This window comes from Delftia acidovorans NBRC 14950 (genome assembly GCF_001598795.1).
Taxonomy (GTDB): Bacteria; Pseudomonadota; Gammaproteobacteria; order Burkholderiales; family Burkholderiaceae_C; genus Comamonas; species Comamonas acidovorans.
In genome coordinates, this window is sequence record NZ_BCZP01000009.1 from 110,199 (window position 1) to 289,875 (window position 179,677).

General features: G+C 65.7%; 155 protein-coding genes and 1 riboswitch (1 of these 156 running past the window's edge). Of the genes, 65 read left to right on the top strand and 90 right to left on the bottom strand.

The genetic code is table 11. The annotated features are described in order from the left end of the window. From DA1_RS13855 to DA1_RS13865, 3 genes are all read left to right on the top strand, one after another. Positions 1 to 1,784, top strand: partial view of a xanthine dehydrogenase family protein molybdopterin-binding subunit gene (locus DA1_RS13855; protein WP_034394006.1) — the 3' portion only. Its footprint begins 517 nt before the window's first position; only the last 1,784 of its 2,301 coding nucleotides appear in the window; the start codon falls outside the window, past its left edge; its stop codon occupies positions 1,782 to 1,784. A gap of 17 nt (positions 1,785 to 1,801) precedes the next feature. Continuing rightward, the gene (locus DA1_RS13860) at positions 1,802 to 3,133 is read left to right on the top strand and encodes a c-type cytochrome (protein WP_034394004.1); all 1,332 of its coding nucleotides are present in this window, start codon (positions 1,802 to 1,804) and stop codon (positions 3,131 to 3,133) included. Between the two features lie 82 nt (positions 3,134 to 3,215). Continuing rightward, positions 3,216 to 4,334, top strand: a complete 1,119-nt coding sequence (locus DA1_RS13865; RefSeq protein WP_051940831.1) for an acyl-CoA dehydrogenase family protein — start codon at positions 3,216 to 3,218, stop codon at positions 4,332 to 4,334. Between the two features lie 4 nt (positions 4,335 to 4,338). Here DA1_RS13865 and DA1_RS13870 read toward each other — a convergent pair whose 3' ends face one another. Next, positions 4,339 to 4,953: a TetR/AcrR family transcriptional regulator gene (locus DA1_RS13870; protein ID WP_051940828.1), complete on the bottom strand. Its 615-nt coding sequence runs from the start codon at positions 4,951 to 4,953 to the stop codon at positions 4,339 to 4,341. 142 nt (positions 4,954 to 5,095) lie between these two features. Between DA1_RS13870 and DA1_RS13875 the strand changes: the two genes are divergently transcribed. From DA1_RS13875 to DA1_RS13885, 3 genes are read left to right on the top strand one after another with little or no spacing between them, the layout of a single operon-like run. Next, positions 5,096 to 6,151, top strand: coding sequence for a sugar phosphate isomerase/epimerase family protein (locus DA1_RS13875; RefSeq protein ID WP_034393998.1), 1,056 nt, complete (start codon positions 5,096 to 5,098; stop codon positions 6,149 to 6,151). Positions 6,152 to 6,190: 39 nt separating this feature from the next. After that, positions 6,191 to 7,087: an alpha/beta fold hydrolase gene (locus tag DA1_RS13880; RefSeq protein ID WP_012205750.1), complete on the top strand. Its 897-nt coding sequence runs from the start codon at positions 6,191 to 6,193 to the stop codon at positions 7,085 to 7,087. Between the two features lie 2 nt (positions 7,088 to 7,089). Continuing rightward, positions 7,090 to 8,061, top strand: coding sequence for an alpha/beta hydrolase (locus tag DA1_RS13885; protein ID WP_034393995.1), 972 nt, complete (start codon positions 7,090 to 7,092; stop codon positions 8,059 to 8,061). Between the two features lie 17 nt (positions 8,062 to 8,078). Here the strand turns inward: DA1_RS13885 and DA1_RS13890 are convergent, their stop codons facing one another. The 3 genes from DA1_RS13890 to DA1_RS29665 form a co-directional block, all read right to left on the bottom strand. Then, on the bottom strand, positions 8,079 to 8,288 hold the full coding sequence (locus DA1_RS13890) for a DUF4287 domain-containing protein (protein ID WP_013802290.1): 210 nt from the start codon (positions 8,286 to 8,288) through the stop codon (positions 8,079 to 8,081). Positions 8,289 to 8,360: 72 nt separating this feature from the next. Continuing rightward, positions 8,361 to 9,272, bottom strand: a complete 912-nt coding sequence (locus DA1_RS13895; RefSeq protein ID WP_034393993.1) for a bestrophin family protein — start codon at positions 9,270 to 9,272, stop codon at positions 8,361 to 8,363. Positions 9,273 to 9,370: 98 nt separating this feature from the next. Next, positions 9,371 to 10,273, bottom strand: coding sequence for a nitroreductase (locus DA1_RS29665; RefSeq protein ID WP_080736903.1), 903 nt, complete (start codon positions 10,271 to 10,273; stop codon positions 9,371 to 9,373). Positions 10,274 to 10,508: 235 nt separating this feature from the next. On the opposite strand from DA1_RS29665, the gene DA1_RS13905 reads away from it, so the two are divergent. From DA1_RS13905 to DA1_RS13920, 4 genes are all read left to right on the top strand, one after another. After that, complete coding sequence (locus DA1_RS13905; protein WP_051940825.1) at positions 10,509 to 10,925, top strand: hypothetical protein; 417 nt, start codon at positions 10,509 to 10,511, stop codon at positions 10,923 to 10,925. A gap of 102 nt (positions 10,926 to 11,027) precedes the next feature. Beyond that, positions 11,028 to 12,179: an efflux RND transporter periplasmic adaptor subunit gene (locus DA1_RS13910; protein ID WP_034393987.1), complete on the top strand. Its 1,152-nt coding sequence runs from the start codon at positions 11,028 to 11,030 to the stop codon at positions 12,177 to 12,179. Next, on the top strand, positions 12,179 to 15,109 hold the full coding sequence (locus DA1_RS13915; protein ID WP_034393984.1) for an efflux RND transporter permease subunit: 2,931 nt from the start codon (positions 12,179 to 12,181) through the stop codon (positions 15,107 to 15,109). Before DA1_RS13910 ends, DA1_RS13915 begins: the two co-directional genes overlap by 1 nt. A gap of 77 nt (positions 15,110 to 15,186) precedes the next feature. Next, the gene (locus DA1_RS13920; protein ID WP_062794126.1) at positions 15,187 to 16,446 is read left to right on the top strand and encodes a TolC family protein; all 1,260 of its coding nucleotides are present in this window, start codon (positions 15,187 to 15,189) and stop codon (positions 16,444 to 16,446) included. A gap of 29 nt (positions 16,447 to 16,475) precedes the next feature. On the opposite strand, the gene DA1_RS13925 is transcribed toward DA1_RS13920, so the two are convergent. Next, entirely contained in the window at positions 16,476 to 17,378 is a 903-nt protein-coding gene (locus DA1_RS13925) for a LysR family transcriptional regulator (RefSeq protein WP_012205741.1), read from the bottom strand. 75 nt (positions 17,379 to 17,453) lie between these two features. Here DA1_RS13925 and DA1_RS13930 point away from each other — a divergent pair, with 75 nt between their 5' ends. Then, positions 17,454 to 18,392, top strand: a complete 939-nt coding sequence (locus tag DA1_RS13930) for a DMT family transporter (protein ID WP_034393982.1) — start codon at positions 17,454 to 17,456, stop codon at positions 18,390 to 18,392. A gap of 24 nt (positions 18,393 to 18,416) precedes the next feature. On the opposite strand, the gene DA1_RS13935 is transcribed toward DA1_RS13930, so the two are convergent. The 4 genes from DA1_RS13935 to DA1_RS30400 all read right to left on the bottom strand — a co-directional run bounded on the left by DA1_RS13935 (position 18,417) and on the right by DA1_RS30400 (position 22,747). Continuing rightward, entirely contained in the window at positions 18,417 to 20,012 is a 1,596-nt protein-coding gene (locus DA1_RS13935) for a bifunctional aspartate transaminase/aspartate 4-decarboxylase (RefSeq protein ID WP_012205739.1), read from the bottom strand. A gap of 54 nt (positions 20,013 to 20,066) precedes the next feature. Then, positions 20,067 to 21,758, bottom strand: a complete 1,692-nt coding sequence (gene aspT, locus DA1_RS13940; protein WP_034398603.1) for an aspartate-alanine antiporter — start codon at positions 21,756 to 21,758, stop codon at positions 20,067 to 20,069. 366 nt (positions 21,759 to 22,124) lie between these two features. Next, positions 22,125 to 22,508, bottom strand: coding sequence for a hypothetical protein (locus tag DA1_RS13945; RefSeq protein ID WP_034393980.1), 384 nt, complete (start codon positions 22,506 to 22,508; stop codon positions 22,125 to 22,127). A gap of 83 nt (positions 22,509 to 22,591) precedes the next feature. Beyond that, on the bottom strand, positions 22,592 to 22,747 hold the full coding sequence (locus DA1_RS30400; protein WP_155294275.1) for a hypothetical protein: 156 nt from the start codon (positions 22,745 to 22,747) through the stop codon (positions 22,592 to 22,594). 88 nt (positions 22,748 to 22,835) lie between these two features. On the opposite strand from DA1_RS30400, the gene DA1_RS31320 reads away from it, so the two are divergent. Further along, positions 22,836 to 22,967 carry a hypothetical protein gene (locus DA1_RS31320; RefSeq protein ID WP_255288116.1) on the top strand — a complete coding sequence of 44 codons (132 nt, stop codon included), beginning with the start codon at positions 22,836 to 22,838 and terminating at the stop codon, positions 22,965 to 22,967. A gap of 41 nt (positions 22,968 to 23,008) precedes the next feature. Here the strand turns inward: DA1_RS31320 and DA1_RS31325 are convergent, their stop codons facing one another. From DA1_RS31325 to DA1_RS13950, 3 genes are all read right to left on the bottom strand, one after another. Next, complete coding sequence (locus DA1_RS31325; protein WP_080736901.1) at positions 23,009 to 23,500, bottom strand: hypothetical protein; 492 nt, start codon at positions 23,498 to 23,500, stop codon at positions 23,009 to 23,011. A gap of 322 nt (positions 23,501 to 23,822) precedes the next feature. Further along, on the bottom strand, positions 23,823 to 24,332 hold the full coding sequence (locus tag DA1_RS31330) for a hypothetical protein (protein WP_230355379.1): 510 nt from the start codon (positions 24,330 to 24,332) through the stop codon (positions 23,823 to 23,825). Between the two features lie 11 nt (positions 24,333 to 24,343). Next, positions 24,344 to 25,282, bottom strand: a complete 939-nt coding sequence (locus DA1_RS13950) for a hypothetical protein (protein WP_034398602.1) — start codon at positions 25,280 to 25,282, stop codon at positions 24,344 to 24,346. A 586-nt stretch (positions 25,283 to 25,868) separates the two neighbouring features. Between DA1_RS13950 and DA1_RS13955 the strand changes: the two genes are divergently transcribed. Then, positions 25,869 to 26,267 (top strand): YkvA family protein, encoded by a 399-nt coding sequence (locus DA1_RS13955; protein WP_034393978.1) that lies wholly within the window; start codon positions 25,869 to 25,871, stop codon positions 26,265 to 26,267. Between the two features lie 285 nt (positions 26,268 to 26,552). Further along, entirely contained in the window at positions 26,553 to 26,771 is a 219-nt protein-coding gene (locus DA1_RS13960) for a hypothetical protein (protein WP_034393975.1), read from the top strand. A 217-nt stretch (positions 26,772 to 26,988) separates the two neighbouring features. Here the strand turns inward: DA1_RS13960 and DA1_RS29685 are convergent, their stop codons facing one another. The 5 genes from DA1_RS29685 to DA1_RS13965 all read right to left on the bottom strand — a co-directional run bounded on the left by DA1_RS29685 (position 26,989) and on the right by DA1_RS13965 (position 30,692). Then, positions 26,989 to 27,663 (bottom strand): uracil-DNA glycosylase, encoded by a 675-nt coding sequence (locus DA1_RS29685; protein WP_080736899.1) that lies wholly within the window; start codon positions 27,661 to 27,663, stop codon positions 26,989 to 26,991. After that, entirely contained in the window at positions 27,660 to 28,874 is a 1,215-nt protein-coding gene (locus DA1_RS29690) for a nucleoside triphosphate pyrophosphohydrolase family protein (RefSeq protein ID WP_080736898.1), read from the bottom strand. Before DA1_RS29690 ends, DA1_RS29685 begins: the two co-directional genes overlap by 4 nt. A gap of 136 nt (positions 28,875 to 29,010) precedes the next feature. Then, positions 29,011 to 29,619 carry an Nmad2 family putative nucleotide modification protein gene (locus tag DA1_RS30405; protein WP_218017177.1) on the bottom strand — a complete coding sequence of 203 codons (609 nt, stop codon included), beginning with the start codon at positions 29,617 to 29,619 and terminating at the stop codon, positions 29,011 to 29,013. After that, a complete protein-coding gene (locus DA1_RS30410; protein WP_155294273.1) occupies positions 29,616 to 30,065 on the bottom strand; it encodes a hypothetical protein in 450 nt (149 codons plus the stop codon). The genes DA1_RS30405 and DA1_RS30410 overlap by 4 nt, the downstream gene beginning before the upstream one ends. Before the next feature lie 243 nt (positions 30,066 to 30,308). Then, complete coding sequence (locus DA1_RS13965) at positions 30,309 to 30,692, bottom strand: hypothetical protein (RefSeq protein ID WP_230590842.1); 384 nt, start codon at positions 30,690 to 30,692, stop codon at positions 30,309 to 30,311. Between the two features lie 529 nt (positions 30,693 to 31,221). On the opposite strand from DA1_RS13965, the gene DA1_RS13970 reads away from it, so the two are divergent. The 5 genes from DA1_RS13970 (at position 31,222) to DA1_RS13990 (ending at position 38,361) form a co-directional block, all read left to right on the top strand. Then, positions 31,222 to 32,460, top strand: coding sequence for an alpha-xenorhabdolysin family binary toxin subunit A (locus DA1_RS13970; RefSeq protein ID WP_034393972.1), 1,239 nt, complete (start codon positions 31,222 to 31,224; stop codon positions 32,458 to 32,460). Between the two features lie 77 nt (positions 32,461 to 32,537). Then, positions 32,538 to 34,946: a hypothetical protein gene (locus tag DA1_RS13975; RefSeq protein WP_230590841.1), complete on the top strand. Its 2,409-nt coding sequence runs from the start codon at positions 32,538 to 32,540 to the stop codon at positions 34,944 to 34,946. Then, positions 34,943 to 36,241, top strand: a complete 1,299-nt coding sequence (locus DA1_RS13980) for an RICIN domain-containing protein (RefSeq protein WP_034393966.1) — start codon at positions 34,943 to 34,945, stop codon at positions 36,239 to 36,241. Before DA1_RS13975 ends, DA1_RS13980 begins: the two co-directional genes overlap by 4 nt. Positions 36,242 to 36,361: 120 nt before the next feature. Further along, positions 36,362 to 37,765: an MFS transporter gene (locus DA1_RS13985; protein WP_174549391.1), complete on the top strand. Its 1,404-nt coding sequence runs from the start codon at positions 36,362 to 36,364 to the stop codon at positions 37,763 to 37,765. Positions 37,766 to 37,923: 158 nt separating this feature from the next. Next, the gene (locus DA1_RS13990; protein ID WP_034393960.1) at positions 37,924 to 38,361 is read left to right on the top strand and encodes an OsmC family protein; all 438 of its coding nucleotides are present in this window, start codon (positions 37,924 to 37,926) and stop codon (positions 38,359 to 38,361) included. Positions 38,362 to 38,427: 66 nt separating this feature from the next. Here the strand turns inward: DA1_RS13990 and DA1_RS13995 are convergent, their stop codons facing one another. The 6 genes from DA1_RS13995 to DA1_RS14020 all read right to left on the bottom strand — a co-directional run bounded on the left by DA1_RS13995 (position 38,428) and on the right by DA1_RS14020 (position 43,446). Then, positions 38,428 to 39,258, bottom strand: a complete 831-nt coding sequence (locus tag DA1_RS13995) for a SprT-like domain-containing protein (RefSeq protein ID WP_051940819.1) — start codon at positions 39,256 to 39,258, stop codon at positions 38,428 to 38,430. A 41-nt stretch (positions 39,259 to 39,299) separates the two neighbouring features. Beyond that, entirely contained in the window at positions 39,300 to 39,884 is a 585-nt protein-coding gene (locus DA1_RS14000) for a flavin reductase family protein (RefSeq protein WP_034393953.1), read from the bottom strand. A gap of 47 nt (positions 39,885 to 39,931) precedes the next feature. After that, positions 39,932 to 40,564, bottom strand: a complete 633-nt coding sequence (locus DA1_RS14005) for a Rossmann-fold NAD(P)-binding domain-containing protein (protein ID WP_034393951.1) — start codon at positions 40,562 to 40,564, stop codon at positions 39,932 to 39,934. 78 nt (positions 40,565 to 40,642) lie between these two features. After that, positions 40,643 to 41,743: an alkene reductase gene (locus DA1_RS14010; protein ID WP_034393948.1), complete on the bottom strand. Its 1,101-nt coding sequence runs from the start codon at positions 41,741 to 41,743 to the stop codon at positions 40,643 to 40,645. A 115-nt stretch (positions 41,744 to 41,858) separates the two neighbouring features. Further along, the gene (locus DA1_RS14015; RefSeq protein ID WP_012205713.1) at positions 41,859 to 42,440 is read right to left on the bottom strand and encodes a TetR/AcrR family transcriptional regulator; all 582 of its coding nucleotides are present in this window, start codon (positions 42,438 to 42,440) and stop codon (positions 41,859 to 41,861) included. Between the two features lie 55 nt (positions 42,441 to 42,495). Further along, complete coding sequence (locus DA1_RS14020) at positions 42,496 to 43,446, bottom strand: LysR family transcriptional regulator (protein WP_034393944.1); 951 nt, start codon at positions 43,444 to 43,446, stop codon at positions 42,496 to 42,498. Between the two features lie 123 nt (positions 43,447 to 43,569). Here DA1_RS14020 and DA1_RS14025 point away from each other — a divergent pair, with 123 nt between their 5' ends. The 5 genes from DA1_RS14025 (at position 43,570) to DA1_RS14045 (ending at position 49,065) form a co-directional block, all read left to right on the top strand. Then, complete coding sequence (locus DA1_RS14025) at positions 43,570 to 44,586, top strand: Bug family tripartite tricarboxylate transporter substrate binding protein (RefSeq protein ID WP_034393941.1); 1,017 nt, start codon at positions 43,570 to 43,572, stop codon at positions 44,584 to 44,586. Between the two features lie 4 nt (positions 44,587 to 44,590). Then, positions 44,591 to 46,507 carry an AMP-binding protein gene (locus DA1_RS14030; RefSeq protein ID WP_034393938.1) on the top strand — a complete coding sequence of 639 codons (1,917 nt, stop codon included), beginning with the start codon at positions 44,591 to 44,593 and terminating at the stop codon, positions 46,505 to 46,507. A 194-nt stretch (positions 46,508 to 46,701) separates the two neighbouring features. Next, entirely contained in the window at positions 46,702 to 47,430 is a 729-nt protein-coding gene (locus tag DA1_RS14035; protein ID WP_013802332.1) for a DUF4198 domain-containing protein, read from the top strand. A gap of 193 nt (positions 47,431 to 47,623) precedes the next feature. Further along, the gene (gene modA / locus DA1_RS14040) at positions 47,624 to 48,364 is read left to right on the top strand and encodes a molybdate ABC transporter substrate-binding protein (protein WP_034393934.1); all 741 of its coding nucleotides are present in this window, start codon (positions 47,624 to 47,626) and stop codon (positions 48,362 to 48,364) included. A 35-nt stretch (positions 48,365 to 48,399) separates the two neighbouring features. After that, positions 48,400 to 49,065, top strand: coding sequence for a molybdate ABC transporter permease subunit (locus DA1_RS14045; RefSeq protein ID WP_034393931.1), 666 nt, complete (start codon positions 48,400 to 48,402; stop codon positions 49,063 to 49,065). A 31-nt stretch (positions 49,066 to 49,096) separates the two neighbouring features. Here the strand turns inward: DA1_RS14045 and DA1_RS14050 are convergent, their stop codons facing one another. The 10 genes from DA1_RS14050 to DA1_RS14085 all read right to left on the bottom strand — a co-directional run bounded on the left by DA1_RS14050 (position 49,097) and on the right by DA1_RS14085 (position 61,647). Next, on the bottom strand, positions 49,097 to 49,810 hold the full coding sequence (locus DA1_RS14050) for a PA4824 family protein (RefSeq protein ID WP_034393928.1): 714 nt from the start codon (positions 49,808 to 49,810) through the stop codon (positions 49,097 to 49,099). A 117-nt stretch (positions 49,811 to 49,927) separates the two neighbouring features. After that, complete coding sequence (locus DA1_RS14055; RefSeq protein WP_034393926.1) at positions 49,928 to 50,800, bottom strand: hypothetical protein; 873 nt, start codon at positions 50,798 to 50,800, stop codon at positions 49,928 to 49,930. 13 nt (positions 50,801 to 50,813) lie between these two features. After that, positions 50,814 to 51,194, bottom strand: coding sequence for a hypothetical protein (locus DA1_RS14060; protein WP_230590839.1), 381 nt, complete (start codon positions 51,192 to 51,194; stop codon positions 50,814 to 50,816). Between the two features lie 107 nt (positions 51,195 to 51,301). After that, complete coding sequence (locus tag DA1_RS30415) at positions 51,302 to 51,718, bottom strand: SMI1/KNR4 family protein (protein WP_155294272.1); 417 nt, start codon at positions 51,716 to 51,718, stop codon at positions 51,302 to 51,304. A 44-nt stretch (positions 51,719 to 51,762) separates the two neighbouring features. Continuing rightward, on the bottom strand, positions 51,763 to 52,272 hold the full coding sequence (locus DA1_RS30420) for a hypothetical protein (protein ID WP_155294271.1): 510 nt from the start codon (positions 52,270 to 52,272) through the stop codon (positions 51,763 to 51,765). Positions 52,273 to 52,762: 490 nt separating this feature from the next. After that, a complete protein-coding gene (locus tag DA1_RS29695; RefSeq protein WP_230590838.1) occupies positions 52,763 to 53,281 on the bottom strand; it encodes a DUF4303 domain-containing protein in 519 nt (172 codons plus the stop codon). Between the two features lie 756 nt (positions 53,282 to 54,037). Further along, positions 54,038 to 54,658 carry a suppressor of fused domain protein gene (locus DA1_RS29700; RefSeq protein ID WP_198406349.1) on the bottom strand — a complete coding sequence of 207 codons (621 nt, stop codon included), beginning with the start codon at positions 54,656 to 54,658 and terminating at the stop codon, positions 54,038 to 54,040. Continuing rightward, entirely contained in the window at positions 54,639 to 59,396 is a 4,758-nt protein-coding gene (locus DA1_RS14075; RefSeq protein ID WP_080736896.1) for an RHS repeat-associated core domain-containing protein, read from the bottom strand. The genes DA1_RS29700 and DA1_RS14075 overlap by 20 nt, the downstream gene beginning before the upstream one ends. 8 nt (positions 59,397 to 59,404) lie before the next feature. Further along, positions 59,405 to 60,535 (bottom strand): 3-oxoacyl-ACP synthase, encoded by a 1,131-nt coding sequence (locus DA1_RS14080; RefSeq protein ID WP_034393919.1) that lies wholly within the window; start codon positions 60,533 to 60,535, stop codon positions 59,405 to 59,407. After that, positions 60,532 to 61,647 carry a hypothetical protein gene (locus DA1_RS14085; RefSeq protein ID WP_230590836.1) on the bottom strand — a complete coding sequence of 372 codons (1,116 nt, stop codon included), beginning with the start codon at positions 61,645 to 61,647 and terminating at the stop codon, positions 60,532 to 60,534. Before DA1_RS14085 ends, DA1_RS14080 begins: the two co-directional genes overlap by 4 nt. A gap of 242 nt (positions 61,648 to 61,889) precedes the next feature. Here DA1_RS14085 and DA1_RS14090 point away from each other — a divergent pair, with 242 nt between their 5' ends. Next, entirely contained in the window at positions 61,890 to 62,876 is a 987-nt protein-coding gene (locus DA1_RS14090) for a DUF2169 family type VI secretion system accessory protein (protein WP_034393915.1), read from the top strand. Between the two features lie 8 nt (positions 62,877 to 62,884). Here DA1_RS14090 and DA1_RS14095 read toward each other — a convergent pair whose 3' ends face one another. The 31 genes from DA1_RS14095 to DA1_RS14245 form a co-directional block, all read right to left on the bottom strand. After that, positions 62,885 to 63,334: a hypothetical protein gene (locus DA1_RS14095; protein ID WP_034393912.1), complete on the bottom strand. Its 450-nt coding sequence runs from the start codon at positions 63,332 to 63,334 to the stop codon at positions 62,885 to 62,887. A gap of 10 nt (positions 63,335 to 63,344) precedes the next feature. After that, positions 63,345 to 65,639, bottom strand: coding sequence for a type VI secretion system Vgr family protein (locus tag DA1_RS14100; RefSeq protein WP_034393909.1), 2,295 nt, complete (start codon positions 65,637 to 65,639; stop codon positions 63,345 to 63,347). Between the two features lie 107 nt (positions 65,640 to 65,746). Then, positions 65,747 to 66,904 (bottom strand): hypothetical protein, encoded by a 1,158-nt coding sequence (locus tag DA1_RS14105; RefSeq protein ID WP_034393907.1) that lies wholly within the window; start codon positions 66,902 to 66,904, stop codon positions 65,747 to 65,749. Between the two features lie 2 nt (positions 66,905 to 66,906). Continuing rightward, on the bottom strand, positions 66,907 to 67,803 hold the full coding sequence (locus DA1_RS14110) for a hypothetical protein (RefSeq protein WP_223275298.1): 897 nt from the start codon (positions 67,801 to 67,803) through the stop codon (positions 66,907 to 66,909). A 99-nt stretch (positions 67,804 to 67,902) separates the two neighbouring features. Continuing rightward, on the bottom strand, positions 67,903 to 70,182 hold the full coding sequence (locus DA1_RS14115) for a S41 family peptidase (protein ID WP_034393901.1): 2,280 nt from the start codon (positions 70,180 to 70,182) through the stop codon (positions 67,903 to 67,905). Continuing rightward, on the bottom strand, positions 70,179 to 72,920 hold the full coding sequence (gene tssH / locus DA1_RS14120; RefSeq protein WP_034393899.1) for a type VI secretion system ATPase TssH: 2,742 nt from the start codon (positions 72,918 to 72,920) through the stop codon (positions 70,179 to 70,181). The genes DA1_RS14115 and tssH overlap by 4 nt, the downstream gene beginning before the upstream one ends. Positions 72,921 to 72,969: 49 nt before the next feature. Continuing rightward, positions 72,970 to 73,533 carry a hypothetical protein gene (locus tag DA1_RS14125; RefSeq protein ID WP_080736895.1) on the bottom strand — a complete coding sequence of 188 codons (564 nt, stop codon included), beginning with the start codon at positions 73,531 to 73,533 and terminating at the stop codon, positions 72,970 to 72,972. 4 nt (positions 73,534 to 73,537) lie between these two features. Continuing rightward, positions 73,538 to 73,792: a hypothetical protein gene (locus DA1_RS31335; RefSeq protein ID WP_230590835.1), complete on the bottom strand. Its 255-nt coding sequence runs from the start codon at positions 73,790 to 73,792 to the stop codon at positions 73,538 to 73,540. A gap of 370 nt (positions 73,793 to 74,162) precedes the next feature. After that, on the bottom strand, positions 74,163 to 75,002 hold the full coding sequence (locus tag DA1_RS14135; protein WP_034393896.1) for a hypothetical protein: 840 nt from the start codon (positions 75,000 to 75,002) through the stop codon (positions 74,163 to 74,165). A 24-nt stretch (positions 75,003 to 75,026) separates the two neighbouring features. Next, on the bottom strand, positions 75,027 to 76,217 hold the full coding sequence (gene tssG / locus DA1_RS14140) for a type VI secretion system baseplate subunit TssG (RefSeq protein ID WP_034393893.1): 1,191 nt from the start codon (positions 76,215 to 76,217) through the stop codon (positions 75,027 to 75,029). Beyond that, positions 76,214 to 78,088: a type VI secretion system baseplate subunit TssF gene (tssF, locus tag DA1_RS14145; RefSeq protein ID WP_034393890.1), complete on the bottom strand. Its 1,875-nt coding sequence runs from the start codon at positions 78,086 to 78,088 to the stop codon at positions 76,214 to 76,216. Before tssF ends, tssG begins: the two co-directional genes overlap by 4 nt. A 23-nt stretch (positions 78,089 to 78,111) precedes the next feature. After that, positions 78,112 to 78,666, bottom strand: a complete 555-nt coding sequence (gene tssE, locus DA1_RS14150) for a type VI secretion system baseplate subunit TssE (protein ID WP_012205683.1) — start codon at positions 78,664 to 78,666, stop codon at positions 78,112 to 78,114. A 9-nt stretch (positions 78,667 to 78,675) separates the two neighbouring features. Next, positions 78,676 to 79,140 carry a DUF4087 domain-containing protein gene (locus DA1_RS14155; protein ID WP_230590833.1) on the bottom strand — a complete coding sequence of 155 codons (465 nt, stop codon included), beginning with the start codon at positions 79,138 to 79,140 and terminating at the stop codon, positions 78,676 to 78,678. Further along, the gene (locus DA1_RS14160; RefSeq protein ID WP_034393887.1) at positions 79,137 to 80,033 is read right to left on the bottom strand and encodes a lysozyme family protein; all 897 of its coding nucleotides are present in this window, start codon (positions 80,031 to 80,033) and stop codon (positions 79,137 to 79,139) included. The genes DA1_RS14155 and DA1_RS14160 overlap by 4 nt, the downstream gene beginning before the upstream one ends. Before the next feature lie 40 nt (positions 80,034 to 80,073). Then, positions 80,074 to 80,880, bottom strand: a complete 807-nt coding sequence (locus DA1_RS14165; protein ID WP_034393884.1) for a type VI secretion system accessory protein TagJ — start codon at positions 80,878 to 80,880, stop codon at positions 80,074 to 80,076. A gap of 48 nt (positions 80,881 to 80,928) precedes the next feature. Continuing rightward, complete coding sequence (locus DA1_RS14170; RefSeq protein ID WP_230590831.1) at positions 80,929 to 81,468, bottom strand: hypothetical protein; 540 nt, start codon at positions 81,466 to 81,468, stop codon at positions 80,929 to 80,931. Positions 81,469 to 81,497: 29 nt separating this feature from the next. After that, positions 81,498 to 81,869, bottom strand: a complete 372-nt coding sequence (locus tag DA1_RS14175; RefSeq protein WP_013802359.1) for a hypothetical protein — start codon at positions 81,867 to 81,869, stop codon at positions 81,498 to 81,500. A 117-nt stretch (positions 81,870 to 81,986) separates the two neighbouring features. Further along, positions 81,987 to 83,480 (bottom strand): type VI secretion system contractile sheath large subunit, encoded by a 1,494-nt coding sequence (gene tssC, locus DA1_RS14180; RefSeq protein ID WP_012205676.1) that lies wholly within the window; start codon positions 83,478 to 83,480, stop codon positions 81,987 to 81,989. A gap of 28 nt (positions 83,481 to 83,508) precedes the next feature. Continuing rightward, positions 83,509 to 84,051, bottom strand: coding sequence for a type VI secretion system contractile sheath small subunit (tssB, locus tag DA1_RS14185; protein WP_013802360.1), 543 nt, complete (start codon positions 84,049 to 84,051; stop codon positions 83,509 to 83,511). A gap of 123 nt (positions 84,052 to 84,174) precedes the next feature. Continuing rightward, complete coding sequence (locus tag DA1_RS14190; protein ID WP_034393877.1) at positions 84,175 to 84,597, bottom strand: hypothetical protein; 423 nt, start codon at positions 84,595 to 84,597, stop codon at positions 84,175 to 84,177. Further along, on the bottom strand, positions 84,594 to 85,619 hold the full coding sequence (gene tssA / locus DA1_RS14195) for a type VI secretion system protein TssA (RefSeq protein ID WP_034393874.1): 1,026 nt from the start codon (positions 85,617 to 85,619) through the stop codon (positions 84,594 to 84,596). Before tssA ends, DA1_RS14190 begins: the two co-directional genes overlap by 4 nt. Positions 85,620 to 85,676: 57 nt before the next feature. Continuing rightward, complete coding sequence (gene tagF, locus DA1_RS14200) at positions 85,677 to 86,381, bottom strand: type VI secretion system-associated protein TagF (protein WP_034393871.1); 705 nt, start codon at positions 86,379 to 86,381, stop codon at positions 85,677 to 85,679. Next, on the bottom strand, positions 86,363 to 90,019 hold the full coding sequence (gene tssM, locus DA1_RS14205; protein WP_034393868.1) for a type VI secretion system membrane subunit TssM: 3,657 nt from the start codon (positions 90,017 to 90,019) through the stop codon (positions 86,363 to 86,365). Before tssM ends, tagF begins: the two co-directional genes overlap by 19 nt. 4 nt (positions 90,020 to 90,023) lie before the next feature. Continuing rightward, positions 90,024 to 91,355 carry a DotU family type VI secretion system protein gene (locus DA1_RS14210; RefSeq protein WP_034393865.1) on the bottom strand — a complete coding sequence of 444 codons (1,332 nt, stop codon included), beginning with the start codon at positions 91,353 to 91,355 and terminating at the stop codon, positions 90,024 to 90,026. 21 nt (positions 91,356 to 91,376) lie between these two features. Next, positions 91,377 to 92,711 carry a type VI secretion system baseplate subunit TssK gene (gene tssK, locus DA1_RS14215; RefSeq protein ID WP_012205669.1) on the bottom strand — a complete coding sequence of 445 codons (1,335 nt, stop codon included), beginning with the start codon at positions 92,709 to 92,711 and terminating at the stop codon, positions 91,377 to 91,379. A 17-nt stretch (positions 92,712 to 92,728) separates the two neighbouring features. Next, positions 92,729 to 93,328: a type VI secretion system lipoprotein TssJ gene (gene tssJ / locus DA1_RS14220; RefSeq protein ID WP_013802365.1), complete on the bottom strand. Its 600-nt coding sequence runs from the start codon at positions 93,326 to 93,328 to the stop codon at positions 92,729 to 92,731. Positions 93,329 to 93,347: 19 nt separating this feature from the next. Continuing rightward, complete coding sequence (locus tag DA1_RS14225; RefSeq protein ID WP_034393863.1) at positions 93,348 to 94,136, bottom strand: PP2C family protein-serine/threonine phosphatase; 789 nt, start codon at positions 94,134 to 94,136, stop codon at positions 93,348 to 93,350. Beyond that, positions 94,133 to 96,229, bottom strand: a complete 2,097-nt coding sequence (gene tagH / locus DA1_RS14230) for a type VI secretion system-associated FHA domain protein TagH (protein WP_034393860.1) — start codon at positions 96,227 to 96,229, stop codon at positions 94,133 to 94,135. The genes DA1_RS14225 and tagH overlap by 4 nt, the downstream gene beginning before the upstream one ends. A 42-nt stretch (positions 96,230 to 96,271) precedes the next feature. Further along, entirely contained in the window at positions 96,272 to 96,760 is a 489-nt protein-coding gene (locus DA1_RS14235) for a TssQ family T6SS-associated lipoprotein (protein ID WP_230590829.1), read from the bottom strand. 8 nt (positions 96,761 to 96,768) lie between these two features. After that, complete coding sequence (locus DA1_RS14240; RefSeq protein ID WP_034393854.1) at positions 96,769 to 97,557, bottom strand: PEGA domain-containing protein; 789 nt, start codon at positions 97,555 to 97,557, stop codon at positions 96,769 to 96,771. Between the two features lie 9 nt (positions 97,558 to 97,566). Then, positions 97,567 to 99,675, bottom strand: coding sequence for a serine/threonine protein kinase (locus tag DA1_RS14245; RefSeq protein ID WP_034393850.1), 2,109 nt, complete (start codon positions 99,673 to 99,675; stop codon positions 97,567 to 97,569). Positions 99,676 to 100,290: 615 nt separating this feature from the next. On the opposite strand from DA1_RS14245, the gene DA1_RS14250 reads away from it, so the two are divergent. The 4 genes from DA1_RS14250 to DA1_RS14265 all read left to right on the top strand — a co-directional run bounded on the left by DA1_RS14250 (position 100,291) and on the right by DA1_RS14265 (position 105,232). Beyond that, entirely contained in the window at positions 100,291 to 100,773 is a 483-nt protein-coding gene (locus DA1_RS14250; protein WP_013802370.1) for an Hcp family type VI secretion system effector, read from the top strand. 814 nt (positions 100,774 to 101,587) lie between these two features. Continuing rightward, complete coding sequence (locus DA1_RS14255; RefSeq protein ID WP_013802371.1) at positions 101,588 to 102,325, top strand: GntR family transcriptional regulator; 738 nt, start codon at positions 101,588 to 101,590, stop codon at positions 102,323 to 102,325. A gap of 223 nt (positions 102,326 to 102,548) precedes the next feature. Further along, positions 102,549 to 103,385 carry a flagellar filament capping protein FliD gene (fliD, locus tag DA1_RS14260; RefSeq protein WP_034393847.1) on the top strand — a complete coding sequence of 279 codons (837 nt, stop codon included), beginning with the start codon at positions 102,549 to 102,551 and terminating at the stop codon, positions 103,383 to 103,385. Positions 103,386 to 103,426: 41 nt separating this feature from the next. Further along, positions 103,427 to 105,232, top strand: a complete 1,806-nt coding sequence (locus DA1_RS14265) for a methyl-accepting chemotaxis protein (RefSeq protein ID WP_034393844.1) — start codon at positions 103,427 to 103,429, stop codon at positions 105,230 to 105,232. Between the two features lie 46 nt (positions 105,233 to 105,278). Here DA1_RS14265 and DA1_RS14270 read toward each other — a convergent pair whose 3' ends face one another. Beyond that, the gene (locus tag DA1_RS14270; protein WP_034393841.1) at positions 105,279 to 105,686 is read right to left on the bottom strand and encodes a hypothetical protein; all 408 of its coding nucleotides are present in this window, start codon (positions 105,684 to 105,686) and stop codon (positions 105,279 to 105,281) included. A 106-nt stretch (positions 105,687 to 105,792) separates the two neighbouring features. Next, entirely contained in the window at positions 105,793 to 106,182 is a 390-nt protein-coding gene (locus DA1_RS14275) for a hypothetical protein (RefSeq protein ID WP_034393838.1), read from the bottom strand. 207 nt (positions 106,183 to 106,389) lie between these two features. Here DA1_RS14275 and DA1_RS14280 point away from each other — a divergent pair, with 207 nt between their 5' ends. Genes DA1_RS14280 through DA1_RS14295 form a run of 4 tightly spaced genes read left to right on the top strand, consistent with a single transcriptional unit; the run spans position 106,390 to position 112,581 of the window. Then, entirely contained in the window at positions 106,390 to 109,935 is a 3,546-nt protein-coding gene (locus tag DA1_RS14280) for a response regulator (RefSeq protein ID WP_034393835.1), read from the top strand. Positions 109,936 to 109,948: 13 nt separating this feature from the next. Further along, positions 109,949 to 110,788, top strand: a complete 840-nt coding sequence (locus DA1_RS14285; protein ID WP_012205655.1) for a CheR family methyltransferase — start codon at positions 109,949 to 109,951, stop codon at positions 110,786 to 110,788. Then, positions 110,788 to 111,402 (top strand): chemotaxis protein CheB, encoded by a 615-nt coding sequence (locus DA1_RS14290; protein WP_034393833.1) that lies wholly within the window; start codon positions 110,788 to 110,790, stop codon positions 111,400 to 111,402. The genes DA1_RS14285 and DA1_RS14290 overlap by 1 nt, the downstream gene beginning before the upstream one ends. 48 nt (positions 111,403 to 111,450) lie before the next feature. Continuing rightward, the gene (locus tag DA1_RS14295) at positions 111,451 to 112,581 is read left to right on the top strand and encodes a hybrid sensor histidine kinase/response regulator (protein WP_034393830.1); all 1,131 of its coding nucleotides are present in this window, start codon (positions 111,451 to 111,453) and stop codon (positions 112,579 to 112,581) included. A gap of 35 nt (positions 112,582 to 112,616) precedes the next feature. Here DA1_RS14295 and DA1_RS14300 read toward each other — a convergent pair whose 3' ends face one another. The 4 genes from DA1_RS14300 to DA1_RS14315 form a co-directional block, all read right to left on the bottom strand. Beyond that, positions 112,617 to 112,985: a response regulator gene (locus DA1_RS14300; protein WP_034393827.1), complete on the bottom strand. Its 369-nt coding sequence runs from the start codon at positions 112,983 to 112,985 to the stop codon at positions 112,617 to 112,619. 185 nt (positions 112,986 to 113,170) lie between these two features. Further along, complete coding sequence (locus DA1_RS14305; RefSeq protein WP_034393824.1) at positions 113,171 to 113,986, bottom strand: metallophosphoesterase family protein; 816 nt, start codon at positions 113,984 to 113,986, stop codon at positions 113,171 to 113,173. A gap of 23 nt (positions 113,987 to 114,009) precedes the next feature. After that, positions 114,010 to 115,017 (bottom strand): diacylglycerol/lipid kinase family protein, encoded by a 1,008-nt coding sequence (locus DA1_RS14310; protein WP_034393822.1) that lies wholly within the window; start codon positions 115,015 to 115,017, stop codon positions 114,010 to 114,012. 157 nt (positions 115,018 to 115,174) lie between these two features. Continuing rightward, positions 115,175 to 117,808, bottom strand: a complete 2,634-nt coding sequence (locus tag DA1_RS14315) for a bifunctional diguanylate cyclase/phosphodiesterase (RefSeq protein ID WP_034393821.1) — start codon at positions 117,806 to 117,808, stop codon at positions 115,175 to 115,177. Positions 117,809 to 118,248: 440 nt separating this feature from the next. On the opposite strand from DA1_RS14315, the gene DA1_RS14320 reads away from it, so the two are divergent. From DA1_RS14320 to DA1_RS14375, 12 genes are all read left to right on the top strand, one after another. Beyond that, positions 118,249 to 118,731 (top strand): YjfI family protein, encoded by a 483-nt coding sequence (locus DA1_RS14320; RefSeq protein ID WP_230590827.1) that lies wholly within the window; start codon positions 118,249 to 118,251, stop codon positions 118,729 to 118,731. 41 nt (positions 118,732 to 118,772) lie between these two features. Further along, a complete protein-coding gene (locus DA1_RS14325) occupies positions 118,773 to 119,483 on the top strand; it encodes a PspA/IM30 family protein (protein ID WP_012205647.1) in 711 nt (236 codons plus the stop codon). 74 nt (positions 119,484 to 119,557) lie between these two features. Continuing rightward, the gene (locus DA1_RS14330) at positions 119,558 to 120,226 is read left to right on the top strand and encodes a hypothetical protein (RefSeq protein WP_013802385.1); all 669 of its coding nucleotides are present in this window, start codon (positions 119,558 to 119,560) and stop codon (positions 120,224 to 120,226) included. 98 nt (positions 120,227 to 120,324) lie between these two features. Continuing rightward, on the top strand, positions 120,325 to 122,400 hold the full coding sequence (locus tag DA1_RS14335; RefSeq protein ID WP_012205645.1) for a hypothetical protein: 2,076 nt from the start codon (positions 120,325 to 120,327) through the stop codon (positions 122,398 to 122,400). A gap of 136 nt (positions 122,401 to 122,536) precedes the next feature. Then, positions 122,537 to 128,125, top strand: coding sequence for a DNA repair ATPase (locus DA1_RS14340; protein ID WP_230590826.1), 5,589 nt, complete (start codon positions 122,537 to 122,539; stop codon positions 128,123 to 128,125). Between the two features lie 257 nt (positions 128,126 to 128,382). Continuing rightward, the gene (paoA, locus tag DA1_RS14345) at positions 128,383 to 129,027 is read left to right on the top strand and encodes an aldehyde dehydrogenase iron-sulfur subunit PaoA (protein WP_013802387.1); all 645 of its coding nucleotides are present in this window, start codon (positions 128,383 to 128,385) and stop codon (positions 129,025 to 129,027) included. Next, positions 129,024 to 129,974, top strand: coding sequence for an FAD binding domain-containing protein (locus DA1_RS14350; RefSeq protein ID WP_034393812.1), 951 nt, complete (start codon positions 129,024 to 129,026; stop codon positions 129,972 to 129,974). The genes paoA and DA1_RS14350 overlap by 4 nt, the downstream gene beginning before the upstream one ends. Before the next feature lie 271 nt (positions 129,975 to 130,245). Then, on the top strand, positions 130,246 to 132,498 hold the full coding sequence (gene paoC, locus DA1_RS14355) for an aldehyde oxidoreductase molybdenum-binding subunit PaoC (RefSeq protein WP_034393809.1): 2,253 nt from the start codon (positions 130,246 to 130,248) through the stop codon (positions 132,496 to 132,498). Positions 132,499 to 132,789: 291 nt separating this feature from the next. Next, positions 132,790 to 134,130 carry an MFS transporter gene (locus tag DA1_RS14360; protein ID WP_034393806.1) on the top strand — a complete coding sequence of 447 codons (1,341 nt, stop codon included), beginning with the start codon at positions 132,790 to 132,792 and terminating at the stop codon, positions 134,128 to 134,130. A 68-nt stretch (positions 134,131 to 134,198) separates the two neighbouring features. Beyond that, positions 134,199 to 134,606 carry a protocatechuate 4,5-dioxygenase subunit alpha gene (gene ligA / locus DA1_RS14365; protein WP_034393803.1) on the top strand — a complete coding sequence of 136 codons (408 nt, stop codon included), beginning with the start codon at positions 134,199 to 134,201 and terminating at the stop codon, positions 134,604 to 134,606. Then, a complete protein-coding gene (locus DA1_RS14370; protein WP_034393801.1) occupies positions 134,606 to 135,478 on the top strand; it encodes a class III extradiol dioxygenase subunit beta in 873 nt (290 codons plus the stop codon). Before ligA ends, DA1_RS14370 begins: the two co-directional genes overlap by 1 nt. After that, positions 135,475 to 136,194: an alpha/beta fold hydrolase gene (locus tag DA1_RS14375; protein ID WP_034393799.1), complete on the top strand. Its 720-nt coding sequence runs from the start codon at positions 135,475 to 135,477 to the stop codon at positions 136,192 to 136,194. Before DA1_RS14370 ends, DA1_RS14375 begins: the two co-directional genes overlap by 4 nt. Before the next feature lie 18 nt (positions 136,195 to 136,212). On the opposite strand, the gene DA1_RS14380 is transcribed toward DA1_RS14375, so the two are convergent. After that, positions 136,213 to 137,484 carry a LysR family transcriptional regulator gene (locus DA1_RS14380; protein ID WP_034393797.1) on the bottom strand — a complete coding sequence of 424 codons (1,272 nt, stop codon included), beginning with the start codon at positions 137,482 to 137,484 and terminating at the stop codon, positions 136,213 to 136,215. A gap of 169 nt (positions 137,485 to 137,653) precedes the next feature. On the opposite strand from DA1_RS14380, the gene DA1_RS14385 reads away from it, so the two are divergent. Together DA1_RS14385 and DA1_RS14390 are read left to right on the top strand one after the other, a co-directional pair. Continuing rightward, positions 137,654 to 138,106, top strand: a complete 453-nt coding sequence (locus DA1_RS14385; protein ID WP_034393795.1) for a nuclear transport factor 2 family protein — start codon at positions 137,654 to 137,656, stop codon at positions 138,104 to 138,106. Between the two features lie 116 nt (positions 138,107 to 138,222). Next, the gene (locus DA1_RS14390; protein WP_034393793.1) at positions 138,223 to 139,401 is read left to right on the top strand and encodes a porin; all 1,179 of its coding nucleotides are present in this window, start codon (positions 138,223 to 138,225) and stop codon (positions 139,399 to 139,401) included. 98 nt (positions 139,402 to 139,499) lie between these two features. Here the strand turns inward: DA1_RS14390 and DA1_RS14395 are convergent, their stop codons facing one another. The 7 genes from DA1_RS14395 to DA1_RS14415 all read right to left on the bottom strand — a co-directional run bounded on the left by DA1_RS14395 (position 139,500) and on the right by DA1_RS14415 (position 145,200). Beyond that, positions 139,500 to 140,246: an anti-sigma factor gene (locus DA1_RS14395; RefSeq protein WP_034393791.1), complete on the bottom strand. Its 747-nt coding sequence runs from the start codon at positions 140,244 to 140,246 to the stop codon at positions 139,500 to 139,502. Beyond that, positions 140,243 to 140,821 carry a sigma-70 family RNA polymerase sigma factor gene (locus DA1_RS14400; RefSeq protein ID WP_034393789.1) on the bottom strand — a complete coding sequence of 193 codons (579 nt, stop codon included), beginning with the start codon at positions 140,819 to 140,821 and terminating at the stop codon, positions 140,243 to 140,245. The genes DA1_RS14395 and DA1_RS14400 overlap by 4 nt, the downstream gene beginning before the upstream one ends. Before the next feature lie 65 nt (positions 140,822 to 140,886). Continuing rightward, positions 140,887 to 141,459 (bottom strand): DUF3455 domain-containing protein, encoded by a 573-nt coding sequence (locus tag DA1_RS14405; RefSeq protein WP_034393786.1) that lies wholly within the window; start codon positions 141,457 to 141,459, stop codon positions 140,887 to 140,889. 330 nt (positions 141,460 to 141,789) lie between these two features. Further along, the gene (locus DA1_RS14410; RefSeq protein WP_034393783.1) at positions 141,790 to 142,737 is read right to left on the bottom strand and encodes a Dyp-type peroxidase; all 948 of its coding nucleotides are present in this window, start codon (positions 142,735 to 142,737) and stop codon (positions 141,790 to 141,792) included. Positions 142,738 to 142,831: 94 nt separating this feature from the next. Then, on the bottom strand, positions 142,832 to 143,080 hold the full coding sequence (locus DA1_RS29710; RefSeq protein WP_034393782.1) for a type 2 periplasmic-binding domain-containing protein: 249 nt from the start codon (positions 143,078 to 143,080) through the stop codon (positions 142,832 to 142,834). Between the two features lie 387 nt (positions 143,081 to 143,467). Beyond that, positions 143,468 to 144,004: an NADPH-dependent FMN reductase gene (locus DA1_RS29720; protein WP_080736894.1), complete on the bottom strand. Its 537-nt coding sequence runs from the start codon at positions 144,002 to 144,004 to the stop codon at positions 143,468 to 143,470. After that, positions 144,001 to 145,200: a multidrug effflux MFS transporter gene (locus DA1_RS14415; RefSeq protein ID WP_034398593.1), complete on the bottom strand. Its 1,200-nt coding sequence runs from the start codon at positions 145,198 to 145,200 to the stop codon at positions 144,001 to 144,003. Before DA1_RS14415 ends, DA1_RS29720 begins: the two co-directional genes overlap by 4 nt. A 145-nt stretch (positions 145,201 to 145,345) precedes the next feature. On the opposite strand from DA1_RS14415, the gene DA1_RS14420 reads away from it, so the two are divergent. From DA1_RS14420 to DA1_RS14425, 3 genes are all read left to right on the top strand, one after another. After that, a complete protein-coding gene (locus tag DA1_RS14420) occupies positions 145,346 to 146,215 on the top strand; it encodes a LysR family transcriptional regulator (protein WP_034393780.1) in 870 nt (289 codons plus the stop codon). A 113-nt stretch (positions 146,216 to 146,328) separates the two neighbouring features. Continuing rightward, positions 146,329 to 147,123: a TraI domain-containing protein gene (locus DA1_RS30435; protein WP_155294269.1), complete on the top strand. Its 795-nt coding sequence runs from the start codon at positions 146,329 to 146,331 to the stop codon at positions 147,121 to 147,123. Positions 147,124 to 147,196: 73 nt separating this feature from the next. Beyond that, complete coding sequence (locus DA1_RS14425) at positions 147,197 to 147,457, top strand: hypothetical protein (protein WP_155294268.1); 261 nt, start codon at positions 147,197 to 147,199, stop codon at positions 147,455 to 147,457. Between the two features lie 203 nt (positions 147,458 to 147,660). Here the strand turns inward: DA1_RS14425 and DA1_RS14430 are convergent, their stop codons facing one another. From DA1_RS14430 to DA1_RS14440, 3 genes are all read right to left on the bottom strand, one after another. Further along, a complete protein-coding gene (locus DA1_RS14430) occupies positions 147,661 to 149,859 on the bottom strand; it encodes an AAA family ATPase (protein WP_034393602.1) in 2,199 nt (732 codons plus the stop codon). Then, positions 149,856 to 151,106 (bottom strand): hypothetical protein, encoded by a 1,251-nt coding sequence (locus tag DA1_RS14435; protein ID WP_034393599.1) that lies wholly within the window; start codon positions 151,104 to 151,106, stop codon positions 149,856 to 149,858. The genes DA1_RS14430 and DA1_RS14435 overlap by 4 nt, the downstream gene beginning before the upstream one ends. Before the next feature lie 147 nt (positions 151,107 to 151,253). Continuing rightward, entirely contained in the window at positions 151,254 to 152,075 is an 822-nt protein-coding gene (locus DA1_RS14440) for a hypothetical protein (RefSeq protein WP_034393597.1), read from the bottom strand. A gap of 205 nt (positions 152,076 to 152,280) precedes the next feature. On the opposite strand from DA1_RS14440, the gene DA1_RS14445 reads away from it, so the two are divergent. From DA1_RS14445 to DA1_RS14480, 8 genes are all read left to right on the top strand, one after another. Beyond that, a complete protein-coding gene (locus DA1_RS14445; RefSeq protein ID WP_034393594.1) occupies positions 152,281 to 153,012 on the top strand; it encodes a 2OG-Fe(II) oxygenase in 732 nt (243 codons plus the stop codon). 12 nt (positions 153,013 to 153,024) lie between these two features. After that, the gene (alkB, locus tag DA1_RS14450; protein ID WP_034393591.1) at positions 153,025 to 153,675 is read left to right on the top strand and encodes a DNA oxidative demethylase AlkB; all 651 of its coding nucleotides are present in this window, start codon (positions 153,025 to 153,027) and stop codon (positions 153,673 to 153,675) included. An 18-nt stretch (positions 153,676 to 153,693) separates the two neighbouring features. Beyond that, positions 153,694 to 154,377, top strand: a complete 684-nt coding sequence (locus tag DA1_RS14455; protein WP_034393588.1) for a 2OG-Fe(II) oxygenase — start codon at positions 153,694 to 153,696, stop codon at positions 154,375 to 154,377. Between the two features lie 12 nt (positions 154,378 to 154,389). Continuing rightward, positions 154,390 to 154,708, top strand: a riboswitch (cobalamin riboswitch). A gap of 121 nt (positions 154,709 to 154,829) precedes the next feature. Next, on the top strand, positions 154,830 to 156,986 hold the full coding sequence (locus DA1_RS14460; RefSeq protein ID WP_034393586.1) for a TonB-dependent receptor: 2,157 nt from the start codon (positions 154,830 to 154,832) through the stop codon (positions 156,984 to 156,986). Next, positions 156,986 to 158,029, top strand: a complete 1,044-nt coding sequence (locus tag DA1_RS14465; RefSeq protein WP_034393584.1) for an ABC transporter substrate-binding protein — start codon at positions 156,986 to 156,988, stop codon at positions 158,027 to 158,029. Before DA1_RS14460 ends, DA1_RS14465 begins: the two co-directional genes overlap by 1 nt. Next, positions 158,016 to 159,101, top strand: coding sequence for a FecCD family ABC transporter permease (locus DA1_RS14470; RefSeq protein ID WP_034393582.1), 1,086 nt, complete (start codon positions 158,016 to 158,018; stop codon positions 159,099 to 159,101). Before DA1_RS14465 ends, DA1_RS14470 begins: the two co-directional genes overlap by 14 nt. Then, positions 159,098 to 159,886 (top strand): ABC transporter ATP-binding protein, encoded by a 789-nt coding sequence (locus DA1_RS14475; RefSeq protein ID WP_034393580.1) that lies wholly within the window; start codon positions 159,098 to 159,100, stop codon positions 159,884 to 159,886. Before DA1_RS14470 ends, DA1_RS14475 begins: the two co-directional genes overlap by 4 nt. Further along, positions 159,834 to 160,655, top strand: coding sequence for a (2Fe-2S) ferredoxin domain-containing protein (locus tag DA1_RS14480; RefSeq protein WP_034393578.1), 822 nt, complete (start codon positions 159,834 to 159,836; stop codon positions 160,653 to 160,655). The genes DA1_RS14475 and DA1_RS14480 overlap by 53 nt, the downstream gene beginning before the upstream one ends. Before the next feature lie 4 nt (positions 160,656 to 160,659). Here DA1_RS14480 and DA1_RS14485 read toward each other — a convergent pair whose 3' ends face one another. Next, positions 160,660 to 161,586 carry a LysR family transcriptional regulator gene (locus DA1_RS14485; protein ID WP_174549392.1) on the bottom strand — a complete coding sequence of 309 codons (927 nt, stop codon included), beginning with the start codon at positions 161,584 to 161,586 and terminating at the stop codon, positions 160,660 to 160,662. 166 nt (positions 161,587 to 161,752) lie between these two features. Here DA1_RS14485 and DA1_RS14490 point away from each other — a divergent pair, with 166 nt between their 5' ends. Together DA1_RS14490 and DA1_RS14495 are read left to right on the top strand one after the other, a co-directional pair. Further along, positions 161,753 to 163,078 (top strand): serine hydrolase domain-containing protein, encoded by a 1,326-nt coding sequence (locus DA1_RS14490; protein ID WP_174549393.1) that lies wholly within the window; start codon positions 161,753 to 161,755, stop codon positions 163,076 to 163,078. Between the two features lie 126 nt (positions 163,079 to 163,204). Continuing rightward, positions 163,205 to 165,037, top strand: a complete 1,833-nt coding sequence (locus DA1_RS14495; RefSeq protein WP_034393570.1) for a methyl-accepting chemotaxis protein — start codon at positions 163,205 to 163,207, stop codon at positions 165,035 to 165,037. A gap of 66 nt (positions 165,038 to 165,103) precedes the next feature. On the opposite strand, the gene DA1_RS14500 is transcribed toward DA1_RS14495, so the two are convergent. After that, positions 165,104 to 166,096: a Bug family tripartite tricarboxylate transporter substrate binding protein gene (locus tag DA1_RS14500; protein WP_034398546.1), complete on the bottom strand. Its 993-nt coding sequence runs from the start codon at positions 166,094 to 166,096 to the stop codon at positions 165,104 to 165,106. A 268-nt stretch (positions 166,097 to 166,364) separates the two neighbouring features. Between DA1_RS14500 and DA1_RS14505 the strand changes: the two genes are divergently transcribed. Then, a complete protein-coding gene (locus DA1_RS14505) occupies positions 166,365 to 167,033 on the top strand; it encodes a GntR family transcriptional regulator (RefSeq protein WP_012205610.1) in 669 nt (222 codons plus the stop codon). Positions 167,034 to 167,105: 72 nt separating this feature from the next. Here the strand turns inward: DA1_RS14505 and DA1_RS14510 are convergent, their stop codons facing one another. Beyond that, entirely contained in the window at positions 167,106 to 168,707 is a 1,602-nt protein-coding gene (locus tag DA1_RS14510) for a gamma-glutamyltransferase family protein (protein ID WP_034393567.1), read from the bottom strand. A 286-nt stretch (positions 168,708 to 168,993) separates the two neighbouring features. Between DA1_RS14510 and DA1_RS14515 the strand changes: the two genes are divergently transcribed. Further along, entirely contained in the window at positions 168,994 to 169,695 is a 702-nt protein-coding gene (locus DA1_RS14515) for a GntR family transcriptional regulator (RefSeq protein ID WP_034393564.1), read from the top strand. A gap of 21 nt (positions 169,696 to 169,716) precedes the next feature. Here the strand turns inward: DA1_RS14515 and DA1_RS14520 are convergent, their stop codons facing one another. Then, positions 169,717 to 170,700: a DNA-binding protein gene (locus DA1_RS14520; protein ID WP_013802420.1), complete on the bottom strand. Its 984-nt coding sequence runs from the start codon at positions 170,698 to 170,700 to the stop codon at positions 169,717 to 169,719. A 207-nt stretch (positions 170,701 to 170,907) separates the two neighbouring features. Between DA1_RS14520 and DA1_RS14525 the strand changes: the two genes are divergently transcribed. Beyond that, on the top strand, positions 170,908 to 172,113 hold the full coding sequence (locus DA1_RS14525; protein ID WP_230590795.1) for a site-specific integrase: 1,206 nt from the start codon (positions 170,908 to 170,910) through the stop codon (positions 172,111 to 172,113). A gap of 36 nt (positions 172,114 to 172,149) precedes the next feature. Here the strand turns inward: DA1_RS14525 and bioB are convergent, their stop codons facing one another. Together bioB and DA1_RS30440 are read right to left on the bottom strand one after the other, a co-directional pair. After that, on the bottom strand, positions 172,150 to 173,211 hold the full coding sequence (bioB, locus tag DA1_RS14530) for a biotin synthase BioB (protein WP_012205605.1): 1,062 nt from the start codon (positions 173,209 to 173,211) through the stop codon (positions 172,150 to 172,152). A 28-nt stretch (positions 173,212 to 173,239) separates the two neighbouring features. Then, positions 173,240 to 173,560: a hypothetical protein gene (locus DA1_RS30440; RefSeq protein ID WP_196248526.1), complete on the bottom strand. Its 321-nt coding sequence runs from the start codon at positions 173,558 to 173,560 to the stop codon at positions 173,240 to 173,242. Between the two features lie 54 nt (positions 173,561 to 173,614). On the opposite strand from DA1_RS30440, the gene DA1_RS14535 reads away from it, so the two are divergent. After that, positions 173,615 to 175,594: a UvrD-helicase domain-containing protein gene (locus DA1_RS14535; RefSeq protein ID WP_034393562.1), complete on the top strand. Its 1,980-nt coding sequence runs from the start codon at positions 173,615 to 173,617 to the stop codon at positions 175,592 to 175,594. Between the two features lie 7 nt (positions 175,595 to 175,601). On the opposite strand, the gene DA1_RS14540 is transcribed toward DA1_RS14535, so the two are convergent. The 3 genes from DA1_RS14540 to DA1_RS14550 all read right to left on the bottom strand — a co-directional run bounded on the left by DA1_RS14540 (position 175,602) and on the right by DA1_RS14550 (position 177,829). Then, positions 175,602 to 176,072, bottom strand: a complete 471-nt coding sequence (locus DA1_RS14540) for a VOC family protein (protein WP_034393560.1) — start codon at positions 176,070 to 176,072, stop codon at positions 175,602 to 175,604. 77 nt (positions 176,073 to 176,149) lie between these two features. Then, positions 176,150 to 176,992 carry a YdcF family protein gene (locus DA1_RS14545; protein WP_034393557.1) on the bottom strand — a complete coding sequence of 281 codons (843 nt, stop codon included), beginning with the start codon at positions 176,990 to 176,992 and terminating at the stop codon, positions 176,150 to 176,152. A gap of 9 nt (positions 176,993 to 177,001) precedes the next feature. Further along, complete coding sequence (locus tag DA1_RS14550; RefSeq protein ID WP_034393555.1) at positions 177,002 to 177,829, bottom strand: lectin; 828 nt, start codon at positions 177,827 to 177,829, stop codon at positions 177,002 to 177,004. A gap of 320 nt (positions 177,830 to 178,149) precedes the next feature. On the opposite strand from DA1_RS14550, the gene DA1_RS14555 reads away from it, so the two are divergent. Continuing rightward, the coding region (locus DA1_RS14555; RefSeq protein WP_062794128.1) for an RHS repeat domain-containing protein at positions 178,150 to 179,677 on the top strand (1,528 nt) is incomplete at its 3' end.

A 179,677-nucleotide genomic window follows, 5' to 3' on the forward strand; every position in this document is an offset into this window, starting at 1 on the left:
TGGCCCAGGGCCAGGACCTGAACATTGCGCTGGACAAGGAAGTGCCGCTGCGCACCGGCGGTTTCAACTACATCGGCAAGTCCGTGCAGCGCGTGGACATTCCGGCCAAGGTGCTGGGCGCGCTGGCCTATGTGCACGATGTGCGCGTGCCCGGCATGCTGCACGGCCGCGTGGTGCGCCCGCCCTATGGCGGTGCCGATGCGTCGGCGCCTCTGGGCAGCAGCCTGATCTCTGTGAACGAACAGTCGGTCGCCCATCTGCCGGGCATCGTCAAGTTGGTGGTGCAGGGCGATTTCGTGGGCATCGTGGCCGAGCGCGAAGAGCAGGCCATTGCCGCCATGCGCCAGCTGGAGGTGAAGTGGAAGGACTGGGCCGGCGTGCCCGACCTGTCGCTGAACGCCATGCACGACACCCTGGTCCAGCACGAGAAGACCGACCGCATGCTGCGCGAGGACGCGGGCATTGACGAGGCCTTCTCGGGCGCCAAGAAGGTGATCGAGGCCGACTACGTCTGGCCCTACCACCTGCATGCCTCCATCGGCCCGTCCTGCGCCGTGGCCGAGGTGTCCGCCAGCCAGATCCAGGTCTGGACCGGATCGCAGAACCCGCACGACGTGCGCAAGGACATCGCCACGCTGACCGGCATGGCGGCCGACCAGATCAATGTGACGCGCCTGGAAGCCTCGGGCTGCTACGGCCGCAATTGCGCGGACGACGTGGCATCCGACGCCGTGCTGCTGTCGCAGGCCGTGGGCCGCCCGGTGCGCGTGCAGCTGATGCGCGAGCAGGAAGCCGCCTGGGAGCCCAAGGGCACGGGCCAGCTGATCCGCGTGCGCGGCGGCCTGGACGAGAACCATGCCGTGCTGGGCTATGAGCTCAAGACCTGCTACCCGTCCAACGACGCGGCGGCCCTGGCCCTGATCCTGACGGGCAAGGTGCCCAACAAGCCCAAGGTGCTGCAGATGGGCGACCGTACGGCCATCCCGCAGTACGAGTACCCCAAGATGCGCGTGGTCTCGCAGGATGCGGCGCCCATCGTGCGTGCGTCGTGGATGCGCGGCGTCTCGGCCCTGCCCAACGTCTTTGCCCATGAATGCTGGATCGACGAATGCGCCTACCTGGCCGGTGAAGACCCGCTGGCCTACCGCCTGCGCTACCTGAAGGACCCGCGCGCCGTGGCGCTGACGCACGCTGCGCACAAGCAGGCCGGCTGGCAGGATGGCCCGGCCCACCGCAACCCCGCGCCGGCCGACCAGCGCCTGGTCAAGGGCCGCGGCTTTGCCTATGCCCGCTACTACCACAGCAAGTTCCCTGGCTACGGCGCGGCCTGGGCCACCTGGATCTGCGACGTGACCGTGGACCGCGAGACCGGCGTGATCAAGGTGGACAAGGTCTTCGTGGCCCATGACTGCGGCGAGATGGTCAACCCGGCCGGCGTGCGCCACCAGGTGCACGGCAACATCATCCAGTCCACCAGCCGCGTGCTCAAGGAGTACGTGACCTTCGACAGCAAGGGCGTGACCTCGCTGGACTGGGGCGGCTACCCCATCCTGCGCTTTGACGAGCTGCCCGAGATCGACGTGCAACTGGTCGAGCGCCCTGGCGAAGACCCCATGGGCGCGGGCGAATCTGCCTCCGTGCCCAGCGCCGCCGCTGTCTCCAACGCCGTGTTCGACGCCACCGGCGTGCGCCTGCGCGAAGTGCCGTTCACCCCGGCACGCGTGCTGGCCGCACTCAAGGCAAAGGCTGCCGATGCAGCCCCGGCCGACAAGGCACAGAACTGAGAGCGGAGGACCGGAACATGCACACACTCAAGAAAATCACCCTCGGCGTGGTCGGCCTGGCCGCCGTGGCCGGCGCCGCCTTCTGGCTGGCCACGGGCCGCAGCGAGATCGCTCCTCTGCAGCAGATCCCGGTGCAGGAATTCAGCCAGCAGCAGATCGACCAGGGGCGCCGCCTGGCGCACATGGGCGACTGCGCTGTCTGCCACACGGCACCGGGCGGCCAGCGCAACGCAGGCGGCCTGGCCATGCCCAGCCCTTTCGGCACCATCTACTCGACCAACATCACGCCCGATGCCGAAACCGGCATCGGCCGCTGGTCGTACGAGGCCTTCGAGCGCGCCATGCGCCATGGCGTGGACCGCGAGGGCAACTACCTGTACCCCGCCTTCCCGTACACCGCGTTCACCCGCGTGACCGATGAGGACATGAAGGCGCTGTACGCCTTCCTGATGACCGAGCCGGCTGTCTCCAACGAGGCACCCAAGACCGCGCTGAACTTCCCGTTCAACGTGCGCCGTGGGCTGGCCCTGTGGAATGCGCTGTACCTGGAGCCGGGCGAGCAGCCCGCGCCCGCCAACCAGTCGGGCGAGTGGATTCGCGGCGCCTACCTGGTGGAAGGCCTGGGCCACTGCGCCGCCTGCCACTCGCCGCGCAACCAGTTCGGCGCCGAGAAAAAGGGTGCCTACCACCTGGCCGGCGCCTTCATCGACGGCTGGGATGCGCCCGCGCTCAACGACAAGGCCGTGGCTCCGCTGCCCTGGACGCGAGAAGACCTGGTCCGCTACATGCAGACCGGTTTCTCGGAGCGCCACGGCGTGGCCGCCGGCCCCATGGCGCCCGTGATCGAAGGCCTGTCTCACCAGTCGGCCGAGGACATCAACGCCATGGCCACCTACCTGATGTCGTACCGCAAGCCTGTGGCAGACGCCGCTGGCGCAGGGGACGCCCAGGCCCTGGTGAAGGAAAAGACCGAGGTTGCCAAGCTGCCGGTCGACGCCCAGGGCTACCGCCTGTACCAGGGCGCCTGCATGGCCTGCCACCGCGCCGATCCCAGCGGCGTGCTGGCCGGCAGCAGCTTCGGCGTGCGTCCCCAGCTGTCGCTGAACACCAACCTGTACAGCGACTCGCCGACCAACGCCATCCATGTGGTGCTCAACGGCATTACGCAACCGGCGCGCCCGCAGCTGGGCACCATGCCCGCCTTCCGCCACAACCTCAGCGACGATCAGATCGCCACGTTGCTCAACACCATGCGCAGCCAGTACGGCCTGCAGCCATGGCCCGGCCTGAGCGACAAGGTCAAGGCCCTGCGCGAGGAAACACGCCCCGGCAAGGTGGCGGCGCACTGAGCCTGCGCTGCGTCATCTGCGCAGCCTGTGCGCTGCGCTAGGATGGCAAGGGACCGCTGTGCCCACAGCGGTCCCTTTTTTTATGGTGACCCGCAAGATGACAAGCCACATACCCGATTTCCCCCTGCTGACCGGCGCCAACCGCCAATGGCTGGATGCACGTGCCCAGGCGCTGGATGCCGGCAACGGCGAGGCCACGGCCGCCGTCGTGCCCTATCTGGCCGAAGCCGGGCTGCTGGGCCACGGCTTGGCTGACGCGTTGGGCGGGCAGGGCGGACGCGCCGGCGATGCCATCGAGGCGATTGCCCAGGTGGCCACGCACTCCATGTCCGCCGCCTTTGCCTTCTGGGGCCAGCGCGTGCTGATCGAGATGCTGGCGAACACCGGCAATGCGGCCCTGCGCGAGCGCTGGCTGCCCGCGCTGCTGGCGGGCGAGGCGGCCGGTGCCTCAGGGCTGTCCAACATCATGAAATTCCTCAGCGGGCTGGAGGCACTCAACATCCGCGCCACGGCCCGGGAAGGCGGCGGCGGCTGGCTGCTCAACGGCAGCGTGCCCTGGTGCACCAACCTGCGCGGGCCGCGCTTTCTGGCCGCCATTGCCGTGGCGCGTGACGACGGCGCGCCGCCCATGATCGTGGCCTTGCCGTCCGATCGCCCCGGCCTGGAGCGCTCGCCGGATCTGGAGCTGATTGCCCTGCGCGGCACCAACACCGCCGCCTTGCAACTCAAGGACGTGGCCATCACCGAAGACGATCTGCTGGCAGAGCGCGCCGGCGGATTCCTGCCGCGTGTGCGGCCGGCCTTTCTGGGCATGCAATGCGGCCTGTCCATCGGGCTGGCGCGCGCGGCCTGTGCGCAGGCCGCCTCGCGCATGGGGCAGGGCGGGCATGTGCTGCAGCAGCCGCTGGACGATACCCGCAGCCATCTGGAGCAGGCGGTGGCCGCGCTCAAGGCCGGGGTAGAGGCCGGCGATTTCGTGGAGGCGCCCGAGCGGCTTTTCGCGCTGCGCCTGGCCCTGCACGACTGCGTGCAGCAGGCCATGCAGCTGGAGCTGCAGACGGCCGGTGGCCGTGCCTACAGCCTGGATGCGGACGATGGCTTTGCCCGCCGCTGGCGTGAATCGGCCTTCATCCCCATCGTCACGCCCAGCGTGATCCAGTTGCGCGCCGAGCTGCAAAAACTGCAAAAGCTCGGTGCCTGACGGCTCAGTCCGCCTTGGCTGCCGGCTCCAGCGCCGTGTCCAGCAGCAGCAAGGCGGTCTCCACCGCCGCCAGCAGCCGCTGGCGCGGTACGCCATCGCGGGCCTGCACCGAGATGCCGTGCAGTTGCGTGGCATAGAAATCCCCCAGCGCCTGCACATCGGTGCCGGCGCGCAACTCGCCTTCATCCAGCGCGCGCTGAAGGCGGTCGATCAGGGACTGCGTACGCTGGCGGCGGTGTTCGGCCAGCCAGGCGGCGACTGCCTCGTTTTCCTCGGCGCAATTGGTGGCGGCGGTGACCACCATGCAGCCCAGCGGATGGGCATCGTCCGTATAGGTGGCCACGGCATCGCGCAGCACGCGCGCCAGGGCGTCGCGCACGCGCGGCTCCTGGGCCATGGCGCGGTCGGCAAAGCCGCCATCACCGGCCTCGTAGCGCTGCACGGCCTCGCGGAACAGGTCCTGCTTGCTGCCGAAGGCCGCATAGATGCGCGCTGACGCAATGCCCAGCGCCTGCACCAGGTCGGCCATGGACGTGCCCTCGTAGCCGCGCTGCCAGAACGCCAGCATGGCGCGCTCCAGCGCCTGGTCTCGGTCAAATTCCCTGGGTCTTCCGGCCATCTTCCTCATCCTTCTCAACAGTCAGGGCGGCATCTTAGCGGCGCCGTGATGCTGTCTTGCATCGGCTTCGCAAAAGCAGCCGCATTGGCGTGATACTATTCTTTGTCGATCAACAAACAATAGCTCAACGCAAGGAAATCACATGCAGACCATCAAGGGCCCCAGCCTTCATCTGGCGCAGTTCGCCGACAACAAGGCACCGTTCAATTCCCTGGAAGACATCGCACGCTGGGCGGCCGGCGTAGGCTTCAAGGGCCTGCAGATTCCCGCCTGGGACCAGCGCCTGTTCGACGTGGCCACGGCCGCCAGCAGCCAGACCTATTGCGATGATGTCAACGGCATGCTGGCCTCGCACGGCCTGGTGGCCAGCGAGCTGACCACGCACATCTTTGGCCAGCTCGTGGCCGTGCACCCGGCCTATGACGCCATGTGCGACAGCTTTGCGCCCGAGGCGCTGCGCGGCAATCCGGCCGCACGCACGGCCTGGGCGCTGGAGCAGCTCAAGCTGTCGGCCGTCGCATCGCGCCGCATGGGGTTGAGCGACATGGGCACGTTCTCGGGCTCGTTCGCCTGGCCCTATCTGTTCCCGTTTCCGCAGCGCCCGGCCGGCCTGATCGAAGCCGCCTTCGAGGAGCTGGCGCGCCGCTGGCGCCCCATCCTCGACGCCTGCGACGAGCAGGGCGTGAACCTGTGCTACGAAATCCACCCCAGCGAAGACCTGCATGACGGCACCAGCTTCGAGCGCTTCCATGAGCTGGTGGGCCAGCACGCGCGCTGCAAGATCCTTTTCGATCCCAGCCACTTCGTGCTGCAGCAGCTCAACTACCTCGACTACATCGACATCTTCCGCGAGCACATCCGCATGTTCCATGTGAAGGATGCGGAGTTCCTGCCCAGCGGGCGCCAGGGCATCTACGGCGGCTATTCCTCGTGGCTGGAGCGGGCAGGGCGCTTCCGTTCGCTGGGCGACGGGCAGGTGGACTTCAAGGCCATCTTCTCCAAGTTCGCCCAGTACGACTACCAGGGCTGGGCCTCGCTGGAATGGGAGTGCTGCCTCAAGGACCAGGAAGACGGTGCGCGCGAAGGCGTGGACTTCATCAACCGCCACATCATCCGCGTGACCGACAAGATCTTTGACGACTTCGCCGGCGCCCCCGTGGACCAGCGCCAGATCAACGCCATGCTCGGCATCGCCTGAGCACGCCCGCAGCCAAAGAACCTCAAAAAGAATCCAACAATGAACGCTTTCACATCGAACGCCCTGCGCAAGCAGGAAGACCAGGCCTGCGAGTTCTCGCACGACTACGTGCGCATCGACGGCCGCCGCATCCACTGCATTACGGCCGGGCAGGGCGCGCCCGTGCTGCTGATCCCGGGCTGGCCCCAGACCTGGTATGCCTGGCGCCATGTCATGCAGGCACTGGCGGCGCAGGGCTTCCAGGCCATTGCCGTCGATCCACCGGGCACGGGCTTTTCCGACCGGCCCGACACCGGCTACGACACGGGCTCCATCGCGCTGACCCTGCACCGCACCATGCTGGCGCTGGGCCATGAGCGCTACCAGGTCGCCGGCCACGATGTGGGCATGTGGGTGGCCTATGCGCTGGCCAGCGACCAGCCGCAGGCCGTGCAGTCCCTGGCGCTGACCGAGGCCGTGATCCCCGGCCTGGCGCCCGAGCCCAGCATCTTTGCGCCGCCAGAGCAGAACATCTTCCTGTGGCACTTCATGTTCAACCAGCTGGCCGACCTGCCCGAGACCCTGATCGCGGGGCGCGAGCGTGCCTACCTGGAGTTCATGTTCAACCGCTGGTCGCTGCGGCGCGACCGCGTGGCCGTCGACGTCTATGTCGATGCCTATGCGGCGCCCGGTGGCCTGCGCGGCGGCTTTGCCTACTACCGCGCCATTCCCGAAACCATTCGCCAGAACCGCGAGCGTGCGCTGCGCCCGCTGGCCATGCCCGTGCTGGCCATTGGCGCCGAGCACGCCACGGCCGATGCGCCGCTGGCCACGCTGCGCGGCCATGCCGATGACCTGTCGGGCGTGATCGTGCCGGGCTGCGGCCACTTCATCATGGAGGAGGCTGCCGAGCCCTTCATCGCCGAGCTGCTGCCCTTCCTGCAAAGGACGCTGTGACCATGGGCCTGGACGCTGACATTGCGCGCTATCTCGCCGAGCTGGCGCAGGCGACCCAGGCCGTGGCCCCGCCCACGCTGGCGGCGCTGCGCGAGGCCACCGACGCCGGGCTGCGCGCCCTGCACGGCCCGGCCGAGGCCATGGCCCGCACCGAAGACTTCACGCTGCCCGCGCGCGACGGTGCGCCGCTGCGCGTGCGCATCTACCGGCCGCTGGCCTCGGACACACCCACGCTCCAGCCCGCCCTGGTCTTCGCCCACGGCGGCGGCTGGTGCCTGGGTTCGCTGGAGGTCTACGACAACCCCTGCCGCGCATTGGCCGCGGCAACAGGCGCCGTCGTGGTCTCGGTGGACTACCGGCTGGCGCCCGAGCACCGCTTTCCCGTGCCGTTGCATGACTTCTGCGATGCCATTGCCTGGACCTTTGAGCAGGCCGATGCGCTGGGCCTGGATCGCAGGCGCATCGGCGTGGCCGGAGACAGCGCGGGCGGCAACCTCGCGGCCGCCGCCTGCCTGCTGGCGCGGCAGCAAGAAGGCTGGGGAGCGGCGGGCGCACCGGCCATCGCCCACCAGCTGCTGCTGTACCCGGCACTGGACGCGGCCATGGATTCGCAGTCGTTCCAGCAGTTCGGCGAGGGCCACTACCTCACGCGTGCGGCCATGGAGTACTGCTATGGCGCGTACCTGGGCGATGCGGCACCGGGGCGGCACGAACTTGTCTCTCCGCTGCGCGCGGAACACCTGGCAGGCCTGCCCCAAGCCACAGTGATCAGCTGCGAATACGACCCGCTGCGCGACGAGGCCGAAGCCTATGCGCAGCGGCTGGCGCAGGCCGGTGTGGCGGTGCAGGCCGTGCGCCTGCCCGGCATGGTGCACGCCTGCATGCACATGCTGGGGCTGGCGCCGGCATCACGCCGCCTGTTTGACGAAGCAGGTGCCGCCGTGCGCCAGGCTTTCGGCACGGCCATCGGCTGAGGGTTGCTGGCTGCAGGTCAGGCCTGTGCCAGGAACACGGCCACCAGCGCATTCGCATGGCCGTGCCCCATCTGGTGCTGGGCCTTGAGCCAGCCCACCAGTTCCATGTGCTTGCGGGTGTCCTGCTGTTGCAGCAGATCCATCCAGTGCGCAATCGGCTGGCCGTAGGTCTTCTCGATGGAAGGGAAATACGAGGCCGGTCCCTTGACCTTGCTTGTCTCCGTCATGGCGCTTGTCCTTTTTCTGTGATGCGGGTGGGCAGATTGTGCCGCTGGCGCTTTCCGGGCCGGCAGGCAGGGTCAGGTCAGGAACAGCACATCCTTGTGCTGCGGCGCAGGAGGCAGCACCTCGCCGGTCAGCTCGCGCAGCGTGGCCTCGATCATCTGCGACATGGCGTCCAGCGCCAGGTCGTTGGGTGCCGTGCCGAAGGGCTCCTCCAGCTCGGCGCCCAGTGCCTCCAGCGCGAAGAAGGTGTAGGCGATGAAGGCCACGATCACCGGCGTCATGAAGCCGATGGAATCCACCAGGCCGAAGGGCAGCAGAAGGCAGTACAGGTAGATGGTGCGGTGGATGATCACCGCGTAGGTGAAGGGGATGGGCGTGCCCGCAATGCGCTCGCAGCCGCCCAGTGCCTCGCCCAGCTTGCACAGGGGCGCCTCCATGGCGGGCACCAGCACCGGCTGCAGGCTGCCGTCGTGGCGGCGCGCCTGCAGCCATTCGCCGGCCATGAGCAGCAGCACGGCAGGCTTGAAGCGCGCCGTGGCCAGGCGCTCGCAGTCGGCGGCGGGCAGCAGGCGGCGCATGTCGGCACCGGCATCGGTGCCGCGCAACTGGTGGCGCAGCGCGTGCACGAAGGCTGCCAGCACCATGGCCAGGGCCGGGGCGTGCTGCGGTGCATCGGTCAAGGTCCGGGCCTGGCGCACCAGGGAGCGCGTCTCGTTGAGCAGGGTGCCCCACAGCGTGCGCGCCTCCCAATAGCGCGCATAGCTGGTGCTGTTGCGAAAGCCCAGGAAGATGGCCAGCGTCAGCCCGATCAGCGAGAACGGCACGAAGTTCAGCGGCACCTTCCAGGCGAACAACTGGCCGTGCAGCGCCGTGACCAGCACGGCGAACAAGGTGGCGGCCATCAGCTGGGGCAGGATGTCGGGCAGCACCGAGCCGCGCAGCACGAAGAGCATGCGCAGCCAGTGGGGGCGGGGCCGGATGATCATGAAAGCTTGTTCCGTGATGGAAAAGAGGGCGCAGCAGCCCCGCAACTCTAACCGCCCCGCGCAGTCAGTGCGCCACCCTGCACGCGCCGGCTGCGGCTTCAAAGATCGCTGCCGTGGCTGTCGTGGTTGCCGTCGGGCTGGAGAAGGGCCTGTGACGTGACCGCTGCTGCCTGCTCCGCCTGCCATGCCGTGCGCATGGAAGAGGGCGCCACCGTTGCACGCGGGGACGGCTGGCTGGTGATGGTGCCCAGGCTGATGAAGCCGGCCAGGTGCTCGCCCTCGCGCAAACCCAGCGCTGAATGCAGGGCCGGGTCAAAACAGCGCTCGCCACTGAGCGCGATGGCACCAAAGCCCAAATGGTGGGTGGCATTGAGGAAGTTGCCCAGGGCCGCGCCCGCAGCCAGCCATTGCTCACGCACCGGCACCCGCGAGCGCGGCCGGGGCGAGATGATGAAGGCGATCAGCGCCGGAGCGCGCGTTGCATGCTCGCGCGCACGGCGGATATCGTCGGCCGGGGCCAGCGGGTCACGGCGCAGTTTTTCCTGCTCGAACAGGCTGGCCAAGGCCTCGCGCTGGTGGGCGGGAAACTCCAGAACCCGCCAGGGGTGCAAGGCACCGTGGTCCGGAGCGCATAGCGCCGCCTCGATCATCAGCTCCATGTCGCCATTGTCCGGACCCGGCATGGCCAGCCGCCTGGGCGAGACGGAGCGCCGCGCCAGCAGGGGCGCCAGGCCCGCCCGCTTGCGCGTGTCGGCAAAGCAGTGCTTGAGTGCATCCACCGCCTGGGCGAACTGCCGGGCCCAGGCCAGCACCTGTTCACCCTCCAGCGTGAACCCCTGGAAGGGCCGGCCCGCGCGCACCAGCGCGTGGCCGAACTCCGCCTCGGCCGAGCGTATGGCCTGGGCCAGCGCGTTGTCGGAGATGCCGCAGGCCTGCGCTGCGCGCGCCCAGTCACGCTCGCGGTCCAGGGCCAGCAGATGGGGGATGTATTTTTGCGTCAAGTCGGTTCTCCAGCGCGGGCCTGTGCTCCGTGTATGGCATCGTTATATCTGAAAGAATACAATGAAATACGTCATGCCAGCTTGAACCGGCGGCGGGCTGCGGTGGGCTGGCCGGGGGCGGGCGCACGCGTGTGACAGGTGCATGGTGCCCTTGCCGAACTGCGGGATTGAACCGATTGCGCAGGCACCGGCACTACAATCCCCGGCCATGTTGCATGCCATCCGGAGCCTATCCATGCGGAGCGCCTTGCTGCTGCTCATCATGGTGGCGCAGCTGCTGATACCGCTGCTGCACAGCCATTTCGGCACTCCGAACCAGGCCGGCTTGCACATCCACGCGGCGCCGTCGCGGGTGGCCGACTCGCATTTCCACCTGTTCGTGGTCCACGGCTCCTTCACCGATGTGGATGAAGACCATGTCGAGCCTTTCGAGGTCGATGTGCAGGACGCCATACAGCCGCTGGACCTGCTGCCCATGCCTTTGCTGGCCGTGGTCGGCCTGGTCTTGCTCACCCTGGGCCTGCGTGCCGCGCGCATGCGCTGCATTGCGCCCCGGCCCGCCCTGCCGCTGCAGCCCATGCGCCTGAGTCCGCGCTGGCGCGGGCGCGTGATACGGCCTTCTCCCGCCCAGGCACCGCCCCTGGCTTCCTGACCTCCCCGGCCTGGTCCACAGGCCCGCCTCAGTCCTTCTTCGCCCGCGCGCCGCGAACCGCCTGCGCGTGGACGGCGTTCGTCTTTTTTCCCGGAGTCAGGAATGATGTTTTCCCCATGGCTGCTGGCCGGCGCACTTGCGCTGCCAGCCGTCGGCATGGCCGCCCAGGCCCAGGCCGCACCCGCAAGCCCGTCCAATCCCCCGTCCGCACCCACATCCGGATCTGCATCCACGCCCACATCCGTTGCCTTGTCCGCCGAACAGGCACAGGCGCTGGGCGTGCGTTTCGAACCCATTCAGGCGGCACAGCGCATCGAGGTCTCGGCCCACGCGCGCGTCGTGCTGCGGCCCGATGCCCAGGCCGTGGTGGCCGCCCCCTATGCAGGCGCGGTGCCGCGCGTGCTCGTGGCCCTGGGCCAGACGGTGCGCACCGGCCAGCCGGTGGCGGTGTTCACCAGTCCGCAGCTGTATGAGGCGCGGCGCGCGCTGCTGGAGGCCGAGTCCCAGTCGCGCCTGGCACGCCAGGCCCTGGCGCGCGACCAGGCGCTGCATGAGGACGGCATCATCGCCGCCAGCCGCTGGCAGGCCACCCAGGCCCGCGCCGCCGAGGCCGCGGCCATGGCCCAGGCGCGGCGCGCCGAACTGGCCGCCAGCGGCCTGCAGTTCGTGGGCAACGAGGTGCACCTGGTGGCGCCCCGCGCAGGCCTGGTGACCGAGGTGCTGGCGGTGCCGGGCGCGCGCGTGGAGGCCTCGGCGCCGCTGCTGCGCGTGGCCGACCCCAAGGCGCTGGAACTGGACCTGCTGCTGGGCCGCGAGGTGCCGCTGCCCGGCGTGGGCGACCGCGTTCAGGTGGCGGCGCGCGGTGCGCAGGGCAAGGTGGCTGGCATGGCCCCGGTCGGTGATGGATCGGCCGGCATGCGGGTGCGCGTTGCGCTGGAACGCGCTGGCGACCTGCGCGTGGGCGAAAGCGTGACCGCGTCGCTGGCCCTGGCCGGTGCGGACGCCGGGCCTTCCGGCGGATCTGCCGGTGGCTCTGGCGGTGCACGCCTGCGCGTGCCCGCTGCGGCGCTGGCGCATTGGAACAACCGCACCGGCGTCTTTGTCGCCACCGGGCAGGGCGCGCGCTTCATGCCGCTGTCCGTGGAGGCCAGCGACGAGGCCACGGCCGTGGTGCGCGGCACGCTGCCGCCCAAGGCGCGCATTGCCGTGACGGGCATTGCCGCGCTCAAGGGCCTGCTGGGCGGGGGTGAGTGATGCTGGCGCGTCTCATCGATTTTTCGCTGCGCCAGCGCGCGCTGGTGCTGATGGCCGCCTGCGCGCTGGCCCTGGCCGGTGCCTGGGCCTATGTGCACCTGCCCATCGATGCCTTCCCCGACATCTCGCCCACCCAGGTCAAGGTGATCCTGAAGGTGCCCGGCATGACGCCCGAGGAGGTGGAGCAGCGTGTCTCCACGCCTGTCGAGCAGGAACTGCTGGGCCTGCCGCACAAGACCATGGTGCGCTCGGTGTCCAAGTACGGCATCAGCGACGTGACGGTGGATTTCAGCGAAGGCACGGACGTGTACTGGGCGCGCCAGCAAGTGTCCGAGCGGCTGGCCGGCCTGCAGCGCGACCTCCCCGCCACGGCCGAAGGCGGGCTTGCCCCCATCACCACGCCGCTGGGCGAGATGTTCATGTTCACCATCGACGGTGAGCAATGGTCTCTGGCCGAGCGCCGCCATGTGCTGGACTGGGTGATTCGCCCTGCGCTGCGCACCGTGGCCGGCGTGGCCGACGTGAATGCCCTGGGCGGCATGGTGCGCGGCTACGAGGTGATCCCCGACCCCGCCCGGCTGCGGGCGCGCGGCGTGACGCTGGACCAGCTGCGCCAGGCGCTGGAGGCCAACAACCGCAACGACGGCGCAGGCCGGCTGGACCGAGGGGAAGAGCACTGGGTGGTGCGCGTGGAAGGCGGCGTGCGCGGGCTGGACGACCTGCGCGCCATTGTCGTGGCGCCCGCCCATGAGGGGCTCGTTGCCGCCACCGTGGGCGATGTGGCCACCGTGCGCCTGGGCGAAGCCACGCGCAACGGCGCCGTCAGCCGCGACGGGCGTGGCGAAGCCGTGCAGGGCCTGGTGCTGGGACTGCGCGGGGTGGATGCGCGCAGTCTGGTGGACGCCGTGCAGGCGCGGCTGGACGAACTGGCTCCCCGGCTGCCCAAGGGCATGAGCACCCAGGTCTTCTACAACCGGGGCGACCTGGTCTCGCGCGCGGCGGGCACCGTGGTGCGCGCCCTGGTCGAGGCCAGCGTGCTGGTGCTGGTCACGCTCTACCTGTTCCTGGGCGGGCTGCGTGCGGCCCTGGTGGTGGCGGCCACGCTGCCGCTGTCCATGCTGGCCACCTTCCTGCTGATCCGCCAGGCGGTCTCGGCGGTCTCCGTGCCCATGCTGGCCGGCGTGTCCATCATCGCCATCGTGTTCCTGCCGCTGCTCACGCTGCAGGGGCTGGAGGGCAAGCTGTTCGCGCCCGTGGCGCTGACCATCGTGCTGGCGCTGGGGGCCTCGGTACTCATCGCCTTCACCGTGGTGCCTGCGCTGGCCTCGCTGCTGCTGCGCTCGCATGGCGGCGATGAACCCTGGCTGATGCGGCGCGTGGCCCGGGGCTTTGAGCGGATGCAGCGCTGGAGCCTGGCCCACCGGCCTGCGGTCTTCGGCATTGCCGGGGCATCGCTGGCCGGGGCGGCCGTGCTCTACCTGTCCGTGGGCAAGACCTTCATGCCCACCATGGATGAGGGCGACATGATCGTGCAGCTGCAAAAGACGCCCTCCATCTCGCTGGCCGCTTCGCTGGACATGGACGGGCGCGTGCAGCGCGCGCTGCTGGAGCAGGTGCCCGAGATCCGCTCCATCGTCGCGCGCACGGGCTCGGACGATCTGGGCCTGGACCCCATGGGCCTGAACGAGACCGATACCTTTCTGGTGCTGCGTCCGCGCGACGAGTGGCGCGGCAGCAAGGAAGACATCGCCGAGGCCATACGCCACGTCATGCAGGGCTTTCCGGGGCTCATCTACGGCTTCACCCAGCCCATAGAAATGCGCGTCTCCGAAATGCTGACCGGCACGCGCGGCGACGTGGCCATCAAGATCTTCGATCCCGACCTGGCGCGGCTGGACACTGCCGCCCAGGCCGTGGCCGCGCGCATGCGCGCGGTGGCCGGGGCCTCCGAAGTCATCGCGCCCAGCAACAGCGGCGTGCAATACCTGCAGGTGGCGCTCAACCGCGCGGCGCTGGGCCAGTCCGGGCTCAGCGGCGATGGCCTGCAGGCGCAACTGCGCGCCCTGGTGGAAGGCGAGCGCATTGGCATCGTGCCCGAAGGCGTGGCGCGCACGCCGCTCATCCTGCGCGGCGGGGCGGCGCTGCGCCAGTCGCCCGAAGGCCTGGCCGGGCTGCTGGTGACGGCGGCGGACGGCAGCAACTGGCCATTGACCTCCCTGGCCACGCTGGCGGCCCGCGACGGCCCCGTGCGCGTGGACCACGAAAACGGCGCACGCTTCGCCGTGGTGCAGGTCAACGTCGAAGGGCGCGACCTGGCCAGCTTTGTGCGAGATGCCCAGGCGGCCGTCGCCGGTGATGCCGGCCTCAAGGACATGCGCATCGTCTGGGGCGGCCAGTTCGAGAACCAGCAGCGCGCCGCCGCACGGCTGGCGCTGGTGGTACCGCTGGCGCTGAGCGCCATCTTCGTGCTGCTGGTGCTGACCTTCCGCTCGCCCAGACAGGCGCTGCTGGTCATTGCCAACATCCCGTTCGCGCTGGTGGGCGGCATGGCCGCGCTGAGTGCTGCGGGCGAGTACCTGTCGGTGCCTGCCTCCGTGGGCTTCATCGCGCTGCTGGGCATTGCGGTGCTCAACGGCGTGGTCCTGGTCTCTCACTTCAACAACCTGCTGGCTGCGGGCCAGCCCCTGTCCCAGGTGGTGCGGCACGGCGTGCGCGACCGGCTGCGGCCCGTGCTGATGACGGCCTGCATCACCGCGCTGGGCATGGTGCCGCTGCTGCTGGCCAGCGGGCCGGGCTCGGAGATCCAGCGGCCGCTGGCCATCGTGGTGGCGGGCGGGCTGGTCAGTTCTACGGCGCTGACCCTGCTTCTGCTGCCCTTGCTGTTCGAGCGCTTCGGCCTGCCGCGGCGTGAGCGGGAGGCCCGGTCATGAGCACCACCCACACCACCACCACCTCTCCCCACTGCAGGGCGCAAGGCCTTGCCGGACTCTCTTTCAGGAACATGCCCATGAAACCCCTGCTGCATGCCTGGGCCGCTGCCTTGCTGTGTGCCTGCGCTGTCCAGGCCCAGGCCCAAAGCCATCTGCCGCCCGAGGCCGCCGTGCGCGAGGCCGTGGCCCGCTCTCCTGCCGTGCAGGCGGCCGATGCCGCGCAACGCGGCGCTGCGGCGCGCGCCCAGGCCCTGCGCGCCGGCCCGCATGAAACCGTGGTGCGTGCCAGCGGCCAGCGCCGCTGGGTGCACGACGGCTCGGGCCAGCGCTTTACCGAAGGGCAGATCGCCATCGAGCGCCCCCTGCGCCTGGGTGGCAAGGCCGAGTCCGATGCGCAGCTTGCCGAAGCGGCCCAGGCCGCATCGCGCGTGGCGGCCCAGGATGTGCGGCACGAAGCCGCACGCCAGTTGCTGGCGCTGTGGTTTGCCGCACAGCGCGCAGGCCAGGCGCAGCAGACCGCCCGGGACAATGCCGACGCTGCCGCCGAACTGGCCCGCGTCACCGAACGCCGGCTGCGCGCAGGCGATGCGGCCAGGCTGGACGCTGAACTGGCCGCAGCCGAGCACGCGCGCATGCAGGCCGCGCTGGCAACGGCCCAGGCCGCGCACCAGGCGGCCCAGGCGGACCTGCAGGCGCGCTTTCCGTGCCTGGAGGCTGCCCGGGCGAAGGAGGGGGAGGCTGCGCCACCGCTGCTGGATCTGCCACCGCTGCCGCAGCAGCCACCGGCCCAGCTGCGCCTGCGCTACATAGAGCACAGCCACGAGTACCTGCTGGCCCAGGCCGAGGAAACCCTGGCACTGCGCCAGGCCCGCCGTGCCGACCTGGAACGCCGGCCCGACCCCACCGTGGGCGTGTTCGCCACCAGCGAGCGGGGCGGCAGCGAGCGCATTGCGGGCGTCAGCCTGTCCGTGCCCCTGGGCTCGGTGCACCGCCAGGCCCAGGCCGACCAGGCCCTGGCCGATGCCGACGCCGCGCTGTCCCGCCGCCTGGCGGCCGAGCGCCGCCTGGGCGCGGAGTTCGACGTTCTCTGGAGCCTGCTGGCCGGCAAGCGCGCCGCCGCCCAGGCCCAGGCCCGCGCCGCCACGCTGCAGCAGGGCGCCGCCGACCGCGCACTGCGCGCCTACCGCGCCGGTGAGTCGGGCCTGACCGAACTGCTGGCCGTGCGCCGCACCCTGGCCGAAGCGCTGCTGGCCGAACGCCTGGCCCGCAGCGAGGCGCTGGAGGGCGACAGCCGCCTGCGGCTGGATCTGCATGAGCTGTGGGATTTTGATGACTGAGTGGGCGAGCAGAAGCCGCTGCGGATTTCTCAGGCAACTCCAGACTTGCTCTGCGCTTGGCCCAGCGTCGCAATCAACTGCCCGTACATGGCATCCACGGCCGCCGAGCCCTGCGAGGCCTTGCTGCGCAGGGCCGACACTTCCATGGACACCAGCGGCGGCAGCTCGAAGCCGGCCGGCAGGTTCTGCAGCACCTGCAGGTGCGGGGGCACGCTGCAGCGCGTGAACACGGCCACGGCCAGGCCGCTTTCCACGGCGGCCAACTGGCCGGCAAGGCTGGAGCTGTGATAGACCACGCGGTGCGCGCGCCGCTGGGCCGCAAGGCTGGACAGCGCGGCCGTGCGGGCCAGGCTGGCGGCCTCGTAGACGGCAATCGGCAGGGGATTCTTCCTCCACACCTCGTGCTGCGGCGCGCCCACCCAGACCAGGGGCTCGTGGAACAGCAGGCGCCCACGCTGGGGCCTGTCGCGCGAGACCAGGGCCAGGTCCAGCGTGCCGCGCACCACCTGCGGGATGAGTGCAGTGGACTGCTCGCAGGTCAGCTCGATCTCCACGCCCTGGTAGCGGCCTGCAAAGCTGCGCAGTACGGGCGTCAGATAGGTGGATGCGTAGTCGTCCGGCACGCCCAGCCGCACGCGCCCGGACAGGTCGGGGCCGAACAGGGCCGCCTGCGCCTGGGCCTGCAGCTCCAGCATGCGCCGCGCATAGCCCAGCAGCTCGGCGCCTGCGGGCGTGAGCTGCAGATGGCGCGGGCCGCGCAGCAACACGGGTTGGCCCAGGGCGGTCTCCAGCTTCTTGATCTGCATGCTCACGGCGGCCTGTGATCGGTGCAGCAGCGGCGCGGCAGCCGAGAGCGAGCCCGCATCCACCACGGCCACCAGGGCACGCAGCCAGTCGATCTGCAGGTCGGGGTGGTTCACGGCACGCTCCATTGATTCGAATATCGAATACTAAACCTGCAAACTATTTGCTTTACGAGAATTTCCTGCCACGAGACGATCGCGGCCATGCAAGACAGAACCCATTCCTTACAGGCCGCATCCGTAGCCTCCGCCACGCCCGCACAAGCCGCTCCCACAGCGCAGGAGACACGCGGCCAGTGGCTGATGATCGCGGGCGGCGTGCTGCTGGGCACCGTGGGCGTATTTGTGGAAGAGGCCCGCCAGCACCCGTTGGTCACCGTGCTGTTTCGCTGCGTCTTCGGCGCGCTGGCGCTGCTGGCCTGGGGCCTGGCCACGGGCCGCGTGCGGGAGCTGCGCGTGCGCGGCAGAAGCTGGGCGGTGGTGGTGGCCACGGGCCTCCTCATGGTGCTGAACTGGGCGCTGTTCTTTGCCGCCATACCGCGCACCTCCATGGGCGTAGCCACCATCGTGTTCCACATCCAGCCGGTGTGGATCATGCTGTTCGGCACCCTGGTGCTGCGCGAGGCCGTGGCACCACGGCAGGTGGCGGCCGTGCTGGCGGCGTTGCTAGGACTGGTGTTGACCACGGGGCTGCTGGGTGGCGATGCGGCGGCCTGGGGGCCGGACCATGTGTCCGGACTGCTCATGTGCTTGGCCGGCTCGCTGTGCTATGCGGCCGTGACCATCCTGGCCAAGACCGAGAAAGTGGTCACGCCGTTTGCGCTGGCCTGGTGGCAGTGCGCGGTCGGCACCGTGCTGCTGCTGTGGGTGCCGCTGGTTCATGGCTGGCCGCAGGCGCCGTCGTCCTGGGCGTGGCTGGCAGGGCTGGGCGTGCTGCACACCGGCCTGGCCTATGCCATCCTTTTTGCGGGCATGGCGCGCCTCACGCTGGGCCGCATCGCCGTGCTGCAGTACGTCTATCCGCTGACGGCCATCGTGCTGGACTGGGTGGTCTACGGGCGCGCGCTGGGCGCCGTGCAACTGGCCGGCGTAGGCCTGATGGCCGGGGCGCTGCTGGTGGTCAAGGCCCGCCAGCTGCGATGAGCCGTGCGGGCCCTGGCGCAGGGCCTACTCCTTGCCCAGCGCCTTGTACTGCTCGTACAGCTCGTCGGCCAGCCGGCGCAGGGCGCGGCCTATGGCGGCGTACTCGTACTCGTTGAGGTTGGCCAGCGAGGCGCGGCCCGAGGGGCGGTCGGACCCGAAGCCACGGCCCGGCAGCAGCACGATGCCGGTCTCGTCGGCCACGCGGAACAGCATGTCGCCCGTGGACGACTGCTGCACAGCCCATTGCGAGAAGGCCTCGCCATAGAGCCGGCAGGTCACGTTCTGCAGGTCGATCAGCGTGTAGTAGTTGACCGAGTTGGGATTTTCCAGCGGGGGCATGCCCAACTCGCGGTACAGCGTGGCCTCGCGGCGGCGGATCAGCTGCTTGAGCGCCTGCTTGTAGGCGTCGGCTTCATCCATGAGCGCGAACAGCGAGAACAGCACCATCTGCACCTGTTGCGGCGTGGACAGGCCGGCCGTGTGGTTCAGCGCCACCACGCGGCTGTCGGCCACCAGGCGGTCGATGAACTTGAGCGAGCGCACGTCTGGCAGCAGCGAGCGGTAGCGGTGGTCCAGCGCCTTCTTGGCGGACTCGGGCAACTGCGCCAGCGCATGGTCGAACACGTTGTCCTTGTGCGCCGCGATCACCCCCAGGCGCCAGCCCGTGGCCCCGAAATACTTGGAGAACGAATACACCAGCAGCGTGTTCTGGGGGCAGACCGAGAACAGGGACTGGAATTCATCGGCAAAGGTGCCGTAGACATCGTCGGTGAGGATCAGCAGGTCGGGCCGCTGCTCGGCCACGATGGCGCGCACGCGGTCCAGGCTGCGCTGGTCCATCTTCACGGACGGCGGGTTGCTGGGGTTCACGCAGAAGAAGATCTTGACGTCCGGGTCCTTGAGCTTGTCCAGCTCGGCGTCGGAGTACTGCCAGCCGTTGTCGGGGTCGGCGTGGATGGGCACTTCCTTGAGGTCGTACTGGGCCAGTTCGGGAATCTCGATATATGGCGTGAACACCGGCATGCCGATGGCCACCTTGTCGCCAGCCTTGAGCAGGCCGCTGATGCGCAGGCTCTCGAAGATATAGGCCATGGCCGCCGTGCCGCCCTCGACGGCGAACAGGTCCACCGACTCGGGCGGCACGGCGCCGCCTGCCATCTCGCGCACGATGTACTGGCGCACGACCTGCTCGCTCACGGTGAGCATGCGCGGCGGCACGGGGTAGTTGCAGCCCAGGATGCCGTCCACCATCTCATGCAGGAAGGCGGCGGGGTCCAGCCCCAGCTGGTCGCGCACATAGCTCAGCGACTTGCCCAGGAACTTCACCCCCTCCTGGTCGCGGTGCTCGGCGATGAAGCGCTCGAAGCGCCCCTCGATGCCGTCGAGCTTGGCCAGCCCGCCCACACCCACCGTCATGTAGGAGTACGACAGCTCCGACTCCGCCGCCGCGAACAGCCCCAGCCGGAAGAAGGCCCGGCGCGGCGTGGTCGCCAGGAAGTTGGGATTGCCACGCCCCGCATTGAGCATGAGGCGGTTGGCCTTGCCCGAGGCCACCTTGATCAGTTCGTCCTTGAGTTCGAACGGGCTCAAATTCGCCAGACTCCGATAATCCTTGCTCATTGCGCAGCTCCTTGTGATGGTCCTTGGTGGTCCTTGGGAATAGATCAGGGGTGTTCAGGCAAAGGCGATGACCAGCGGCCCCAGCAATGTGAGGAACACATTGGCCAGCGCATAGGTGATCGCAAACGGTGCCGTGGGAATCGAGTTGCCGGCCTTGTCCAGAATCTCGCCAAACGCCGGATTGGCGCTGCGCGCCCCCGACAGCGAGCCCGCGAACACGGCCACGTTGTCATAGCGCAGCACGTACTTGCCGAACAGCATGGCGATCAGCAGCGGCACGATGGTCACCACCACGCCCAGCAGGAACAGCGTCAGGCCCTGCTGCATCACCGTGGTCACGGCCTGCTGGCCCGACTGCAGGCCCACCATGGCCACGAAGCCGGCCAGGCCCAGGTCGCGCAGCAGCGTGGACGCTGCCGTGGGCATGTTGCCGAAGGTGTGCTTGCGGCTGCGCCACCAGCCGAACAGCAGGCCCGCCAGCAGGGCGCCGCCGCCGCTGCCCAGCGTGATGGGAATGGAGCCCAGGCGCAGCACCAACAGCCCGATCAGCAGGCCCACCGTGATGCCCAGGCCGTGGAAGACAAAGTCCGTCTTGTCGCTGGGCACGATGATGGGGCCCACCGACTGCGCAGCCTTTTGCACATCCTGCGGCGTGCCGAACAGCGTCACCACATCGCCCGGCATCACCATGGTGGCCGGCGCAATCGGCACCGGCGTGCCCGCGCGCATCAGCGCCACTGCGTACACGCCGTGCTTGAACTCCTGCGACAGGCTGTCCAGGATGTCCTTCACGCTGCGGTTCAGGTACTGGTTGTTGGAGATGGCCACGTCGCGCCGCACCATCACCACGTCCATGCCCTCGGCGCCCTGCAGCTCCTCGCCCACCGAGGCGCCCAGCGCCACCACGGCCGCGCGCCGGCCCACCAGCAAGATGATGTCGCCGGCCTCCAGCGCCAGGCTGCCGTCCACGCCCACCATCGCGTTCCTGCGCTGTATGCGCTCCACCGTCACCGTGCCGCCGTTGGCGGTGGCGCTGGCTTCCAGCTCCGCCACGGTGCGGCCCGCCTGTCCCACACGGAAAATGCGGCCCACCAGATCCGGCACGGCCGGTGACTCGCCGGTTCCGTACACGCGCACGCCCTTGAGCAGCTCCTGCTCGGCCTGGATCGCGTCCTCGCGGATCTTGCGGCCCGTCAGCCACTGCAGCACGTTCACGCACATGATGATGGCGCCGAAGGAGCCGAAGATATAGGTCACCGCATAGCCGATGGCCACATTGGCCTGCATGCGCTGCACCTCGTCGGGCGCCAGCCCCAGCTTCTCGATGGCCGAGCCCGCCGTGCCGATGATGGCCGACTGCGTCAGCCCGCCAGCGGCCAGCCCCGCCGCCAGCCCCTTGTCCAGATGGAACACCCGGGCGATCACCACCACCGTGACCAGCCCCGACACGGCCACCACCAGGGCCATCAGGATCTCCTTGACCGACTGCCGCCCCAGCGAGCGGAAGAACTGCGGCCCGCTCTCGAAACCCACGGCATAGATGAACAGCGCGAACAGCACCGCCTTGATGCCCGAATCAATGGTCACCCCCACCTGGCTGATCAGCACCGCCGCCAGCAGCGACCCCGCCACGCCCCCCAGCTGGAACGACCCGAACCTGAACTTGCCCACCCAGTAACCGAGCGCTAAGGCCGCGAACAGCGCGATTTCCGGAGCCTGATGAAAGATGCTTCTGAGAAAGTCCACAGCCACCTCTGCTTCTGGGTTGAGGTCCACGGCGGCGCAAGGCAACGGAAGCTGCTGCCCCGGGAGGGCAGGAGGGCATTGCGTGCGCGTGGACTGGGAAACGGCGAGTCGCTATTGGAAATAGCTATCGAAAATACTTCTGCACAAATGATTGTGACCAAGAAATATTCAATCGAATATGGCTATTTCATTGGCTTCTTTGGGTCAATCCTTGTTGAGAACAGAGCCACTATTCACGACAAAGACCAACGGCAATGTAGGACTGCGCCGTCAGCAAAAGCGGATACATATACAGAATTCCTTGCATGCAGGCCCTGGGCGCCAGTTTTCGAATTAAACCTATTGGCAGCGAGATGAATTCATCAATTACGCATCTCGCGCCCAGATGAGGTGGAGTTCTCCATCCACAAAACCGGCGCTCACCGCTTGCGACTGGCGCAGCCGAAGGGCTCCTGCCGCTTCCGAGGCCACGTAGGAGCCAAGCAGCTTCCTGGCAGCAGCAAGCCCTTTCTCCCACTCGCTTCCCACGACGTCATGCGGCAACTCGAAGTGAGGATCGTCGGACATGAATATGTCATCGCACGCCCAGTCCGGGTCCTGCGGGTCGTAGGTCGGGCAGCCCACAATCTGGAGCTCGTGCGATGTGGGCGAGTCATACAGATTGAAGTGGAATGCCGCGATTCCTTCTGGCAGATCGCCGGACAGTGTTTCGTCAACCCATTGGGAGAATTGCTTTTCAATTGCTTTCATGGTTTCAATATTCTGATGCAATGTGGATCAAAAAATCTTTCCATCATATAGGGAAGTCTGAAAAAATAATTGATTCGCATGCTTCAAAAAATATCCGGCTCCGGCACAGCCCTCCCAAAGCCCGTCTCCAGAAAATCAAAATCGCATCCCTCATCGGCCTGCAGGATATGGCGGCCGAACAGCCAGCCGTAGCCGCGCTGGTAGCGCGCGGGCGGGGGCGTCCATGCGGCGCGGCGCATGAGCTTTCGCGTGGTCGAGCGCCTGCGCACATCCCGTGGCGCGTGACCCGACCGGGGCCGCAGCGCGCAGGAACTGGACACCGACCTGATGCTCTTCGAGCAGCGCTACCCCACGCTCGGTCCAGCGGCCCAGCATGAGTTGCTGGTACAGGCCATGTCACCGGGCCTGCACTGGACGCCCCTGGGCCTGCGCGCCACCCGCCTGTTCCTGGGCCGGTAGGCCATTCGACCCTCTTTACCTACCCGGGAAAAATCATCTGGTCATTGGGCAAGACGGGCTTGCTCTTTGACCCATTCCCGGCTTTTGCCACGCACGCACCAATCTGGATTCTTAACCCAGTCCGTAAAATATATGGTGGGGTGGTCTTTCAAAACGTTGCAGCGGGTATAGCCCATTTTTGGCATAGCATAGTACTGATAAGGCGTAATTGCAAAAAGACAAAAAAACATAATAAAAACTCCTGCGGCTATGGCGGATAAAAAAATACGCGTTGGAATTTTTATGGCGTCCTCCATGCAAGGGATTGCTTTTTGTATTGCAATGATAATTCCTGTGATTGAAATTATTGGCACACACAACGCAATTGGATCAAATGGTGTGATTCTTACTGATGGAGCGAGTTTATTTAAATCATCTACGGTTTGATATAGAGAATATAAAATACTCCAAATTGACATTGCTAGAAGCAGCAGAAAAAGTGGAATATTCCAGATTAGTGATTTTCTGATTTCGGTTAAATTTCTTTTGTCCATTTAAAGACTCATAAATTTTTGCGACTGATCAGGCATGGTCGGTTATTAGGAAATAATTTTTTTATTTCCCGGTGTTTATAGATTCTATTTAAATCTATCCCGGTAGGGGTGCCATTAAGGCCATGGCTGGGCGTTTCGGGTCCAGTACCCGCTTCATTCGACCGCTATTCGCTGCCGCCACCGCTGCTAAGGACTGGGCCTAGTGTTTGCGCGGAAGCGTAGTGATTTCTGGGGAGCCAGCGAGGAGTTGTTCTGACACACATGCAACCACACTACGCGGATAGGTCAGAAAGATGTAGGCCTTGTGATCTGCACTTTTTGTTTATGGATTTAGCTTGGTGCTACCGCCTAGACGGGCTTGCTCATTAACCCACTCCCTGCTTTTGCCGCGTACGCACCAGTCAGGGTTTTTCACCCAGTCTGAAAAATAAATATTTGGATGGCCTTCTAATATATTGCAGCGTGTATATCCTAATCTGGGCATGGCGTAGTACTGAAGAGGTGTAACAACAAGAAGACAGAAGAGCATAATTCCTCCCCCTGTGATTACGGAGATCGCAAGAATGCGTTCTGAGATTTTTAAAGTTCCTGCTTTGCAGGGGATTGCTTTTTGTATCACTGATACAAGTATCGTAGCTCCCATTATTGGGAAATATACCCCGACCAAATCACCAGGTGTGATTCTTACCGAGGGGGCTGAATTTTTTAAATCGGCGATTGTTTTTAGAAATGAATTTTCTGTATTCCAAATTGAAAAAAATAAAACAAATAGAATTGATGGAATTCCATATATTAATGATTTTCTAATATCGGTTAAGTTGTTTGTTTTCATTTTTATATCCGTCAATTTTTCCTGTTGATAGGAAGTAGCAAGCTATTATTTGGTTCCGAAGACGCATAATTGTATTTTATTCTTTCACTTTGGCCATTTAATTTTTTCTCAGTCACAGCATTGGGATTGATGCGATATATCCCATGGGGAGTACTGTCTGTTTGCATTTTTAATGCGAAAATCACATTCTTCTTTATATCCCAAGTCTCGTCAATTCTATTCAAAGCTATCCCAGACAAGAACACTGCGACAGCCATTGTGACTAACGGCAAGATGGCAAGAGTTGCTGCACCTACGCCCACCACTAATCCTGCTCCAAGGCCCACCATCGTCGCCAACCCAGCCTTGACCGCCTCCACTCCAATCCCTCCCACCAGGTCATGCATGGTCTTCTCGTCGTTGAAGATGAAGTCCAATGTCTCCACGCCGATACCCACAACCAAGCTCAAGATGAAGCCCCCTCTGGCCACGCCCTGAAGGCCGCGCATGCCCAGACCCATCTGGACCATGCGGGGATTGGTGGTGAGAAAGCGCGTGCCCTGCAGCAGATTGCCGCGAAACCCGGCTCGGCCCGTGATGATGATATAGGTGCCTTTGGGCGTCGCCTTGACATAGGTGCGCGCACCGGCAAGGCGCAATGCAATCAGCGTTCTGGTGAACAGGTACGCGTCATTGGCCAGCATGGAGGCGGGGATGGTCCAGGGTTTGCCGGCATTGGGGCTGGCCGTCTGCGTCCAGTACCGGCCCAGGGCGCTTTGGGCCAGGATGGCGCGCAGGCTGGCCTCCAGGCGCGGGTCATTGCGCGACCTGTCTTGCAGGACGCCTAGGAACTCTTGCGGCGTGAGTACCACCACGTCCACCTGCTGGCTGTCCATGGCGCGGGTGATCTGCCTGTTGAAGGCCTTTTCATAGCTGATATACGGGCGGGTGAGATCTGTGGATGTTGCCATGGCCTGCAAGCGAATGGTTAATGGAATGAATAAGGAAATGGTGGTTTGCCAAATGCCAGAAAAATCACAAACGCAGGCCTCCCATCAGGCCTGCGGCAAATCAGGTCCGATCAAGGTATGAGTGTGGGAATTACGCGTTCACAATCATTCCCAAGGCCAATGTCAATCAATGGCCTGGGAATTCCGTTGTGGGAGTCCGGCTATTTGATTTCTTGGGTATCTGGAAGTCAAGCAGAAAGGCTTGTGGCTGATTATTTTCAGATTATTCCTAGATGCATATATGAGATGCACGCCTTGAGTGCAGTCGATATGGACTTGGAATGAGGAAGAGGGCGGTGACAAGGCTTTGCCAGTCAATACAGCCATTTGCCCCAGTGGACGCAGGCCATCCGACACCGCCGTGCTGCGGGCCTTTGCGGCCACAGGCACGGCGCCGTGGCGATACGGTCGTGAAGACCAGGTACAAGGAAACCGCGCGCAGCGGGCTGGCGGTCCATATCATCGAGTGCTGCGCGGGCCTGGCGGCGCAGCACCAACGGCAACGGCAAGCCGCCATCATCCAGCCCGGTCACAACCTCGTATATCCATGACAGCCAGTGAAAGATTGAAGGCCTGGGCACGACGCATCAAGCGCGATGGCGTCACCCTGTGGTTTGCCTGCAAGAGCCCGCAGACGCCCTGGTATGCCAAGGCCTTGGGCGCCTTCGTGGTCGCCTACGCCCTGAGCCCCATCGACCTGATCCCCGACTTTATCCCCGTGCTGGGCTATGTGGATGACGTCCTGCTGCTGCCCGCGCTGATCTGGCTCACCGTGCGGCTGCTTCCCCCGGCCGTGTTGGCCGACAGCCGCCAGCAGGCCGAGGCCTGGATGCAGGCCCAAGGCCGCAAGCCCCGAAGCCGTGCCGGAGTCGCTCTGGTGGTGGGCGTCTGGCTATGTGTTTGCGTGGGGGTCTTCTTTGCGTTCCGAGAGCGCTGGGGGCTTTGAGCGCGGAGCCTTGCCGGGCTGAGCGGCGGCGGGCGGGCAACACAAGGATGCGGGAGCTGCGCCTGAGCGCTGTATCATCTCGCCCAGGTGCTGAACACACCTTCACAGGCGGTCCCGCCACACTCCCGAAAGCAGTTGGACGTACTCACAGGAGGCCTCATGGCTGCTTTCCTTGCGGGCGTATCAATGCCCGAACCCTCTCCCAATACTTTGCGTGGTCCCGTGCTTCGAGCACTTGGGCATTCCTTTGCGTCAGCCGCCAAGCGTGCTCATTGAGGAGTTGCCATGCTGTACTTTCAACTTTCCGAGCCCGAGTACAACTGCCTGCGGCGCGTGCAGGATCAGTTGGGGCTGATTTCCAGTTTGATCATTGGCGCCTATCCAGGGCATGCCTTGGAGCCGGTGACTCCTGGGCAATTGCTTGCGTTTATTCAGGCGCAGGAAGAGGCGCTTGAGGGGGTGATGGGGGGAGTTAGTGAGCGCGGGGTGGTGCGGGGGGAATAATAGCGGATGACTAGAAAATCTGGTGAAAACACTATGCAGGCAAGAGTGATTTTGCCTGTATTTTTGAATTTTGCTGCTCAAGAGCTTTCCCTTAGAAAAACTATCAAGCTATTTTGATTATAAAATCAGCCATGAAAACTGATTATTATTAATAATGCTGGTGTCTCTGTGCAATAGTGGGATGGTGCTAATAATTAGTGTTAGGAAAGAAGTCTGGCTAGAAAAGTAGACCTTGATCTTTTTTTCTGTCAAAATTTTGAGGGGGAATGCCATATAGCTCACTCATTCCATTGCGAAAATCATTGATTCCCCCATAGCTTGGATGACGAATGGTGATAACTTCTAGCCCAAATCTTCTTGCATATTGCGATGCATCTTGGCCGATTGCAACTATGCGACGAATCTTGAGCCAACTAATCAATATTTCGTTTAGCTCTTCAACTAGTAGAAGCTCTCGGACTGTAAATTTTCGATTAGAGAATGGATTATCCGGCTCGTGTGGATGAAATGGGAAAACATTCCATAAAAGTGGTGGTAGCGCTAGGGAGCGAAGTACGGACCAAATTTCTGATGCAGTTCGTTCAGAGATAGCGGGGCCCAGCGTAGCTCGTTTAAAATTGGTTCCTGGGTAGCGCTGAGTCATTTCAGGTAAATGAAATTCATCCGTTAGTGCTATGCCAGTGCGGCGGCCTCCGCGGTAACCAAGGTCTCTACCCATCCAAATAGTATCTATACCGATAGTTAGCGCTGCTTTTAGATATCCTTGTAGATTGCGACGGCGAGCGGATGCTGCGTCCGGGCGATCGTTAACAGCACAGATGTCCGAATAGGGATTAAAAACGTTATCCAGCTTCACTTGGGATAGCGCGTTCACGAAGTCGTTAGGAGTCATGGCGAACAGTCCCTGTCAGGAGCTGTGAAGGTTATGGCATGCTGTAGAACGTCCACGGTCACAATGCCCCCGCGGTGCTCCTGTAGCTTGCGAAAAATCTTAAATCCTTCAATTATAGCTTGCTCCCACTGCCAAAGTTGACATTTTTCTACTTCGTAGCCTTTTACCATGCTGCTAATCTGTTTGAGCAAGCCGTAGTCTAAACCCCTAGTCTGATCATCGGTATAAAAGTTTTTTTCTTTGGCATGATTAAAAATCCAAGTAGCAATACCTTCCTCAATAATCGCTGCACGGGCTCCATCTTCATTCTCATCTATTCGAGGATCGGACTTTCGTTTTCTTTTTAATAGTCCGCGAAGAACTGGCGACCATCCGAGAAATGCCAAATATGCGAGATGGAAAACATCGTGAAAACGATAGTCATCAGGCTCATTGCTATTGTCAGTTAGGCGGTCACCTATAAAAACTTCATTAAGGCTTTGAACGACGTGCCCGTTCTCTCGTGTGCCTCGTTCGATGAAGTTTATTTCTATTTTTGCAGGAAAGCGTTCGTGTTCAGCGAATCCTTCATCAAACGGCAGTGGATATGTTTTTTGCTCGCCAGGCCACCGGCTATGGATCTTTATAAGATTACTTCGAGCTACATCTTCTAATTTTAAATCGAAGCTGGCACAGCATATGGCAATTTCTGATAGGTGTTTTCCTATATCCTCCGCGCAATTTAGATTGGCCATGCTTTGATATTCAGTCAATCTCCTGTTAGCCATAGATCCTGCGTGATATGCAAGGATGCCTAGTTGGTGAGATCGATCAAGCGATTCAGGAGTGCGGCGGATCTCAAGTAGACTATCTATATGTCGAAAGGTTACGGGTTTGACCGCGTCTTGTAAGGACTCATGGTTTCTATTTCGCAAAGTCTTGATGCATTGTTCGCCGACATGATCTATGTCTATTTGTAAAAAAATTGCGATATTTATTAGATACCAAAGTGCATCCCCCAGTTCTTCTCCAGCTAACTCTGCTTCTGTAGAGGCTATCTTGTCTCGTCCAATCTTTTTGATGGCAGCGAGAAGCCCACCAATCTCACCAAAATAGCCAAATATGATTTTTCGGAAACCGTCATCATTCTGTTGAAACTGATTCGTTGAGAAAGCCTTTGCCTTGTAATCGGCAATCGATAGCGGGGCGGGTTGAGGTGAAAGCTTAAGCATAAAGAAGAATATCTTTCAAGAAAGTTTCTATATTTCTGTGCTGGCTATCTGCTGTTTATATTATAGCTTTTGACTCTGCTTTTTAGAATAAAAATCGAGATTTGCTATTCTGGTTTTGTCATATTTAGCAAGATAGTTACCAACATTTAGGGCGGCCGCGATTTCCTCTTTCTGGTAATTTTGTGAACCAGTCAACTACTTCATCTATAAATGCATTTGAATAATTTGACCTATAATTTCGACCATTTGGATATAAATCTTCCTGATTGAATTGCCTAAGATGAATTGGTATCATAGGTGCATTGTCACCCCAGTATATAAAGTCATTACTTATTAAAACATTTTTAGACCCAAGATCTCGATCGAAATTCAATTGATTTACTACACCACCTTCGTAACTGTGGTGAGAATCTTCTTGGAGCCATTGCCCTTCGTAGAAATGATAGATATTGTCGCCATAAGCAGCAGATTTGCTTGAATCAAAGCTCGCTTTTTTGGCCGAAAATCTGGGGTCATCCCAGTATTGTTGAAAATTCAGCTTCTCAGTTACGCGCATGGCAAAGATCATTCTTTCTTGAAGATTGATGGCTTTGCTGCCGCAGCCGACTACAATATCTCCAACCTGAGCACCTTCTCTAATTTGTGGTTTACACGTTGCAAGTGTGCAAACTCCATGGAATGGGTTGGGGGCAAAACCGTAGTCCCTTGATAGCTTGTACGAAAAAATTCTTGGCCGGCTCTTCATTGGCATTTGATCCTGGGAATTTTACGTCCTGAAGTTGAGTCTTTGGGCGATTCCCATACTTCCTCGCAGTTAAGCGCTCTGGGTAATTGTGGGCTGCCGACACCCACGACTGCAGTGGATATCTCGTCGAAGATTTGGGGAAGGGAGTTTGTACTTTCTACAACGGCAATAATCTTTGTTCCTAGTGCTCCTGCATGTTTGGCTGCACTCGTTAAGCTTTCGGGGGATTTTTTAGGAATCAAAAAAATGCAAACTTCTGCATTCTCAATGCACTCTTTTATCTCGGTATTCACTTTGCTGAGATTCCCTGCTTGCGCCGCCTCTGCTGCATCTTGATCTGCAATTGAAACGCAGACCTCAAATCCATTTTCACTGAGATGCTCAACTATTTTTGGTAAATCTTCCTCAAAATCACTGGTGTATACTATGCAGGCTTTTTTTTGCATGGACATATTTGGTTTGTTTAAATAATGTTAAGAAGCTTTATTTTTTGAAATACAAGTTCGCTAAATATTTTGAATATTTGAATTTATATGCAACCCCTATATTTAATAGTTAATCGATGCAATCTCATATAATATATTAAGTATGAGCGTAATAGTGGATATTTAATTCTCCTAATAAAAGATATTTCACATCAGGCGCACTTTTTCTCATAGAGAACCTGTCGTTCTCCAATCGGAACATATTCATAACCCCATAAGGCCTGCCGCCGGCTCTTTGACGCTTTTGCCGCGCTTGCCTAATCCCCCGCCGACCAGCGTTTCAAACTCTCGCCATGACATGTTGTTCAGCGCATCCGCGCTGGAGCTAGCCGAGATGGTTTCGAACAACCGGCTTCGGCGGCGCTGGCGCACGGCGGAAATGGCCGCGCCGGCCAAGCAGATGATGGGCAGGATGTATTGGCCTGCAGTGGCCAGGCCTTGCCAGATGGCTGTTGTGGCCAATTGGTCGATTTGCTGCGGGCTTTGTGCTGCAGGCAGGGGACGGATGGCAGTGGAGTGCAGCACCATGTAGCAGGCAATTGCCAATGCAGTGCCGGCCCACCAGGGGAGCGTGGCGATCAGATCCATGAGGTCTTCCGCCGTGCTGGACTTGCTTTTTCTTGCCACTCCTGCCCCTCCCTTGCTTCAAGTTGCAAAACATTTTGCGACATTTGAGGGCTAAATGCATTCCTGAGTCAATGGGTGCGGTGAAATGCATAGAAATTGACAATGACGATTTTTTCTGAAATGGCAGTCAATTCTTGCTATTTGCTATTGATTGAGTAGCGGGCAATGCAAGCCTGGCCTATGCAATTGCGGAGGCTTGCCGTTTGAGGCAATGGCGTGACCGTGCTCATTGCCGTGAGTCGCGCAGGGGACAGGATCCTTGGGGTGTGAGATAGCAATCCGGCTGCTGTCCTTATCCCCAGTGCTGTATGAATTTGTGTCACTTGTTTGGGGGACATACAGGGCCATGGCGGCTGCCTAGCATTCGGTCGACTGGAGCGCAAAAGAAGGACGGGCGATGACTGCGGTGCGGTCATTTCTTCAACGCCGCCGCTTGTTTGCACACCGATTCGAGGCCGAATCCGGCCTTTCACCATCAGGAGCCTTCGCCATGTCCGACTCTGCAAATTCAACGAATGCCTTCACTCCGTCTGCCGATATCTACAAGGGAATCTCCGTTCTCAGTTCAGAGGACTGGATCGGACTGACGACGTTCTTCGAGTCTGCAGTCACCGACAACCCGACCACTACGGAGCTGATGCGCGCCATGCTGGGCATGCAGAAGCAGGATGCTTTCAGGCCGGAGTTTTCCGAAGCGGTGGAGCTGTTCGTCACGCTCAAGGGTGTCGGCCAGAAGTTCAAGGCCGATGTACAGGACAAGATGCTGACCCTTGCCGACGATATCGTTCAGTACAACGATGTGGCGGCAACCACCTATGAGCGGTTGATCGAGCTGGTGGACCGTTTTGATCTGGAGGGAGCGCCCACCCCATCGGCGGAGCCGGCAGTGGAAGCGAAATGGAAGGCCCTGGTCAAGGTTTGGGAAAGCGATACGCCCAGCGGGCGTTCGGAGCAGATCAAGCGCAATTTCAGCAGCGCGCTGGAGCAGTTGATTGAAGACGCCAATGCGCGCTCGGTGCGTGCCTTCGCGCTGCAGAACTCCATTCTTGACAACGGCAACGGAATACTGGTGCGCCTGAATGCCTGCAAGACCGCATTCAATGGACAAAAGCAGAAGTTCACGACCACTCTGGGCGCCGAGGGTGCTGCCAACCAGAAGCTGAAGGCCGCCGTGGAGAAGCTGGAGAACGACTTGAAGGCCCTGCGCCGCAAGGAAAAGGATGAAGTCATCGTGCTGTCCACGTCTCCGGCCTATCTGGCGATTCCGCTTTTCGGGCCGCTGATTCTGGCGGGGGTGGATATCGGCGTGGGTGCGGACCTTGCGGTCACGCGAAGGAAGATTGCCGAGAAGGTGGATGAGGTGAGAACCATCCAGGCCACGATGGCTACGAACGAGCGATTCATCGGCTACTACAACCGAAGCAATGATCGCTTTGACAGCATCAGCAAGAGCATTGAAGACCTGGGTCCCAAGCTCAAGACGCTGGGCGAGGCATGGCGTGCGATTTCTGCCGATCTGGGCAACATACACAAGGTCTTGAGCACCACCGGCCGCAAGTCCCTGCAAGGGGAAAACTGGTTCAGCGTGACGGTGGTGCTGGGCACGGCCAAGAAGGGCTGGGCGCGTGTCGCCGGACACGCAGACCATTTCCGCCGTTTCGGCGGCACGCCGAAGAAGGCGCAGAGCGTGGACCAACTGGTGGAGCTTGCCAGCAAGAAGGCAGCCTGAGCGGCCTGCTCCGGCCTTTGTCTAATCGCTGCACAGGTGCAGTGCCTTACCTGGAACCACCCGCCATGACTTCAGCAATGACTCCCCTTGAATTGCGAACCCTGATCGATCGCTACCGAGCCGAGGGCCTGGTGCCGCCAGGGCCGCTGGTCTGCAGCGGTGGCCGCGCGCCGGACGGCAGCTTCAATCCCTTCGGCATCGTGGCCGATCTGGTGGTGGACCTGAAGGTGTCGCTGGACGAGGCCGACGCGGCCGGCCTGCAGGCGCTGGACATCCATGCCGATACCGTGGTGGTGCCCGAGGGGTTCGATAGGCGGCTTGACGGCTCGGTGCGGCGGCTGACGGTGGTTGCCCGCCGCATTGTTTCCGAAGGCACGACGGTGTTGCGCATGCTGCATGACGAGGACAACGAGCTCAGCAGGGTGCGCATTTTCGTGGAAGCCGTGGAGGGCCGGTTCACGCTGTACGGCGGCCCCACGCGCGACACCCCTTATGCGTTGGAGGCGGTCTGGGACACGGTGACGCGGCCGCAGTTCAGCAATTTCCTGTGGCAGGACAACCGGGCTGTGGTGAAGCACACCCCCGTGCCACCCGGCCTGTTGGAGCATGGCGAGCCGATGCACAGGGTGCTGGCCGCGCTGTTTGCCCTGAGCGCCGGCATGGCGGGCAGGCCCGGCCACAGCGAGGCTGAGCTGGCGTTGTGCCATGAGGCGCTGGCCTGGATCACGCGCTGGTCAGGGGTCGAGTCCGGGTTTGGCGAGTTGATCCAGGCGGCGGGTTCGCTGCAGCGTCTGCTGCCTGTCATGGGCGTTGACGGGTTGGCCAGGCCGATTCCTGATCTGAGCGCCGGCAGCTATCTGTCGCTGGCCAAGGCCCGGCAGGAGGTGATGGCGGCCATGGAGGCACACCTGCGCAGCCTGCGCGCCAGCGGCGAGCTGGCAGGTGCCGTGGGCAGCGTCGCGCAGGCGTTTGCAGACCGGGACACCTTGGACCTCAAGACGCTGGAGGCACGTTGCACCGAGCTGGAGCAGCGGTTGATTCAGCAGATCGAGGCCCTTGACCGCGCCGCACGCACGGTGCGCCAGGAGGAGCTTGAAGCGGAACTTGCCGCCATGCGGCTCAAGCTTGAAAGCGACGTTGCCCAGATCGTGCGCACAGTGAAGATGAGCCTGGAAATCGCCTTTGGCGTCATTGCGGTCGCGGGCAGCGTGGCGGCCCTGTGCGTGGGCGTGCCGCCCGACCCGAAGGCGTTGACCGAGACCGGTCAGAAAGGCGTGCTCGGCCTGAAGGATTTGTACGGGCAGGCCAAGACGCTTGGCGGCAGCATAGACGGCCCGCTCAAGGCGCTGAAGGCCCTGGGCCAGTCGTTTGCCATTCCGCTGCAATGGGCCAGGCACAACTCCAGCACGCTCAAGAATCTGGTGGATCCCGCCAAGGGCGCATTGAATGCGGTGCTGCCGGTGATCCGTGGGCCGCTGGGCGGGCTGGATGTCGAGGGGATTTCCCGGGAGCTGGGCGACACCATGCGTGCACTTGCGCTCATGCCGGATGCCAATGAAGCCAAGGCCGCCTGGACGGTGCTGGAGAACGATGCAGTCAACCGGCTGGATCTGGTGCTTGCCACGGAAGGCACCGAGGCTGCCGTGCGCAACGCCGCCAACACCCTCAAGACACAGGTGCAGAAGGTGGCCATCTATGGCCGCCTGCTGGCAGAGCAAAGCGCATCCAAGAATGCCATTGCCCGTGAGCTTGCCACGCTCAAGCTGGAGTACGTTGCGGTGATCGGCAAGCGCAAGCGCCTGCAGGCGCTGGAGCAGCAGGCGCTGACAGAGCTGGAGCGCAGCGCGCGGCTGCAGGGGGAAATCACCCTCAGGGCAGAAAGTGCGCGCCGCGGCTTCTACGTGGACTGCTTCGGGGTCCGCGCCGCACAGGCCTACGAGACAGGCAAGCAGCCTGGTCACCGTCTTTCGATGCCGGGCACGGCCGCTGCCATGGCAGATGCACACGCCACCCTGCTGGCAGACCACGCCAGCGCGCAGGCCGCCAATGCGAGGACCCAAGGGGATCTGCGGCGGGAATTGCGGGTCACTGACGCCGCGCTGCTGCAGCAGCTGGCGCATGGGCAGCCCATCAGCCTGTCCATTGCCACCAGCCATCCGGCACTGGCCAGCTACCGCCGCATCCGCCTTTCGTCGGTGCAGGCCTGGCTGGAGTTTGCCGATGTCTCGGCCCAGCGCATCAATGTCGACATGGTGACTGGCCGCGACTTTCACGACAGCACGGGCAACGGGGACGAGAGGCTTTTCTGCTCGCCCCTGAAGATCAACTTCACCTACGCCGGCGACCAGATCGAGTTCTCGCAGCATCTGGGAGACGTCTGCCCGACGCCGTTCACGACCTGGCTGATCGAAGTGCTGGAGCCCCGACAGATGCCGGCAGCGCCTCGGGCCCTGCGCCTGTTGATGGCCGGCACTGCAGCCAAATGACCCGGCTTCTGTGGCTGCCCGCCGCTGCCACGGCGCTGTGCTGCGGTGGCGCTCTGGCATCAAGCTGCCGCGTCGAAGCCGAGCCTGCGCGTGAGCCAGTCGCACGGCAGGTATGGACCGATATCGCCGAGTTCTCGTTCCTGACCGGGCTTGATCTGGACGATGCCAGCGGCCGCATGACGCTGGTAAGGAGCCTGGAGAGCATGCAGTCGTTCTCTGCACTGAAGTCGGCATCGGCCGATTGGGGCACGCTGCGTGCCCGTATCGACGGGCTGGCCGATACGGTGCAAAAGCTGGGGCAGGCCGTCGGGCGTTTGCAGCAGCTGTGCGACCAGCTGGATGCCGTTTCGCTAGCCCCCGACGCGCCGCTGGACGAGGCCCGATGGAATGCGGGTGTCGCAGCCGTCGAGACGGAGATGGATGCGGCCATTGCGGCGGCTGCACCCGTCGTGGCGCAACTGGAAAGTCATGCCTCGCTGCTTCGCGTGGCCGCCGCGCACCATGCCAGGCAGCCGCCACCGGCAAACGCGGTGGTCCGCCTTGGGCCCGCGCCGCAGGCGATGGCAACGGAATTCAGCACCCTGGCATTGCGCTGGCGGGCCGTGGCCTCCGACCTTGCAAATGCTCGCCGCATCTTGCCGGTGAGGCCGGTGCGTGGTTCATCCGCGCCCTTGATCGCCATGACGGCCGCCATGCGGGAACTGGCACGGATCTCCGCCGAGGCGCACGCGCTCTCGGCCCAGCGGCTCAGCGATGCGGATTTTCGGCGCTACGAGACGGGCGACTACCTGTACGACCAATGCCCCATGCTCAAGGACCGCCAATGGGTCGGGCTGCAGAACCTGTACTGGAGTGAAAGGCGCAACGCGGTAGCGCTGCTGCAGGGCACGGGCCTTGTGTCGCCTCCCGGCCTGTTCAACTTCGAGCCATGGCAGATTTCCGTCCCGGCCATGATTCTGGGCGCCGACAGATGGAGGTTCATGCGCACCGGCAAGGGCTACTGGCTGGTCCAGAATGCGGCGTACGGACCGGGCACCATGGCGCTCGATGTCACCAGCGTGGCCGGGAAATCGCATCTTGAGCTGAAGATGACGGCGTCAGCGGGAGACTCCCCACGCTTCAGCGGCCAGCAATGGCGCTGTGCGCCCAGCGACCTGCCGGGCCACTTCCATCTCTACAACCGCTTCCTGTCGGATGCCGTCGTGCTGGATACGGCCAATGACAATGGCATTGCCGTCATGCTGCCGGCCACCAGCCGCTCCTCTGGCCAGTATTGGCGTGTGATCGAGCGGTAAGAGGTACTTGGGGGCAGGACCCCCTTGATCTCAACCGCACTTGAGGTTGCATGCTCCAGGCTTTTCGTCGCCATGGCACTGCGCCATGGCCGGCGCAGACCCTGCAACCAAGAAGCATCCATGCCCCATCAAGATTCCCTCACGCTGGACGATCAGGTCCGGCCGACGACCACCGAGAGCTGGTCCATCCTGTCCTCCCCCTACCGCCTGACGACGATCGGCATCGTCTCGCTGGTGGCCTTGATTGCCTTTGAGGCCCTGGCCGTGGCCACCGCCATGCCAGCGGTGGCCCGCGCGCTCGATGGGGTGCCGCTGTATGCGGTTGCCTTTGGCGTGACCCTGGCCACCAGCGTGGTGGGCATGACGGTGGCGGGCGGCTGGTGCGACGCGCGCGGGCCGGCGGCGCCGCTGTGGTCTGGCATGGCGTGTTTTGTGGCGGGGCTGCTGCTGGCGGGCTTTGCGCCTTCCATGCCGGTGTTTCTGGCGGGGCGGCTGGTTCAGGGGCTGGGGGCGGGTGGCATGTCGGTGGCGCTGTATGTGCTGGTGGGCCGGCGGTATCCCGAGGCACTGCGGCGGCGCATTTTTGCGGCGTTTGCCACGGCCTGGGTGGTGCCCGCGCTGGTGGGGCCGGCGTTGAGCGGCCTGGTGGTGGAGCACCTGGGCTGGCGCTGGGTGTTCCTGGGCGTGCCCCTGCTGGCCTTGCCGGCCGGGGCGATGCTGCGCCCGGCGCTCCAGGGCCTGGGCGGCCATGGCCGGGGCATGCAGGGCGGTGTGCGGCGCGGGCTGTGGGCCCTGGGCGCGGCCACGGGCATCTGCCTTCTGTATGTGGGCGGGCAGAGGCAATCGGCGGGCGCCTTGGGGGCGGTGGCGGTGGCCGCGGCCTTGTCGCTGGTCTGCACCTGGAAGCTCTTGCCGGCCGGCACGCTGCGCGCCGGGCGCGGGCTGCCCAGCGTGATCGCCTTGCGCGGGCTGGTGTTTGCAGCATTCTTCGGGGCCGAGGCGTTCCTGCCGCTGGTGCTGGCGCGCGAGCACGGGCTGTCAGCACCCATGGCGGGGTTGGTGCTGAGCGCGGGTGCGCTGGGCTGGTGTTCCGCCTCCTGGTACCAGGGACACAGCCGCAACGGGTGGAGCCGTCACCGCTTCCTGCGCGTGGGCACCAGCGCGGTGCTGGCGGGCGTGCTGCTGACGGCATCCGTGGCCTGGCCGGCCGTGCCCGTGTGGGTGGCGGTGGTGGGCTGGATCGTGTCGGGGCTGGGCATGGGCCTGCTCTCGGCAAGCCTGTCGGTGCTCACGCTATCCATGTCCGCGCCCGGCGAGCAGGGCGCCAACAGCTCGGCCCTGCAGCTGTGCGAGGCCATTGCCGTGGCGGCCACCCTGGCCATTGGCGGATCGCTGTTCGCGGCCTTGCTGGAAACTTCGGCCCAGGCGGCCTATCTGGCGAATTTTGGGGTTGCGGCGGGGGCGGCGGTGCTGGCGGCGGTGATCGTTGGGCGAACGGATACGCGGCAGGTGTTTGTGGGGTGAGGAGGCCGGCTTTGCCATCACAAAGATTGCTGGATGAGTGTTTAAGCCTGGCTCTGTAGGACGTTCGCGCAGGGGCTGGCGCGCTCCGGGACCACGCCTTGCCCCGTGGCGCCTGTGCTGTGATGGCGGCTTGTCCAACCAACGCACAGGAGAAACACATGTCCGAGAAAACCGCTTCCGTCCATTGGGAAGGTGCAGGCAAGACCGGCCAGGGCCGCATCAGCACGGAGACCGGCGCGCTCAAGGACCATCCCTATGGCTTCGGCAGCCGCTTCGGTGATGACCGCAAGGGAACGAATCCCGAGGAGATCGTGGGCGCCGCACATGCGGCGTGTTTCACGATGGCCTTTGCTTTTGCCTGCGAGAAGGCGGGCATCGCCACCGAGATGCTGGACACCACAGCCAAGGTCCGGCTTGCCAAGGACGGCGAGGGCTTCAAGATCGACCGCATTGCCCTCACGCTGCAGGCCAAGGTGCCCGGCATCGATGATGCGCAGTTCCAGAAAATCGCCCAGGAGGCCAAGTCCCAGTGCCCGCTGTCCAAGGCGCTGGCAGGCGTGCCCGAGGTGACCTTGGCGGCCACGCTGCTGCATTGAGTTCGCACAGGCGCTTGTGCCGGGAGGAGGGGCAGGGCAGGTGCAGCGCTCTGGCTTGCCGGGCGCTCAATCCTGGGCCGCGAAGCCTTTGCTGCAATCGCCGCAGAACAGGTTCAGCCCAGGCTTGCCCCAGACATTGACGGGCGCAGCGCAGCCGCCGCAGCGGTACTTGACGCGCAGGGACTTGTTGACGGGCTGCACCATGGTCTCGCCGGTGGTGGAGCCCGGCACAGCCACCGAGGTGCCCACGGGCCGCACGGCTTCGGCCAGGGCGGGCACTGAGGACATGGGCGGCTGGGTGCCTTGCATGCCCTGGATCTGCGTGGCCATGCTCCACTGGCCCGTGACCACATGCTCGATGGCCGGGAAGCGGTCGTACCAGCTCAGTTGGAAGCGCGTGGTCAGCAACTGCCCGCAGGCCGCGAGGAAGGGGCCTCCCGCCATGGCGTAGTCGGCCATCATGTCGCCCGTGCGCCGGCCGCCGGGCCGGCCCGTGGACGAGGGCATGAGGCCCAGCGATTCCAGCTTGTCCGCCCATTCCTCGTTGTGATACCGCGCGCGGCCCGGCTTGCCGAAGTGGTGCTGCCACAGGTGCGTCATCTCATGCACCAGGGTCTGCAGCGTCTCGATGATGGGCACGGCCGCGAAGTAGGCGGGGTTGAGCGCAATCTCGTCCGTGGTGCTGCCATCCAGCGACGCAAAACGCGCGGCAGAGAAGTAACCGCAGGTGCGTTTCTCGCGCTGCAGCGTGATCAGGCAATGGGGCAGGGCATCGTCGAACAGGCGCTGGTTGAAGTGCTCGTAGGCCTGCTGCAGTTCGGAATAGGTTTCGCGCGTGGGGACTGCGCGCGAAGAGGAAAGGGAAGATGCAAGGGAAGAGGCAGTGGCCGAGAGCATGGCTGGATTGTGCAATACAGCCATGCCGCCATTGGCGAGTTTCAGGGCGATCCGTCCTGCACGTTCAACGCCTGCCCAATCGCATAGAACTGCCCACCCGCCACGTAGTGCAGGCTGCGCAGCGCGGGGTCGGCGTCCTCGAAGTGCCAGTGGCCGTCGCTGAATACGCGGGTGTCGGACCAGGCGCCCACGATCTCGCCGATGAACAGGTCGTAGGCCTGCTGGTTGTGGGGCTCGGGGATGAGTCGGCAGGCCAGCCAGCCGGCGCAGCCGTCCACGAAGGGCAGGTCGAACCCGTCCATGCCGAACAGCTGAACGCCGCTGGTGGTGAGCTTGCCGGCATCGGTGGACAGGCTGAGCGTGCCGACCTCGTGCGTGAGTCGCAACTGGGCGGCCGTGGGCACCTGGATCACGAACATGCCGCTGTGCTCGACCAGGGCGCGCGTGGCCGTGGCCTTGTCCAGCACCACGGTGAGCTTCGGGGGCGCGAAGTCCAGCGCGCAGCACCAGGCTGCGGCCATGACGTTGTCCACGCCGCCGTGGCGGGCCGAGACCAGGACGGTGGGGCCGTGGTTGATCAGCCGGTAGGACTTGGCGAGATCGACCGGGGCGATATGCGGGTTCATGCAGGGGTTCCTGAAGGGTTCTGTTTTTGCGCGTGCAGGCGCCAAGTTCATTCGGCCAGCGCCTCGGAAACCACGATATGGACGCCGGGCCTGGCGTTGACAGCTGCCTCTATCAAAGCCTGGGCAATGCGGTGCGCGGGGTTGAGCCGCCAGCGCCGGGGCAGCAGCGGGCCCAGGGCGCCAAGAACGCCGACCATGGCGCGCTCGCCCGCGCGGTGTTCGGTGCGCGGGCCGCTGATCAGGCCGGGGCGCACGAAGGTGAGCGATGCGAAGCCCTGGCTTTGCAGGTCGCGCTCGAGCTCACCCTTGACGCGGTTGTAGAAGATGCGCGAGCCAGCGTCGGCGCCCATGGCCGAGTTCAGCACATAGGTGGGCGTGCCGTGGCGATGGGCCAGGCGGGCGGCCAGCAGCGGATAGTCATGGTCCACACGCTGAAAAGCCGGCTGGCTGCCGGCTGTCTTGATGGTGGTGCCCAGGGTGCAGACCAGGGCATCTGCTCGCCACCAGTCGGCATCTTCGGGCAGGTGCTCGAAATCGACGATGGGGGCGAGCAGCCTGGGATGCGCCGGCAGCGCCCGGCGTACCGGGGCTACGATGCGGGTGATGCGGCTGTCGGCCAGGGCCTGTTGCAGCACCTGGCTGCCCACCAGCCCCGTGGCGCCCACGATCAGTAGTTGCATGGCTTGGTCTTTCGATGGGTCATTCGATGAGGACGCAGGTCAGCCAGTGTGCCGCAGATCGTGGGGTGGATGGCCGGCTCAGGCGGCCACTGGCCAGTCCGTGTAGCCTTGGGCACCGCCGCCGTAGTAGGCCTCGTGCGGGGCCACGGCCAGTTCCTTGCCATGGCGCAGGCGGGCCACCAGGTCGGGGTTGGCGATGAAGGGGCGGCCGATGGCCACGGTGTCGATCAGGCCCTTGGCGCGGCGGTCCATGGCCAGTTCCAGGTCATAGCCGTTGTTGCCCATGTAGGCGCCGTCAAAGAGCTTGCGCAGCGCGTCCAGGTCCACGCCGGGCGGCAGTTCGCGCGAGCCGCCGGTGGCGCCTTCCACGACGTGCAGGTAGGCCAGGCCGAAGCGGTTGAGCTGGGGGATCAGGTAGCCGTAAAGCGCCATCACATCGCTGTCCAGCGGCGTGTTGCCGGCGTTGGGCGTGACGGGCGACAGGCGGATGCCCACGCGGTCGGCGCCCCAGACCTTGGCCACGGTGTCGGTGACTTCCAGCGTCAGGCGGGCACGGTTTTCGATGCTGCCGCCATAGGCGTCGCTGCGGTGGTTGGTGGAGTCGCGCAGGAACTGGTCGAGCAGGTAGCCGTTGGCCGAGTGCACTTCCACGCCGTCAAAACCTGCACGCTTGGCGCATTCGGCCGCATGGCGGTATTGCTCGACGATGCCGGGGATTTCGCTGGTTTCCAGGGCGCGGGGCATGGATACCTCGGCCACGCCGTTGGGCGTGAAGGTGACGCCTTCGGCCTTGATGGCAGAGGGGGCGACAGGGGCCACGCCACCGGGCTGCAGGTCCACGTGCGAGTAGCGGCCCACGTGCCACAGCTGGGCCACGATCTTGCCGCCGGCCGCATGTACGGCGTCGGTGACCTTTTTCCAGCCGGCAACCTGTTGCTCGGTCCAGATGCCGGGCGTGAGGTTGTAGCCTCGGCCCTGTGCGGAGATGTTGACGGCTTCGCTGATCAACAGGCCCGCGCTGGCGCGCTGGGCGTAGTAGGCGGCGTGCAGTTCGGTGGGCACGCCGTCGTCACCGGCGCGGCTGCGGGTCAGCGGGGCCATGACGAAGCGGTTGGCGAGCGACAGGCCGCCCAGTTGGGTGGGGGAGAACAGATCGGTGTGAAGGCTGTGGTCGGTCATGGTGTGCAGTGGTGGTGGTTGAACAAAAAGGAAGAGGGATGGGTAAAGGGTGTAGGTTTTAAAGTTGACCAGTCGTCTACAAACAAGGCAAATAAAAAGTAGCGGCCCGGCCTGCTCAGCCCAGCAGCCGCTTCGTGGACACAAGGGCTGCGGCAAATGGCTCCTCATGCCGGCCCAGCTTGGACAGCAGGGAGGCGCCCAGCCACAACTGGTACAGCGATTCAGCCAGCGCAGGCGCGTCCAGGTCGGATGTGATGGAGCCATCGGCCTGGCCGGCGCGCACGCAGTCGGTCAGCCGGGTGATGATGGCGTCGGTGCCAGTGCGCAGCACCGAGCGCATGTCGTCGGACAGGTCGCAGACCTCGGGGCCCAGCTTGACCACGAGGCACTGGCCTCCTGCATGGGCCGAGCACTGGTTCTGCGTCCAATGGCGGAAGTAGGTCATCAGCCGGGAGATGGCCGGATCGGGCGTCTCCATGAGCGCATCGATCTTGGCCAGGTACTCGTCGAAGTACTCCTGCAGCAGGGCCTGGCCGAACTCTTCCTTGGACTTGAAGTAGTAGTAGAAGGAGCCCTTGGGCACGCCCGCAGCCGCGACGACCTCGGCCAGGCCGACGGCCGTATAGCCTTTCTGGGTCATCAACGCCTTGGCCACATCAAGGATGTGCTGGCGTGTTTCCTGTGCGGGTTTCTTCATGGGATCGAAGTCTAACGTAAAAACCGACCAGTCGTCTACAAACTTTGTTCCCGAGTCATTCCTGCGGTGGCAAGGCCTGTGCCGTGTCGGGCAAGTCACCCGGCCGGATGATGCGCGCAAGGCCCATCCTGTCGCTCAGAAAGTCGATCAAGGCCCGGGCGGCGCCGGACTGGAATCGGTTGGGCATGTACAGCATGAACATGCGGCCCTGGTTGATGCTGAATTCGTAGTCCTGCATGGCCAGCACGACGCGGCCATCTTCCACCTGGCGGCGCACCATGTAGTCGGGCACCAGCCCCACGCCTAAACCGCCAGTGATGCAGTCGCACAGGAAAGGGTAGCTGCGCGACATCAGCGTGGGCGTGATGTCCAGCTCCTCCAGCGGCTGGCCGTTCCGCGCGATCTGCAGGCGCACCTTGCCGCTTTCTCCGCCCGATGTGATGAGCGGCGTGCGCGACAGCTCGGACGGTGTCTCCGGCAGGCGGTGGCTGCGCAGCCAGTCGCTGGAGGCGCACAGGCTGTAGCGCACCGGCCCCATGTCGCGCGCCACCAGCATGGGTGGCGGGTCGGACATGACGCGGATGGCGATGTCCACGCTGTCCTTGAGCAGGTTGTCTATGAAGTTCTCCAGGCGGATGTCCAGCACCACCTGCGGATGGGCGCGCTTGAACTCGATCAGCCACGGCGCCATGACCAGGTGGCCGTAGCCGGTGGGCACGCTCAGCCCGATCTTTCCCGAGATGCCGTCCGTGCTGCTTTGGGCCAGCTCGCGCACCAGTTCGGTCTCGTTGAGGATGTTGCGCGCATGGCGGTAGATGCGCTGGCCGACCTCGGTGGCCTCTACGCCCTGGGGTGTTCTGCGCAGCAGCGATGCGCCAAGGGACTTCTCCAGCCGGGCCAGGTGGTAGCTCACGTTGGCCCGCGACATGTTCAAGAACTTTGCCGCCTGGCTCAGGTTTCCGTGCTCGATGATCTGGACAAGGATGTTGAATGCCAGGAGATCCATGCGTTGCGGTCCAAGGGGGTGTCAATATTGTTTGACATGATGTCAACCGCCGCCGCCATTGTCAAAGAGAGTGCGCTGGGCAGAATGGGCCAGCCAGAACACATAAACACTCAAGGAGACAAGATGGCAGGCATCACAAAAAGACAGGCGTTGGCCAAGGGCATGGCGCTGGGCGCCATCGGCATGGCTGCGTTCGCATCGCTGTGCGGCGCGGCGCAGGCCAATACCGATACCGGCGCCTGGCCCGACAGACCGATCCGCCTGGTCGTTCCCTTCCCGCCGGGCGGACCCACCGATGGCGCGGCGCGCGTCTACGCCGAGGCGCTGGCGCGCCAGCTGGGCCAGCCCGTGGTGATAGAGAACAAGCCCGGCGCATCGGGCGCGGTGGCGGCAGGCCAGTTCCGCACGGCAGCGCCTGACGGCTATACGCTGATGATGATGGTCACGCCCACCATCATGGCGCCGCATTTCTTCAAGAACGTCAAGTTCCACCCGGCCACGGATTTCGCCCCGGTCACCAAGATCTATGACTTGCCCAATGTGATTGCGGTCAATGCGCAGTCGCTGCCCAAGGTGACGGACCTCAAATCGCTGTTTCAGTACGCCAAGGCGCAGCCCGCCACGCTGGACTACACCAGCTCCGGCGCGGGCAGCTCGGGCCACCTGAGCATGGAACTGATGAAATCCGCCAAGCTGCACACCATGCAGCACGTGGCCTACAAGGGCAGCGCGCCCGCCATGAACGACACGCTGGGCGGCGTGGTGCCGGTGATCTATGCGGACATGGTGTCTGCGCTGCCCCATATCCGCAGCGGGCGGCTGAGGGCACTGGCCGTGGGCACGCCGCAGCGCGTGAAGGCGCTGGACGGCGTGCAGACCATGGCCGAGCAGGGCTTTGGCGGCTATGAGGCATCGTCCTGGGGCGGCCTGGTGGCACCCAGGGACACGCCGCGCGCCATCATCGACAAGCTCAGCGCCACCTCGCGCCAGCTGCTGGCCACCGACGAGGTGCGCGACCGTTTCGAGAAGATCGGCGTGGCGGCCGCCTACCTCAACCCCCAGGACACCGAGGGCCTGATCCGCAGCGACTACACGCGCTGGGGCGAGGTGGTGCGCACCAACGGCCTGGGCGCGGAGTGAATCCATGGCCATGAGTCCTATCCCTGCGCAATCCATGTTCCGGCCCCTGCGGGCCGTTTGCAGCCTGGCCGATGTCGAAGCCATCGAAAGCCGGCCCATGGCGCAACTGATCACCGCGACTTCGGTCTACGACCTCTTTTGCAACTCCGAGCGTGAGCACGGCCAGGGCAGGGCGCTGAGCTTTCTGCCCCAGGCCGGCAGCGTGGATGATGCCCGGCACCTGAGCTATGCCGAACTGCTTGGCAAGATCCACCAGACGGCCAATGCCCTGCATGCGCTGGGCATGGGCGCCAGCGACACGGTGGCCATCCTGCTGCCCGGCTGCATGGAGTACCACTTTGCGCTGTGGGGCGGCGAGGCGGCGGGCATCGTGCAGCCCATCAATCCGCTGCTGAGTGCCGAGAAGATCTCTGCCCTGATGCGGACCACGGGCGCGCGCTTTCTGATCGCCTGGGCGGACGAGGACGATGCCGGCATCCGCGAGAAAGTCATGGCGCTGGATGCGGACCTGGCGCATGTGCTCTGGGTCTCGCATGAAGGTCGCGTTCCCCAGGGGGATGGACAGCGCTGGCCCGCCAGCGATCTGCATGCCGCCCTGGCCGCCCAGCCCTCCGACTGGTTGGTGAGCGGGCGCCAGCCCCAGGCCGGCGACGTGGCGGCCTATTTTCATACCGGGGGCACCACGGGTGCGCCCAAGATTGCCGTGCAGACGCATGGCGCCCAGGTCTACACCGCCTGGGCCAGCGTGCAGATGCAGGGCCTGAACACGGCCGACCGCACCATCAACGGCTACCCGCTGTTCCATGTGGCGGGCGTGCTGCCGGGCTCGCTGGCCTGCTTCTCGGCCGGGGCCCACGTCATCATTCCGACCACGGGGCTGTTTCGCAACAAGGCCGTGATTGCCGGCTTCTGGCGCATGGCGGCACAGTGGAAGCCCACGCTGATGTCGGCCGTGCCCACGGTGCTGGCCGCGCTGGTGGAGGTGCCGCTGCAGGGGGCCGATGTGTCCTCCATCCGCTACTTCCGCACGGGCGCCGCGCCGCTGTCGCCCGAGGTGGCGGCGCGCTTCAAGACGCACAGCGGCTTCCATGTGCACGAGAGCCTGGGCATGACCGAGATGACGGGCATCTCCACCATCACGCCGCCCGGTCTGCACGCGGCGGCCGGACATGTGGGCCTGCGCCTGCCGTTTGCGCGCCTGGCCGTGCGCCGCATGGGGCCGGACGGCAGGCCATCGAGCCAGGAAGCGGCGGCCGGCGAAACCGGCATGGTGGTGTTCCAGTCGCCCAACCTGTTTTCCGGGTACCTGGGTGGCATCGCGCCGTCCAGCTACCTCACCGATGACGGCTGGCTGATCACGGGGGACCTGGGCTCGGTCGGCGACGATGGCCTGCTGCGGCTGCGCGGGCGTTCCAAGGACGTGATCATCCGCAGCGGCCACAACATCGATCCGCAGGTGATAGAGCAGGCGCTGGAGCGCCATCCCGCCGTCAATGCCTGCGCCGCCGTGGGCGCGCCCGATGCCTATGCGGGCGAGGTGCCTGTGGCCTTTGTCGCTCTCCACCCCGGCGCTCAGGCCGATGAGACCGAACTGCTGGCCTTTGCCGCAGCCGGCGTGGACGAAGCGCCTGCGCGCCCGCGCTATGTGCGCATCATCGATGCGCTGCCCACCACCAACGTGGGCAAGGTCTACAAGCCGCGCCTGCGCAGCATGGCAGCAGAAATCTACGCCCGCACCCTGGTCGCCCAGGCGCATGAGCGCATGGGCCTGCCGCTGCCGCCCGCCGACAGCACCACGCATGCGGAAGGCGAGGGCTTTGTGCTGCGCCCGGCCAGGGCGGCTGACCGGAGCCCTTGGGAGCGGGCCGCCGAGGCGCTGGCCTTCACGGGCGAGCCGGTGCGCATCGAGGATGCCGCCTGAACACTGGGCCGGACCCCATTGCAGACACCTGATGAACTGCGGCGGGGTGGTGCGCAATGCGCATAGAATGCAAACCATTCGCATTCAATAATCAATGCGGCGACATGCGGCCGCACCCCACTCCCCAAGCACGTTCATGCCGTCGGCCCGTTGTGGCGTCGACGGCTGTTTTTTTGTCCTTTGAGGAAGCTGCAATGAAGAAACACTGGATTCTTGTCTCCGCACTCCTGGCCGCCAGCGGCGCCAGCCAGGCCCACCAGATCTGGCTGGAACAGCCGGCCGGCGAAACCGCCGTGATCCGCTTTGGCGAGTTTGGCGACAACCTGCGCGAGACATCGCCGGGCCTGCTCGACAAGTTCGGCAAGCCAGTGGCCACCCTGGTGTCTGCCCAGGGCGAGAAGGCGGCCGATGGCCGCAAGACCGGCACCGGCTTTGCGCTGCCCTTCAAGGCCGGCCAGGGCGACAGCATCGTGGCCGAGGATGCCGGCTACCCGCTGTACACCAGCAAGAAGGGCGAGCAGGAACTGCGCAACTGGTACCACCCGGCCGCGCGCCTGATCACCGGCTTTGCTGCCCAGGCCCCGCGCCTCACGCTGGATGTGGTGCCCTCGGGCAAGGCCGGCGAGTTCAAGGTCATCTACAAGGGCCAGCCGCTGCCCAAGGCCAAGGTCGTGCTGACCGTGCAATCGGGCTGGAGCAAGGAAGCCCATGCCGACGAGCAGGGCCTGGTGCAGTTCGACATGCCCTGGAAGGGCACCTACGTGGCCGAAGCCACGCACGACGAGCGCAGCGGCGGTGAGCGCACCGGCCCGAACGGTGCAGAAAAATACGACGGTGTGCACTATGTGACCTCGGTCACCTATGTCAAGCCTGAAGGCGTGGCGCCCATCGCTGCCGGCCCTGCGGCCAAGCCCAACAAGTAAGCGCTGCGGCCAAACACCTTGGCCCCAGACGCAGGCAGCCATGCCTGCCGGCCTCCATGCCTCATGCATGGAGGCTTTTTTATGGGCGCTGCAGTAGGAACACATGGGTGGGTGCGGGATTCGTCGTATACGATTGAATATTTCGTAAAGAGAGGGGCGTTGGCTCAACGCCGCGTTCTAGAGGAGGAAATCCATGTTCAAACGCATACGGTCCCGCGGCCTGGCGCCGCTCCTGGCGCTGTTGTTGGCTGGCTCGGCCAGTCTGGCCCATGCCGATGAAGGCCTGCTGCTGGCCGCTGGCGCCGGCTACCGCAAGCCCGTGCTGGAACTGCTGCATGCCTTCAGCCAGGCCACGGGCATTCGCGCCGAGGCCAGCTTTGGCAACATGAAGCAGATCGAGACCCAGGCCCGCCAGAACCCCGAGATCGCCGTGCTGATCGGCGACCGCGCCTTTGTCGAGCCCATGCAACTGGCCGAGCGCTACATCACGCTGGGCCAGGGCCAGCTGGTGCTGGTCGCCGCGCGCGGCCAGCGCCTGGAAAGCGTGCAGGACCTGGCCAGGCCCGAATTCAAGCGCATTGCCATCGCCGACCGCAGCAAGGCCGTGTACGGCAACGCGGCGCGCATCTGCCTGGAGCGCCTGGGCCTGGCGCAGACGCTGGGCGAACGCCTGGTCGAAGTGGCCACGGTGCCCCAGGTCAGCGCCTATGTGACCACCGGCGAGGTGGACGCAGGCTTCGTCAACAAGACCGAGGCCCTGGCCCTGAAAGACCGCGTGGGCGCCAGCGTGCCGGTGGCGGCCAGCTGCCATCCGCCCATCGAACTGAGCCTGGCCGTGCTCAAGGGCCGCGCCTCATCGCCGCAACTGCAGGCGCTGCTGGACTTCATCGCCACGCCGCAGGCCCGCCAGGTGCTGGAGCGGCACGGCCTTTGATGGGCCACCCATTGCCTGCTGGCAGCTGACAGTCCATGACCGCCTCCGTTTGCGCCCAGGCGCCGCTAGCCCTGACCGCGCATGTCATTGCCTGGAGCCTGCTGCTGCAATTGCTGGTGGGCGCAGGCCTGGGCTGGCTGCTGGCGCGGTGCCGGTTTGCGGGGCGCCAGCTGGTCGATGCACTGGTCAGCCTGCCGCTGGTGTTTCCGCCCATCGTGCTGGGCTATGGCCTGCTGGTGCTGCTGGGCCGGCAAGGGCTTGTCACCCAGATGCTGCCGGCCGTGCTGCGGCCCGACATCGTGTTTTCGCAAACTGGCCTGGTCATTGCGGCCTTCATTGCCGGGTTGCCGCTCATGGTCAAGCCCACGCAGGCCGCCTTTGCAGGCACTTCGCCACGCCTGCTGGAGGCGGCGGCCATGCTGGGGCACCGCCCCTGGTCGGTGTTCTGGCGCATCGAGCTGCCGCTGGCCCGGCGCGGCATTGCGGCCGGCCTGATCCTGTCGGGGGGCCGTGCGCTGGGCGAGGTCGGCCTGTCGCTCATGCTGGGCGGCAACATCAGCGGCCGGACGGAAACCCTGTCACTGGCCATCTACAACAACGTGCTGGATGGCAATCTGGCCTGCGCCAATCAGCTCTCTCTGATGCTGGGCGTGCTGGCCATGGCGGCCTTCATGGTGCTCAGGCGGTTTGGCGCGCTGTGAGCGGCCTGGCAGGGCGCAAGCTGGAAAGAACTCAGGGCAGGAACGGCGAAGACAGCAGCCGCAAGCCGATGGAAAACCACCGCTCCTGCGTGCTGCTGCCGGCGCGATTGCCGTAGGTGGCATCGATCTGCACATGTCCAGGCACCAGCCAGTAGCGCAGGCCCATCTGGTAGAAGGGCTTGCCCTGGTTCTGGCCGAATGTCTCGGCAATCAGCCAGGTGCTCTGGCTCAATTGGGCCTCGGTGGCCAGGCCCCAGGTCATGAGGTTGCGATGCGCCTGCGCCGTGCGCAGCCAGCCCACGTTGGTGTGGAAGAACAGCCGGTCATCGCGCAGCGAGAACGTGACGGGCACATAGGCGTACAGATCCCCCCGGCCCTGGCCCTCGTCATTCGGATGCCGGGCATTGCCCACGGCCAGGCCCCAGCCCCAGCCATTGGGCTGCAGTTCCTTGAACAGGGTCTTGCCCTGGATCACCACATCCGTGGTCCGGCTGCTGCCGTCCTCTCGCGTGCGTGCCGCGCCCAGCGTCAGCTCCAGATTGCCCGTGAAATTGCAGGCCGGCTGCGCCCAGAACTCCGTGCTGTCCTTTTTGGACTTGACCCAGCTTTCCAGCTGGCAGGACTTGGCATCGACGATGCGGGCATCGTCCGTGATCATGGGGCGAGCCGCGTAGGTCGGGCCGCTACCTAGGGCCGCTACCAGGCCCAGGGCTGCGGCCGTCCAAAGGGAGTGGGAATTGCGCATGGCCCGCCATCCTAAAGCCGAAAAATGACGCCACCAGAACATTGCTGTGCCAGGAGCGCCACAGCAACGGCTGTGCACGGATTGACCCCATATGGCCCCATATGACCCTATATGCCCTTATATGGCTGGCACGTCGAGGCACAGACGCAGACCCGCCATCTGCCCGGGCATGTTGGCCAGCGGCAGCCGAAGCTCCGTCAGCAGCATGGCCTGCTGCATGGGATGCTGAAACGGATAGAACGCCGCCGCACCTCCACGGATGCGCCATTCGTGCGGGCTGGCCTGCAGCCGGGTGAACGTGGCCACCGCCAACGCCGCCATTCCCCAGGGATTGGAGGCCGCGCGGTTGAGCCGACCATCGCCAAACTGGGCCAGGCACACATCCCCGGACAGATCGCGCTGGGGAACCGCGTCCCCGCACACATACAGCCGCTCCGCGCCCGCCTTCGCAACGTACTCCCACTCATGGTCCCAAGGCAGGCGATAGCCCGTGGCGGCCAAAAAGCGTTGCGCTTCCTCTTGCGTGACATAGGCGGGAAACGGCCCGTCCTCGCTGTAGAAATCAGGCCGCTCCAGCCCATCGCACAACTCCACATGCTCTTCAATCACCCACTCGAACGTGGGAAAGCGGCTCATCAGAAACGCGGGCACATGCACGGGACCCGCCTCATGCGCTGCATGGATCACTGGCGCAATCAAGGACCAGTCCTCCGCAGGAATCGAACCGCGCAACGTCGCCAGCCGCTGCGCCGTTGCCCCGTAGGTGAAATCGCCGCCCAGGACCAGGGTCAGCGCGGTCTCATGCTGCGCGTCGTAAAAGCAGGGAACCTCCCATGCCGCGCCCTCAGCAGGTTCTGTAGAGACGAACGGTTTGGCGAACTCGAAGCCGCGCGACAGCCCCTCCAGAATGGCTTGGCAAATCTCTGCGCGGCGGGAGGGCAGGGTGGATTGCCAGGATTTGGGGCTGGCGAGTTCAGGGATGGTGTGCATGGTCGGGACAAAATCACATGACTTCAAACAGATGAAATTTGAGGCCGTGCGGATTCTTGCAGAAATCTTCAGGCAGCTCGCCACGCATGGTCAGATCAGACTTTTTGTCTCTGATGTAAACGTCCATCTCATAGCCCCAGTCTCCGGAATTCAATGGATAGATCCTGATGGAGACACGATCGTCTTCGGCATAAAAATCATCATTCTCCTGAGTGATCTTGTTTCCCGTGGGAGGAGGGGATAAGGCAGTGAAATCGTCTTTTCCGAGATAATTTTTCAATGCTTCACACGCCTTATCCATCTGCAACGGGCTGATGCTGAAGCGGTTTTCAAGAGATTTTTCAATCGTGATGAAAGAATGCGGCAGCCAGCAATTGTATGGTTTCCTCAGCAAGTTGAAGATTGAGGGGCATGAATATTATTGGGTTGCGTTGATTCGTGTCGGCGGCTGCTGAAGAAATCTATTGCTTTGACTTGCTTGATTTTTTAGACCATCTCGGACTATTTGGAATTTAGGGATTCAACCAACGCCGAACCAAGATTGTCGCCTAATTTCCTTGCCGCGTTCCAGTCCAGATCTCCTAAGGGAACGGACCAAACAGAACAGTCGTTGGGGAGAGATCTGAAAACATAGCCAACTCCTCCGCCGTCCGTGGCAAAGCACAAAGCCTTGGCGCCAAGATACTTCTGAATGCAAAATTCTCTGTTGAGTTGATCAATGTCGTTCAGCGGCCAGAAAACTAAATATAGAGCCCCGAAATCACCCTCTCCTCCATTGGACCAATGCATCCATTGGGTGTAGTCGCCAGGCAGATTCATCCTTCTTGATGTGTCCTTGATTGTTTCTTCTTCCAAAGGAGGGTCACGATGATACCTGCCTGACATCAAGGTCATGATGGTGTCGATCGTGCTGGCCATGGTTATTGATTGTTCAAATAGCTAGAGATCAGTCTTAGAGAAAATTACAAAATCACCGTTGTTCGGATTATTGCCTCCTTTCCAACCACAGGGAAATCCTGATGACTCATATATTTTGAATAATTTCTCGAAGAAATTGATTTTTCTTCTGAGAAAAGTCTGGCTTTTGCACAAGCCACAAGATCTTCGTAGAAGATGTTTGTCAGAAAATTGTAGTCATCATCATCCAGATTTAAATCAATCATCAGATGCTTGTTATTTGTTTTTATTTTTTCGTAATAGTTTTCCGAATCACGATGCATTGCGAAATTTTCTAACTGGTTTGGCGGCGTGGGTATTTTAATTTCGCCCTGAGCGGAATTGAATATATCTGGCAGAAAGTAATATGGAATTTTTATATCTTGATCGGCATATATTTCCAGGGCTTTATGTATATTTTTGATGATTTCTGTATATTTATCATTATTTTTGTATATGCCGCCGAGAAATTTTCCATCTCTCATGAAAATGAGAATATCTTGCACGTCCGCTGGATAATCCGGTATGGTTGTCATAGGTTTTTATTTTCTGAAGTTATTCAAAATATTAAATTTTGATATTTCACATTTGTTGATAATATTAAAAATCCGGTATTCCAAAATCACAACCTAGTCGATCAAAGAATCAAGAACAGGGTTAGCTGCGGTGCAGAGATTTTTCTGAGGCTTCTTTAACTGGTTTTCGTCGTTCCTCCATTCTGATTTACTCTTAGCCAGGAGCACGTAGCTGTCGGGCTCATAGAGGTATTCGATCAGGCGGAAGCCACAAATCTCTCCGGTCAGCAGGTCGCCGTAGAGGAAGGTGGTGCGCCCGAAGGAATCCTGCTTGTCTATGTGCCGGCCCAGCGCGTCGTAGCGGTAACGCGTGGACTGGAGACATACCCATCCAAAATAGATAGAGTATTTATGGAGTGTACTCCATTAGTGTTTTTCTGAATTCTCTAAATATTCAAGTTTTTACTCTGTAGAAATCCATTCTACGAGATCAATAAGTTGGGTATTTTATTTATTCGTCTTGCTCATTAATCCATTTTTTGAAATTAGATGCTTCTTGTGGGCTGTTAAGGCGCGAGATCCATGAAATTTCCTTTTTATTATTGGTATAGCCTGTTACAGAAAAAACCAATATACAGTTGCCGAAAAAATTTTCGGATTTTAATTGCTCAAGTGCAGCTACACATGATTCGAAAAGATTTTTCTGAAATTTTATAAAATCTTTATTGCTGTGTTTTGTGCTATGAAATTTTGATATTTCGGCAGAAACGTCAGTAAACCACTCGTGTCCTGAGAATTCGTATTTCCATTCGGCTGTACTCCATTTGTAATATTGAGTGTCTTCTGGGTCTTCTTTAATTTTCTTCTCTAAGAACGAGGTAGTGTTTGCTGACGGGCAAATAGTCATAGCGCCCTCGTCAGAGTATAGGCCAAATGCACAAAAATCCTCTTCTGGATGAGAACTTCTTAAATTGGAAAATGCTTTCAAGGCTGCGTCTTTGATGACTTTTATGAAATCCGCGTTTTCCATGATGTTCCTTATAAACCAAAGCCAGGAGGCACTGGTCGTGAGTAGACACTGCCGCATCGTCAGTGCCTATGCGCAGGTACTGCAACTGATAGGTCTGGCTCTAGACCTTGTAGCTGGCGGCCCAGACGATGCGGCCGGTTTCGTCGGTGAGCTCCTGGGGGCGCCGATCTGGTCGCATTGGTAATAGTAGGTGGCAAAGCTGGCCTGAGCTGTTTCCGTCTCTACCTGCACGTTACAGTGTTCTTCACTCCGCCATTCCGACTCCAAGAGGGCCTGGGGTGAAGGCCTGCCGGGCTGACCCTGGAGTGCGCCTTGCTGGCTGACCTTATGGGTGGTAAGGCTGCCTATTGGGTTCCAGCAATAGCGGCTGGTCAGCGTGCCTTGGGTGCGTTGGATTTCCTGGGGCAGGGCGTCGCGTTCGATGTCGCTGACCACCTGGCCGTCGGCGAGGATCTGGTGCAGGTGAACAGAGCCGTAGTAGAGCCATTGGACGTGGCGGCCCCCGGGCAGCCAGCAGTCCGTGCGGTTGCTCAGCGCGTCGTAGGCGAAGCGCACATGTGCGTCTGGGTTGCTAGTTTAATGATTTTTAGCTTTTAAGAGACCATTTAAATGGAATTAGAGTTTTCCGAATTTATATATGAATACTATTTTATATAAATAAATATTTAACAAATTCACTTGTTTTTCAAGAGAAACTTTATGAGAATTTCTGATATATATCACATGCCGGAATTAATGAGAATTATATTGGAGTTGCTAGCTTGGTCGAACCGGATTTATTATGGAGTAAGGGAGGTTCTCTATATATTCATCGAAAGCGTCGATGCCTTTGTTGAGAATAATCTTTTCTTCATTTTCATTAATTGGAACGACCCAAAGTAGGCTAACTTTCTCGGATCCTATTATTATTTCTTCTAGCTCCTCGCTTTCTCCTCGTAGTTCATCAATTAGTATGGCCTTGGTTGTCCATTTTTCGGGGGCCAAGGCGCTTTCACTCATGACCCGTGGAGGCTCAGAGCTTTCTACATTTTCAATGTTGTGCGCTATTATGTCGCAAAAATACGTAAAGACTCTGTCAATGCTTTCATTTCCCAATCCACTCTCCAAGGCCAACATGAATTCTGTGCAGATGCGTTTTCCATTTTTTCTTGTGAAATTTGAAAGTCCTACCGTTGCGAATCTGGCTGGATATTTTTTATCTTTTGCTGGGAAAAAGTATAATTCTACTGCTGAATGGGTGTTGTTTTTACCCATCTTCAATCTGTATTCCGGCATTCCCCATTCTTTAATATAAGCGCACAAAATAACGCTCCTTCTAATATCGAAGGATAATATCGCTTCTTTTGCTTCTTCAGTTTTAATTTGCGCATCCATCATCTTTTTTCTTCCTTGATTTTCTTGGTTTAAAGTTTGGGCCTGTATCTGTGCGATATTGCTGGGTGTGACTCATGGTCCCTCCCTCAGACTTTTGGCAAGGAAGGCACACCAGACTCGTTGCAGTTGTATTATATAGATCATTTCTGGTTTTCTGATCCGTATTATATCCTTGTGTATTATGTGTTTGAACCAGTGCTGGATCATGTTGAACAGAAGTATTGCTTGTGTTTAATAAGCACCCACAAATAGCGCAAGGGATATTTCCGTTGGTGTCTGTCTGTTGTTTCTCCAGGGCATCTCTTCGACGTTTGCGGATTCTTGTTGGATACAGCTTTTCCCTAATACCAGGTCCACTGCGTTTTGCTAAGCCATACGGATCTATCCATTCGAGAGGATTGTTTGCATAAATAAATAAATTATTTCCACCAAACAACCCAATCGGATCCTGATGCACAAACCTCCCCACCACAGGATCGTAATACCTGAACCGGTTGTAGTGCAGCCCCGTCTCGCCGTCAAAGTACTGTCCCTGGAACCGTAGCGGTTGCTCCACCAGCGCAAGGCTTTGTACCTCACCCTGGGCGGCCAGGGCCAGCGGGCGCTGGTCGTGGGTGAACACCGCCGCATCGTCCGTGCCGGTGCGCAGGTACTGCAGCTGCTGGGTCTGGCCCCAGACCTTGTAGCTGGCGGCCCAGACGATGCGGCCGGTTTCGTCAGTGAGTTCCTGGGGGGCGCCGATCTGGTCGCAGTGGTAGTAGTAGGTGGCAAAGCTGGCTTGGTCCGCTTCTGCCTGTGCGTTGCGGTTTTCCTCGTTCCTCCATTCCGATTCCAGCTTGGCCAGGGGCACGAAGCTGTCGGGCTCGTAGAGGTATTCGCTCAGGCGTGAGCCACGGATTTCTCCGGCGAGCAGGTCGCCGTCGTAGAGGAAGGTGGTGCGCCCGAAGGCATCGTGCTTGTCGATGCGCCGGCCCAGCGCGTCGTAGCGGTAGCGCGTGGTCTGGACGGTGGCGGCTGGCTCTGGCTGCGCATTCGATCCGGCGATCTTCGGTTCGGGCCTGTCGTGGTAGCGCGTGACCGTGGATTCGAGCATCTGGTGCTCGGCGCTGTAGCGAAAGCGCTGCACGGTGTGCCAGCCGATGCGGCGCTCCACGATGTTGCCGTGCAGGTCGTACTGGAAACGCAGGTCCTGGTAGACGGCGAGCCGGTTGGTGGGCACCTGTTCGCGTTCGTTGCTGGTGCCGCCGCTGCTGAGGTCTCCACCACGGTTGGGGTTGAGCAGGTTGCCTGCGGGGTCGAATGCGAAGGTTTCCAGGTTCCGGCCCGAGGTGGGCAATCCACCTGCAGCATTTTTCTGGGCGGCAAGGATGCGGCCCAGGGCGTCGTAACGGTACTGGCTGTCGCCGCGCAGGCCGTCGCGCGTGGCGACGAGGTTGCCTGTGGGGTCGTACTGGTACAGGCGGGCGATGCGCTGGCCGGAGGGCAGGGGAGTATCCCGGTCCCAGAGGGCCTGGGGTGAAGGCCTGCCGGGCTGACCCTGGAGCGCGCCTTGCTGGCTGACCTTGTGGGAGGTGAGGCGGCCCATGGGGTCCCAGCCATAGCGGCTGGTCAGCGTGCCTTGGGTGCGTTCGATTTCCTGGTGCAGGGCGTCGCGTTCGATGTCGCTGACCACCTGGCCGTCGGCGAGGATCTGGTGCAGGTGGCCCGAGCCGTAGTAGAGCCATTGGACGTGGCGGCCCCCGGGCAGCCAGCAGTCCGTGCGGTTGCTCAGCGCGTCGTAGGCGTGCCGATAGCTGTAGGTCGCCAGCGCTCGCTCGTCTGCACTGGGCGCCATGTGCACCTGGGTCTCTTCCACCAGCCGCGATAGAGCGTCGTAGGCGAAGCGCACGTGCGCATCGGGGTTGCTGGCATGCAGCATGCGGCCCAGCAGGTCGTAGCCATAGGTGGTGGTTCCTCCGTCTCCATTACCTGCCGCGTCGCTGCCCACGTGGATCTTGGCGACAAGGCGGCCCAGCACATCCCTGCGAAACAGTGTGCGCTTGGGCAGGGCTGCGTCGGGCCGTGGATCGTAGGGCGTATCCGGGGGCAGGTGGGCATCGCGCTCGTGCAGTTCGGTCAGTTCGCTGGCGGCGTTGTAGCGGTAGCGCTGTATGCGGCCGTCAAAACCGGTTTCCTCGATCAGGTTGTCTGCGGCGTCGTAGGTGAAGCTGGTGACGGCGCCGTTTTCGTTCTGCAGGGCGATGAGCCTGCCCACGGCGTCATAGCGGTAGCGCAGCATGCCGCCCAGCGCATCGCGGCGCTCCACGGGCTGGTCCAGGCCGTTGTAGGTGTAGCGGGTGATGGCGCCTTGCGGGTCGGTGTAGGAAAGCAGGTTGCTCTGGGGGTCGTAGGCATAGTGATGTTCGGAACCATCGGCGCCCCACATCCGGCGCAGGCGTCCAAGCGCGTCATGAAGGTAGCGGGTGGTCTGGCCCAGGGCGTCGGTGGAGGCCACGAGGTTGCCCAGTATGTCCCACGCATAGCGCGTGACCTGGCCCGAGCAGTCGGTGTAGGCCACGAGCTGTCCGGCTTCGTCCCACTGCAGATGGCGGGTTTTGCCCAGCGCGTCTTCTATGGCGACGGGCAGGCCGCGCGTGTCGTACTTCCAGCGCGTGGCGTGGCCCAGCGGGTCCAGGCGCTCGACCAGATTGCCCTGGGCGTCGTAGGCCTGCCGCCAGACATGGCCCAGCGCGTCGGTGACTTCTTCGGGCAGGTTGAGCTGGTTGTATTTGAGGCGGGTGGTGGCACCTGATGCGTCCGTGACGGCCAGCAGGTTGCCCTGGCCGTCGAATTGCCAGCGGGTGGTGCGGCCCATGGCGTCCCGCGCCTGTTGCGGGTTGCCGGCGGCGTCCATGCGCGTCTCGGATCGGACGGGCTGGCCATCCGGCCCGGGTTCGACGATGGCGATGACCTCATGCCGGGCGTTGTATTCGTAGCTGCTGCGCCGGCCCAGGGCGTCGGTGACATGCGTTGTGCGGCGGCCCAGGTCGTAGTCGAAGCGGGTGTCCAGCGTGCCGGGCTCGTCGGTCCAGGTCCGCACTACGCGGCCGCCCGCGTCAAGCCGGCTCCATTCCTGGTGGTGGGTGAAGCCGGTGCGGCTGCTGTAGGCCACCATCAGGTGCTGGCGATAGCGATAGTGCGCCGCGCCGCCCATGGCATCCGTGGCGGACTGGAGGTTGGCATGGGCGTCATCCGGGACGTTGCCATCCGTCCCATAGGCATAGCGTGCCAGCAGGCCGCCGACCTGTTCCACACCGTCGATCACACGGGATTCCAGGTGGATTTCCTGCAGGAGCGGGCCGGAGGGTCCCTGGTCTTCACTCCAGGTGAAGCGCAGCTTGCGGCCAGCACTGTCGGTCAGTCCCAGCGGGCGGGGCGCGCGGCCATCGATGCCTGTGGCGGTGTAGGCCGGGTAGTGAAGGGTGATGGTGTTGCCATTGCGGTCCACCAGGTGCACCAGTGGCAGACGCCATTGGCCGGTGGCCGGGGGGGCGAACAGGTGCCGGGTGCCATCGGCGCTTTCAACGCTCCAGCCGCCTTGCTGGTGGTGGGTGACGGTGATTTTTTCGCGCGGGTCGAAGTGGCTGGTACCGGCGGCAATCACGGGCAGCTGTATGCGGCGCCCGCGGGCGTCGTAGTAGTGCACCGCATCGTGGACCAGCACCAGTTCGGTGGACAGGGGCGTGCTCCATCCCCATCCAAGCCAGCCGGGGCGGCGGTCGCTGGAGCGGTAGTACCGCTGCCAGGTCAAGGCCATGGGGCCGGGCAATTCGAAATCCGTGTCGCGCAGGATCTTGGTGCCTGTGGCAAAGATCACGGGATGGCATGTGCCCAGTTCGCAGGTCGGTGGCGTGGCAATGCTTCCCTTGGAGGCGTTATCGATGATGTTGCCCTGCGTGTTGGGATTGACGCTGTTGTCCGTGCGCTGTGCCACGGGGTTGCGGCGCGACTTGGCGCGCTGGGCGATCTTGCCCAGGACAAAGCCAATGGTGATGGCGGCCACGCCATCGGCGATCACTTCGGCGATCTGGTCGATTTTTTCGTCGGTCAGGGGCGGTGCCAGCAGCTCCTGGATTTCCTGGGCGAGTTCGGCGACTTGCTCGGCCGCCTGGGCCATGGCGGCCCCTCCGACGACGAGGTTGACGCCGGGAATGAGCTTGCCCACGAGCTTGAGGGCGGGTCCGATCAGCGCGCTGGGATCGGTCAGGCTTTCTCCAAGGGCCGACAGCTGGCTGGAGAAGGCGCCCGGCAGCTTTTCGATCACCTTCTGCGCCAATTGGTCATAGGGACCGGGCAGCGCCTTCATGGCAAGGCGCATGGCCCAGCCAGGATTGATGACCATGGCGTTGCTTTTGGTCGTGTCGAAGGACCGCACGCTGCCCCGGCTCTCGAACTTGGTATCGCTGCTGTAGCTGGTGGGCTCGGCCGCGCCGCCGACAACGCCGGAACGCACGCCCGCGATACCACCGAGCTTGTCGGGTGTGGCGGGTATGGACTCGAAGCGGCTGCCGGCAACGGCCACGGGGTGCCCATCGATCTTGAGCGTGGCCGTGCCGTTCTTCAGGCCCGGGCCATGGGCCATGTTGAGGATGGGAACCGGTGGTCCCTGGGGCTTGGGAAAGACGGGGTTGATCGGGCCAGGAATCATGGCCGGATTGCGGCCTTCGTGGATGGCGCGGCGGTCGTTGACGTAGGTGGCCATGGATGGACTCAGGACTCTTGGGAAATGGAGGATTGGCGCCGCCCGGCTGCGGAAGATCTTCCTGCCGTGCGGGCATGGCGATTCCAGGTGGCGCTCCAGGCGGCCACGCGGGTGTTCAGCCCGGTGACCGTGAGCAGGCCTGCGTGGCCTGCCAGGGGCGACGGCATGACGGGGTGCGTCAGCCACTGGCGCATCTCATGGAACAGGCTGAGCATGAGAGGCGCCCAGGCCGCGCCCATTTGACCAAGCAGTGCTGCCGGGTCCTGGGCTTGCGGCAGGCCGCCCTGTGACGCCAGCGCCGCGGAGAGGCTGGCCAGCTCTGCGCCCCGCCATGCCGAGCCATCCATGTCGGACCAATAGGAGTGCAGGGCGTTGACCGGCATGTGCGCTGCCTTCAGCGCACCGTGGCTGGCCTCGATCAGTGCGCGGCCATCGGGCAGGGTGTCGCTGTCCAGGCGTGAGCGTGGCTCGTCTGCAAAGAATGGTGGATAGACCGTGACGAAATCTGCAGTGGCCGGCTTGCGGGACAGTCGTACGAAGGCTGCGCCTTCCGAGGCAATGAAGCCTTCGCACACGCCGTTGACCTTGGCCCAGCGACGCTGGTAGAGCACGTCCGCGATCTCCGTGTCCACGAAGCTGTCCACTCCGCCGATGATCACTTCGGGCACCGAGGGGTTGTCGTGCATGAAACGATAGGCCTGCGACAGCGCATCGGCGCCTGCCACTGCGCCGCCCGGGTAGACCTTGATGGGCAGGAACTCTGCGGCGAGGTCCAGTGCGCGGGGAAGCTCCAGTGCGAATCGGCCGGCGTCTATCCAGCCGGGCAGCTCGGGCAAGGAGTCGGGCAGTGCCACGAAGAGGGGGATGGGCCGCTGCAGCGGCCAGCCTGCGGCAGGCGCCGGCTGGCCGCGCAACGCTTCGTGCAGGGCAGGGGCTGCGAGCCGGATCAGGCGTTCCGTTCCTTTGCAGGCTGCATCAATGGCTTGCACCCGGGATACGGTGGCACGGTGCTCGGCCTGACTGGTGATGGCCTGCCGGGTAAAGCTCGACTGGCGTGCAGTGAAGCCGCAGCCGGTCTGCCAGGCCCGTGTCCCGATGGGGGTGCATGCACCAGTGGCCGCGATGACGAGAGGGTTCATGGTTGTGCCCTGCCGATGTTGAATGCCGCACGTTCGATCACGGAGGCCGTGCTGCAGGCCAGGGCCTGAACGACGGCCAGATCGTCGGCCTCGATCCACAGCGCTGCGCTCACGCGTGAGAGGTGTTCCAGATAGAGCAGTCGTCGCAAGGGCGCTCCCACCATGGCCGAGGACTCTTGCAGAACCACCTGTGTGCGAGGGCGGCCCAGACGCAGTGCAGGGCCTGAAACAGGAAGCGCGGCCAGGGCAGCATCCACGCAGGCGGCACGGCCTGATGCCTCATTGCCCACGTCGAAGGCGATATCGGCAGGCTCTCCTGTAAGCAGGGCCGTGGCGTCAGCCAGGGTGCGGCACGTCTCTTCATCCTCCCAGACCGTATGGGCAGCAAGCTGGCGAAGCAGAGGAATGTCTCCTACAAGCGAGGCCGCATATACCTGCAGGCCCCAGGGCATTTGGGGATGCCGACCTTCCCGCAAGGCGCTTGCCAGCGCATGTCCATCCCTGGCGGCCAGCAGGGCCAAGGCCACGGTGGAATGCGGCATCCGGGCCAAAAGAGTGCGTGCCACAGGCGTTTCCTGCCGGCTGCCCATAAGCGCCAGCGCCAGCAAGGCGGCCTGCGCATCGCTGTCTTGTTGCGTGGCTGCGATGGCCTTGGCTTCATCGCCACGCCCGGTGCATCGCCAATCACACAGGGCCGCCACGCCGCCCGGCAGACCGGATGTCCATGCAGAGATGGCTTGTGCGAATTCGTCGCTGACAGCCGGCCGGGAAATTGCGAGGCGCTGGAGCAACTGTGCCAATGGCGCGCTCTGCCTGTGCTGTTCCTGGGAGAGCAGCCAAGTGAAGTATTCGGCGACGGTGTTGTCAAAGCAAAACCGCATGGCGTTGAAGACCGCGTTCGGCTGGGCATGGAGATGGGCGCCCAACGTTCGCTCCAGCCCATCGTGAACGTGCTTGCGTTGCAGGTGCAGGGCTTGCAGGCAGGCCAGCGCGAAGATGCGGGAGGGCTCATCCAGGATTTCAGCGCCAGCTGTTTCGATGGCCTGCTGGCAGGCATGGTCCAGCTCAGGTGCGTGCATCAGGTGCTGCTTCAGGCCGCTCAGCGCCTGCACGATGCTGTCGTCGAACACGGCAAAGGCGTCGGGGCGCGACGCGGGGCGCTGCAGCAACTGGGAGCGGCGCCAGTACTGCGTTACCAGTGTGCGTGCCAAGCGGGGCGCCTGCCCGTCCATGATGGGGATGTCGATGGCCCGGGGAATGGGGAGTTCAATAACGGTCATGATGAAAAGAGGCTGGTCGCTACGTCGCAGCGGCATTGCATCAGGGACAATGCCGCCCAGGAGGAACCCAAGCGATGCTGGACAATCTGACGCCTTTTGCTGCGGAAATACTGCCGGGACACAGCGCCGACGGCGGCCTGTGCTCCACCGTGGTGATCAAGGCCACGCTGGATTTCGCGGGCCGCGCAGTGGCACAGGGCAAGGCAGTGCCGGTGTTTCGCGGTGATGAGTCCTTTGATGGGAGCGGGCACGTGGTGCGCCACGAGGCCGATATCGCCCCGCTGAAATCCCGAGTGGATGTTCTGTTCAATGGCCATGCCCATGCACCTGGCGGCAAGGCTGTGGCACGTTTCGACGCGGGTCTGGCCATTGGCGGCGAAAACCGCGTCATCCGCGTCTTTGGCAAGCGCGTTTGGCGCCGCAAGATGGGGCTGGTGCCTGTGGTGCAGGAGCTGGAGCCTGCGCTCAAGGTTCCCCTGACCTACAACCTCGCCTTTGGCGGTGCGGATGCAGAAAACCCCGAAATGTTTCACGGCCCCAATCCGGTGGGGGCGGGCTTCAGTGCAGGCCTTCCCCAGGACGGAGCGCCGATGCATCAGCTCGAATGGGTCGATGACCCGCTCCGATCGCCAGCCGACCGGATTTCGCCAGCCGGCTTTGGCTGCATAGGACGCAGCTGGTTGCCGCGTCGTGCCTTGTGGGGCAGCTATGCGGCTCAGGAGCTTGAACAGTCGCCGGGCCTTCTCTCGCGCATGCCGGCCTCTTTTGATCCGGCTGCATGGAACTGCGCCCATCCGCGCATGCAATTCAGGCGGGACCAGGTACGGGCGGGAACGAGGGTTGCCTGGGTCCACCTGAGCGCCGAGGGCGAGGGGGAGACCATCATTCCTGCTATCCGTCCGCAGCTCAGTTGGGTGATGCGTGGTGAGCGCGGCGCTGCAAGTCCCGAATTCGATACGCTGATCATTGAACCCGAGCATGGGCATCTGGTGCTCATATGGCGGCACACGCTTGCAGGGCATGTCCTGCGTGGTCTCGAAAGCGTTCAGGTCCATCTCTGATCCAGCCTTCAGTTGATGCGGACTTCGGCCGCATCCAGATCCAGCAGGTCCCGCGCGTCCTGCTCAATCGTCAGTGCGACCAGACGGACAAGGCCCTGGGCTGTCAGCTTCAGCGTGGCTTGCCCGCAACTGAGCGTGATGCAGTCCTGCGACTGCAGGCGGATGGCACGCTGCCCCCACGGCGCTGCAGGAGAAGGCGAGAGAACGGCTGTAATGGTGGCCCGCCCGGTGGGCAGGACTGCGAGCAGGACCTCGTCTCCGGGAACCAGTTCCGGAAGCAGAACGCCAGCGGGAGCCTGAAGCGAAACCACGGGGTCTTGCGCAAGGGCCACCAGATACAGGTCTTGTTCCTGAGCTTCGATGACTCGTCCAGCCAGGAGCTGTACGTTCGACACGGCGTGCTGCAGGCTGCCGTCATCGGACGGTTCGACAGGAATGCGTGCTTGTGGGATTGCCATGGGATTTCCTTCAAGCGGGGTTGATATGGCTGTCCGGAGACGACACGGTCACCTTGGAGCTGCCGCTGATGGAGATCGTCTGTCCGTTGACCTGCACGGTGCCGTCGCTGGTCATGCGCAACACGGCCTTGCCGCACTTGATCTCGATGGCGTCGCCCACGGTGATGACCATTTCCTTGCCCACCGTGATCGTCTGCACCTCGCCCACGGTGGTGGCGGAGTTCTTGCCGACCGTCGCCGTATGGTTGTCGGCCGTGTCGTCGGTGCGGTTCTTGCCCACGCTGGTGGACTGGTTCTGACCCACTGAAATACTGCGGTTCATGAGCACCGTCGTGCTCTGGTTCAGCCCCACATTCACCACCATGGCCGCGCCCACATTGACGTTGTAGGCGGCGCCGATGTTCACCATCTTGGCCAGGCCCACGTTCTGCATATAGGCCAGTCCGATGGTCTCTGTCTTGAAGCTGCCCACCTTGATCGACCAGTTGTTGCCGATCTTGTCCTTCTCGTTGCGGCCTATGGTCTTGCTGCGGTTCTTGCCGATGGAGATGTTCTCGTCGATGCCGACGTCTTCATTGCGGTTGTCGCCGATGCTGATCTTCTCGTTGTGGTCCACGCGCTCCGTGCGGTTGTTGTGCACGGTGATGGTCTCGTCGCGGTCCACTGTCTCGGTGCGGTCGCGGTGGATGACGTTGGTCTCGTCCCGGTCGATGGTTTTGCGCCGGTCGTTGCCCACCCATTTGTCCTCGTCGTTCTCGACTTCGGTGAGCTGGTCCTTTTGCGCATGCAGCCACAGTTGTTCGGCGCCCGCCTTGTCCTCGAAGCGGATGGCGTTGGCGTCGCCCTGGCCGTTCTTCAGGCCCGCGCCCGGTGCGCCGCCCTTGCTGGATCTTGTCTTGATGCCCGATTGCGTGGCGTTGGCCGGCAGCGCCCAGGGCGGCATGTTGGAGGCGTTGTAGACGCAGCCCATGACGATGGGGTAGTCCGGGTCCCCGTTGAGGAAGTCCACGATGACTTCCATTCCGATGCGCGGGATGTGCACGGCGCCAAAGCCCGGCCCGGCCCAGCTGGTGGCCACGCGCATCCAGCAGCTGGAGTTCTCGTTCATGCCGCCGATGCGGTCCCAGTGGAACTGCACCTTGACGCGGCCGTACTGGTCGCACCAGATCTCTTCGCCTGCGGGGCCGACGACGACGGCGGTCTGCGGGCCCGTGGTGCGCGGTTTGGCGGTAATGCGCTGGGGCTTGAAGGGCAGGCTGGTGGGCTGGGCCTGGAGCACGAATTTCTGTGTCGAGCCCTCGCCGCTGCCGCCGTCGCTGACGCGCGGGTTTTCTTCGAAGGCGTAGTCCACGGCCGTGACCAGGTAGGCCTGGTTCTGGTCGCCGCGCGGGTAGTTGTCCAGCGTGAAGGTGTAGCCCGGCGCCATGGCGCGGTGGTTGGAGCTGCCCTGCACCGTGCTCTGGCGCGTGAGGCTTTGCTGCAGGCGCACGCGGATGTAGTCCTCGCCGTCGCCGGTCTCGGTGTAGCCGCCCGGCCATTCGTAGATCTCGTAGGCGTCGTGTGCATGGCCGGGCGGGTTGCGCCGCATGTTGGACAGCTCGGCGCGGGGCTTCTTGAAGTCGTAGTCGTCGTTGTAGTGCCGGCCGGGCTTGACGCGCTGGTGCAGTTCCCAGGCGTGTATGCATTCCTCGCGCGCCACGGCGGCCTTGCCCGGCGGGTGGAAGGGGATGACGGCGCCGCCCTGCAGCGGGTCGTGCGAGGCGACGATGTCGTCGCCCAATGTCAGCACATGCTGGCCCGCGCTGTGCTGGTGGTAGTAGCAGATGCCCTCGTGCTCCATGAGGCGCGATACGAACTGGAAGTCCGTCTCGTTGTACTGCACGCAGTACTCCCAGGTGCGGTAGGAGCGCGTCAGGCGCTGCTGCATGGGGTGGCCGTAGATGCCCAGGACCTCGTTGATGATGTCCGGCACGGTCTTGTTCTGGAAGATGCGAAAGTCGCTGCGGCGCGTGGCCAGCCACAGCCAGGGCGACAGGCGCGCGCGGTACAGGAAGTTGCGGTGCTCGTCCTGGCCGCGCATGCCAAAGGCCGTGACCAGGCCATCGATGTAGCGTTTGCCGCCGTCCTGGGTCTCCACCACCACGGTGGCGCCCTTGCCCAGCAGGGCCTTGGGATCGATGCTGTCGCTTTCGCTGAGCAGGTCGATCTCCAGGGCGAACAGATGGCTGATTTCCTCGCGACCCTGCAGCCGGCGCAGCTGCAGCTGGTCTGCCAGGGGGGTGTTGATGGTGACTCTGCGTGTCATGGTGTCGGATCTCGCGGTGCTTGGGGGTAGACAAGGGGCGGGGGCGTCAGGTCCGGGGCGGGCCTGCGTGCGCCGGCGGTGGATGGGGTGGAGGGGCGCCTTTGCTGCTATCGGGCTGCGTACACCAGCGCTGGCCGGGCACCGTCCGCGTCATCCAGGGCTGGATCGATGACGGGATCGGGGCTAAAGGTGTACTCCAGCGCGATGAACTGGTAGTTGCCGCGCCGGTCGGTGAAAACAGCCAGGCCGCCAGGCGTCAAGGCCACGTTGAACCAGTCGTTATCGGTGCGGGGTTGGTCCAGGTCCAGCTTGCCGGACTGGCTCAGTGCAAGCACGCTGCCTGCCAGGCTTTCCAGGTTCAGAACGCTGAGCTGGCGGCCGTCAGCGCCATACAGCCGTAGCTCTCCGGTGGCTTCGACCTTGCTGAGGCCCTCGCCAAGGGGGACGGATCGCTTCATGGTGGCCAGCACGAACTGGCCGCCCGGCGCCAAACGCAGGTCCGGGGGGATGTCGCCGGAGCCATGGCGGAATTCGGCCAGGCGCACGATGCGCGCACCCGTGCGCAACGCAAGCGCTGCGCCCGTGCCGCGCTGATCGGGCAAGGCATAGGTCAACAGCACATTGCCTGCTGACCATTCGATGGCATTGGCCCAGGTCATCGCATCGGCTCCCGCCCAGGACTGAACCTGCGCGGCCATGGCTGCAGCCGGGTCCTCGTCCCGGGGCTGCACGGTCAGGCTTGCGTTGGCGGAGATGGCCAGACGGGGCGGTGCATCCAGGCTGCCCAGGTTGCGGGTCTGCTGCAGTGTCCATTGCGGCAGCTCGAATGTCAGCAGCTGATACGGCTTGCGGCCATCGGCATCGGGATCCACATGGCTGCTGGCGACGATGTGGACCATTGCGGCAGTGCGATCCTGCGCATCGTCCGTGGCGACGGAGCGGGCCAGGCAACCGCCGGGGTGCACTCCCGGCTGTGCAAGCGCCGCAACGGCAGGGGGGTTGCCGCTGCGCTCGGACAGCTGGAAACTGCCGACTTTGGATCGCTGGACGAGGTCCAGGCGATCAACGGTGCCGTTGCAGTAAACGGTATAGAGATAGCGGTACGGGTCCTGGTCGTTCGATGGGGCGGAGCTGGCCGGCTTCGCCTGCCCGGACGAGACGGTAGGGCTGTCATCCGCATTGCGCGTGCATGCGGCCGACAGCAAAGCGCTGGCCAGCATTACGCCAATGGTCGCGAAGCGGCGGGAAGTAGCACTCCAGGGCATGGCTAGAAGTCCTCGCGGGCAAGCACGTTGTCGACATAGTTGCGATCGCCCACGGCGCCGCGCTCGGCGGCGGGAATCCTTTCCCATTCGGCGCGGGCCGTATTTCCGTCGGCGCTGACCGTCACCCACAGTTGATCGCCCTGCATGCGTATGCGGTACTCATGCAGATTGTTGGCATAGCCGTTGAAGCCGCGCAGGGTGTCGAGTTCGAGCTGCTCGGCCGTGTAGTCCGGCAGTTCCACGGGAATGGCTGGCAATCCTTGTGCGGTTCGGGCCTGGTTCCAGGCTCTGACCAGACCTTTGAACCGCTCGCCCTTGCGCTGCTTGCCAGGATATGCCCTTGCGAAGGCCTCCTTTTCCAGGAAGAGCTTCCAGCCGCCGCGCACGTTGTCCTTCCAGTTCCAGGTCTGATTGGCAGTCGGTGCCGGTCGGGTGAGTTGGCACAGGCCCACGCCACCCAGGCCATCGCTGCTGTATTTCGGCCAATTGCCGGGAGTGCGGAATTGTTGCAGCGAGCTTTCCTGCCGCATTTTTTTTCGAAACACGATCCTGTCGGCGCCAATGCTGTTGGCAAAGGCACGGATGGCGGTGCTCGTGGGATTGGTGCCGACGATGGTCCAGGTGGCGCGCGCCCGGCGCTCCACACCGGCCGCCCGCATCGTGACCTGCACGGTCAGCAGGCCTCCACGGACTTCGGTGAACGGGATGCGCCAGCTCGGGCTGGCGCTGGTCTGCGGTGGCAGAGGGCTGTGTGCAGTGCTTCGGCCACTTCCATACGCGGTGTTGGTAGGCGGTGTGCCGCCTTCGAACGTCAGCGTGGCCGACCATTCGAAGATGGGCGTGCTCCCTGCAGGCAGCGCTTCGTTCTGCAGGACGGCAGTCACCGTAATGGTGGGCATTTGGGCATCGGCCGTGATGGCGAACTGCGATCCTGCGGGCTGGCTGGTAATGGCAAGTGGCATGTTCAGGGGTCTCCGTAAGGCGATGGATGGCTGGGCCTAGCGCGATGCCTGCGCAGCGCGGGCGCGTTCCAGGTGGAGCACGGCGGCGTCCAGCAGCGGGTCGCCGCCGGCCTGGATGGAGGCGGTGAAGGCCGCGTCCACGGGCACGCGCAGGCGCGGGGTTACGCCTTGGGCCTGTGCAGCGGTGTTGTTGCCGCCAGCGGGGCCGGTTTCTGCGAGCAGGGGGACTTGCACGATGAAGCCAGCTGGCAGGTGCACGCGCGTGGCGGGGCCGGTGGCGCCGGCCGTGGCGCTGGTGGCGACGATGTCGGCACGCTGGCTGTGCTGCAGCCAGGCAGCGAATAGTTCGCAGGGGCCGGCGCAGCCGGGGCCGGTGAGCACGGCGACGGGAGCCGTGAAGGGCGTGCCCGAGGCGGCCAGGGGCAGCTGGGCCGGCAGGCCCAGGCCGCCACGGCTGCGCCAGACGCGGGCGGCGGGGTCGAACAGGCGCTGGGCGGCGTCCTGCATGCGCAGCGGCTTGTCGCGCGTGTAGAGCGAGGCCAGCATGTGGGGCACCAGCTGGTAGGCGTCGTCGCCCCGGTGGGCGCGCAGGTCGATGATCAGGCCCGTGACCCTGGCCTGGGTGGCGGCGGCCAAGGTGCCCTCCCAGCGGTTGAGCTGGCCGGTGGCGCCGTCGGCAAAGCTGTCGAGGGCGATGTAGGCCAGGTTGCCGCCCTGGGCGCTGCGCAGCAGGAAGGAGGCGAGGGCGGGCTCGGCCGCAGGCAGGGCCGTGGTGGCGGCCGCGGCGGCGTCCAGGCGCAGGGTCTGTTCCTGGTTGCTGGATGCGCTGTTGGGTGTGCCGGCTGCGGTGCGCAGGCTCAGCGTGGCGGGCGTGCCCAGGTCCAGCGCGAGCAGATCGGCGCGGCGGGCGTCGGCACCGGCGCGCAGCGAGGCGGGGGCAATGCGGTCCAGGTAGCGTGCCGGGCTTTCCCCTTCGATGGCGAGGATGTCGCTGCCGGGCTGCAGGCCCGCCTTGGCGGCGGCAGAGCCTGGCGCCACGCTGGTGATGGCGATGTGGCCGTCCTCGCGCAGCCAGGTGCGCGGCATGGGCAGGTTGACGCTGCCGCGTGCCAGCAGCTGCGGTGACAGGCCCCGGTCTGTGCGGGCAGGCCAGGCCTGGCCGCCGGGCAGCAGAACGCGGTATTGGCCATCGCCCAGGCGCTGGCCCATTTCTGCCAGGGCCTGGGCCTGTGTGGCGCTGTCGCCGCGCTCGGCGGCGGTCTGCAGGCGCTGGCCGTAGTCGGCACGCAGCTTGCCGGCATCAAAGCCGCTGGCGGCCGCCAGCGGGTGGCGCTCGGCAATGAGGCCGATGAGGGCCTGGGCCGCATCGCCTGCGCCCAGGCGGGACAGGTCGATGTCCTGAGCGGGCTGGACGGCATGGAAGGCCAGGGCGATTTCCCGGGCGCGGTCGAAGCGCAGGGCCTGCGGCTCCAGGGTGACCACGGTGTAGCCGCGCGGCAGGGTGACCATGGGATCGTCGGCGGTGAACAGGCGCCCGTCGGCGCCAAAGCCGGAAGGGAAGCGCTGCGTGGCATCGCTGGCCCAGACCAGCAGCTTGCCGCCCGTGGGCTCCAGGATGTCGCCGCTTTGGCGCGGCCATTCGGTGCGCACCGAGCTGGCGCGCAGCATGGCGTGCTGCTCTATGGCGTCGAGGCTGCGCCGGCCCGCGCGCTGGGGCACGTCGGCGTGGACGGACAGGGCGAAGATGCGCACGCCCCGGCCACCGGGGCGCGCGCGGCCGGTGGACAGGTCATAGGTCGTGCCTTCGGGGTCGCTGGGCAGTTCGATGGCCACGCCGGTGCTGTCGCCGCGCGGCAGGGCCAGCCATTGCGACTTGGCTGGCGCCACATGGGCGGCCTGGCGCTGCACGAGGTACGGCCCCTGGTCCATGAGCGCGACCACGGCCTGGCCGCGCCGGGCGCTGTCCGTCCAGGCGTCGCCCAGCACGGCCATGACGCGGCGTGGGCCGCCCTGGTCGTCCTGCACGGGGGCGGCGCCGTAGGGCGGCGACTGTGCCGCCTCGGGCTGGGCCTGGTTGCGGTCCCACCAGGCACGGGCCTCGCTGGCGGCACCGGTGGCCGCGTTGGTGGCCGTGCTGGCTGCGCTGCGGCCGGCCTCCAGCGCCTGCTGGCCGGCCGTGGCGGCGCCCGAGGCCCGCTGCACGGTGTCGGCAGCCTGGCCGATGGCGCCCAGGTCCAGCGCCTGTGCGGCCGGGGCGGCCAGCAGCGCGGCGGCAATCACTGCCGTGGTGGCGCGTGGAAGACGGCGCCCGCTCATGCGGGCTCCGCAGCGCGGGTGCGCACGTCCAGCGTGAAGTCGTCGCCGCTGGCGCCGGCGTGCAGGCTTTGCAGTTCCTGGCCTTCCACGGTGGCCTGCAGGAAGTGGGTTGCCATGCGCGGCAGCAGGTTCTGGGTGAGGATGCCGTCCACCATGCGCGCGCCGGACTCGACCTCGCTGCAGCGGCGGCGCACCAGGTCCACGGCGGCTTCGTCGAAGCTGAACTGCGCGCCGTGGCGCTCTTCGATGCGCCGCTGTATGCGCAGCATCTGCAACCGGATGATCTGCTCCAGCATGGCGTCCGAGATGGGGTAGTAGGGCACCACCGTCAGGCGGCCCAGCAGCGCGGCGGGAAAGGTCTGCAGCAGCGGCTGGCGCACGGCCTGGGCCAGGCCTTCCGGCGTGGGCGCCAGGTCCGGGTCGCGGCACATGTTGGCGATCAGGTCCGAGCCCACGTTGGAGGTCAGGATGATGACGGTGTTCTTGAAGTCGATGTAGCGGCCCTCGCCGTCCTCCATCCAGCCCTTGTCGAAGACCTGAAAGAACATCTCGTGCACGTCGGAGTGGGCCTTCTCTATTTCATCGAGCAGGACCACGCTGTAGGGGCGGCGGCGCACGGCCTCGGTCAGCACGCCGCCTTCGCCGTAGCCCACGTAGCCCGGTGGCGCGCCCTTGAGGGTGGAGACGGTGTGCGCCTCCTGGAACTCGCTCATGTTGATGGTGATGAGGTTCTGCTCGCCGCCGTACAGGGCTTCGGCCAGGGACAGCGCCGTCTCGGTCTTGCCCACGCCCGAGGGACCGGCCAGCAGGAACACGCCGATGGGCTTGCCCGGGTCGTCCAGCCGCGCGCGCGATGTCTGGATGCGGCGCGTGATGGCCTCCAGGCCGTGGCGCTGGCCGATGACGCGCTTCTCCAGCGTGTCTGCCAGCGAGAGCACGGACTGCACCTCGTCGCGCACCATGCGGCCCACGGGAATGCCGGTCCACTCGGCCACCACGGCGGCGACCACGCCGGCATCGACTACGGGCTGCAGCAGCGGGGCATCACCCTGCAGCTCGGCGAGCTGGCGGCGCAGCGCTTCCAGCGCGGCCACGCTGGGGGGCTCGGCAGGTTCGGTTGCGGTGGCTTCGGCGGCCGTTTCCGGCGCCGCAGCGGACGGGTCTGCGGCGGCGCCGGTGGAGAAGACGGGCGGCTTCAGGCCCATGAGGGCGGCCTCGGTTTCCAGGATGCGGCGGGCCAGCGCGCTTTCCTGGCCGAAGCGCTCGGCCAGCGTGGCCTGGCGGTCGCGCAGGCTGGCCAGGTCGGTTTCCAGCGCCTGCAGGCGCTCGGCCGTGGGCAGGCCGAGGGCGGCCTCGCGCAGCAGCACTTCCTGCTCCACGCCCAGGGCCTCGATGCGGCGCTGCACGGCTTCCAGCTGGGCGGGCGTGGCATGCAGGGCCATGGCCACGCGCGAGCAGGCCGTGTCCAGCAGGCTGACGGCCTTGTCGGGCAGCTGGCGCGAGGGAATGTAGCGGTGCGACAGGCTGACGGCCGCGGCCACCGCGTCGGCCGCAATGCGCACCTGGTGGTGGTTTTCCAGCTTGGCGGCCACGCCGCGCAGCATGTCCACGGCGCGGGGCTCGTCGGGCTCGTGCACCTGAACGAGCTGGAAGCGGCGTGTCAGGGCCGGGTCTTTTTCGATGTATTTCTTGTACTCGGCCCAGGTGGTGGCGCCGATGGTGCGCAGCGTGCCGCGCGCCAGGGCGGGCTTGAGCAGGTTGGCGGCATCGCCCGTACCGGCCTGGCCGCCCGCGCCCACCAGGGTGTGGACTTCGTCGATGAAGAGCACGATGGGCGTGGTGCTGGACTGCACGGCGTCCAGCAGGCCGCGCAGGCGGTTCTCGAACTCGCCCTTCATGCTGGCGCCGGCCTGCAGCAGGCCCACGTCCAGCACGCGCAGCTCCACGCCCTGCAGCGGCGGCGGCACGTCGCCCTGGGCGATGCGCAGGGCCAGGCCCTCGACCACGGCGGTTTTGCCCACGCCGGCCTCGCCCACCAGGATGGGGTTGTTCTGGCGGCGGCGCAGCAGGATGTCCACCATCTGGCGCACTTCGTCGTCGCGGCCCGTGACCGGGTCCAGCTCGCCCGCCTTGGCGCGGGCCGTCAGGTCCACGGTGTATTGCTGCAGCGCGCCGCCCTGGCCGGGCGCGGTGCCCGTGGCCTGGCTGGCTTCGCCCGGCGTGCCTTCCAGCCCGCTGCCGTCGGCCGCGCGCATGCGTGCCTCGGGCGAGTCGGGCAGCAGGCGGGCGAAGGCGTCGCTGAGCGCGGGCTCGGAGATCTTGTCGAATTCGCGCGAGATGGAACGCAGCTCATTGGCCAGCGAGCGCGTGCGCACCATGCCCGACAGCAGATAGGCGCTGCGGATCTGGCTGTCGTTGAACATCAGCGTGGCATAGACCCAGCCGCGCTCGATGGCGGTCTCTATGTGCTCGGAGAAGTCGCTGATCGAGGTGGCGCCGCGCGGCAGCTGGTCCAGGCGGCGCAGCACGTCGGCGGCCAGGCGGTCGGAGGCGATGTCGAAGTGGCGCAGGATGCGGATCAGGTCGCAATCGTTTTCCTGCAGCAGCTGGTGCAGCCAGTGCACCAGCTCCACATAGGGATTGCCGCGCAGCTTGCAGAACACGGTGGCGCCTTCCAGCGACTTGAACAGCAGCGGGTTGAGCTTGCCGAAGAGGGATTGGCGGCTGATTTCTGTCATGGGTCTTGGGTGCGAAAAAAAGTGGATGAATGGGGGCCGGGCATGCCGGCTAGCGGAGGGGGCGGACTTCGACCTTGCGGCCCTTGGCCTGGCACTGCGCCAGCAGCCGGTCGACCCAGGCGCGTTCGACGAGGAAGCTGCTGCCGGTCGTTTCCTGCGCCGTTTCACGGACGTCGGTGGCGAGGTGGATGGTCTTGGCTTCAGACAAGGCATCGCCATCCCATTGCGCTTCATCCGGCGATGGTTTGGCGGTGAAGCGGCGCTGTCCCAGATTGGCGATCTGGCGACCTTCGAGCCAGACCATCCAGACCGACGATCGCGCAGGGACTGCGCTGCGGTTGTGCTGTTGCACGAAGCAAAAGCGCTGGAGGGCTGCAGGCTTTCCGGGGCCAGTCGATGCCTGGCGGCTCTTCAAATAGAGACGCAGGGCGGCTGGAGAAGGAATCAGGGATTGCGCCGGACGCGAGAAATCGGAGGCCCGCCCGCTTTCAGGCGCTGCCAGCAAAGGCAGTGCCGATCCCGCAAGGGTGGCCAGCAGACACCTTGCGAGCAGGCGACGGCCTTGCCTGACACGGCATGGGCCGGGAAAGCGGTTGCGTCCGATATGCGGCATGCGGCTATCGAGCAGGAGTCACTTTGATGGTGCGGCCCTTGGCCTTGCACTGCGCCAGCAGTCTGTTCACCCAGGCGCGTTCGACGAGAAAGCTGCTGCCGGTGATTTCCTCTGCCGTTTCACGGACGTCTGTGGCGAGGTGGATGGACTTGCTTCGTGCCAAGCCTTGGCCGTCTTCTTCGGCCTCTTGCGCCGTCGCGTGGACCTGGGCCGGCAGCCGACCCAGATTGAGAATCTCGCCGCCGTCTTGCCAGATCATCCAGACGAAGGGTCCTGGATCTTCGGGTGGCGTGGAGCGCTGCTGGACAAAGCAAAAGTGCTGGGGCCTCCCCGCCATGGATGTGCCTGCACGCCTTTCCTTGAGCTGAAGGTAGGCGCGCAGCACGGTGGGCGAGGGGATGCTTGCCTTGCTGGGGCGCGAAAAGTCGGCGGGAACGGGATCTCGGGGTGCTGCTGGTGTTGGCGTAGCGGTGGCGTTGTCTGCCGCTTCAGATGTATGGGCAGGCGCGGAGACAGACAGAGCCAGCGTGGCCACTAGACATGCAGTCCATCGTATGCGGCAGGCGGGTAGCCAGGAACTCTTTGGTTGTGGCATGGGCATGGTGTCGGGAGTTGGTGGGACAGGGTCTTCAGTCCTGCTTGCGCAGTCGGGCATGCGTGTAGAAGGTGTTGCCCATGAGCGTGGCGTGCACCTTGAAATCCGGACCGGGCGAACCACTGCCTTCCGATCGCCAGGCATACAGGCCGGTGCTTGTGGGATCCGCAGCGAGCGGTTCGGAGGCAACAGTGATGGCCGCTTGTACAAACTGCTGGTACGCCGTCCGCTTGCCATGCAGGCCGTTGTTGGCGATCTGCAGGTAGTCCGTGAGGTTTTCCTGCATGTTTTGGTTCAGCGTGGGATAGGTCGGAAAGCCATGGAACTGCACCATGCCTCGGTCGTTGGCCTTGATGATGTCGGCGATGGTGGTTGCACCGCGGGCCATGAACTCCTCGGGCTTGCCGCTCTTGAGCCGGTTCTCGATGACGCGACGCATCCAGCGCATGGACGTCAGGACGTCGGAAGCTTTCCATGCGACGTTTCGGGGGGCGCCGTCTGGCGAGAAGTTCTCGGCCAGCAGCAGGCGTACCAGCATCCCCTCCGTCGTCTTCTCCGCAGGCAGCGAAATGCTCTTCTCCACCTGCACGGTGATGGCTGCGGGCATGACGCTAAGCCCGGTTCCCTGCACCGCCACGATGCTGAGCTTGGTGAGCCCGGGCTGCTGGGCCACGAAGTCGAATTGCCAGCTGTCGGCGCGGGCGTTGTGGGCGGGGGGCTGGGCCGCAAGAATGCTGGGCGCATCGATCCTGGCGCCCAGCTTGTAGGTCTTTGCGACGGCCTCGATCTTGACGCGCAGGCGGTTGCCTTCGACCAGCGTCAGCGTGGAAGGGACCGGTGCGTTGTGCAGGAACTTGATCTGTACGGTGGGCATGTGTGCGAGCAGGGAAGTGGTGATTCAGTGGTTCGGTGATTCAGTGGTTCGAGGGCTGGGGCCGGGGCGCCGGCCCCGCACGGGCTGGCGGCGCTGGCGCAGCCAGGCTTCGGGGTCCAGGCGGAAGTCGCGCGCGTCCTGGGCGGGCTCGGCGTGGGTGAGCCAGGTGGTCCAGCCCAGCTGGGTGCTGCTGCCCAGCCGGGCGGCAGGCACTTCCTGGCGGCGCAGCACCAGCACGTAGTCCCAGGCGAATTCGATGCCCAGGTAGTTGCGCACCCAGTCCACCAGGGTCTGGAACAGTGCGGCCTGCGGCAGCAACTGCTGGTATTGCTCCAGGCCCAGCGGGCCGAGCACCAGGCGGAACTTGCTTTGCGCATCGGGCACGCGCGAGCCCACGACGGCGTCCACGCCCAGGCGCGAGTTGCAGGGGCGGCCCTGCAGCCGGGTCTGCTGCTCGGGCTCCAGCTCCAGGTGGTGCAGGCAGTTTTCTTCCAGCCGCACGGGAATCTGGAAGTAGTGCGACAGGGCCTGGCACAGGCCTTCGGGGTTGCGCGTCCAGCGGGTCAGATGGCCGGCCATGAAGCGCTTGGCGTGGTCGGGCACGTCGTCGCGCGCGCGCTGGCTGGGCAGGCCGGCGCCTATGAAACTGTCTATGTAGCGGCCAAAGGGGTCTTCGCCCGGGCGGTCCAGCGATGCGGTGGGCTGTGCGTCCGACCAGGCGCGGAACAGCAGCAGCAGCATGCGGTGGTGAAAGATGTCGGAAAAGCGTGCCAGCGTGGCGTCGTCATGCTGACGCAGGCGCTCGCGCACGTATTCGGTGATGTGCGTGGGCAGCGGGCCGTTGGGGCCGTAGAGGCCGAAGTTCCAGACCGTCATGCGCTCGGGCTCGCCGGCGCGCGAGGGCAGGATTTCTGCAATGGTGGCGGGGGCGAAGGCCAGCGACGGGTCCTGGCCCAGGCGCAGCGGCTCGTCCTTGGGGCGCGTGGCCTGGCCCAGGCGCGGCAGCGCGGGATGGCGTGCCTGCAGGTAGCGCAGGCTGTGCATCAGGTCGAACTGGTAGGGCTTGGCGCTCAGGCGCTGCCAGAACAGGCGCGCCCGAGCGTCGTCGGGCCCGGCGGCCTGCACGGGCGCACGCGCGGGCGCCGGAGCTGGAGCCGGAGCCGCCGACTGGAGGTGCTCCGGTTCGGGCAGCGGGGCGTGGGCGGCGTTGCTCATATGCCGGGCCTTTGTCCGGGGCGCGGAGTCCAGCGCGCGACGGGGCCGCGCTGGCGCGAGTGCAGCTGCAGCTCGGTGAAGCTGTTGACGCCCACATGGCGGGCGAAGAATCGCTCCAGCACATTGGACAGGGGCCAGGGGCTGACGCCGGCCATGGCCGGCTCGTCCACGCTCAGGTGTACGCCCACGCCGCGGCCGTAGACCAGCTGGCGGTGCTGGGGCAGGCGGCGCGTGATGGGTTCGATGCGCATGCCCTGGATGGCGGCGATCTGCCCGGCCAGCTGGTGGTTGCCCAGGTCCAGGTACAGGCGCAGCAGCTCCTGCAGCGTGGCCGCGCCTTCCTCGTCGGACAGATCGGTCATGGCCAGGTAGTTCAGGCTCAGGTGGGAGATCAATCGCCAGGTCAGGCCTCCGTCGGCCACGGCGGGGATGGGCGCGCTGGGGCCGGCGATGGCGCGGGCCCATTCCACGGGCGCCGATTCCTGCAGCGCAAAGTCGCCGCCCGGCTGGTTGACGCGCATGAGCAGGGGCAGGTCGCGGTTGGTGCACAGGGTGTGCATGGACAGCTGCTTGAGGTCGTCGGAGAACGGGGCCTCGCGCTGGTCCACCAGGGAGATGAAGACTTCCGAGCCCAGGTACTGCGTGCGTGGGCCGCTGCGCAGGCTGCGCTCGGAAAACAGCCGGGGCTCGCGCCGCGTGGTGAAGTAGGCCTGCTCGGTGGAGTGCAGGCCGTGCGTGGATGCGTACAGCGGCGCGAATTCGCGGTCCTGGGTCTTGCCTTCGTGGTGGCCGGTGACAGCCTGCACGCCGTAGACCTCGAAGTCCAGCGGCCGCGTGCGGTCGGGAATGACGTGGTACTCGTGCACGTTGGAGGCCACATGCAGGCGGTCCGCCGTGTACTCGAACAGGTTGATGGCCGGAATGCAGTGCATCAGCAGCTTGGCCGCGTCGATCTGCGGCTCCAGCGTGGGCGCGGCGCGGCGCAGCAGCACGGTGATGCCCACGCCGTCATGGGCAATGCGGCGCATGCTGCGCGACAGGCCGTTGATCGAGAAAAACCGCTGCCGCGCGGGAAACGCAAAGTACTCGTGCAGCAGACGGTGGCCCTGGAAGGCGCGGTGCGAATAGGGAATCAGCGCCTGCTCGGTGTCATGGCCTTCGGCGCGCAGTGCATCGGGCTGCAGCACGTCCCAGACCTGGCGCGGGTCCTGCGGGTGGTGGACCACGATGGCCAGCGTCTGCGTGTGGATGAGCTCCTGCAGGTGGGAGGCGACGACATCGCCCGCATGGATGTAGACCCACAACTGGTCCATCGCCAGTTGCATGCACTGCGAGGCGTCCAGCGTGGCCAGCTGCAGGCGCAGGTGGCCGCCGGCCTCGCCCAGCTGGGGTACCAGCGCATGGGGCAGGTCCAGCGCCGGGCCGCCCAGGCGCGCCTGGCGTATCTCCAGCGGCCACAGCGTCAGCGGCCCGCCGGTGCGGAATTCGCAGATGGTCTGCTCTTCCTGTGACTTGTGGGTGCGCAGCACGCTGCCAGAGGGCAGGGTGAATCCGTCCACGAGGTTGCCTTCCTTGGCGCTGGGCTTGAGCTGGACTACCACCATGGATGGCGTGGGCGCCAGGTAGTGGGGGCACACCATCTCCATCATGCGCTGGGACAGGCGCGGAAACTCCGCATCCATCTTCAGCTGAATGCGCGCGCTCAGAAAGCTGAAGCCTTCCAGCAGGCGCTCCACATAGGGGTCGGCCACATCGGTGTCGTGCAGGGAAAGGCGGCCCGCCACCTTGGGGAAGGCGGCGGCGAACTCGGCGCCCAGCTCGCGCAGATAGGCCAGTTCGCGGTTGTAGTACTCGACGAGGCGGGGATTCATGGTGTGTGTGGCGGCGTCCGGGCTCAGGCCCTGAGGTTTTGCAGCGAGACCTGGCCGGTCTCCAGGTCCAGGCTGGTCTTGAGCAGCAGCTCCAGCGGATAGGGCATGGACCAGAACTGGCAGCGGATCTCGAACTGCAGCGTGTTGTGGTGGTTGAGCTGCTCGGTGGAGGCCAGCAGCGTCACGGCCAGCGTCTTGGGCAGGATGCGCGGCTCGAAGGCCAGGATGCTTTCGCGGATGCTGCGCTCCACATGGCTCCAGTCCAGCTCGGAAAGCAGCTGGCCGGCCAGCGGCGGCATGCCGTAGTTGATGACCGAGCGCTGCACATGCTCCAGCCCCTCCATCTCCACGTGGTCCCAGGCATCGCGCGCATTGAGCAGCCAGCCCAGGTCGCGCAGCAGAGCCTCGCGCAGGCGGGATTCGTTCACGAAGACCGCATCGGGCCGCTCGGTGCGCAGATGGGGCTCATGGTCGGTCAGCCGGTCCAGCAGGGCGGGCTGCAGCCGGTCCTTGGCTGCGGTCGCCTGGTTCTGGCGCGTGCGCAGCGTGGGCATGGGGTTGAGGGGACTGGGGCGCATGGACGGTCCTCAAGGGCCAGTGCGGCCCGAATCGGCCAGTGGGTTCTCGGGCTCCTTGCCTTTCAGTGCAGGGTCCTTGCGACAGGCTGAGAGAGGCCGTGCACGTGCAGAGAAGATCTGCACGATCTGCTCTTTGCCATTGTCAGTGGACACCTTCAGGCAGGCACAGCCATAACCGGCACTGCCATGACTTGTGCGCACCCAGTCACGGTCCGTGAAACGCGGCCATTCGCCGCGCGCCTGGTGGCCGCCCTGCTGGCCGATGGTCCATTCGGCCTGGCTGTCGGTCAGCGATGCATTGCCCGGGGTGGGGTTGTCGAACCAGCCACAGCGCATGGCATTGGACGGGCCGGGGCCTGCAGCTGATGCAAGCCATGGGCCCACGCACATTACGGCGGCCAGCAGAATGCGCGGGCAGCGAAGAGTGGCCGGGAACGGGGTGGCACTTGCTTTTGGCATTGTCTTGTCCTTCATGGCGTGGCGGTGGCTGCCGGTTTGAGGACGCGGGCCTCCAGGAGGATGGCCTGGAACTTGGTGGCGATGGCTGCGATGTCGGTGGCATGGTCGCTGCCGTTGACCATGCGCCGCGCACCGACGTAGTCCGTGGCACTGCCCAGGAAGAACTGACTGAAGCGTCGGCCGTTGGCAAAACCTTCCCCGGTACGCATGCCATGTGACATGAGGGCGTAGGCCACCTCGGGTGTCTTGACCAGTTCGGGGTCCAGCAACAGGCCCATGCCTCGGCCCACGGCCACGCCGGCGGCTGCATAGTTGGACCACCAGGTGAGCTGGACGTAGCCGCGCCCGTAGAACGCCTGCTCGGCACCGTCGTCCGTTTCGTAGGCCTTGACGGCGGCGCCGCCATCCTTGGTGCCCATGACCGCCTTGGCCTGGCGGGGCGTCACGGAGCCATTGGGAGAGACGTAAAACTGGTCTCCATCCTGTTCGGTGATGCGTATCCTGCCGTCAGGCTGCATCTTGATCTTCACGGGCTCGTGATAGCGCCGCCCCTTGCCCTTACCCGCCTCGTTGACAGGCGCCATGGTCATCAGCCATTTGCGCTCGCGCACGACGATGGGGCGCTTGTGCTTGTCCAGAAGCGGCTGACCCTTCTTGTTGACTGCGATCCGTTCCACACTGGTCGGAGAGGTCGTCTCCCACATCACGGTAGCCAGCATGTAGGCCGCGTAGCGGATGTCGTTGATGCCGGGGTCCTTTTCGATCATGCCCAGCAGTTGGGCGGCGGCAGGAATGGCAGCGGCATCGAACCGCGCGTCCTTGCCGAACTGCTGCATGAACTCGCGCTGGAACACCGCGCGGTCGTAAGTGCCTGCGTATTGGAAGCTGGGTGTAGTCTTGTTGGTCATGCGTGTCGATATGGATAGGCAGTCATTGGGGCAGGCCAGATCAGCCGACGGTCTCCAGCGCCAGCTGGCGCACTTGCAGCATGGGAAAGTCCTCGGAGTCGGTGACCCAGGTGCGTTGGCCGTGTCCGGCCACGTGGCCCGAGGATTCGTCAGGATCGGAGGCATCTGTGTCCAGCGGGCTCCACTGCGTGCGGCGCGACATGCGGACGGCGTCGTCATCGCCGGGCGCCAGCGGATAGCGCGCGGGCATGAAGCCCTGCAGCGCGCCGCCCTCGCGCAGCGTGACCTCGCAGGGCAGCCAGATCAGGTCGCGCAGGTCCTGCACGGGCTCGAAGCCGATCTGTGCAATGGCGTCGAAGGGCAGCCAGTAGTAGCTGCCGTGCGCCAGCAGCTCGCAGACGGGCCCCAGGCGGGTATCGCTGTCGGCCAGCCATTCGAAGCGGTGCTCGCCCATGTGGCCGGCCGTGGCGGGCGCTTCGTCCAGGGCGCGGGCGCGCAGGTCCTGGGCGGCCGCTCCTTCATGGGCCAGGGCGTCGATCAGGCAGGCCAGCCATTGCGCGGGCTCGCCCATGAGAAAGGGCTTTTTCTTGCCGGCGAAGACCTCGGCGCGCAGCACTTCGCAGCGGATGGCCTCGCGGTAGGCGCGCGCCATAGGCTCGCACGACGGGTCGAGCTGGGCGCACAGCTGCAGCTGCTCCAGCGCCTTTTGCCATTCGCCCAGCACGCACAGCAGCTGGAAGTAGTAGACGCGCAGGGGCGCCGAGGCCGGTGCCTGGCGGATCTGGTCCTTCAGAGCCTTGAGTTGCTCGTCCAGGGAAAGCTGTGAGGTGAAGCTGGGCAGGGGCATGGTGAAAACGCAGGAAAAAGAGAGGGGCGGGGTGCGGCTGCGCCCCGGTCAGTCGTCGTAGGAGCGGCAGCCCCAGCGCACGGCGTCGGGCGCCTCGCCGGCCACATGGCCGATGACGATGCGCGGTGGCGTCTCGTCCAGGCCCTTTCTGAGCGGCATGGCGCGCGTGTACTGGGCGGGCAGCTCGCCAAAGCCTTCAAGATCCCAGCGGCTGCGCGCCTGCGGCCGGGCCTTGGTGCGCTGGACCAGCGCCTGCAGGCTGCCCGTGGCGCGCGCCGCGACAATGCTGCCGCTGCCGCCGCGCACGGTGATGGAGGACACCTGCGTGCCATCGATCTCCAGCGGCGTGGCAAACAGATAAAGCAGGTCCAGGCTTTCGCCGGGCGCGCGGTCCACCACGGTCACGCCCTGCGCGCGCAGGCGCTGGGCCAGCGCTTCGTCGCGGCCGTCGGGAAACTCGATGCGGCAATGCAGGGCGTCGGTGAACAGGGTGGTGATGTCCGCTGCCGTGGCAGGTGCGGCTTGCACCGTGGCGCAGGCCGTGCCGGCCAGCAGCAGGGTGAAGAAAGCTTTGGAACAGGCGTTCATGGCGTGGCTCAATGGGCGCATCAGGCGCATCAGGGATGGCGGTAGATCTTGAAAGCGGGCTTGTGGGTGCGGTAGCCGGGGCCTGCCCAGAAACCGTTCTGCTTGAAGTCCGAGATCCAGACGCTTCCGTCGAACATCTGCATGTGGCCGGCGGGCGATGAGGTGAAGCCCTGCATCACCGCCACATCGCCCTTCTTGTAGCCACCTTCGGGCATGGCGTCGTAGCGTGTGAAGCCGGCGGCCACCAGGCTGGTGCCGTAGTCCTTGGCATCGCGCGTGCGCTGCAGTGCGATGCCGCCAGCGCCGATCGCATCGCGCACATAGCGCGCGCAGTAGCCGGCGGAACTGGCGCGGGCATTGGTCTGCAGGGTGGCGACGGCGTTGTCTACATTCCAGGGCATGAAAAGCCTCTCTGAGTTGGGTCCTGGAGGGGAAAGCTTCTCCAGGCCTGTTTCTTGTTATGGGGCCTGGCCCTGGTGCGAGCGTGTCGGCACCAGGAGCCAGGTGGGCGGACAGTCTTACTTCGCGCCCTGCTTCACGGAAGGCAGCTTGGACACCAGGCGCAGCGACACGGTCAGGCCTTCCAGCTGGTAGTGGGGGCGCAGGAAGAACTTGGAGGTGTAGTAGCCGGGGTTGCCCTCGACTTCCTGCACCTGCACCTCGGCGGCGGCCAGGGGCTTGCGGGCCTTGGTTTCCTGCGAGGAGTTGGCCGGGTCGCCGTCCACGTAGTTCATGATCCAGTCGTTGAGCCAGCGCTCCATGTCGGTGCGCTCGCGGAAGGAGCCGATCTTGTCGCGCACGATGCACTTGAGGTAGTGCGCGAAGCGGCAGCAGGCGAACATGTAGGGCAGGCGCGCCGACAGGTTGGCATTGGCCGTGGCGTCGGAGTCGTAGTACTCGGCGGGCTTGGCCAGCGACTGGGCGCCGATGAAGGCGGCCACGTCCGAGTTCTTGCGGTGCACCAGGGGCATGAAGCCGTTCTTGGCGAGCTCGGCCTCGCGGCGGTCGCTGATGGCGATTTCCGTGGGGCACTTCATGTCCACGCCGCCATCGTCGGTGGGGAAGGTGTGGGCCGGCAGGTTGTCCACCGCGCCGCCCGATTCCACGCCGCGGATGGAGGTGCACCAGCCGTAGTACTTGAACGAGCGGTTGATGTTGACCGCCATGGCGTAGGCCGAGTTGGCCCAGCAGTACTTGCCGTGGTCGCCGCTGTCGGTTTCTTCCTCGAAATCGAATTCATCGACCGGGTTGGTGCGCGCGCCGTAGGGCAGGCGTGCCAGGAAGCGGGGCATGGCCAGGCCGATGTACTTGGCGTCGTCGGACTCGCGCAGGCTGCGCCAGGCGGCGTACTCGGTGTTGGTGAAGATCTTGGTCAGGTCGCGCGGGTTGGCCAGCTCCTGCCAGGATTCCATCTGCATGATGGCAGGCGCCGCGCCTGAGATGAAGGGGCAGTGGGCCGCTGCGGCCACCTTGGCCATTTCACCGAGCAGCTCCACGTCCGGCGGGCTGTGGTCGAAGTGGTAGTCGCCCACCAGGCAGCCGAAGGGCTCGCCGCCGAACTGGCCGTACTCTTCTTCGTACACCTTCTTGAAGACAGGGCTCTGGTCCCAGCCCACGCCCTTGAAGCGGCGCATGTTGCGGTGCAGCTCCTTCTTGGAGATGTTCATGACGCGGATCTTGAGCATCTCGTCCACCTCGGTGTTGGTCACCAGGTGGTGCAGACCGCGCCAGGCGCCTTCGAGCTTCTGGTAGTCATCGTGGTGGATGATGCGGTTGATCTGCTCGGACAGCTTGCGGTCGATCTCGGCAATGATGGCCTGCACCGTCTGGTAGGCATCGTTGGACAGCGTGATCGCCGAGCCCAGGGCCTGCTGGGCCAGCGTCTGCACGGCCGCTTCCACGGCTTCGCGGGCCTGGTCGGTCTTGGGCTTGAATTCCTTTTGCAGCAGGCTGCCGAATTCGCTGCCGGCCAGCGCCTGGGTCGATTGTTCGAGTTGGGTTGCGGTATTCATGACGTGCTTGCCTTCCTGATGTGCTGCCTCAAGCCTCGGATGCAGGGCCCAAGGCCTGCGGGGCAGTGATGTTGGGCGCGGCGGCCAGCGACTTGAGCAGCGCAGGGTCCTTGAGCACCTTGCCGATCAGCTCTTCGGCGCCCTGCTTGCCGTCCATGTAGGAAAGCAGGTTGTGCAGCTGGGTGCGGGCCTCCAGCAGCGAGTTGAGCGCGCCCACGCGCCGCGCGATGGCGGCGGGGGAGAAGTCCTCCATGCTCTCGAAGCTCAGGTCGATGTTGAGCTTGCCCTCGCCCGTCAGCGTGTTGTCCACCTGGAACGCAACGCGGGGCTTGATGGACTTCATGCGCGCATCGAAGTTGTCGATGTCGATTTCCAGGAACTTGCGGTCGGCGATTTCGGGCAGCGGATCGACGGGCTTGCCCGACAGATCGGCCAGCACGCCCATCACGAAGGGGATCTGCACCTTCTTTTCCGAGCCGTAGATCTCGACGTCGTACTCGATCTGCACGCGCGGCGCACGGTTGCGCGCGATGAATTTCTGACCACTCTTGCCGGTTTTGGTGAGCGACATGCGGGTGTTCCTTTCAAGAAAAAAATGGGTCGCAGAAGTAAAAAGCCTGGAGTCCCGCCTTGCGGCGGACCGAAGGGCTGAGGGCGCAAGAGGCCGTGTGGAAACAGGTGGACGGGGTGGGTGTCATGGGGCAGCCAGCTCCTTGAAAGTGAAGTCCGGGGCCAGCAGGTCCGTGCATTCCTCGCAGTAGAGGTAGGCGATGGAGCGCTTGTTCTCCGCCGTCCCCCAGCCCGTGCCGCTGTCGATGGTCAGGTTGACCTGGCGGCCTCCCTTGAAGCGCACGACGGCACTGGCACTGCAGCTACCGGTTTCATAGGCATGCGCGTAATTGAACTGGCTGCTGGGCTTGGCGTGGCGCAGGAAGTAGCGCGCGCGCTTTTCGTCAATGCGCAGTGAATCGCAATGGATGCTGGGGTCTTCGCTTTTGGCGGTGCCGTCGCGGATCGTGATGCGCTCGATGGCGTTTGCAGGCCGTGCACCGGCATCTGCGAAGGCTGGCGTCGAGAGACCCACGCCCAGGGCCATGAAACAGCATTTGGCATTCATGTCTGCTGGTCCTGCAGGTGGGCGCCCGTGATCACTTCCACCTGGGCCAGGCTGTCGGGCGACAGCTCGCGCAGGATGTCCATGAAGCCCATGCGCATGAAGCGGGCGGCACGGCGGATGAGCAGGGGGGCGGGGTTGGAGGGCTCGGTGCGCTCCACGAAGGCGGCGATCTCCAGCAACTGGGCAATCGCCTGTTCGCGGTTGCGCGCCGGGGCGGGTGCCGAGCCTGGCGCGGGGTGGGCCACCGTGCCGCCCTCTGTGCCGGTTTGTGCGGCCGGATCGGTTTCAGCGTCCGTGTCGGCATCGCCTGTGGACTGGGGCTGCCATTGCCTGAGGGCCAGCAGCAGCTGGCGCAGGCCGTCGAGCTCGGGCTGCTGGTGGCTGGGCAGGTGCTGTTCGCAGCAGGCGCGGATCCGGTCGAGTTCCTGCAGCGCAGGGGTGACGGCCAGCAGGGTTTCGTGGCCCTCGGCATGCGCGCGGGCCGAGGCCATGCGCAATTCGTCGGCGGTCAGGTGCGGCAGGTCCTCGGGCACGTTGCCCTTGGCCATCAGTTCGGCGTCGCGCACGCTGATCTGGCCCAGCGCGCCGCGCAGGAAGTCGGCGTTGCGCAGGTCACGCACAAAGCCTGTCACGTCCGACAGGGTGCCCAGGGCATTCATGCGCATGAAGTAGTCGTCGCCATCCTCGGGCAGGGGGTGGACATGCTCCCAGTGGCGCTCCAGCAGGGCGCCGCACAGCTGCAGGCCCTGCAGCGTACCGGGCAGGCCGTGCAGGATGGTCCAGGCTCGGCACAGCAGCACGGCCACGCGCAGGTCCTTGGTGCGCTGCATCAGGGCCGAGGCCTGGCGCTCCACATCGCGCCAGTCCGGTGGCTCGGCGGGGATGACGGTGTCGCCGAACTGCTGTTCTACCTTGCCCTGGGCAGCGCTTTCCATGGCCTGGAAATCGTTGTCATAGGTAAGGTCCGGGCCGCAGGGCGGCTCGGCGGCGGTCTCGGTCAGCAGGTCCTGGATATTGGCCATGGGCGGGTCGGTGTTGCTTGGGTATGGTGTGGAGTGGACGGTGCGATCTGGACGAACTCAGGCGCCCTTGAACAGCCGGGTGAACAGGCGGCGGTGCAGCACTTCGTGCTGGACCACTTCGTCAGGGGCGTGGCGCGGCGTGGCCGAGATCCACCAGACGGAGGTGGTGGAGCCCGGGCGCATGCAGGCGCGCCAGTCCATGCGCGGCAGGCGCGCGGCGTTGCCTTGCGAGGTGCCCATGTCGAGGTCGGCCAGCAGGCTGTGGATGGAGGCGCTGCCCGGCGTGCGGCCGTCCTGCTGGAACGGCCATTGCAGGGTGGCCAGCCGCTCGTCGAGCTGCTGGGCTGACAGGGGCAGGCGCCGGGCGTCGATGAGTGCATCGCGTGCGCCGCTCAGAAAGCGTTCGATGTCCTGGTCCGACGCCGGCATGCCGGAGCTGCCGTCCACCGTGGCCATGATGGCCAGTGGAAAGAGCCGGCCGATGCGGTCGGAGCTGGGCCCGATCACGCCCACCATGGGCTGGCCCAGGATGGAGGCGGGGCACAGGAAGAACCACAGCGGCGAGTGCACGAAGCGCGTGGACCAGTTGTCGGCCGCATCGCTGCGCAGCTGGTCCATGCCGTTGCGCAGCCACTCGTCCCAGCGCATGGTCAGTGCGTGGGGCATGCGCCGGCCGACGAAATCGCCCTGGCTTGGCAGCTTGCCCCACCAGGCGGCGCAGGGTCGCTGGAGGGTCATGGCGTTCACAGCCGGTCCGGACATTCGAATTCCTCCATGGCCTTGAGCCGGAATGGGTTGAGGACGCTGCTGGTGGTGACTTCCATGCGCAGCTTGCGTCCGTCGATGGTGAAGATGGCCGTGAAACGCTCGGGCGAGTTGCCCGGCAGGATCTGGGCACGGTCGAACAGGCGGTGCAGCGCCCAGGGGCCTTCGGTCACGATGCCGGTGTTCTGGGCGCCGGCGGCCGTGATCTGCAGGCGTGTCTGGCCGGTGCCGCGCGTGCCCGGCCAGGAGACGGCCTTGGGGATTTGCGGGCCGTGCTGGTAGCGCACGATTTCGCCGTCCACGTCCAGCACCATCTGGGAGATGGAGGCGTCCATGTCCAGCGGCTTGATCTCCAGCCGGATACCGGGCGTGTTGCCGCCTGCGCGGAAGAACACGTCGCGGATGGAGGCCGCGCGCTGGAAGGCGGCCAGCGAGGCAGAGCCCCCCACCGGCGTGCCGTCCACACCCTGCTTGAAGGTCCAGGGCACGGTGGAGATGTCCACCATGGTCTGCAGCTGGGTGCGGAAGAACTCGTCCATGGTGCCGCCGGTGGCGAACAGGCGGGCGAAGTCGTCCGTGGTTACGTCGCGCGTGGCGCTGCGCGTGAAGGGGTAGCGGCCCAGGATGGCCCGGCGGCAGAAGTCGCCGATGGTGGCGTTGAGGTTGCCGCCCAGCGTGCTGCGCACGCTGCTTCCCACGAAGGACGAGGTGGACGTGGCCAGGGCCTCGTACATGCTGTTGAGCGGAGGCGGCACGCGCTTGGCTTCCGAGCGCACCTTCTCCAGCGTGCCGCTTAGCGAGGGAGGCACGCCGCCGCCCTGGATCACCTGCTGGCGCGCCGAGGCGATGACGGCCGCCGCCTCGTTGAGCACCTGCAGGCTGGCGGTGATGGGAGCCGGGCCCGAGCCGTTGCTGGTGGCAAGGCGCCGGTATTCGCGGAAGCGGAAGTCCACGATGTCGGCCTCCAGCGTGCCGGTGGCCAGCATGCCGCCCACGTTCAGCGGCTTGCCGGTCAGGCGGCTGAGCTGGTGCTGTTCCTCGCGGATGCGCTGCAGTTTCTCGCCCAGCCAGCTGCTGGTGCTGCCCGAGCTGCTGCCTTCCTGCTGGTCCGGGCGGCGGGCCAGCGTGGTCTCGCGGGCCACGGCGCGGATGAACTGCTCCAGGCTGGAGTTGGCGGACGAGTACAGGCGGGCCTGCTCGCCGGCCTGCTCCAGCGAGGCCGTGCGTATGGGGCGGATGTCGGCCAGGAAGGTTTCCCACAGGCGCGCGTATTCCATGAGGTACAGGCGCTTGACCTCGTTGGCCAGCTGGCCCGTGAGCACTTCCTGGGCCACGCTGCGCCGGCCTTCGGCCTGGCCCAGCACCCAGGTTTCCTCCTTGGCCAGCAAGGTGGTGACCTTGGGCAGCTCGTGCAGGAAGAGGCCGTGGTAGCCGTCATAGGTGAACAGGCCGCTGATGCCCTGGGTGAGCGGCTTGCCGCTGGCACGCGCAAAGACCTGGGGCGCCTCGGGACCGCTGGCACGCACCACGCTGAAGTCGGGCGGCAGCTTGTCGCCGGTGTTCAGCAGCTGCTTGAGGCGGCTGTAGGCGCGCTGGGCGGGCGACATCTGGGCCAGGCGCTGGCGCACCTCGGCGACCAGGTTGGCGTCGATGGGCTGGGCGGAGACCACCACGCGGCCGTCGATGAGGCGGTCCAGGTGCTCGGACAGCTGGTCCACCAGGCCGGCCTGCACCAGATGCTGGGGCAGGGTGTTTTCCCAATCGCTGCGCAGCCAGGCCTTGACGAAGGTGGCGTCGAAGTGGTCGGGCTCGTAGAGCATGAGATAGGCCTTGAGCGTTTCGTAGCTGGCCTCGGGGCTGCCGGTGCTGACCTGGCGCAGCGAGCGCGCGACATGGCTGCTCAGGCGCGGCAGCCAGGCGTCTTCCAGCAGGCGCAGGTAGGTGGCGTGGGCGGCCGTCTGCACCTTGGGCACCTGCAACAGGCCCCAGCGCCAGCCCAGCGGGGCCGATTCCTCGAAGCGGCTGCTCTGCGCCACGCGCGCCGCGTGGTTGAGCATGGGCACCAGGGCGACCACGTTGTCGGGGTCGGTGGCCTTGGATTCCTCCACGGCCTGGCGTAGCGTGCCGGCGTTGTCGGCCACTTCGTTCAGGTAGCGCTGGTTGTTCTCGTAGCTCAGCGTCCAGGCCAGGGCCGCGCCGCCCAGGGCCAGCAGCAGAGCGCACAGGCCGGCGGCCTGCATCAGGCGCAGCTGGCGCTCTTTCTTGGCGTTGCGCCCGGTCAGGCCGGACTCGTTGAACATCACGTCCTTGAACAGCGACTCCAGGAAGTAGCTGCGGCCCTGCTGTGGCACGGCATCGGCCGGCAGGCGGCCACGCAGCGCAAAGCGGCGCGACAGGGCCGACATCACGCGGTCGAAGGGCATGCCCTCCTGCGTTCCGCTGGTGAAGTAGACGCCGCGCAGCAGCGGCTTTTCCTTGAAGCGCGAGGCGGAGAACGCCGCATCCAGCGTGTCGCGCACCACGTCCTTGAGGCCGGCAAACTGCTGGGGCAGGGCGTAGAGCAGGCTGCGGCGCGCAAGGTCGGGCTCGGTCATCAGCCGCTGGGGCAGCAGGCGGTTGATCTGGGCGACCAGTGCGTCGAACTCCTCCATGTACAGGGCGCTGGCGGCCTGCGGGTCGCTGGCGGGCGAGCGCTGGGTCTTTTCGTCATAGGGATAGGTGAAGCCCCAGACCTGGGCGCGCTCCTCGCGGCTCATGGCCCCGAAGAACTCGTTGAAGCCCGCCAGCAGGTCGCTCTTGGTGACCAGCACGTAGACGGGGAAGCGGATGGTCAGCTCCTCGCACAGCTCGCTCAGGCGCAGGCCGATCAGCTGGGCCAGCTGGGCGCGCTCGGCGTCGCTGGCACTGAGCAGCTCCTGCACGCTGAGCGTGACGATCACGCCGTTGACGGGCTGGCGTCCGCGAAAGCGCTTGAGCAGCTGCATGAAGCCCTTCCAGGCTGCCTTGTCCTGCTCCGCATCGCTTTCCTGGGTGGTGTAGCGGCCGGCCGTGTCCAGCAGCACGGCCTGGTCGGTGAACCACCAGTCGCAGTTGCGCGTGCCGCCTATGCCGGGGATGGCGCGCTTGCCGAACTGGGCCGCCAGCGGGAAGTCCAGCCCCGAGTTGATCAGGGCCGTGGTCTTGCCCGAACCCGGCGAGCCGATGATCAGGTACCAGGGCAGCTGGTAGATGTAGCGCTTGTTCCAGCGGCCGAACAGGCCGCCTTCGGTCTGGCCGAAGCGGGTCTTGCTCAGCGTGTCCAGGGCTTCCTTGAAGCGCGACTCCAGCTCGGCCACTTCCTCGGAGCCTGCTGCGGGCGTGCCGTCCGCCTCGCGCGGCGAGGTCAGGCGGGCCAGGCCGGTCATGAGGTGCTCGTTCATGCGCTGTGCGCGCCACCAGCGCAGCAGCAGGCGCAGGAACCAGAGGATGAACAGGCCGGCAATGATCCACCAGCGCACTGTGGGGCTGCCCAGTGGCTGGTAGGGCTGGATGAAGACGAGCGGGCCGACGAACCAGATGAGCAGGCTCAGGGCCACCAGGCCCAGAAGCTCCAGCATGTAGCGGTTGAACAGCCATGAGGCGATGCGACGGATCATGGGATCAGTTCCTGGTCTCGGGTGCGGCAGGCAGGGCCTGCAGTTGCTGGTCACGTTGCTGGGGAGCGACCAGCAGGACGATTTCCACCCGCCGGTTCAGCGCCCGGCCTTCTGCCGTGTTGTTGGGGGCGACGGGGTCGCTGTCGGCACGGCCCTCGGCATGCAGGCGCTGGCGGTCGCGCAGCGAGCCGCCCAGCATCTGGGACACGGCCTGGGCACGTTCCTGCGACAGGTTCCAGTTGGACGGGAAACGCGCCGTGCGGATGGGCGTGTTGTCGGTGTAGCCGTTGACGACGACCTTGCCCGGCACTTCGTCCAGGGCCGCTGCCACGCGGTGGATGACCTGCACGTAGCGGGGCTTGACGACGGTGGCGGCCGGGTCGAACAGGCCGTCGCCGCGCAGGATGACGGTGCTGCGGTCGGCCTCGTCGCGCACGCTGACCAGGCCTTCGCGGATCTCGGGCTCCAGGAACTGGCGCAGCCGCGGCTTGAGCGTGGCGACGGTGGCGGCCGCCGAGGTGCGCGGGAAGCGGATCTCGTTGATGGCGGCGAACAGGTCGTCCGAACTGTTGGACAGCCGGTAGCTGAACCACAGGTAGATGAAGAACGCCAGCAGCAAGGTGATGGCCGCCGCCACCCACAGCGGCACCATGGCCCAGGGCGGCGAGGCCAGGCGTTGCACGCCGCGCCAGTGCACGGACAGCAGGCTGCTGCGGTCGCCGCGCGTGGATTCGATGAGCTGCAGCAGGCGCGCCTTCAGCGTCTCCAGCTGGGCGCGGCCGTTGTCGATCACGCGGTAGCGGCCTTCAAAGCCCAGCATCACGCAGTAGTACAGCAGCTCGATCAGGTCGATGTGCTGGTGCGGCGTCTGCACCAGGCGGGCCAGCAGCTGAAAGAACTTCTCGCCGCCCCAGGTTTCGTTGTGCAGGGCGACCAGCAGGCTGTGCTTGGGCCAGACGCCGGCACTGCCCCAGGGCGTCTGGGCGGCGGTTTCGTCCAGCACCGTGCAGATGCAGTAGCGTGCACCGATGATGGTTTCCATGGGCACGCCGCTGGCGCCTGCGCGCTGCTCGAACTCGCGGATGTGCTCGAGCAGCAGTTGTTGCAGCGCGCGCGGGTCCTCGTTGGTGACCATGGCGCGGATCTGGGGGATGAGGTTCAGCAGCCGGTTGGCGGCGGCCACCAGCGGGTTGCCGCCGCTGACCACGTCGGGCAGGTTGGAGCGCAGCGGCTCCTGGCCGGCAGGCGCGGGCGCGGCGCTGGCCGCGCCTTCGGCACGGCCCGTGTCGGCGTCGCCGCCCCAGGGCATTTGGTGGCTGATGTTGGAACTGTTCATGTCGGAAGATGCGTCGCGCCGTCAGCGGCGGATGGCCCAGAACTCCAGTTGCAGGTCAGGGAATTCGCCGGAGACGTGCATGGCAAGGCCGCCGGAGCTTTGCAGCTGGTTCCACAGATCGTGCGTGGTGTCCACCTCGAAATAGTTGTAGCCCGCGTGGTAGGGAATCTCGCGCGGGGCAATGGGCAGCGGCCGCAGCGTGACGCCGGGCAGGTGCAGGTTCACCAGGTCGCGTATGCGCTCCACGGGGCCCAGCTTGGTCTGGGTGGGGAAGTGGGTGCGCAGGAATTCCGGCGTGGTCTGGGCATGGGCGGCCAGCACGAAGTCGCAGGTGGTGAGCAGTTCGGTGGACGGGATCAGCGCCACGCGCACGCCGTACTGGCGGTCGTGCAGCGGGATCTGGATGGCGTTTTGCTCCAGCACCGAGGACAGGCTGCGCCGCAGCTCCAGCATCAGCGGCGGGAAGCTGCGCCGCAGGTCGTCATGGTCGTAGGCGGGCAGCACCTCGGGGCGGCGCCGCTCGTGGTCGAAGGTGGTCAGCTCGGCGGCCAGGCGCAGCAGTTCCTCGAACAGGCGCTCGGGGTGGATGCTGGCGGTGCGCACCCAGTGCTGGGCCGCGCCCGTCCAGTGGTTGATGAGCTGCAGCAGCAGGAAGTCGCCGACCTCGCCGATGCCGCCGCGCTCGGGCTGGATCATGCGCTGGGCCAGCACTTCGCCGCGCTGGCGCAGCAGGCCGTGGATTTCCTTGCAGAAGGTGTTGAGCACCGAGCTGGGCCCGTTGTTGACCACGGTGGGGATGAAGCCGGGCTCCAGCAGCACGCCGCCGCTGGCCTGGCGCTCCACCACATGGGCCACGGGCAGGCTGACCCAGCCTTCGGTCAGCTCGTGGGCGGGGCGCAGGCTCAGGCGCAGCCGGCCCAGCTGCACCTCGGCGGGCTGGGCACCCACGTCGTTGCTGTCCGCCACTTCGGTCACGTCGCTGAGATAGCGCGCAGGGCTCTGGGAGCCTTCGCCAAAGGTCACTTCGCTGCCCGAGAAGCGGCGCAGCGGCAGCGCCAGGTGGACCACCACGTCCTTGAAGTCCTTGCCGATGTCCAGCGGGGTGGGCGCCTCGTCGTCGCCCGGCAGCTGGAACGGCGTGCCGTCGGGCAGCACGCCGTGGGCCGAACGGATTCCCAGCTTGCCCATGCGCAGCAGATCGGTGTCCAGCTCCAGTTCCGAGAAGCCCCAGAAAAAGGGCTGCCCCGGCAGGCTGCGTGACTGCAGTTGCCGGAACAGGAAGCGCTCCTGCTGCTGGAAGTGCTGGGGCCGAAGGAACATGCCCTCGGCCCAGATGACTTTGCGTTGCCAGACCATGGTGGATAGATGTGCGTTTATTGGGATGCGGGTTGAATGCGGACGGTGACCTCTTCGCGGGTCAGGTGCACCTGGTAGCGCACGGGCTGCAGCTTTTCGGTGGAGCCCATGCCCCACCAGCGCCGGCGCAGCTCCACGGAGTTGGGCGCGACGGCCGAGGCGCGCCAGGTGCTGCGCTCCAGATCGCGGTAGGCGGCGAACAGGCCGAAGGCGCGCACATCGGGGTTGCCCTTGCGCTCTATGACCTGGCGCTGGCCGGGCGCGACCAGGAATTCCTCGCGCCGCACGAAGTCGCTGCCCAGTTGGCCGTCGTCCTTGTCCTGCAGGTCGAAGAAGCCGGCGCGGTCGAAGGCGGCGGAGGCGCGCAGCTCGTAGATGCGCAGCAGAACGGGCTTGGGAATGCCTTCACGGTCCGGGTTGATGTCCATGTCCGCCACCACCTCGAATATGGCGGTGGGCACGGCTGTGGGCGCCACTTCGGGCGCGCGGCTCAGGGGGTTGAGGGAGCCGCAGCCGGCCAGGCCGGTCACCACGGCCGTGCCCAGGCCCAAGGCGCCCAGCGTTTGCAGCGCCTGCCGGCGCCCCTGCGATCCCTGCGGTTCCTCTGATCTCCACATGGCTTCTCCTGTCTCGATGTCAGTCATTGGTTTCACGCGGGCAGATCCACACCGTCAGCGCGCTGAGGTTGTCCTGGTGCGGATTGCCGCTGGATACGACGCGGCCGACCATGCGCTGTATCCATTCGTCGGGGCGCTGGCTGGCGGCCAGCAACTGCTCCATTTCCGACTCGTGCATGCCTTCCCACAGGCCGTCCGAGCACAGCAGGAAGACATCGCCGGCCTCCAGGGCCACGGCGTCGGCGCGGATGCTGGGCGGCACCTGGCCCTCGGCGCCAATGGCGCCGGCCAGCACGTTGCGGTTGGGCAGGCGGCGCGGGTCGTTCTCTTCGTACAGGCCGGCGTGCAGCAGCTGCTGGACCAGGCTGTGGTCTTCGGTGCGCAGGTGCATGCGTCCCGCGCGGAACCAGTACAGGCGCGAGTCCCCCCAGTGCGCCCACAGGGCACGGCCCTGCTCGGGATCGATGCACAGCACCACCACGGTGGCGCTCATGTGCATGCGAGAGACCGAGGTGGACTGCTGGCCGCTGACGCGGTGCTCCGCCTGGGAAATCAGGGAGGCCAGGCTGGCGGGGGCGAACAACGGGTTCTGCCGGAAGCCATCCACCACGGCCTGCACGGTGAGCTGGGCGGCGAGCTCGCCGTGCCCGTGTCCGCCAGCGCCATCGGCCAGCGTGCAGCACAGGCCGCCGGCGCCCAGGTCCATCAGGCCCATGGCGTCTTCGTTGCTGGAGCGCCTGCCGCTGTGGGAGGCGCTGGCCACCTGGATGCTGTAGCGGTGGCCGGCTCCGTCGAGGTAGGCGATCACGGCTGGCCTTTCACGGACTGCTCGGCGTTTTCGTAGGCCTCGACGAAGGTGCGGCCCGAGAAGGCCATCAGGTCGTCCTCGGCATGGCGGCGCAGCACGTCGAAGTTGTGCTTGTAGTCGTCCCACAGCGCGGCCTTGCGGCCATTGGTCAGCAGCTTGTCCAGCAGGCCGGGGTTGGTTTCGGTGCGGCGCTCCAGTTCGGTCGGATCGAACCGGGTCAGGGCCTCGGCATAGGCGGCGCGGATGCCGGCCATCAGGGCCAGCTGGTGCACATGCAGGTCCTGGAAGGCGTCCTGCATGGCGGGCAGCGGCTTCATGAAACCCGGGAAGGTCTGGTGGACCATCTGCATGAGCACGCCCTCGGAATTGGGCAGGAACTTGAGCGGGTTGTTGGCCCCCGTGGCAATGATGGTCACGCCAGCGCGGAACTCGCGCTTGATCTCGGAGCGCGCGGCCAGCAGGTCGATGGTTCCCTGCACCGCAATGCGCAGGGCTTCGCCGAAAGTGCGCATGAATTCCGGTGTGACCTCGAAATGGGTCTTGGCCGGGTTCAGGCCTGCGCCCTCCATGAAGGCTGCGGCCAGTGCCTGCAGATCGGCGTTGGCGGCCGGTTGGGGCTGCACGGGAATATCGACAGGCGCGGCGGTGGAGGGCAGGGCGCCGATGGGGATGGCGGCGTCGCCCTGGCCGAGGATGCTGGAGGCCGCGGGGATATTGACGTTGACGCCTGTGTCAAGGGGGGGAGCCGAGGCAACGGCAGCCCTGGCGACGGGCGCAACATGGGCAAGACCGGACTTGAAGAGGTCCAGATCCAGTCCATTGGTGGGCAGCAGACCGTCCAGCGCGGCCGGCTCGGCGGGGATCTGGGGCACGGGCGCCGGGACAGGCGCGGCAACCGGAATGTCCTGTGCCTGCGTCGGTACCTGCGCGTGTACCTGCGTCTGTGCCCGCGCCTCTACCTGTACAGGAAGCTGCTCCTGCACTGCAGGAATCACGGTATCGATCACAGGTGGGAGTGCGGGCTGGACCGGTGCTGCCGCCTCCTGCGGTGGCACCGGCTCTGCGGGCTGTGCATGCGACTGCATGCGTGGCAGATTGAAGGCCTGGCCCAGTTCGGAACCCCGGCCCGAGGCCTGCTGCAGCGGCTGCGCATCGGGGGGCAGGCCGCCCTGGTCGAACAGCGCAAGCGGGTCGAGCTTTTGGGATTGCTCGAAGCACGAAGGCAGGCCGGTATGGGAGGCATCATGCAAGGCCTCGGTGCTCAGGCCCTTGAGCGGCAGCGTGTGGACCATGCCGTCATGGCGCTGCTGTATCAGATCGCCCGTGCCTTGCGATGGCAGGCCGGCCCAGCCTTCCTCCTGCTGCCGAGCCTGCTGGGGCGGCGGAGCAAAGGGGTCGAAATCATTGGGGATCAGCAGGGGGCGATGCTGCGGCTTGGCGGGCTGCGGCATGGCCAGTGCAGCCTGCTCGGGCGGGATGGCGCTCTCGATCGAAGGCACGGCAGGGGTCTGGATGGCATCCAGGCTCAGTGCCGTCAGGCCTTCCCAGGGATCGGCGATGCCGGGGGCGGCGGCAGGCAATACGTCTGCCAGCGGCGCTGCCTCTGCCGGCGGCGCTGCTTCCGGCAGCGGGGGCTGGGAGGCGACGGGAGGCGGGACGATCTGGGGCTGCGGGGCGGCTGTGACGGGTGGGGCCGCTGCCTGCGTTGCTTGCGCGGCTTGTGTGGCTTGCGCGTTTTGCATTGCAGCCGAAGGCGGTGCCTCGAAAGGCGTGCCCGGCGCCACGGCGGCCAGGGTGTAGGCGCCGATACGGATGCGCGCACCCAGGGGCAGGCCCACTTCCTGGCCCGAACGCACGGGCTGCTCTGCCACCCAGATGGGATCACGCTCGCTCAGGTTCGCAACAAAGGCTCCCTCGGAATCCAGCCTGACCATGGCGTGCACGCGCGCGACGGAAGCGTCCGGGTCCGAGATGATGAGCTTGTTCTGGCCACTGCGTCCGATCGTGCCGCCGGCCATGCCGAATACGGCATGCCAGTGGCGATCGACCGGAACGCCATCGTGGTCCACGACCCTGAGTTCGATTTTGTCCATGGAGTCTTAGGCTAGGCAGTTTTCAGGAAGCGTCGGGATGCCTCAGGAGGCTTTGCGCGCGGGCGCAGGGCGCTTGTTGCGCAGCGCGGCACGGGCGTTGTTGAACTCCCGGCCCCAGATGGGATGGCCCTTTTCGGCCTCGGTCAGCTGGAAGGTGGGGTCCAGGGCCAGGGCCATGTCGAAGTGCTGACGGCAGGGCTTGCGGCGGCCTTCCACGCAGTGGCTGAAGGCGATGTACTTCAGCGCCTTGACCTGGCTGCTCATGGGCAGTTCCTGTGCGGTGGACAGGGGCGTCAGCGCCGTGATGGCGTCCTCATAGCGGCCGTCCACATAGAGCTGGATGGCTTCGACCAGCTCCTGCTCCTTGATCACCACGGGGTCCACGGGCTTGACGGGCTCCGGAGGCTGGACCACGGTCGGGGCCGGCTCGGGCTCCACGGGCTTTGGCGTGGTTTCACACGCGGCCAGGCCGAAGGCAACGGCCAGGGCAAGGGTCAGGCGCTGGATGGAGTGAGGAATATTCAGGGTCATGGACATGGTCAGCGGGCATCAAAGTCATGGGAAAGGGTCACCGACTGGCCGTCGGTGATGCGGATCACCTGCCGATAGCTCTCGAAGCCGGGATTGCGCAGCTCCACCGTGTGGGAGCCTGGCGCCAGCTTGAGCAGCACGACGGGAGGGGTGACGCCGGACGGCTTGCCGTTGATCAGCACATTCGCCCAGGGGCTGACCCTCAGGCGCAGGTTGTGATCTGTCCGTGGCGTCTCAGACCGTGCGGCCAGCGCGGCGGAGCGCGCTGGAGCAAGGCCGGGTGTCAGGGCGGTGATCGAGGTGATCACGCGGCTGTTCAGTGCAAAGCCGCCGGCCGTGGGTGCCGCAGGCGCCGTGCGCAGCCGCTGCGCGGAAGGGCAGCGCTGGATCCAGCGGTCCTGGGCGCGGCTGTAGGCGTCCCGCCACGGTGTGCCCGTGGTTTCGTAGGCTTGCAGTGCAAAGCCCGGGTGTGCGGAGAACGCGGAGTCGAAGGCCGCCTCGCAGCGCGCCCATTCCTTGTGCGTGCAATAGGTGTAGGCCAGGTACTTGTGGGCGGAGGCCCGCTCCATGGGATCGGCCAGCCCGCCAAACAGCGCCGCCTGCAGCGCACGCTCGGCCTGGGCCAGGTCGCGCGCCTCGAACAGCGCAATGCCCTGCGCCAGCTGCGGGCGTCCTGCCGAGCCGGTTTGGGTGGGCGCTGCCTCTTCGCATGCCGCCTGGGAATGCGCCAGGCAGGGCAGGCCGAGCACTGCAGTGCACAGCATCCATCGCCAGCGGTGGTTCATCAGTCGAGCCATGGGCCGCGCTCATTCGAAAAGATGGTTCACGGTCACCGACTCGCCCTTGGTGACCGTGATGGTCTTGGTCACCGTGGAGGCCGCACCCGGGTTGCTGATGTCGATGCGGTACTCGCCCTCTGGAAGCTCCATCTGGGTCAGCGGCGGGCTGGTCCGCGCAGGGGCGCGGTTCACGGAGACATAGCCCCAGGGCACGACCCGGAACACCACCTTGCCCGTGGCCGCTGCGGGCTTGACGGGGCGGGCCTCGGTCTTGGACGGCTCGGTGGGCAACGGCTCGGACCCGGTGGCCACCGTGACGGGGACGACTGGCGTGCTCTGCTCGGGCTGCGAAGGGGCAATCTCGGGCACCGCGGCCTGCTGCTCGGGCGAGGTCATCGGCTGCACCTGCTCCGTGGAGGCCAGCGAGGCCTCGTTGAGCAATTGCTTGAGCAGCGCCTGGGCCTCGGTGCGGTGCTGTCCTTCGGGGAAGCTGTCCAGGTAGTCCTGCAGGCGGGCCAGGCTGGACTGGCTTTGCGCCTGCTGCCAGGCCAGGCTGTCGCGTGCTGCCAGGGTCTTGGCGCGTGCCTGGTCCTGGGAATGGTCGTACCACAGCACGCCGCCGCCCGCGATGGCAGCCAGCACCAGGGCGCCGATGGCCAACGGTACGGCCATGCTGCTGCGCCTGGCCTTGGGCGCAGCCTGGGCCCCCGCAGCTGGAGGCCGGGCAGCCGGAGGCTTGGCCTGGACGGCCGGCGCTGCGGCGGGCTGCTCGGGAACGGGTGCAGGTGGTGAAGCCGGGACCGGAGCCTGAACCGTAGCCTGAGGCGCCGGCATGCCTTGCAGTGCCTGGTCGATGTCGATGAACGGCCCGTTGCCCAGGCCCATCGGGTCGGCTGCAGAGGCCTGGGGCGCAGATGGGGGTGCCATCTGAGGCGTGGCCATGGCAGCAGGTGTGCTGGGGGCCGGTGATGCCGGGGCCACGGGTGGAACCGTTGCAACAGGCGGCATGGGCAGCACAGGTGCTACAGGTGCTGCAGGTGCCACAGGTGCCACCGGCATGACCGTCGCCACGGGCGCAACCTGTGGGGTGGGTGCGGGAACGTAGGTTTCCGTGATCGGCAGGAAACGGGGTGCCTGCGCGGATGCCGACTCGCTGGCCATGGCGGCCTGAACGGCCGCAGGCGTCGTGATCGGGATGTAGATGGGGCTGGCGCTGGGCTCCACAGGCGCAGGCGCCGCCCGGCTTTCGGCAGACAGGCCCAGCAGGCTGCGCAGTTCGGCAATCGACTGGGGCCGGTCCTGCGGGCGCACGGCCAGGGCTTTTTGCATGCCCTGCAGGAAGGCGTCGGAGTAGCCGGGAACCTGCTCGGAAGTCAGCGGCTGCATGGGGTCCGTGACCATGCGCGCCACCGAGGTGGCAGGAGTGCGGCCCGTGGCGGCCTGGTGAATGAGGGCGCCGACCTGGTAGATGTCCGTCCACGCGCCCTGGGGCATGGCGCCGTCGTCCACGTACTGCTCGATGGGCGCAAAACCGGGCTTGAGCACCATGGTCAGCGCCTGGGTCATGTCGCCGATGATGCGGCGCGCGGCGCCGAAATCCAGCAGCACGGGGCTGCCATCGCGCTGCACGAAGATGTTGTCCGGCGCGATATCGCGGTGGAAGCAGTCCTGTGCATGCAGGACCTCGAGCACATCGAGCAGCGGGGCCAGCAGGGTGCTGAGCTGGGCCTGGTCGATGCGGCCCGACGATGCCTGCAGCACGCGGCCCAGCGTCTGGCCCTCGTAGTGGCGCATCACCATGTAGGCCGTGCCGCCGGCTTCGAAGAATCGGTAGACATGCACCAGGGTGGGGTGCGAGAAGCGCGCCAGCAGGCGGGCCTCGTTGATGAAGCTGCGCAGCCCGGCGTCGAACGCGCCACGGTGCTGCGAGCGCACATGCACCTGATGGGAGCTTTGCCGCCCGGCCAGGGCCGAAGGCATGTACTCCTTGATCGCGACCTCGCGGTCCAGCGAGAGGTCACGGGCCTTGTAGACGATGCCGAAACCGCCTTCGCCGATGACATCGAGCACGCGGTATTCGCCAATCTGGACACCTGCCGGAAGGCAGTTGGTCGAACATGCTGCTTCGCTAACCATGCAATCCCACCCAAGATGTTGTTTCACACCCTGGCGGGCGATGTCTGTCGCGCAGCCAGGGTGCCGAACCTGTTCGAGGCCATTGGACAAGGAGAAAGCCGGCATCACACCGGCAATCTGTCTCTGTAAACCGTTGGTTTTCCTCAATCAGCCTATTGTCTGAAGCCAGGGGCCAAAGACGAGCGTCATGGATTCGTCATGAATACAAGATCGTATTTCAATCGGACTCCGAATGCGGCGTGAGTGTAGCTTGAGTTCCGCAAAAAGCCATGACACGAATCGAATGGATATGAGGTGGATACATTTTTTTTCAGATGTATCCGCCGTAACAATTCAGTCTGCTCAATTGTTTGTATTTTGCCGGCCTTATCCACTATCATCGCGGCTCCAACAAAGGAGGGCGGTTCACGACAGTGAGGATTGCAGGCGATTGTCAATACATTCCTTGACCATCCAGGGTATGCGCCGCACTGATCTGAATCACGTGTTAAGTGAATCGGTTTCGTGCGCTCTACCCGAGAGTGGTTTCCCCTTTGTTCGCGTGTGAACTATCCGATGCAATCAGGCTATTGGGTTGCATGCGAACGTTTAATCCATTAGTTCGAGAGGTGTGCAATGTCCGTTGATATGTTCATGAAGGTCGAGGGCGCCAGTGGCGAGTCCCAGGATTCCAACCACAAGGGCTGGACCGACATCGACTCCTTCACCTGGGGTGCTACCCAGCCCAACACCATGTCCAGCGGCGGTGGTGCCGGTGCCGGCAAGGTGAGCTTCCATGACCTGAACGTCATCGCCAAGGTGGACAAGTGCTACCCCGCCGTGCTCAAGCACTGCGCCACGGGCAAGCACCTGGGCCAGGTCGACATCTCGCTGTGCAAGGCCGGCGGCTCGCAGATCGAGTTCACCAAGATCACCCTGACCGACGTCATGGTGACGAACGTGACCGTCAGCGGCGCCAACTCCTCTGACACCGTGACCGTGAACTACTCGTTCCAGGCTGCCAAGGTCAAGACCCAGTACTGGGAACAGACCAACCAGGGCGGCAAGGGCGCCGAGAGCCAGATGGGCTTCAACATCAAGGAAAACCGCGAAGCCTGAGCTTCCTCCCGCAGCTGTGCTGCTGCGGCAACCCGCGTCGGACTCGTCTGGCGCGGGTGTTGCCGTGGACAGGCGGGAATATGGCCTCCATCTATCGATGGAGGCTTTTCAGTATGGAAAGTCGAAATTGGGCTGTTGAAGGAATATCGGAGAGACGTGCCTTGAGGCCGCGTGGGTAACCGCGTGCCTGGCTGGTTTTTGTGTCATTTTTTTGACGTGGGCCAGCTTTCCATTCCTGTCAAAAGCTGAATGTCGTTAGGCTTGTCAATCTTTGACAAACACAAAAACCCATGGCCGCGGGCATGGGGAATCGACTTGCTCGCTGCACTATCAATGTGCAGAAAATTTCTGATAAAAATGGATTGCCGTGGATATGCGCAGGATTACCGCGCGTGGGTTCCTGTGTCTATTGATCAGGCACATTGAATGCCTGGTGCCGGGGCCTGCGAACCGTTGTGGTGCGTTTGGCCCGTACTGCGGCGAGTGGCGGAGCATACACGAACATCGGACGTTGTCGAGAATATTTTTGCCGGTCCAATTATTAAAACGCAATTCGTTTCTTTAATAAATTCCACTGCCAACTTGTGTACAAGAAAGAGTACTAAATGCGTGAATGGACCATTGCCCATTGCCGGCGTGCAAACCAGTCAGAGAGATTGCAGCAGCAATCGGCGTATACCCTGTCACCGCCCGCAAATCTGCCCGGTGCCGCAGGCATGGCTTCGCTCTTTTCCACCGCCTTGAGCCGGGTCTTGGCTGGCCTTGGCTGTCGCCAACGGCAGGGGCGGTGTTCTCCAACCGGCATGGCAGTCGCATGAGCATCGCGGTTGCCTCCCCGCCCGTGTGCGAGACGCGCCAGGGGCCTGCAAGCAGCGCGCACTCGCTGGCCGCGCAGATCTACGCTTGCCTGAAGAACGACATCTTCGACTTCCGCCTGCTGCCCGGCGACCGCTTCAGCGAGGGCGAAATCGCCACGCGCATGCAGGTCAGCCGCACGCCTGTGCGCCAGGCGCTGTTCTGGTTGCAGCGCGATGGCTATGTCGATGTGCATTTCAAGAGCGGGTGGCAGATCAAGGCCTTCGACTTCAAGTACTTCGAGGATCTCTATGAGGTGCGAACCCTGATGGAGACCAGCGCCGTGGCCAGCCTGGTGGGCGAATCGCTGAAGTCATTGCAGCCGTTGCGCGAGGTCTGGTGCGTGCCCGAGGAGCAGCGCGAGACCGACCCCGCCGTGGTGGCCTCGCTGGACGAGGCCTTCCATACCGGCCTGGTGGCTGCAACCGGCAACCAGGAGATGGCGCGCATCCACCTGGACATCACCGAGCGCATCCGCATCATCCGGCGCCTGGATGTCATCAAGCTGCCGCGCGTCTCGGCAACCTATGACGACCATGCCGCCATCCTCGCGGCCATCGAGGCTGGCGATGCGGCGCGGGCCCAGTCCTGCCTGAGGGAGCACATCGCCGACAGCCGGGCTGAGGTCAAGCGCATCACGTTCTACATGCTGCAAACGGCGCGCGAGCGCTATGGCGCCCTGACGCAGATGGCCTGAGGGCCGCAATGTGTTGGTGGAGGGCCTCTTCGGAGGCCCTTTTTCATGGCCGGGGCGCTGCGGGAAGGCGGCGGACATTCGTTCCAGCGCAGCAAAGCCTGCAAGTCGTGGGCAAGGGGCCTGCTTTTCCCCGCATCGCTGCGGCGGCGTCCCGGTAGTCTTCCTGCCAAACCGTGGACGGGCCTCGCGCCCGCGCCATCTGCCAACTCACAGGGAAGAGAACATGAGCATCAGAACCGACAACCTGAACGTGCAAAGCCTGCTGGCCCGCGCCCAATCCAAGCTCAACAGCAGCACGACGCAGGCGGCTTCGGATTCGGCCGGCAAGAAGAGCGCTGCGGAGACCAGCGCCACCAAGACGGACAGCAACAGCACCAAGACCGAGACCACTGAAGCGGAAAAGGTGCGCAAGCTGGCGCCGTCGCTGACCAAGGCGCACGAGCGCATCGTGGCCCAGGCCCAGGCGGGATCGACTTCGCTGTCGGCGTTGGGGCAGTTCAAGTCATCCCTGGTGGACCTGGCCTCGGCGGGCAAGGATGTGGCCGCGCTCTCGGCCACCAGCACCACCCAGTCGGTGCAAGGCGCGCTGGAAAAGCTGGTGGCGCGCTATAACTCCAGCGTTGCCAAGGGCAGCGTGAGCGCGGCGGCCGGTTCTTCCACCGATGTGGGTGCCACCCGCGCCCTGCGCGAGTTGCGCTCGGCCATCATGAGTGTCACGGGCAGCGCGACCGCGCCCAGCCTGGGCAAGCTCGGCATCGTCCAGCGCCAGGACGGCACGCTGGCGGTGGATGCCAAGGCCCTGGAAAAGTCCATGGCCGCCGATGCCGCCGGCGTGACCTCGGCCCTGGCCGGCATTGGCAAGGCGGTGGAGAGCAGCGCCAACTCTGCGCTGTCCACGGGCAGCCGCCTCAGCTCGTCCATGGCCAGTCTGGGTGACCGGGTCAAGACGCTGCAGCAGCAGCAAAGTGCGGTGGTTGCCACGGCCGAGAAGCTGGGCGACTCCCTGGTCGGTTCGGCCAACTGGAACCGCATGGTGCTGGACGCCTACCTCAAGAACTGATTTCAGCACCATCCCCGCCCTGCATCCTGCTCCCGGAAAACATGAAAAACCTGCGCATCGGCCTCCGTCTCGGAGGCGGCTTCACCATTCTTTTGCTGATCATGCTGTTGATCAGTGTCACCAGCATCGTCAGCATGGGGCACATGGCCCGCTCGACCACGGAAATCACCGAGGTGGCCCTGGCCAAGGAGCGGATGATCAGCGACTGGTTCCGCAACATCCACTCGGGCTCGCGCCGGACCACGGCCATTGCCAAGAGCAGCGATCCTTCGCTGGCCACTTTCTTTGCCGAAGACGCGGCCGAGTCCTCGCGCCAGTCGAGCAAGCTGCAGGACCGCATCGAACCGCTGCTGCAGACGCAGGAAGAAAAGGACATCTGGGTCGAGATCAAGAAGGCGCGCGCCGGCTACCTGGCGGGCCGCGACGTGGTGACCAAGGCCAAGGCCGAAGGCCGTGCAGAAGATGCCGAGCGCCTGTTCACCCAGGAGTACCAGCCCGCCACGCAGCGTTATATAGAGATCGTGCAGCGCCTGCTGGACATGCAGCGCGCCGCCATAGACAGCTCCGCCGCGGAAGTGCAGGTGCGTTTTTCTGCCAGCCGCGCCACCATCATCGCCGTGGTGTCCCTGGCCGTGGTGCTGGGCGCGCTGGCCGCATGGTGGATCACGCGCGGCATCACCGTGCCGCTGGCCGAAGCCCTGCGCGTGGCGCGCACCGTGGCCAACAACGACCTGACCAGCCGCATCACCGTTGATTCGCGCGACGAAACCGGCCAGTTGCTGCAGGCGCTGCGCCAGATGAACGACAACCTGGCCCAGGTCGTGGGGCAGGTGCGCTCGGGTGCGGACAGCATCGCCACGGCTTCGGGCGAGATCGATGCGGGCAACCAGGACCTGTCCTCGCGCACCGAGCAGCAGGCCAGCTCGCTCGAGCAGACGGCTGCCGCCATGGAGGAGCTGACCAGCACGGTCAAGCAGAACGCCGAGAACGCACGCCAGGCCAATCAGCTGGCCGCTTCGGCATCGCAGACTGCGGTGCAGGGCGGCAAGGTAGTGGCGGGCGTGGTGGACACCATGGGCGGCATCAGCGAGTCCAGCCGCAAGATCGCCGACATCATCGGCGTCATCGACTCCATTGCCTTCCAGACCAACATCCTGGCGCTGAACGCTGCCGTGGAAGCGGCACGTGCCGGTGAGCAGGGCCGCGGCTTTGCCGTGGTGGCGGGCGAGGTGCGTGCGCTGGCCCAGCGCAGCGCCTCGGCAGCCAAGGACATCAAGGACCTGATTGCAGACTCCGTGTCCAAGGTGGACGCGGGCACGCGCCAGGTGGCCGAGGCCGGCCGCACCATGGACGGCATCGTGCAAAGCGTGCAGCAGGTCAGCGACCTGGTGGCCGAGATCACGGCCGCCAGCCAGGAGCAAAGCAGCGGCATCAACCAGGTGCACCAGGCGATTTCGCAGATGGACACGGTGACGCAGCAGAATGCCGCGCTGGTCGAGGAAGCAGCAGCTGCGACCGGCTCGCTCAAATCCCAGGTGAATCAGCTGGCGGCCGCCGTGAGTGTGTTCCGCATCGACGGCTTGGCGCCGGCCCGTGCAGGGACGGGAGCAGCTTCGTCTTCAGTACCTGCCGCGCGCGCGCCTTCTGCGGCAGCGCCCATGCGCCCTGCGGCCAGACCGCTGGCCGCGTCCGCCCCTGCTGCTGGCACTGCCCCTGCTGCTGGCACTGCACCTGCTGCTGCCGCACGCAGCGCCTCTGCCGCCCCAGCGCCCGCCGCAAAGCTGCCTGCCGCCCGGCAGACCGTGGCGGCCAAGGGCAATGACGACGGGGACTGGACTTCGTTCTGAGTCCGCCCGGCTACGGTTGAGTTCTGCCGGGTTTGGCCGAGTTCAGCTACTTGGGGGCGCCCAGTTGGTACTTGGAGCCCTCGCCCTGGCCATCGGTGATGGCGGCGGCCTGGCCGGCGGCCGGGTTCACGCCGCCGGCATCTTCCTTGTTCGTGGCTCCTGCGCCGCTTGCGGGCTCCGATGCCTTGGCGGGCAGGGGCGCGGCTGGCGGCAGGGGCTCGTGCGGATCCCCCTTGGCATGGGGCATGACCTGCTCGGCCATGATCACGGGCTGGCCCAGCAGGGGCTTGTCCGGCGGGGGCTGGTTGAAGCGCGGCACTTCTGCCATGGGAAATCCCGCGCGCGTTGACGAGGTCTCGCCCGAGCAGGCGGCCAGCGTCAGCAACGAGGTTGCGGCGACGCCCAGGGCCAGCCGTCTGGCGAGTGTCGTGGCCTGCACAAATTCATGGGGCATGGTTGTTCTCCGATGTCGATCTTCCGGCCGACATGCTCCCATGTGTCCAGGACTGGTGGCGTAGGTCCATGCCGGATTCCCGGTGACAGGCCACCGCAATCCTTGCTCAGGGCTGGCTGCCGCTGGCCTTCCACGATCCATCGGACTGCTTGCAGAACCAGAAGCGCCAGTTTTCCGAGGTCTTTTTCAGGCGCACGTCGGCCGACAGCAGGCGGCAGCTTCCGGCCGAGCCGGTCTGCACGGTCTGCTGCGGCTGCAAGGCCATCGTCACGCGCTGGTTGGTACGGTTCGGGCGGCTGGTCCATTCGGTCACGGAGCCGTCGGCGGCCTCGTTGAGCACCTTGGCCACGGTGGCCTTTGCGTCGGGCAGGTCCCTGGCGGGAATGCGTGCGGCGATGGTGTCGTTGAGGAAGATCAACGCTGCGGCATTGGCGCTGGTGGACACCAGCGAGGCGGCGGCGGCCAGCGATGCGACGGTGAGGGCAAAGGTTTTCATGCAATGGTTCCTGGAGTGTGGGCCGACGACCGCAGCGGGATGTCGGAAGGAAGGTATCGGGCCATGTTAACGGCTGCCGTGGTGGCGCCGTGCGTCGCGCACCGCTGAAACCAGCGCGGACTGCGGCCGAGTGCTGCCGAGGGCCGCGCAAAACCGTTACAGTCCCTGGCGGATTCCTTCGTCCATTTCCGCCAGAAATTCCACTGCATGCCACGATCTTCCAGCCACCAGACCACCCAGCGCTTTGCCATTCCATGGACGCTTGTTGCAGGCTTTGGTGCAGCGGCCCTGGCCACCCTGGTCATCGCCTTCGTCAATTTCCGGGCGTCCGAGGCGCGGGGCCAGGCCGTGAATGCCATGGACCGCACCACGCTGGCCATGCGCCAGCTCAGCCAGCTCAATGCCTCGCTCAAGGATGCCGAAACCGGGCAGCGGGGCTTTCTGCTGACGGGTGACCAGGCCTATCTGCAGCCCTACCAGCAGGCGCGCGATGTGCTGCAAAAGCAGCTGGAGGCGCTCAAGGCGCGCACGTCCAGCGACTCCGTGCAGCACCGGCTGCTGGACCAGATCGAGGACATCTCGAGCCAGAAGCTGCGCGAGCTGCAGGAAACCATAGACTTGCGCAAGGCTGGCGACCTGGACGCCGCCATGGCCCTGGTGCGCCTGGACGTGGGCAAGAACGCCATGGACCGGCTGCGCGAGCTGATCGATGATCTCTACACCCGCCAGACCCGTGAGCTGGAGCAGCGCCGCCAGCTGTGGGTGGAGGCATCCACCACCTCGACGTACTACTCCTGGGGCGGCTCCCTCATCTTGCTGGGCCTGATCCTGGCATCGGCTGCGCTGACGGTGCGCGAGTACCGCGTCAAGGCGCGTCAGTCGTGGGTGACGTCGGGTCTGTCCGGCCTGGGCCAGCAGTTGCAGGGCGACCGTCGGCTTGAAGACCTGGGCCAAAAGGCACTGGAATATCTGGCCACCTACCTGCGCGCCGAGGTGGGCGCCGGCTATGTGGTGGACTGCGCCGACGGCGGTCTGCGCCTGTTCGGCGGCTATGCCTTGCCGCGCGAGCGCCTGCAGCACAAGCTGCTGCCCGGCGAGGGCCTGGCGGGCCAGGCGGTCGCCTCGCGCAAGCTGCTGCATGTCAGGGACGTGCCCGCGCAGCACCTGCCGATTTCCTCGGGCACCGGCCAGTCCAGCCCGTTGCAGCTGATGGTGGCGCCCGCCATGGAGAACGGCGAAGTGTTCGCCGTCATCGAACTGGGCTTTCTGCGCGGGGTGAGCGAGGCAGAGCGCAGCCTGCTGGAGCGGGCGTCCGAAATGCTGGCCGTGGCCATCCGCTCGGGCCTGGACCGTTCGCGCCTTGAGACCTTGCTGGAAGAAACGCGCCGCCAGTCGGAAGAGCTGCAGGCCCAGCAGGAAGAGCTGCGCGTGAGCAACGAGGAGCTGGAGCAGCAAAGCCGCATCCTGCAGGAGTCGCAGACGCAGATGGAGCACCAGCAAAGCGAGCTGGAGCAGACCAATGCCCATCTGGAGGAGCAGACCCAGCAGCTGGAGTACCAGCGCGAGCAACTGCTGCGTGCCCAGGGTGCGCTGACCGACAAGGCGCACGAGCTGGAGCTGGCCAGCCAGTACAAGAGCGAGTTCCTGGCCAACATGAGCCACGAGCTGCGCACGCCGCTGAACTCCACGCTGATCCTCGCCAAGCTGCTGGCCGACAACAAGCCCGGCAACCTGCAGGCCGATCAGGTCAAGTACGCACAGACCATTCATGCGGCGGGCAGCGACCTGCTGGCGCTGATCAACGACATCCTGGACCTGTCCAAGATCGAGGCCGGCCAGGTCAGCGTCCTGGTGGAGCCCATGACCATCGCCACCGCCTTGCAGGCGCTGATGGAGCCGCTGCGCCCCATCGCCCGCGAAAAAGGCCTGGAGCTGACATGGACGGTGGACCCCGGCGTGCCGGCCTCCATGCAGACCGACCCCATGCGGCTGGCCCAGGTGCTCAAGAACCTGCTGTCCAACGCGCTCAAGTTCACGGCCAAGGGCTCGGTCGACCTGCAGGTGTCCCGCGTGCCCGGGGGCATGCTGGCGTTTGCCGTGCGCGATACCGGCATCGGCATTGCCGAGCAGCAGCAGCAATTCATCTTCGATGCCTTCCGCCAGGCGGACGGCAGCACGCATCGCAAGTTCGGAGGAACGGGCCTGGGTCTGTCGATCTCACGTGATCTTGCCGGGCTGCTGGGCGGCACGCTGACCGTCTCCAGCACGCCGGGGCAGGGCAGTGTGTTCACGCTGACCGTGCCTGTGATCCTGGCGCTGGTGGAGTCTGGCCAGGCCTTGGCTGCCGCGCCGCTGCCCCGCCCGGCGCGGGAATCGCTGGCGAATGCGCAGACGCAGACACAGACGCAGGTGCCGGTGTCATCGCCCGCGTCCGTGCCCGCCGTCGCCTCGGCCCATGTCGCGCCGGCTGCGCCCGCGTTCGCGCCGGCCATGTCGCCAGCCATGTCTGCGCCGATGCTGTCGCCTACGTCGTCCGCGGCGGATGCCCTGCGAAAGAGCGGGCAGAGCGGGCGCCGCATCCTCGTCATCGAGGACGATCTGCGCTTTGCCGACATTCTTTCCGAGCTCGCGCGCGAGATGGATTTCGAATGCGATGTCGCCAACACCGCGTCCGACGGCTTGGCCATGGCGGCAAGCAACCAGCCCAACGCCATCGTGCTGGACATCAACCTGCCCGATTTCTCGGGCCTGGGCGTGCTGGATCAGCTCAAGCGCAACCCCGTCACGCGCCACATTCCCGTTCACGTGGTCTCGGTGGCCGACTATTCGCAGGAGGCCATGGGACGCGGCGCCGTGGGCTACGCGCTCAAGCCCGTCAAGCGCGAGGAACTGGTCCATGCCCTGAAGCGGCTGGAGGCCAAGTTCACCCAGGACCTGCGCCGCGTGCTGGTGGTGGAGGACGACGAGCGCCAGCGCGAGAGCGTGCGCCACCTGCTCAGCCGCAGCGACGTGGACATCGTCTGCGCGGGCACGGCGGCGGCGGCGCTGGAACATCTGCGCGGCGCCACCTTCGACTGCATGGTGATGGACCTGAACCTGCCCGACATCAGCGGCTACGAGCTGCTGCAGCGCATGACGGACCAGGACGATGTTTCCTTCCCGCCTGTCATCGTCTACACGGGCCGCGCGCTCTCGCGCGATGAAGAGCAGCAGCTGCGGCGCTTTTCCAAGTCCATCATCATCAAGGACGCGCGCTCGCCCGAGCGCCTGCTCGACGAGGTCACGCTGTTCCTGCACCAGGTGGAGTCCGAGCTGTCGGCCGAGCACCGCCAGATGCTGCAGGTGGCGCGCAGCCGCGAGTCGGCGCTGGAAGGGCGCACGGTGCTGGTGGTGGAGGACGATGTGCGCAATGTGTTCGCGCTGTCCAGCATCCTGGAGCCCACGGGCATCCGCGTGGAGATCGCGCGCAACGGGCGCGAGGCGCTGGAAACCCTGGAAGCGCGGGGCACGGCGCAGGCCGGCATCGACCTGGTCCTGATGGACATCATGATGCCCGAGATGGACGGCTACACCGCCATGCGCGAGATCCGCAACCGCCCGCAATGGCGCCGCCTGCCCATCATCGCCCTGACCGCCAAGGCCATGAAGGACGACCAGGAGAAATGCCTGGCCGCCGGTGCCAACGACTACATCGCAAAGCCGCTGGACGTGGAGAAGCTGCTGTCGCTGGTGCGGGTGTGGATGCCCAAGTAGCAAGGAGGACGCGATGCCTCAGCTGAAAAAAGCCCGCACCGCCGACATCGAGCAGCGCCTGCTGATCGATGCCATCTACCACCGCTACCACTACGACTTCCGGGGCTACGCCCAGGCCTCGCTCAAGCGGCGCCTGCAGTCGGCCCTGGTGCAGTTCGACTGCAAGACGCTGTCGCAGCTGCAGGACCGTGTGCTGCACGATACAAGCGTGTTCCCGGCCCTGCTCGAGTACCTCACGGTCCAGGTCAGCGACATGTTCCGCGACCCGACCTACTTCCGCTCGCTGCGCACCGAGGTCGTGCCGCTGCTGCGCACCTATCCCTCGCTCAAGGTCTGGGTGGCCGGCTGCAGCGCGGGCGAAGAGGTGTATTCGCTGGCCATCCTGCTGCATGAAGAGGGCCTGCTGGACCGCACCCTGATCTACGCCACCGACATCAATCCCCATGCGCTGAAGGCGGCAGAGCAGGGCGTGTTCGACATGGCGCGCGTGGCGGCATTCACCGACAATCATGCGCGCTCGGGCGGGCACAGCTCGCTGTCGCACTACTACACGGCGCGCTATGGCCGTGTGGTCTTCGACAAGGGGCTGCGCGAGCACATGGTGTTCTCCGACCACAGCCTGGCCACCGACAGCGTGTTCGCCGAGATGCACCTGGTGTCCTGCCGCAACGTGCTCATCTATTTCGAGCGCGAGCTGCAGGACCGGGCGCTGGGCCTGTTCCGCGATGCGCTGTGCCATCGCGGGTTCCTGGGCCTGGGCTCCAAGGAGTCGCTGCGGTTTTCAGGGCATTCGGAGGCCTTCGAGGACTTCGTGCTCGAAGACCGCATCTACCGCAAGAGGGCCGGGCTGTGATGCCCGCGACCACGAACACACCCGCCTCGGACGCCGCCACAGCCTACGAGGCCATCGTGATCGGCGGCTCGGCAGGCGCGCTTGATGCGCTGTCCGTGGTGCTGCCCACGCTGCCCGCCAGCCTGCGCGCTTCGGTGCTGGTGGTACTGCACCTGCCGCGCGACCGGCGCAGCCTGCTGGGCCAGCTTTTCGGGCCGCGCTGCGCCCTGCCGGTGCGCGAGGTGCAGGACCAGCAATGGCTGGAGCCGGGCTGCCTGTACTTTGCGCCGGCCGACTACCACCTGCTGGTGGACAGCGGGCCCAGGCTGGCGCTGTCGCTGGATGCGCCCTGGCATTTTTCGCGGCCCTCGATCGATGTGCTGTTCGAGTCGGCTGCCGACTGCTATGGCGAGCGCCTGCTGGCCGTGCTGCTGTCCGGCGCCAACGAGGATGGCGCCCAGGGCATGGCCAGCGTGCACGCGGCCGGCGGCCTGGCGGTGGTGCAGTCGCCAGACAGTGCCGCAATGCAGACCATGCCGCGGGCGGCCCTGGCCCGCGTGCCACAGGCCCAGGTGCTGGCGCCGCAGGGCATTGCCGCGCTCATCGCATCGCTGCACGGCCAGGGGAGGCTTTGAATGTCCATTCAGCGCGCTCCCACCAGACAAAATACCGAGAGAGAATCCATGTCCCAAACAGATCGCGTCAAATGCCTGATCGTCGATGACATTGCCGAGAATCTGATCGCCATCGAAGCGCTGCTGCAGCGCGACGGCATCGAGTTCCTCAAGGCGCATTCCGGCCCCGAGGCGCTGGAGCTTTTGCTCGACCATGGCGATGTGGCGCTGGCCCTGCTGGACGTGCAGATGCCCGAGATGAACGGCTTCGAGCTGGCCGAACTGATACGCGGCAGCGAGCGCACGCGCCACATCCCGCTCATCTTCATGACGGCCGGCTCGCGCGAGCACAACTGGCAATTCCGCGGCTATGAAAGCGGCGCCGTGGACTTTCTGTACAAGCCCATCGACCCGCACATGCTGACCACCAAGGCCAATGTGTTCTTCGAGCTGCACCAGCGCAAGCAGGCGCTGGCCCAGCAGCTGCAGGAGCGCACCGAGGCGCTGCGCATCAACGAGATGTTCATGGCCGTGCTCAGCCACGACCTGCGCACGCCGCTGCAGTCCATCAAGGCGGCGGCCACCGTGCTCACGCGCCAGCCCGATCCCGGCAAGGTGGCCAACATGGCCGAGCGCATGCTCAGCAGCAGCCAGCGCATGTCGCGCATGATCGAGGATCTGCTGGACGTGACCCGCATCCGCCAGGCAGAAGGCCTGCCGCTGTCGCCCCAGCCGGCCAGCCTGCAGACGCTGCTGCAGCGCACGCTGCAGGAGGTGGAGACGGGCTTCCCGGAGCGGCGCCTGGAAAGCGAGATGCTGGGCAATCTGGAAGGCATCTGGGATGGAGAACGCCTGTGCCAGGTGCTGACCAACCTGCTGGGCAATGCCATGCACCACGGAGATCCCGCGCAGCCGGTGCAGGTGACGGCCGATGGCCGCCAGGACGATCGCGTGTCCATCACGGTGCGCAACGGCGGCACCATTCCCGCGGAACTGCTGCCCACGCTGTTCAACCCGTTTCGCGGTGGTGAACGCCGGCCCGGCCAGCACCAGGGACTGGGTCTGGGGCTGTTCATTGCGCACCAGATCGTGCGTTCGCACGGCGGGCGCATCGATGTGCGCTCCGCCGACGGAGTGACCAGCTTCAGGGTGGAATTGCCGCGCGAGGCGGCGGTGGGAGGCTCCAAGGCCGTGCTGTGACGGCGGGAGCCGGGGGGCGCGAAAGCGCGAACGCTTCAGTGGGCGGGGTTGCCGAGCGCTTCCTGGATGGAGTCCAGCAGCGTCTCCAGGTCCTCGATCTCGAAGGGCTTGAGCAGGGTCCGCACATGGGAGCCCCAGGCCGTGGGGTAGGGTCCCAGGTCGTAGCCGGAGCACAGGATGATCCAGCGCTGGGCATCGGCCTCCAGCAGCTGCCGCGCCAGGTCGGTGCCTGACAGACCGGGCAGGCTGACATCGGAAACCACCACGTCGAAAGGCTGGGCCGCATCCAGTTCCAGGGCCTGCTCGGCGGTGGCGCAACTGGTCACGAAGCGTGATTCGCTCTCCATCAGCAGGCCAATGGTTTCGCGCAGGTCGGCATTGTCTTCAACGTACAGGATTCGCATATCTCTTTGTTGCAGTGCATCATGCTGCTATCAAAAAGGCAGCATTGACGAGGGCTGATCATCCACACCCTCGGGCGGCCATCGCGTAGGACAGCATGCAAACTTTTCTGCCGCCGCCTGCATGGAGGCCGAGGCTATGGATTGTGCAATACAACGAAGAACGCCAGAACAAGGCTTGCGCGCGTTCAGCGGGTGGAGGCCTGCGGCGGGTCCAGAACATGCTTTTGAACGGGCAGGAATTCATCCGCCTGCCGTGAATAGTCCCAGCGCGTGAGCTCTCGGCGCCAGGCCGGGCCCTGTCCAGCCCAGTCCTCCTGCTGCTCCAGCGTGAACAGGCTGTTGGGCGCATGCGCGCGCAGCCGCAGCGATACCGCAGTGCCCGCCTGCGCCGCCCACAGTCCCGGCAGCGGCTGGACCAGGCCGGGGTCATGTCCATGGCCTGACAGCACCAACTGCGCTCCGGCGTCGCGCCAGGCCGCCAGGGCCGTTGCCGCGCGGTGCGGGCGGTGGCTGCGGTCCTGCGCATGGGCGGCGGCCAGCGGGTGGTGGCTGACCACAATGCGCCAGTCGCCGGGGCTGGCCTGCGCCAGCCTTTGGGCCACTTGCCGGATCTGGCTGGCCGACAGGCTGCCGCGCTGGTGGCGCCACCAGCGCGTGGTGTCCACGCCAATCACGCAAAAGCCCTGCTCTGCGCACCAGGGCTGCAGTTCGGCACTGATCCAGCGGGCGTAGCGATCATGGGCATGGCCGCCCAGCCGCTCCCACCAGGCAAGCAACGGCAGATCGTGGTTGCCCGGCACAACCAGGCGGCGCGGTACGGGAAGGGCATCGAGAAACTCGCGCGCCTGGGCAAACTGTGCGGCCGTGGCACGCTGGGTCAGGTCGCCGGAGACCACCAGCAGCGCCACGGGCAGACGTGCGGCCAGTCTTGCCGCGGCGGCGCACACGGCCGGATCGTGGGCGCCGAAATGCAGGTCCGACATATGCATGAGCAAAGCCATGGGCGTTCCTTGTCCCTTGATGATCAGGAGGAGGGCCCGGCCTCGCCCGGCACGATCAGCCACAGCGGCTTCTCGCCCAGGCGAAAACGAATGGGCGGGGCCATCCATTCGCGCTCGCCATCAAAGGCCACCTTCAGGCGCCGCGGGCGCCGACCTGCGGGCTCTGCCACCAGCTCGGTGCAGGCCAGGCTGGCCACCGCATCGTCCTGCGCCAGCCGTCCCAAGACGGCATTCCAGACCACGCGCGCCGGGGCCTCGCTGGCCTGTGGCAGCAGCAGCACGGCGGCCAGGTGCTGGCCGTCGGCCACGGCGCGGGCTTCGGCAATGCCCACGCGCTCCAGCTGCATCGGGTTGTTGCCTACGAACAGTGTGCTGGCCAGGTGTTCCTGCTGCTGCAGCGGCGCCTGGCGGTCGGAGCGCAGGGCGATGCGCCAGCGGCGCGCGCTGCCACCGCGAAGAATGCTCCAGATGGAGGCCGCAATGGCCACCAGCCGCGTGCGGCCAAAGCGTGTGGACGCGCGTTCGCGTTCGTCCAGCAGGCGCGGGTACAGGCCCAGGCTGGCGTTCACCAGAAACAGCCGTTCGTTGACCAGGCCCACGTTCACGGGCCGCATCTGGCCGGCCTGCAATGCCTGAAGAATGTCCTGCACGGCCTGGGCAGGCTCCAGCGACAGCGCCTGCTCGCGGGCGAAGTAGTTGAAGGTGCCCAGCGGAACCACGCCCATGGGCACGCCCCGCGCCCAGGCTGCGGCGGCCACCGCATTGATGGTGCCGTCACCGCCGGCGGCCACGACCAGGCCGCCATCCTGGCTGGCCCTGTCCACGGCGCGGGCGGCCAGGTGCACGATGTCGGCGCGTGCGCCAGGCACATGCCACTGAACGCTGCGCTGCTGCAGCGCGGGCACGCTGGTGAGGCGGGCGCGCAGCTGTTCCAGGTCGGCGCCTGGGCGCAGAGGCACGATCAGGTGGATGGGGCCGGCGGGGTCCAGACGGGGCGGGGGCGGCTGGCTCTCGGAATAGGTGGGCGTCATGGAAGGCGGGAGGCTGGAACAGGCGCCGATTGTTTCGTGGATTGCACCTGCATGTGCACCGGATCATGCAAGCGGCACACGTCAGCCAAAGCCGACAGGCAGGGCACCACAAGGCAGCAGTGGATCACCAGCGACTCCCTGGTGGCCCACTGGTGGCTCACTCGGGCCAGGGAGAGCGGTACTCCAGCATCTGCGCCAGCGGCACGGGCCGCTCGAACAGATAGCCCTGTGCATGCTCGCAGCCCAGGGCATGCAGCAGCCTGGCCTGGGCCTGCTCCTCCACGCCTTCGGCCACGACCTTGACGCCAAAGCCCTGGGCGATGCGCAGCACGGCGGTCACGATGGACTTGTCGGATTCGGACTCCGGCAACTGGCCGACGAAGCTCTGGTCGATCTTGATGCAGTCAAAGCGCAGGCGGCTGAGATAGGCCAGGGAGGAGTAGCCGGTGCCGAAGTCGTCAATGGCGATCTTCACGCCCAGCGCGCGGATGGCGGCAATGCGCTGCAGCGTGGCGTCGCTGTCGTCCAGCAGCATGGACTCCGTCAGCTCCAGGGTCAGCAACCGGGCGGGCAGGCCGCTGGTGGCCAGTGCCTGCTCCAGCGTGGAGGCGAAGTCGGACTGGATGAGCTCGCGTGCCGACATGTTGACGTGCAGCTCGAAGTCAGCAGGCAGCCGGGGCAGGTGGGAGGCGATGTCGTGCGCCGCCGTGCGCAGCACCCATTCGCCCACGCTCAGGATCAGGTCCGACTCCTCGGCCACCGGAATGAAGACGCCGGGAGGCACCATGCCGCGCGTCGGGCTGTTCCAGCGCACCAGGGCCTCGGCGCCGACCATGCTGCCTGTGGCCAGGTCCACCACGGGCTGGTAGAACACGCGCAGCTCGTTGCGCTCCACCGCCTGGCGCAGCTCCATGGCCAGCTGCGTGCGGCCCAGCATTTTCTGCGCCAGGCTGGGCTCGAACAGCAGGAAGGGGTGCGAGCCGCGCTGCGCCTCACCCAGCGCAATGCTGGCGTTGCGCAGCCACTCGGGCAGCGCGCCCGGCAGCAGCTCGCCGCTGACGGCGCCCGCGCAGGCGCGCAGCACGATGTCGTCCTTGCCCACGGAAAATGGCTGGTCGAAGATTTCCAGCAGGTGGCGGCATTTGTCCTGCATCTGCTGCGGCGTGCAGTCATGCAGCCACAGCATGGCGAACTCGTTGCTGGCCGTGCGCGCCAGCAGGGCAGGAAACTGCAGATGGTGGTTACGCAGCCGCTCGGCCACGGCCCGCAGCAACTGCTCGCCCGTGCCGTGGCCCACATCGTCGCGGACGCTGCGGAAATTCTGCAGCTCCAGCAGGCACAGCGCGGCAGGGCAGGGCGTGTTGGCGGCTGCAGCCGCATCGGCCTGCTCGATCAGGCCGGCGCGCGTGAGCAGCTGCGTCAGGCTGTCGTACTGCAGCAGGGTGCGCATGTGCTCGAACGATTCCTGCAGCCGCTGCGCCATGTTGTGGAAGGCCGAAACCAGGGACGATGTCTCGACCAGGGACGTATCCGGCAGCGCCCCTACCGCGCTCCAGTCGCCCTTGGCCAGGCGGTTGGCCGCATCGGCCGTCACCGCCAGGGGGCGCAGCGCCCGGCGCAGGCACCACACGCCCAGCCCCAGTCCCAGCAAGGCCAGGCCGAAAGCGAGGACCAGCGCATGGCGGCTGTCCGCCCGCATGCTGCTGACCAGATCGGATTCGGGCTGCAGCACCAGGATCCGCCAGTCGATGCCGCGTACATCGTGGAATGCGGTGACCTGGCCGTGGTAGATCTGCCCCTGTTCCTTGAAGCTCAGGTTGATGGTGTTCTGGGGGGCCGCTGGCGCCGATGGATCCGCGCTCAGATGCGCAGGCAGCAGGGCGGCCAGGCTGCGCAGCGCAAGATCGGGGCTTTCAGACAGCCGCAGGCGCACGGGTGGGTCATAGGGGCCTTCGCGCCGCTTCAGCACCGACAGCTCGGACGAGTGCGCCACCATGTAGCCCTGTGCGTCGACCACGGCGATATGGCCGTTGCCACGCAAGGGCTCGTCGCGCAGAAAGCGGTTCATGCTGCTCAGCCGCACATCGGCGGCCACCACGCCGGCCAGCTGGCCGGACACCCGCACTGAAGTGGATGCGGAAATCGTGGTATCGCCCCGGTCGCCAGTCACCGTGTAGATGGGCGACCAGTGCGGGCCGTCTTTGTGGATGGCAGGCTGGTACCAGGGGCGCACGCGGGGGTCGTAGCCTGCAAGGCTGGACATGGGCGGGCCGGGCTCCAGCCCCTCGAAGATCTGCAGGGCCCCCTGGGTGCTGCGGTCCTGAAGAATCAGGCGGTAGCGGCCATCGGGCTCCAGCCGCACCCCCGTGTATTCACCTTGTACGCCGCCAAAGCTCAACAGGCTGATCTGGTGGTGCTGGGCGTACAGCTCGGTGAATGAGCGTGTCAGATAGCCATAGATGGGGCGCAGGTCGCCGGGGGTGTAGAGCGCCTGCCGGGCCACGGTCTCGGCCAGGGCCTGCTGCACGCGCAGCGGGGTCTCCAGGTAATCGGCCAATTGGTGGCGCGTGGTGGTGGACAGGGAGTCGAGCAGCCGCAGGCTTTCGCGGTTGATGAGTTGGTCCACCTGGCGCTGCTGCCATGCCGCCAATAGCCCGGCCGTGACCACGAACACCGCTATGAAGGGGGCTGTGACTGCCGTGCGAAGTGAGAGCCTGAAGGCGGGCATGCAGAGGTTTCCGTAGCGTGCGCCGGGCAGCCAAGGGCCGGATCTGCCTGCGACAGCGGCCATTGTGCAGTGCCTTCGCAGCCCTGCGCCGCCGCCGCAGCAGTCCGCGCCTGGGCGCTCCTGTGGTTGATAGGAAAATTTGTTGATAAATGGTTTTCGGTAGAAAAAATGAATTCTTGATGGCGATTTGCCAGAACGCAAAGGCGGGCCGTGGCCTGCGCAAAGCCAGCCATTGCGCCACTCGGTTTACATATCCGTTTACAAATTGATCGCCATTACATGTAGACATCACATGTAATGGCCGCTATGGTATCCGCATGGAACAAAAGACATCAGCCCATTACCAGCGCCTGCACCGGCAACGGCTGCGCGAACAGGGGCTGGTGAAAAAGGAGGTCTGGATTCTTCCAGAGTACGGCGCGGCATTGCAGCAATTGGAAAAGCAAATGCGCGTGCCGGGATTGCAACCGGAATCAATGGTTCTCATCCACAAGGAGGGCGGCATGGACAACAGCAGACAGGCATATCGGGATATTCACGCCTTGGCGGGCGATCTGCAGCAATCGGCACTGGTGCAGGGCGGCCGGCTCCATATCGAGGTGCTGGAAGGCGCAGACGCAAGTTTGCTGGTCAGCCTGCCCGAATTCGGCGATCTGCCGGTGCATGTGGCGCTCTCGGGCGACCAATTGGTGGTGGAGGCCTTTCTGTGGCCCGCCGACCAGGTGCACGACCGCGCCGGTCTCAACGAGCAGATGCTGCGCCTGCAAAAACTGTTTCCCTTCACCACGATGGCGCTGGAACCCCAGGCCCACGGCGGCGAGGGCTACGTGATGTTCGCCGCCCTGCATGCCAGCAGCAGCGAGGGCGACATCATTGCCGAGATCCTGACCCTGGCCGACAGCGTCATCCAGGCCACCGAGGCACTGGCCCACTACCTGACGCCGGTGCCCGCCCCCACATCCGCATCCGCCCCCGCGCAGGCCTGACGCCCCGCCCGTTGAAGACACTGAGCCCCTAGGAGATCATCATGACCATCTGGAACAAGCTGGTGACAGCGTTGCGCGGCGCCGCCCACGAGGCCGGCGAGGCGGTGACCGACAGCCAGGCCCTGCGCATCCTGGACCAGGAAATCCGCGATGCCGACAGCGACCTGAACAAGTCCAAGGAAGCGCTGGCCGACATCATGGCCAAGCAAAAGCTGGCGGCCGGCAAGCTCAAGCAGACCCAGGAACGCATTGCCGAGTACGAGGGCTATGCCGTCAAGGCGCTGGACACCAGCGACGAGGCGCTGGCGCTGGAAGTGGCCGGCAAGGTCTCCGTGCTGGAGACCCAGCGCGACGAGGAGCAATCCCAGCTGGACGCCTACACGCAAAGCGTGGAGCAGCTGCGCGTGGCCATACAGACGGCGCAAACGCATATCAAGCGCCTCAAGCAGCAGGCCGACACGGTCAAGGCCACGGAAAGCGTGCAGCGCGCCCAGGCCACGGTGGCCGGCCGCTACGCAGGCTCGCAGACGCGCGTGCAAAGCGCGCTGGATTCTCTGGAGCGCATCAAGCAAAAGCAGGCCGAGCGCGGTGCGCGCATGGAAAGCGCGGCCGAGCTGGCGCGCGACAGCAGCGAAGACGCGCTGGATGCCAAGCTGCGCGCTGCCGGCATCACGCCCCAGGCGGGCAATGCGCAATCGGTGCTGGAACGCCTGAAGGCGCAGCGCGCCGCAACTGGCGGAAAAAACGCTTGATGCGCGGCCGTTGTCCAGGCAGGCACTGCCAGGCCTGCCGCCTCGGCTGCCGGATTTGAGGGGAGGGGAGAAACATGTCTGCGTTCCTGCAATACGCGTTTGGCTTTCCGACTTTCATCTTTGGCGCCTTGCTGCTGTTCATGCTGCTGTACTGGCTGATCGCCATGCTGGGCCTGCTGGAGGTGGACTCGCTGGACCATTGGGTGCTGTTCGACGGCAGCGACCATGCGCACGGCGTGGAGCATTCGGTCAGCGCGCTGGCCGGGCTGCTGCTCAAGGTGGGCCTGGGTGGCATTCCGCTCACGGTCATCCTCACCGCGCTGTTCCTGATGTCCTGGCTGGCCTCGTATGTGCTGTGCCATTTCGTGCCCATGCCGCAGGGCTGGACCCTGGTGAACCTGCTGACCGGCTCCCTGGTGGCAGCGGCAGCCATGGTGCTGGGCTTTGCCGCCACCGTGCTGCTGCTGCGCCCGCTGCGGGGCATCGTCAACAAGGTGGCGCCTGCAGAGGAGCCCAAGGTGCTGCTGGGCCGAACCGGCCTGGTGCGCAGCGCCGTGGTGGACGGCACGCAGGGCTACGGCAGTGTCGAGGACGGCGGCGCGGGCCTGAACGTGCAGATGCGCTCGCCCGAGCGCGCACTGGGCCGGGGCACCGAGATCGTGCTCATCGAGCACCTGCCCGAGCACAACGCCTGGCGCGTGGTCAGCAAGGCCGAGTTCGACGGCACCGAGCTGCCGCGCTAGTTCCGGGATTCCCACAAGGCCCGAGCGCCCGTTCGGCGGGCGCGGCCTTTCCGTTTTTTCAGCGTTTTCACAGATAGCAATTCACAGGGGAGATTCGCATGAACATGAGCAACATGGAGTGGTACATCGTCGCCGGGGTGGTGATCGGTTCCGTCTTCGTCGTCATCCTCGGGCTGTTCGCCCTGGTCAAGGCCTTCTACATCAAGGTTCCACAGGGCACGGCGCTGATCATCAACGACACCACGTCGCAGCCCAAGGTCAAGTTCACGGGCGGCCTGGTGCTGCCGGTGATCCACAAGAAGGAGTTCATGCAGATCTCGCTGCTGACGCTGGAGATCGACCGGCGCGGCAAGGAAGGCCTGATCTGCCGCGACAACATGCGCGCCGACATCACCGTGGCCTTCTACCTGCGCGTCAATGAAACGGCGGAAGACGTGCTCAAGGTGGCCAAGGCCATCGGCGTGGACCGGGCCTCGGACAAGACGGCCGTCAACGAGCTGTTCAACGCCAAGTTCTCCGAGGCGCTCAAGACCGTGGGCAAGCAGATCGAGTTCGTCAAGCTGTTCGAGAACCGCCAGGATTTCCGCGACCAGATCATCCATGTCATCGGCAACGACCTCAACGGCTATGTGCTGGAAGACGTGGCCATCGACTACCTGGAGCAGACGCCCAAGTCCTCGCTGGACCCCAACAACATCCTGGATGCCGAGGGCATCCGCAAGATCACCGAGCTGACGGCCAACCAGAACATCGTCACCAACGAGCTCGAGCGCAACTCCGACCTGGCCATCACCAAGAAGAACGTGGAGACCAAGGAAGCCATGCTGGCGCTGGAGCGCCAGCAGGCCGATGCCGAGGCGCGCCAAAAGCGCGAGATCGCCACCATCCAGGCGCGCGAGCAGGCCGAAACCCAGAAGGTGCAGGAGGAAGAGCGCCTGAAGGCCGAGCAGGCGCGCATCCAGACCCAGGAGCAACTGGACATCCGTGAGGAAAACCGCCAGCGCGAAGTGGCCGTGGCCCAGCAAAACCGTGAGCGTGCCGTGGTGATCGAGGTCGAGAAGGTCACGCGCGCCAAGGAGCTGGAGATCGTGGCCCGTCAGCGCGAGGTGGAGCTGCAGCGCATCGAGAAGGAAAAGGCCATCGAGGTCGAGAAGGCCAACATCGCCAACGTGGTGCGCGAGCGCGTGGTGGTGGAAAAGTCCGTGGCCCAGGAAGAGGAACGCATCAAGGAAGTGCGCGTGGTCTCCGAGGCCGAGCGCATGAAGCAGGTCACCGTGCTGACTGCCCAGGCCCAGGCCGAGGAAGACATGGTGCGCCAGGTCAAGAAGGCCGAGGCCGAAGAGGCTTCCTCGCGCCACAAGGCCGTGGAAGTCACGACCATGGCCCAGGCCGAGCTGGAAGCGGCCAGCAAGACCGCCGAAGCGAAGAAGAAGCTGGCCGAGGCCATCGAGGTCGAGCGCGCCGCGCCCGGCCTGGCCGATGCCAAGGTGCGCGAAGTCACCGCCGCCGCCCTGGAAAAGGAAGGCCTGGCCCAGGCCCGCGTGATTGCCGAGAAGCTGATGGCCGAAGCCAAGGGCCATCAGGAAAAGGGCCTGGCCGAGGCGCGCGTCATCGAGGCCACGGCCGACGCCAACGAAAAGCAGGGCCTGGCCGATGCCAAGGTGCTGGAAGAGCGCCTGCTGGCCCAGGCGCGCGGCGAAGCCCAGGTGGGCGCCACCAAGGCCACGGTCACGCGCGACGTGGGCATGTCCGAGGCCGATGTGCTGCGCGACAAGCTCTTCGCCGAGGCCAAGGGCCTGACCGAGAAGTTCACCGCGCTGGCCTCGCTGTCCGACCAGGCGCGCTCGCATGAGGAGTTCCGCATGCAGCTGGAGAAGAACTTCGAGCAGGCGCTGGCCGCCATCGAAGCCAACAAGAGCGTGGCCAAGGACCAGTCCGAGGTGCTGTCGGCCGCACTCAGCAAGGCCAACATCGACATCGTGGGTGGCGAGGGAGCCTTCTTCGACAACTTCGCCAAGGCGCTGTCCGTGGGCAAGGCCGTGGAAGGCGTGGCGGGCAAGAGCCCCATCGTGCAGGACCTGATCAGCAAGTTCCTCAGCGGCAAGGGCGGCGCATCGCTGCTGAACGCGCTGGGCGACGGCAAGGGCCTGCCGCCCACGCAGAGGGTCGACTGAACGGGGCGGCCGCCCGGCCGCTCCCTCCACCGGCTGCCCAGCCTCCCGCATCCGCCTTCCTCCGCCCGCCTGCCTGCCAGTCAGCTGGCCGGGGAGGGCGTGAATGGTCCCTGACACGCGAAAGCCCGTGACGCCCATGTCCCAACCGTCCCCATCGTCTTCACAGTCCCTGTCCCCCGACACCGCGGCCTCCGCCGTGGACCAGGCAGTCGCCAGCGGCGGCTCCTACGAAGTGCTGGCCAAGCGCCTTGACGGCCAGGGGCAGGCGCTGGAGACGCTGGCACGCCAGCTCAACGAGGAGCGGCTGGAGGAATTCGGCCGCAGCCAGATGGAAGTCATCGGGCGCATGCGCGTGCGCACCGAAAACAACTGCCTGGGCCGCGACATCGCCCAGGTCGGCGGCTACCTGCTGTTTGGCTACAACGTCTTCATGGGTCTGAAGCAGTCCACGCGCGTGGAGGACGTGTTCGTGCTGTACCGCCTGCACGAGGGACAGCAGGGCTACGAGGTCACGCCGGTCGATCTCAAGGACAGCTTTCTGGGCATACAGAGCTTCGTGCAGGACTTCCAGGAGCTGTACGCCTACTACAAGAACACCCGGCTGATGCAGCTGGCCGTGCGCGACGGCAAGCTGCTGGCGAGCTTTCAGATTGGCGAGCGCCTGTCCGATGTGCGCGTATTCCGCTGGTCCGTGCCCGTCGATGGCCAGCCCATCCGCTACATAGACAACCGGGGCGAGCGCGATATCGAGCTGCCCGCACCGCATGACTTCGAGTGGCAGCGCGCCGGGCGCGAGCAGCTGGTGCAGGGGCGCCACCCGCACATCAACGTGCTGGACGGGGTCTTCGTCGAGACCCTGGGCGGCACGCTGACCATCAAGGTCGAGAACAACACCAACGACGGACTGGGCATCTACAGCGAGCCCGTGCAGGAGAAGAACCAGTCGCTGGACGACGCCGTGTTCGAGTACGCGGCCGTGGGCAGCCTGATCCTGCTGAAGATCCTGCCCTACCGCGAAGAGCAGTGGCGCTACCTGATCTTCAACACCCTGTCGCGCCAGGTGCTGCGCATGGACGCCATCGGCGCGGCCTGCATCCAGCTGCCGCAGGACCACGGCATCATCTTCCCCGGCGGCTACTACCTGCAAAGCGGCGAGAACCGCTCGTTCGAGCAGAACATGCAGGGCATGCGCTACCGGCGCAGCATCCGCTCGCCCAACGGCGAGGATGTGCTCTACGTGTTCTACGAGCCCGAGAGCGGGCGCATGGCGCTGTTCAAGTACAACCTGATCGAGCGCGCCCTGCAGCCGCCCATCATCGGCCACGGCTATGCGCGCATGGACGACGGGCGCGTCGTCATCTTCGCGGCCGAGAGCAACGAGGCCTCGCGCGTGCACCCCATGCAGGTCTGGCGCACGCCCTTCGCCTCGGACGACTATGCGGCACGCCAGCCGCAGCGCGACAGCTTCCTGGGCCGCATCGGCAATGCCGAACTGGTCAGCGGCATCTCCGACCTGTACAGCGTGCGCAAGGAAATCGCGGCCACCGAGGTCTCGCTGCCGCGCTACGAGCGCCTGATCGACGCCGCGCGCCGCCTGTTCGAGCGCTACCACTGGCTGGGCGCGCCGCAGCTCAAGGGCGTGCACGAGACCCTGCTGGGCATTGTCGCCACGGGTGATGCGGTCATCGACGAGTACGAAAAGGTCGAGAGCATCCGCAACGCCTCGGCCAAGGCCATGGGCGAGGTTTCCAGCCGCCACGGCCAGTTGCTCAAGACACTGCGGCTGGCCGACTGGAAAAGCATTGGCGAGTACGTGGACGCGCTCACCCAGCTGGGCCAGTTGCGCGGCCAGCTCATGGCCACGCGCGACCTGCGCTATGTGGACCAGGCCGCCATCGACACCATGGTGCAGGGCGTCAACGAGGCCCAGGCCGAAGTCTCCCAGCGCACGGCCGCCTTCATTGCCACCGACGAGGCCATGCAGCCCTATGCCGATCAGCTGCAGGCACTGGACCAGGCCGCGCAGGCGGCAGCCACGGTGGCGCAGATCAACGAGCCGCTGGCGCGCATGGCCGACATGGCGGCTGCGCTGGACATGCTGTCCGAGCTCATGGGCAGCCTGTCCATCGACGACGCCACGCAGCGCACCCAGGTGGTGGATCGCATCTCGGCCGTCTACGCGCGCCTGAACCAGGTGCGTGCACGCGCCGAGCAGCGCCGGTCTGGCCTGGGCGGCGCCGAGAACGTGGCCCAGTTCGCCGCCCAGCTGGCGCTGTTCTCGCAAAGCATCGTCAGCGCCCTGGGCCTGGCGCAGACGCCCGAGAAATGCGACGAGCAGCTGGCGCGCCTGCTGGTGCAGCTGGAGGAAATCGAAAGCCGCTTCGGCGAGCACGAGCAGTTCCTCGGCGACATCATGGCCAAGCGCGAGGAGGTGCTGGAGAGCTTCGAGGCGCGCCGCCAGTCGCTGCAGGACGAGCGCCAGCGCAAGGCGCAGGGCGTGCTGGACGCGGCGCTGCGCATCGTGCAGAGCCTGCCCAAGCGCACCGAGAAACTGGCCAGTGCCGACGCGCTGCATGCGTTCTTTGCAGGCGATCCGCTGATCGGCAAGCTCAAGGAGCTGGCCCAGCGCCTGCGCGAGCAACTGCATGACCCGGTCAAGGCCGACGACATCGACGGCCGCGTCAAGAACCTGCGCGACCAGGCGTTTCGCGCGCTGCAGGACCGCACCGAGCTGTACGAAGGCGACGGCGCCATCATTCGCCTGGGCCGCCACCGCTTCAGCGTGGGCAACCAGGAGCTGGACCTGACCCTGCTGCCGCGCAACGGCGAACTGTTCCTGCATCTGGTCGGCACCGAGTATTTCGAGCCCATGGACAACCCGGAGCTGGCCGCCCTGCAGGCCTACTGGGATGCCTCCACGCCGGCCGAATCGCCGCAGTTCTACCGGGGCGAATACCTGGCGCTGGAAGTGGTGCTGGCTGCGCGCCAGCGCCGTGACGGCTGGAGCGAGGCCCGGCTGGCCCAGTTGCTGCCCGACGAGGCGGCGCTGACCCAGGCCATCCGCGAATTCTCCGCGCCGCGCTACCGCGAAGGCTATGAGCGCGGCATCCACGACCATGATGCGGCCCGCATCCTGCAGGTGCTGCTGCCCCTGCGCGATGCTGCTGGCGTGCTGCGCTTTGCGCCCGACGCCCGTGCGCTGGCCCTGCTGTTCTGGAGCGCACAGGCCCAGGTGCAGCAGCCGCAGCTGGCTGCCGCCATGGCGCAGTGGCCGCTGCGCGCCCAGCAGGCCCAGGCCATGCAGCAGATGTTCGGCAGCGAGGCCGAACAGCTGAGCCTGCGCACCGACATCTCCGAGCGCCTGCGCGCCTATGCCGAAGAACGGGGCCTGCTGCGCGACCTGCTGCCAGGACAGGCGGCGCCCGCAGACAGCGATATCGACAGCCTGATCCACGGCGCCGCCGACTACCTGCAGGCCGAGCTGGCGCAAAAGGCCGTGCGCTTTTCCTTCTCCAGCTACAGCCAGTCGGCCATTGCCGCGCTGCAGGCTGCCGTGCAGCAGCAGGCCCAGCCGCTGCAGCGCTGGGAAGAAATGCAGGCCTACTGGCAGGGCGAGGACCGGCGCGACAAGGCCGTGGCGCCGCTGGACCAGCGCTGGCGCAGCGCGCTGCACTGGCTGCAGACCGCCTGCCGCGCGCTGGACGACGGGCAAGGGCAGGCCTGGCTGGCCTATTGCGGCGAGGCCGCCGCCTGGCTGTGCTGTGCCGGCCAGTTGCCGTGCAAGGTCAGCAGCGTGGACCTGCGCCACGAAGTGCCGGGCCTGCTGGGCCAGCATCCGCGCATTGCGGACGGCCGCATGTGGCTGCAGATCGACGACCTGGGCCAGCGCGCCGCGCGCCATTTCCGTACCTTTGTTCCCGAATTCGGCCGCTACCAGGCGCTGCGCCAGCAGCTGCTGCAGGAGTGGCGCTCGCGCGTGCGGGTGGAGGAATTCAAGGCCCGGCCGCTGTCGTCCTTTGTGCGCAACCGGCTCATCAACGAGATCTACCTGCCCGTGATCGGCGACAACCTGGCCAAGCAGATCGGCGTGGCCGGCGAGAACAAGCGCACCGACCAGATGGGCCTGCTGATGATGATCTCGCCGCCCGGCTACGGCAAGACCACGCTGATGGAGTACGTGGCCAACCGGCTGGGCTTGATCTTCATGAAGATCAACGGCCCGGCGCTGGGCCACTCCGTGCGCTCGCTGGACCCGGCCCAGGCGCCGGACGCCACGGCGGCCAAGGAGCTGGAAAAGCTTAACCTGGCGCTGGAGATGGCCAACAACGTGATGCTGTACATCGACGACATACAGCACACGCACCCCGAGTTCCTGCAGAAATTCATCTCGCTGTCGGACGGCACGCGCCGCATCGAGGGCGTGTGGAAGGGCCAGACCCGCACCCACGACATGCGCGGCAAGCGCTTTTGCGTGGTCATGTCGGGCAATCCGTACACCGAGTCGGGGGAGGTCTTCAAGATCCCCGACATGCTGGCCAACCGTGCCGACATCTACAACCTGGGCGATGTGCTGGGCGGCATGCAGGAGGTGTTCAAGCTCAGCTACATCGAAAACAGCATGACCTCGAACGCCGTGCTGGCGCCGATGGCCACGCGCAGCCTGCAGGACCTGTACCTGCTGCTGGACAAGGCGCAGGGCCGTGAGGTCTCGGGCAATGCGCTGTCGCACGACTACTCATCGGCCGAGCTGCGCGAGATCGAGGCCGTGCTGGCCCGCATGGTGCAGGTGCGCGAGCTGGTGTTCAAGGTCAACCAGCAGTACATCCAGAGCGCCGCGCAGGACGACGGCTACCGCACCGAGCCGGCCTTCCGGCTGCAGGGCAGCTACCGCAACATGAACAAGCTGGCCGAGAAGATCACGCCCGTGATGAACGACCAGGAAATGCAGCAGATGCTGGCCGACCACTACCAGGGCGAAGCGCAGATGCTGACCACGGGCGCCGAGGAGAACCTGCTCAAGCTCGCCGAGCTGCGCGGGCAGATGAGCGACGAGGACAGCGCCCGCTGGCAGCAGATACGCCAGCAGTTCCTGCGCCGCCAGGCTGCAGGCGGCGCCAATGCCGACGCCGCCACGCGCGTGACGGCGCAGCTGGTCGACCTGGTCGCCGCTACGCGCGAGGTGGCCCAGTCGGTGTCCCAGTCCCAGCAGCAGGCGATGCAGGAAGGCGCCGCCGACCAGGCCCACGCATCGGCAGCGGCCGCGCACGCCGCCGCCAGGGACGCTGACCAATCCCAGACGCTACAGGCGCTTCAGACTCTGCTGGCGCGGCTGCTGCAAACCCAAAGTGCTGCAGGCGACTCGCTGCACGGCATACGCGAGCTGATGGCGCAAAGGGCGGCCAGCGAGCCCGTCGGCACCCAGGCCAGCACCCTTTCGGAGGTACAGGCCGCCCAGGAACGTCAGGCCCTGGTCCACATGCTGGGCCAACTGCTGACCCGGTCGCTGACCCAGTCCCTGGAGCCCGTGGTCACGCACCTGGACCAGGCCCGCCGCCAGCAGCTGGGCCTGCACCGCGTGCTGATGCAGGTGGCCACGCGCATGCAGGAGCAGATCGACGCCCAGCGCGCGGGCCGTCCCGTGCCGGCTGCGGGCGCCATACGCTCCGAGGAAATCGACAAGGCCTTCGAGCGCATGCAGCGCGGCGACGTGCCGCCTGCGGCCTAGGCCCATCGCTGGGGCAAAGCCGGGACAAAGCCGGGGCAGGGCACATCGGCAAAGGCTGGGGCGCCTTGCTGGCGCTGCCTTTGCATGGGCCGGGGGCCCTCGCACGTCTGCATGCGCTGATCCGTCATCGGACAACCCGATGTCCCGGACGTTGGACCATCACCTACAACCCGAGACGCGTCCCGAACCGATGCTTGGAGCGGCGTGTTCGCAGCAGTGTGCACGCCCCACGAACGAGCCAACACGATGGACGCCCCATGGAACACAACACCCAGCTTTCCGTTTCGCGCAGGGACCTGCTGATTGCAGGTGCCTCCACGGCTGCGGCAACGGCCGTGCCTCGATCGGCCGGCGCGCAAGTGCAGCCTCCCTCCATCCCCGAAGGGGTCCAACTGCCCGTCACCCTGCAGGTCAACGGCAAGGAACACCGCCTGGACCTGGACACCCGCACCACGCTGCTCGACGCCCTGCGCGAGCATCTGCACCTGACCGGCACCAAGAAAGGCTGCGACCATGGCCAGTGCGGGGCCTGCACGGTGCTGGTCAATGGCCGGCGCGTGGTGTCCTGCCTGAGCCTGGCCGTGATGAACCAGGGCGCCGCCGTGACCACCATCGAAGGTCTTGGCACACCGCAATCCCCGCACGCCATGCAGGCCGCCTTCGTGCGGCACGACGGTTTCCAGTGCGGCTACTGCACGCCGGGGCAGATCTGTTCTGCCGTGGGCGTGCTCGATGAAATCAAACGCGGCATGCCCAGCCATGCCAGCGAAGACATCGTGGCCCAGCCCCTGGTGTCGGCCCATGAACTGCGTGAACGCATGAGCGGCAACCTGTGCCGCTGCGGGGCGTATTCCAACATCGTCGATGCCATCACCGAAGTGGCGGGGGAGGGGCGCACATGATTGCCTTCACCTACGAACGCGCCCAATCCCCCGCGCAGGCCGCCGCCGCCGTGGCGGCCCGGCCGGGCGCCCGCTTCATCGCCGGGGGCACGAATCTGCTGGACCTGATGAAGCTGCAGATAGAAACCCCCGTGCATCTGGTCGATGTGAACGGCACCGGCATGGACACCGTGGAGCCCACCGCGCAGGGCGGCTTGCGCATAGGCGCGCTGGTGCGCAACAGCGACCTGGCCGCCCATGCGCGCGTGCGGCGCGACTACGGCGTGCTGACCCGCGCCCTGGTGGCCGGCGCCTCGGGCCAGTTGCGCAACATGGCGACCACAGGCGGCAATCTGCTGCAGCGCACCCGCTGCCCGTATTTCTACGACACCAATATGCCGTGCAACAAGCGCGTGCCGGGCAGCGGCTGTTCGGCCATTGCCGGCGTGAGCCGCCAGCATGCGGTGATCGGCGGCAGCGAGGCCTGCATTGCCACCCATCCCAGTGACATGGCCGTGGCGCTGCGCGCGCTGGACGCCACGGTGGAAACCATCCAGGCCGACGGCAAGGCCCGCGTCATCCCCATTGCCGACTTCCACCGGCTGCCCGGCAGTACGCCGCATGTAGAGACGGCCTTGCAGGCCGGCGAACTGATCACCTCCGTCACCCTGCCGCCCCCGCCGGGCGGCACGCACATCTATCACAAGGTGCGTGACCGCGCTTCCTATGCGTTTGCGCTGGTGTCGGTGGCCGCCATCGTGCAGCGCGACGGCAGCGGGCGCGTGGCCCTGGGCGGCGTGGCGCACAAGCCCTGGCGTCTGGATGCTGCCGAAGCGTTGATGCCGCAGGGCGCCAGGGCCGTTGCCGACCGCCTGCTGGCGGGCGCCCGGCCCACGCACGACAACGCCTTCAAACTCCCGCTGGCCGAACGCACGCTCGCCGCCGTGCTGGACCAGGCCAGGAGCTAGAGCGTGTTGTGCACTTTTAAGTGCCCGCGAAAGCCGGGAAAGGGGCCCGGAACGAGGCGTAGCACGCGCCGCGGTTGCCACACCGCAAGCGGGCTGCAACGAAGGGCCGGGCCCCTTTCCCGGCTTTCCCGAAGGGTTGGCTCTGTGCGCAGGCGCTCGCGGCGTTGCAGCGCTTGCCAAGGCATGGGCCTTGGCTGCGCACTGCGCCTTGCGATCACCAGCGCGCAGAGCCAACGCGGGTACTTAAAAGTGCACAACACGCTCTAAAGCCATGAAATTCGACACCCCCGCAACGGTCAACCCCATTGACCAGCTCAAGACCATCGGCCAGCCGATGAACCGCATCGACGGCCTGCTCAAGACCACCGGCACGGCGCCGTATGCCTATGAACGGCATGACGTGGTCCAGCACCCGGCCTATGGCTATGTGGTGGGCTCGGCCATCGCCAAGGGCCGCATACGCAGCATCGGGCTGGCGCAGGCAAGCCGCGCGCCCGGCGTGCTCGCCATCGTCACCGCGCAGACCGCTGGGAAGCTGGGCCAGGGCAAGATGAATACCGCGCCGCTGCTGGCAGGCCCCCAGGTGGCCCACTACCACCAGGCCGTGGCCCTGGTGGTGGCGGAGACCTTCGAGCAGGCGCGCGCTGCCGCGCAACTGGTCCGTGTGGACTACGAGCCCGTGGCTGGCGCCTATGACCTGGCCGAGGCCAAGGACTCCGCCGTGCCACCCGACAGCATCAATGGCGATGCGCCGGATACGGCCATTGGCGATTTCGAGGGCGCCTTCGCTTCGGCCCCCATGAAGGTGGACGCCACATACACCACGCCAGACCAGTCGCACGCCATGATGGAGCCCCATGCCACGCTGGCCGCATGGAAGGGCGACCAGCTCACGGTATGGACCTCGAACCAGATGATTGCCTGGGGCCAGGGCGAGCTGGCAAAGACGCTGGGCATTCCCAAGGACAAAGTGCGCCTGGTCTCGCCATTCATTGGCGGCGGTTTTGGCGGCAAGCTGTTCCTGCGGGCCGACGCACTGCTGGCCGCGCTGGGCGCCCGCGCGGCAGGCCGGCCCGTCAAGGTCGCACTGCAGCGCCCGCTGATGGCCAACAACACCACGCACCGCCCGGCCACCATCCAGCGTGTGCGCATCGCGGCAGGGCAGGACGGAAAAATCACCGCCATCGGCCACGAAAGCTGGTCGGGCGACCAGCCAGGAGGATCGGCGGACGGTGCCGTGGACCAGACCCGTCGCATGTATGCCGGCACCCATCGCATGACCGCCACGCGCCTGGCCGTGCTGGACCTGCCCGAGGCCAATGCCATGCGCGCCCCCGGCGAGGCCACGGGGCACATGGCCCTGGAGGTTGCCATGGACGAGCTGGCGGAAAAGCTCGGCATCGATCCCGTGGAGCTGCGCATCCGCAACGACACCCAGGTGGTGCCGGACAGCGGCAAGAAGCCGCAACCCGAGGCGAAGGAGGGCACCCCTGCCCAGGAGCACAAGCCGTTTTCCCGCCGTGAGTTCGTGCAGTGCCTGCGCACGGGCGCCGAGCGCTTCGGATGGAGCCAGCGCAATCCCCAGCCGGCCCAACGACGCGAAGGGCGCTGGCTGATCGGCCTGGGCATGGCCGGCGCCTACCGAGGCGCCCCTGTCATGAAGTCCGCCGCCCGCGTGCGTCTGGACAGGCAGGGCATGCTCACCGTGGAAACCGACATGACCGACATCGGCACGGGCAGCTACACCATCATTGCCCAGACGGCGGCCGAGATGCTGGGCCTGCCGCTGCAGCAGGTGCGCGTGCGGCTGGGCGATTCCGGCTTTCCCGTGTCGGCCGGTTCGGGCGGGCAATGGGGTGCGGCCAGTGCCACCTCCGGCGTCTATGCCGCCTGCGTGAAGCTGCGCGAGGCCGTGGCGCGCAAGCTGGGCATGGACCCGGCGACGGCCGAATTCTCGGATGGGCATGTGCAGGCGGGCGGCAAGCGCCGGGCCCTGGCCAGCGCTGCCGGCGACGCCGACCTGACGGCCGAGGATGCCATCGAATTCGGCGTGCTCGACAAGAAGATGCAGCAGTCCACCTTTGGCGCGCACTTCGTGGAGGTGGCCGTGGACGCCTTCACTGCCGAAGTCCGCGTGCGCCGCATGCTGGCCGTTTGCGCGGCCGGCCGCATCCTCAATCCCAAGACGGCCCGCAGCCAGGTCATCGGCGCCATGACCATGGGCGTGGGAGCGGCCCTGATGGAAGAGCTGGCCGTGGACACGCGACTGGGCTATTTCGTCAACCATGACCTGGCAGGCTACGAGGTGCCCGTGCATGCCGACATCCCGCACCAGGAAGTGATCTTTCTGGACGAGGTCGATCCCATGGCCTCGCCCATGAAGGCCAAGGGCGTGGGCGAGCTGGGCATCTGCGGCGTGAGCGCAGCCATTGCCAACGCCATCCACAACGCCACCGGCGTGCGGGTGCGCGACTACCCGGTCACGCTGGACAAGCTGCTGGCAGGACTGGGGAGGCTGGCATGAGGGGGCACTGCACCTGAGGCAGCCCGCTCAGTCCCTGGATTCTTGATGAACGAAGGCCGGTCACCTCTGGGTGGCCGGCCTTTTTGCATGTAGCCATCAATAGAACGCATAGCTTGCGCGTCCGTCGGCATTGGCCTGGAAAGGCTGGCGTGGAGATACTTTTTGCACTGGGGAATGTCGGCGCTGTGCGCTCCGAATGCAGGCCGCCCCCAGTTTTCCCACAAAAGAACTTGGCCTGGGCGCAAAGCGCCTGCCAGGGCAAAGAGACAACCTGCTCCGACAAGGACTTGTATGAAAGATATCCGCAAGACGATGGACGAGGGCGCCATGGCGCCGTTCCAGTGGCTGGCCGTGGCCATCTGCACCTTGCTCATCATGCTGGACGGCTTCGATGTGCTGGTGATGGCCTTCACCGCCTCGGCCGTCGCTGCCGAATGGAAGCTCAACGGGGCGCAGCTGGGCGTGCTGTTCAGCGCCGGTCTGATCGGCATGGCCCTGGGCTCGCTGTTCCTTGCGCCCGTGGCCGACCGCCGTGGCCGGCAACCCATCATCGTGCTGTGCCTGGTGCTGGTGTCCGTGGGCATGCTGCTGTCTGCGGCAGCGCGCAGCCATGTCGAGCTGGCAGCCCTGCGCGCCATGACGGGCGTGGGCATTGGCGGCATGCTGGCCAGCGTGGGGGTGATCACCTCAGAGTATTCATCGAACAAATGGCGCAGCACGGCGATTGCGCTGCAGGCCACGGGCTATCCGATTGGCGCCACGCTGGGCGGACTCATGGCCGCCTGGCTGCTGACACACCATGGTTGGCGCTCGGTCTTTGTGTTCGGCGGCCTGGCCACGGCGCTGATGGTGCCCATCGTACTGTGGCGCCTGCCAGAGTCGGTGGATTTCCTGATGGGCCGTCGCCCGGCGCGTGCGCTGGAAAAGCTCAACCGCCTGATGGCACTCATGGGGCAACCCGCCATGCTGCAGTTGCCCGCGCAAGCCGGCGGTGACGTCCAGCAGGGCAATACCGTGGCCGCATTGTTCAGGAACGGCCTGGCGCGCCCCACGCTCATGCTCTGGGCCGGCTTCTTCCTGCTGATGTTCAGCGTCTACTTTTCCCTGAGCTGGACGCCCAAGCTGCTGGTGCAGGCCGGCCTGTCGGCACAGCAGGGCGTGACGGGCGGCGTGCTGCTCAACCTGGGCGGCATTGCCGGCGGCAGCCTGTTCGGCCTGCTGGCGGTGAAGGCCAAGCTGCGGCATCTGGCCATGGGCAGCCTGCTGCTGAATGCCTTGTTCACCGCGCTGTTCGGCCTGGCCTCGGCCAGCCTGGGCTGGGCGTTCGCCGCAGCGGTGGGCGTGGGCGTGTTCCTGTTCGCCTCCATGGCCGGGCTGTACGGGTTGGTGCCGGCCACCTATCCGGCCCAGGTGCGCGCCACCGGCATGGGCTGGGCCATAGGCATTGGGCGCATAGGCGCCATCGTGGCGCCCACCATGGCCGGCCTGCTGCTGGACGGCGGTTGGCAGCCTGCCTCGCTGTACTACGTCTTTGCCTTGCCGCTGATTGCCGCTGCGCTGGCCGTGTGGGCCACGGGCGCCGGCCGCGCCCTGGCGCCGGGGGGTGGCGCGCTGCGAGCGCCTGGTGCTTGATCCTTGAACCCCTATCCGTGAGCACGCGCCCGAGCGCCCAAGCGCTCAAGCGCAGGAGAAACACTTCCATGGCATTGGACAAACCCTATCTCGACGTACCGGGAACCACGGTCTTCGACGCCGAGCAATCCCGCCAGGGCTACTGGCTCAACCAGTTCTGCATGTCGCTGATGAAGGCCGAGAACCGCGAGCGCTTCAAGGCCGACGAGCGTGCCTACCTGGGCGAATGGGCCATGACGGCCGAGCAAAGACAGGCCGTGCTGGACCGCGACCTGAACCGCTGCATTGCGCTGGGCGGAAACATCTACTTCCTCGTGAAGATCGGCGCCACCGACGGCGTCAGCGTGCAGAACTTGGTCTCGACCATGAGCGGCATGAACGAGGAGGACTACCGCCAGATGATGCTGGGCGGCGGACGCAGCATCGAAGGAAACCGCTACCTGCATGAGCAGGCGCAGCAAGCAAAGGGCATTTGATGGCACGCATCACCGCATCCGTCTACACCTCGCATGTGCCCGCCATCGGCGCGGCCATGGACCGGGGCAAGGCCGGCGACCCCTATTGGCAGCCGCTGTTCAAAGGCTTCGAGCACTCGCGCCAATGGCTCAAGGACAACAAGCCCGACGTGATCTTCCTGGTCTACAACGACCACGCGACCGCGTTCAGCCTGGACTTCATCCCGACGTTTGCCATCGGCACGGCCGCTGAATACCAGCCCGCCGACGAAGGCTGGGGCCCGCGCCCCGTGCCCAAGGTCGTCGGCCATCCGGAGCTGGCCAGCCACATTGCGCAGTCGGTGATCCAGCAGGACTTCGACCTGACCATCGTCAACAAGATGGACGTGGACCACGGCCTGACCGTGCCGCTGTCGCTGATGTGCGGGCAGCAGGATGCGCGCACGGGCGCCTGGCCCTGCCCGGTGATTCCGTTTGCCGTGAACGTGGTGCAGTACCCCGTGCCGTCGGGCCAGCGCTGCTTCAATCTGGGCCGTGCCATCCGCCGCGCCGTGGAAAGCTTCGACGAAGACCTGAACGTGCAGATCTGGGGCACGGGCGGCATGAGCCACCAGCTGCAGGGCGCGCGTGCCGGCCTGATCAACAAGGAGTGGGACAACCGCTTTCTGGACCTGCTGATCGAGAACCCTGCCGGCCTGGCCAAGATGCCGCATATCGACTACGTGCGCGAGGCCGGCTCCGAAGGCATCGAGCTGGTGATGTGGCTGATCGCGCGCGGTGCCATGGCCGATGTGGATGGCCCGGCGCCGCTGCCCAAGGTCAACCACCGCTTCTACCATGTGCCGGCATCGAACACGGCCGTCGGCCACCTCATCCTGGAGAACGCGACATGAGCCGGCCTTGCGTGGTACTTCTGCCGGGCCTGCTGTGCGACAAGACGGTCTGGCACGAGCAGCAGGCGGCCCTGTCCTTTGCCGGTGCTGCCGAGTGCATTGTTCCGTCCTATGGCGCGGCGGCCACCATCGAAGACATGGCGCGCCTTGTGCTGGACTGCGTGGCGGCCGAGCGGTTTTCGCTGGCGGGCCATTCCATGGGCGGGCGCGTGGCCCTGGCCATTGCCGGCATGGCGCCCCAGCGTGTGGAGCGGCTGGCCTTGCTGGACACCGGCATGGACCCCATCGCCCCGGGCGAGGCCGGCGAGAGCGAACGCGCCAAGCGCATGGCGCTCTTGCAGATCGCCCGGCACAGCGGCATGCGCGAGATGGGCCTGCAATGGGCGCGCGGCATGGTGCATCCCGACCAGCTTGATACACCACTGTTTGGCGAGGTGCTCGACATGGTGGCGCGCTTCACGCCCGAGGTGTTTGCTGCGCAGATCAATGCCTTGCTGAACCGCCCCGATGCGGGCGATGTGCTCCGGCAACTGCGCTGCCCGACCCTGCTGGCCTGCGGTCGCCAGGATGCCTGGAGCCCGCTGTCACGCCATGAGCGCATGCAGGCCCTGTGCCCGCGCGCCGAGCTGGTGGTGATCGAGGACAGTGGCCACATGAGCACCATGGAGCAGCCGCAGCAGGTGTCGCGGGCACTGCTCGACTGGATGGGGCACTGAGCGAGCGCTGCGCTCAGGCTAGGCCGGCGGATCGCCCACGGCCCGCCGGCAGGCCTGCATGAACAGCTCCAGGTCCTGCGATGCCGTGCTCAGCGCACGCGTGGCCAGCCCGATGCGCCTGCGTGTGGAAGGCAGGTCCACGGGCACGATGGACAACTGCCCGCCGTGGTCATCCTGCAGGGCCTGTCCGCGCGAGGCCAGGGCCAGCCGGCCCGTCTGCAGCACAAAGGCCAGCGTCATGGTCGGGCTGCTGGCGCGCAGGCTGGCGCGCGGCGGCTCCAGGCCCTGGCTGCGGAACAGCTGGACCATGGCGCGGTCGGCCGGCGTGCCGGGCAGGGGCGACACCCAGGGCCATTGCAGCAAGTCCTCCAGAACCAGCTGGCCGCGGTCCAGGCAGGCATGGCCGGCCGGTGCCACCACGACCAGGTCATCGTCGAACAGGTGCAGCTGGCGTACCTCATCGGAGGACATGTCGGCGCGCAGGGCGCCGGCGATGGCGTCGATGTCGGCGCTCAGCAGGTGCTGCACCAGGCTCTCGTAGGTGCCGTCCACGATGCTGACCTCGATGTCCGGGTGGCTGGCGGCCAGGCTGTCGACCGCGCGCGGCAGGAAGATTCCCACCGACAGCGGCAGCACGCCGACCACCACGCGCCCCCGGATCTCGCCGCGCCAGGCGGAAATATCGCTGTCCATGCCGCGCACCTCGGCCAGGGCCAGCTTGACACGGCGCAGCAGCGCTTCGCCGGACGGCGTCAGCCGCGTGCCGAAGGCCAGCTTGTAGAACAGCTGCATGCCCAGACTGGTTTCCAGCCCCTGCAGCGCCGCATGCACGGCGGGCTGCGTCAGGCCCAGCCACTGCGCGGCCAGGGATTCGCTGCCGCAGTCGGCAATGGCCATGAGGGCGCGCAGCTGGCCCGCAGGCACGGTCTCGGCAAAACGCTCGGGCAGGGGAGGGCGCCTGGCCGCCAGCGTGGCGGCGGCCTGGGCGTCGGCCGCGCCGCTGCCCAGATGCTGGAGCATGGCCTCGATGCGGGCGGCCAGCTGGCTGCCCAGCGGGGTCGGCATCATGCCGCGCGCCCCCCGCATGAACAGCGGCAGGCCACAGGCCTCTTCCAGTTGCAGCACCGAGCGCACCACTGCTGGCTGAGAAAGATGCATAGCCTGGGCGGCCCGCGTGGTGCTGCCATGGCGCACCACGCCCAGCATGGCGCGCATGGCTCGCAAATGGCCTGCCAACTCGGGAAAACGCGAGGGATTGCTGCTGGCCCAGGGGGCAAGAGAAAGGTTCATTGAAAGGCGCTTCGCGGTACGTTGGAAGAACGTGTTTTGATTGTCCCATAAGAAAAACGCATTGATGGCCGGGGCTCCGGCATTGGCCGGATCGATGCCAGCGTGGAATGCTTGGGGCCTGGATCAAGACAGCCCATCGCAGGCTGCGAATTCCGGGGAGACAAGAAACATGAACCATGAAATCGACCGGCTGCTGGCCCGCCAGGCCTGCCTGGACCTGGTGCTGCGCGCTGCTGCCTTTGCGGATGCCGGTGATGCCCAGGCCCTGGCGCAGCTGTTTGCCGAAGACGGCCAGCTGCAACGGCCCGGCGGCGAGGTGCTGGGCGGGCGCACGGCCATCGCCGCCGCGTACTCCCGGCGTCCCGAAGGCCGCATGACCCGGCATCTGGTCACCAACACGCTGGTGGAACTGCAAGGACCGGACCGCGCCAGCGCGCGCAGCCAGGTGCTGCTGTGGTCCTGCGACGAGGCCGATGCCATCACGCCGCACGGCCGCCCGGCCCAACCGCGCCAGCTCGTTGGCGAGTTCGATGACACCTTTGGCCGCAGTCCTGAAGGCCATTGGCTGATCACGCGCCGCGTGGCGCGCTTCGTCATGTACCGGGACCTCCCGGGCGCCTGAAGCGCAGGGCGCCCAGCCGCTTTCTCCCATTTCCCCGCGCCCGCCACTCTCGCCTTTCCCAAGGCGCAGCGTTGCGGCGTGCCGATTCCGCAACGACAACAACAGGAGACAAAAGCATGAAACGCACTCTCAAGAGCATTCCCCAACCCCCAGCCAAGCGCCCACTGCGGGCTTGTCTGGCCCGCCTCGCCCCACTCGCCATGCTGGCAGCAGCAGGCGGCGCCCAGGCCCAGACCGCCTCGTCGGTGACGCTGTACGGTCATCTGGACACCGGCATCGAGCACCTGACGAATGTGCAAGGCGGCGGATCGCTGACGCGCATGCCCGGCCTCACGGGAACGGCACCGTCGCGCTGGGGGCTGCGCGGGAGCGAGGATCTGGGCGGCGGCCTGAGCGCCGTCTTTGCGCTGGAGTCAGGCTTTGGCCCGGATGCCGGCACCTTCAACCAGGGCGGGCGGGGTTTCGGGCGCCAGGCCTGGGTGGGACTGTCCGGCGGCTGGGGCAGCGTCTCGCTGGGGCGCAACTACACCATGCTGTACTGGGCGCTGTTCGACGCCGACCTGCTGGGTCCCAACGCCTTCGGTCTGAGCAGCCTGGACAGCTACATCCCCAACACGCGCACCGACAACTCACTGGCCTACCGGGGGCGCTTCGGCGCCTGGAGCCTGGGTGCGGCCTACAGCCTGGGACGCGATGCCGTCAACGCCGGCCCCAGCCCGGCCGGCACCAACTGCGCCGGCGAATCGGCCACGGACAGGCAGGCCTGCCGCCAGTGGTCCGCCATGCTGAAGTACGACTCCGCGCCCTGGGGCTTTGCGCTGGCCGTGGACGAGATGCGCGGCGGCGCCGGCGCATTTGCAGGGCTGACGCGCTCGGACCTGAAGGACCGCCGCATCATGCTCAACGGCTATGCCGCGCTGTCACCCACCATCAAGCTGGGCGCCGGCCTCATGCGCCGCGACAACGACGCGGCCCAGGCGGCCTCGGCCAGCAACGGCGCCACGCCGCGCAGCACCCTGGCCTGGGGCGGCCTGTCCTGGTCCCCCAGCGCCGCCGTCGTGGTCGATGGCCAGCTGCAGCAACTGCGCTATGCCCAGGGCGGCGACCGCTCCACCCTGCTGGCCCTGCGCGCCACCTACAAGTTCTCCAAGCGCACGGCGGTCTATGCCCAGGCCGCGCGCATTGACAACGGACAGCGCCTGGCCATCTCGGTCAGCTCGGCCGCAGCCGGTGGCAGCCCGCTGGCGGGCGCATCGCAGACCGGCCTGATGCTGGGCCTGCGCCACTCGTTCTGAAACCGAAGGCCAGGCCGGCCGCATCCAATGCGACGCCTGGAGCGTGTGATCAGCAGCGCGAAGAGCCAACGCGGGCACTTGAAAGTGCACACCACGCTCTAGATCTGTACAGCGCGGCCGATGAACTGAATGGGCCCTGTCGGACGTCCGCTTGGGGAGCCGCCTTCTGGCTCCAGGGTGAGCTCGAAAAGCTGATTCGGCTGCAGAGGCGGCAACTGGTCTACCGGCACTTCGATGGCTTCGCCCGGTTTGACCAGACCCAGGGACACCGGCGCCTTCCAGCCGTCGGCCTTGGTCCAGAACTGCAGGGATTTTTCCGCCGGAATGGCATCCTTGCCCAGTGGCACAAGGCGCAGACGGCCTTCAGACTGGGCCTGGACCACCCACCCGGCGGCCTGATTCTGCGGCGCGGCCAGCACGACGAAATAACGCGGGGCAGCCGGCGGTGATGCCTCTCGCACCACCAGCACAGCCGCGAGCAGTGCTGCAGCTGCAAAGCCGCCACCCGCCAAGCCGCGCCAAAGGGCGAGGCTATCCCAGTGCCACCAGGCACCACGCTGTGCGCGAACCGCTGGCCGGGCCGGCTTGACGCTGGCCGCGATGCGCTGCCACAGCGTTGCCGAGGGCTCGATGGGGGGAGTCAGCCGAACCAGCGGCAAGAGCCGTTGCTCCCACGCCTGCACGGCCGTGCGCAACGCAGGCTCGTAGGGCAGACGGGATTCGATGGAGCGGCGCTGGGCTGCATTGAGGGTGCCCAATACGTACTCGCCGGCCTGCATCTGGAGATCGTCCGGGGAGCCGTCATCCGTCGACTCTGAGGGATTGGGGTGGGTGTCGCCGCTCATTGCATGCACTCTCTCAGGGCACGCAGTCCGCGTTGAACCCAGGCCTTGACCGTACCAAGCGGCGCCTGCACACGCGCCGCAATTTCGCTGTGGCTGCAGCCGTCCACGTAGGCGTGCAACAGGCAGGCGCGGCGCTCGGGCTCCAGCCGGTCGAGGCAGTCGCCAAGACGACCCAGCGTCGCCTGCCGCTCCCATTCACTGCCGCCTTCCTTCCAGGCCAAAAGTGCGGCCTGGGCGTCATGCGCTTCATGGGCCGTTTCATCCAGCACGGTTTCGCGTGCGCCATCCCGTACACGGTTGAGGGCGGCGTGCCGCACCACGCTGTAGATCCACCCTCGACCACTTCCGCGATTGCCGTCGAAGGTGGATGAGCGGTTCCAGATGGAGACAAACGCATCGTGCAGCACGTCTTCCGCAGCGGCGCGCTCGCGGACGATGCGCAGTGCCACGCCGAGGAGAAAGCGCGCCTCGGCCTCATAAATCCGCTGCAAAGCATCGCGTTCGCCGCGTGCACATGCATGCAATGCTGCGTCATGGTCGAAAGCTTCGTTGTTCTGGGAGGCAGCGGGCGGCACGAAATGGAGCGAAGGGGGCGTTGCAGGAAATCCTTCGCCCAGTGTATCCGCGCCGCTGCCGGCTCTTACATGGGCTTCCAGAAGATGTAGTCGGCCTGGTACTTCACGGTGGTCTTCTGGCCCTTGTTGGCGGCCATGCAGGGCTTGTCAGCCGGCGCCACTCCACCCTGGAGCGCCACGCGCTGGATGTAGCTCACACCCTCCAGCGCGCCGCTGCCCATGGCTGGGTTTGCCTTCACCAGCTGGTAAGGCAGATTGCCTGCGCCGGACGGCGCCACAGCCAGCTGGGTGGCGGTGAGTTTGGAGCCGTCGTTGGCCTCCCAGGTTGCGGGGGGACCGTAGTAGCGGCCCACTTGTTTGCCCATGCGGTCCTTCAGCACAGCATCGGGTCCCACAAAGACCCATTCCGTCTGGCCAGGCGCGTTGGCCTTGTCGCGGCACTCGTAGGTGATGTCACCGCTGCCTACGGTCTCCCACGCGACCTTGTTCCCTGCAGGAACCTGGATGGGGGCGGGCAGCGATGCCTGGGAGAAAGTGCTGGCCGGCTTGTGCATCGAGCCACAGGCAGCGAGCAGGGCCGCTGTGGCTACAGCGAAAGAAACGGCGGCGGTGCGGGATGCGGAACGAGAGGTCAACATTGCGATTCTCCAAACAGTTTTGTGAAGGGGACTGAAGCAGCGCATTTTTGGGCTGCTGCTGGTACTACCCGCCATCGCATCGTTTGGATGCACCCCATGCAAAAATATTTTCGACAAATGCCAGCGCCAGACTCCATCAGACTGCGGTTGGTGACATTCTTGACCTGCAGCACCCGGGCCACCTCTCCCGAGGCGCGCGGCTCCCAGTAGGCCACGCGGCCGGTGAGCCAGGGCAGGGGAGAGAACTTGACGCCTGCTTCCCAACCATCATTGATGGAGGGCCTGAGGTTGCGATCCTGCGTGCGGCAGGCGTCGATGCCCGAGCCGATCTCAAAGATGGGCGAGCATGTCCTTTGACGGAACGAAGAAGGCAATGCCTGTCACCGCCGCCGAGAAGTCAAGGATGCGGTCATGGAGCGGGGGCGGGCTTCCGATGAACATCCGTTCGAGCATCTGCTCGATCACCCACAAGTGCCTGGAATAACCGATGAAATAGGTCCCGTACTCCTTGAGTGCAGGCCTCGCGAAGGGCATGTTGTCTCGCAGGATGTCGTGCTCGACGCCGTCCTGCGTGATGGTGCACAGCGTCTTGTGTGACTTCTGTTCCGCCTCCGAGGCATCGGGAAGCTCGGTGTTGGTGAACTTCTTTCGTCCAATGATCTGCTCCTGGGCTTCGGTGCTCAGGCTTTTCCATGCCGGGAGGTCGTGGAGGTACTTCTGTACAACGACATAGCTTCCGCCCGCATGTTCAGGATCTTCCTCGCCCACTATCGTTGAGGCCGGCAGCGCCAGGCCGACTGGATTCGCCGTGCCATCGACAAAATCCAGCAGGTCGCGTCCGTCGAAGTACCGGAATCCGGCGACCTCATCCATGTCCGCGACTGTCCCTTCCAGGGCCTCCAGGAGCATCTGCTCGAACGCCACGATGAGATCCATGGACCTGGCGCGGATGTGGAACAGCAGGTCCCCCGAAGTAGAGACTGCCACATGGGTGGCGCCCCGGATTTCGCGGAATGGATGGAGCTCGGCTGGAAGCGGGGTACCGACAAGCGGACCCCACACATCGGCACCGATGCCCACGTTGCAGGTAAAGGTCCCGGTCACGTCCCGTACAAGGACGTTCTTGATCAGGCCGTCCAGATCGCCGAGCACGGATCGCACGGTGGAGAGGGACGCTGCGTCTCTTGCAACGGTCAGGACCAGGAAGGATGCGGCGATCGACAGCGCTGCATCAATTTGCTGGGGCTCGGCCTGGCGCGGGATCGTAGGTGTGGTCATTGGAAGTACCGGCAGATGGACGAGATGGGCGTCAGGGATGGCGCATTATCTGGCCCAACCGGCCCAACCGGCCCAACCGGCACCAGGAGCAACATCACGGACGGTTTCGCCAGATCCTCACTCCCATTTTTTCGGCATCTTCCCGGTACTCCTGGATTTTCTGCTTCAGGTACTCCTGCAGCGGCCTGCCGACCAGGGAGTAGGGGTACAGGTCGAAGTTCTCCAGAAGTGCCATATAGCCAGGAAGGCCCATCGCCTTTTGCAAGGTCTCGGACCAGTAGCGTATTGCCGATGGAGGCGTGCCTGCCGCCATATAGAGACCCCTGACGGTCATCTGGGTCACATCGACGCCTTGCTCCGTTGCGGTCGGGATGTGCGCGAGTTTTCCGGGTACGCGGATAATCGCATCGGGATTTCAAGAGTAAATCATGCGGTGCGAAGTGTTCGATTTACGGCTGACTGCATCGACGCATCCCTGTACCGTGCGCGGCCATGGATACACCGTCGTTTCGCAGCCAGCACATGCCAGTTCGCCCTTCCCAGGAGCTCCCGTTCTTAGGGCGTGATCCGCTGGACCATGGCTGTGCGATCGCTGGGCTATGTCGAGTAACGTCTGCATGGTCGCCCTCTGCGCTAGCAGAACTTCGCCAGCCACGACGGTCAGCCATTGCCGAAGTAGTTCAGTTACGGTCGGTGAACTTAGCCTTCACGTCTTACGTGACTGAGCGGGTCAAGCACGAGCACTTATAACCAGCGCTTCAAGATCAAGTAGAAATGACCTGATTTGTGACTCGTTCTCGGGTAGGCATAGAAACTTCACTGCGTCTTCCGGGGATTTCCCAATGAGCGGGATACGCAAAAACAGATGTTCAAGAAAATTGCTGCTTACGGTCGAAAGTACCAGCCTCAGCGAAGCCAACATATCGTCACCTCGGTGCGATGCATGTACCAAGGCAATCGGCTTGCCGATCACTTCGACGCGTGAAACCAACCAGTCGATTGCATTCTTGAGGCCGCCGGGAATTGCACGGATGTATTCGGGGCTCGAGATGATGATGCAATCGTGTGCGCAGACAATTTCCAGGAATTCACGCACGGCCATGGGCGTTCTCTCCCCTTGCGCATCCGGCGAGAAAACGGGTAGTGCCTGGAGACCATGAAAAACTGAGACATCAATGCCCAGCGGCGCCAGGTTTTTCATGGTTTGCAACAACGTCGTATTCGTGGATGCTTCGCGCGTACTGCCTGAAATAGCCAGGATTTTCATGATGTCCTCTTTGCTTGCCAAGCATCGGCCATGCCGGGCCGGCGTCCGGACCATGGCAGGCAGGCGCACAGCGCGATCAGGCCCAGCACCAATACCGCGCCTCCAAGCACGCCGAGGCCCGTACCGAAGGCCGCGCTCACGCCCATCGCCACCAGCGCTGCGCTGCCGATCTGACAGAACCCGACCAGCCCCGATGCAGTGGCCGCATGCCCGTGTTCGCTGGCGATGGCCCCGGACACGCCCAGCGACAGCGACGAGCCATTGGAGAGACTGACCAAGCACATCGGCAGCACCACGGCTGCCGCGCCCTGCAGCCCCGATTCCACCACGGCCGCGAATGCCACGCCGCCAAGCACGAAGCACACGACGCCGGCAAAGAGGATGCGGTCGTAGGGCCAGCGATCAAGCAGCTGCCTGGCAAGCAGGTTCGCGCCGATGATGCCCGCCGTCAGCGGCAGGTACAGCCAGCCGCTTTGTTCCTCGCTCAGCCCTTGGCGCGCAAAAAGAAACGGCGACTGGGTCAGGTAGACGAACCAGGCGCAATAGATCGCGCAGACCACCAGCGTATAGCGGCGAAAAATCCGGTCCCGCAGAACATGACTGAAGCCAGCAAAGGGCGCGGTGCGGGTACGGGCGGCAGAGGGAAGCGTTTCCGGCAGCCACTTCATCACCATCAGCAGAGCCACGACGCCAAACGCAGCGACGAACAGGAAGTCAGACCGCCAGCCGAAAGCCGCAGCCAGGTGCCCGCCGATGGCAGGCGCCAGGGCGGGCGACAGCGACACCAGCGGGTAGATCACCGCATAGACCTTGGCAGAGGTACGTTTGTCGCAGGTGTCGGCGATCAGTGCCCGGCCCACGACCAGGCCCGCAGCCGCGCCGACCGCTTGCAGCATGCGCCACGCCAGGAAACCGTTGTAGCTGGCGGAGATGGCGCAGCCCACCGAGCCGACGATGTAGAGAGCGATGCCAGCCAGCAGCACGGGCTTGCGGCCATTGCGATCCGACAGCGGGCCGTAGGCCAGCTGGGCAATTGCCAGTGCCAGCAGGTAGAACGAGACGGTCTGCGGCATCTGCCAGTCGGCAACGCCAAACTCCGTGGCCATGCCCGGCATGGCGGGCAGATAGACGTCCGACGCGATCAGGCCGAAGGCACTGAGCATGGCGACGGTCAAGGTGAAAGATAAGCGAGGCATGGCAGTTCCTGGCAGCCAGGCGAACGGGCTGCGCGTCAAGGGTTCAGAAGGGATGAGCGCCATGCTACGGAGCTGCCTTCAATGTGAAAATGCACAAAATAGCAGCCTATAGCTGCATATTTGCAGTACGAGCAATGGGGCAGCGATGAATTGGGATGACGTGCGGATATTCCTGGCAATCCACCGTGCAGGCACCCTGCGTGGGGCGGCTCAGCAACTGGCCATCGACCAGACCACGGTGGGCCGGCGCCTGGCCGGGCTGGAGCGGTCGCTGGGCAGCCGGCTGTTCCTGCGCACCACGGGCGGCCTGGTGCTGGCCGGAACCGGCCAGGAAGTGCTGCGCATGGCCGAAGACATGGAGCGCATGGCCGTCTCCTTCGAGCGCCGCGGCGAAGGTGCCGATGCGCGTGTGGCCGGGGAGGTGCGTGTGACCACCACCGACGCCTTGGCGGTGGATTTCGTGGTTCCCGCCCTCGAACACCTGCGTGCCCGCCATCCCGAGGTGCGGGTGATCCTGAGCACCACGAGGCGCCAGCTCGATCTAGCGCGACGGGAAGCCGACATTGCTGTCCGCACCCTGCGGCCGGAGCAACCGGACCTGATCGTTCGCCAACTCGGCTGCTGGGAAGTGGGCTTGTACGCTACCGAAGGCTATCTGGCAAAAAATGGGGAACCGCAGCCCGGAAAAGGCTTTGCAGACCACGACATCGCGCTCTACCAGGAGGGTGTGACCGGCCGGCAGGACGACACGCTGGCAGGTGAATCCAGGGCACAGGGTCGCATAGTTGCCGAACTGGATTCGAGCCTGATGCTTGCGACCTTCGTGCGCGCTGGCCTGGCCCTAGGCGAATTACCCGAATACGTGGCCCGACGCGACCCCACGCTGGTCAGGATGTGGCCGCAGTGCCAGCGGGCCAAGCCCTACGAGGCGTGGTTGGTGTTGCACCAGGACCTGGCGCGCACGGCCAGGGTGCGTGTCGTAGTGGAGTCGATCACCGCGGCTTTCGGCGATTGAAAGGCAGACATGTGCAAGCCACATATTTGATTTGGGTGGCGACGGCCGAGAGGCGATAAGGACGAGCAGCGTTTCATCTTCGAACAATGAACTGAGCTGCGGGCAGTTCAGATGTGAGCACCGAGGTGAGTGCTACGACCTTGGTCGTGGCCAAGCGCTTGGCGGATTCGGTGCGCGAATGGATCAAGCGCAATGAGTCCGATGAGGCTGTACCAGGGGACTCGAAGAACGATCGGCTATTCGACACCTGGCAGGACCATGGCGTCATCGACCTGAACCCGGCTACCGGGCAGGCTATCTGGCATGTGACAGTGCAAGGAGAGGCATCCGAAGCTGCGGCAGATCGAGGAGGTTATGAGCACGACCTGGCCATGCTGCGATTTCCCTTGGCCAAGGTCTTTTCGCACGAGAGCAAGTATCCGGCGCCCATGCAAGGCAGATTGGTCCTGCGGCAAAAACGCAAGGATGAGGCCGGTGAGGGCGCTGCCTCACAGCAGGCCGTGCAGCTGCAGATTCCTGCGGCAGGTTCTGGTGGTAAGGAGGATGCGGCAGGCCATGCACCCGAAGTTGCAGCATTACCAGCCAGTGCTCGCGCGCCTGCAGCTGCTCCCAAGGTGCCCAGCAAGCAGGAATTGAAGCTTGCGGCAGTCATGCGTGAACCGGCATTCAGGGCGCCACCTGGTACGGCAAAGCGGCCTGCGGCGAAATCCGAACGCGGAACCGGCGATGCGACCGAAGAAAGGCCCACGGCCGCCGAAGCCGGCGCGGGCCAGGGAGGAGGGCGGTGCGATGCGCGAGCAATCATCGGAAGCTGCCGCAGGCCTGGACGAGGCCCCGGCTTCGCCAGAGCCTCCAGCACCGCCTACCGCCCAAATTCTTTCATCCGAAACTGCCGCAATACCCACTGAGGCGGCCATGACACGCACGCCTGTATCCGCGGCAACGAAGCGCCATATGAGCGTAGCTGCGGAGTTTCGGAGCTTGAGCGACGAACTCGATGACTTGCCACCGGTCGTGGTGCGTTCCAGGACGGAGCCGCAGGCTTCACGCGCGGATGAGCCCCAGCCGGTGCTGCTCTTGCAGCAACGACTCAAGATCGAAGGCCAGGAAAGGCCTGCGCACGAGCCCAGCGAGTTGGCGTTGGACTTCATGCGGTGGGTACAGCAGGGCTTGGTCGATCGTGCGTGGTTCTGGTGGAGCTTGGTCTGGAGTGGCTTGCGCAATCCTCATCAGGTGTTCTGAAAGCTTAGCGCTGGAGTCAACGAAGAAACTTCTGAACATAACGTCCGCATAGTTGGTGAATGCTACCGATATGAGTCGCTTTAAAGCTCACTTTTCTGGCCGTCATTTGATTGATACGATGTATATTATGTTAAATAACAAACGCAGATAACGGCCTGAAAACCAAGTCATGGCACTCCTCCAGTGCCTTGCCTGCTTCGTTTTCAGCTGTTCAAGGCGGTTTCCAGGCCTTCAAGCTCCTGCTTCAGCAAAAGCGCAGTTTCCTGTGGCTCGAACTGACGCTGCAGCAGCGGGATGGTGAAGACGTAGCTTGCATCGTGCACGCCGTGGGTTTCATCGCGGCGCAGGACGTAGGCCAGTTGCAGGCGCGCCAGGGACCGGCGCAAGGCCTGGGCCTGGCCGGTGGCGCCGTGGGACTGGACCAGGGCGTCGAGTGCGGTCAGGCTGGTCTGTCCTTGCTGGGCCGTGTGATAGACGGCGATGCGGTCCAGGCGGCAGGCCTGTTCGTCGGTGCTCAAGCGGCCCCATCCCACCAGCGCGTCCTGCACGGGCTGGGATGCCATGGCCTGGCGCAGGTGGCGTTCTTCGATGACGCGTTCGTCGGGCCCCAGGGCTTCCAGGCATTCCTGGCAGAGGATGGCGACCAGGTTGGCGCGCCTGCCGCTGGCCTCTATCAGCCGCTCGGCCAGAGCGTCGTTGGCAAAGCCCAGGCGCAGCCTGCGCAGCGGTTCGGTGGCCAGGGCGTGACATGCCGCTGGCTCCAATCCACCAATGGCCAGGATTTCGCCGAAGTTGCGCAGCGGCGATTGGTAGTCGAGCAGCGCTGCCGCGTACAGATCCCAGAATCCCGCCAGCATGAACCAGCAACGGCCCTCCTCGCTCAGCGCGCGCAAGGCGCTGAGCTGGGGGTAGCCATTGCGGGCTTCGTCGCGGAAGAACAGGTCGGCCTCGTCGATCAGCAGGTACAGCCGCCTGCCCTGCGACTGCTTTTGCAGGTGTTCGATGATGGCCTCCAGCGGTGTTTCCACGGGAAGGCCGAACTGCGTGGCCAGGCGCGGCGTAAGGCGGTGGTCGCGCAGCGAGATGTAGTGGCAGGCGATGGCCGGATGCTCCTGCAGCCGCCGCTGCACGGCCTTGAGCAGGCTGCTTTTGCCGAGCTGGCGTCCTCCCACGACCAGGTAGTTGGCCGGTTCGCGGTTGAGCACGCGGGCCAGCAGGCGCTCGCGGCCAAAGAAAACGTCCTCGCGCGTCACGCCGCCGCGCGTCTGGTAGGGCGATATGCGCGTGACCTGCAGCTGCGTGGCCAGCAGCCGCAGCAGCACCTGGTCCGGAGCGCCGCCCAGCAGCCATTCGGTCTGCCCCGGGCTGTCCAGCAGCACGTGCAGGTTGGCGCGGTCCTGGGCATGGCGCTGCAGCAGCGGCATGGGCGACTGGGGATGGTGCGAGCTCACGATGAGCACCACATCGCCGCCGGTTTGCAGCAGGCGCAGCTGGCGCACGAGTTCGCCCTCTTCCAGCTCCGCTGGGGGCGCATAGACCAGGCAACGGCCCAGGGCGATGGGCAGCTCGGGCGGCAGCGTCCACTCGAACATGTCGCCGGGCACGGGCCACTCGCCTTGCGCCGGTTTGCAGACGGCGGACAGGCGTTCGGCCAGCGCCCGCACGCGGGCGCCTGGGCTTGCGCCGGCAAGGCGCAGGGCCCGCTGCCAGTCCGGCGGGCGTATGCCCGCAGCGCGCAAGACGGCGGAACGGCGGCCGGTGAGCTGCAGCAGCCGGTCCAGCTGGGGCAGATGCTGGTAGGGCTTGCGGCGCAGGCGCTCGGGCTTGAGCTGTGCCGGGCCTATCAGCGGATGGCGCACCAGCCACAGCAGGGCCAGGCAGCCAAAGACCAGTGCGCTGGTCCAGATGACGCTGCGCAGCCATCCAAAGGGTTCATGCTCGGGCTGGCCCGGCGAGGGGCTGCAGTTCAGCGGCAGGTAGCGCGGCGGAGTCGGAGGCAGGCCGCCCTGGCAGCTCCAGTCCCAGCGTTGCCTGTCCAGTTGCAGCAGGACCTGGGTTCCGGCGAGCACGCCCATCTGGCTGTCGCGCACCACGTCCGCCTGCAGCACGAATGGACTGGGCGAGCTCATGCGCACGCGTGGTTCGGCAATGTCCGGCGCCACGCTGGCCAGGTCCTGCGGCCAGCTTTCATGCTGGCGCACATAGTCCATCAGGGCCAGGCGCCACAGGATGATTTCGTTCCAGACCCGGCCCGAGCTTTCCGCGCCCTGCAGGCTGCTGCGGGTGACGGGGTTGTAGCGGGGCAGCAGGATGGCCGTGCCGATGAACAGCGTGACCAAGGCGAGCAGCGCGGCGCGCCACCAGGATCTGGGCAGTTGCACAAGCCGACCCAGGCCGCTCATGCCTGCAGCACCGCCACGGCGGCTTCGCGGGCAATGTCGCAGCGCCAGTGCAGATGGGCACCCTCACCTGCTCCGCGCACCTGCAGCAGATTGCCCCAGAACAGGCGCCGCAGCACGGCATCCTGCAGATAGGGGCGTGCACGGCCCAGCGATGCCGCATCCACCAGCCCGCGCAGTTGCTCGCGCGTGGCAGGTTCCTGCGCCAGGGGCAGCAAGGTCTGCCACAGGCGGGCGCTGGCCACCAGATGGGCGCGCAGCAGGGGCGAGTGCACGGAAGCGACGCCCACGCCCTGCTCCATCAGCCATTGCAGCGCTTCCTCGAAAAGCGCGGGATGCCCGCCCGTCAGCGCCTGCAATGCCTCGATGACCTCGGCCGGCCAGGCCGTGCCGGGCCAGCGCTGGTGCGCCATCAGGGCCAGGTCTTCCAGCGTGGGATCGGGCCAGTGGGCCACCTGGCCGATGTTGAGCAGCGACAGGTCACCGCTGCGGTACTTGAGGTCGGCCAGGGCCTCGCTGCCGCACAGCAGCAGGTGCAGGCGGCCGCTGTGCATTTCGCTGAGGCTGCGCAGAATGCCGGCCAGTGTCTCGCGCAGCTGCGCCGTGCCCTGCTCGAAGCGGCTGACCAGGCAGAACAGCCGGCCGCCGGCCAGCAGGCGCTTTTCCAGCAGGGCCTCGAATTCGTAGTCCGAGCCCACTTCGCCCAGCCCGCATTGCCGGCCCAGGGCCGCAAAGTAGTCGGCCGCAGCCGTGCTCACGCTGTAGGGCGGCTGGATGTGCAACACCGCCTCGGCGCCATACTGGGCGCGGGCGCGCAGCAGCAGTTCCTGGCGAAACGGGGGCTGCCCCCAGTGCGCGGGCGACAGCAGCATGGTGATGGCATAGGGCCGGGCATGGGCCAGCTGGGCGAAAAGCCGGTCCATGAAGCCTGCAAAAGGCTGGGCGCCAGCGGCGGCGGCCTGCAGCGGAAACTCCGTGGCAAAGCCAGCGGCGGAGAACAGGCGATTGGTCTCCGCCTCCGTCAGACGCAGGTACTGGGCGCAGGCGGCCAGCCGGTCGCGCGAGCGCGGATTGGGCAGGGAAACCCCATTCCTCCAGTTGTTGACGGCTTCCCGGCTCAGCCCGATCTCGGTGGCCACGCCCGAGGCGCTGGCGCGGATGCGGCGCATGTACAGCCCCAGCAAATGGCCGAAATCCTCGTGAACGCCTGGTGCCACGGCAGCTCCCTGTTCAATGGCGGTGGGCTGCATCAGCGACGGCTCCGCTCAGGAAAACAGCGCCTGCTGGCGCAGATCCATCCTGCCGGGGCCATGGTCCGTATCCTCATCCTGTTCACCCTCTCCTGGGATTCAGCTGGTCTTGTGCAATTTGTTTCATTTTGCCGAGCGCGGATTGTCTCAGGATGCGGCATCGCCGCCACCCTGCCCCGCAAACTCCCGTCGCGCGCCGGCCATGCGGTACAGAGGCAGCACCACCGCCAGCACCAATCCCAAAGCCAGCCAGAACCACAGGCCCTTGCCTCTGAAGGCCAGGGCCGCAATGACGGTGAAGGCCACGGCCTCGCACAGCCCGCGAAAGCCGGCCCGCAGCATGAACAGCCCCACGATGCCCTGCACGGGCGACACGCCGCTCTTGCGCAGGCTGGCCATGGTGTCCAGCAGGGCCTGCACGGATTCCTGGGCCTGGCGGTCACGCTCCTGGTCCCGCTCGCGCAGCCGGGTGATGGCCATGGGCTGGGCCGGATTGGTCAGGGCGGTGCCGTCGGCGCCCTCTTCCTGGCCGGGCTGCGGATAGACCTCGCCATCCGTATCGACCAGCACCTGGCGCTCCGGGTAACGGGACAGCCAGGCGTGGTGGCTGACCCATTGGCCAGCATCGAAGTGGTAGCGCTCGCTCTCGCCCACCTGGTCGTAGAAGACATGCAGCACCGCCGCCTGCAGGCCGTGCTGGAACAGCGTCTCCAGCAATCGCCAGGGCATGCCGGCCGTGGTGCGGGTGTCAAAGCCCAGCTCCAGGTGCTGGGGATGGCCCAGGGCGCTGGCATTGGCCCAGTCGTCATCCCACAGCGCGGACCGGTCCAGGGCGGGGTCCAGCTCATGGATCCAGCGCTCGGCCTGCTCCCAGGACTGCCGGGCCAAGTACTGGCAGATCAGTTGCACGCGGCGCAGCTGCAGGGGCGTATCGAAGAAAAGATAGAGGTGATGGACGTTGCTGGACATGGCGGGCCTGAGGCGTTTGCAGGAATGCCGCGATTGTTCAATTGCAGCCGCCAGCCGGCCCTCCCAGGCCTGTCCAGCAGGCGGCTGGCAGGCGCTCCCACCGGTTGACATTCTGTCCACTGCAAGAAGCGGGATGCAGGCGCTGCGGCGGCGCCCTAGACTGCGGCAATTGCCCACAGCGCCCATACCGCCAACCGCGCCCGCCATGCACAACCTCCGTCTTTTCGACAACGAAGCTTGCGAATCCGCCCCGCCCGGCCACTGGACGCAGATGGAGCACCAGCTCGATGAGCAAGGCTGCGCGCGCCTGCCCGGCCTGCTGGATGCGCAGCAGTGCCGCGACCTGGCCGCTCTTTACGCAAGGGAGGACGGCTTTCGCTCCCGCATCGTCATGGCACGCCACGGTTTCGGGCGCGGCGAGTACCAATATTTCGACTACCCCTTGCCACCGCTGCTGCAGCGCCTGCGCGAGCAGCTGTATCTGCGCCTGGCGCCGGTGGCCAATCTCTGGAACCAGCGCATGGGGCTGGAGGTGCGCTATCCGGACCGGCTGCAGGACTTCCTGGCGCGCTGCCACGCGCAGGGCCAGTTGCGGCCCACGCCGCTCATCCTTCAATACGGTGCGGGCGACTACAACTGCCTGCACCAGGATGTCTATGGAGAGCATGTGTTTCCGCTGCAGGTGGTGCTGCTGCTGTCGCGGCCCGCGCGGGACTTCACGGGTGGCGAGTTCGTCATCACCCAGGCCGATGGCGACCGGCAGCGGGCCGATGTGATGGCACTGGACCAGGGCGATGCGCTGGTCCTGGCCGTGCGCCACCGGCCCGTGCCCGGGCGGCGCACCGGCTACCGCCGCGTGGCCATGCGCCATGGGGTCAGCCGCATCCACAGCGGCCATCGCCATACCGTGGGGCTGATCTTTCATGACGCACTTTGATGGATGGCCGGTATGAGCACGCTGGATCTTTTCGCCGATGAACATCCCACCGGGGCCGAATCCATAGGTCCGCAATCCGTGGTGCTGCGCGGCCATGCCCTGCCCCATGCCGTGCAGTTGCTGGAGGCGGTCGAAGGCATTGCGGCGCGGGCGCCGCTGCGCCATCTGGTTACGCCGGGCGGCTTCACCATGTCGGTGGCCATGACCAACTGCGGCGCGCTGGGCTGGACCAGCGACAGGCGCGGCTACCGCTACAGCGCCATCGACCCACTCAGCGGCCAGCCCTGGCCGGCCATGCCGGCCGTGTTTGTCCGGCTGGCGGGCGAGGCGGCCGCTGCGGCGGGGTTCGATGGCTTTGTGCCCGATGCCTGCCTCATCAACCAGTACCTGCCCGGCACCCGGCTTTCCCTGCACCAGGACCGCGACGAACACGACCTGGGCGCGCCCATTGTCTCGGTGTCCCTGGGCATGCCCGCCACGTTTCTGTTTGGAGGACTGGCGCGGACAGACAGCACGGCCAGGGTGCCGCTGCAGCATGGCGACGTGGTGGTCTGGGGCGGTGTGGATCGGCTGCGCCACCACGGCGTGTTGCCGCTCAAGGACCAGCCTCACCCGCTGCTGGGCGGGCGGCGCATCAATCTCACTTTTCGCAAGGCGGGCTGAATGGTTGGACGGTCTGAAATGGATAGGCTCAACGGCCAGGATCGCTTCGCCCGCCTGGATTGGGCGCGGATTGCCGCTGAGCTCGATGCCGAAGGCCATGCCCGGCTGCCGCAGCTGCTGACTGCGGATGAAAGCCGCGCCTTGGCCCGCGAGGCGGCAGCCGCGTCTGGCCTGCCGCCCTGCGTGCAGGCATGGCGCCCGGTGCTGTACGGGCATCTGCTGGCCCTGGCCAACCGCTGGCGCGAACACATGGGCATGATGCCTGGGTTGCCAGGCTGCTTCGAGGATTTCATGCGTCCGGGCCGGCAAGCAGGCCAAACGCAGCCACAGCCACATCTGCTGCGCGTGCCGCAAGCGGGTCATGCCCCGCTGCGTTCATACAGCGAAGGTGCGGCGGTGTTTCCGCTGCAGCTGGTGCTGCTGCTGTCCCGGCCGGGCCAGGATTTCGAGGGCGGCGAATTCGTGATGACCGAGCAGCGCCCGCGCATGCAATCGCGCCCCATGGTGCTGCCGCTGGGCCTGGGGGATGCGGCCATCATCGCCACGGGGCCGCGCCCGGTGCGCGGTGCGGCGGGCTTTTACCGCGTGCATCTGCGGCATGCCATCAGCCGCGTTCACCGTGGCGAGTGGCTGGGTCTGGAGCTGCTTTTGCACGACGTGCCCCAGGCGCCAAAGGCTCTGCAAACGGACCGCTGGCTATAATGCCGCGCCTGCAAAGGCATCCGTGCAACAGGTGTCCGCATGCCAGCCATGGGGATGAAACGGGAACAAGGTGACTGCCAGCAAATGCTTTTTGCGCTGCCGGCACAGGCCTTGGCTGCCCCCGCAACGGTAAACAAGTCAAGGCGCTCCATGCCTGTCCCGCCAGTCTCCGCAACCCTGCGGAGGGGCGATGACAGGCTGTCACTGGTTCATGGCGTGGTCTGCAACATGCAGCTTTTCGCGGGTGGATTGGGAAGACGGGGCGCTGGGCGGAAGGCATGTCCTTGCGCCGCTTGTGAGCCCGGAGACCGGCCTGCTGCGTTTCGCGCCTGCTGTGCAGGCGTTTTCTTGACTGTCTGCGGGGTGCGGATGGCAACGTCCTGCGCCCTTTCCTCCCACGCTGGCTGGAGAGGTGGCAGTGCCTTGCTTTCGCATCAGACGGTCGAAGACCGATGTTCGAAATGCATTCTTCCTTTTCCAGGGTTTCCAGCGCTCGCGCTGCCCAGTCCCTTTCCGTGCGGCTGAGCCCGCTGGCCCTGGCCTGCGCCTTCATCTGCCTGCCGGCGCAGGCTCAAACACAAACGCCCACGCCAACGCCCCCATCAACCGCCCTGCCCGAGGTCCAGGTCACCGGCCAGGCCGAACGCATCGGCCAGCAACTGGCCCAGCCTGCGCGCTCTGCCAGCCATACCGGCGTCTCCAACCAGGAAGTGCCGGCCAGCGTGGACGGCGTCTCTGCCGAGCAGATGCAGGAGCGCGGCGACTACGCCCTGGTGGACGCCGTCACGCGCACCGTGGGCCTGACCTCCAGCAGCACGCCGGGCAACGGCGGCCTGGCCTTCAGCAGCCGCGGCTTTGCGGGTGTCAATTCCGTGGGCGTGGCCGAAGACGGCATGGTGCTGGGCGTGGCCGCCGGCACCACGGCGTATCCGGGTGACAGCTGGGGCTACGAGCGCATCGAAGTGCTGCGCGGCCCGGCCTCGCTGATGTATGGCAGCGGCACCATGGGCGCCACGGTCAACGCCTTCCGCAAGCAGCCCAGCCGCACCAGCTCGGCCGAGGTGCTGGTGGGCGCGGGCACGGACGACACGCTGCGCCTGGGCCTGGGCGTGACCGGCGCCCTGGGCGCCTATGCCAGCTACCGTATCGACAGCTACACCGCCCGCAGCGCAGGCGAGCGCGATCTGGACCAGTCGCGCAACGGCAAGTTCATGAGCACGCTGCGCTTGGAGCCCACGAGCGACCTGCAGATCGACCTGATCGCCGACCGCAGCGTGCAAAAGCCCAGCCGCTACTGGGGCACGCCGGGCCTGAGCGGCAAGGTGGTGGAGTCGCTGCGCGACCGCAATTACAACGCCGAAGACAGCGTGCTGCGCTATGCCGACGAGCGCCTGCGCGCCAAGGTGCAATGGAAGGCCAATGACTGGCTGACGGTGCGCAACGAGCTGTACCACGTGAAGTCCGACCGCCACTGGCGCAACATCGAGGCCTACGCGCTCAACCCCGCCACCTGGACCGTGGGCCGCTCCGACTACCTGGAAATCCTGCACGACCTGGAGCAGACCGGCAACCGCCTGGGCCTGAACGTGGACCGGGGCTCGCACAAGATCGCCATGGGCTGGGAGGCCGCGCGCATCAACCTGCGGCTGTCCAACAACTCGCCCTATGGTGGCTCGTCCACGGTCTCGGCCTGGGATCCCGTGCATGGCAGCTGGGCCAGCCCCGATCTCACCGCCGCCAAGACAGAAACCGGCGTGACCCAGCATGCCCTGTACCTGGAAGATGCCTGGCGCATCAGCAACCGCTGGCTGGCCATGGCCGGCCTGCGCCGCGATGTCTACGACTTTGCCAGCCACTCGCTGGTGGGCGGCACGGATTTCAACAAGACGCTGGCCGCCACCTCCTGGCGCCTGGGCCTGACCTATGAGCTGGCCCGCAACACCCATGTCTATGGGCAGATCAGCTCGGGACACGATCCCGTCAACAGCCTGGTGTCGCTGAACCTGGCCAACACGGCTTACAAGCTGAGCAAGGGCCGCCAGGCCGAGATCGGCATCAAGCAGCAGGTGGCTGGCGGGCGCGGCGAATGGACGCTGGCCGTGTTCGACATCAAGAAGGACAACATCATCACGCGCGACCCGGACCGCCCGGCCATCTCCATTCAGGGCGGCAGCCAGTCCTCGCGCGGGGCGGAAGCCACCGCCACCTTCCAGGCCACGCCCGCCCTGCGCCTGGAGGGCAACCTGTCCTATGTGGACGCCCAGTTCGACAAGCTCATCGAGGCCGGCGGCAACCGCGCAGGCAACCGTCCGCAGAACGTGGCCAAGACCACGGCCAACCTTTGGGGCCACTACCGCGTGGGCGCCTGGCAGGCCTCGCTGGGCCTGCGCTACGTGGGTGACCGCTTTGGCAACAACGCCAATACCGTGAACCTGCCCGCCTACACCGTGGCCGACGCCGCGCTGAGCTGGCAGGTGGACCCGCGCACCACCCTGAGCCTGATCGGCCGCAACCTGGCCGACAGGGTCTATGTGGGATCGAGCTACGGCAGCCAGTTCCTGGTCGGGCAAGGCCGCCGCTTCGAGATCGCGGCGCATATCCGGTTCTGATGGCCATGGCGCGCTCCAAAAGCCTCCATGGCCTGTGCGCTGGCGCCCTGGCGGCCACCCTGCTGCTGGCCGGCTGCTCGCGCAGCGATTCCGGCACCACCAGTGAACTGCCGGCACCGGCTGCCGCACCGCAGGCGGCCGTGACCGTCAATGTCTGCGGCAGCCCCGTGACCTACGCCAACGCACCGCTGCGCGCCGTGACCCATGACGTGAACATCACCGAGATGTTTCTCTTTCTGGGCCTGGGCGACCGGCTGGTGGGCTACAGCGGTATCACGCAGGCCAAGCAGATCGACCCGGCCTTCCAGGCCCAGCTGGCCCGCGTGCCGCGGCTGGCGGAGCGCGAGATGAACCTGGAGGCCATTCTGGGCGCCTCGGCTGACTTCGTCTTCGGCGGCTGGAGCTACGGTTTTCGCCAGGGCCAGGTCACGCCCGAGGTGCTGCAGCGCCACGGCATTGCCTCATATGTATTGTCCGAATCGTGCATCCGCGTGGGGCCGCGCAGCCAGGTGGCGCTGGAAGACGGCCTGACCGACCTGCGCAACCTGGGCCGCATCTTCCGCATCGACGCCCATGCCGAGCAACTGGCGCAGGGGCTGGAGCGCGAACTCAAGGACCTGCGCGAGCGCATGCAGGGCGTGCGGCAGCGGCCTTCGGTCTTCGTCTACGACAGCGGCCAGGACATCCCCGTGACCGTGGGCCGCTACGGCATGCCGCAGGCCATGATCGAGGAAGCGGGCGGGCGCAACATCTTCGACGACATTCCCAGCAACTGGCCTGCAGGCAACTGGGAGGACGTGGTGCAGCGCAACCCGCAGTGGATCGTCATCATCGACTACGGCCAGCCCCATGCGCAGGGCAAGATCGACTTCCTGCTGGCCAAGCCCGAGCTGGCGGGCGTCGATGCCATCCGCGAAAAGCGGTTCTTCGTCATGACCTATGCCGAGGCCACGCCCGGCCCGCGCAATATTGCGCGGACCCGCGCGCTGGCGCAGGCCCTGCACCCCGACCGCATGCCGGCGCCCAGCCATGCGGTCAACTGACTCCCGCTGGCCCAGGCGTCCTGGCGCCGCCCGCCTCTGGTGCCTGCTGCTGTTCGCGGCCCTGTTGCTGGTGATGACGCTGGCCATTACCTGGGGGCCAGTGGACATGCCGGCAGGCACGGTCTGGCGCATTGCCCGGAGCCGGTTGCTGCAGGCCTTGGGCATGCAGCCGCCGCCGCTGGAGGGCATCACGCCGCAGCACCAGCAGATCGTCTGGCTGATCCGCATGCCGCGCGTGCTGCTGGCGGCCCTGGTGGGCGCGGGGCTTGCCGTGGTGGGCACCATCATGCAGGCCATGGTGCGCAATCCGCTGGCCGATCCCTATCTGCTGGGCGTGTCCTCGGGTGCGTCGGTGGGCGCCGTGGCCGTGCTGGCCTTCGGTGCGCTGGCCTCGGCCGGCATGTACGCCCTCACGGCCGGGGCCTTTGTGGGGGCGCTGGCGGCCACCGTCGCCGTCTACCTGCTGGCGCGCTCCCAGGGCCGCATCCATGCCACGCGGCTGATCCTGGGTGGTGTGGCCATCGGCTATGTGCTGGCGGGCGTGACCAGCCTGATCACCCTGTCATCGGGCCAGCGTGACCTGGCCAATGCCCTGCTGACCTGGACGCTGGGCAGCCTGGCCGGCACGCAGTGGGAGGAACTGGGCATTCCCGCCGCCGTGCTGGCTGCAGGAATGCTCTGGCTGGGGCTGCAGACGCGCCCGCTCAACGCCCTGCTGGCCGGTGACGAGGCCGCCGCCACGCTGGGCGTGGACACGGCACGGCTGCGGCGCGCACTGTTCCTGGCGGTGTCGCTGCTGACGGGCACCATGGTGGCGGTCAGTGGCGCCATCGGCTTTGTGGGGCTAATCGTGCCGCACGCCGCGCGCATGCTGGTGGGCACGGACCACCGGCGCGTGCTGCCTGTGGCCGCCCTGGCCGGCGCCCTGCTGCTGGTGCTGGTGGATCTTGTCGCGCGCACGGCCTTTGCGCCCATGGAACTGCCCGTGGGCGTGATCACCTCGCTGATCGGCGGACCCTTCTTCGTCTGGATGCTGGTGCGCCAGCCGGTGCAGGGAGGGCGCGGCCCATGAAGCTGCAAGCCCAGGACCTGTGCTGGAGTGCCGATGCCCGGCGTGTCGACGCCCGGCGCATCGTGGACCAGGCCAGCCTTGCCCTGCACAGCGGCGAATGCGTGGGGCTCATCGGCCCCAACGGCAGCGGCAAATCCACCCTGCTGCGCATGCTCTACCGCGTGTTGCGGCCCGACGCAGGCTGCGTGCTGCTGGACCAGCGCGACATCCGGGACATGACGGCGCGCGAGTTCGCGGCCCAGGTCTCGGTCCTGGCGCAGGAGGCGCCTCAGAGCTTTGACTTCACCGTGCGCGAGGCGGTGATGATGGGCCGCATCCCCCACCAGTCCCCCTGGGCGGGCGACAGCGCCGAGGACCTCGCCTGCATGCGGCAGGCGCTGGCCCAGGTGAATGCCTTGGCGCTGGAGGAGCGGCGTTTCTCCAGCCTGTCCGGCGGCGAGAAGCAACGCGTGCTCGTGGCCCGCGCGCTGGCCCAGCAGCCACGGCTGATGCTGCTGGACGAGCCGACCAACCACCTGGACATACGCCATCAGCTGGAGTTGATGTCACTGGTCCGGCGCCTGCAGATCAGCAGCATCGTCGCCCTGCACGACCTCAACATCGCCGCCCACTACTGCGACCGTCTCTATCTCATGGAACAAGGCCGCATCGTTGCCCATGGCACACCGGCCCAGGTACTGACCCCGGCCACCATCGGCCAGGTCTACGGCGTGGCTGCCGAGGTGGACATCCATGCCGCCACCGGCCGGCTGCGCATCAGCTTCATTCCCGATGAACTCCTCTGAAACATCCATCCCGCCCGGGACCGACGCCGTGATCGTGCTGGGCCGCGGCGGCACGGGCGCAGCATCGCGCCAAAGCCTCATCGAATTGGCCGAGGCCTTGCGCCAGACGCTGGAGCCGGCCTGCAAGGTCGTCACATCCTTCGTGGACAAGGCCGCACCCTCGCTGCCCGAGGCGCTGCAGCAATGCCTGCCGGCGCGCTCCATCGTCGTGCTGCCCCTGTTCTCGCCCGACGAGCCTGCCCTGCTGCGCTGGCTGCACAAGCTGGCCATGCGCTGGCGCTCGCAGTTGCCGGACCAGGGCGTGCAGGTGCGGTTTGCCGACCATCTGCTGGGCGCTGCCGCCATGCCCGCGCTGCTGCTGCCGCAGATCAGGCAAGCCCTGCAGACCCCGGATGTTGCAGAAACCGCAGGCGACCACTGGCAGCACGATCCCCAGGCCTGGTCCCAGGTGCCGGACCACCAGCACCATGCCCTGGTCTGCACGGGACCGCGCTGCACCGCCCTGGGCGCCGTGGCCGTCTGGCAAAGCCTGGGCGAGGCCGTGCAGGCCAGCAGTGAACTGCGTGCCAGGCTGCGCCTGCTGCAGACCAGCTGCCAGTACCCCTGCAACCATGGCCCGCTGGCCATCGTCTATCCGGACGGCGTCTGGTACGGGCGGCTCACGGCCGAGAATGCCGCCGAAGTGATCGAAACCCATGTGCTCTCGAGGCATGTCTGCGCGGAGCACCACGTGCACGGGCCAGTGGAGCTGGGGACGCAGGCTTCGTGATGTCTCAGGGCTGTGCCGCCTCCAGCTCGGCCAGCCTCACCGCCACAAAATCCCGCAACGCACGCACCAGCGGCGTGAACTGCCTGCGACTGGGTGCGACCAGGAACAGCGGCACGCACTCGGTCGTCCAGTCGGTGCACAGCGCAAGAAGGCGGCCCCGGGCCAGGTCCTCGGCCACGTCGAAATACGACTTGTAGGCAATCCCCCGCCCAGCCACGGCCCAGCGCCGCACGGCATCTCCGTCATTGGCCACATTGCGGCCGCGCACCCGGACATGGACCGGCTCAGGTACGGCAGTCCCCTGCCCTGCCGGCCAGAAGCTCCAGCGGTCGTGCACTTCCTCGCCCAGCATGAAGCACAGGCAGTCATGGCCGGCCAGGTCGTGGGGGGTGGCGGGGGCGCCGCGCTGCTGCAGATAGGAGGGCGCGGCGCAGAGCACGCGGCGGTGCGTGTCCGACAGCGGCAAGGCCACCAGGCTGGAATCCTGCGGCCTGCCATAGCGAAAGGCCGCATCCACAGGCTCGCTGTAGACATTGGCAGCGCGGTCGGACAGGTGCAGGCGCAGATCCACGCCTGCATGCTGGCTCTGGAATTCGTCCAGCCAGGGCATGAGCACGTTGCGGCCCAGGTCGGAGGGGGCGGCCAGTTGCAGCGTGCCGCGCAAAGCGGCCTGGCCGCCAGCCAACTGGTCGCGCACCTGGCGCAGGCCGGCCAGCGCGGGGCGGCAGTGCTCCAGAAACAGCTCGCCCTCCTGCGTGAGCCGCAGGCTGCGCGTGGAGCGCACGAACAGGGTCACGCCCAGCTCTGCCTCCAGCCGCTTTAGCGCTGCGCTGGCGGCAGCCGGGGTCAGGTCCAGGGCACGCGCCGTGGCCGAGAGGCTGCCGCTGTCTGCGGTGCGCACGAAGATATCCAGGTCTTGCAGGCTTTTCATGGGCATTCGCCAGGCTTTGATTTTCAAAAACTATTTGAAGCTTAGTCCAACGAGAAAGCCATTTGTCGTGCTTGCGCCAACTGGGAGCACGGCCTGGGATGGAAGCCGGCTTCCGTCCTTTGGCAGCGGATCTTGGCGCCCCGGCAACCGTAGTATGGTTGTCGCCATGCAGCTCAAACATTTCGCCGGTGCCCTGGCTGGCAGCCTGGTGTTCGCCACAGCCACGGCAGGGGTCACCGCAGCCAAGACCCCCTCCTATCCCGATGCCGATGCCAGCGACCCCGCAAAGCTGGGCTGGATGGTGGGCTCGCCGCCACCGCCGGACCGGATGCTGCGCTTCGACGATGGCTCCTATTTCCAGTTTCCCGCCATGCGCTGGAGCGTCTCGCACTTTCGCCAGCTCATGCCCACGGTGAATGTGTCGCGCGGCCTGGCGCCTGCAGCGCCGCTGGCCCAGGCGTTGCGCGAAGACATCGACGAGTTGCGCTTCACGCCATTGGGTGCCAGCCAGCCCATGACCTGGCGCGATTCGCTCAAGGCCAACTACACCGACGGCATCGTGGTGCTGCACAAGGGCCGCGTGATCTATGAGCGCTACTTCGGCGTGCTCAAACCCGAAGGCCAGCACGGCGCCATGTCGGTGACCAAGTCCTTCGTCGGCACGCTGGCGGCCATGCTGGCTGCCGAGGGGCAGCTCGACCCCTCGCGCCGTGTGTCGGAATACGTGCCAGAGTTGGCGGCCTCGGCCTTCGGCAATGCCACGGTGCGCCAACTCATGGACATGACCACGGGCATACGCTTCAGCGAAGACTATGCGGACCCCCAGGCCGAGGTCTGGGCGCACGCGGCAGCGGGCAACCCGCTGCCCAAGGCCAAGGACTACACCGGGCCGCGCAGCTACTACGAATTCCTGCAGACCGTGAAGCCCGAAGGCGTGCACGGCAAGGCCTTTGGCTACCGCACGGCCAATACCGATGCGCTGGGCTGGGTGCTGGCGCGCGTGAGCGGCCAATCGGTGGCCGATCTGCTGTCCGAGCGCATCTGGAGCCGCCTGGGCGCCGAGCAGGATGCCTACATGTCGGTGGACTCCACGGGCACGCCCTTTGCAGGCGGCGGCCTGAACCTGGGCCTGCGGGATCTGGCGCGCTTTGGCGAGATGCTGCGCAACCGGGGCCAGTTCAACGGCCAGCAGATCATTCCCGCAGCCGCCGTGGACGATATCCGCCGGGGCGGCGATGCGGCGGCCTTTGCCAAGGCCGGCTACAAGCTGCTGCCGGGCTGGACCTACCGCAACATGTGGTGGGTCACGCACAACGCCCATGGCGCCTTCGCGGCGCGCGGCGTGCATGGCCAGACCGTCTACATCGATCCCAAGGCACAGATGGTGATTGCGCGCTTCGCCTCTCACCCGGTGGCTGGCAATGCGGCCAATGACCCGACCTCGCTGCCGGCCTACGAGGCCCTGGGCCGGATGCTGGCTGGGGAGCGCTGAAGCACTGAAGGGGCGGCAATTCCCCGCATAGGCTTCGGCGGCCAGGGGGCACCGCCTGCATGGACGCGTATTGTCAAGAAAATTTGCTAACGTATGTAGCATCTTCTTGCAATAAGTAATTCTTCTATGTTCCAGTCCCTGCGTGCGCGACTCATCGCGCTCAGCGTGGCCATCGTCACCGTGGCCATGCTGGCCCTGGCCATTGCCAACTTCCTCACGGTGCAGCGCCATGTGCTGTCCACCCTCGACGACCAGAGCCGCCAGCTCGTGAACGCCCAGGCCCAGGTTCTGGGCGAATGGGTGGCGACCAAGCGCCTGCTGACCCATACCCTGGCGCAGGCGGTCGATACGCCGGACCCGCGTGCCGTGGTCCAGGCGCTGCGCGACGGCGGCGGCTTCTCGGATGCCTACTTCGGCTATACCGACAAGCGCATGTTCTTCCTCAACGAGATGGCTGCGGACTACGACGTGACGGCCCGCCCCTGGTTCAGGCAGGCGCTGAAGGAAGGCCGTCCCATCGTGACGGCGCCCTATCTGTTTGTCTCTCCACCCGAAGTGGGCGTGACCTTTGCCGAGCCCGTGGGCCCGGCCGGCAATCCCGTCGCCGTGGTCGGCACCGATGTGCTGCTGACCACGGTGGTGCGCACCGTGGGCGCCATCAGGCCCACGCCGGGCAGCTTTGCCTTCTTGGTGGATGAGGCGGGCGCCATCGTCACCCATCCCGATCCGGCACTCACGCTCAAGCCCGTCTCCGCGCTCTCGCCCCAGTTGCGCGCCGACGCCATCCAGGCCCTGCCCAAAGAGGACACCGGCATGCGCACGGCCGTCGGCGGCAAGGACTTCCTGCTCTACGGCCACGGCGTGCCCGGCACGAACTGGCAACTGGTGGTGGCCGTGCAGCGCGACGAGGCGCTGTCCGCGCTGGGTTCGCTGCTCAAGGTGTCGGGCGCCATCGTTGCCATTTCGCTGATCCTGGCGATTGCGCTGCTGGGCGCCGTCATCGCCCGCGTCACGCGCCGGCTGGCCGTGGTACGCGATGCGCTGGAAGACATCGCCTCGGGTGACGGCGATCTCACGCGCCGCCTGTCGGTGCAAGGCAATGACGAACTGACGCAGATCGCACGCGCGTTCAACCACTTCACCGACAAGATCGCCTCGGTGCTGGTGCGCATCCGGGAATCGTCCGAGACCGTGCGCCATGCCTCCACCGAAATCGCCAGCGGCAACCAGGATCTGTCGGCACGCACCGAGCAGCAGGCCAGCTCGCTGGAGGAAACGGCTGCCGCCATGGAGCAGCTCACGGCCACCGTGCAGCACAACGCCGAGAATGCGCGCCAGGCGCGCCAACTGGCCAGCAGCGCCTCGGACATCGCCACGCATGGCGGCACCGTGGTGGACCAGGTGGTGCGCACCATGGGCGGCATCGAGCAGTCCTCGCACCGCATTGCCGACATCATCGGCGTGATCGACTCCATTGCCTTCCAGACCAACATCCTGGCGCTGAACGCCGCTGTGGAAGCGGCCCGCGCCGGCGAACAGGGCCGGGGCTTTGCCGTGGTGGCCTCCGAGGTGCGCACCCTGGCCCAGCGCAGCGCCACGGCCGCCAAGGAGATCAAGGCGCTGATCGACGATTCCGTGGGCCAGGTCGATGCCGGCAGCCGCCTGGTGCAGGACGCGGGCGCCACCATGGGCAAGGTGGTGGAAAGCGTGCAGCGCGTGACCGCCATCGTCACCGAGATCAGCAATGCCAGCCAGGAACAGAGCACGGGCATTGCCGAAATCGGGACCGCCGTCAGCCAGATGGACCAGTCCACCCAGCAGAACGCGGCCCTGGTCGAAGAGGCCACGGCCGCGGCGCAGTCGCTGCAGCAGCAGGCCGCGCAACTGGCGGACGTGGTGGCAGGCTTTCGGCTGGACAGCGAATCATCCCGGTCCAGAAGCATCGCCCTGCATAGGTGAAATCGGCGCCGCACGGCAGGCAACCCACCGCCCTGCCCCAGCCCTGCCCCGGCGGCCCCGGTCCGGTTACTGCAGCGCGATTGCGGCTTGCCGCACCAGCTTCTCCGTGCGGGGGACCTCGGTTTTGACGAAGGCCTCGAAGTCGGCAACGCTGCCGCCACGGGCTTCGGCGCCGGTGGTCACCAGGCGCTCGCGGAACTCAGGGGTGTTCAGCAGCTTGTTGATCTCGGTGTTGAGCCGGGAGACCACGGCCGGCGGCGTACCGTGGCTGGCCACGATGCCGTACCACGGGGCGATGTCAAAGCCCGGATAGCCTTGTTCGGCAATCGTCGGGATGTCCGGGGCCATGGCGGCGCGGCTTGCAGTCGATACGCCCAGGGCCCGCAGCTTGCCGGCCTTCACCTGGGGCAAGGCGGTCATGATGGTGTCGAAGTACAGGGAGACCTGGCCCGATATCAAGGCTGGAATGGCCTCGGCCGCACCCTTGTAGGGCACATGCACTATGTCGATGCCGGCGGCCTGGCGCAGGAACTCGCCAGCCATGTGCGAGGTCGTGCCGGCCCCGAACGAGGCATAGGTCAGCTTGCCGGGGTTTGCCTTGGCATAGGCCACCATCTCAGCCAGCGTACTGAACGGCAGGGACGGGTTTGCCAGCAGCACATTGGGCGTGACCGCCACGATGGCCACCTTCTCGAAGGCGTCCGGGTTGTAGCTCAGCTTCTTGTACAGAAAACGGTTGGTGACCATGGAGGCCGGCCCGCTCATCAGCAGGGTGTAGCCGTCGCCCGGGGCCCGGGCGGCGGTGTCGCTGCCGATCATGGCGGCGGCACCCGGCTTGTTTTCCACCAGCACGGGCTGGCCCAATGAATTGCTCAGCCCGGCGCCAACCTGCCGGCTCAAAAGATCCGTGGCGGACCCGGCCTGAAAGGGGACAACGATGCGAATGGGCTTGCTGGGCCAGGCGCCGGCCCCCTGGGCAGAGGCTTGAGCGGATGCGACAAGGGCCAGGGCGGACAGCAGGGCCGTGGCCAGGGGAGTGCGGAGCGTTTGGAGGGGCATGGTCTTCATCAGGTTGGAGAGCAGGCATGGCGAAGGAACAGGTTCCGGCTGCCATGGGGAAAATGCATAGATATTTAGATATTTGTATCCAATCATGCAGAAGACTAGCAAGCAATAATCGAACCAGCTCTAGGGAAAACCGCCTCTTGCCATCACCTGCACAGGCATGGCTGCGTGGAAACCGGCACAAACGGGGTCCCGGGAGGCGCAGGCAGGTCCCCGTAGAATCGGCGGGCCCCTGCCCTGGGCGAAAGACACCGGATAAACCATGCTGACCGACCGACGCGCCTCGTTTGACACTGTCCATGCCACGGCACAGGAAGAGGCCTACCAACACATCAAGCGCGGCATACGCACGGGCGAACTGCGCCCGGGCATGCGGCTGGCACCGGATGACATCGCGGCCGAAATTGGAACCAGCCGCATGCCCGTGCGCGAGGCGCTGAACCGCCTTGCCACGGAAGGGCTGATCGTCAACCGCCCCAACCGTGGCTCGGTGGTCCGGGTGCTGACCGAAAAAGAGGTGCGCGAGGTGTTCGCCATGCGTTCGGTGCTGGAGGGCCTGGCGGCCACCCTGGCGGCCGAGAACGTGACCACCAATGACATCCACGATCTGGAGCAGTTGCTGCAGCGCATGCACCGCAGCGGCCTGAATGCATCGGAATGGATCACGGCGCACCGCCAGTTCCACGAGCGCCTGTGCACCATTGCCGACGCTCCCCAGCTGATGCGGCAGATCGCGTCCCTGCACTCGGTCTCCGAGCCCCTGATGCGGGTGTGGCTGGAGGGCAAGCCATCGACGGACTACGTGCACGACAGGCACGAAGAACTCATAGGCGCATTGAAGGCCAGGGATGGCGCAAAGGTGGAAGCCCTGATGCGCGCCCACATCCTGCGCACGCTTCCAGGCATCCTCCAGGCGAACCAGGCCGACTGAAATCCGCACTGAAAGCCGCGCCGGCCCCTTCGCTGTCACGAAGCCTGGAGCCAGCGCGCAGGCTGCCGTCCGTCAGGAACGGTTGGCGCCCATGGCGCAGCCGTCCTTGCGGTGGTCGGATGCGCCGTGCAGCACACCGTCGTCCCAATCCACCCGAATGGCCTGGGCGCCGCCGATGGCAGGATAGCCGGGCGCCACCAACTGGTAGACCTGCTGCTCCAGCACCTGCGCGACATGCTGCGGCAAGGTGCTTTCAACCTCCACCTTGTCGGTGCCGGGAATGGGGAACAGCCGCGGCAGATCGCTGGCGGCCTGGATATCGCAGCCGTAGTCGATCACCTTGGACAGAAAGTGCGCATGGCCCATGGCCTGGTAGTGGCCGCCCATCACGCCGAACACCAGCTCCACGCGGCCATCCTTCGTGGTCATGCCGGGGATGATGGTGTGCAGGGGCCGCTTGCCTGGCCCGATGCAATTGGGGTGGCCCTCAGCCAGTTCAAAGCTCTGGCCCCGGTTGTGCAGCAGCACGCCTGATTTGGGCGCCATCAGGCCGGAGCCGAAGGGGTGGAAGATCGAGTTGATGAAGCTGGCGCAGTTGCGATCCTTGTCCACCACCGAGATGTAGACCGTGTCCTTGTGCTCCGCTGCCGCATTGGTCGCCGGGGTCTTGAAATGCTCCGGGAACTCGCCGTTGCGCAGCTGGCCGGCCAGCTCCTGCGACAGCAGATAGTCGACGTCCACATCGGCAAAGCGTGGATCGGCCAGCAGCGCATCCCGCACCCGGTAGGCCATGCGCGTGGCATCGATCTCGGCCTTCAGCCGCTCGGCCGAGAGCGGGTCCGTGCCCGGCTCCAGGCCCTGCAGAATGTTCAGCAGCAGCAGGGCAATGATGCCTTGGCCCGGAGGCGGGCACTCATGCACCACATGGTCTCGGAACCTGCTCTTGACCGGCTGCACGAACTCGCCACGATAGGTGGCGAAGTCCTCAAGCGTGTGCACGCCACCGAGGCTGCGCAGATAGGAGACGATGTCCTGCGCGACCTCCCCCTCGTAGAAGCCGGCGCGGCCCTGCTCGGCGATTTTTCGCAAGGTAGCGCCCAACTGCGGCTGGCGGTGAACCGATCCGATGGCCGGGGCCTGGCCATCGACCAGCATGATGTCGCGCGCAGTGGTGGCGGCCAGCAGTTGCGTGTGCATGGCCCAGTCGGTGCCGGCGCGCGGCGCCACGGCATAGCCCTGCTCGGCGAAGCGGATGGCATCTTCCAGAAGGCGACCCATGGGCAGCCGGCCGAACCGCTCCGTCAAGGCGACCCAGGCGTCCACGGCGCCAGGCACCGTGACCACGTAGGGCGACTGGCGGCGCAATTGCTTTTCCTCGCCCGAGGCAAGAACGGCCTTCAGGGAGGTGGCATGGGGCGCCCAGCCGGCGCCGTTGTAGGCCGTGATCTGATCGGAGCCCTTTTCGCTGTACAGCGCAAAGCAGTCTCCTCCAATGCCGGTGGAGCCAGGCTCCACCACGCACTGGACCGCACAGGCCGCGACGGCGGCATCCATGGCGGTGCCGCCGGCCTCCAGGATGCGAACAGCGGCCTGGGTGGCGGCCGGGTGCGAGGTTGCCGCCATGCCGTGCGTGGACATGACGACGGAACGGCCAGGATTCTGGAAATTACGCATAACGGTTCTTCTTCCTTGTGTTGCTGGGACTTGGATTTCGGGCAATGAATGGGGGGCCGGGGGGGGCTGCCAACGCTGCTTGCAGCGGGCCGCCATCGACGCAGGGCGCGATGGCAGCCTCGAGATTACCGTATCCTGATATCTTTGTATCCAATTTTTCCAAAGATACCCAAGCAATCACCATGCCTGGATTGGCCGTACACAATGCACCATCAGAGTGCGCCCTGGACCCTGACAGCCAAACCTAGAATGACGACCGGGCTCCGCCCACCCCAGAACCATCACCATGCCGCCACTTGCCACCCCCTCGCCCGATGCGGCACAGACCAGCGCCCACGAAGAGGCCTATCAACACCTCTCTCATGGCATCCGCATGGGGCTGCTGAAGCCGGGCGACAGGCTGGTGGCCGATGACATCGCCAACTCCATCGGCATGAGCCGCATGCCGGTCCGCGAGGCCTTGCGCCGGCTGACTGCGGAAGGCCTGTTGGTCATGCCGCCGAACCGGGGCGCGATCGTGCGGGAGCTTTCCGAGAGCGAGGTCATCGAGGTTTTCGAGATGCGTGCCGTGCTCGAAGGCCTGGCCGCAGCCATGGCCGCCAAGCGCTGCACACAGGCGGATGTGGACGACCTGCAGGACCTGCTCTCGAAAATGAAGCGCTGCGAGAGTGACCAGTCGGAATGGATCACGGTGCACCGGCGCTTTCACGAGCGCTTTTGCCGCATCAGCGCAGCCCCGCGCTTGTGCGAGCAGATCTCGGCCCTGCATTCGGTGGTCGAGCCGCTGATGCGGATCTGGCTGGAAAACAACGAGCCCTCGCCGAAGTTGCAGGAGCACCACCAGCAACTGGTGGCCAGCCTGCAGGCCGGTGACCCGGATCGCATGGAGCGCGAAGTGCGCGCGCATGTGCGTGGAACGGTAGACAGCATCACGCAGGCCATGCGCAGACATCGGCCGCCCCAAGGCAAATCGCGCGCCAAGGTCTGACCTTGGCCTGGACGATACGCCCTAGCCTCTCCTGTCCTTGAGGCGCGTCATGGAGCGGCGCGCCGCTGACAGGCTGCCGCGCCGGCCCAGCGAAAGCCCCGCGCCGGCATCCGGCAAGGCACCGCCAGCGGCCAATCGCTGCTGTGCCTCCAGCAGGCTGCGCAGGTCCGCCGCACGCTCCTGCGCCAGGGCGGCCGCATTCTGGGCGGTCTGCAGCTGGGAGTGCAGGCTCAGCTGCTCCTCCTCACTCTTTTCATAGCGGCCTTGCAGCTCTGCGAGGCGGGTCGCTGCCTTGCGCTCCTGCTCGGTGGCTGTCTTGCGCGCAGCCGCCAGTTCCTGGCGTGCACGGTCCACTTCGTTGAGCATGTGGCGCTCATTGCCCGCGTATTGCTCGGCCATGCGCTGGCGTTCCAGCGCGGCAGACTGCATTTCCTCGCCATGCTTTTGCTGCAGCGCCTCGCGCTGGCGGGCGGCTTCGGCCAGCGCATCGCGCATTTCCTCCAGGCGCTCGTCGCGGTCCTGCAGCTGCTGCTGCATTTCATCCAGCCGGCGTGAAAGATCCTGTGACTGCGCCTGGGCCACTTGCAGGGCCTGGTCCATGGCCTCTTTCTGCGCCTGCATGGACGCCTCGCGCCGCGCCATTTGCTCTTGCTGCTCCTGCAGCTCGGCCTGCGTGGCCTGCGCCGCTTCCTCGCGCGATTGCAGCGCGGCGCGGGCGGCCTCCATGGCGGCTTCCTGGGCGGCGTCCCACAGTTGCTGCGCCAGGCGCTGAACGGGATCGGGCACGGACGAGGGCAGCAACTCGCCCTGCCCTGCCGCCACGCCCAGGCGCTGGCCCAGGGTGGCAAACCAGGTCTCCAGCATCGGGCTGACGGTATTTGGCGAGCCTCGGCCGATTTGCTGGCGCACGCGCTCAATGGTCGGCCGCAGGCCCTGGGCGATCAAGGCGTCTGCCGCGGCCCAGACATCGGCTTCCTGCACGCCGCGGGTGGATGTTTTCTGCATATCGTGAACTATTTTCCAGATTACCAACGATAAGTGATTGTTATCGTGATTTATTTTAATATTGCGTAATACATCATATGTGCCATGTATTAAATATTACATATGAAATTTTCATACAGTATGGATACGCACATTACACGGCTTTGCCCAGGCAAAAGGCCGCTGCAACCTCTGGAAAGCCTGGAAACTGAACTTTGCATGGCCTGCATGGCCGCAGGCTCCGCGGCGGGCAGCCATGCTGCGCCGGGCGACAATCCACGGATGCGCAACGGCCCCTTTTCGCTGATTCCCCAAGACCAGCCTCTGGAAGACACAAAGCAAGGCAGCACCCTGCCCTCTGCAGGGCTGGAGCCTGCCGCCCAGCAGGCCGTGCGCGAGTTGCTGCGCGAGGGCGAATCCACCAACACCAGAAACAGCTACCAGAGTGCGATGCGCTACTGGGCCGCTTGGCATGCGCTGCGCTTTGAGCGGCAGATGCAGCTGCCGCTGGATGTGCCGTGCGTGCTGCAATTCATCATTGACCATGCCCTGCGGCAGACCGGCGCGGGCCTGGCCAGTGAAATGCCGGCGCACATGGACCGCGCCCTGGTCGAGGCCGGGTACAAGGCCCGCGAAGGCCCCCTGTCGCACAACACGCTGGTGCACCGCATGGCGGTGCTGTCCAAGGCCCATCAGGTGCACGGTTTGGCCAACCCCTGCCAGGACGGCGCGGTGCGCGAGCTGATGTCGCGCACGCGCAAGGCCTATGCGCGGCGCGGCGAGCAGCCCGCCAAAAAGGATGCGCTGACGCGCGACTTGCTGGAGCAATTGCTGCAGACCTGCGATGACAGCCTGCGCGGCCGCCGTGACCGCGCCCTGCTGCTGTTCGCCTGGTCCAGCGGCGGGCGCCGCCGCTCGGAGGTGGCCGGGGCGGACATGCGCCACCTGCGCGCCGTGGGGCCGCAGGAATTCATCTACACGCTGGCGCACTCCAAGACCAACCAGTCCGGGCGGGATGCGCCCGAGAACCACAAGCCCGTGACCGGGCGCGCGGCCCAGGCGCTGGCCGATTGGCTGCGTGCCGCCGCCATACAGGAAGGGCCGATCTTCCGGCGCATCCGCAAAGGCGGCCATGTGGGCGAGCCCCTGTCGCCAGCGGCCGTGCGCGACATCGTGAAGCAGCGCTGCGCGCTGGCAGGCGTGGAGGGGGATTTCTCGGCGCATTCCCTGCGCTCGGGCTTTGTGACCGAGGCCGGGCGCCAGAACGTGCCCTTGCCCGACACCATGGCGCTGACGGGGCACAGCAGCGTCAATACGGTGCTGGGCTATTTCCGTGCGGATTCCGCGTTGAGCAACCGAGCGGCCCGGCTGCTCGACGCCGGCGACGACGATGCGGCCGCCGCCGCGCAAGGCAGCGGCCGGCCGCAGTCCTGAGCTGCCGGCTCAAAAGAGCTCAAAAGCTCAAAAAGCTCACTCCTGTACCGAGGTCCGCGTGCCGCTCAGGCCCAGCTTGCGCAGCAGCGTGGTGTCGGCTTCCACATCGGGGTTGCCGGTGACCAGCAGCTTGTCGCCATAGAAGATGGAATTGGCGCCGGCCATGAAGCACAGGGCCTGTACGGCGTCGCCCAGCTGCTGCCGGCCCGCCGACAGGCGCACGCGCGCCGTGGGCATGGTGATGCGCGCCACCGCGATCACGCGCACGAAGTCCAGCGGATCGACCGGCTCGCTGTCCGCCAGCGGCGTGCCGGGCACGCGCACCAGGCTGTTGATGGGCACGGATTCGGGATGGGGGTTGAGATTGGCCAGCTGGGCGATCAGACCCGCGCGGTGTACAGGCGCCTCGCCCATGCCGATGATGCCGCCGCAGCACACGCTGATGCCCGCGCCGCGCACGGCCTTGAGCGTGTCCAGGCGGTCCTGGTACTGGCGCGTGCTGACCACGTCCTGGTAGTACTCGGGCGCGGTGTCCAGGTTGTGGTTGTAGTAGTCCAGGCCCGCTTCGCGCAGCGACTGCGCCTGGTGCGGCTGGAGCATGCCCAACGTGGCGCAGGTCTGCATTCCCAGACCCTTCACGGCGCCGATCAGCTCGTTCATCTTCTCGATGTCGCGGTCCTTGGGCGCGCGCCAGGCTGCGCCCATGCAAAAGCGCGTGGCGCCCGCGTCCTTGGCGGCCTGGGCGGCCCGCGTGACTTCGTCCACGCTCATGAGCTTTTCCGCCTTGACGCCGGTATCGAACTCTGCCGCCTGCGGGCAGTAGCCGCAGTTCTCGGGGCATCCGCCCGTCTTGACCGACAGCAGCGTGGCCAGCTCGATGTCGCCCGCAGGCCAGTGCTCGCGGTGCACGCTCTGGGCCTGGAACATCAGGTCCATGAAGGGCTTGTCCAGCAGTTCCTGGATGGCCTGCACGCTCCAGGCGCCTTCAAACGGCAGTGTGTCGCTTTTTGAGGGGCGTGCATGCCATTGCAGGGGGCTGCCGGCCGCAGGCTGTGCGGAGGTGGCGGAAGTCGTCGGGGTGGTGCTGCAGGCGGTCATCAAAAACTCCTCTGTGGGTCTGCTTTTTTCATTCTGCTGAGCAAAAAACCGTCTGGGAATGAAAAAGCCGGCTCCTTGGCAAAAATAGTTGCTCCATTTTCATGGCCTGCAAAAAGAGCGAACTTCGCTTATTTTTGAGCGATGTTCGCTGCGTTTTGGCAGAAGTTTTTATGCCTGCATGCTTCATGCTGCAAGCGCGCAGCCATTGGCGGCCAACATCGCTCAATTGTCCGATGCAGGCCGAAAAAGATGTGCAAGCGGGCGCAGGCCTTGATTCCCAATACCTGCCAGATGCCTCTCCAAAACGACCACAATGGGTGCCCGCTGTCGTCGCCACGGCGGTTTTCATTGCCACGGCCCGTGCTTCCGCCCGCTTTCCACCACTTTCCCCCGATTCGCTCCGATGTCCCTGCGCTCCCTGGAATTTCCCACCGATCACGGCCAACCGCTGCTGCTGTCGCGCGAGCAGCAGGCCATCCTGGCGCATGAGGGACGTTCGGCCATCGTGGCGGCGCTGGCGGGCGTAGGCAAGACGACCACGCTGGCCTGCAAGGTGGTTCAGGCCTGCCGCAGCGGCCATGCCCAGCGCATCCTGGTGCTGGCCTATTCGCGCTCCGGCGTGGCGGCCTTTCACCACCGGCTCAAGCAACTGGTGCGCGAAGTGCCGCCGCAGGTACAGATCACCACGGTGGAACGCTGGGCGGCCCAGCAGATCCGCCGCCGCGACCCTGCGGCCCGCTTTCTGGCCGACCGCGTGGCACTGCAGGCCCGTGTGCGCGAGGCACATGCCGCGCTGTGCGAGCGGCTGGCCTGGCAGCCCGACCCTTTGTTCGAGCAGCCCGGCGATCTGGATCTGGACGCCTTCTGGGACTTCAACCTCAGCGCCAAGAAGTCGTTGCTGCCCCAGCGCCTGGCCGAGGAAGGCATGGGACTGGCCAGTTTCTGCGAGGAGTATTTGCTCGACTACCGCATGGCCGGCCTGTTCTTCGAGTACGAGCGCCGCCGCATCGACCACTGCGGCGACCCGCTGTACTACGCCGAAGGCGACTGCAGCCATGCACTGGCCAGCGACGCCCTGCAGGGCCAGGCGCTGGACCTGCCGCGCTACGACCTGGTGGTGTTCGACGAGATGCATGACCTGGACCCGGCCTCGCTGCAACTGCTGCGCGCCCTGGTCGGAACCAGCGGCTGCGCCTTTCTGGGCGCAGGCGACTTCAACCAACACATCGAGGCACAGGCCTGGTCCGTGTTCCGCGACAAGCTCCACCAGCTCGATGACTTCCTGCCCCAAGCCACGGCCACGCTGGTGCTGACCCAGTCGCGGCGCTTTGGCCCGCAGATCGCCAAGGCGGTCAATGCGTTGTTCAACGTTGGCCTGACTGCGGCGCCCACGCGCTTCAGCACCGTGCAGCAACTGCAGCACACCGATGACAGCCAGTGCATTGACCAGCTGCTGCAGATCCAGGCCGGTCTGGCCCGCGGCACGCCAACGGCGGCGCCGGGTGAGCCCCCGTCGCCCGGCGCGCGCAATCCCTCGCTGACCGTGATCCTGCGCCATGAGCAGGATGCCTGCGCGCTGGAATGGGCCATCCACCGCGCCGGCAAGTCCGCCAGCTTCTACGGCTTCAAGCGCTTTTACCTGCAGCGCGAGATTGCCCTGCTGCTGGGCCTTTGCTATGCACATGGCATGCAGGCGCTGTCATGGAAGGCTGAGACCAGCGTGCTGGGCAGCGAGACCCTGGCGGCCTTTGTGGAAGGTGCGCTTTTCTACGGCAAGGGCAGTGTGGATGGCGCCGACATGGCCGATCCATCAAGCCGCCACACGCTGGCCCAGCGCATGGCGGGCGAGATGCAGCACAACCCGCAGATCATCTGGCGATTCCTGGGCAACCAGTCCAGCCTGCAGGGCGGGCAACGCAACTTCCAGGCCTTTGGCAGCTTCTTGCAACTGCCCCTGGCGCTTCAGTCAGACGCGCGCAGCCTGCTGGAGCAGGCCGATGTCTGGGGCCTTTTTGCGGGCGTGGCCCTGTCGCAGGCCCAGGCGGTGGCCATGCGTCAGCGCGTGAAGGCCTTCATGGATTCGGTGGCGGGCATGGCCGTGCCCGACATGCTGGCCCAGGTGACCGCCATGGCTACGCGCTTCGAACGAACCGTGCGGGCCGAGCGCGGCTTCGACTTTCATCTGAGCACCATCGAGGAAGCCAAGGGCAAGGAATACGAGCATGTCGCCCTGCCCTTCATGGAGCCTGGCCGCTTTCCGGCCTCGGCCCCGCACGCGCTGGCCTTTCTGGAGCGCAACCGCCTGTACGTGGCCATGACGCGCGCCCGAAAAAGGCTGTGGCTGCTGGAGCATGCCGAGCGGCGCGTCCAGCCTTTCGCCTGAAGGCGTCTCAGCCCAGGGCGGCAATCACCTCGGCCGGCGCCTGCACCAGCTCGATCAGCACGCCCTCGCCAGCGATCGGAAACTCGTCATTGCTCTTGGGGTGCAGAAAGCAGATGTCGTAGCCGGCCGCGCCCTTGCGGATGCCGCCGGGCGCAAAGCGCACGCCCTGCGCCGTCAGCCACTGCACGGCCAGCGGCAGGTCGTCGATCCACAGGCCGATATGGTTCAGCGGCGTGGTGTGGACGGCGGGCTTCTTGTCGATGTCCAGCGGCTGCATGATGTCCACCTCGACCTTGTGCGCGCCCTGGCCCATGGCCAGGATGTCTTCGTCCACGTTCTCGCGCTCGCTCTGGAATGTGCCGGTCTGGGTCAGGCCCAGCATGTCCACCCACAGGCGCTTCATGCGCTGCTTGTCGGTGCCGCCGATGGCCACCTGCTGTATGCCCAGAACCCGGAAAGGACGCTGTTCGCTTGCCACTGTCTCACTCCTGTTGATTTATGAAGAATCACATTGTGGAGCCAATCCGCAAGGCCGCAGCCCATCGCACAGGCGGCTCAAAACTCCCCCAGCACCCAGCCGCTGATCACCGCAAAGTACTCGCGCAGCCAGGCGTTGGCGCGGATCGTCACGGGCGTGGGTGCACCCACGGTGAAGGCCTGGCCGTAGCCGCTGCGCTCGGCTATCCAGCCGGCGCGCAGGGTGTGGAAGTCGCTGGTGACGATGGCGATTGCCGCCTGCGGCTCCACCCCGCGCGCCTGCAGCAGGGGCAGGCTCCAGGCCAGGTTCAGCGCCGTGCTGGTGCTGCGCTCCTCCATCAGCAGGCGCTCGGGCGGCAGGCCGTGGCGCTGCTGCAGATAGCGCGCCATGATGGCGCCCTCGCTCTCACTTTCCCCAAAGTCCACCCCGCCGCTGGTGAGCACCAGCGCCTTGGGCTGGCGGGCGGCCAGCTCGGCAGCGCGGTCCAGCCGCTGGGCCAGCGTGAGCGACGGCTGACCGTCACGCGTGGCACTGCCCAGCACCACGATGGCCTGCACCGGCTGGTCCGGTGGCAACCCGGACGAGGCGGACAGCAGGTGCGCCCAGAACACCAGCAGGCTGACCAGCCACATCGCCAACGCCGCCCAGCCCAGCCACCAGGCGCGCCGCAGCCAGGCACTGGCGCGCAGCCTGCGCGCAATGGCCGAGCGCCAGAAGCTGCAGGCCATGAACAGCAGGCCCAGCACCGCTGGCAGCGTCACGCCCAGATTGAACATGCCGCGTGCCATCAGCACCACGGCATCGCCCAGCAGCACGGAACCAGTGATCAGGCCCAGCCACTGCAAGGGCCCCAGCCGCCGGAAGCCCGAGACGGCGTTGCGTCCGGGCACTGGCCCGGGCGCGGGAGAGAGCTTGTGCAACAAGCGCCCTCAGTTCCAGCGCTGGTTCGGGCCGCCGGCGCAGGACCACACGATCACGGGCTGGCCCGGCCGGGCATTGCCGCCTTCGATGTCCAGGCACTTGTTGGCAAAACGGCTGCGGATCTGGCCACGGCTCCAGTCCCATTTCTGGTTGGGCTGGTTGCGGCATTGCCAGGCAATCACCCGCGCACCATTGCGGGTGTTGCCATCGGCAACGTCCAGGCACAGGTCGCCCACGCGCATCTCGCCATCACGCGTCAACGTGAAACGCTGATTCTCACCGCCGCTGCAGTGGTAGACGATGAGCCCATTGCCTGGGCGAAGCCCCCCGGATATATCCAGGCACAGCCCGTTCTGGCCACGCACCTCCCGCCCGCCCCACGAGGGATAGCCGGGCTGCTGGCCCGGATAGCGGTCATCGTTCCATTGCTCGTCGCGGTCACGTTCGCGGTCCTTGTCGCGCTTGTTCGCCAAAATGGCGGCGCCGGCAATGGCTGCCACGGCGGCACCGGCGATCCATGCGCCCGTGTTGTCGCTCCCGCCTTCCTGGCCCTGCGCGCCCTGGGGCAGGCCGGTCAGGATGCGGAAACGCCCGCCGCAGCCGTCCTTGACCCACATCTCCCGGCGGCCCAGGTCGTAGCCCCAGTTTTGGTTGTAGCTGCAGTTGCCAGCCAAGGTCTCGACCAGTTGCACCTGCTGCGCGTCGTCGGGCAGGCTGTAGGTCTGGTAGCGGCCATTGGACATGAGTTGCACCGTCTCTTCGCCTGCATGCGCAGGCAGAACCGGCAGGATGAAGCTGCTGGCCAGCAGGACGGAAATGCATTTCTTGATTTGCATGGATAGGCTCTTTGACCGTACTTGGTGACGGGAACGCTGCCAACCCGGAAGAGAGCTGCAGCGGATCTTCAGGCGGCAGAGTTTAACCATGCACAGGCGTCCAAAGCCCTCATCCGCTATTGAATGACGTCAGTGCAGGAAGCGGTCTTACACCTCGCCAACCCACCCCCTCTGCTCCAGCCATAAACCACACACATTACGGGGTTTTCCTCAACGAATCCGCCAATCGCCGGATGCATTGCCTGAACGGGCCCCGAAACCTGCGGAATCCTCCGCCTACTTTCTCGCGGCCCTCCATGCATATCGATCAAGGGGCACACATGGTTGGCATCGTCAGCGGCAATAGTCTGGGTCTGGGCAACAGCTCTCTGGCCACACTGGGTCAACGCGCCGCACAGGGCAACGCCTCCCAGGGGCACGGTGGCGAGCAGGTCTTCGTCAACGTCGCCTCCGGCAACCTCGTCATCGCCCACAACGACGACCAGCTCGTGGCCCACGGCGGCGGCTTCCAGGCCGTGCGCACCTACAACAGCCAAGGCCTGCTCAATGACGACAACGCAGACAACTGGAGCTCGGGCTTCTACCGCCGCCAGCTCGTGCTCTCGGGCACTTACGGTCAGGCGGGCAGCACCATCACCCGCACCGAGCGCGATGGCGCAAGCGCCCTGTTCTCCTGGGATGCCGCCTCCGCCAGCTATGTGAGCACCGATGGCGCCGGCGCCTATGACCGCATCGTGCAGCCAGGCTCCAGCTACGTCTTCACCGATGGCGCCACCGGCAACCGCGAGTTCCACGACACCGCCACCGGGCGCCTGGACAAATCCGTGGACGCCAGCGGCAACACCACGGCATATACCTACGACGCCAACGGCAACATCGCCAAACTGGTCAACCCCAGCGGCGAGTCCATCCAGTACGACTACACAGGCAACCTGCTGACCCGCATTCGCGTGGTCGACAGCCAGGGCGCCACCACCACGCGCACCAGCTATGCCTATGACACGCGCAACCGCCTGTCCCAGGTCACGGTCGATCTCACGCCCCAGGACGGCTCCACGGCCGACGGCAAGCTCTACCGCACAAGCTACACCTACCACGGCGACAGCAACCGCATCGCCACACTCACCCAGAGCGACGGCAGCCAGTTGACCATCGACTATGTGCAGGTCGGCTCGGAGTTCAAGGTGTCGTCGCTGCGCGACGCGCTGGGCCAGACCACGCGCTTTGCCTACGACACGGCCACACGCACCACCCAGGTCACGGACCCTGCCGGCAAGGTCTCCAGCTACGCCTACGACGCCAAGGGCCAGCTGCTGAGCATCACCTCGCCCGCCACCAATGGTGTCTCTTCCGTCCAGCGCTTCGAGTACAACGCCAACGGCGACCTGATCCGCAGCACCGATGCGGACGGGCGCACGGTCTTCATGGCCTATGACGCCAACGGCAACCAGGTGCTGCAGCGCGATGGTGCAGGCAACACCATCACGCGCACCTACAACGCCCAGAACCGCCTGCTCAGCGAGACCGTCTACACCCAGCCCGACCCCGACGGCGACGGCGCAGCCCAGGCCTCGGGCGCGCAGACCACGCGCTACGTGTACGACGATGCCACGGGCCTGCAGCTGCGCTTTGCCATCAGCGCCGAAGGCCGCGTCACCGAATACCGGCGCAATGCCTATGGCGAAGTCATCAGCACGCTGCAGCACCAGACGGCGCGCTATGGCGCAGCCGCTGCCTCGACCGAGGCCGCCCTGTCGGCATGGAGCGGGCAGCAGAACCTGCAGCAGCTGCAGCGCACCGACTACGTGCTGGACTTCCGGGGCCAGGCCCAGGTCACCACCACCTATG

Excerpts from the sequence above, each read along its gene's own strand:
- DA1_RS14210 (WP_034393865.1), bottom strand. The coding sequence starts at position 91,355 with ATGAACAGTTCCAACATCAGCCACCAAATGCCCTGGGGCGGCGACGCC.
- tssM (WP_034393868.1), bottom strand. The coding sequence starts at position 90,019 with ATGATCCGTCGCATCGCCTCATGGCTGTTCAACCGCTACATGCTGGAG.
- DA1_RS13920 (WP_062794126.1), top strand. The coding sequence starts at position 15,187 with ATGAAACCCCTGCTGCATGCCTGGGCCGCTGCCTTGCTGTGTGCCTGC.
- DA1_RS30400 (WP_155294275.1), bottom strand. The coding sequence starts at position 22,747 with ATGCGCCGCGCCGCATGGACGCCCCCGCCCGCGCGCTACCAGCGCGGC.
- DA1_RS14320 (WP_230590827.1), top strand. The coding sequence starts at position 118,249 with ATGGACAACAGCAGACAGGCATATCGGGATATTCACGCCTTGGCGGGC.
- DA1_RS31330 (WP_230355379.1), bottom strand. The coding sequence starts at position 24,332 with ATGAAAACAAACAACTTAACCGATATTAGAAAATCATTAATATATGGA.
- DA1_RS14250 (WP_013802370.1), top strand. The coding sequence starts at position 100,291 with ATGTCCGTTGATATGTTCATGAAGGTCGAGGGCGCCAGTGGCGAGTCC.
- DA1_RS13915 (WP_034393984.1), top strand. The coding sequence starts at position 12,179 with ATGCTGGCGCGTCTCATCGATTTTTCGCTGCGCCAGCGCGCGCTGGTG.
- DA1_RS13990 (WP_034393960.1), top strand. The coding sequence starts at position 37,924 with ATGTCCGAGAAAACCGCTTCCGTCCATTGGGAAGGTGCAGGCAAGACC.
- DA1_RS14010 (WP_034393948.1), bottom strand. The coding sequence starts at position 41,743 with ATGACCGACCACAGCCTTCACACCGATCTGTTCTCCCCCACCCAACTG.
- DA1_RS14015 (WP_012205713.1), bottom strand. The coding sequence starts at position 42,440 with ATGAAGAAACCCGCACAGGAAACACGCCAGCACATCCTTGATGTGGCC.
- DA1_RS13935 (WP_012205739.1), bottom strand. The coding sequence starts at position 20,012 with ATGAGCAAGGATTATCGGAGTCTGGCGAATTTGAGCCCGTTCGAACTC.
- DA1_RS13875 (WP_034393998.1), top strand. The coding sequence starts at position 5,096 with ATGCAGACCATCAAGGGCCCCAGCCTTCATCTGGCGCAGTTCGCCGAC.
- DA1_RS14445 (WP_034393594.1), top strand. The coding sequence starts at position 152,281 with ATGCACAACCTCCGTCTTTTCGACAACGAAGCTTGCGAATCCGCCCCG.
- DA1_RS14095 (WP_034393912.1), bottom strand. The coding sequence starts at position 63,334 with ATGGCAATCCCACAAGCACGCATTCCTGTCGAACCGTCCGATGACGGC.
- DA1_RS14265 (WP_034393844.1), top strand. The coding sequence starts at position 103,427 with ATGAAAAACCTGCGCATCGGCCTCCGTCTCGGAGGCGGCTTCACCATT.
- DA1_RS14465 (WP_034393584.1), top strand. The coding sequence starts at position 156,986 with ATGGCCATGGCGCGCTCCAAAAGCCTCCATGGCCTGTGCGCTGGCGCC.
- DA1_RS13910 (WP_034393987.1), top strand. The coding sequence starts at position 11,028 with ATGATGTTTTCCCCATGGCTGCTGGCCGGCGCACTTGCGCTGCCAGCC.
- DA1_RS14430 (WP_034393602.1), bottom strand. The coding sequence starts at position 149,859 with ATGAGCGGCCTGGGTCGGCTTGTGCAACTGCCCAGATCCTGGTGGCGC.
- DA1_RS14420 (WP_034393780.1), top strand. The coding sequence starts at position 145,346 with ATGAATTGGGATGACGTGCGGATATTCCTGGCAATCCACCGTGCAGGC.
- DA1_RS14340 (WP_230590826.1), top strand. The coding sequence starts at position 122,537 with ATGTCCCAACCGTCCCCATCGTCTTCACAGTCCCTGTCCCCCGACACC.
- tssE (WP_012205683.1), bottom strand. The coding sequence starts at position 78,666 with ATGCGCCCCAGTCCCCTCAACCCCATGCCCACGCTGCGCACGCGCCAG.
- DA1_RS14270 (WP_034393841.1), bottom strand. The coding sequence starts at position 105,686 with ATGCCCCATGAATTTGTGCAGGCCACGACACTCGCCAGACGGCTGGCC.
- DA1_RS14330 (WP_013802385.1), top strand. The coding sequence starts at position 119,558 with ATGTCTGCGTTCCTGCAATACGCGTTTGGCTTTCCGACTTTCATCTTT.
- DA1_RS14490 (WP_174549393.1), top strand. The coding sequence starts at position 161,753 with ATGCAGCTCAAACATTTCGCCGGTGCCCTGGCTGGCAGCCTGGTGTTC.
- DA1_RS14175 (WP_013802359.1), bottom strand. The coding sequence starts at position 81,869 with ATGCCCTGGAATGTAGACAACGCCGTCGCCACCCTGCAGACCAATGCC.
- DA1_RS14190 (WP_034393877.1), bottom strand. The coding sequence starts at position 84,597 with ATGAATGCCAAATGCTGTTTCATGGCCCTGGGCGTGGGTCTCTCGACG.
- DA1_RS14050 (WP_034393928.1), bottom strand. The coding sequence starts at position 49,810 with ATGCGCAATTCCCACTCCCTTTGGACGGCCGCAGCCCTGGGCCTGGTA.
- DA1_RS13930 (WP_034393982.1), top strand. The coding sequence starts at position 17,454 with ATGCAAGACAGAACCCATTCCTTACAGGCCGCATCCGTAGCCTCCGCC.
- DA1_RS14020 (WP_034393944.1), bottom strand. The coding sequence starts at position 43,446 with ATGGATCTCCTGGCATTCAACATCCTTGTCCAGATCATCGAGCACGGA.
- DA1_RS14475 (WP_034393580.1), top strand. The coding sequence starts at position 159,098 with ATGAAGCTGCAAGCCCAGGACCTGTGCTGGAGTGCCGATGCCCGGCGT.
- DA1_RS13985 (WP_174549391.1), top strand. The coding sequence starts at position 36,362 with ATGCCCCATCAAGATTCCCTCACGCTGGACGATCAGGTCCGGCCGACG.
- DA1_RS14310 (WP_034393822.1), bottom strand. The coding sequence starts at position 115,017 with ATGACGCCCACCTATTCCGAGAGCCAGCCGCCCCCGCCCCGTCTGGAC.
- DA1_RS29690 (WP_080736898.1), bottom strand. The coding sequence starts at position 28,874 with ATGCTTAAGCTTTCACCTCAACCCGCCCCGCTATCGATTGCCGATTAC.
- DA1_RS14510 (WP_034393567.1), bottom strand. The coding sequence starts at position 168,707 with ATGCGTAATTTCCAGAATCCTGGCCGTTCCGTCGTCATGTCCACGCAC.
- DA1_RS31320 (WP_255288116.1), top strand. The coding sequence starts at position 22,836 with ATGCTCTTCGAGCAGCGCTACCCCACGCTCGGTCCAGCGGCCCAGCAT.
- DA1_RS14030 (WP_034393938.1), top strand. The coding sequence starts at position 44,591 with ATGGCCATGAGTCCTATCCCTGCGCAATCCATGTTCCGGCCCCTGCGG.
- DA1_RS14390 (WP_034393793.1), top strand. The coding sequence starts at position 138,223 with ATGAAACGCACTCTCAAGAGCATTCCCCAACCCCCAGCCAAGCGCCCA.
- DA1_RS14115 (WP_034393901.1), bottom strand. The coding sequence starts at position 70,182 with ATGAGCGGGCGCCGTCTTCCACGCGCCACCACGGCAGTGATTGCCGCC.
- DA1_RS14295 (WP_034393830.1), top strand. The coding sequence starts at position 111,451 with ATGTCCCAAACAGATCGCGTCAAATGCCTGATCGTCGATGACATTGCC.
- DA1_RS14000 (WP_034393953.1), bottom strand. The coding sequence starts at position 39,884 with ATGAACCCGCATATCGCCCCGGTCGATCTCGCCAAGTCCTACCGGCTG.
- DA1_RS13865 (WP_051940831.1), top strand. The coding sequence starts at position 3,216 with ATGGTGACCCGCAAGATGACAAGCCACATACCCGATTTCCCCCTGCTG.
- DA1_RS14280 (WP_034393835.1), top strand. The coding sequence starts at position 106,390 with ATGCCACGATCTTCCAGCCACCAGACCACCCAGCGCTTTGCCATTCCA.
- DA1_RS13970 (WP_034393972.1), top strand. The coding sequence starts at position 31,222 with ATGTCCGACTCTGCAAATTCAACGAATGCCTTCACTCCGTCTGCCGAT.
- DA1_RS13980 (WP_034393966.1), top strand. The coding sequence starts at position 34,943 with ATGACCCGGCTTCTGTGGCTGCCCGCCGCTGCCACGGCGCTGTGCTGC.
- DA1_RS14495 (WP_034393570.1), top strand. The coding sequence starts at position 163,205 with ATGTTCCAGTCCCTGCGTGCGCGACTCATCGCGCTCAGCGTGGCCATC.
- DA1_RS14470 (WP_034393582.1), top strand. The coding sequence starts at position 158,016 with ATGCGGTCAACTGACTCCCGCTGGCCCAGGCGTCCTGGCGCCGCCCGC.
- DA1_RS14035 (WP_013802332.1), top strand. The coding sequence starts at position 46,702 with ATGAAGAAACACTGGATTCTTGTCTCCGCACTCCTGGCCGCCAGCGGC.
- DA1_RS14480 (WP_034393578.1), top strand. The coding sequence starts at position 159,834 with ATGCCGCCACCGGCCGGCTGCGCATCAGCTTCATTCCCGATGAACTCC.
- DA1_RS14505 (WP_012205610.1), top strand. The coding sequence starts at position 166,365 with ATGCTGACCGACCGACGCGCCTCGTTTGACACTGTCCATGCCACGGCA.
- DA1_RS14435 (WP_034393599.1), bottom strand. The coding sequence starts at position 151,106 with ATGCAGCCCACCGCCATTGAACAGGGAGCTGCCGTGGCACCAGGCGTT.
- fliD (WP_034393847.1), top strand. The coding sequence starts at position 102,549 with ATGAGCATCAGAACCGACAACCTGAACGTGCAAAGCCTGCTGGCCCGC.
- DA1_RS14410 (WP_034393783.1), bottom strand. The coding sequence starts at position 142,737 with ATGACCACACCTACGATCCCGCGCCAGGCCGAGCCCCAGCAAATTGAT.
- DA1_RS14170 (WP_230590831.1), bottom strand. The coding sequence starts at position 81,468 with ATGAACGCCTGTTCCAAAGCTTTCTTCACCCTGCTGCTGGCCGGCACG.
- DA1_RS13885 (WP_034393995.1), top strand. The coding sequence starts at position 7,090 with ATGGGCCTGGACGCTGACATTGCGCGCTATCTCGCCGAGCTGGCGCAG.
- DA1_RS14315 (WP_034393821.1), bottom strand. The coding sequence starts at position 117,808 with ATGGCCGCTGTCGCAGGCAGATCCGGCCCTTGGCTGCCCGGCGCACGC.
- DA1_RS13995 (WP_051940819.1), bottom strand. The coding sequence starts at position 39,258 with ATGCTCTCGGCCACTGCCTCTTCCCTTGCATCTTCCCTTTCCTCTTCG.
- DA1_RS14375 (WP_034393799.1), top strand. The coding sequence starts at position 135,475 with ATGAGCCGGCCTTGCGTGGTACTTCTGCCGGGCCTGCTGTGCGACAAG.
- DA1_RS14100 (WP_034393909.1), bottom strand. The coding sequence starts at position 65,639 with ATGACACGCAGAGTCACCATCAACACCCCCCTGGCAGACCAGCTGCAG.
- DA1_RS14125 (WP_080736895.1), bottom strand. The coding sequence starts at position 73,533 with ATGCCGCATATCGGACGCAACCGCTTTCCCGGCCCATGCCGTGTCAGG.
- DA1_RS14360 (WP_034393806.1), top strand. The coding sequence starts at position 132,790 with ATGAAAGATATCCGCAAGACGATGGACGAGGGCGCCATGGCGCCGTTC.
- DA1_RS29695 (WP_230590838.1), bottom strand. The coding sequence starts at position 53,281 with ATGGAAAACGCGGATTTCATAAAAGTCATCAAAGACGCAGCCTTGAAA.
- DA1_RS13965 (WP_230590842.1), bottom strand. The coding sequence starts at position 30,692 with ATGGATCTGATCGCCACGCTCCCCTGGTGGGCCGGCACTGCATTGGCA.
- DA1_RS14240 (WP_034393854.1), bottom strand. The coding sequence starts at position 97,557 with ATGGCTCGACTGATGAACCACCGCTGGCGATGGATGCTGTGCACTGCA.
- DA1_RS14325 (WP_012205647.1), top strand. The coding sequence starts at position 118,773 with ATGACCATCTGGAACAAGCTGGTGACAGCGTTGCGCGGCGCCGCCCAC.
- DA1_RS14500 (WP_034398546.1), bottom strand. The coding sequence starts at position 166,096 with ATGCCCCTCCAAACGCTCCGCACTCCCCTGGCCACGGCCCTGCTGTCC.
- DA1_RS30410 (WP_155294273.1), bottom strand. The coding sequence starts at position 30,065 with ATGCAAAAAAAAGCCTGCATAGTATACACCAGTGATTTTGAGGAAGAT.
- DA1_RS14110 (WP_223275298.1), bottom strand. The coding sequence starts at position 67,803 with ATGCCCACCATTACGGTGACTGCCGTCCTGCAGAACGAAGCGCTGCCT.
- DA1_RS14160 (WP_034393887.1), bottom strand. The coding sequence starts at position 80,033 with ATGACCAACAAGACTACACCCAGCTTCCAATACGCAGGCACTTACGAC.
- DA1_RS13950 (WP_034398602.1), bottom strand. The coding sequence starts at position 25,282 with ATGGCAACATCCACAGATCTCACCCGCCCGTATATCAGCTATGAAAAG.
- DA1_RS30440 (WP_196248526.1), bottom strand. The coding sequence starts at position 173,560 with ATGAAAACCGCCGTGGCGACGACAGCGGGCACCCATTGTGGTCGTTTT.
- DA1_RS14455 (WP_034393588.1), top strand. The coding sequence starts at position 153,694 with ATGGATAGGCTCAACGGCCAGGATCGCTTCGCCCGCCTGGATTGGGCG.
- bioB (WP_012205605.1), bottom strand. The coding sequence starts at position 173,211 with ATGACCGCCTGCAGCACCACCCCGACGACTTCCGCCACCTCCGCACAG.
- DA1_RS14275 (WP_034393838.1), bottom strand. The coding sequence starts at position 106,182 with ATGAAAACCTTTGCCCTCACCGTCGCATCGCTGGCCGCCGCCGCCTCG.
- tssJ (WP_013802365.1), bottom strand. The coding sequence starts at position 93,328 with ATGTGGAGATCAGAGGAACCGCAGGGATCGCAGGGGCGCCGGCAGGCG.
- DA1_RS14135 (WP_034393896.1), bottom strand. The coding sequence starts at position 75,002 with ATGCCCACCGTACAGATCAAGTTCCTGCACAACGCACCGGTCCCTTCC.
- DA1_RS14090 (WP_034393915.1), top strand. The coding sequence starts at position 61,890 with ATGCTGGACAATCTGACGCCTTTTGCTGCGGAAATACTGCCGGGACAC.
- DA1_RS31325 (WP_080736901.1), bottom strand. The coding sequence starts at position 23,500 with ATGGACAAAAGAAATTTAACCGAAATCAGAAAATCACTAATCTGGAAT.
- DA1_RS14155 (WP_230590833.1), bottom strand. The coding sequence starts at position 79,140 with ATGAAGGACAAGACAATGCCAAAAGCAAGTGCCACCCCGTTCCCGGCC.
- DA1_RS14385 (WP_034393795.1), top strand. The coding sequence starts at position 137,654 with ATGAACCATGAAATCGACCGGCTGCTGGCCCGCCAGGCCTGCCTGGAC.
- tssH (WP_034393899.1), bottom strand. The coding sequence starts at position 72,920 with ATGACAGAAATCAGCCGCCAATCCCTCTTCGGCAAGCTCAACCCGCTG.
- DA1_RS14550 (WP_034393555.1), bottom strand. The coding sequence starts at position 177,829 with ATGCAAATCAAGAAATGCATTTCCGTCCTGCTGGCCAGCAGCTTCATC.
- paoA (WP_013802387.1), top strand. The coding sequence starts at position 128,383 with ATGGAACACAACACCCAGCTTTCCGTTTCGCGCAGGGACCTGCTGATT.
- DA1_RS29720 (WP_080736894.1), bottom strand. The coding sequence starts at position 144,004 with ATGAAAATCCTGGCTATTTCAGGCAGTACGCGCGAAGCATCCACGAAT.
- DA1_RS14520 (WP_013802420.1), bottom strand. The coding sequence starts at position 170,700 with ATGCAGAAAACATCCACCCGCGGCGTGCAGGAAGCCGATGTCTGGGCC.
- DA1_RS14045 (WP_034393931.1), top strand. The coding sequence starts at position 48,400 with ATGACCGCCTCCGTTTGCGCCCAGGCGCCGCTAGCCCTGACCGCGCAT.
- DA1_RS14290 (WP_034393833.1), top strand. The coding sequence starts at position 110,788 with ATGCCCGCGACCACGAACACACCCGCCTCGGACGCCGCCACAGCCTAC.
- DA1_RS14285 (WP_012205655.1), top strand. The coding sequence starts at position 109,949 with ATGCCTCAGCTGAAAAAAGCCCGCACCGCCGACATCGAGCAGCGCCTG.
- DA1_RS13880 (WP_012205750.1), top strand. The coding sequence starts at position 6,191 with ATGAACGCTTTCACATCGAACGCCCTGCGCAAGCAGGAAGACCAGGCC.
- DA1_RS14535 (WP_034393562.1), top strand. The coding sequence starts at position 173,615 with ATGTCCCTGCGCTCCCTGGAATTTCCCACCGATCACGGCCAACCGCTG.
- tssF (WP_034393890.1), bottom strand. The coding sequence starts at position 78,088 with ATGAATCCCCGCCTCGTCGAGTACTACAACCGCGAACTGGCCTATCTG.
- DA1_RS30420 (WP_155294271.1), bottom strand. The coding sequence starts at position 52,272 with ATGACAACCATACCGGATTATCCAGCGGACGTGCAAGATATTCTCATT.
- DA1_RS13895 (WP_034393993.1), bottom strand. The coding sequence starts at position 9,272 with ATGATCATCCGGCCCCGCCCCCACTGGCTGCGCATGCTCTTCGTGCTG.
- DA1_RS14370 (WP_034393801.1), top strand. The coding sequence starts at position 134,606 with ATGGCACGCATCACCGCATCCGTCTACACCTCGCATGTGCCCGCCATC.
- DA1_RS14350 (WP_034393812.1), top strand. The coding sequence starts at position 129,024 with ATGATTGCCTTCACCTACGAACGCGCCCAATCCCCCGCGCAGGCCGCC.
- DA1_RS14005 (WP_034393951.1), bottom strand. The coding sequence starts at position 40,564 with ATGCAACTACTGATCGTGGGCGCCACGGGGCTGGTGGGCAGCCAGGTG.
- DA1_RS14165 (WP_034393884.1), bottom strand. The coding sequence starts at position 80,880 with ATGCCCCTGCCCAGCTTCACCTCACAGCTTTCCCTGGACGAGCAACTC.
- DA1_RS31335 (WP_230590835.1), bottom strand. The coding sequence starts at position 73,792 with ATGATCTGGCAAGACGGCGGCGAGATTCTCAATCTGGGTCGGCTGCCG.
- tagF (WP_034393871.1), bottom strand. The coding sequence starts at position 86,381 with ATGTCCGGACCGGCTGTGAACGCCATGACCCTCCAGCGACCCTGCGCC.
- DA1_RS14485 (WP_174549392.1), bottom strand. The coding sequence starts at position 161,586 with ATGAAAAGCCTGCAAGACCTGGATATCTTCGTGCGCACCGCAGACAGC.
- DA1_RS14395 (WP_034393791.1), bottom strand. The coding sequence starts at position 140,246 with ATGAGCGGCGACACCCACCCCAATCCCTCAGAGTCGACGGATGACGGC.
- DA1_RS29685 (WP_080736899.1), bottom strand. The coding sequence starts at position 27,663 with ATGACTCCTAACGACTTCGTGAACGCGCTATCCCAAGTGAAGCTGGAT.
- ligA (WP_034393803.1), top strand. The coding sequence starts at position 134,199 with ATGGCATTGGACAAACCCTATCTCGACGTACCGGGAACCACGGTCTTC.
- DA1_RS14515 (WP_034393564.1), top strand. The coding sequence starts at position 168,994 with ATGCCGCCACTTGCCACCCCCTCGCCCGATGCGGCACAGACCAGCGCC.
- DA1_RS14055 (WP_034393926.1), bottom strand. The coding sequence starts at position 50,800 with ATGCACACCATCCCTGAACTCGCCAGCCCCAAATCCTGGCAATCCACC.
- DA1_RS14305 (WP_034393824.1), bottom strand. The coding sequence starts at position 113,986 with ATGGCTTTGCTCATGCATATGTCGGACCTGCATTTCGGCGCCCACGAT.
- DA1_RS14300 (WP_034393827.1), bottom strand. The coding sequence starts at position 112,985 with ATGCGAATCCTGTACGTTGAAGACAATGCCGACCTGCGCGAAACCATT.
- paoC (WP_034393809.1), top strand. The coding sequence starts at position 130,246 with ATGAAATTCGACACCCCCGCAACGGTCAACCCCATTGACCAGCTCAAG.
- DA1_RS13945 (WP_034393980.1), bottom strand. The coding sequence starts at position 22,508 with ATGAAAGCAATTGAAAAGCAATTCTCCCAATGGGTTGACGAAACACTG.
- DA1_RS14025 (WP_034393941.1), top strand. The coding sequence starts at position 43,570 with ATGGCAGGCATCACAAAAAGACAGGCGTTGGCCAAGGGCATGGCGCTG.
- modA (WP_034393934.1), top strand. The coding sequence starts at position 47,624 with ATGTTCAAACGCATACGGTCCCGCGGCCTGGCGCCGCTCCTGGCGCTG.
- tssC (WP_012205676.1), bottom strand. The coding sequence starts at position 83,480 with ATGAATACCGCAACCCAACTCGAACAATCGACCCAGGCGCTGGCCGGC.
- DA1_RS29700 (WP_198406349.1), bottom strand. The coding sequence starts at position 54,658 with ATGATGGATGCGCAAATTAAAACTGAAGAAGCAAAAGAAGCGATATTA.
- tssG (WP_034393893.1), bottom strand. The coding sequence starts at position 76,217 with ATGAGCAACGCCGCCCACGCCCCGCTGCCCGAACCGGAGCACCTCCAG.
- DA1_RS30405 (WP_218017177.1), bottom strand. The coding sequence starts at position 29,619 with ATGAAGAGCCGGCCAAGAATTTTTTCGTACAAGCTATCAAGGGACTAC.
- DA1_RS13975 (WP_230590841.1), top strand. The coding sequence starts at position 32,538 with ATGACTCCCCTTGAATTGCGAACCCTGATCGATCGCTACCGAGCCGAG.
- tssK (WP_012205669.1), bottom strand. The coding sequence starts at position 92,711 with ATGGTCTGGCAACGCAAAGTCATCTGGGCCGAGGGCATGTTCCTTCGG.
- DA1_RS14255 (WP_013802371.1), top strand. The coding sequence starts at position 101,588 with ATGAGCATCGCGGTTGCCTCCCCGCCCGTGTGCGAGACGCGCCAGGGG.
- DA1_RS14415 (WP_034398593.1), bottom strand. The coding sequence starts at position 145,200 with ATGCCTCGCTTATCTTTCACCTTGACCGTCGCCATGCTCAGTGCCTTC.
- tssA (WP_034393874.1), bottom strand. The coding sequence starts at position 85,619 with ATGGCCAATATCCAGGACCTGCTGACCGAGACCGCCGCCGAGCCGCCC.
- DA1_RS13890 (WP_013802290.1), bottom strand. The coding sequence starts at position 8,288 with ATGACGGAGACAAGCAAGGTCAAGGGACCGGCCTCGTATTTCCCTTCC.
- alkB (WP_034393591.1), top strand. The coding sequence starts at position 153,025 with ATGAGCACGCTGGATCTTTTCGCCGATGAACATCCCACCGGGGCCGAA.
- DA1_RS13960 (WP_034393975.1), top strand. The coding sequence starts at position 26,553 with ATGCTGTACTTTCAACTTTCCGAGCCCGAGTACAACTGCCTGCGGCGC.
- DA1_RS14440 (WP_034393597.1), bottom strand. The coding sequence starts at position 152,075 with ATGTCCAGCAACGTCCATCACCTCTATCTTTTCTTCGATACGCCCCTG.
- DA1_RS14245 (WP_034393850.1), bottom strand. The coding sequence starts at position 99,675 with ATGGTTAGCGAAGCAGCATGTTCGACCAACTGCCTTCCGGCAGGTGTC.
- DA1_RS13955 (WP_034393978.1), top strand. The coding sequence starts at position 25,869 with ATGACAGCCAGTGAAAGATTGAAGGCCTGGGCACGACGCATCAAGCGC.
- DA1_RS14405 (WP_034393786.1), bottom strand. The coding sequence starts at position 141,459 with ATGTTGACCTCTCGTTCCGCATCCCGCACCGCCGCCGTTTCTTTCGCT.
- DA1_RS14380 (WP_034393797.1), bottom strand. The coding sequence starts at position 137,484 with ATGAACCTTTCTCTTGCCCCCTGGGCCAGCAGCAATCCCTCGCGTTTT.
- DA1_RS14525 (WP_230590795.1), top strand. The coding sequence starts at position 170,908 with ATGGCCGCAGGCTCCGCGGCGGGCAGCCATGCTGCGCCGGGCGACAAT.
- tssB (WP_013802360.1), bottom strand. The coding sequence starts at position 84,051 with ATGTCGCTCACCAAAACCGGCAAGAGTGGTCAGAAATTCATCGCGCGC.
- DA1_RS14080 (WP_034393919.1), bottom strand. The coding sequence starts at position 60,535 with ATGAACCCTCTCGTCATCGCGGCCACTGGTGCATGCACCCCCATCGGG.
- DA1_RS14335 (WP_012205645.1), top strand. The coding sequence starts at position 120,325 with ATGAACATGAGCAACATGGAGTGGTACATCGTCGCCGGGGTGGTGATC.
- DA1_RS14460 (WP_034393586.1), top strand. The coding sequence starts at position 154,830 with ATGTTCGAAATGCATTCTTCCTTTTCCAGGGTTTCCAGCGCTCGCGCT.
- DA1_RS14235 (WP_230590829.1), bottom strand. The coding sequence starts at position 96,760 with ATGACCCTGAATATTCCTCACTCCATCCAGCGCCTGACCCTTGCCCTG.
- DA1_RS13860 (WP_034394004.1), top strand. The coding sequence starts at position 1,802 with ATGCACACACTCAAGAAAATCACCCTCGGCGTGGTCGGCCTGGCCGCC.
- DA1_RS14105 (WP_034393907.1), bottom strand. The coding sequence starts at position 66,904 with ATGCCCTGGAGTGCTACTTCCCGCCGCTTCGCGACCATTGGCGTAATG.
- DA1_RS13870 (WP_051940828.1), bottom strand. The coding sequence starts at position 4,953 with ATGGCCGGAAGACCCAGGGAATTTGACCGAGACCAGGCGCTGGAGCGC.
- DA1_RS14075 (WP_080736896.1), bottom strand. The coding sequence starts at position 59,396 with ATGGCCACCTACGTCAACGACCGCCGCGCCATCCACGAAGGCCGCAAT.
- DA1_RS13925 (WP_012205741.1), bottom strand. The coding sequence starts at position 17,378 with ATGGAGCGTGCCGTGAACCACCCCGACCTGCAGATCGACTGGCTGCGT.
- DA1_RS30415 (WP_155294272.1), bottom strand. The coding sequence starts at position 51,718 with ATGGCCAGCACGATCGACACCATCATGACCTTGATGTCAGGCAGGTAT.
- tagH (WP_034393860.1), bottom strand. The coding sequence starts at position 96,229 with ATGGACAAAATCGAACTCAGGGTCGTGGACCACGATGGCGTTCCGGTC.
- DA1_RS13905 (WP_051940825.1), top strand. The coding sequence starts at position 10,509 with ATGCGGAGCGCCTTGCTGCTGCTCATCATGGTGGCGCAGCTGCTGATA.